At 70.9% G+C, this 229,950-nt stretch carries 188 protein-coding genes, 1 tRNA gene, 7 pseudogenes and 2 riboswitches (2 of these 198 cut by a window edge); of the genes and pseudogenes, 110 read left to right on the top strand and 86 right to left on the bottom strand.

The features are described 5' to 3' along the window. Positions 1–165, top strand: the end of a protein-coding gene (locus PBV52_RS05750) for an expansin EXLX1 family cellulose-binding protein (protein WP_274237184.1). Its footprint begins 789 nt before the window's first position; 165 of the gene's 954 nt are visible here — the last part of the coding sequence; the start codon falls outside the window, past its left edge; the stop codon is at positions 163–165. Between the two features lie 74 nt (positions 166–239). On the opposite strand, the gene PBV52_RS05745 is transcribed toward PBV52_RS05750, so the two are convergent. From PBV52_RS05745 to PBV52_RS05735, 3 genes are all read right to left on the bottom strand, one after another. Continuing rightward, on the bottom strand, positions 240–1,379 hold the full coding sequence (locus tag PBV52_RS05745) for a cellulose binding domain-containing protein (protein WP_274237183.1): 1,140 nt from the start codon (positions 1,377–1,379) through the stop codon (positions 240–242). A gap of 236 nt (positions 1,380–1,615) precedes the next feature. After that, positions 1,616–2,638, bottom strand: a complete 1,023-nt coding sequence (locus PBV52_RS05740) for a LacI family DNA-binding transcriptional regulator (RefSeq protein WP_274237182.1) — start codon at positions 2,636–2,638, stop codon at positions 1,616–1,618. Positions 2,639–2,877: 239 nt separating this feature from the next. Next, on the bottom strand, positions 2,878–5,796 hold the full coding sequence (locus PBV52_RS05735; RefSeq protein ID WP_274237181.1) for a glycoside hydrolase family 48 protein: 2,919 nt from the start codon (positions 5,794–5,796) through the stop codon (positions 2,878–2,880). Between the two features lie 753 nt (positions 5,797–6,549). Between PBV52_RS05735 and PBV52_RS05730 the strand changes: the two genes are divergently transcribed. Next, positions 6,550–8,268, top strand: coding sequence for a glycoside hydrolase family 6 protein (locus PBV52_RS05730; protein WP_274237180.1), 1,719 nt, complete (start codon positions 6,550–6,552; stop codon positions 8,266–8,268). A 192-nt stretch (positions 8,269–8,460) separates the two neighbouring features. On the opposite strand, the gene PBV52_RS05725 is transcribed toward PBV52_RS05730, so the two are convergent. The 4 genes and pseudogenes from PBV52_RS05725 to PBV52_RS05705 form a co-directional block, all read right to left on the bottom strand. Beyond that, positions 8,461–9,162 carry a FadR/GntR family transcriptional regulator gene (locus PBV52_RS05725; RefSeq protein ID WP_274237179.1) on the bottom strand — a complete coding sequence of 234 codons (702 nt, stop codon included), beginning with the start codon at positions 9,160–9,162 and terminating at the stop codon, positions 8,461–8,463. Between the two features lie 362 nt (positions 9,163–9,524). Then, the gene (locus tag PBV52_RS05715; protein WP_274237178.1) at positions 9,525–11,477 is read right to left on the bottom strand and encodes an RICIN domain-containing protein; all 1,953 of its coding nucleotides are present in this window, start codon (positions 11,475–11,477) and stop codon (positions 9,525–9,527) included. Between the two features lie 885 nt (positions 11,478–12,362). Then, the gene (locus PBV52_RS05710; protein ID WP_274250016.1) at positions 12,363–12,506 is read right to left on the bottom strand and encodes a hypothetical protein; all 144 of its coding nucleotides are present in this window, start codon (positions 12,504–12,506) and stop codon (positions 12,363–12,365) included. Next, positions 12,503–12,601: pseudogene (locus tag PBV52_RS05705) on the bottom strand (phytanoyl-CoA dioxygenase); the annotation flags it as partial. The gene PBV52_RS05710 and the pseudogene PBV52_RS05705, both read right to left, overlap by 4 nt. Between PBV52_RS05705 and PBV52_RS05700 the strand changes: the two are divergent. From PBV52_RS05700 to PBV52_RS05670, 7 genes are all read left to right on the top strand, one after another. Beyond that, the gene (locus tag PBV52_RS05700) at positions 12,555–12,758 is read left to right on the top strand and encodes a hypothetical protein (RefSeq protein ID WP_274237177.1); all 204 of its coding nucleotides are present in this window, start codon (positions 12,555–12,557) and stop codon (positions 12,756–12,758) included. The pseudogene PBV52_RS05705 and the gene PBV52_RS05700 overlap by 47 nt on opposite strands. Before the next feature lie 51 nt (positions 12,759–12,809). After that, on the top strand, positions 12,810–13,190 hold the full coding sequence (locus PBV52_RS05695; RefSeq protein ID WP_274237176.1) for a fumarylacetoacetate hydrolase family protein: 381 nt from the start codon (positions 12,810–12,812) through the stop codon (positions 13,188–13,190). 153 nt (positions 13,191–13,343) lie between these two features. Then, positions 13,344–14,633, top strand: a complete 1,290-nt coding sequence (locus tag PBV52_RS05690; protein WP_274237175.1) for a bifunctional glycosyltransferase family 2/GtrA family protein — start codon at positions 13,344–13,346, stop codon at positions 14,631–14,633. Positions 14,634–14,650: 17 nt separating this feature from the next. Further along, entirely contained in the window at positions 14,651–16,876 is a 2,226-nt protein-coding gene (locus PBV52_RS05685) for a glycosyltransferase family 39 protein (RefSeq protein ID WP_274237174.1), read from the top strand. A gap of 38 nt (positions 16,877–16,914) precedes the next feature. Further along, positions 16,915–17,658, top strand: coding sequence for a response regulator transcription factor (locus tag PBV52_RS05680; RefSeq protein WP_274237173.1), 744 nt, complete (start codon positions 16,915–16,917; stop codon positions 17,656–17,658). Then, entirely contained in the window at positions 17,655–19,193 is a 1,539-nt protein-coding gene (locus PBV52_RS05675; RefSeq protein ID WP_274237172.1) for a cell wall metabolism sensor histidine kinase WalK, read from the top strand. Before PBV52_RS05680 ends, PBV52_RS05675 begins: the two co-directional genes overlap by 4 nt. A 93-nt stretch (positions 19,194–19,286) precedes the next feature. Next, on the top strand, positions 19,287–19,988 hold the full coding sequence (locus PBV52_RS05670; RefSeq protein WP_274237171.1) for an MFS transporter: 702 nt from the start codon (positions 19,287–19,289) through the stop codon (positions 19,986–19,988). Between the two features lie 29 nt (positions 19,989–20,017). On the opposite strand, the pseudogene PBV52_RS05665 reads toward PBV52_RS05670, so the two are convergent. Beyond that, a pseudogene (locus PBV52_RS05665) lies at positions 20,018–21,305 on the bottom strand (transposase). A gap of 752 nt (positions 21,306–22,057) precedes the next feature. On the opposite strand from PBV52_RS05665, the pseudogene PBV52_RS05660 reads away from it, so the two are divergent. Both PBV52_RS05660 and PBV52_RS05655 read left to right on the top strand, forming a co-directional pair. Further along, positions 22,058–22,667, top strand: a pseudogene (locus PBV52_RS05660) (DUF6192 family protein); the annotation flags it as partial. After that, positions 22,655–22,753 (top strand): annotated as a pseudogene (locus tag PBV52_RS05655) (IS5/IS1182 family transposase); the annotation flags it as partial. The pseudogenes PBV52_RS05660 and PBV52_RS05655, both read left to right, overlap by 13 nt. Before the next feature lie 441 nt (positions 22,754–23,194). On the opposite strand, the gene PBV52_RS05650 reads toward PBV52_RS05655, so the two are convergent. Then, positions 23,195–23,980: a hypothetical protein gene (locus PBV52_RS05650; RefSeq protein WP_274237170.1), complete on the bottom strand. Its 786-nt coding sequence runs from the start codon at positions 23,978–23,980 to the stop codon at positions 23,195–23,197. After that, positions 23,973–24,917 (bottom strand): ATP-binding cassette domain-containing protein, encoded by a 945-nt coding sequence (locus PBV52_RS05645; protein ID WP_274237169.1) that lies wholly within the window; start codon positions 24,915–24,917, stop codon positions 23,973–23,975. Before PBV52_RS05645 ends, PBV52_RS05650 begins: the two co-directional genes overlap by 8 nt. 461 nt (positions 24,918–25,378) lie before the next feature. Between PBV52_RS05645 and PBV52_RS05640 the strand changes: the two genes are divergently transcribed. Next, positions 25,379–26,632, top strand: coding sequence for a sensor domain-containing protein (locus tag PBV52_RS05640; protein ID WP_274237168.1), 1,254 nt, complete (start codon positions 25,379–25,381; stop codon positions 26,630–26,632). After that, the gene (locus PBV52_RS05635; RefSeq protein ID WP_274237167.1) at positions 26,623–27,270 is read left to right on the top strand and encodes a response regulator transcription factor; all 648 of its coding nucleotides are present in this window, start codon (positions 26,623–26,625) and stop codon (positions 27,268–27,270) included. Before PBV52_RS05640 ends, PBV52_RS05635 begins: the two co-directional genes overlap by 10 nt. 415 nt (positions 27,271–27,685) lie before the next feature. Here the strand turns inward: PBV52_RS05635 and PBV52_RS05630 are convergent, their stop codons facing one another. Next, complete coding sequence (locus PBV52_RS05630; RefSeq protein ID WP_274237166.1) at positions 27,686–28,303, bottom strand: TetR/AcrR family transcriptional regulator; 618 nt, start codon at positions 28,301–28,303, stop codon at positions 27,686–27,688. A 104-nt stretch (positions 28,304–28,407) separates the two neighbouring features. Between PBV52_RS05630 and PBV52_RS05625 the strand changes: the two genes are divergently transcribed. After that, positions 28,408–29,748, top strand: a complete 1,341-nt coding sequence (locus tag PBV52_RS05625) for a carboxylesterase/lipase family protein (RefSeq protein WP_274237165.1) — start codon at positions 28,408–28,410, stop codon at positions 29,746–29,748. Between the two features lie 67 nt (positions 29,749–29,815). On the opposite strand, the gene PBV52_RS05620 is transcribed toward PBV52_RS05625, so the two are convergent. Together PBV52_RS05620 and PBV52_RS05615 are read right to left on the bottom strand one after the other, a co-directional pair. After that, positions 29,816–30,145, bottom strand: a complete 330-nt coding sequence (locus PBV52_RS05620) for a hypothetical protein (protein ID WP_274237164.1) — start codon at positions 30,143–30,145, stop codon at positions 29,816–29,818. Positions 30,146–30,176: 31 nt separating this feature from the next. Beyond that, the gene (locus tag PBV52_RS05615; protein WP_266468175.1) at positions 30,177–30,689 is read right to left on the bottom strand and encodes a MarR family winged helix-turn-helix transcriptional regulator; all 513 of its coding nucleotides are present in this window, start codon (positions 30,687–30,689) and stop codon (positions 30,177–30,179) included. A 72-nt stretch (positions 30,690–30,761) separates the two neighbouring features. Between PBV52_RS05615 and PBV52_RS05610 the strand changes: the two genes are divergently transcribed. Further along, positions 30,762–31,562 carry an SDR family oxidoreductase gene (locus PBV52_RS05610; protein WP_274237163.1) on the top strand — a complete coding sequence of 267 codons (801 nt, stop codon included), beginning with the start codon at positions 30,762–30,764 and terminating at the stop codon, positions 31,560–31,562. Positions 31,563–32,191: 629 nt separating this feature from the next. Here the strand turns inward: PBV52_RS05610 and PBV52_RS05605 are convergent. After that, a complete protein-coding gene (locus PBV52_RS05605; RefSeq protein WP_274237162.1) occupies positions 32,192–32,539 on the bottom strand; it encodes a MarR family winged helix-turn-helix transcriptional regulator in 348 nt (115 codons plus the stop codon). 328 nt (positions 32,540–32,867) lie between these two features. Between PBV52_RS05605 and PBV52_RS05600 the strand changes: the two genes are divergently transcribed. From PBV52_RS05600 to PBV52_RS05590, 3 genes are all read left to right on the top strand, one after another. Further along, on the top strand, positions 32,868–33,968 hold the full coding sequence (locus PBV52_RS05600) for an amidohydrolase family protein (RefSeq protein ID WP_274237161.1): 1,101 nt from the start codon (positions 32,868–32,870) through the stop codon (positions 33,966–33,968). A 120-nt stretch (positions 33,969–34,088) separates the two neighbouring features. Further along, a complete protein-coding gene (locus tag PBV52_RS05595; protein WP_274237160.1) occupies positions 34,089–35,627 on the top strand; it encodes a carboxylesterase/lipase family protein in 1,539 nt (512 codons plus the stop codon). A 137-nt stretch (positions 35,628–35,764) separates the two neighbouring features. Next, positions 35,765–35,887, top strand: coding sequence for a hypothetical protein (locus tag PBV52_RS05590; RefSeq protein ID WP_274237159.1), 123 nt, complete (start codon positions 35,765–35,767; stop codon positions 35,885–35,887). A gap of 457 nt (positions 35,888–36,344) precedes the next feature. On the opposite strand, the gene PBV52_RS05585 is transcribed toward PBV52_RS05590, so the two are convergent. The 3 genes from PBV52_RS05585 to PBV52_RS05575 all read right to left on the bottom strand — a co-directional run bounded on the left by PBV52_RS05585 (position 36,345) and on the right by PBV52_RS05575 (position 39,708). After that, entirely contained in the window at positions 36,345–36,782 is a 438-nt protein-coding gene (locus PBV52_RS05585; RefSeq protein WP_274237158.1) for a hypothetical protein, read from the bottom strand. 179 nt (positions 36,783–36,961) lie between these two features. Next, positions 36,962–38,971 carry an FtsX-like permease family protein gene (locus PBV52_RS05580; protein ID WP_274237157.1) on the bottom strand — a complete coding sequence of 670 codons (2,010 nt, stop codon included), beginning with the start codon at positions 38,969–38,971 and terminating at the stop codon, positions 36,962–36,964. Then, complete coding sequence (locus PBV52_RS05575) at positions 38,968–39,708, bottom strand: ABC transporter ATP-binding protein (protein WP_274237156.1); 741 nt, start codon at positions 39,706–39,708, stop codon at positions 38,968–38,970. The genes PBV52_RS05580 and PBV52_RS05575 overlap by 4 nt, the downstream gene beginning before the upstream one ends. Before the next feature lie 162 nt (positions 39,709–39,870). Between PBV52_RS05575 and PBV52_RS05570 the strand changes: the two genes are divergently transcribed. Together PBV52_RS05570 and PBV52_RS05565 are read left to right on the top strand one after the other, a co-directional pair. Beyond that, positions 39,871–41,067, top strand: a complete 1,197-nt coding sequence (locus PBV52_RS05570; RefSeq protein ID WP_274237155.1) for a sensor histidine kinase — start codon at positions 39,871–39,873, stop codon at positions 41,065–41,067. Next, on the top strand, positions 41,064–41,723 hold the full coding sequence (locus tag PBV52_RS05565) for a response regulator transcription factor (RefSeq protein WP_274237154.1): 660 nt from the start codon (positions 41,064–41,066) through the stop codon (positions 41,721–41,723). The genes PBV52_RS05570 and PBV52_RS05565 overlap by 4 nt, the downstream gene beginning before the upstream one ends. A gap of 616 nt (positions 41,724–42,339) precedes the next feature. Here the strand turns inward: PBV52_RS05565 and PBV52_RS05560 are convergent. From PBV52_RS05560 to PBV52_RS05525, 8 genes are read right to left on the bottom strand one after another with little or no spacing between them, the layout of a single operon-like run. Further along, positions 42,340–42,789 carry a hypothetical protein gene (locus PBV52_RS05560; protein ID WP_274237153.1) on the bottom strand — a complete coding sequence of 150 codons (450 nt, stop codon included), beginning with the start codon at positions 42,787–42,789 and terminating at the stop codon, positions 42,340–42,342. 11 nt (positions 42,790–42,800) lie between these two features. Further along, on the bottom strand, positions 42,801–44,399 hold the full coding sequence (locus tag PBV52_RS05555) for a long-chain fatty acid--CoA ligase (RefSeq protein ID WP_274237152.1): 1,599 nt from the start codon (positions 44,397–44,399) through the stop codon (positions 42,801–42,803). Positions 44,400–44,447: 48 nt separating this feature from the next. After that, complete coding sequence (gene hcaB, locus PBV52_RS05550) at positions 44,448–45,284, bottom strand: 3-(cis-5,6-dihydroxycyclohexa-1,3-dien-1-yl)propanoate dehydrogenase (protein ID WP_274237151.1); 837 nt, start codon at positions 45,282–45,284, stop codon at positions 44,448–44,450. Beyond that, positions 45,281–46,138, bottom strand: coding sequence for an alpha/beta fold hydrolase (locus PBV52_RS05545; protein ID WP_274237150.1), 858 nt, complete (start codon positions 46,136–46,138; stop codon positions 45,281–45,283). The genes hcaB and PBV52_RS05545 overlap by 4 nt, the downstream gene beginning before the upstream one ends. A 12-nt stretch (positions 46,139–46,150) precedes the next feature. After that, positions 46,151–46,726, bottom strand: coding sequence for a 3-phenylpropionate/cinnamic acid dioxygenase subunit beta (locus PBV52_RS05540; RefSeq protein ID WP_274237149.1), 576 nt, complete (start codon positions 46,724–46,726; stop codon positions 46,151–46,153). A 59-nt stretch (positions 46,727–46,785) separates the two neighbouring features. Beyond that, positions 46,786–47,982 carry an NAD(P)/FAD-dependent oxidoreductase gene (locus tag PBV52_RS05535; RefSeq protein ID WP_274237148.1) on the bottom strand — a complete coding sequence of 399 codons (1,197 nt, stop codon included), beginning with the start codon at positions 47,980–47,982 and terminating at the stop codon, positions 46,786–46,788. Further along, complete coding sequence (locus PBV52_RS05530; RefSeq protein ID WP_086746248.1) at positions 47,979–48,320, bottom strand: non-heme iron oxygenase ferredoxin subunit; 342 nt, start codon at positions 48,318–48,320, stop codon at positions 47,979–47,981. Before PBV52_RS05530 ends, PBV52_RS05535 begins: the two co-directional genes overlap by 4 nt. Further along, positions 48,317–49,669, bottom strand: a complete 1,353-nt coding sequence (locus PBV52_RS05525; RefSeq protein WP_274237147.1) for an SRPBCC family protein — start codon at positions 49,667–49,669, stop codon at positions 48,317–48,319. Before PBV52_RS05525 ends, PBV52_RS05530 begins: the two co-directional genes overlap by 4 nt. Before the next feature lie 101 nt (positions 49,670–49,770). Here PBV52_RS05525 and PBV52_RS05520 point away from each other — a divergent pair, with 101 nt between their 5' ends. From PBV52_RS05520 to dmpG, 5 genes are read left to right on the top strand one after another with little or no spacing between them, the layout of a single operon-like run. Further along, complete coding sequence (locus PBV52_RS05520) at positions 49,771–50,769, top strand: zinc-binding dehydrogenase (RefSeq protein ID WP_274237146.1); 999 nt, start codon at positions 49,771–49,773, stop codon at positions 50,767–50,769. After that, on the top strand, positions 50,766–51,713 hold the full coding sequence (locus tag PBV52_RS05515) for a 3-carboxyethylcatechol 2,3-dioxygenase (protein WP_274237145.1): 948 nt from the start codon (positions 50,766–50,768) through the stop codon (positions 51,711–51,713). Before PBV52_RS05520 ends, PBV52_RS05515 begins: the two co-directional genes overlap by 4 nt. Next, entirely contained in the window at positions 51,710–52,513 is an 804-nt protein-coding gene (locus PBV52_RS05510) for a 2-keto-4-pentenoate hydratase (RefSeq protein ID WP_274237144.1), read from the top strand. The genes PBV52_RS05515 and PBV52_RS05510 overlap by 4 nt, the downstream gene beginning before the upstream one ends. A 5-nt stretch (positions 52,514–52,518) precedes the next feature. After that, positions 52,519–53,463, top strand: coding sequence for an acetaldehyde dehydrogenase (acetylating) (locus PBV52_RS05505; RefSeq protein WP_062931768.1), 945 nt, complete (start codon positions 52,519–52,521; stop codon positions 53,461–53,463). Then, complete coding sequence (gene dmpG / locus PBV52_RS05500; RefSeq protein ID WP_274237143.1) at positions 53,460–54,482, top strand: 4-hydroxy-2-oxovalerate aldolase; 1,023 nt, start codon at positions 53,460–53,462, stop codon at positions 54,480–54,482. Before PBV52_RS05505 ends, dmpG begins: the two co-directional genes overlap by 4 nt. 63 nt (positions 54,483–54,545) lie before the next feature. Here the strand turns inward: dmpG and PBV52_RS05495 are convergent, their stop codons facing one another. Beyond that, entirely contained in the window at positions 54,546–55,331 is a 786-nt protein-coding gene (locus tag PBV52_RS05495; RefSeq protein WP_274237142.1) for an IclR family transcriptional regulator, read from the bottom strand. A 71-nt stretch (positions 55,332–55,402) separates the two neighbouring features. On the opposite strand from PBV52_RS05495, the gene PBV52_RS05490 reads away from it, so the two are divergent. Beyond that, positions 55,403–56,065: a helix-turn-helix domain-containing protein gene (locus tag PBV52_RS05490; RefSeq protein ID WP_274237141.1), complete on the top strand. Its 663-nt coding sequence runs from the start codon at positions 55,403–55,405 to the stop codon at positions 56,063–56,065. A gap of 113 nt (positions 56,066–56,178) precedes the next feature. On the opposite strand, the gene PBV52_RS05485 is transcribed toward PBV52_RS05490, so the two are convergent. Beyond that, entirely contained in the window at positions 56,179–57,561 is a 1,383-nt protein-coding gene (locus tag PBV52_RS05485; RefSeq protein WP_274237140.1) for an amidohydrolase family protein, read from the bottom strand. A gap of 17 nt (positions 57,562–57,578) precedes the next feature. Further along, positions 57,579–58,511, bottom strand: coding sequence for an alpha/beta hydrolase (locus PBV52_RS05480; protein ID WP_274237139.1), 933 nt, complete (start codon positions 58,509–58,511; stop codon positions 57,579–57,581). A gap of 711 nt (positions 58,512–59,222) precedes the next feature. On the opposite strand from PBV52_RS05480, the gene PBV52_RS05475 reads away from it, so the two are divergent. Further along, positions 59,223–59,657, top strand: a complete 435-nt coding sequence (locus PBV52_RS05475; RefSeq protein WP_274249279.1) for a nuclear transport factor 2 family protein — start codon at positions 59,223–59,225, stop codon at positions 59,655–59,657. Between the two features lie 305 nt (positions 59,658–59,962). Continuing rightward, positions 59,963–61,183: a CdaR family transcriptional regulator gene (locus tag PBV52_RS05470; protein WP_274237138.1), complete on the top strand. Its 1,221-nt coding sequence runs from the start codon at positions 59,963–59,965 to the stop codon at positions 61,181–61,183. A 582-nt stretch (positions 61,184–61,765) separates the two neighbouring features. Here PBV52_RS05470 and PBV52_RS05465 read toward each other — a convergent pair. The 3 genes from PBV52_RS05465 to PBV52_RS05455 all read right to left on the bottom strand — a co-directional run bounded on the left by PBV52_RS05465 (position 61,766) and on the right by PBV52_RS05455 (position 64,851). Next, positions 61,766–62,674 (bottom strand): pirin family protein, encoded by a 909-nt coding sequence (locus PBV52_RS05465; protein ID WP_274237137.1) that lies wholly within the window; start codon positions 62,672–62,674, stop codon positions 61,766–61,768. A gap of 639 nt (positions 62,675–63,313) precedes the next feature. Beyond that, positions 63,314–63,694, bottom strand: coding sequence for a DoxX family protein (locus PBV52_RS05460; RefSeq protein WP_274237136.1), 381 nt, complete (start codon positions 63,692–63,694; stop codon positions 63,314–63,316). A gap of 212 nt (positions 63,695–63,906) precedes the next feature. After that, on the bottom strand, positions 63,907–64,851 hold the full coding sequence (locus PBV52_RS05455; RefSeq protein ID WP_274237135.1) for an NmrA/HSCARG family protein: 945 nt from the start codon (positions 64,849–64,851) through the stop codon (positions 63,907–63,909). Between the two features lie 157 nt (positions 64,852–65,008). On the opposite strand from PBV52_RS05455, the gene PBV52_RS05450 reads away from it, so the two are divergent. Beyond that, positions 65,009–65,473 (top strand): MarR family winged helix-turn-helix transcriptional regulator, encoded by a 465-nt coding sequence (locus PBV52_RS05450; protein WP_274237133.1) that lies wholly within the window; start codon positions 65,009–65,011, stop codon positions 65,471–65,473. A 405-nt stretch (positions 65,474–65,878) separates the two neighbouring features. On the opposite strand, the gene PBV52_RS05445 is transcribed toward PBV52_RS05450, so the two are convergent. Then, a complete protein-coding gene (locus PBV52_RS05445) occupies positions 65,879–66,874 on the bottom strand; it encodes a helix-turn-helix domain-containing protein (protein ID WP_274237132.1) in 996 nt (331 codons plus the stop codon). Here PBV52_RS05445 and PBV52_RS51665 point away from each other — a divergent pair. The 8 genes and pseudogenes from PBV52_RS51665 (at position 66,755) to PBV52_RS05400 (ending at position 76,584) form a co-directional block, all read left to right on the top strand. Beyond that, a pseudogene (locus PBV52_RS51665) lies at positions 66,755–68,217 on the top strand (trans-acting enoyl reductase family protein). The gene PBV52_RS05445 and the pseudogene PBV52_RS51665 overlap by 120 nt on opposite strands. Then, positions 68,214–69,440: a thiolase family protein gene (locus PBV52_RS05430; protein WP_274237130.1), complete on the top strand. Its 1,227-nt coding sequence runs from the start codon at positions 68,214–68,216 to the stop codon at positions 69,438–69,440. The pseudogene PBV52_RS51665 and the gene PBV52_RS05430 overlap by 4 nt, the downstream one beginning before the upstream one ends. A 37-nt stretch (positions 69,441–69,477) precedes the next feature. Further along, positions 69,478–70,326, top strand: coding sequence for an enoyl-CoA hydratase/isomerase family protein (locus PBV52_RS05425; protein ID WP_274237129.1), 849 nt, complete (start codon positions 69,478–69,480; stop codon positions 70,324–70,326). A 17-nt stretch (positions 70,327–70,343) separates the two neighbouring features. Further along, positions 70,344–71,651, top strand: a complete 1,308-nt coding sequence (locus PBV52_RS05420) for an acyl-CoA dehydrogenase family protein (protein ID WP_274237128.1) — start codon at positions 70,344–70,346, stop codon at positions 71,649–71,651. Between the two features lie 28 nt (positions 71,652–71,679). Further along, positions 71,680–73,251, top strand: a complete 1,572-nt coding sequence (locus PBV52_RS05415) for a class I adenylate-forming enzyme family protein (RefSeq protein ID WP_274237127.1) — start codon at positions 71,680–71,682, stop codon at positions 73,249–73,251. 359 nt (positions 73,252–73,610) lie between these two features. Continuing rightward, positions 73,611–74,642, top strand: a complete 1,032-nt coding sequence (locus tag PBV52_RS05410) for an NADP-dependent oxidoreductase (protein ID WP_062930657.1) — start codon at positions 73,611–73,613, stop codon at positions 74,640–74,642. A gap of 313 nt (positions 74,643–74,955) precedes the next feature. Beyond that, positions 74,956–75,969, top strand: a complete 1,014-nt coding sequence (locus PBV52_RS05405; protein ID WP_274237126.1) for a zinc-binding dehydrogenase — start codon at positions 74,956–74,958, stop codon at positions 75,967–75,969. Between the two features lie 330 nt (positions 75,970–76,299). Continuing rightward, complete coding sequence (locus PBV52_RS05400) at positions 76,300–76,584, top strand: AMP-binding protein (RefSeq protein ID WP_274237125.1); 285 nt, start codon at positions 76,300–76,302, stop codon at positions 76,582–76,584. Positions 76,585–76,908: 324 nt separating this feature from the next. Here PBV52_RS05400 and adh read toward each other — a convergent pair whose 3' ends face one another. The 3 genes from adh to PBV52_RS05385 form a co-directional block, all read right to left on the bottom strand. Continuing rightward, positions 76,909–78,432, bottom strand: a complete 1,524-nt coding sequence (adh, locus tag PBV52_RS05395; protein WP_274237124.1) for an aldehyde dehydrogenase — start codon at positions 78,430–78,432, stop codon at positions 76,909–76,911. A 104-nt stretch (positions 78,433–78,536) separates the two neighbouring features. Beyond that, positions 78,537–79,895, bottom strand: a complete 1,359-nt coding sequence (locus PBV52_RS05390; protein WP_274237123.1) for a GAF domain-containing protein — start codon at positions 79,893–79,895, stop codon at positions 78,537–78,539. A gap of 86 nt (positions 79,896–79,981) precedes the next feature. Then, positions 79,982–80,581 (bottom strand): N-acetylmuramoyl-L-alanine amidase, encoded by a 600-nt coding sequence (locus PBV52_RS05385; protein WP_274237122.1) that lies wholly within the window; start codon positions 80,579–80,581, stop codon positions 79,982–79,984. A 197-nt stretch (positions 80,582–80,778) separates the two neighbouring features. Between PBV52_RS05385 and PBV52_RS05380 the strand changes: the two genes are divergently transcribed. The 6 genes from PBV52_RS05380 to PBV52_RS05355 all read left to right on the top strand — a co-directional run bounded on the left by PBV52_RS05380 (position 80,779) and on the right by PBV52_RS05355 (position 85,707). After that, positions 80,779–81,237, top strand: coding sequence for a hypothetical protein (locus PBV52_RS05380; protein WP_274237121.1), 459 nt, complete (start codon positions 80,779–80,781; stop codon positions 81,235–81,237). A 174-nt stretch (positions 81,238–81,411) separates the two neighbouring features. Next, positions 81,412–82,650 (top strand): M48 family metalloprotease, encoded by a 1,239-nt coding sequence (locus PBV52_RS05375; protein ID WP_274237120.1) that lies wholly within the window; start codon positions 81,412–81,414, stop codon positions 82,648–82,650. Positions 82,651–83,181: 531 nt separating this feature from the next. Continuing rightward, complete coding sequence (locus PBV52_RS05370; RefSeq protein WP_274237119.1) at positions 83,182–83,607, top strand: DUF6192 family protein; 426 nt, start codon at positions 83,182–83,184, stop codon at positions 83,605–83,607. Then, complete coding sequence (locus PBV52_RS05365) at positions 83,607–84,086, top strand: DUF6192 family protein (RefSeq protein ID WP_274237118.1); 480 nt, start codon at positions 83,607–83,609, stop codon at positions 84,084–84,086. The genes PBV52_RS05370 and PBV52_RS05365 overlap by 1 nt, the downstream gene beginning before the upstream one ends. Before the next feature lie 3 nt (positions 84,087–84,089). Beyond that, positions 84,090–84,500: a RacP protein gene (locus PBV52_RS05360; protein WP_274237117.1), complete on the top strand. Its 411-nt coding sequence runs from the start codon at positions 84,090–84,092 to the stop codon at positions 84,498–84,500. 73 nt (positions 84,501–84,573) lie between these two features. Next, positions 84,574–85,707 carry an IS5 family transposase gene (locus PBV52_RS05355; protein ID WP_274237116.1) on the top strand — a complete coding sequence of 378 codons (1,134 nt, stop codon included), beginning with the start codon at positions 84,574–84,576 and terminating at the stop codon, positions 85,705–85,707. Between the two features lie 132 nt (positions 85,708–85,839). On the opposite strand, the gene PBV52_RS05350 is transcribed toward PBV52_RS05355, so the two are convergent. From PBV52_RS05350 to xylB, 4 genes are all read right to left on the bottom strand, one after another. After that, the gene (locus PBV52_RS05350) at positions 85,840–86,850 is read right to left on the bottom strand and encodes an acetamidase/formamidase family protein (RefSeq protein ID WP_274237115.1); all 1,011 of its coding nucleotides are present in this window, start codon (positions 86,848–86,850) and stop codon (positions 85,840–85,842) included. Further along, positions 86,847–88,343, bottom strand: a complete 1,497-nt coding sequence (locus PBV52_RS05345; RefSeq protein ID WP_274237114.1) for an APC family permease — start codon at positions 88,341–88,343, stop codon at positions 86,847–86,849. The genes PBV52_RS05350 and PBV52_RS05345 overlap by 4 nt, the downstream gene beginning before the upstream one ends. A 217-nt stretch (positions 88,344–88,560) precedes the next feature. Beyond that, positions 88,561–89,769 carry an ROK family transcriptional regulator gene (locus PBV52_RS05340; protein WP_274237113.1) on the bottom strand — a complete coding sequence of 403 codons (1,209 nt, stop codon included), beginning with the start codon at positions 89,767–89,769 and terminating at the stop codon, positions 88,561–88,563. Positions 89,770–89,783: 14 nt separating this feature from the next. Beyond that, complete coding sequence (gene xylB / locus PBV52_RS05335) at positions 89,784–91,229, bottom strand: xylulokinase (RefSeq protein WP_274237112.1); 1,446 nt, start codon at positions 91,227–91,229, stop codon at positions 89,784–89,786. A gap of 204 nt (positions 91,230–91,433) precedes the next feature. Here xylB and xylA point away from each other — a divergent pair, with 204 nt between their 5' ends. Further along, complete coding sequence (gene xylA, locus PBV52_RS05330; protein WP_274237111.1) at positions 91,434–92,600, top strand: xylose isomerase; 1,167 nt, start codon at positions 91,434–91,436, stop codon at positions 92,598–92,600. Between the two features lie 464 nt (positions 92,601–93,064). Further along, positions 93,065–93,325 (top strand): hypothetical protein, encoded by a 261-nt coding sequence (locus tag PBV52_RS05325; RefSeq protein WP_274237110.1) that lies wholly within the window; start codon positions 93,065–93,067, stop codon positions 93,323–93,325. Positions 93,326–93,540: 215 nt separating this feature from the next. Here PBV52_RS05325 and PBV52_RS05320 read toward each other — a convergent pair whose 3' ends face one another. Both PBV52_RS05320 and PBV52_RS05315 read right to left on the bottom strand, forming a co-directional pair. Continuing rightward, positions 93,541–94,830: an SWF or SNF family helicase gene (locus PBV52_RS05320; protein WP_274237109.1), complete on the bottom strand. Its 1,290-nt coding sequence runs from the start codon at positions 94,828–94,830 to the stop codon at positions 93,541–93,543. After that, a complete protein-coding gene (locus tag PBV52_RS05315) occupies positions 94,827–97,682 on the bottom strand; it encodes a DEAD/DEAH box helicase (protein ID WP_274237108.1) in 2,856 nt (951 codons plus the stop codon). Before PBV52_RS05315 ends, PBV52_RS05320 begins: the two co-directional genes overlap by 4 nt. Before the next feature lie 290 nt (positions 97,683–97,972). On the opposite strand from PBV52_RS05315, the gene PBV52_RS05310 reads away from it, so the two are divergent. Next, positions 97,973–98,155, top strand: coding sequence for a hypothetical protein (locus PBV52_RS05310; protein ID WP_062704261.1), 183 nt, complete (start codon positions 97,973–97,975; stop codon positions 98,153–98,155). A gap of 2 nt (positions 98,156–98,157) precedes the next feature. Here the strand turns inward: PBV52_RS05310 and PBV52_RS05305 are convergent, their stop codons facing one another. The 4 genes from PBV52_RS05305 to PBV52_RS05290 form a co-directional block, all read right to left on the bottom strand. Next, positions 98,158–99,549 (bottom strand): tannase/feruloyl esterase family alpha/beta hydrolase, encoded by a 1,392-nt coding sequence (locus PBV52_RS05305; protein ID WP_274237107.1) that lies wholly within the window; start codon positions 99,547–99,549, stop codon positions 98,158–98,160. A 382-nt stretch (positions 99,550–99,931) separates the two neighbouring features. After that, the gene (locus tag PBV52_RS05300; protein WP_274237105.1) at positions 99,932–100,837 is read right to left on the bottom strand and encodes a hypothetical protein; all 906 of its coding nucleotides are present in this window, start codon (positions 100,835–100,837) and stop codon (positions 99,932–99,934) included. 135 nt (positions 100,838–100,972) lie between these two features. Continuing rightward, a complete protein-coding gene (locus PBV52_RS05295) occupies positions 100,973–101,269 on the bottom strand; it encodes a hypothetical protein (RefSeq protein ID WP_274237104.1) in 297 nt (98 codons plus the stop codon). Between the two features lie 234 nt (positions 101,270–101,503). After that, positions 101,504–102,028: a PadR family transcriptional regulator gene (locus PBV52_RS05290; RefSeq protein WP_274237103.1), complete on the bottom strand. Its 525-nt coding sequence runs from the start codon at positions 102,026–102,028 to the stop codon at positions 101,504–101,506. 131 nt (positions 102,029–102,159) lie between these two features. On the opposite strand from PBV52_RS05290, the gene PBV52_RS05285 reads away from it, so the two are divergent. Next, on the top strand, positions 102,160–102,915 hold the full coding sequence (locus PBV52_RS05285) for an alpha/beta fold hydrolase (RefSeq protein ID WP_274237102.1): 756 nt from the start codon (positions 102,160–102,162) through the stop codon (positions 102,913–102,915). Positions 102,916–102,919: 4 nt separating this feature from the next. On the opposite strand, the gene PBV52_RS05280 is transcribed toward PBV52_RS05285, so the two are convergent. Next, the gene (locus PBV52_RS05280; protein ID WP_274237101.1) at positions 102,920–103,519 is read right to left on the bottom strand and encodes a class I SAM-dependent methyltransferase; all 600 of its coding nucleotides are present in this window, start codon (positions 103,517–103,519) and stop codon (positions 102,920–102,922) included. Between the two features lie 152 nt (positions 103,520–103,671). Here PBV52_RS05280 and PBV52_RS05275 point away from each other — a divergent pair, with 152 nt between their 5' ends. The 5 genes from PBV52_RS05275 to PBV52_RS05255 all read left to right on the top strand — a co-directional run bounded on the left by PBV52_RS05275 (position 103,672) and on the right by PBV52_RS05255 (position 108,632). After that, positions 103,672–104,445, top strand: a complete 774-nt coding sequence (locus tag PBV52_RS05275; protein ID WP_274237100.1) for an MHYT domain-containing protein — start codon at positions 103,672–103,674, stop codon at positions 104,443–104,445. Positions 104,446–104,511: 66 nt separating this feature from the next. Next, on the top strand, positions 104,512–107,037 hold the full coding sequence (locus tag PBV52_RS05270) for a nitrate- and nitrite sensing domain-containing protein (protein WP_274237099.1): 2,526 nt from the start codon (positions 104,512–104,514) through the stop codon (positions 107,035–107,037). Then, positions 107,034–107,471 carry a roadblock/LC7 domain-containing protein gene (locus PBV52_RS05265; protein ID WP_274237098.1) on the top strand — a complete coding sequence of 146 codons (438 nt, stop codon included), beginning with the start codon at positions 107,034–107,036 and terminating at the stop codon, positions 107,469–107,471. Before PBV52_RS05270 ends, PBV52_RS05265 begins: the two co-directional genes overlap by 4 nt. Positions 107,472–107,493: 22 nt before the next feature. Further along, positions 107,494–107,907 (top strand): DUF742 domain-containing protein, encoded by a 414-nt coding sequence (locus PBV52_RS05260; protein WP_274237097.1) that lies wholly within the window; start codon positions 107,494–107,496, stop codon positions 107,905–107,907. Between the two features lie 119 nt (positions 107,908–108,026). Then, entirely contained in the window at positions 108,027–108,632 is a 606-nt protein-coding gene (locus PBV52_RS05255; protein ID WP_274237096.1) for an ATP/GTP-binding protein, read from the top strand. 88 nt (positions 108,633–108,720) lie between these two features. On the opposite strand, the gene PBV52_RS05250 is transcribed toward PBV52_RS05255, so the two are convergent. Beyond that, positions 108,721–109,149 carry a PPOX class F420-dependent oxidoreductase gene (locus PBV52_RS05250; RefSeq protein WP_274237095.1) on the bottom strand — a complete coding sequence of 143 codons (429 nt, stop codon included), beginning with the start codon at positions 109,147–109,149 and terminating at the stop codon, positions 108,721–108,723. A 97-nt stretch (positions 109,150–109,246) separates the two neighbouring features. On the opposite strand from PBV52_RS05250, the gene PBV52_RS05245 reads away from it, so the two are divergent. Continuing rightward, positions 109,247–109,660 carry a roadblock/LC7 domain-containing protein gene (locus PBV52_RS05245; protein WP_274237094.1) on the top strand — a complete coding sequence of 138 codons (414 nt, stop codon included), beginning with the start codon at positions 109,247–109,249 and terminating at the stop codon, positions 109,658–109,660. 127 nt (positions 109,661–109,787) lie between these two features. Beyond that, complete coding sequence (locus PBV52_RS05240; RefSeq protein ID WP_274237093.1) at positions 109,788–110,699, top strand: DUF6397 family protein; 912 nt, start codon at positions 109,788–109,790, stop codon at positions 110,697–110,699. Here the strand turns inward: PBV52_RS05240 and PBV52_RS05235 are convergent. Together PBV52_RS05235 and PBV52_RS05230 are read right to left on the bottom strand one after the other, a co-directional pair. Then, a complete protein-coding gene (locus tag PBV52_RS05235; protein ID WP_274237092.1) occupies positions 110,686–111,555 on the bottom strand; it encodes an acyl-CoA thioesterase II in 870 nt (289 codons plus the stop codon). The two genes, PBV52_RS05240 and PBV52_RS05235, sit on opposite strands and share 14 nt — an antisense overlap. Before the next feature lie 19 nt (positions 111,556–111,574). Then, positions 111,575–114,088, bottom strand: a complete 2,514-nt coding sequence (locus PBV52_RS05230; protein WP_274237091.1) for an RNA helicase — start codon at positions 114,086–114,088, stop codon at positions 111,575–111,577. Between the two features lie 145 nt (positions 114,089–114,233). On the opposite strand from PBV52_RS05230, the gene PBV52_RS05225 reads away from it, so the two are divergent. Then, on the top strand, positions 114,234–115,028 hold the full coding sequence (locus tag PBV52_RS05225) for a metal-dependent hydrolase (protein ID WP_274237090.1): 795 nt from the start codon (positions 114,234–114,236) through the stop codon (positions 115,026–115,028). A gap of 203 nt (positions 115,029–115,231) precedes the next feature. Here the strand turns inward: PBV52_RS05225 and PBV52_RS05220 are convergent, their stop codons facing one another. From PBV52_RS05220 to PBV52_RS05205, 4 genes are all read right to left on the bottom strand, one after another. Beyond that, positions 115,232–115,492: a type B 50S ribosomal protein L31 gene (locus PBV52_RS05220; RefSeq protein WP_274237089.1), complete on the bottom strand. Its 261-nt coding sequence runs from the start codon at positions 115,490–115,492 to the stop codon at positions 115,232–115,234. Between the two features lie 105 nt (positions 115,493–115,597). Continuing rightward, positions 115,598–116,068, bottom strand: coding sequence for a DUF5709 domain-containing protein (locus PBV52_RS05215; RefSeq protein WP_274237088.1), 471 nt, complete (start codon positions 116,066–116,068; stop codon positions 115,598–115,600). A gap of 677 nt (positions 116,069–116,745) precedes the next feature. After that, complete coding sequence (locus tag PBV52_RS05210; RefSeq protein ID WP_274237087.1) at positions 116,746–118,533, bottom strand: ABC transporter ATP-binding protein; 1,788 nt, start codon at positions 118,531–118,533, stop codon at positions 116,746–116,748. Beyond that, complete coding sequence (locus tag PBV52_RS05205; RefSeq protein ID WP_274237086.1) at positions 118,530–120,383, bottom strand: ABC transporter ATP-binding protein; 1,854 nt, start codon at positions 120,381–120,383, stop codon at positions 118,530–118,532. The genes PBV52_RS05210 and PBV52_RS05205 overlap by 4 nt, the downstream gene beginning before the upstream one ends. A 363-nt stretch (positions 120,384–120,746) precedes the next feature. Here PBV52_RS05205 and PBV52_RS05200 point away from each other — a divergent pair, with 363 nt between their 5' ends. From PBV52_RS05200 to PBV52_RS05190, 3 genes are all read left to right on the top strand, one after another. Further along, complete coding sequence (locus PBV52_RS05200) at positions 120,747–121,493, top strand: hypothetical protein (RefSeq protein ID WP_274249277.1); 747 nt, start codon at positions 120,747–120,749, stop codon at positions 121,491–121,493. 61 nt (positions 121,494–121,554) lie between these two features. Continuing rightward, entirely contained in the window at positions 121,555–123,231 is a 1,677-nt protein-coding gene (locus PBV52_RS05195; RefSeq protein ID WP_274237085.1) for a peptide-N4-asparagine amidase, read from the top strand. Between the two features lie 170 nt (positions 123,232–123,401). Continuing rightward, on the top strand, positions 123,402–124,853 hold the full coding sequence (locus PBV52_RS05190) for a cation:dicarboxylate symporter family transporter (protein ID WP_274237084.1): 1,452 nt from the start codon (positions 123,402–123,404) through the stop codon (positions 124,851–124,853). 345 nt (positions 124,854–125,198) lie between these two features. Here PBV52_RS05190 and PBV52_RS05185 read toward each other — a convergent pair whose 3' ends face one another. Continuing rightward, positions 125,199–126,044, bottom strand: coding sequence for a hypothetical protein (locus tag PBV52_RS05185; RefSeq protein ID WP_274237083.1), 846 nt, complete (start codon positions 126,042–126,044; stop codon positions 125,199–125,201). 250 nt (positions 126,045–126,294) lie between these two features. Then, entirely contained in the window at positions 126,295–126,744 is a 450-nt protein-coding gene (locus tag PBV52_RS05180) for a MarR family winged helix-turn-helix transcriptional regulator (RefSeq protein ID WP_274237082.1), read from the bottom strand. 94 nt (positions 126,745–126,838) lie between these two features. Between PBV52_RS05180 and PBV52_RS05175 the strand changes: the two genes are divergently transcribed. Further along, positions 126,839–128,641: an ABC transporter ATP-binding protein gene (locus PBV52_RS05175; RefSeq protein WP_274237081.1), complete on the top strand. Its 1,803-nt coding sequence runs from the start codon at positions 126,839–126,841 to the stop codon at positions 128,639–128,641. A gap of 43 nt (positions 128,642–128,684) precedes the next feature. After that, a complete protein-coding gene (gene mltG, locus PBV52_RS05170) occupies positions 128,685–129,545 on the top strand; it encodes an endolytic transglycosylase MltG (protein ID WP_274237080.1) in 861 nt (286 codons plus the stop codon). Between the two features lie 271 nt (positions 129,546–129,816). Here mltG and PBV52_RS05165 read toward each other — a convergent pair whose 3' ends face one another. The 6 genes from PBV52_RS05165 to PBV52_RS51660 all read right to left on the bottom strand — a co-directional run bounded on the left by PBV52_RS05165 (position 129,817) and on the right by PBV52_RS51660 (position 135,193). Next, positions 129,817–130,929: an NAD(P)-binding domain-containing protein gene (locus PBV52_RS05165; protein ID WP_274237079.1), complete on the bottom strand. Its 1,113-nt coding sequence runs from the start codon at positions 130,927–130,929 to the stop codon at positions 129,817–129,819. A 64-nt stretch (positions 130,930–130,993) separates the two neighbouring features. Continuing rightward, positions 130,994–132,157 (bottom strand): LLM class flavin-dependent oxidoreductase, encoded by a 1,164-nt coding sequence (locus PBV52_RS05160; protein ID WP_274237078.1) that lies wholly within the window; start codon positions 132,155–132,157, stop codon positions 130,994–130,996. A gap of 1 nt (position 132,158) precedes the next feature. Then, on the bottom strand, positions 132,159–133,184 hold the full coding sequence (locus PBV52_RS05155) for an ABC transporter substrate-binding protein (RefSeq protein WP_274237077.1): 1,026 nt from the start codon (positions 133,182–133,184) through the stop codon (positions 132,159–132,161). A gap of 156 nt (positions 133,185–133,340) precedes the next feature. After that, positions 133,341–134,141: an ABC transporter ATP-binding protein gene (locus PBV52_RS05150; protein WP_274237076.1), complete on the bottom strand. Its 801-nt coding sequence runs from the start codon at positions 134,139–134,141 to the stop codon at positions 133,341–133,343. Beyond that, complete coding sequence (locus PBV52_RS05145) at positions 134,114–134,995, bottom strand: ABC transporter permease (RefSeq protein ID WP_274237075.1); 882 nt, start codon at positions 134,993–134,995, stop codon at positions 134,114–134,116. The genes PBV52_RS05150 and PBV52_RS05145 overlap by 28 nt, the downstream gene beginning before the upstream one ends. A 114-nt stretch (positions 134,996–135,109) precedes the next feature. After that, entirely contained in the window at positions 135,110–135,193 is an 84-nt protein-coding gene (locus PBV52_RS51660; protein WP_313884353.1) for a putative leader peptide, read from the bottom strand. Between the two features lie 133 nt (positions 135,194–135,326). Here PBV52_RS51660 and PBV52_RS05140 point away from each other — a divergent pair, with 133 nt between their 5' ends. From PBV52_RS05140 to PBV52_RS05130, 3 genes are all read left to right on the top strand, one after another. Beyond that, positions 135,327–135,749: a secondary thiamine-phosphate synthase enzyme YjbQ gene (locus PBV52_RS05140; RefSeq protein WP_274237074.1), complete on the top strand. Its 423-nt coding sequence runs from the start codon at positions 135,327–135,329 to the stop codon at positions 135,747–135,749. A 48-nt stretch (positions 135,750–135,797) separates the two neighbouring features. Then, positions 135,798–135,869 (top strand) — tRNA-Ile (locus PBV52_RS05135). A gap of 236 nt (positions 135,870–136,105) precedes the next feature. After that, a complete protein-coding gene (locus tag PBV52_RS05130; RefSeq protein ID WP_274237073.1) occupies positions 136,106–136,297 on the top strand; it encodes a hypothetical protein in 192 nt (63 codons plus the stop codon). Here PBV52_RS05130 and PBV52_RS05125 read toward each other — a convergent pair. Together PBV52_RS05125 and PBV52_RS05120 are read right to left on the bottom strand one after the other, a co-directional pair. Continuing rightward, positions 136,287–136,688 carry a hypothetical protein gene (locus tag PBV52_RS05125; RefSeq protein WP_274237072.1) on the bottom strand — a complete coding sequence of 134 codons (402 nt, stop codon included), beginning with the start codon at positions 136,686–136,688 and terminating at the stop codon, positions 136,287–136,289. The genes PBV52_RS05130 and PBV52_RS05125 overlap by 11 nt on opposite strands. A gap of 200 nt (positions 136,689–136,888) precedes the next feature. Then, entirely contained in the window at positions 136,889–139,429 is a 2,541-nt protein-coding gene (locus tag PBV52_RS05120; protein ID WP_274237071.1) for a SpoIIE family protein phosphatase, read from the bottom strand. Between the two features lie 464 nt (positions 139,430–139,893). Here PBV52_RS05120 and PBV52_RS05115 point away from each other — a divergent pair, with 464 nt between their 5' ends. The 4 genes from PBV52_RS05115 (at position 139,894) to PBV52_RS05100 (ending at position 144,429) form a co-directional block, all read left to right on the top strand. Then, positions 139,894–140,658, top strand: a complete 765-nt coding sequence (locus tag PBV52_RS05115; RefSeq protein ID WP_274237070.1) for a class I SAM-dependent methyltransferase — start codon at positions 139,894–139,896, stop codon at positions 140,656–140,658. An 803-nt stretch (positions 140,659–141,461) separates the two neighbouring features. Beyond that, positions 141,462–142,589: a type III polyketide synthase gene (locus PBV52_RS05110; protein ID WP_274237069.1), complete on the top strand. Its 1,128-nt coding sequence runs from the start codon at positions 141,462–141,464 to the stop codon at positions 142,587–142,589. Next, positions 142,586–143,158, top strand: a complete 573-nt coding sequence (locus PBV52_RS05105; protein WP_274237068.1) for a cupin domain-containing protein — start codon at positions 142,586–142,588, stop codon at positions 143,156–143,158. Before PBV52_RS05110 ends, PBV52_RS05105 begins: the two co-directional genes overlap by 4 nt. A gap of 98 nt (positions 143,159–143,256) precedes the next feature. Further along, a complete protein-coding gene (locus PBV52_RS05100; protein ID WP_274237067.1) occupies positions 143,257–144,429 on the top strand; it encodes a cytochrome P450 in 1,173 nt (390 codons plus the stop codon). A gap of 725 nt (positions 144,430–145,154) precedes the next feature. Here the strand turns inward: PBV52_RS05100 and PBV52_RS05090 are convergent. Further along, a complete protein-coding gene (locus PBV52_RS05090; RefSeq protein WP_274237066.1) occupies positions 145,155–146,168 on the bottom strand; it encodes a LysR family transcriptional regulator in 1,014 nt (337 codons plus the stop codon). A 90-nt stretch (positions 146,169–146,258) separates the two neighbouring features. On the opposite strand from PBV52_RS05090, the gene PBV52_RS05085 reads away from it, so the two are divergent. Genes PBV52_RS05085 through PBV52_RS05075 form a run of 3 tightly spaced genes read left to right on the top strand, consistent with a single transcriptional unit; the run spans position 146,259 to position 148,911 of the window. Beyond that, positions 146,259–147,179: a zinc-binding dehydrogenase gene (locus PBV52_RS05085; protein WP_274237065.1), complete on the top strand. Its 921-nt coding sequence runs from the start codon at positions 146,259–146,261 to the stop codon at positions 147,177–147,179. Beyond that, positions 147,176–148,168 carry a S9 family peptidase gene (locus PBV52_RS05080; protein WP_274237064.1) on the top strand — a complete coding sequence of 331 codons (993 nt, stop codon included), beginning with the start codon at positions 147,176–147,178 and terminating at the stop codon, positions 148,166–148,168. The genes PBV52_RS05085 and PBV52_RS05080 overlap by 4 nt, the downstream gene beginning before the upstream one ends. Beyond that, positions 148,165–148,911: an SDR family oxidoreductase gene (locus tag PBV52_RS05075; protein ID WP_274237063.1), complete on the top strand. Its 747-nt coding sequence runs from the start codon at positions 148,165–148,167 to the stop codon at positions 148,909–148,911. The genes PBV52_RS05080 and PBV52_RS05075 overlap by 4 nt, the downstream gene beginning before the upstream one ends. Before the next feature lie 298 nt (positions 148,912–149,209). Here the strand turns inward: PBV52_RS05075 and PBV52_RS05070 are convergent, their stop codons facing one another. Further along, on the bottom strand, positions 149,210–149,764 hold the full coding sequence (locus tag PBV52_RS05070) for a hypothetical protein (protein WP_274237062.1): 555 nt from the start codon (positions 149,762–149,764) through the stop codon (positions 149,210–149,212). Positions 149,765–150,430: 666 nt separating this feature from the next. Here PBV52_RS05070 and PBV52_RS05065 point away from each other — a divergent pair. Further along, a complete protein-coding gene (locus PBV52_RS05065; RefSeq protein ID WP_274237061.1) occupies positions 150,431–151,078 on the top strand; it encodes a PP2C family protein-serine/threonine phosphatase in 648 nt (215 codons plus the stop codon). A 33-nt stretch (positions 151,079–151,111) separates the two neighbouring features. Here the strand turns inward: PBV52_RS05065 and PBV52_RS05060 are convergent, their stop codons facing one another. Then, complete coding sequence (locus PBV52_RS05060; protein WP_274237060.1) at positions 151,112–151,306, bottom strand: hypothetical protein; 195 nt, start codon at positions 151,304–151,306, stop codon at positions 151,112–151,114. A gap of 170 nt (positions 151,307–151,476) precedes the next feature. Between PBV52_RS05060 and PBV52_RS05055 the strand changes: the two genes are divergently transcribed. Further along, a complete protein-coding gene (locus PBV52_RS05055; RefSeq protein ID WP_274237059.1) occupies positions 151,477–151,854 on the top strand; it encodes a hypothetical protein in 378 nt (125 codons plus the stop codon). Here the strand turns inward: PBV52_RS05055 and PBV52_RS05050 are convergent. Continuing rightward, on the bottom strand, positions 151,841–152,311 hold the full coding sequence (locus tag PBV52_RS05050; RefSeq protein ID WP_373921832.1) for a hypothetical protein: 471 nt from the start codon (positions 152,309–152,311) through the stop codon (positions 151,841–151,843). The genes PBV52_RS05055 and PBV52_RS05050 overlap by 14 nt on opposite strands. A 382-nt stretch (positions 152,312–152,693) precedes the next feature. Here PBV52_RS05050 and PBV52_RS05045 point away from each other — a divergent pair, with 382 nt between their 5' ends. From PBV52_RS05045 to PBV52_RS04975, 15 genes are all read left to right on the top strand, one after another. Then, positions 152,694–153,293 (top strand): DUF998 domain-containing protein, encoded by a 600-nt coding sequence (locus PBV52_RS05045; RefSeq protein WP_274237057.1) that lies wholly within the window; start codon positions 152,694–152,696, stop codon positions 153,291–153,293. A gap of 55 nt (positions 153,294–153,348) precedes the next feature. Continuing rightward, the gene (locus PBV52_RS05040; RefSeq protein WP_274237056.1) at positions 153,349–154,104 is read left to right on the top strand and encodes a DUF1775 domain-containing protein; all 756 of its coding nucleotides are present in this window, start codon (positions 153,349–153,351) and stop codon (positions 154,102–154,104) included. A 126-nt stretch (positions 154,105–154,230) separates the two neighbouring features. Next, a complete protein-coding gene (locus PBV52_RS05035) occupies positions 154,231–154,440 on the top strand; it encodes a hypothetical protein (RefSeq protein ID WP_274237055.1) in 210 nt (69 codons plus the stop codon). Continuing rightward, complete coding sequence (locus PBV52_RS05030) at positions 154,440–156,944, top strand: cation-translocating P-type ATPase (RefSeq protein ID WP_274237054.1); 2,505 nt, start codon at positions 154,440–154,442, stop codon at positions 156,942–156,944. The genes PBV52_RS05035 and PBV52_RS05030 overlap by 1 nt, the downstream gene beginning before the upstream one ends. Then, the gene (locus PBV52_RS05025) at positions 156,941–157,483 is read left to right on the top strand and encodes a copper chaperone PCu(A)C (protein ID WP_274237053.1); all 543 of its coding nucleotides are present in this window, start codon (positions 156,941–156,943) and stop codon (positions 157,481–157,483) included. The genes PBV52_RS05030 and PBV52_RS05025 overlap by 4 nt, the downstream gene beginning before the upstream one ends. Before the next feature lie 210 nt (positions 157,484–157,693). Then, positions 157,694–158,404 (top strand): hypothetical protein, encoded by a 711-nt coding sequence (locus tag PBV52_RS05020; protein WP_274237052.1) that lies wholly within the window; start codon positions 157,694–157,696, stop codon positions 158,402–158,404. A 250-nt stretch (positions 158,405–158,654) separates the two neighbouring features. Next, the gene (locus tag PBV52_RS05015; RefSeq protein WP_373921831.1) at positions 158,655–159,389 is read left to right on the top strand and encodes a sigma-70 family RNA polymerase sigma factor; all 735 of its coding nucleotides are present in this window, start codon (positions 158,655–158,657) and stop codon (positions 159,387–159,389) included. A gap of 114 nt (positions 159,390–159,503) precedes the next feature. Further along, the gene (locus PBV52_RS05010) at positions 159,504–160,577 is read left to right on the top strand and encodes an ABC transporter substrate-binding protein (protein WP_274237049.1); all 1,074 of its coding nucleotides are present in this window, start codon (positions 159,504–159,506) and stop codon (positions 160,575–160,577) included. 2 nt (positions 160,578–160,579) lie between these two features. Continuing rightward, on the top strand, positions 160,580–161,674 hold the full coding sequence (locus PBV52_RS05005; protein ID WP_274237048.1) for an iron ABC transporter permease: 1,095 nt from the start codon (positions 160,580–160,582) through the stop codon (positions 161,672–161,674). Positions 161,675–161,716: 42 nt separating this feature from the next. Then, entirely contained in the window at positions 161,717–162,649 is a 933-nt protein-coding gene (locus PBV52_RS05000) for an ABC transporter ATP-binding protein (RefSeq protein WP_274237047.1), read from the top strand. A 31-nt stretch (positions 162,650–162,680) separates the two neighbouring features. Next, the gene (locus PBV52_RS04995) at positions 162,681–162,905 is read left to right on the top strand and encodes a hypothetical protein (protein WP_274237046.1); all 225 of its coding nucleotides are present in this window, start codon (positions 162,681–162,683) and stop codon (positions 162,903–162,905) included. Positions 162,906–163,036: 131 nt separating this feature from the next. Continuing rightward, positions 163,037–164,425, top strand: coding sequence for an MFS transporter (locus tag PBV52_RS04990; RefSeq protein ID WP_274237045.1), 1,389 nt, complete (start codon positions 163,037–163,039; stop codon positions 164,423–164,425). Positions 164,426–164,438: 13 nt separating this feature from the next. Next, positions 164,439–166,265 (top strand): asparagine synthase (glutamine-hydrolyzing), encoded by a 1,827-nt coding sequence (asnB, locus tag PBV52_RS04985; RefSeq protein ID WP_274237044.1) that lies wholly within the window; start codon positions 164,439–164,441, stop codon positions 166,263–166,265. Positions 166,266–166,277: 12 nt separating this feature from the next. After that, on the top strand, positions 166,278–167,549 hold the full coding sequence (locus tag PBV52_RS04980) for a cytochrome P450 (protein WP_274237042.1): 1,272 nt from the start codon (positions 166,278–166,280) through the stop codon (positions 167,547–167,549). A gap of 156 nt (positions 167,550–167,705) precedes the next feature. Next, positions 167,706–168,686 (top strand): isocyanide synthase family protein, encoded by a 981-nt coding sequence (locus tag PBV52_RS04975; protein ID WP_274237041.1) that lies wholly within the window; start codon positions 167,706–167,708, stop codon positions 168,684–168,686. Here PBV52_RS04975 and PBV52_RS04970 read toward each other — a convergent pair. The 3 genes from PBV52_RS04970 to PBV52_RS04960 are packed head-to-tail and all read right to left on the bottom strand — an operon-like array spanning position 168,656 to position 171,475. Further along, complete coding sequence (locus tag PBV52_RS04970; protein WP_274237040.1) at positions 168,656–169,660, bottom strand: ABC transporter substrate-binding protein; 1,005 nt, start codon at positions 169,658–169,660, stop codon at positions 168,656–168,658. The two genes, PBV52_RS04975 and PBV52_RS04970, sit on opposite strands and share 31 nt — an antisense overlap. Beyond that, a complete protein-coding gene (locus PBV52_RS04965) occupies positions 169,645–170,427 on the bottom strand; it encodes an ABC transporter ATP-binding protein (protein WP_274237039.1) in 783 nt (260 codons plus the stop codon). The genes PBV52_RS04970 and PBV52_RS04965 overlap by 16 nt, the downstream gene beginning before the upstream one ends. A 1-nt stretch (position 170,428) precedes the next feature. Beyond that, positions 170,429–171,475: an iron ABC transporter permease gene (locus PBV52_RS04960; protein ID WP_306801488.1), complete on the bottom strand. Its 1,047-nt coding sequence runs from the start codon at positions 171,473–171,475 to the stop codon at positions 170,429–170,431. Between the two features lie 183 nt (positions 171,476–171,658). Continuing rightward, positions 171,659–171,741: riboswitch (cobalamin riboswitch) on the bottom strand. A 126-nt stretch (positions 171,742–171,867) separates the two neighbouring features. Between PBV52_RS04960 and PBV52_RS04955 the strand changes: the two genes are divergently transcribed. The 3 genes from PBV52_RS04955 (at position 171,868) to PBV52_RS04945 (ending at position 175,866) form a co-directional block, all read left to right on the top strand. Continuing rightward, complete coding sequence (locus PBV52_RS04955; protein ID WP_274237037.1) at positions 171,868–172,593, top strand: ankyrin repeat domain-containing protein; 726 nt, start codon at positions 171,868–171,870, stop codon at positions 172,591–172,593. Positions 172,594–172,727: 134 nt separating this feature from the next. Next, positions 172,728–174,176: a cytochrome P450 gene (locus PBV52_RS04950; protein ID WP_274237036.1), complete on the top strand. Its 1,449-nt coding sequence runs from the start codon at positions 172,728–172,730 to the stop codon at positions 174,174–174,176. 211 nt (positions 174,177–174,387) lie between these two features. After that, positions 174,388–175,866: an MFS transporter gene (locus tag PBV52_RS04945; protein ID WP_274249275.1), complete on the top strand. Its 1,479-nt coding sequence runs from the start codon at positions 174,388–174,390 to the stop codon at positions 175,864–175,866. A 40-nt stretch (positions 175,867–175,906) separates the two neighbouring features. Here the strand turns inward: PBV52_RS04945 and PBV52_RS04940 are convergent, their stop codons facing one another. Next, complete coding sequence (locus PBV52_RS04940) at positions 175,907–177,901, bottom strand: GDSL-type esterase/lipase family protein (RefSeq protein WP_274237035.1); 1,995 nt, start codon at positions 177,899–177,901, stop codon at positions 175,907–175,909. Positions 177,902–178,119: 218 nt separating this feature from the next. Between PBV52_RS04940 and tgmA the strand changes: the two genes are divergently transcribed. After that, complete coding sequence (gene tgmA, locus PBV52_RS04935; protein ID WP_274237034.1) at positions 178,120–178,311, top strand: putative ATP-grasp-modified RiPP; 192 nt, start codon at positions 178,120–178,122, stop codon at positions 178,309–178,311. A 14-nt stretch (positions 178,312–178,325) separates the two neighbouring features. After that, positions 178,326–179,282 (top strand): MvdC/MvdD family ATP grasp protein, encoded by a 957-nt coding sequence (locus PBV52_RS04930; RefSeq protein ID WP_274237033.1) that lies wholly within the window; start codon positions 178,326–178,328, stop codon positions 179,280–179,282. Position 179,283: 1 nt separating this feature from the next. Here PBV52_RS04930 and PBV52_RS04925 read toward each other — a convergent pair whose 3' ends face one another. Further along, positions 179,284–181,359 carry a 2-oxo acid dehydrogenase subunit E2 gene (locus PBV52_RS04925; RefSeq protein ID WP_274237032.1) on the bottom strand — a complete coding sequence of 692 codons (2,076 nt, stop codon included), beginning with the start codon at positions 181,357–181,359 and terminating at the stop codon, positions 179,284–179,286. 1 nt (position 181,360) lies between these two features. Continuing rightward, positions 181,361–182,458, bottom strand: coding sequence for a thiamine pyrophosphate-dependent dehydrogenase E1 component subunit alpha (locus PBV52_RS04920; protein ID WP_373921830.1), 1,098 nt, complete (start codon positions 182,456–182,458; stop codon positions 181,361–181,363). Between the two features lie 267 nt (positions 182,459–182,725). On the opposite strand from PBV52_RS04920, the gene PBV52_RS04915 reads away from it, so the two are divergent. The 8 genes and pseudogenes from PBV52_RS04915 (at position 182,726) to PBV52_RS04890 (ending at position 204,820) form a co-directional block, all read left to right on the top strand. Then, positions 182,726–184,036 carry a cysteate synthase gene (locus PBV52_RS04915; protein ID WP_274237030.1) on the top strand — a complete coding sequence of 437 codons (1,311 nt, stop codon included), beginning with the start codon at positions 182,726–182,728 and terminating at the stop codon, positions 184,034–184,036. Then, a complete protein-coding gene (locus tag PBV52_RS04910) occupies positions 184,033–191,721 on the top strand; it encodes a non-ribosomal peptide synthetase (RefSeq protein WP_274237029.1) in 7,689 nt (2,562 codons plus the stop codon). The genes PBV52_RS04915 and PBV52_RS04910 overlap by 4 nt, the downstream gene beginning before the upstream one ends. 6 nt (positions 191,722–191,727) lie before the next feature. Further along, a pseudogene (locus PBV52_RS04905) lies at positions 191,728–197,616 on the top strand (amino acid adenylation domain-containing protein); the annotation flags it as partial. Positions 197,617–197,664: 48 nt separating this feature from the next. Further along, positions 197,665–197,877: pseudogene (locus PBV52_RS51655) on the top strand (phosphopantetheine-binding protein); the annotation flags it as partial. An 84-nt stretch (positions 197,878–197,961) separates the two neighbouring features. Beyond that, on the top strand, positions 197,962–199,398 hold the full coding sequence (locus PBV52_RS51650; protein ID WP_373922005.1) for a condensation domain-containing protein: 1,437 nt from the start codon (positions 197,962–197,964) through the stop codon (positions 199,396–199,398). Between the two features lie 20 nt (positions 199,399–199,418). Continuing rightward, entirely contained in the window at positions 199,419–203,348 is a 3,930-nt protein-coding gene (locus PBV52_RS04900; protein ID WP_274237027.1) for an amino acid adenylation domain-containing protein, read from the top strand. After that, a complete protein-coding gene (locus PBV52_RS04895; protein WP_274237026.1) occupies positions 203,345–203,557 on the top strand; it encodes an MbtH family protein in 213 nt (70 codons plus the stop codon). Before PBV52_RS04900 ends, PBV52_RS04895 begins: the two co-directional genes overlap by 4 nt. Positions 203,558–203,593: 36 nt before the next feature. After that, the gene (locus tag PBV52_RS04890) at positions 203,594–204,820 is read left to right on the top strand and encodes a cytochrome P450 (RefSeq protein ID WP_274237025.1); all 1,227 of its coding nucleotides are present in this window, start codon (positions 203,594–203,596) and stop codon (positions 204,818–204,820) included. Between the two features lie 37 nt (positions 204,821–204,857). Here the strand turns inward: PBV52_RS04890 and PBV52_RS04885 are convergent, their stop codons facing one another. Genes PBV52_RS04885 through PBV52_RS04870 form a run of 4 tightly spaced genes read right to left on the bottom strand, consistent with a single transcriptional unit; the run spans position 204,858 to position 209,187 of the window. Then, positions 204,858–205,724: a sugar phosphate isomerase/epimerase family protein gene (locus PBV52_RS04885; RefSeq protein WP_274237024.1), complete on the bottom strand. Its 867-nt coding sequence runs from the start codon at positions 205,722–205,724 to the stop codon at positions 204,858–204,860. Further along, positions 205,721–206,737, bottom strand: a complete 1,017-nt coding sequence (locus tag PBV52_RS04880; protein WP_274237023.1) for a Gfo/Idh/MocA family protein — start codon at positions 206,735–206,737, stop codon at positions 205,721–205,723. The genes PBV52_RS04885 and PBV52_RS04880 overlap by 4 nt, the downstream gene beginning before the upstream one ends. A gap of 54 nt (positions 206,738–206,791) precedes the next feature. Next, positions 206,792–208,216 carry a sugar porter family MFS transporter gene (locus PBV52_RS04875; RefSeq protein WP_274237022.1) on the bottom strand — a complete coding sequence of 475 codons (1,425 nt, stop codon included), beginning with the start codon at positions 208,214–208,216 and terminating at the stop codon, positions 206,792–206,794. An 11-nt stretch (positions 208,217–208,227) separates the two neighbouring features. Then, positions 208,228–209,187 carry a TIM barrel protein gene (locus tag PBV52_RS04870; protein ID WP_274237021.1) on the bottom strand — a complete coding sequence of 320 codons (960 nt, stop codon included), beginning with the start codon at positions 209,185–209,187 and terminating at the stop codon, positions 208,228–208,230. Between the two features lie 210 nt (positions 209,188–209,397). Here PBV52_RS04870 and PBV52_RS04865 point away from each other — a divergent pair, with 210 nt between their 5' ends. Then, positions 209,398–210,399 carry a LacI family DNA-binding transcriptional regulator gene (locus PBV52_RS04865; protein WP_274237020.1) on the top strand — a complete coding sequence of 334 codons (1,002 nt, stop codon included), beginning with the start codon at positions 209,398–209,400 and terminating at the stop codon, positions 210,397–210,399. Between the two features lie 99 nt (positions 210,400–210,498). On the opposite strand, the gene PBV52_RS04860 is transcribed toward PBV52_RS04865, so the two are convergent. The 4 genes from PBV52_RS04860 to PBV52_RS04845 form a co-directional block, all read right to left on the bottom strand. After that, positions 210,499–211,503 carry a sugar ABC transporter substrate-binding protein gene (locus PBV52_RS04860; protein WP_274237019.1) on the bottom strand — a complete coding sequence of 335 codons (1,005 nt, stop codon included), beginning with the start codon at positions 211,501–211,503 and terminating at the stop codon, positions 210,499–210,501. A gap of 262 nt (positions 211,504–211,765) precedes the next feature. Beyond that, positions 211,766–213,142, bottom strand: coding sequence for a C40 family peptidase (locus PBV52_RS04855; protein WP_274237018.1), 1,377 nt, complete (start codon positions 213,140–213,142; stop codon positions 211,766–211,768). A 56-nt stretch (positions 213,143–213,198) separates the two neighbouring features. After that, positions 213,199–213,375, bottom strand: a riboswitch (cyclic di-AMP (ydaO/yuaA leader). Positions 213,376–213,516: 141 nt separating this feature from the next. Then, positions 213,517–214,569: an NAD-dependent epimerase/dehydratase family protein gene (locus PBV52_RS04850; RefSeq protein ID WP_274237017.1), complete on the bottom strand. Its 1,053-nt coding sequence runs from the start codon at positions 214,567–214,569 to the stop codon at positions 213,517–213,519. Between the two features lie 60 nt (positions 214,570–214,629). Next, positions 214,630–215,223: a TetR/AcrR family transcriptional regulator gene (locus tag PBV52_RS04845; RefSeq protein WP_274237016.1), complete on the bottom strand. Its 594-nt coding sequence runs from the start codon at positions 215,221–215,223 to the stop codon at positions 214,630–214,632. Positions 215,224–215,350: 127 nt separating this feature from the next. Here PBV52_RS04845 and PBV52_RS04840 point away from each other — a divergent pair, with 127 nt between their 5' ends. Together PBV52_RS04840 and PBV52_RS04835 are read left to right on the top strand one after the other, a co-directional pair. Continuing rightward, entirely contained in the window at positions 215,351–216,070 is a 720-nt protein-coding gene (locus tag PBV52_RS04840) for an NADPH-dependent F420 reductase (RefSeq protein ID WP_274237015.1), read from the top strand. Positions 216,071–216,077: 7 nt separating this feature from the next. Further along, a complete protein-coding gene (locus PBV52_RS04835) occupies positions 216,078–216,833 on the top strand; it encodes a dienelactone hydrolase family protein (protein WP_274237014.1) in 756 nt (251 codons plus the stop codon). 11 nt (positions 216,834–216,844) lie between these two features. Here PBV52_RS04835 and PBV52_RS04830 read toward each other — a convergent pair whose 3' ends face one another. Genes PBV52_RS04830 through PBV52_RS04810 form a run of 5 tightly spaced genes read right to left on the bottom strand, consistent with a single transcriptional unit; the run spans position 216,845 to position 222,223 of the window. Next, the gene (locus tag PBV52_RS04830) at positions 216,845–218,104 is read right to left on the bottom strand and encodes a glucarate dehydratase family protein (protein WP_274237013.1); all 1,260 of its coding nucleotides are present in this window, start codon (positions 218,102–218,104) and stop codon (positions 216,845–216,847) included. After that, a complete protein-coding gene (locus PBV52_RS04825; RefSeq protein ID WP_274237012.1) occupies positions 218,101–219,009 on the bottom strand; it encodes a 5-dehydro-4-deoxyglucarate dehydratase in 909 nt (302 codons plus the stop codon). The genes PBV52_RS04830 and PBV52_RS04825 overlap by 4 nt, the downstream gene beginning before the upstream one ends. 27 nt (positions 219,010–219,036) lie before the next feature. Beyond that, positions 219,037–219,981 carry a carbohydrate ABC transporter permease gene (locus PBV52_RS04820; RefSeq protein ID WP_274237011.1) on the bottom strand — a complete coding sequence of 315 codons (945 nt, stop codon included), beginning with the start codon at positions 219,979–219,981 and terminating at the stop codon, positions 219,037–219,039. Next, positions 219,978–220,898, bottom strand: coding sequence for a carbohydrate ABC transporter permease (locus PBV52_RS04815; protein WP_274237010.1), 921 nt, complete (start codon positions 220,896–220,898; stop codon positions 219,978–219,980). The genes PBV52_RS04820 and PBV52_RS04815 overlap by 4 nt, the downstream gene beginning before the upstream one ends. Continuing rightward, entirely contained in the window at positions 220,895–222,223 is a 1,329-nt protein-coding gene (locus PBV52_RS04810; RefSeq protein ID WP_274237009.1) for a sugar ABC transporter substrate-binding protein, read from the bottom strand. The genes PBV52_RS04815 and PBV52_RS04810 overlap by 4 nt, the downstream gene beginning before the upstream one ends. Before the next feature lie 635 nt (positions 222,224–222,858). Between PBV52_RS04810 and PBV52_RS04805 the strand changes: the two genes are divergently transcribed. The 7 genes in view from PBV52_RS04805 to PBV52_RS04775 are tightly spaced (at most 33 nt apart) and all read left to right on the top strand, a layout consistent with a single transcriptional unit that may run on beyond the window. Next, positions 222,859–224,724, top strand: a complete 1,866-nt coding sequence (locus PBV52_RS04805) for a phage tail sheath subtilisin-like domain-containing protein (protein WP_274237008.1) — start codon at positions 222,859–222,861, stop codon at positions 224,722–224,724. A gap of 33 nt (positions 224,725–224,757) precedes the next feature. Further along, entirely contained in the window at positions 224,758–225,282 is a 525-nt protein-coding gene (locus tag PBV52_RS04800) for a phage tail protein (RefSeq protein ID WP_004003113.1), read from the top strand. A gap of 32 nt (positions 225,283–225,314) precedes the next feature. After that, complete coding sequence (locus tag PBV52_RS04795) at positions 225,315–226,052, top strand: hypothetical protein (RefSeq protein WP_274237007.1); 738 nt, start codon at positions 225,315–225,317, stop codon at positions 226,050–226,052. Then, complete coding sequence (locus PBV52_RS04790) at positions 226,045–226,794, top strand: hypothetical protein (protein WP_274237006.1); 750 nt, start codon at positions 226,045–226,047, stop codon at positions 226,792–226,794. Before PBV52_RS04795 ends, PBV52_RS04790 begins: the two co-directional genes overlap by 8 nt. A gap of 33 nt (positions 226,795–226,827) precedes the next feature. Then, entirely contained in the window at positions 226,828–227,847 is a 1,020-nt protein-coding gene (locus tag PBV52_RS04785; RefSeq protein WP_274237005.1) for a DUF4255 domain-containing protein, read from the top strand. Between the two features lie 33 nt (positions 227,848–227,880). Continuing rightward, complete coding sequence (locus PBV52_RS04780; protein WP_274237004.1) at positions 227,881–229,893, top strand: ATP-binding protein; 2,013 nt, start codon at positions 227,881–227,883, stop codon at positions 229,891–229,893. Further along, positions 229,884–229,950 carry the beginning of a hypothetical protein gene (locus tag PBV52_RS04775; protein WP_274237003.1) on the top strand. 254 nt of this gene lie beyond the right edge of the window, so only the first 67 of its 321 coding nucleotides appear in the window; it begins with the start codon at positions 229,884–229,886; the stop codon falls past the right edge of the window. The genes PBV52_RS04780 and PBV52_RS04775 overlap by 10 nt, the downstream gene beginning before the upstream one ends.

Below are 229,950 nucleotides of genomic sequence, written 5' to 3'. Positions count from 1 at the left end.
CAACTGACCCGCACCGACTACAACTACTTCCTCTCCCCCGACGGAAGCGGGTGCGGCGGCGCGATCAGGCTCACCGACATCTACGGAGAACAACTGACCGTCAACGGGATCGATTTGCGGCCGGATGCGGTGCAGTCGACGGGCGTCCAGTTCGCCCGGCACTGACCCCGCTGTGCCACCTTCGAGGGCCCGCCGGTCGGCGTGGAGGAATCAGTCGGGCCCCGGAAGGTGAGCGTGTGTCACACGGTGGTGCAGGCGGTGCCGTTCAGGCTGAAGCCCGAGGGCTTGGTGAAGGTGCCGCTGGAGGTGCCCTGGAACCCGAAGGTCGCCTGGCCGCCGGCCGCCAGCTCTGCGTTGTGGGCCACGTTGCTCGCGGTGACGGCTCCCGACGACCCGGACAGGTTGGCGTTCCAGGCATTGGTGATCTGCTGCCCGGAGGGGAGGGTGAACGCGAGCTTCCAGCCGCTGACGCGGGCGGAGCCGGTGTTGGTGATGGTGACGTCGGCGGTGAAGCCGCCCTGCCAGGAGTTCGCCCCGTACGCCACCTTGCAGGCCGTGGAGCCGCCGGGGTCACCCGGACCGCCCGGGTCACTGGAGGAGCCCGTGTTGACGGTGGAGGAGAACGAGTTCACGCCGAGGCCCGCACCGTTCTGCCAGGGCTCGAACCCCGCCTGAACACTCGTCATGTACCAGTTGTTCTGCGCGAGTCCACGGGAGACGGCCTGCCGGGCGAAGTCCATGACGTCGAAGCTCCAGCTGCTGATCGCCGACGGAGCGACGAACGACAGCACGTCGTTCATGCCGTTGCTGCCGGACCACACCTGCCAGTCGCGCCCGCCCACGCTGGCGTTGCCGACCGGGGAACCGATGGGCTGGATGGATCCGACCTTGTTGAGCCAGATCATGATCTCGGTCCGGTTCACGCCGTCGGTGCGGGGCGTGGGGTCGAGCCAGATGTCGTACGAGGCGTTGTACGCCGCGTCGTTCACATAGTTGTAGGAGATGCTTGTGGGCGCGCTGGAGATGGTGCTGAGCTGGGCGGGAAGCTTGGTGCCGGGCGAGCAGTTGGTGTAGTGGCAGCCGTTGTAGACGGACGGGTAGGACTTCGGAGCGCCGTTCGTGGGGACGGATCCGTCAGCCTGGGTGATCCTGAACCCCGAGTCGGTGACGGCGATGCACTGGGTGGCGCTGGTGCCCCAGCGGTTGTTCTGAACCACGTAGCGGCCCTGGATGGTCGTTGAACCGAAGGGTTCGCAGATCGTGGTGTCGGCCTGCGCCACTGACGCTGCGGTCAGAAGCGCGGCGAGCGAGACGAGCGAGGTGAGCAGCGCGCCGAGCAGGCCACGCGCGCTGTGGGCATGGTGCGGTGAAGGACGCATGCGGATCCTCTTCAGAGGGATGGGGGGTGGGGTAGGGGAAGCGCTCCCGCAACCTTGCGAATGGGAGCGCTCCCATTCGTGGGTTCGGCAGGGACTGTAGGGATGGTTCAGGTCCATGACAAGACTGTCGACGAGAACCTGTCGAAACGATTTCGGAGACGCAGTTCAGACACGGGCACCGAGACGCGGCGCGCCGACTCCGGGAGCGCTCCCCTGGACGAGTTCGCCGACGAAGGTCAGGTCGACTCGCGTACCACCAGCTCCGTACGGAGGATGACGTGACGCCAGGCCACGGCGCCCTCCTCCATCTCCTCCAGGAGGAGTCGGATCATGGCCCGCCCGATCTCCTCGATCGGCTGCCGCACCGTGGTCAGCGGTGGTTCGGTCCGCTGAGCCAGCGAAAAGTCGTCGAAGCCGATCACGGCGACATCCTCGGGCACACGGCGTCCGGCCGCGCGCAGGGCCTCCAGGGCCCCCGCGGCCGTGGTGTCGGACGCGGCGAGGACGCCGTCGATATCCGGATGTCGTTCGATGAGCTCGGCCATGGCCCGGCGTCCGCTCTCCGCCGTGAAGTCGCTTTCGGCGACACGGGTCGGCTCGCCGTCCAGGCCCGCCGACGCCAGGGCCTCTTCATAGCCGCGCAGCCGGCACTGGGCGGCGTACAGGTCGAGCGGGCCGGTGATGGTCGCGATCACTCTGCGGCCCTGTCGCAGCAGGTGGGACACTGCGCTGCGGGCTCCGCCGATGTTGTCCGCGTCGACGTAGCTGACGTACTCCTCGCCCGAGCGGCGCCCCAGCAGCACGGTCGGCAACCGGGCTTCGGCGAGCATGTCCGGCAGCGGATCACCGGCGTGCACGGACATCAGCAGGACTCCGTCGACCCGGCCTCCGCGCGCGTACTCGAGGAAGCGCTGCCGCTCGGCGTCCGAGCGGACCAGGGTCAGCAGCAGCTGGAGCCCGGTGTCTGTCAGCGCGTCTCCGAGCGAGCGGACGATCTCGGAGAAAAAGGGCTCGGCGAACTGCCGCCAGTCCGGCTCCGTCATGACCAGGGCGACGGCGTCGGCGCGCCGCCCGGCCAGGGAACGGGCTGCGAGATTGGGCACGTAACCCAGTTCCTCGATGGCCTGCTGCACGGCCCGGCGCGTCGACTCCTTCACGCCCGCCGCGTTGTTGATGACGCGGGAGACCGTGCCCCGTCCCACCCGCGCGTGGGCAGCCACCTCCTCCAGCGTCGGTGTCCCCGGGCGCCGTCTGCCCATGCCACCTCCCCCAAGAGATCACCGATCTTACCGGCCGGAGGTGATCGAGCACATGACTTCGCCAGTGGCATGGTTACAGGCGGTCGCGCTGCACCCAAAGGTTGGGAGCGCTCCCGTTTTGCTTGGTCGTGTGGGATGCGCGCGCGAGGGCCGGGCGGCCCCTGGTGCGGGTGGGGCCGCCCGGCTGGGTGACCCCGTCGCCTGGTGACGGGGTCGCGTACGCGGAGCGCCGGCGGAGGCTACTCGAGGAGTTCCGCGTACGAGCCCATGGCCAGGGCTATGTCCGCCTGGGCCCAGAACCGGTGGTAGGTGAAGACGGGCGCGGCGCCGCCCTTGAGGTAGGCCTCGATCTTCGACCAGGCCGGGTCGTTCTTGTAGAAGGCCCGGATCGAGGAGAACGTCGAGGACGAGTCGATGGTCTCGCCGTTCGGCATCTTGCCCGTCCAGCCGCTCGGCACGTAGACGCTGTCGTTGAACCGGCCGTAGTCGCTGCGGGTCTCGGGAACAGCGATACCGAGGCTGTCCTGGTAGTTGCCCCACATACCGTCCAGCAGCGCCTTCGCCGTCGACTTCGCCTCGGCGTCACCGGACTTGGCGCCGTAGTACGTGAGCGTCTTGGCGTACGCGGCCGCCACGCCGACATCGTTGGTGTAGTCGGCGACGGTGACGTGAAGTCCGCTGTTGGCACCCGGACTTGACGGGTTCCAGGTGTCGGGCTGGCCCGACCACTGGAGGGTGGAGGGGATCTGGTAGCTGCCGTCCGGGTTGATCGTGGTCTTGGACAGCGCCCACTTGACCCACTTGTCGAGGACCGCCTTGGCCTGCGCGTTCCCCGTCTGCTGGTAGTACTCGGCGACCCGCTCCATGGACCACGCCTGGAAGCCGAACCACTGGTTGGACGGCGGGTCGTGGTAGACGGGCTGCTGGTCGTAGTACATGCCGTAGAACGTCGACTTCCCGGCCGGCGGAGTCGCGTAGCGGCCCGCCCAGCTGTTGGTCGAGCCGCCGGCGATGGCGCCCTCGTCCGACTGGAGCCATTGGTAGAACTCCATCTGCCGCTGGAGCGACTTGCTCCAGTCGGCCGCGCCGGTCGACGACTTGGGCTTCAGGTCGGCGTGGTTGCTGAGCGCGTAGGCGGCCAGCGGGTTCTGGTAGCCGCTGTGGGCGTAGCTGGATCCGATCCGCCAGGCCCAGCCTCCACTGGTGTCGGTGGAGCCGCCCCAGGCGTAGTACCAGGACAACAGGTAATGCGAGGCGTCCTTGCCGGTGCCGCCCGGGCAGGACGAGGCTCCCACGCAGTTGCCGATCTTCTTGAAGTACTTGTCGTACATGGCGTACCGCAGGTAGTCGCCCATCTTGGCCGCCTTGGCGACCGTGCCCGACACGGCCGAGCCCTTGCCCTGCTGCTTCGCCCACAGGTCCGCCCAGTACGCGGCCTGCACCGCACGGGCGTCGGCGTCCGGGGCGGTGGTGTACTTCCACTGCTTGGCGTAGGAGGCGTCACCGGTGAACAGGTCCAGGTAGCCGTTCTTGCCGCCGTACTTGAAGGCGTCGCAGGTCGGCTGCGGCACCGTCTCCCACACCGATTCCTGCGGGCCGCGCTGGAAGGTGTTCAGGTACGACGGCCCGGTCTCCGTCGGGCCGGCCTCGCACTTGCCGCCCGGGGTGTTGCCGAAACCGTAGGTGTTGTCGACGTCCTGGATCCAGTGCATGCCGTAGACGTCGTCCGTGTTGTAGGCCGACTTCAGCTCACTGGCGAGCGGGTCCGAGCCGACGGGTACGGACGTGTCGAGCGCGGTCGGATACTGATTCGGCGTGTCCTCCTCGGGCGCGTAGGTCGCGGGCTTGGAGGGGCTGTAGAAGGAGTTGGTGGGCTGGTCGGCGTGGGTGGGGATCATGTACTTCTCCATGATCTCCCAGGCGCCGTTGAACTTGGCCCAGTCGCCGGTGATCTTCCCGTACATGGCCTGGAGCCAGAGCAGATAGCTGTACGCCTCCGACGTGGTCTCGTGGCCGTGGTCCGGAGCCTCGACGATCAGCGTCTCGACCGAGTGGTAGGGGATGCCCTCGGGGGAGAAGTAGCCGTTGGCCGGGTTGGTGATCTTGCCGTACAGCTCCAGGAACCGGGCGTCGTAGGCCTTGGACGCCGCGATCTGGGTGACCGTCACCGTCGCCTTGCCGTGCCCGGCGGCCGTCGACTCGAAGGTCGCCGCCCCCGTGCCGGAGGAGTCTGCCGTGATGGTCACCTTCTGCGCGGTGCTCCAGTTCGAGGGGGTGAAGGTGAGCGAGGCGCCGCCGGTCACCGACAGCCCCGAATTGCCGCTCGCCCGGGCCGTGGTGACGGTGACGTTCGCCGACGGCTGGGTCGACAGCTTCACCTCGAACGTGCCCGTCTTGCCCTGCTGCACCGCCAGCTGGTTCGTCGAGGCCACCACGGCGGGACCCGAGGCGACCGTGATACCGACCGGCGTGGACTCCCCGGACGCGCCGAGGCTGTCGTACGCCTTCGCGAGCAGCGAATGACTGCCCACGGTCAAGCTTGAGGCCGAGAGCGAGTAGGGCGCCGTCGTGTCCGTGTCCAGCAGCGTGGTGTCGTCGTAGAACTCGACCTTGCTGATGGTGGCGTTGTCCGCGGCCGCGGCGGTGGCCGCGAGCGGGACCGCGTTTCCCTGGGTGTAGACGGCGCCCGCCGCCGGGCTGGTCAGCACGGTGATGGGGGGTTGGTGGGCGCCGGTGCAACTGGTGCCGTTGATCGCGAAGTTGGTGGAGGCGGCGTTGGTGCCGCTGTAGGTGAACTGCGCGCCGGTGGATACCGCGGCTCCCGCGGCGATCTTGCCGTTGTATCCGGCGTCCTTCACGGTGACCGCCTGGCCGGACTGCGACCAGGTGCCGTTCCAGCCGTTGCTGAGCTTCTGGTTGCCCGCGTAGCCGTACGTCAGCGTCCAGCCGTCGATCGCGGTGGTGCCGCGGTTGGTGAGGGTGAGGTCGGCGGTGAAGCCGGAACCCCAGTCGTTGGTCTTGTAGTCGACGCTGCACTGCACGGACGCCGCGTTCGCGGTGGTCGTGCCGGTGGCGAGCATCGACAGGGGTAGGGCGAACGCGGCGGCGACGGCGGTCCAAAGCCGCCGTACGGCTCTGCGTTTGCGTCCGGGATCCATGTGCTGTTCCTCCTTGCGTCACGCGACTCACGGAGAGATGCCAAGGCCTGAATCCAGTGGGAGCGCTCCCATCGTGGGGATGGAGGCAAGTGCCGTCAAGGCGTCGAGGAGTTCAAAGTTCGAACTGAGCTGATGGGGGCGAAAGTTTCGCAAGGACCCTATGAAACCCCGTCAGTTGGCGCTAACTTCCTCCTCACCAGTGGGAGCGGTTCCATCACTCGACGCGTCCGTAGCGGCGCGCCAAGCTGTAAGGACTCGCTCATGCGACACCCCCCGCATTCAGTACTTTTAGTCAGCGACGGTCCGGTCGCGCTCGTCCCGAGCGCGGTCCTGCCGGTGCCATCGGGCCGAGGAGCCACGGCCGCGTGTCGCTGCGAACCCCGCGGTAGCGCCCATCAATACCGTCGAGGTCTTGGCGGCCCACATCGAGACGTCCGGCAGGACGTCCCCGCTCGAACCGTATGGGTCCCGCGGTCAGTACACGGGCCGAGCGGCCGGCTACTCGGACGCGGCGCCGTACGCGGCGCCGCTGAGACGAACGGGCCGCACTCCTTCGTCGACCGGGGCGTGAAGTGCTTCGACGACCGCGCGCCGTCCCGTCCGGACCGGACCTCGAACACGCGGGACTGCTCCTGCTGTCCCTCCCTGAACTCAGCCTGCGGCGGCGCAGCCACCGCGTAGAGCGTCGGGCAGCGCGCCCCTTCGCGCGCCCTCCATCCGCAAGTCCACATCGAGAGAAGGAAACCCGCACTCATGAGTTACACCAGGACATCGCTGCTCGCTGCCCTGGCGCTGGTCGCCGGGACGACGGGGACGGCGCTCCTCGTCGGTCAGGCGGGCGCTGCCACCGCGGCCGTCCCCTGCACCGTCGACTACAAGGTGCAGAGCCAGTGGGACACCGGCTTCACCGCCGCGGTGACCATCACCAACAACGCGGCAGCCAAGTCGGGTTGGTCGGTGAAGTGGTCGTACGCCGGAAACCAGAAGGTCACGAACGGCTGGAACGCGAAGGTGAGCCAGAGCGGTGCCGACGTCACAGCCGCCAACGAGAGCTACAACGGCACTCTCGCGAGCGGCGGTTCGGTCAGCTTCGGCTTCAACGGCTCCTACAGCGGCACCAACGCGATACCCGCCACGTTCACGCTTGACGGCGTCGTCTGCAACGTCGGCGGCGGCGGCCCCACTGACCCGGGACCGACCGACCCCGGCACCCCTTCCGGCAAGGTCAACAACCCCTACACCGGCGCCAAGGCCTACGTGAACCCCGAGTGGTCCGCCAAGGCCGCCGCCGAGCCGGGCGGCAGTAGCATCGCGGGCCAGCCCACCGCCGTCTGGCTCGACAGGATCGCCGCCATCAACGGCGTCGGCGGCGGAATGGGACTGCGCGCCCACCTCGACGAGGCCTTGAAGCAGAAGGGCTCCGGCGATCTCGTCGTCCAGCTCGTCATCTACGACCTGCCCGGCCGCGACTGCGCCGCCCTCGCTTCCAACGGTGAGCTGGGGCCCAACGACATCGACAAGTACAAGTCCCAGTACATCGACCCCATCGTGTCGATCCTGTCCGAGTCCAAGTACGCGGGCCTGCGGATCGCCACCGTCATCGAGCCCGACTCGCTGCCCAACCTGGTGACCAATGCGGGCGGCACCCCCACCACCACCGACGCCTGCGTGACCATGAAGAGCAACGGCAACTACGAGAAGGGCGTCAGCTACGCCCTGGACAAGCTGGGCGCCATCCCCAACGTCTACAACTACATCGACGCCGCCCACCACGGCTGGCTCGGCTGGGACAGCAACCTCGGCCCCGCGGTGCAGCAGTTCCACAAGGTCGCGACGACGAACGGCGCGAGCGTGAACGATGTGGCCGGCTTCATCGTCAACACCGCGAACTACAGCCCCACCAAGGAGCCCTACCTCAAGGTCACCGACACGGTGAACGGTCAGACCGTACGTCAGTCGAAGTGGGTGGACTGGAACCAGTACGTGGACGAGCAGTCCTTCGCCCAGGCGCTGCGCGACAAGCTCGTCGCGGCCGGATTCGACTCCGGACTCGGCATGCTGATCGACACCTCGCGCAACGGCTGGGGCGGCTCCGCCCGGCCCACCGGTCCCGGAGCGCAGACCACCGTGGACGGCTACGTCGACGCCAGCCGCATCGACCGGCGCATCCACGCCGGCAACTGGTGCAACCAGAGCGGCGCAGGCATCGGCGAACGGCCGACCGCTGCTCCGGCCTCCGGCATCGACGCCTACGTGTGGGTCAAGCCGCCGGGGGAGTCGGACGGGAACAGCGCCGCCATCCCCAACGACGAGGGCAAGGGCTTCGACCGGATGTGCGACCCGACGTACGGGGGCAACCCCCGCAACGGCAACAACCCCACGGGCGCACTGCCGAACTCGCCGCTGGCCGGACACTGGTTCTCCGCCCAGTTCCGGCAGTTGATCCAGAACGCGTACCCGCCGCTGTCATGACCTGCTGACGGGGTGCGTGACCGCCGGAGTCAGTCCCGCTCGGCAGGCCCGAGGGACGGATTCCGGCGGTTCCCGCGCTCCACGGTCGAGCGCGCCCGAACGTCGGAACGGACTGCTGATTCGGGCGTCCTCAGGGACGGCGCAGGGCTCAGGAAATCAGGGATCAGGAAGTAATGGGCAATGTGGGCCCGGTCACCGAGTGACCTCCGTGGACTGCAGGTGCTGGCGCAGCCACTGTTCGGTGCTGCTCACATGCAGCAAGGCGGCGGCATGGCTGAGCTGGGCGTCGCGGGTGGCGAGCGCCGAGAAGATCGCTTCGTGCTCGGCCAGGGTCCGGCCCGCGGCGTGGGTGTCGACCAGGCCGCGCCAGATACGGGCGCGCAGCGTGCGGCCGGAAATGCCCTCCAGCAGGGTGAGCAGCGTCTCGTTCCCCGTGGCGGAGACGACGGCACGGTGGAAGGCGGCATCGTGGGCATTGAGGCGCTCGACGTCCTCGCGTGCCTCGCGCATGGCGTCCAGATGCCGTTTCACCTCGGCCAGCTGCGCGTCGGTGATCCGGGTGGCGGCGAGCGCGGTGGCGACCGGTTCGAGGAGCCGCCGTACCTCCATGAGGTCCTGGAGGGCGGCCGAGTCGCCCTGCAGCAGCTCCACTGCTCCGCCCAGTCCCTCCAGGAGCAGGCTCGGCTGCAGACTGGTCACGTACGTGCCGTCGCCCCGTCGCACCTCCAGGATGCGCGCGACGGCCAGTGCCTTGACCGCTTCACGGGCCAGGTTGCGGGACAGACCCAGCTGGGCTGCCAGGTCCTGCTCGGGCGGCAGCTTCGAGCCGGGGGGCAGCGCACCGGTGCGGATCAGCTCGCGGATCTGCTCAATCGCCTTGTCCGTCAGGGACACCGCGAGCTCCTTCCGTGACCGTTCCGCGTCGGTGTGTCCGACCTGATGAGTCCTTGGGCGCCAGGGTCGTCCCAGAGACCTTCGGAGATGTGCCGACGGTGGAGTTCCACGTTCCGTGCCGCCTGTTCCGGACTCCGTACACCCAGGGTGACGTTGATGATAGCCGGATGGGCGAGCGGGAAGGCGATCGCCGCCGGAAGGTCGTACCGCGCCGTTCGCAGACCTCGGCGATCGACAGAGCGAAGCCCTCGGTGTCGACCCCACGCGGCTACAGGTTGGCCGGGCTGCTCCCAACGCCTCATGGAATCCGGCACGCGTGCGGGCGCGGGGTGCCGGGGCGCCCCGCGTCCGCGGAAGGCAGGTCAGGAGGGGACGATCTGCCATTGCTGGTGCGTCTGTGACGCGTACGGCTGCTGCTCGATGTTGGCTCCGTTGGCGGTGCTGCCCTCGTCGACGGCGAGGCAGAGTCCGCTGTAGCGGTCGATGAGGACGTAGTACCCGTCACCGGTGGGCGTGACGGCCCAGTGCTGCTGGGGAGCGCTGGCGTCTCCCCATATGCCGACGGTGCCGCCTTCCGCGCGGGACAGACCCTGGACCTCCAGGAGCTTGCCGCTGCCCACACCCTTGATCTTGTAGTAGCCGTCACCGGTCTTGACGAAGGTCCACTTCTGGTTCGTCTGGTCGAGCGAGGGCCACTGCAGGACCTTGGTGCCGTCGGTGGTGCGCCTGCCCTCCACGTCGACGGACTTGCCGCTGTGCCGGGCGACCAGGCGGTAAACCGTGCCGTCGCCGGGCAGCGTGGTGGAGACCAGGGCCGGCCTGACCGACCGGCCGCCGATCCGGAGGCCGCTGACGTTGGCGTAGCCGCCGGTGGCCGCGTTGGCCTGGATCCGTACGAAGCCCACGTTCCGGTTGGGCCACTCGACCACCTTGGTCTTGCGGTTGCCGGCCCAGGTGCCGGTGGCGACCTGGGTGAAGTTGACCCCGTCGGTGCTGGTGAGGATGGTGTACGAGGTGATGTCGCCGTCGGTGGAGTTGTTGCGGCCCCACTGCTTGGGCAGGTACTCCAGGGTGGAGACGTTGCTCCACACGCCGCCGAGGTCGATGGTGATGGACTGCGGCAGCGGCGCCGGCAGCCCCCAGGTCGACCAGCAGGTCTCGTAGCGGTTGTCGCTGAGTCCGTCGATGGCGTGGAACGGGCCCTCGCCGGTGTGGTAGCCGGTGGCGTAAGCGTTGACCGGTGTGACCGGGTGCTCGGCGCGCAGTATCTGGGTGGGCAGCGGCGGCCTGGAGGTGTTGGGGCTCCAGGCCGCGCCGACCTCGGCGAGCCGGTTGACGACGTTGGTGTCCAGCAGGCCGTTGCGGTTGGGCGGGCAGTTGAGGATGAACGAGGTGTACTTCGGTTCCAGGTCGGCCAGGTGCGAGAGGATCGAGGCCTTGCTCATGAGGCTCTCGGTCGGGGTGGAGGGGTGCCAGAACCAGCCGTTGCTGATGGTCTGCCCCTGCGTGGCGGCGTAGGTGTTGCCCGCCGGCGCCGTGATGCCCATCGGCTCCTCGAAGAAGATCGCGTCGCCGAGGAAGGGCTCCGACAGCGCGCCGAGGTCGATCATGACGCAGTCCGGCTGCAGCTCCTTCACCAGCGAACGGATCGCCTGGTAGGAGACGGCCTGCTGCCCCATCTGCCATGCGTAGCCGTCGGTCATCAGAATGTCGATGGTGCCGTAGTTGGTGAGCAGCTCGCGGAGCTGACCGAGGACGAAGGTCATGTGGGCGGGGTGGATGGCATCGGTGATCTGGAGCCCGGACACCTTGTGCCGGCTTTCCCATGCCTCGACGCCGAAGGTGCGGTCCCAGACCGAGTAGTACAGCCCGACCTTCAGCCCCTTCGCGCGGAAGGCGTCGCAGTACGCCTGGACGACGTCGTGTTTGTACGAGCTGTTCGCGACGTTCTGGGTGCCGTGGGCGCTCGGCCACAGGGCGAAGCCGTCGTGGTGCCTGGTGGTCAGGATGCCGTAGCTCATTTTCGCGGCGGCCGCCGCGTCGGCCCACTGCGCGCAGTTGACACTCGGGGGAGCGAAGAGGGTGGGGCTCTGGTTGGGTTCCGCCCACTCCTCGTTGGTGAACGTGCCCAGGCTGAAGTGGTTGAACATGCCGAACCGCATGTCGACCATCTTGCTCAGGTTGGTCTGTGTGTCCGCGGCGGACGCTTGCGACAGAAGGCCGGAGAAGCCGGGGACGAGTGGCAGGGCGGTCGCGGCGGTCGCCGCACCCGCAGCGCCGAGAAACGTACGGCGAGACATTCTTGGTGAGGACATGGCCCACTCCTGTGGATCGATGGCATTGGTTGCTGTGACGACGACGTCCTGGGGCTGTTGACGCCGGCCTGGGTGTCGGGGTGTGCGCAGGGCGGCAGGTGTCCCTGCAAGGGGCAGGGGCCGGGGCCGGGGCCGTCTGAAGGGTCATGAAAACGGTGCCTCCAGCGGGACCTGTCGGCAGGGCGTGTGCCATGTGGAAGGTGCCCACCCACGGTTGGCGATCGGGCCTCCCTGGGAGGCGTGATCGGCATGGGACGAGAGCCGCCTCGCGGGACGTGGTGTCGCCCGAGGCTGGGAGAGGGCCCTGGGCGCAGGGCGGAGCCCGCCGTCGGCGACCGCCATGCCGACGAGCGCCCCTTCGCAGGTGATCAGCTCTGACAAGAATTCTCCTGGCGGTTCGCAGGACGGCACTCGGCGTCCCGAGAGAGGCGCCGCCGCTCGCTTACACACAGCGTGTGTTCGGCGAGTAACATCGGATGTATTAACGGGCATCAGTCAGCAGTGTGTCTAGGGGGTCGACAGAAATCGCCAGATCAACCCAGCAGTTGCGGGCGGCGAATACGCTCAACCCTCAGGATGGGTTCCCGATACATAGGATGTGTTCGGCCAGGTAGATCGAGTGCGGATGCGACTCCAGGTCGTCGGCGCGAGCGACGTCAGGACCGCTGCCGGGCGCCGCCAGTCCGTGAACGCGGTAGCCGCCGGTACCGGGCGGCAGTGGCCCGGGCAGGGGGATGACGTGTCTTGGCCGCAAACTCACCTGCGTACCGGCCCGTCTTCCCTGCACTTCGGCCCGGCCTTCCACCCGGCACCCGACGCCTACCCAAGCGCCGGATGTCCGCTTGAGGAAGGAGGCGTCGTACTCATGGCCCGGATACGGCGGGATCAGCTTCCGTCGTACAGCGACCAGCCGGCGACGTGCGAGTCCAAGGCGGAGTTGGCCAGGTGCAGCACCAGCACCTGCCGCCGCAGTACCGGGGTGACGACCGTCTGTGGGGACTGGGCGCGGGACATGGGTTCGCTCGTCATACCGCGGCCTCCTGCGGGTGGTTGGAGACCCTGGTCACCCAGTAGTCGATGTCGAAGGAGTCGTCGCCGGTCAGTGTCCGCCACAGCAGGACGCGGCGGATACCGCGTGAAGGCTGGCAGGAACGGGCCGGTGCCGAGACCGGTGAGCGCCACCGGCTGGAGGACGTCTCCTACGCGCCACTGATCGTCCGGCCGGGCGAGATCGTTCGCCTTGATCCCGACTATGCCGCCCGTGCACGGGAGTTGGGGTGACCCCTTCCCGCGACTTCGGAATTCTCGGTGTCGTACGGCGGCCATGTCGCAGTGGGTGCCGACGACGACATCTGCCTGCCGGGCGAGGTGCAGGACGTGGACCGGGGCGTGGAGCTCGGTCTGGTGATAGGGCGCCGGGTCCGTGAAGTGACGGCTGAAACGGCCTTGGGCCACGTCGCGGGATATACCGTGACCAACAACATCACCGCGTGGAGCCGCCCGGACGGGATCCCCGCGCCCGGGCCGTCCGCCGCCGTCACCACCTCGACGGGACCGGCCCTGGTCGCCACCGACGACGTGCCGATGGGCGGTCGCGGCCTGACGGTGACCTGCCTCGTCGACGGGCAGGTGACGCAGAAGGCGAACACCTCGGAACTGCTCTTCGACGTCGCCACCGTCATCGCGCACGTCAGCACCGTCGTCACCCTGTGAATGGTGGGAGCGCTTTCGGCCATTGATCTGACTCTCCGTCAGTTCTCGGTGTCCTCCCCCCACCCCCACAGGCGGGGCGGCAACAGTGAGGCCGCGGCCCTGGACCAGGACCTGTGAGCCGCAGTCTGCCGTCCCCTCATGCCTGAGGAAGCCATGACTCCCACCCCCCACCTCATCGAACTCGCCGCCCGCATGGAGCGGCCGGCCCCGTTCCAGCCGGTCGACCGTTCGCTTCTCCCGGACGCCGGTACCGCGACGGTGGACATCGTCGTGCCGGTCTACAACGAGGAACGCGCCCTGCCCGGGTGCCTGCGCACCCTCCACGCGCGTCTGTCCGAGGGTTTCCCCTTCCCCTGGCGGATCACGGTCGCCGACAACGCCAGCACCGACGAGACTTTCGCCACCGCCCGCCGCCTCGCCGACGAGCTGCCCGGGGTAGGCGTCGTCCACCTGGACCGTAAGGGGCGTGGGCTGGCCCTGCGCACCGTCTGGGGCGCCAGCGACGCGGACATCGTGGCGTACATGGACGTGGACCTGTCCACCGGCCTCGACGGGCTGCTCCCGCTGGTCGCGCCCCTGGCCAGCGGGCACTCGGACCTCGCGATCGGCTCCCGGCTGGCTCCCGGGGCGCGTACGGTGCGCGGGCCGCGGCGCGAGTTCATCTCCCGCTGTTACAACGGCATCATCCGGCTCACCCACGGCGTCCGCTTCACCGACGCCCAGTGCGGGTTCAAGGCGGCCCGCACCGAGGTGCTCCGGCCGCTGCTGCAGGTGACCCGCGACGACGCGTGGTTCTTCGACACCGAACTGCTCCTGCTCGCCGAGCACAACGGACTGCGCGTCCACGAGGTGCCGGTCGACTGGGTCGAGGACGTCGACACCCGGGTGGACGTGGTCAGCACCGCCACGGACGACCTGCGAGGCCTGTGGCGCATGGCGCGCCTCAAGGCCTCCGGCGATGCCCGCGTCGACATACGACCGCGCCCCGCACCGGCCGCCGAGCACCCCGACGCCGTCCTCGCACCCCCCACGGGACGTGGCGTGCTGTCGTGGGAGGTCGGCTGCTTCATCGCGATCGGCGTCCTCTCCACGCTCGGGCAGGCACTGCTGTACTGGCTGTTGCGCGGCTGGTGGAGCCCGGCCGTCGCCAACCTCGTCTCGCTGCTCGTCCTCACCGTGCTCAACACCGAGGCGAACCGGCGCCTCACCTTCCGGCACTCGACCACCCCGCCCGCCCGTGCCCACCTCGGTGCCGGGGGCCTGTTCGTCCTCGGCTACCTGGTCACCTCCGGAGCGGTGCTGTGGTTCAAGTGGCTCGATCCCGGAGCCTCACCGGCCGCGGAGACCGCGGTCCTTGCCACCGCGTCCGTCGCGGTCACCTGCGTGCGCTTCGCCGTGCTGCGGCTGGCCGTCTTCGCCGGCCCCCGTGGCCGTACCCGCTGATGAGAGCGAATCCCGACATGAGCAACTCCGTGCACCTCAAGACCGTATCGGCGACCCCGACACCCGACAGGACGAGTCCCTCCGTCCGCTCGCTGCCCGCCTGGGCCGCCCCCGCGGCACTCGGCGCCGTCCTCGCGCTCGCGGCCGTCCTGTACGGATGGGCACTGGGTTCCCTGGGCTGGGGCAACAGCTACTACTCGGCGGCTGTGAAATCGATGGGGACGAGCTGGACCAACTTCCTCTTCGGCTCCTTCGACCCGGCGGGCGTGGTCACGGTCGACAAGCCGCCGGCCGCCCTGTGGCCACAGGTGATCAGCAGCGAGATCTTCGGGATGCACGGCTGGGCGCTGCTCCTGCCGCAGGTGATCGAGGGCGTAGCGGCGGTCCTCGTCCTGCACCGCACCGTGCGCCGTTGGGCGGGGGAGGGGGCGGGCCTGGTCGCGGCCTTGGTGCTGACGCTCACCCCCATCACGGTGGCCATCAACCGGGACAACAACCCCGACACGCTGTTGGTGCTGCTGCTGGTGTCGGCGGCGTACGCGCTCACCCGCGCGCTGCAGGCGCAGGGCAGGGCCGCGGCCTGGTGGCTGTGCGCGAGCGGCTTCCTGATCGGGTGCGGATTCCTCACCAAAATGCTCGCCGCCTGGATGGTCATCCCCGCGTTCGCCCTCGCCTGGCTCGTGGGAGGAAGCGGCCCCTGGATACCGCGAGTACGGCGTCTGCTGGGCGCGGGAGCCATCCTGGCGGCGTCCTCCTTGTGGTGGGTCGCCCTCGTTGCCCTGTGGCCCGGCGACCGCCCGTACATCGGCGGCAGCAAGGACGGCTCGGCCTGGGACCTCGTGATCGGCTACAACGGGCTGGGGCGTGTCTTCGGCTCCAGTGACGGAACGCCCCAGGGCATGGGGGGCGGAGGCGGCGGGTTCGCCGGCGGGTTCGGCGGTGAGTCCGGCCCGACCCGGATGTTCGACACACAGGTGGGCGGCCAGATCAGCTGGCTGCTGCCCCTGTGCGCCGTGGCCATGGCCGTCGCCGTCGCCGTGGCGGTCCTGCACCGACGAGGAAAGCTGCCCGCCTCCGCCCTGCTGCCGGCCTCCGGCTGGCTGCTGTGGGGAACCTGGCTGGTGGTCTGCGCCGCCGTGTACTCGACGCAGAAGGGCATCTTCCACCCCTACTACACCACCCAACTCGCGCCCGCCATCGGCGCTCTGTGCGGCGGGCTGACGGTCGGGCTGGTGCGCGTGCACCGTGCGGGCCCGCGCTGGGCGCCCCTGGTCGGTGTGGCCGGGGTCGCGGTGAGCGCGATCTGGGCGGTGGTGCTGATCCGCCGTGAACCCGACTGGAACGGCTGGCTGGTGTGGCCGGTGCTGCTCGTGGGCTGTGCCGCCGTCGTCCTGCTGGTGCTCTCCCGACGGCAGGGCCGGTTGCTGACGGTCGCCGTCGGCGCGGCCGTGGCGTCGGTCCTGGTGGCCCCGGGAGCCTGGGCGGTGAGCGTGCCCGGTTCCACCAACATGGGCGGCTCCAACCCGACGGCCGGTCCGCAGACGCTCGGCTTCGGCGGAGGCGGCGGCATGCCCCGGCCGAGTGGGAACGGCGGAGGCCTTCCGTCGGGCATGCCGTCCGGGATGCCGTCGAACATGCCTGGCTTCCCCGGCGGTGACGGTTCTTCGGGCCAGTCCGGTGAGCCCTCGTCCGGCGGGACGCATTCCGGAATGCCTTCAGGAATGCCTTCAGGAATGCCTTCGGGCATGCCCACGGGGGGAGCGAACGGCATGCCCGGTGGCGGCTCGGGAAGTGCCCCGGGCGGGCGCGGCGGTCTCGGCAGCGGGGAACTCACCGCCGACCAGCGCAAGATCCTCACGTACGCGGTCGAGCACGCACCCGACGCACGTATCAAGCTCGCCGTCGAGGGCGGCGCCCTCTCCGCCAGCGCCTTCATCCTGGGCACCGACGAGACCGTCATCGGCATGGGCGGCTTCACGAACAGCGACAACGCGCCGTCGGTGGCCCAGTTGAAGGAGTGGACCAAGAACGGCGAACTACGCTACATCCTGGGCTCCGACACCAACGGCGGCGGCCGGCCGATGATGTCCGGCGGATACGCCGAGCAGCGCTCCGACTGGATCGCCGACAACTGCACGAAGGTTGCGGCGTCGGCGTACGGCGGCACGTCCTCCCAGGCGGACGACGGCGGTGCGATGGGATTCGGGGGAGGCGACGTGCTCTACGACTGCGCCGCCAAGTAAGCGACGGCCGCCAGACGCAGAACGGACCAACAGACGTCATGACCGAGCAGCCCGCAGCAGCGGGGCCGCGACATCGGCTCCTCGTGGTCGAGGACGAGCCCAGCATCCGCACCCTGCTGGAGGCGACGCTTCGTCTGACCGGATACGAGGTGAGCAGCACCGACACCGGGCAGTCGGCCCTCCTGGAGGTCGAACGCCTGGATCCGCACCTGGTGCTGCTCGACGTGATGCTGCCCGACCTGGACGGCTTCGAGGTAACCCGCAGGCTGCGGGCGGCGGGCAACGACTGTCCGATCCTGTTCCTGACCGCCCGCACCGGCACCGACGACCGCATCAGCGGCCTGAGCGTCGGCGGAGACGACTATGTCTCCAAACCATTCAGCATCGAGGAGGTGCTGCTGCGCATCGAGGCCATCCTGCGCCGGACGGCGCCGGCCATCGCCGCGCAGACCTCGCTGAGCGTCCTGAGCTACGCAGACCTGGAACTCGACGAGGGCGCTCACGAGGTACATCGCGCGGGGCAGTACGTCGCACTGTCACCGACCGAGTTCAAGCTCCTGGCCTACCTCCTGGCGAACGCGGGCCAGGTGGTGACCAAGGCCCAGATCCTCGACCACGTCTGGAGCTACGACTTCGCCGGTGACGCGCGGATCATCGAGACATACGTCCGCTACCTGCGCAAGAAGATCGACTGCTTCGATCCACCGCTCATCCAGACCGTGCGCGGTGTCGGCTACAGCCTGCGACTTCCCCGCGACCACGCAGGGACGTCGGAGCAGTGACCCACCTCCTGCCCTGGCCGCCCAGATCACTGAGGCGACGCCTCGTCCTTGGCATCACCGTCCTCGCCACCGCGGCGGTCCTGGCCTCCCAGACCATCGGTTACGTAGTGCTTCGATCCTGGCTGCTGAACCGTGTCGACGAGCAGCTCGTCGAGTTCCACCCACCGGCACCGGCCTTCTACGACGCCCTCGACGGCACACTCCCGGCGCCGGGGGAGCGCCCGGACCTGCTGCCCTCGGATTTCCACGTCTACTTCTACGACGCCTCCGGGCGCCGCCTGAACGACTCCCTCGGCTCCGAAGCAGCGCCAGGACCTCAGTTGGCCGATGACGTGCAGGACCTCGGTCTGCGGGACGGACATCCGGAAACCGTGCCTGCCACGAGCGGTGACGGCCGCTGGCGAGTGGTGCTCAACCCCGGACCGGGGGGTATGAGCGCGGTGGTCGCCCTGCCGCTCGACACCGTCGACGGAGCCGCCTCGAAGATCCTGTGGCTGAACGCGGTCCTGCTCGCCGTCACCATTGTCGCCCTGCTCACCCTGGGCCGGTGGGTGGTCCGGCTGGGCCTGTTGCCCTTGACCAGAATGGAAAGTACCGCCCAGGACATCACCGCGGGCCGGCTCCACCTGCGGTTGCCCGACACCGATCCGCACACCGAGATCGGACGGCTCGGCCGGGTCCTGAACTCCATGCTCGACCGCCTCCAGAAGGCGCTGCTGGCCCGCGAGGCCTCCGAGGCCCGGTTGCGTCGGTTCGTCGCCGACGCAGGGCACGAACTGCGCACCCCGCTCACCGCCATCCAGGGCTACGCCCAGCTCGCACTGCGCCCGGAGCGACGCCCGGCGCAGGAACTACAGGAGGCCAACCGGTTCATCGCGCAGAACGCGGAACGCATGAGCCTGCTCGTCGACGACCTCCAGCTGCTCGCCACCCTGGACAAGGAACCGTCCTACCGGAGGGAACGGGTCGACCTGCTGTCCCTGGCGGCGGACGCCGTCAGCGCGACCGCCGTCCACAGCGCGTCCCACCCCATCGACCTCGGCCCGCTGCACACCCCGGCCGATCCCACCGGAGCCGAGGAACTCGACGTCGCGGAGACCGTCGGCGACCCGCACCGGTTGCGGCAGATCCTCGAGAACCTGCTCTCCAACGCCCGTATCCACACCCCGCAGGGCACCCGCGTCCACGTCCGTGTCGGCACGACCGAGGCGGGTCCCGGAACCGGAGGCACGGACCGCCCCGGACGCTTCGCTGCTTCACCGCCCTTGGCGGAGCGCCTGCCGATCAGCGTGATCGAGGTGGCGGACGAAGGGCCGGGCCTCCAACCCGTCGACGCCGAGCTCGTCTTCGAGCGCTTTTACCGCGCCGACCCCGCTCGCTCCCGCCTCCACGGCGGCAGCGGCCTCGGCCTCGCCATCGCCGCGACCATCGCCGAGGGCCACGGCGGCCGCCTCGAACTCGACACGGCACCCGGCCGCGGCTGCACCTTCCGCCTGGTCCTGCCCGCAGCCGACTCCGGCCAGGAACCCCGCTGATCGCGCGCGTACGGGGGGTGCGGCCTTCAGGAACCGAGATCGACGCGGCTCCCCGACACGCAGGGAGGGGATCGGGAGGATGACCCGCAGTCCATGCGGCCGGGGTATGTGCAGATGGTCTACAGCGTCGCCGCCGCACAGTCCGGCTGGCTACTGCTGCCGATGGTGGTCGGCCTGATGAGTGCGAGCCTGCCGGTCGGCCAGCGGATGAGCCGGACCGACCGCTACAGGATCTACCCGATCGCCGGTTCGCTCGTCGTCGCCGTCACGGCCCTGATGCTCTCCACTCTCAAGGTGGATACCCCCCTCGCTCTGCTCTGCGGGTACCTCTTCCTGATGGGCGTGGGCATCGGCCTCATGTCCCAGACCCTCGTCCTGGCCGTGCAGAACGCCTTCCCGGCCGCTGACGTGGGCACCGCGACCTCCGCCAACAACTTCTTCCGCGAGATCGGCGCGACGGTCGGCACCGCCGCCGTCGGCGCGGTCTTCACCAGCCGACTGACCGACCAAATCGGCACCCGGCTGTCCTTGAGTGACCTCAAGACAGTCGGCGACACGGACTCCCTGACCCCCGCACTCGTCCATGCCCTGCCGGCTCGTGTCCAGGACGCCGTGGTCGCGGCCTACCAGCACGCCCTGACACCGGTCTTCGCCTACGTGGTCCCGCTGTTCCTCGTCGGTGCTGTGCTGGCCGTCGTACTTCCCGAGAAGCGGCTCGCCGGTGGCGACTCCCGCAGACCGGACGGGGAGACACCGGGGCGAGCGCCCGGAGGACCGGAGACGAAGGCGAGGTGAGCGGGCAGACGCCACTCGGGTGTGTCAATTCAACGGCCCTGTCTCACATTCGGCGGTGCCAGAGCGTGCCGCTGTCCGAGCAGGATGCGGTGGCGAAGAAGGGTGAAGCCTGCTCGTCCGTGCATCTGGCGCGCGATCCGCTCGGTCTTGGTGTTGACGCCTTCGGTGGGGCCGTTGCCGTACGGAAGCGTGAGCGCGGCGATCACGGCGTCGCGGTCTCGGCCCAGGCCCCGGGTGAAGGCGTGCAGATGGGGCAGATCGACTGCGCGGACCTGGACGCTCCAGCGCGAGAGCCTGTCGGTATTTCCTGCGCAAGACGTCAGGAGTTCGGCGAAGTCCCTGACAGTGGCGGCCAGTTGGGGCATATCAGGGCAAGTTGATCTCCTTGTGCAGGAGGTTGAGGCAGCCCGTGAGGCCGAGGGCTTTGATGTCTTCGAAGAGGTGCCTGACGGGGACGTCGGGGTCCTCGGCCCGGCGTTTGCGCAGGTGCTCGTGGTAGGGGTCGACGAGGCTGGCGCGGTACTTGGGGACGCGGAGCATCCGCTCGGGCCGGTCGGCTCGCGCTTACCGTTTGACGGTGTTCAGGGCAAGCTGCAGGCGGCGGGCGCATTCGAGCGGCCCACGCCCTGGTCGAGGAGGTCATGGACCTAGTGCCAGCGTTCGAGGGTGGTCTGGGCGCGAGGCCCGTCGTACGGGGGCGCGTCCAGCACGGTGACCCAGCAGCTGCTGTGCGCCTTCACCTCGCTGAGGGCGGCAGTACGTCGATCCGTTCATGAGTCTCGGCGTCGATCACCACTGAGGCATAGCGGTGCCGCCGACGCAGGGCGAAGTCGTCGATGCCGATCACGCGGGGCATCCGCCCGGTCGGCAACGGGATGCGCAGCAGGGCGCGCAGGGCCGGGTGACGCGACAAGCCCACCGCGAGTATCGCCAGCAAACACGCGCGCCCGGCCCGCTAACTCCTCAACCACAGCCTTGACTTGCCTGGTCAGACGGTTCATGCGGCGTCGGTATCGCTCCAGCACCACGAGGCACCTGTTCGCGGAAAGTGTGGCAGCAGCCGAGCGTGGGGCACACCAGACGCCGCACCCGCACGCGGACCACCACCCGGCGGTCATCGACCGGCACGTCGGCCACCGTCCGCAGCTGATAGCCATGCACCCGCCCCGACGGCGCCTCGCACACCGGACAGACCGCGGCCTCCTACGGAGCCCGTGCCCGCACCACGAGGCGCTCACCCTCGTCGGCCACCTCCTCTATGACCAGCGGGGACAGCGGCTGGACGACAGGCGCCTGACGGGTCAAAGGCCAGGTCAGGCGCCATCTTTCGTGCCTCTAGAAGAAGTCCAGCTTCTTCGGCGAGTAGCTCACCAGCAGATTCTTCGTCTGCTGGTGGTACAGGGCTCAGATGCTGTTTGACCAGCGAAAACAGCTTCGATCGCCACAAGCTGCGGACGGCTGGTCCGGGTATGGTCCGGATCTTGGTTAGAAGTGTTCGTGGTGATGAGCGCTGCTCGCATGTTGCGCTTGTACGACGATGACGGCCTCGGCACTGCTTCGAGACGCGACGACGGGCCGCAGAAGACTGTCCTGACCGGGCTGCACCAAGGCTGGATCAAGCGCTGGCGGAGGCCAGCGGCGCTTCTTCGGACCGGCCCTACAACCGTGGCGCTGTCCGCGCAGGGCCGCGACGACACTGCATTGAGAATTCGTCCCGCGGGGGCTCGGTGGGCCGAGGCGGCGCGGCGGTGCGTTGATCAGTCCCTACCAGTGCCCCTCCCGATCCTGTGCCCCCCGGGGTCATGGCCGCGGAACCACGGATCGAGGGGGCGGCTCCGGCGCACTATGGCTGTGAGTGCGCTTCCGCTCCTTTTCGCCATTCGTCGGCAGAGCTCCGCTTGGCGTGACCGGGACTGTTTCCGCAGGTGAGAGAAGCGCGGTCTCGCGCCGCGTTAGGGTTGGCGCAAAAGGGCCATGGTAAACCGCTTGGGAGCTGAGAAGGGCGTTGGCCCAGCTGAGCTGCCTCAGGCTCGCTGCCCCGTGATTGACCTGACGGTGTGGGCCCTCCCGCGTCGCACTGGCCGAAGGAACACCGCCAGGCGGGCATCTCGTTCACGATTCACCGCACTCTGGGGCGGATCGAGGACGAGGAGGAGAGGTTCGCCGCGCTCAGGGTCGACAACCCGGAGACCCCGCAGGAGAAGATCACCGAGATCCATCACCTGGCCCGTGACGAAGAGGTCGCCGCGACGGTGACGACGGATTTCCTCAAGCGTCCGCAGGTCGCGGACAAACTGTCCCCGGAGAACAAGGCCCGGGTGGTGGAGGAGTTCACCCGCGACGAGGCGGTCGCCACGACCGCAGCGACCAAACTGCTGCGTCGGTCAGGACATTGCGTTCAAGGCAATGGGTGACGACACGGCTCGGTCCCAGGTCAACCAAGTCCAGGTGGAACGCAGCCGGCAGTCCCGTGAGGACTTCGAACGCACCAGTCCCGTCGCCCCGGCCGTCCGGCACATCGACCGGACCGTGGAGTTCCTGGACCTGGTCACTGCCTGCCACTCCTTCGTCGCCGCGGCCGGCCGTGCCGTCCCCGGCCTGCGCGACCGTACTCTGGGCGACGACGAACGCGCCATCGTCCACGAGAACGTCGCCCGCGTCCGCGCGACCCTCGACTGGAGGTGCTGGCCGCATGGGCGCCGGGCCTGCACGAAGCCCTCGTCGGTCTGGGAGAGGGCGACTTCATCATCGTCGACGGGACGCTTCGTCGTGGCTCAGGAGTGGAAGGCAGGGGCACACTGAATCGGTCCCAGCCACGGGAAACGATCACACAGCAGATGGGAAGCGATTTCAAACCGTTCCCCGTACCGCAGGCCCAACCTATTCGTGAACACCCCACACTGTACGAACCTCGTCCTGTGGGGCGGAGTTCTGTGTTTGTGCTGGTGGGGACGCGGAAGACGGGCTGGACCTGGCGGGGTCCGCAGATGCGGACTCCCTCCACGAGGTTCTGCGTGAGCGATTTCTTGGTGGCAGGGTCGCCTTCGCCCATCGTTCGGTAACCCTGGCGCGCATGCTGTCGGGTCGTGCCGGGGCACCGGAACCCGGCGCGACGGCGGACATCATCTCGGTCTGGCCTCGCGCCGCTGGTACCACCACAGACGTCAGGCCCGGAGCGGTGCTCCAGGCCCTTCGTCGTGGTGGGACTACGCGTCGCGCTTCTGGAACAGGATCCAGGCGGCACCGATGATCAGGGCCGCGAAGACCGCGAACACGCCACCCGAGGCCCAGCGGTCGAAGAAGTCGAAGTCCGGAGCTGCGGGACCGAAGTTCGCCGGGCTGGTCAACATCAGTTCCTCGCCGGCGGTGAACGGCAGGAACTTCACGGCCGACGCCAGCAATTCCAGGGCCGGGACCATGGTGAGCCCGACGATCAGGGTCTCGATGATCAGCGGCATCAGGAAGATGACCACCAGCGCCGCGGGCACGCCGCGGAACAGCAACCCCAGGCCGAGCCCGACCAGTGCGTAGATCAGGTTGTAGGCCAGGTACCCCAGCAGCGCCGAGCGTACGGGGTCGTCGAACAGGCCCGGGACCTCGCCCCAGAACACGAGTACCAGGGTTGCGTTGATCGCTATCGACACCAGCGTGGCCACGGCGGTCAGCGCCGTGACGGTCAGGATCTTCGCCAGGATCAGGCGCGAGCGCTGCGGAAGCGCGGTCAGGGTCGGCTGGATCGTGCCGTGCCGGTACTCGTGGCCGGTCGCGAAGATACCGACCACGGCCATGAACACCGCCAGGAACGGGATCACGAAACTCGCCCCGCCGTTGACACTGAGGTTCACGGCGTCGGCATGGAGCGGCTCGTCGCTGGCGCCGAGGCCAAGGACCAGCGGGATCACGGCGGAGGCCACCAGGCCGGAGCCGACCATCCAGTAGGTCGAGCGGAGCGTGCGCAGCCGCGTCCATTCGAATCTGAGCGCATCAAGCATTCTGGGCACCTTCTGGGGTCTGAGCGGTCTGGATGGGCTTTTCGGCGACGAACTGCTCTGCGGCGCCGGTGGCGGACATGAAGGCCTCTTCGAGCGACGCCGAGCGGCTGGAGAGCTCCGTGAGCTCGATGCCCTCGGTGAAGGCAAGGTGCCCGACCATGCCGATCTCCATTTCCGAGACGGCCAGTTCGCCGTCCTCGCCCTTGGTGACGCTCGCGCCCTTGGCTTCGAGGGCGGGGACGAAGGCGTCGGCAAAGGGGCTGCGCACGATCACCGTGGACGCGGTGAACTCGCGGACGAACTGGCCGACGTCGCCGTTGAAGATCATGTGACCGCGGCCGATGACGACCAGCTCGTCGGCCATCAGCTGCATCTCCGAGAGCAGGTGGCTGGAGACGAAGATGGTGCGGCCCTCGGCGGCCAGGCTCTTGAGCAGATCGCGCATCCAGTGGATGCCGTGCGGGTCGAGGCCGTTGGTCGGCTCGTCCAGCATCAGCGTGTGCGGGTCGCCCAGCAGCGCCTGCGCCAGGCCGAGGCGCTGTGACATGCCCAGCGAGTAGCCCTTGGGTTTCTTGCGCTTGGCCGAGCCGAGCCCGACCAGGTCCAGCACCCGGTCGATCCTGGCGTTGGCGATGCCGTTGGCGGAGGCGAGCATCTTCAGGTGGTTGCGGGCCGAGCGGGTGGGGTGGAACTGCTTGGCCTCCAGAAGAGTGCCGACGTGGTTCATCGGCCGACGGATCGAGGCGAACCGCTCACCGTCGAACAGGGTCTCGCCCCCGCCGTGGTCGAGGCCGAGCATCAGCCGCATGGTGGTGGACTTCCCCGAGCCATTGGGACCGAGGAAGCCCGTGACCACCCCTGGCCGGACCTCGAAGGACAGATCGTCCACCGCGACCGTCTTCTCGTATCTCTTATGCAGGCCTTTCGCGGAGATCATGGTGTTCCTATCTGAAGAATTTGAACGAGTGAAGGCGTTCGTCGTCATGTGTCCGGCTCGGCCGGTGGTCGGCCCGGGACCTTCGGGAAGGCACTTGCCAGAGCCCCGATCCAGCCCCTGGTGCGCCACGCCGCCCGGCGCGCTCGTGACCGGCAGCAACAACCTAGGAGCCGCGCCAGGGGAGCAGACATCCCGCGCGCACACCAGTGCGGGATGGTGCAGGCACCACCGCCGGCCGAGGGCTGTCCGGCTCGCACCGGTAGGCGGGCTTCAACGGCATGATGAAGATCGCGGGATCGCCTTCACCTCAGGCGATCCCCACCGATGCCGGAGCCGCGGTGACGGGCAGGCCTCGGCCACGTCACCGGTACCGCGCCGTCGCCAGAAGTAGCGCCAGCCCCACCCCGAACCGGCATGCTTGTCGGATCATCCGCCGACAACCCACCGCCTAATATGCGGGCATGCCCCCGAAAGCGCGCCGAGTCGGCGCCTTCACCCTCTACTCGCTGTCCACCTTCCCCTTGGCCTTGATCAGCGTGACCCTGATCATCCCCGTCCTGGGACTCGGCGTGGTCACGTCGGTCATCGGCATCGGACTGCCGGTCCTGGCGCTCGCCCTGCGGATCGCACGCGGATTCGCCGAGGTCGAGCGCCGCGCCCTGCCGGAAGTCCTGGCCCATTCCGTGGCTCGGCCGATGTACAACAAGCCTGCCGCGGGATCCGGTGTCTTCCGGCGAAGCATCACCCCGCTTTTCGGCGGCCAGTACTGGCTGGACCTCCTGTACGGGATCGTGATCCTTCCCGTATCCGTGATCATGTTCGCGATCACCATGGCGTGGTGGTGGATGACGCTGTCCACGCTCACCTGGCCGCTGTACGGATGGATCATCCACGAGGCGGTGGGCCTCGAGAACCTGCAGAAGCTCCCCAAGCTGGTCGGGGTGGAGAACTACCTGTTCGCGTCAGTGTTCTACGTGACGATCGGCGCGCTGTTCGCCCTCACCCTGCCGTTCGTCGTGCGCGGCGCCGCTCTGGCAAGGGCGAACCTGGGGCGCGTCCTGCTGACGGCGGTCGGAGAGTTGCACGAGCGTATCGCCGACCTGTCCGAGGGGCGGGCCGCCGCCGCCTCGGCCGAGGCGGGCGCGATGCGGCGCCTGGAGCGCGATATCCACGACGGGCCCCAGCAGCGGCTCGTGCACCTGGCCATGGAGCTGTCGCGGGCGCAGCGCCAGCTCGCCAAGGACCCGAACGCGGCACAGGCCACCATCACCGGCGCCATCTCCGAGACTCGGGAGACCCTGGAGGAGCTACGCACGCTGTCGCGCGGGATCGCGCCCCCGGTACTCACCGACCGCGGGTTGGCCCAGGCCCTGGCGGCCCTGGCGGCCCGCAGCCCGGTGCCGGTGGAGCTGGACGCCCCGGTCCCGGACCGCTTCTCCGCCGCGGTGGAGAACACCGTGTACTTTGTGGCCGCCGAAGCCTTGACCAACGTCGCCAAGCACAGCCGCGCCTTCTCCGCGCGCCTCACCCTGTCCCGGACCGCGAACCGGCTGATCCTGACCCTGTCCGACAATGGCATCGGCGGCGCCCACCTGGCCAAGGGACACGGCCTCACGGGGCTGGCCGACCGCGCCAGGTCGGTCGAGGGCGATTTCGTGGTGCACTCCCCCGAGGGAGGCCCGACGGTGGTGGTGATGGAGGTCCCGTGCGGGTAGTGGTCGCCGACGACGCCGTGCTGATCCGTTCCGGACTGGTCCGGCTGCTGGAGGAGTTCGATTTCGAGGTGGTCGCCGAGGTGGGCGACGGCGACAGCCTCGTCTCTGCCATGGTCGAGCACCTCCCGGACGTCTCGGTGGTGGATGTGCGGATGCCCCCCTCGTTCACCGACGAGGGCCTGAAGGCCGCGGTTGCGGCACGCAAGCGGGTTCCCGGTGCGCCGGTGCTGATCCTGTCGCAGTATGTGGAGGTCTCCTATGCCGAGGATCTGCTGGCCGACGCCAGGGGAGCCGTGGGCTACCTGCTGAAGGACCGGGTGGTGGACGTCGACGAGTTCATTGACGGGCTGCGGCGGGTCGCCGCCGGGGGGACGGTGTTCGATCCGCAGGTGGTGGCCCAGCTGATGGTTCGGCGCCGTGGCAACGACCCCCTGGCGACGCTGACCGCGCGGGAGCGGGAGGTGCTCGGGCTCATGGCCGAGGGGCACTCCAACCAGGCCATCGCGCGCAAACTCGTGGTGAGCGGCGGCGCGGTGGAAAATCACGTCCGCAGCATCTTTGCCAAGTTGGGCCTGTACGTCGAGGACACCGACCACCACCGCCGGGTGCGCGCGGTGCTGGCGTACCTGCGTTCCTGAGCGCCCATAGCGGGGATGCCGCCTTTTTCGTGCTCGGAAACGTGAGCGAAGGCCTCGCTGGTGGCGGTGATGGTGCGCGTGACCGCGCTCGCCGGGTCGTTTCGTCGTTTGGGCCGTCTCCCGCTCACGTTATCCCGTGTTGCACCATGTGTTGGCTGAGGGCTTCGTACGGTCAGTAGCGCAGGCGAGCGGTGTCTTCGTCGATACGGACGATGCGCTCCTTGAACAGTGCCATCGGCTGGCTGTCGTCGTCGGGGACCAGCGTCGGCCCGACCATGATGGGTGCCGCCGTCCGGGTGCGCGCCGCGTCGTCAGGGATCTGATCGCCGGCGGGCGGCGGCGCGAGGGCGACGCGACACCCTCATCGTCTTCGACATCGGATACGACGCCCCGTGCATGGCTCTGCTTCTTTCCCTCAGCGGTTTGACCTGGTGTGGCTGTCGGGTGGTGCTGAGCGGGCGCCGGCCAGTACCAGGTCCACGAGTCGACTCACGTAGGCGTGCCCTGCGGGCTGGTCGCGTTGCACGATGCGCAGGTGGAGGGGGCCGGTCAGGGCTTCGAGGAGGAACTCGGGGTTGCTGTCCGGTGGGAGGTCGCCGCGGTCTATGCCGCGTTGGACGAGGATGCGGGCGCGGTCCAGGCGGGCGGTCCAGAACTGGTTGCGGAGTTGGACGGACTGGGGCTCGTCGTCCGCTGCGGCGAGGGCGAGACGGGCGAGCGACTGGCCCGAGGGCGTGGTGAGGAACCCGGCGAGCGCGGTGAAGAAGGTGGTCAGGTCCTCGTGCGTGGAGCCGGTGTCAGGCAGGGGCAGTTCGGTGTCCAGGCGGTCCGAGAGGGCTTCGAGGATCAGGTTGGTCCGGGTGCCCCACCGCCGGTAGACCGAGGTCTCGTGCACACCGGCACGGGCGGCGATCTCCGCGATACGGGTGCCCGCCAGGCCCTCGGTGGCCAGGAGTTCGGTGGTGGCCTTGAGCACGGCTCGGTGTACGGCCGCGCCACGGCGGTGCGCGGGGGCCGGGCGCGGTGGTGTCATACCTCCAATTATCGCAAGCGCACTTGCGATAAACCACCACGGCGAGCTTCACTGGGTTTTATCGCAAGTCGACTTGCGATGGACGCGACCTGCGGAGGCTGCTGATGCTCACCACGGCGAAGACCGCCAGCGGCGTGCTGCGTGGCCGGGTCGAAGACGGTACGACCGTCTTCCGAGGAGTGCGCTACGCCACCTGCGAGCGGTTCGGCCTGCCCCGCTCGGTGCCCGCCTGGAGCGGAGAGAGGGACGCCACGGTCGACGGCCCGATCGCCCCGCAGCGGCCGTCCCGGCTGGAGCCCGTGATGGGCGTCCCCGAGCCGCACGAACAGGGCGAGGACTGCTTGAACCTGACCATCACCACCCCCGGCGTCGACGACCGGTCCCGGCCGGTGCTGGTGTGGTTCCACGGTGGTGCCTGGGTTTCGGGCGCCGGTTCCTGGAAGTTCTACGGTGGCCACCGGCTCGCCCGCGAGGGAGACGTGGTCGTCGTCTCCGTCAGTTACCGGCTTGGCGTGCTTGGCTATCTGCGCGCACCGGGGATCTCCGAAGGCAATCTGGGTCTGGCCGACCAGCTCGCCGCGCTGCGGTGGGTGCGCGAGAACATCGCCGCGTTCGGCGGTGACCCGGACGCGGTGACCGTGGCCGGTCAGTCCGCCGGCGCCCACACCGTGCAGTGTCTGCTGGGCATGCCCGACGCCGAGGGACTGTTCCGCCGGGCCGTCGTTCAAAGTTCCCCCGCCGCTCTCGGCCTCGGGAGCGCCCGCAGCGCCCGGAAGGCTGCCGAAGGGTTTCTCACCCGGCTCGGCGCAGACCCGCGTACCGTCCCCGTCGCCGATGTCCTGGACGCCCAGACCGCGCTCGCGCGCGAGGCGGCAGGCAGACTCGGGCTCCGTGCGGTCCCCTTGTTCAGGCCGGTCGCCGGAGTCGGCCCGCTCCCGGACGCAGCACGCTGGGCCGCGTGCCTGGCAGGCCGAGCTCCCGGTCTGGACGTCATCATCGGCACCACCGGGCGGGAGATGAGCGCCTTCTACGCCCTGAACCCGGCGCTGCGCCGCCTGCGCCGGGTCCCGGCACTGGGTGCGGCGACTGCGGACGCTGCGGAACGGGCCGCGGGTGCGGCCCTCTTCGGCCGTCCCGCCCGCCGCCTGGCAGCCCTGCTGAGCAAGGCGGGTGCCCGCGTGTGGACCTACCGCTTCGACTACGCCGCCCCCGCCTCCCTCTTCGGCGCCACCCACTGCATCGAACTGCCCTTCCTGTTCGGCACCGACGCCGACTGGACCACCGCCCCGATGCTCGCCGGCGCCGACCCGCACGACATCGACACCCTGGGCCGAGCCCTGCGCACCGCCTGGCTCAGCTTCATCCGCACCGGCACCCCGACCACCGACACCCCCTGGCCGCCGTTCACGGCAGCAGCCCCCGCCGTACACCACTGGCGCCCCTGAGGGCACCAGACAGTGCGGCCGGAACGCAGGACCGCTCAACCAGGGGGCTATCTGTCAAAGGAAGTGGTCACCGAAGCCGAACAGCTCGCCGCGCGCCGCCGGCGATGCTGCCTCTGTGGCCTGCTTCCATCCGATCGCCAAAACCACCCAGGCAGGTCCCGCTCGAGCGAAGCCGAGAGTGGGCGAGCCCCTCCCACGCCATGCGCTGGTTGTCGTCCGGCGAGGAAGCCATGACGCCGCCTCGCCAGGAGCCGTCTTCCGTCGACACCTCGAGTTCGGCATACAGGCCAGCCGTGCGGATCGCACCCGCCAGCTCCAGGCTGAGCATGTGGTGCTCCCACGACTCGTTCGACAGGTTCAGGCTGGTTCGGTGACGACGCGGGGGTTCCTCGTCCAAGGTGATAGTGACGTGCCGGCTGCTCGCGCGGTCACCCCGGTGTGCCGTCTTTGCGCAGGGTGACCGGTCTGCTGAGGGGGCCCGCGGGTTGCACCTCTTGTATCGCGTCGGTCACCTGACCGAGGAGCGCCTGCAGTTGGGTGGAGTCCTTGGCGCCGAGCTTCTCGGTGATCTGCTGTTCGATCTCCGCGATCACGGAGTCGGCCTTGCGCAGGGCGTCGCGGCCGGCGTCGGTGAGGTGGAGTTCCTGCACGTGACGGTGGCGCGGGTGCGGCCGGCGTTCCAGTTGGCCCCGGCCCTCCAGCCGGGTTACCAGGGAGGCCACCGCCTGCGGGGTGACGTTCAGGCGGCGGGCCAGTTCCGCTCCGGCCAGGCCGGGATCGACGTGGACGGCGATGAGCAGGGAATAGTGCGCCGCCGCCATGCCCAGCGAGCGCAGCCGTTGCTCCTTCAGGGCTGTCACGGCCAACTCCGCCCGCCGCAGTGCCCAGGTCACCCGGTCCAGTGCGTCGGCGCCGACCGGCCCCTCGTCATGCAGCGTCATGCGGCGAGAATACGATACTGGTCAACTATCAAGTGTTTGACATGATGCAGACGCTTGAATCAAGCTGTCCTCATGTCTCGTACTCTTGCTCTCATCACCGGCGCTTCCTCCGGAATCGGCGCCGCCTACGCCCGCCTCCTCGCCGCCGACTACGACTTCGTCCTGGTGGCCCGAAGGGTCGACCGCCTTTCCGAGCTCGCGGACGAACTCCGCGCGGCCGGCGCCGCCGTGGAGGTCCTGCCCGCGGACCTCGGGAACCACGACGGCATCACCGCCGTGACCAAGCGCCTGGCAGCCGGCGATGTCCGGCTGCTGATCAGCAACGCGGGAGACGGCGGCTACGCTCCCCTCACCGACGTCGCCCCGGAGGAGATCGACCGCCTGCTCACCCTCAACGGCGTGGCGTCCATCCAGCTCGCGCGCGCGGCCCTGCCCGGCATGCTGACCGCGGGGGAGGGGACCATCGTCACGGTCGCCTCCCTGCTGGCCTTCAGCGCCGGGCAGAGCAACCCGCACATGCCGCCCCGCACCATCTACAACGCCGCCAAGGCGGCCACCGTCGCCTTCACCCGCACCCTCACCCACGAACTCGCCGACACCCCCATCCGCACCCAGGTGGTCTGCCCGGGCGTCGTGGCGACGGAGTTCGCCGGCGGATACGGAAACATCCCCTCCGCCATGACCGCGCAGGGCGTGGCCGGAGCCAGCCTCGCCGGCCTGCGCCTGGGCGAGACGATCTGCGTACCGGGCCTGGAGGACCAGACCGCGGCACTGGACGCCCTCCTTGCCGCCGAGACCGCCCTGCTCATGGGTGGCAACGTCCCCACCCCCGCCACCCGCTACAGCCACCCGCACCCCGAGCCCACACGCTGAGGGCCGAGCCCGCAGGAGGTGCCGCGCGCAGCATCGCTGTGACCTGCGTGATCCCTCCCGCTCGCCGGCAAGGCCCATGACGCAAGCGTCTGCGGCCACCGGGGTGGCACGCTCAGCCTGCGCCTGTTGCGAAGTTCTCAGGGCTCGCGAGGCGGGGCGTGGTCCTCATGCTGGACGTCGTGAGACCGCAGCACTGGGGTCCCCGCGCGAGCGCAGCTGAGGCTGGTGAGCGCCTCCTGCGCGGCGATGGCGAGCAGGTCGACCACAAGCTCGTTTGGTGAGCCGGCGGACGCGGACGAGGGTGCAGGCGGCGGCATCAGGTCGGTCAGGAGGCGGTGCGTTCGAGCGTCCAGCGGTGGCGGCCCCGGGCGGCTTGGCATGCCCTTGCGGGTGAGGCCGCGCCTGCGCGGCCAACGATGACTCGGGTGGTCGTAATACCCCTTGTCGGCGTAGAGGTTGGTCGGCCGGCGGCGGCGCGGACGGTGGCCGGGGGTGGCAGGGATTCCGTAGACGTTCCAGCGTCTGACGTCCTGCGGGTTCCCGCCGGACCGGTCATGCGGTCCGCGTGGGGTGGCCTTGCGTCTGCTGCCCGGGGAGGGGCTGGCCACTGCGCCCGGGAGCCGACAGCGTCAAGGGGCGGACGGGTCGGGGAGTTCGACCACCACCGATTCCGGGGATCCCCATGGTTCCTCAAGTGCGGCCCGAAGTGCGATGGCAGTATCCGCGCCGATGCGCCCGGCGAGCGTGGCTTCGATCCCGGCCAGGATCTGCATCGTCTCCTCGCGGCGCCGGGCACCGGCCGCCGTGAGGAGTACGAGCTTCGACCGGGCAGACCGAGGATCGCTCTCCACGGTCACCACGCCCGCGGCGACAAGTTCGTGGACCCACTGGTGCGCTGTCGGGGCGCTGACGCCCAGGCGCCGGGCCAGCTCGGCGATGCTGGCGCCCTCTGTCGGGAGCTGACTCAGCAGCGTCATGTGTGCCGCACTGATGGCCGACCCCTCTTCCTGGGCCTCGAACGCAGTGGTTAGGGCGGCTCGGAACCAGTTGTGTGCGCGCCACAGCAGCCGGATGAGCGGCTCGGATTCAGACGGGGAGGAGGCCATGTGGTTCTGCTTTCACGCTGGGGCGGTCGGTTCGGCGCGGACTGCCGATCGTAAGCCGGTCAGATCTGGTGCCCGACATCACCGGAGCTTCCGAGATCCCGATTTATTAGGTAGCCTACGAGTAGGTTACCTAATGATGGGCGGATCAAACCCCGCCTACCGACCCATGCCCCTGCTTCCCGTAAACCGATGGAAAGGCATGACGATGGCGACAGGATCGTCTGAATCCCCCCTCACCGGGGGCGCCGGTACCACCGCCGGCACGGCAGCCCTCACGGCGCCGCCCGCCGCCGCCCAGGCCGCCACCTCCACGTCGCCCGGGACCGCCGCCGGCGGCCCGGGGCGCGGTATGAAGGTGATCGCGGTCGAAGAGGCGTTCTCCGTTCCGGAGTTGATCCCGTGGCCGGGCGAGGCCCGTATGCCTCCCGGCTGGGGGCAGGAGTGGGGGCGCCGGCTCGCCGACTTCACGGAGTTGCGGCTGGCTGACATGGACGAGCACGGGGTGGACGTGCAGGTCCTGTCGCTCACCTCACCCGGCGTCGAGGCCATCGAGGACCCCGCCGAGGCCGTGGCCACGGCCCGCCGGGTCAACGACCACCTGGCCGACGTGGTCGCCGCCCACCCGACACGGTTCGCCGGCTTCGCCACCCTGCCTTTTCAGGACCCGAAGGCCGCCGTGGCCGAGCTGCGCCGGGCAGTGGAGCAGCTCGGCCTCAAGGGGGTCCTGCACAACGACCACGTTCAGGGCCACTACCTCGACGAGCCGCAGTTCCGGCCGGTGTGGGCCGAACTCGAACGGCTCGGGGTGACGCTCTACCTCCATCCCGCGCTCTTCCCCGCCGATCAGTGGCGGGTCTTCCAGGGGCACCCCGTGCTGAGCGGACCGTCCTGGGGATGGACAGCGCAGGTCGGCGCCCACGCACTGCGCCTGATCTACGGCGGAGTGTTCGACGAGTTCCCCTTGGCCTCGGTGACGCTGGGGCACATGGGAGAACTGCTGCCTTTCCAGCTGGCCCGGCTCGACAGCCGCTACCACCAGGCCGACCCCAAGAGCAGGCCGCGACACCTGCCCTCCGCCTACCTGCGGCACAACCTCTACGCGACCACCAGCGGCGTCTTCTCCCACGCGGCCCTCCTCGGAGCCGTCCAGGCCATCGGTGCCGACCGGCTGCTGTTCGCCGTCGACTACCCCTACGAATCAACCGCCGAGGCAGTCGAGTTCCTCCACTCGGCGCCGTTCTCACGCGCCGACCTCAACCGCATCGCACACGGCAACGCCGCACACCTGCTGAACCTCTGACCAAGACACCAGCAGCAGATGAGGAGTGGGGCTGGGCGCGACTTCCGTCGGGCAGGGCCTAGCCGACCACGCCGACAGCAGGAACGAATCCTCCGCACCTTTGGAAGACAGGCTCAGGCCATGGCAGAAGCACTTCTGACCGACACCACCACGGGAACCGTTCGCGGATGCACACTCCCAGACGGGGGTCGTCTCTTCGCCGGTATCCCCTTCGCCGCACTCCCGGTGGGTGAGCGGCGGTTCCGCCCGCCCCAGCCGCCCCAGCCGTGGCAGGGGGTCCGCCGGGCCGACCGCTTCGCACCGGCGCCCGCGCAGGGCGCGTCTTCCCTGGTGCCGGGGGCGAGCCAGAAGTCCTCCTTCCCCACCTTCCCCACGGCGGAGATCCGGGAGACGTCCGAGGACTGCCTGTATCTCAACGTCTGGACCCCCACGACGACGGCCGAAGGCGCCCTCCGCCCCGTCATCATCTGGATCTACGGCGGCGGATACGACGCCGGCTCCGCCGCACCCCCCTACAGCGACGGGGCCGCTCTCGCCCGGCAGACCGGCACGGTCGTCGTCACCGCCAACTACCGCCTGGGAGCCCTCGGTTTCCTGCACCTGGCCGACCTCGGCAGCCAGTGGGCCGGGTCCACCAACCTTGCCCTGCAAGACCAGATGGCCGCCCTGCGCTGGGTACGGGACAACATCGCCTCCTTCGGCGGTGACCCCGGCAACATCACCGTTGCGGGGCAGTCCGCCGGCGCCTTCTCCATCGGAGCCCTGCTGGCCGCCCCCGCGGCCACCGGCCTCTTCCACAAGGCGATCCTCCAGAGCGGCAGCACGTCCCGAATCTTCGACCGGGCCACCGCCACCACCATCGCCGAGGACCTGATCACCGCGCTCGGTCTGGACAGCCCCGAGGACCTGCTCACCGTTCCCTGCCAGCGGATCCTGGACGCGCAGAGCACGGTCGTCACCGGCGACATCGGGCAGCGCAACCTGCCCGGCGGCCGGTCCTGGGGTGCCGTACTCGACGGCAGCGTGCTGCCCGTCGCCCCGCAGCAGGCCGTCGCCGCGGGTGCCGCCGCCGACATCCCCCTGCTCGTCGGCGCCACCCGCGACGAAGTCCGCGTCTTCCAGATGATCGGCGGCGACTCCTTCCGCCCGGAGGACGAAGCAGGCCTGCACACCGAGATGCGGCGCGCCGGAGTCACGGAACCGGAGAAGCTCCTCGACGCCTACCGCCGCCGCGTCGCCGACTCCGACGACCTGTCAGCCCTGCGCGGTGCCTTCCTCACCGACGCCCTCTACCGGATCCCGGCCACGCGTCTGGCCCAGGCCCAGGCAGGGGCGGGAGGCCGCGCCTACCACTACCTCCTCCTCGACGAACCGTGCGGACCGGCCATGGGCGCCTTCCACGGCGCCGACCTGCTCCACGTCTTCGACAAACTGTCCGACGTCGGCGCCGACACCCCCGAACACCTCGCCGCCCGCGACACCCTCGTCGGCGCCTGGGCCGCCTTCGCCGCCACCGGCGACCCGGGCTGGCCGCCGTACGACCCGCAAGCCGCGGGCAACTCCCGGGCCATCGGCGGCTCCCCGGCCGACGCCGGCCGCATGCTCACCGAACCCCCGGCCGACGACGTCACCGTCCTCTGGCCCACCCCGCCAACCTGACGCACTGGGGATCCAATGCGATCGGCCGCCTTCACGGAAACGCCGGGGGACCCTGACGCTGGGTGTCACATATGGCGCGGGGTGCTGTCTGCCGTCCCGACGATCGCGCGAGTGGACGTTTCCGACAGCAGAGCACCATGTCCTACGCCTTCGATGCCGAGCTGGCCCCCTGGGTCCCGATGATCAACGATCTGTCGTTCTCCGACATCGCCACCGCTCGCGCGGCCGAGAAGGAGATGACGGCGAACCTGCCCGTCTAGGAGCCGACCCGGCCGGTACGACGTCCGCGACACTCTCGCCCCGGGCATGAGGGCGTACCTCAGGTCCCGGTCGGGCATGACGTGTCGGCGTCGGCTGGCGGGACTGGAACCCGGGCGGCGGGTGGCAGCGGCTGCACGAGGTCCTGCCGGCGTCGGTGCCGGTGCGCTCGCCACGAGGGCGGACGCACTCGCCACCGAGGCCACGGACGCACCCACCGTCAGGCAGGCCGGCCGTCCTCACCGAGCTGCTCCTTGCCGAAGGTACGTGGTTTCGGCCGAGCAGCTGCCGGAGAAGGAACGGGACGAGAACATCGACCCCTTCGCCAATACGGTGAACCGACGGAACGGGTCTCTGCAGGTGACGGAAGTCACCGCAGGGGCCCGTTTCTCCTTTCCATGATCGTTGTGAGGCGTCACACAGCCTGGTCAGGCCACGCAACAGGCCCCCACGCGTGAGCTATCTCGCGGGTGGGGCCTGTCTTCGTTGTGCTGCGGCGCCGTTGGCGTGGGCCAGCTGGAAGGCGAGCAGGATCGTTTGCGCCGCGATGCCGCGGATGCGGCGGGAGCCGGCGGATTCGATGCCCTCGGCGAGGGGGTCCTTGGCGAAGCCGTTGTAGCCCTCGACGCTGTTGCGGAGCCGGAAGTAGACCCTCTGCCACTCCGGGCTGCCGTAGTCCAGGGCTTGCCACTGCTTGGCGCCGGCTTCGGGGCTGACGGTGATCGTGCGCTGGCGGCAGACCTTGACCGGCCCGGCCGGGCTGGGTTCCGGGTCGATGAGGGGCAGGTGGATGCCGCGCCCGAGAGTGTGCGGTTTCATGAGGCACTGTGCCTTGCCCGCCTCGGCGGGACACATCATCCGCTGGTAGCCGTCGGCATCGGCGTTCTCTTTCGGCATGATGCGGTAGCCGCGACGAGCGGCGATCAGTCGGACCCATGTGTTCCTCGGTGCCCAGCTCGCCTCGGGCTTCCTCCAGACCCCACCCCACGATGACGCCCTTGCCTCCGGCTCGGGGTTGGCACCGGCCCGCCGACTCGGGTTGGCGTGGGGTCGGGTCCGGCCCGGCCCCCGCGGTGTTACTCGCCCCGCGCCCCCGCCTGCCGGGTGACCGCGCGCAGCAGGGGACGGCTCAGCCCGCCGGCCGCCAGAATTCCGGCGACACCGGCGGCGCAGCACGCCGCGAGAACGATCACGCCGCGTGCGTCGAACGACGAGTCGCCGCCCGCCAGCATCGCCGATCCCCCGCACAGCAGCCCTGCCGCGACGGCCCCGCCCGCCAGCACCGTGACCGGGATCAGCGTCTCCCGGCTGCGGGCGGCGTCCAGGACCCGCAGCGGGGTCCCCGCCAGGTGCAGCAGGCCGTAGGTGCGGCGGCGGTCCAGGACGGCGGCGGCCGCAGTGATCCCGGCCGAGGTGATGGCGACCGTGAACGTCACCACGAGCACCACCCGGGTGATGGTGGTGAAGTCCCGGGTGAACCGTGCCTCGGACCAGTTCACCTCGGGCCCGGTGATCGGGTACTGGTCGGGGATCAGGCCCGTGAGCGCGGTACGGGCGCGGTCCAGGTCGGCCGGGCCGCCGGAGACGGTGGCGGTGACCTGGCGGCTGTCGGAGGGGCCCTGGGCCACGAAGCCGTCGTCCACGCCGACCACGGCGGTCACCCCGGCGGCGCGCAGACGCTGTTCGGCCAGCGTCCGCACCTGTGGCGCCTTGTTGTGAGGGACAGCGATGGCGAGCTGGTCGGGCCGTCCTCCCCACGCGGAATTGGCGTCCAGGGTGAGCAGGGCGAAGAACCCGGCGACGAAACCGGCCAGGGTGAGCCCGGAGACGATCCGCCAGGCGGCCTTCGGATCGTCCAGCAGCCGGCGCCCGGCCAGCAGCGTCGCGGGCCGCTTGGCCAGGGCGGTGACGATCCTGCCGAGCAGCCGGACCACCCAAGGCCCGATCACGGCCAGCGCCAGGAAGAGCGCGGCGAACGCGAACAGCGCCACGGAGTCGTCGCTGCCGTACTTCTTCGTGATCCAGCCGTACACGGCGACGACGACCACGAAGACGACCACCCGCGCGGCGCTCGCTCCCCGGCTGCGCGACCGGCGTGCCACGCCCAGCGGGCCGACCACCACCTGACGGAGCCCGGCGAGCGCGCTGACCACGACCAGTGCGACCACCCCGGCCGTCACCGCCAGCAGTGGCGGCGCGCCGATCCACAGGTCGGCCGGATACCAGGCGCCGCCCGCGAGCGGCAGACTCGCCGCCACCGGCAGCAGCACCGCGTACCCCACGACGCCCAGCAGTGCCCCGGCCGCCGAGGTCAACAGCGCCTCGGCGGCCGTCAGGCCGGCGATGCGGCCCGGTGTGGCGCCGATCAACCGCAGTGCGGCGAGCCGCTGGTCGCGGCGGGAGACCGACAGCCGCGCGGCGGAGGCCCCCAGCACCAGCAGCGGAACGACGACGAGGACGGTGGCGACCCGGGCCAGGGACTCGTATATCCCGCCCATGCCGTCCGTGAGCGGCGCGCCGGTGAAGGACGCGACGCGCGTGGGGGAGGCGATGTCGCCGACCCGGCGGGGATCGGGCTCGCGCGGGGTGGTGACCGCCGGGTCGGTCGAGCGGTGTCCGACCACCGCGACGAGTTCGCCGGGGTGCGTCAGCGCCGCGCGGCCCAGCGTTCCGGTGGGTGTGCCTGGGACGGGGTGGCGGTCGGCGGGCAGCCGGTCGAGCAGCGCCCCGAGCGCCGGCGAGACCCACAGTTCGCCGGGGGCGGGGAAGCGGTCGAGGCCGGGCGGGGCGGGAGCGGTGCGCCCGGGCAGCCGGGCGACATCCACGACGGTGACGGGCACGCCCCGGGTGAACGTCGTGCCGACCGCCTCGACGGCCACCGGACGGGAGGACTCCACCGGGTTGCGCCAGTCGGTGCGGTCCGAGCGGTGCTGGAAGCCCAGGTTCATCGCGACGCACAGCAGCAGCAGTGTGGTGGACACGGCTGCCGCCGCGACGGCGAGCCCGGTGGCGAGCAGACCGGTGCGGCCACCGGCCCGGGTGAGCCGCCAGGTCAGCGCCCAGGTGGTGCGGTCCAGTGCCCTCATCGCCGGTACCCGGCCTTCGCGTCGGCGCCGGTCTGCGTGTCGGCGCCGGTCTTCGTCTCGGTGTGCGCCTCGGCCAGCAGTCCGTCGCGGACCCGCACCGTGCGGTCGCACCAGCGCGCGACGTTCTCGTCGTGGGTGACCACGACCAGGGCGGCGCCCTGACCGCGGCTGACCTCCACCAGTAGGCGGATCACCTCCAGGCCGGTGGCCTGGTCCAGCGCGCCGGTCGGCTCGTCCGCGAAGATCACTTTCGGGCGGCCGACCAGGGCCCGAGCGATGGCCACCCGCTGGGCCTGACCTCCGGACAGCTGTCCGGGACGCCGGCTCTCCAGGCCCTGCAGGCCGAGCGGCCCGAACCACTGCCGGGCCTGCTCGACGGCAGCGCGGCGCACCGTGCCGCCGAACATCAGCGGCAGCGCCACGTTCTCGTCGGCGGGCAGTTCCGGCAGCAGCTGACCGGACTGGAAGACGAAGCCGAACGCGGTGCGGCGCAGCTCGCTGCGGGCCGGTTCACGGAGCTGGTCGATCCTCTTGCCGTCCAGCAGGACTTCACCGGAGTCGGGCCGTTCGATCCCGGCCAGGCAGTGCAGCAGGGTGGACTTGCCGGAGCCGGACGGGCCCATGACGGCCAGTGACTCGCCGGCCAGCACTTCGATGCCGACGCCGGCCAGGGCGCGGGTCATGCCGTAGGACTTGAACAGGCCGGTGCCGGTCAGGAGGGCGGAGGGGGTGTTCATCGGGCGGTCTCCCCAGGGGAAGCGGTGTTCAGCGGGTACATGCCGTCCACCATCGGGGCGCGTGGCGACCGGCTGTCTCGGCCGAACGGCCGGTTGTGTCGGCCGGACATCGGCCATTCGGCCGAGTCCGCCGGGAATCGCCGCTTCCGTATCCTGCCGGGCGTGAACTCCAAAACTCCGCTGCTCCGCCGGGCGCTGACCGCCGCCGGCTGGATCATCCTCGGCCTGCTGGGGCTGCTCGACGTGTTCGCCAACGGGACGCCCGACCACCGCTGGACGAGCTTGCTGCCGATGGTGTCCGGCCCGCTCGCCTGCATGGCGCTGCTGTGGCCCGCTCGTCGGCCGAGCGTGCTGGTACGAGCCGTGCTCGCCGCGGGCGGCTCGCTGGTCTTCACGGCCGTGATCGTCACGTGGGCGGGCCCGGACATTGCCGGTACGTTCGGGGCGCTGGAGAGCGTCGCTCTGCTGGTGCTGTTGTCCCGCGCGGTGTGGGCGGTGCCGGGCCCGAGGACCGCGGTGGCCGTTTCGGCCGCACTGGGCGTGGCGGTCATCGTGATCCCGTTGCGCTTGCTGCCAGCGGACATCCAGAACGACAGCCAAAACGCCCTCGACGGGTCCCTGCTGATGGCGCTCGGCGCCGGCCTGGCTCTCGCCTGGGGCCTGCGGGCACGGCTGATGGAGGAGCGGCGGGCACGCGACATCGCCGCCGTACGCCAGCGCCAGCGCCTGGAACTCGCCCACGACCTGCATGACTTCGTCGCCCACCACGTCACCGGCATCATCGTCCAGGCCAATGCCGCGCTGGCCCTTCAGCACACCGCACCGGAACAGGTCCAACCGCTGCTGGAGAACATCACCCGCTCCGGATCGGAGGCACTGGACTCGATGCGCCGTCTGGTGCGGGTCATGCGTGAGGACGACCACGCGGGCGTGCGCCCCGGCGAGGTGTGGGCGGAACTCGCCCGCCTGGTCTCCGCGTTCTCCGGAGACGGAGAGGACGCCCGGTTGCACGTGGCCGCGGCGGCCCGCGAGGTGCGGCTCGCCCCCGAGGTGGAGACGTCCGTGCACCGCGTGGTGCAGGAGGCGTTGACCAACGTACGCCGGCACGCGCCCGGCGCCGTGGTCGCCGTACGGGTCGATGTGGACGGGCACCGGCTGCGGGTCGAGGCCTACAACACGGCACCGGCCGCGCCCCACTCCGGCCCGGTCGGCGGGCGCGGCGGCTTCGGCCTGGTCGGCCTGCGGGAACGCGTCGAGGCGGTGGAGGGCACGCTGACAGCCGCCCCCACCGACGACGGCGGCTGGCGGGTGACCGCCGCCTTCCCGGTGCTGACCGCTGTGGCAGGATCACCGGCGTGAACGATGCGGCGATCCGGGTGCTGATCGCGGACGACCAGGAGCTCGTCCGCATGGGCTTCCGGCTGATCCTCGGCGCCCAGCCCGGCATCGAGGTGGTCGGTGAGGCCGCCGACGGCGCCGCCTGCGTGGAACTGGCCCGCCGGCTGCGGCCGGACGTGTGCCTGGTCGACATCCGGATGCCCAAACTGGACGGCCTGGACGTCACCCGGGCCCTGGCGGGCCCCGGAGTCCACACCCCGCTGCGGGTCGTCGTGATCACCACCTTCGACCAGGACGACTACGTGCACACCGCGCTGCGCAACGGAGCCTGCGGCTTCCTGCTCAAGGACGCCTCGCCCAGCCTGCTCGTCGAGGCGGTGCGGGCAGCCGCCCGCGGCGACGCACTGGTCTCCCCTGCCGTCACCGTCCGGCTGCTGAAGGAACTGCGCTCCACGCTGCCCGAGCCGGATGCCGCCTGCCCCCTGACCGAACGGGAACTGGACGTGGCCCGGCTCGTCGCGGTGGGCCGGACCAACCAGGAGATCTGCGACCAGCTGGTGGTGTCGCTGTCCACGGTCAAGACGCACCTGGCCAAGATCCAGGAGAAGATCGACGCCCGCAACCGGGTCGAGATCGCCGCCTGGGCGTGGGAGTCCGGCATGGTCCGGGAGCGATAGGGACGGCCTCCATCGGCCCGGAGGGCGAACCCGGAATGACAGTCCTTCTGGGCTGTGCAGTCTCAAAGCGCTCGCCCTGCCACGGCGGAAAGGTCAAGGCCGCACCGAGCCGCACGAGGGGCGCCGAAAACTCCGTCGGACCGAGGCGGCTGGGGTTGGCCGGCTTCTCCCAGGGGCGCCACAGCTGCTACTTGGCGGACGAGCCCGCGCTGAACGCCGTGCACCGACTGGCCGCCGTGCTCCGCAGCTGCGCCTGAGCGCCCTCGTGCGCACAGTAGCCATCCATCGCGGCCGGCAGGCCTGACCCTCGGCGTCGTCTGCCCCCGAGACCGATCAAGTGGGGCGTGGGCAGCGTGCAGCGAGGTGATGCGTCGCCATCGGTATCAGGGCCAGGGCCTCACCTGCACCGCGGGAAATGATCTCGATGAGCGCGGGATCACGCCCTGAGAAGACCTTCCGTATCCCTGGCCAGGTCATTCCGTCGGTTCCCCACAGATGCCGTCGGGTTCACCGCGATGAAGCTGTGCAAGAAGCTCGGTGAGCCGCAGCTGGTCGAAACCGTCGCCCCGGGCGGGGGAGTGGGTGCGATGACAGGGTACGGCCGAGTCCCGGCTCGTCAGGTTCCCGGTACGTGATCCAGGTCCATGTCCGTGACGGTGACCCAGTCGGGTTCGGCCACCAGCAGGCTCAGCTGCTCGTCCTGGAGATCGACATCGACGGCGTACCGGAAACCGGTCGCCTCCGCGGCCTCGACAGCAGCCCGGTCGCCCTCCGTCACTGCATAGACCACCCGGCGGCAGCCGGGATCTGCTTCCCGGACGGCGCGTACCAGCGGCCGGAGGATTTCCGGCAGGTTCTCGGCCCGCAGGCCGGTGTCGATCAGAAGTTCCACATCCCGGGCACCGACCGGATAGGCGTCGCGGAGCCGGCCGGCAGCGCAGCGTTCCACTGCGACGACGGCCTCGCCGCTCGGACCGCGCAGGCGCAGACTGCCCGTGAAGCGCGTCCACGACTCCACGGTGGTCTGCCAGGGACCGGCGACGTCGAGCGCGGGCAGGGCGGGCACGGTGAGCATCGTCAGTTCCCCTCGTCGGCCAGCCGCCGGACGCCGGCCTTGTCTAGCTTTCCCGAGGCGTTCCTGGGGACAGCCGGCACGATCTTCAGGCGTCGGGGCAGCTTGTAGCGGGCGAGCTGTCCGGCCGCGTACTCGTGTACGGCCTCCAGGGTGATCGCCGCCGTGTCGTCCACGCTCATGACGGCCTGTACGGTCTCGCCCCACTGCGCGTCGGGAATCCCTAGGACGGCGACATCGACCACACCCGGCATGGAGGCCAGCACCCGCTCGACCTCCGCCGGGTAGACGTTCTCACCCCCGCTGATGATCATGTCCTTGAGCCGGTCGACGATATACAGGTAACCGTCCTCGTCGAGGTAACCGATGTCGCCCGAGTGGAACCAGCCCTCCTCGTCGAAGGCCGCGCGGTTCGCCTCCGGGGTGTTCCAGTAGCCGGCGGTGACGTTGGGGCCGCGGACGACGATCTCGCCCGGCTCCCCAGGCCGGAGGGGCGTGTTGCTGGCCGCGTCGACAACCCGGACTTCGGTGAACGGCATGGGGATGCCCGCGGAACCGATCTTGTCAAGGGTGCGCTCGACCGGCAGATGGGTGGCGAACGGTGCAGTCTCGGTCAGCCCCCACGCCTGCTGGAGCAACACGCCCTGCCGGGCGTAGAACTCGATGAGCGAGGGCGGCACCGGCGCGCCCGCGACCACGATCGACCGCAGATGGCTCAGGTCCTCGTCGAACAGGCCGGGTTGTCTCGCCAGGGCGGCGAACATCTGGGCGACGCCGAACATGGAGTTGACCCGGTGGGCGACCAGATCTTCGAGACACGTCTGCGGGTCGAACCCGCGTCTGATCACCACCGTGCCCCCACGCACCAGCGTGCGGAGCACGAAGCTGTTCAGGGCACCGATGTGGAACAGCGGAGCGGCGGCATAGGTGACGTCGCCACGACGTGTGTCGAGACGGAGCTCGACATTCACGGAGTTCCACCAGAGGTTTCCATGGGTGAGGACGACACCCTTGGGCGTGCCGGTGGTGCCGGAGGTGAACATCAGGACGGCCGGGGCATCGGCACCCTTGACGGCGATGGAAGCCGTGGGCGTTGCGGCTGCGATGGGGGGTGCCCATGGCTCCCAGCCCGATGCGCCCGCGGTCGGCACCTCGCAGTCGTCGTCCACCAGGAGGAAGCGCGTGAGGGCGGTCCTGTCGCGTACTTTGTCGACGCTTTCCCGGTGTCCCTCCTCGCAGACGAGGGCGGTGGCACCGCTGCCGACGAGCACCGCCTCCAACTCGGCCTCGGCCAGACGGAAGTTGACCGGGACGAAGACGGCCCCCAGCCGGTGCGCGGCGAGCAGCGTGACGAGAAAGGAACTGCTGTTGAGGCCGAGGTGGGCGACCCGGTCTCCGTCGCCGGTGCCACCGTCTGCGAGGACGGTGGCCAGGCGGGCGGCCTTGTCGTCGAGCTGGGCGTAGGTGAGGTCGCCGCCCGGGTAGCGGATGGCGATGGAGCCGCCCTGGAAGTGGGCGTTGCGCTTAACGGCGGCGGCCGGGTTGAGGTCCACGTTCAGGCCCGAGTTGCGTGGGTGCGGTGTCGTGGCTGTTGGCGGGATCACGAGCGGCTCCTCATTGAGCGTCGGAAGTCGAGCGCGGGAGAACAGGTGTCAGAGGTGGTCGCCGCCGGCGGCACTGGCGAATCCGCGTACGCCTATGCCACCGTCGACGTTGATCGCGTGTCCGGTGATCGGACCGCTCTGGGCACGGGAGGCGAGCAGCACATAGGGCCCGGTGAAGTCACGTGGATCGGTGCTGGAGTCGTGCAGCGGTATGGGCGGCGGCGGGGTGTCCGGGCCCTGCTTGGCGAAGGACGCCGAGATCGACCGGTCGGCCAGCCCCAGTCCCTGTGGCCCTCGCAAGTCGGTGTTCATGCCGCCGCAGGCCACGCCGTTGACGCGGATCTTGGGCGCCAGCTCGTAGGCGAGTTCGCGCATCAGGCCCAGGCAGGCGTGCTTGCTCGCCGTGTAGAGGGGGCCGCCGCCGTTGACGTAGAAGGAGGCGTTGGACAGGGTCATGACGATGCTTCCGCGCGTCTTGACCAGCTCGCGCCATGCGGCCTCCGCCGCGAGGACGTAGCCCTTGACGTTGACGGCGAAGATCTCGTCGAACGCCGTGTCCAGTTCCTGGCCGCTGAGCCGGGTGAGCTGTCGCTGGTAGTCCCATACCCCCGCGTTCGCCACGAGGGTGTCGAGCTTTCCGAAGCGGTCGACGGCCTCGGCGACGGCGACGTGCAGACTCCCGGAGTCGCGCACATCGGCCACGACGGTGTGGATGCGCGAGGGGTCGGCGGCATCGCGTACTACTTCGTCGAGTCGTTTCTTGTCGCGGCCCAGGATCGTGACCGCCGCGCCCTCGGCGAGGAAGCGCTCGGCGACGGCACGGCCGATGCCCGACCCGCCCCCGGTGATCAGGGCCGCGTCACCCTCCAGCCAGCCGCCCGTCATGACCGCTCCCCGAGGAAGCCGGTGACCAGCGTGTCGAACTCGGGCTGCCGCTCCAGCTGGACCCAGTGGCCGCATCGCCCGAACACGTGCAGCTGCACGTCACGGATCTGCTTGAGCATGAGCTGGGCGCCTTCGAGGGTGATGGTCCGGTCGTCGCGGCCCCACAGCAGCAGCGTGGGTGCCTTGATCTTGTGCAGGTCCCGCCACAGGGGGTCCATGCCACCCCGCTTGCCGAAGGCCGCGTTGTAGTGGTGGTAGAAGGTGATGTGGCTTTCGTCGAGCGAGGCCTCGTAACGGGCGCGGACGACGTCCTCACCGAACTGCCTGTGGTCGAAGACCATGGTGCGGATGAACGCCGCCATCTTCTTCTCGCTCGGTCCGCCGCCGTTGTAGTAGCGGAACATCTCCTTCTGCCCCTCCGTGGGAGTGGGGCCGAAGGGGAGCCAGCCACCGCCAGGGGCCATCAGCACGAGCCGGGTGACACGCTCCGGGCGCTGCTGGGCCATGGCGAGGGCTGCGGCGCCGCCGAGGCTGTTGCCCAGCAGGTGGAAGGTGTCGATGCCGAGCGAGTCGAGGGTCTGGTACAGCGCGTCCGTGGTGATCTCGGTGATGGACCGCGTCTCCAGGTCCGCCTCACCGGGACGGTAACTGGTGCCGAAGCCGGGCTGGTCGGGCAGGACGACGCGGAAGTGCCGGGCCAGGGCGGGGAGGTTCTGACGGTAGTTGCTGACGCCGGAGGCGCCGGGGCCGCCGCCGTGCAGCATCACCAGCACGGGTCCCTCGCCGGTTTCGGTGACGGCGATCTCACCGAGGGACGTGGCTACTCGGTGGTGTTTGAGTTCGAGGTCGGTCACAGCGGTGTCCCATCAGAAAAAGGTCGAGAGGTTCTTCGCCTGGAGGATGTTCTGGTCCAGGAGGATGGTCCGGCGGGCCACCCGAAGCCCGCCGTCCCCGACGCGCCGCAGGACGTCCGTGCGGCCGCCGGCGAAGACGTTCTCCTCCCGCTCCAGTCGGTTGCGGTAGACGAGGAAGGCCGAGCGCACCCACAGGTCGTCCTCGGTGAATCCGTCGTGCTCGGCGGGGTCGATGTGGCTGACCATCACGTTGGTGATCAGATGCCGGGTCCGGGAGGGCGGGTCCTCGGCCCAGGCCATCCCGGAGTCGAACCGGCGGATGCGCCAGGCGAGGCTCTCCTTGCTCTCGTCGTAGAAGGCCGCCTCGCCCCGCGCGGCCACGGACAGCGCCTGCTGCCGGCGCAGCCGGTTGCTGCGGGTGGGCATCCAGTAGTCGAGGTCGTCGGCGAGCAGGTCGAGCCAGTCGGCGTAGCGGCCGTCGTCGAGGAGGGCGGCCTCCTCGTAGTAGAACTGCTCGACCTCGAAGTGGGTGTCACGGTCGGCGCGTGCCCCCGCACGTGACCGGATCTGCTCGGTGCCTGTGCTCACGGTGTCATTCGATCCTTTCTCGGACCCGGGTGATATGGCCTGTGCCGTCTGGCGGCACATCAGCCGCGCAGCAGGCCGCGCAGGTTCACGGCCGGGTCGGCCAGCCGGCCGGCGGCGACGCGGACACGGCGGTCGATCAGCCGGCGAGCAGCTCTGACGGCGGCCGGGTCGTCGACCGAGGCGGCCGCGACGACCAGCCCGTCTCTCAGACCGAAGACGGCGAAGGACGAATCGTCGTAGGAGCCCCTGAGGACGGTCTGCGCGGCTGCCTCCATGTGCCCGACGGCCTCGATGTGGAGTCCGTGCCGGTCCGTCCAGAACCAGGGCGCGGCAGGCGCCGGTTCCGGGGCGCCGAGGAGGGTCGCCGCTGCCCTGGCACCGTCGTGCTGGGCTGCTTCCCAGTGCTCGGTGCGGGGCACTCCGCGCATTCGGGCAGGGTCGCCGACGGCGAGCACCGCCGGGTTCGAGGTGACGTGACGCTCGTCGACGATGATGCCGCGGTCCACCTCCAGCCCGGCCGCCCGCGCCAGCTCGGTGCACGGCACCATGCCGACGCCGAGCACCACCGCGTCGTAGAGCCGCGTGACTCCGCCGAGCCCGACCTCGATGCCCTCGGGCCGGTCGACGAAGGACTCCACGGCGGCCTGTACGGCTGTGACCCGGTGGCGGGTGTGCAGTGCGTGCAGCCAGGCGGCCAGCTCCGGGCCGAGCGCGGCGGCCAGCGGCACGGCGACCGGGTCGACGAGGACGACCTCGCAACCGAGACGTACGGCGGTGGAGGCGACCTCGGCACCGATCAGCCCGGCGCCGACGACCAGCACTCTGGCACCGGGAGCGAGGGCCGGGCGCAACCGGTCGGCGTCGTCCGCCGTGCGCAGGACATGCACCCGCTCGCCACCGATCCCCGGAAACGGGAGGCGGGCGGCGGCACCGCCCGTCGCGAGCACGACACGGTCGGCGCGCAGCAGGTGCCCGTCGCCGAGCTCGACGGCGCCGTCCCCTGGCCTCAGCGCGGTCACCGTCGTCCGGTTGATCAGCCGTACCCGCTGGTCGTCGTACCACCGGGAAGGCTGGAGGGCGATCTCCTTGACGTCCTTCGTGCCGGTCAGGAAGTCCTTCGACAGCGGGGGACGGTCGTAGGGGAAGTCCCCCGAATCGACGAGGGTGACATCACCGTCGAAGCCGCCCGCTCGCAGCGAGGTGGCAGTGCTCACGCCGGCGATGCCGCCGCCCACGATGACGACACGCTCGGTCACGGCGACTCTCCCGGGAAGAGGTAGACCTCGCCATCACGGACCTCGACGCGGTGCGGGCAGGCGTTCCTCGTCGCGGGCAGGCCCTGGACCTCGCCGTTCTTCAGACAGAACTTGCTGGAGTGCAGCGGGCATTCGACGAATCCGCCCTCCACCCAGCCATCGGCCAGCGAGGCGTCCTCGTGCGTACAGGTGTCGTCGAGCGCGTAGACACTGTCGTCGGTGTCGCGCAGCAGGGCGATGTCGTCGGCGGTGCCGGTGACCGCCTTGTCGATGGCGATGCCCTCACCCTGGGGGATGTCGGCCAGGGCCGCTACTCGAATACCGCTGCCGTTGCTCATGCGTGGTGCTCCTCGTGCCAGGCGGGCGTGTTCATCAGTTCGCGCCAGCGTGCGTAGAAGGCCCGGCCGGCGGCGTCGCTGTAGAGCTCGCTGGTCCTGCCGGGGTGGCGGCCGTCCTCGCGTTCGCTGCCCATGCCCATCTGGTAGTTGAGAGCGACGCCGCCTGTGATGAAGCCGTGCGAGATGGCCTGCACCTCGCTCCAGTTCTCACCGTCGTCCTGCTCGAAGATCCCGCTGGGTCCGAACGTCCGCAGGTTGTACAGGCGTTGGGCCTCACGGACCTCTTCGGGCATGGACTTGTCGACGATGGTCCAGGCCCACACCTCCATGCGGTCGGGGCCCTTGGGGTGCCAGACCCGGATGGATCCGTTGACCGGCAGGTAGGAGAAGTTGGGGAAGACGGTGGCGTGTCCGGTGGTCAGCGGTCCCTCGACGCGGGCCTCGCCGAGCCGCTCCCGCAGCGCGTCGTAGTCCATCCACTCGTGCACGGTCTGGGCGTCGAAGCGGTTCTTGGGATGGACCGGGAAGCCGGCGCCGTGCCCGTTCGGGTCAACGTACTGGCGGCCGGTGCGGTGCACGACCTCGTCCTTGGGCTTCTTGCCGGACGGCGAGAGGACCATGAGCGCCGAGGCGTGACTCATGTTGACGTGGTACCAGTCGGTGGCGAACTGCTCGGCGGCCAGCTTCCAGTTGCCTTCCAGGACCCACTTGTGGACTCCGCCGACGACGACCGTGCCCTGGTCGTCGTGGTCGAGCATCGCGTCCATGTACCAGGCCATGTCGCCGAGCGACTCCCGCAGCGGGACGGGGTCCGGATCCCAGGTGCCGAAGACCAGCCCGTGGTACGTCTGCACGTGCGGCACCTCGACGAGACCCCACTGCCCCGTCTCGAAGGACTCCGGGTAGCCGTCCTTGTTGGGCACGCTGACCAGCGAACCGTCCAGGTTGTACGACCAGCCGTGGTAGGTGCAGGTGAAGTTGCGGGTGGTTCCGAAGTCGGCGCGGCAGACGCGGGCACCCCGGTGCCGGCAGGAATTGAGGTAGGCGCGGATACGCCGGTCACGGTCCAGCGTCACGATGACCGGGTCCTCGCCCATGTACGTCGTGAAGAAGTCGCCGGGCTTGTGGAACTGGTCGGTGTGCGCGAGGAACAGCCAGCTCGGCGCGAAGACGCGACGCAGCTCCTGGCGGTACAGCTCCTCGTCGGTGAAGATGACGCGATCCAGCAGCCCGCCCTCACCGTCGACGAGCCCGGATACGTCGATGTTCCGCGCCAGGTCCGCCGGACGCCGCAGCGCTCCGCGCGGGGCCGCCGTGGCCGCGCCCTGAGGTTCGATCGTCGAGGTCATGAGCCCAGGCAACAGCAGCGCCGCGGCCGGGTGCCATCCGTCGTTCCGTACGGCGGCACGCGCGCTGTCGGCAGGCGGCGGGCGCGGGGGAGCGTGAACGCATGCTTGCTGCCATCGCCATCTCCCAGAGCGCGACCGATCCGCTGTCGGGGCTCGTCCTCGGGGAAATCCTCAAGCCTGAGCCCCGCCCCGGCTGGTCGACCGTCCGTGTGGTCTCCTCGTCGCTCAACATGCACGACCTGTGGACCCTGCGCGGCGTCGGTCACCCGCCCGAGCGGCTGCCCATCGTCCTCGGCTGCGACGCGGCCGGCTATGACGAGAACGGCAACGAGGTGCTCGTCCACCCGGTGATCGCCGACCCGGACGCCGGTCTCGGTGACGAGACGCTGGATCCCGGGCGTGCTCTGCTGTCGGAGCAGCACCACGGGGCGTTCGCCGAATACCTCGCCGTCCCCACCCGCAACCTGATCCCCAAGCCGTCTTGGCTCACCTTCGACGAGGCGGCCTGTCTGCCGGTCGCCTGGGGCACCGCGTACCGCATGCTCTTCACCCGGGCGGGAATCCGCGCGGGCCACCGGGTCCTCGTCCAGGGGGCCGGGGGCGGCGTCGCCTCGGCCGCGATCAAGCTGGCCGTGGCCGCCGGCGCCGTCGTGTACGCCACCAGCCGCAGCGAGGACAAGCGGCGGCAGGCCGAATCCTGGGGCGCGCGCAAGGCCGTACCCACCGGCGAACGGCTGCCCGAGCGCGTGGACGTCGTGATCGAGACGGTCGGTGAGGCCACTTGGTCGCACTCCACGAAGTCGCTGCGTCCCGGCGGCACGATCGTCGTCGCCGGAGCCACCAGCGGGAAGAACCCGCCCGCCGACCTCGGCCGGATCTTCTATCTCCAGCAGCGCCTCCTCGGCTCGACCGGCTGCACCCGCAGCGAACTGGTCTCGCTGCTGAAGCTCATGGACGCCACCGGCCTGCGCCCGGTCGTCGACCGCACGCTGCCGCTGGACGAGATCCACAAGGGCTTCCAGCTCATGATCGACGGGCGGCTGACCGGCAAGCTCGTCATCCATCCCCCCGCCCCGCACGAGCAAGGAGCCTCGCGATGACCGCCGCCGCCGTCGGCCTGTCCCACTCTCCCCTCATCGGCAAGAACGACCCGGCCCCGGACGTCCTGGCGGCCGTCGAGGACGCCGTCGAGGCGGCCCGCTCCTTCGTCCGCGCCTTCGACCCCGACCTGGTCGTCCTGTATGCCCCGGACCACTACAACGGCTTCTTCTACAAGGAGATGCCTCCGTTCTGCCTGGCCACCGAGGCGAACGCCGTCGGCGACTTCGGCTCCGCCGCCGGCGCCCTCTCCGTCGACACCGACGCCGCCCGCTCCCTGGCCCGCGGGGTTCTCGACCGCGGAGTCGACCTGACCGTCTCGGCCCGGATGACCGTCGACCACGGCTTCGTCCAGCCGCTGGAAGTGCTCTTCGGCGGCATCGACAAGGTGCCGGTCGTACCGGTGTTCGTGAACGGTGTGGCCACCCCGCTCGGCCCGGTCAGCCGTATCCGGGCACTCGGGACCGCGATCGGCGAAGCGGCCGCCGTACTGGACCGCCGTGTGCTGTTCCTCGGCTCCGGCGGGCTCTCCCACGACCCGCCCGTCCCCGTGCTCGACGGCGCCCCGCCCCGGGTCGCCGACGCCCTCATCGAGGGGCACCCGCCCACACCCGAGCAACGGGCCCGGGGCGAGGAGCGGGTGATCCAGGCGGGCCGCGAGTACGCCGCCGGCTCGACCCGCATGGTGCCCATCAACCCCGCCTGGGACAACCTCGTCCTGGACACCCTGGAAAGCGGCCGGCTCACCGACGTGGACGCCTGGACCGTGGAGTGGATGGGCGCCGAGGGCGGTGGCTCGGCCCACGAGGTCCGCACCTGGATCGCGGCCTTCGCGTCCCTTGCGGCGACCGGCTCGTACCGCACGACTTCCCGCTTCTACGCACCGATCCCCGAATGGATCGCGGGCTTCGCCGTGACCACCGCAGAACAGGAACCGAACCGATGACCGAACGCGAACGAGCCATCACCCTCGCGACGGACAGGCTGACGACCGCAGCGGTCGAGCGGGAACCCTGCGCCCCGGTCCGCGATCTGCTGGGCGCCGTCGACGTCGACACCGCCTACGAGGTCCAACGCCGTCTCACCGCCCGCCGACTGGCCGACGGGGCCGTCCGCACCGGCCGGAAGATCGGCCTGACCTCGCCGGCCGTGCAGAAGCAACTCGGCGTCGACCAGCCGGACTTCGGCGTCCTGTTCTCCGACATGGACGTCTCCGCCCTCGCCGAAGTGCCCACCACACGGCTGCTCCAGCCGAAAGTCGAGGCGGAGATCGCCTTCCTCCTCGCCACCGACCTGGACGGGGACGATCTCGACCTGGCCGCCGTCCGCGCCGCGGTCGCCTACGCGATGCCCGCCCTGGAGATCGTGGACAGCCGCGTCGCCGACTGGGACATCACCATCACGGACACGGTCGCCGACAACGCCTCCAGCGGCCTGTACGTCCTAGGCGAGTCCCGTCTCCCGCTCAAGGCGTTCGAGCCCCGTGAGGCGACCATGCGGATGTACGTGGACGATGTCCTCGTCTCCGAGGGCACCGGCACCGCGTGTCTCGGCGATCCCCTGAACGCCCTGCTGTGGCTGGCCCGTACGGCGCGCGCCTACGGCGACCCGTTGCGGGCCGGCCAGGTCGTCCTCTCCGGCGCGCTCGGCCCCATGGTCAGCGTCGCCCCAGGCGTCACCGTCCGCGCGGAGATCTCCACCCTGGGCACCGTCACCGCCGCGTTCACCGACAAGGAGCCGTCATGACCGCCCTGAAGAAGACGAAAGTGGCCGTGATCGGTTCCGGCAACATCGGCACCGACCTGATGATCAAGGTGCTCCGTCTCTCGGAGACACTGGAGATGGCAGCGATGGTCGGCATCGACCCGGCCTCCGACGGACTCGCCCGGGCCCGCCGTCTGAAGGTGCCCACCACCCATGAAGGCGTCGACGGCCTGATCCGGATGGACGGCTTCGACGAGATCGACATCGTCTTCGACGCCACCTCGGCCAAGGCCCACATCGCCAACGCGGACCGGCTCGCCCCCTTCGGCAAGCGGCTCGTCGACCTCACTCCAGCGGCTGTCGGCCCCTTCGTCGTCCCGGCGGTCAACCTCGACGACAACCTGGACGCCGCCGACGTCAACATGGTCACCTGCGGCGGGCAAGCCACCATTCCGATCGTCCACGCCGTCGCACGTACGACCCCCGTCCCGTACGCGGAGATCGTCGCCTCCATCGCGTCGAAGTCGGCCGGGCCCGGTACCCGCGCCAACATCGACGAGTTCACCGAGACCACCTCCGCGGCGATCGAGACCGTCGGCGGTGCCACGCGTGGCAAGGCGATCATCGTCCTCAACCCCGCCGAGCCCCCGCTGATCATGCGGGACACGGTGTTCTGCCTCATCGGCGACGCCGATCACGACGCCATCCGCGCCTCCGTGACCGCCATGGTGGACGAGGTCGCCCAGTACGTCCCCGGCTACCGGCTCAAGCAGGACCTCCAGTTCACGCCCGTACCGGCCGACGAACCGGTCCACACCCTCCTGCCCGCCGAAGCGCCGCGGGTGACGACCAAGGTCTCGGTCTTCCTGGAGGTCGAGGGCGCCGCCCACTACCTCCCCGCCTACGCGGGCAACCTCGACATCATGACCTCGGCAGCCCTGCGCACCGCCGAGCGCATCGCCCGGCACGCACGACAGGGGGCATCCGCATGACCACCAGCCTCTACATCCAGGACGTCACCCTGCGGGACGGCATGCACGCCGTACGGCACCGCATCGCCCCCGCCGACGTCCAGCGCATCGTCGCCGCCCTGGACGCAGCCGGCGTGGACGCCATCGAGGTCGCCCACGGCGACGGCCTGGCCGGCGGCTCCCTCAACTACGGCGCCGGCAGCCACACGGACTGGGAATGGATCGAAGCAGCCGCCTCGGTCCTCGAACGGGCCACGCTCACCACGCTCCTGCTCCCCGGCATCGGCACCATCGCCGAACTGAAGCAGGCCTACGCGCTCGGTGTCCGCTCGGTCCGCATCGCCACCCACTGCACCGAGGCCGACGTCTCCGCCCAGCACATCGCCACGGCCCGCGACCTCGGCATGGACGTCTCCGGCTTCCTCATGCTCAGCCACATGGCCCCGGCCCCGGAACTGGCCGAGCAGGCACGGCTGATGGAGTCCTACGGCGCCCACTGCGTGTACGTCACCGACTCCGGAGGCCGCCTCACCATGGACGGGGTCCGTGAACGCGTCCGCGCCTACCGCGACGCGCTGCGGCCGGAGACCCAGATTGGCATCCACGCCCACCAGAACCTCTCCCTGGCAGTGGCCAACTCGGTCGTCGCCGTCGAGGAGGGGGTCACCAGGGTGGACGCGTCCCTCGCCGGGCACGGCGCGGGGGCGGGCAACTGCCCGATCGAACCGTTCGTTGCCGTCGCCGCCCTCAACGAGTGGAAGCACGGCTGCGACCTGTTCGCCCTGCAGGACGCGGCGGACGATCTCGTACGACCGCTGCAGGACCGTCCGGTCCAGGTCGACCGCGAGACGCTCACCCTGGGCTTCGCCGGCGTCTACTCCAGCTTCCTCCGGCACGCCGAGGCGGCCTCCCGGCAGTACGGCATCGACGTACGCAGCATCCTGCTGGAAGTGGGCAGGCGCGGGCTGGTCGGCGGGCAGGAGGACATGATCGTCGACATCGCGCTGGATCTGCTGCGGGCCGCTCCGGCGGTGTTCTGACCGGTAACTGGTCGCGACGGAGGGGTGCCACCGCGTGCGGTGGCACCCCTCCTGCGGTACGGGTCATGCGGTACGGGCCAGCCCCTTCGCCGCTGCCTGCGAGGCGGCGGCGGCGACCCGTCGGGCGTGGACGCTCAGCCGTCGCGTGTCGATCTGGCCGAGCCGACCGGCGACCGAAAGGGCCGCGACCGCCCGCCCGGCGCGGTTCAGCACCGGCACCGCCACGCAGGCCAGTCCGGGCTGGTACTCCTCGTTGTCGAAGGCGACGCCGCTACGGCGAATGTCGTCCAGCTCGGCGGACAACTCGTCGGGATCGGTGATCGTGCTCGCGCTGTAGGAACGCAGAGGCTGCGACAACACCCGCTCCGCTGCCTCGTAGTCGTAGGCGAGCAGGACCTTGCCGACCGCCGTCGCGTAGGCCGGCAGCCGGCCACCGATGCGGGACGGCACGGGCGCGGGCCGGTGACCGTAGAGCTTGGCGAGATACACCACGTGCGGGCCGTCCAGGACCGCCAGGTGCACCGTCTCCCGGCTCGCCTCGTACAGGTCGGCAAGGTAGGGCAGCAGCATGTCGCGGATGCTCTCGGAGCCGGGCGCGTAGACGGCCTTTCCCAGATGGTGCAGGCGCTCACCGAGCCGGTAGTCGGTCCCGACGCGCTCCACCACACCGTTGCGCTCCAGCATGCCGAGGACGCGGTACGCGGTCGACTTGCTCATCTGAGCACGCCGAGCGAGTGCGCTGACGCCGGATTCCCCGCTGGACCTGTCCCCGAGGGCGACGAGGAGGCTGATGGCCTTGTCGACGGCGGCTCGGTCGTCACGCGCGGAACCGGTGACGGTTGCGGTCATGGTTGTTCACCTCGGCTTCGAGGAGTGGTGTCACTTTTAATGCACCAACTGTCATGCTTTACGTGACAAGGATGCGAGCCCGTCTCCTGTTCGTCAATAATGACGACATGCACATTAAAAGTGACACCCTCGCCCGGGAGAACGAGCTCGTAGCCCGCAACGTGCGCCGCTTCCGGCTGGAGCGGGCGATGTCCCTCGGCGAGCTGGCCCGCCGGTCGGGGCTGTCGAAACAGACGCTCTCCAAGATCGAACAGGGCGTGGGCAATCCCACCGTGGAGACCCTGTCGCTGCTGGGGGCCGCGCTGGACGTGCCCGCGCGCCGCCTGCTGACGGAGTGGGGCACTCCGGTCTACGTCCAGCGGCAGAGCGAGGGCGAGTGGTCCCAAGCGGAGAACTGGACCGAGCGCCTCCTGGACGAGACCTACGGCTCCGGCTACGTACGCACACTCGTCCTGCGTCTGGAACGGGGCGACCGGGCCCCCGAGCCGATCCCCGCGCACAGCGCAGGCACCCTGCATCACCTCTACGTGATCACCGGAAAGCTCCGCACAGGTCCGCTCAACGAGGCGGTGGACCTGGCCGCCGGCGACTTCGTCCGCTTCCCCGGTGACGTACCCCATCGCCATATCTGCCTCAGTGAACGCGTCGTGGCCCACGTGGTCACCACCCTCCCTCAGGTCCGCCAGTTCGGTCCGACCGTCATGAAGGGCGGGGTGGTCCCGCCATCGGCATGAGGCCGAGGCCCCGCCCTCACGGTCACTCGCCACCGAGGCGCACCTCGAGACCGAGCGCGAGCAAGCCCGGCGCGTGCCCGCTGTACCCCGGTGTACCCACGCCCAGCGGTCGGTCAAGCAGAGTTCACTGCGCCGAGAACACGCTCCCGGCACCGCTCTGCCTCCGCGATCGTCCGGGCGACATCGGTGCCGATGATTTCCTCGCCCCATTTCCGGAGCGTGCCGTTGACGAAGACGACGTCGACGTCGCTGTTCGTGCAGAAGTTGACGACGGTGCCGACGGCGTCGCCACGAGGGCGCAGGTGCAACCGCCCGGTGTTGACGGCGATGAGGTCGGCAGGTAGGCCCGCCTTGAGCATTCCGAGCCGACCGGGCATGCCGGCGCTCGGCGCGCCCCCGGACGTGGCGGCCCGGAGCGTGTCGAGTGTGCCGAACGGGCTGATCACCTGCTCGCCCGAGGAGGAGTTCAGTCGGGCGAACGCGGCACTGCGCTGGAGTGTCAGCAGCGTCCGCATCTCGGTGAAGAAGTCCAGTCCGTAGCAGACCTCGTTGTCCGAGCTGATACCGAAGACAGCGCCGCTCGCCTGCGCCTGGAGCACGGCCGGGAACGCGGGGCCGATGCCGAAGTGAGGGTCGGATCGCGGAGTGACGTTCACGCCCGCGCCCACGTCTCGCAACTCCGACCACTGGCGCGCGCTCACGCCGATGCAGTGGTTGAACGTGTCGTCGGCTCCGATCAGGCCCTCACCGAAGAAGTCGCCTATGGCCGGAGGCAACCCGAGTTGGGGGACGGGAACTCCGAGGACCAGCTCGGCTGAGACGCCCACACCGGTCGCTCGCGCGAACTCGAAGACTCCACGCGAGGGCATCGGGCTGAACAAGCGGAGGGTCAGCAGTTCGTCGTCGTCCGGGTATGCCGATCGCAGTTCCGAGAAGGTGCGCAGGAACTTCTCCGGATCCGTGTCGACGGCCGGTGCCCCGGCGGCGAAGACCGCCCGAATGCCCGTCGACCGGAGACCGTCCATGGCGGCGAGCGCGTGCTCCACGGACTTCGTGTTGTGACTGTTGTCGACGATCGTTGTCACGCCGGCGTTGATGGCCTGGACGGCGGTGAGTTGCTGCCCGACGCACATCTCGTCCGGAGTCATCAGCGGGGCGCACGCCATGTGCGCGAAAGCCATGTAGTCGGGGAAGCTCGCATCCGGCACGGCACCCCGAAAGACCCCCTCCCAAGCGTGAACGTGGCAGTCGATGAATCCGGGGACGACGATGTGCTCGGGGAGATCCACGACGACGGTGTTCTTATCGGCGAGGTGGCCGAGATCCGCTCCGACGGCCTCGATCCGGCTTCCCCGGATGAACACGTCCGACCGTTCCGACCGCGGCCGGTCCGGATCCATCGTCACGACTTCGGCATTGCGCAGGATCGCCGAACGCTGCGGGTCATCAGCGCGCGCGGCGAGCACCTCACCGACACGGGTGCTCGAGGGTTCCATGTCTGGCTCCTGCTCGCTCAGCGTACGGCGGTCGCCTCGACGGGCACGTGCCGCTCGAGGAACTCGATCTGATCGGCCACGACACGCTCGAACCAATCGCCCACATAGATGTCGAAGTGGCTGGCGTCGTAACGTTTGACTTCTCCTCGCGCCGCACGGGAGGCGAGTTGCTCTGTCTGGCGCGCCGGCGTCACCTTGTCCCGCTCGCACACACAGACGAGCAGAGGAGCCTTAACCGCGGACGCCCCACGGCCGGGCCGATAGACCGGCACCTGGAACATGAAACGGGCGGGAATCTCGGGGATCTCGAACGGCTCGCCCGACGCGTCGAAGATCGCCCGCAATCCACTCACCGAGTCCGGCGAGGTCATCACCGCCAAGTCACCGGGAAGCCCCACGATGGGAACGCGCACCGGCGGCTCATTCCGGTTCGCCGCCTTCCGGTCCTTGAGCGCCTCACGCATGAGCCGAATGATCGTCTTCTTCGGCATCGCCCTCGCGGCGGCCAGCCCGTCGGAGAATGGGCACTGGGCTATCGCTGCGGCGATGCCGGGATCGCCTGCGGCCGTCGTGATCACATGCCCACCGGCAAACGACGTCCCCCACAGGATCACCCGCCGCGGATCGATACCCTCAAGAGTCCGGGCATACGCCACAGCACTGCGCCAGTCCTCCAACTGCTCTTCGACATCGGCCAGTTGCCGCGGCTCACCGGTACTCGAGCCGAAGTGACGGTAGTCGAATGCAAGGGCCGCGTACCCCCGCTCGGCGAACCGCTGCGCGAACGAGTCGAGCCGCTGACTCTTGAGTCCGGCCAGGCCGTGACCCAAGAGGACGATCGGCAGTGGCGAGTCGTTCGCCGCGCCGGCGGGCAGGAAGAGCCACCCACCACACTCACCTTCGCCCGACCTGAACCGCACATCCCGCCGGGACACCCCCGCGTCAGCCACCACGAACTCCTATCGCCGTTGATCGGGCAAGCCTGCGCCCAACGGTCGCCAGCCACCCAGGAGGGTCACGGCACATCCTCATCGCGGAGGCGTCGGTACTCAATGTTGCAACGCACACTGACCAGAGGGCGAGCAGTGCACTGTGCACTTGTGATCTGGACTCCTGGCCGCTGGCCGGCTCAGATTTCGCAGGGCGGCGAAGTAGCCACGCTCCGCAGCCCGTCCGCCGGTTTTGAATGGCGTCCGGTGGCAAGCGCATGGCACCGGACGGACGGTCGGCGTCGGTACGGGCATCGCAAGGCGTCGGCCACGCTCGTCTTCGCGGCCACAGCAGGGTGCACTTGGCGGCAGTCGCCGCTGGTTTCCGCCCGGTCGGGGGCGACCGCCCGTGCAGGAGACGGCCCGCCAAGCTCTACGCGGACGGGGGTACGGCAATGGCTACCTGCGCCGATGGCTGCGCGAGCTCGGTATTCAGCACCTCATCTCCCGCAAGGGAATCGAGTTCTCCACACAGCTGGGCCGCGCACGCGCGCAACGTCGTCAATGCGCTCAAGAATTGAGCAGCGGGAATTGGTGGGTCCACAGGTGACCCGGCGGTGTCAAGATCGCTCTTGGTGAGAATGGAAACAGTACCGCCAAGCCTGAACAGGACGTATGGTCATGGCAAAGAGCGATGGCACCTTGTGACACGGGAGGCAATCGGTGAACGAAATGGATTTGCAGCGCCTGATTGACGAGTCGGAAGTCCGAAAACTTGTTCAGGAGCATTACCGAGCGCTCGACGAAGCGAATTACGACGCATTGCATTCGCTGTACACCGACGATGCTGTGTTTGAGATCGGCGGGCAGATTCGGCGCGGTCGGCAAGCGATTGTCGACACCCCTGGAACTAATATCGGGCCGGCCTATGAGGTGACGTATCACCACATTGGGCAGATTTACGTCGACCTAGATGGAGACGAGGCAAGGGGCGTGGCCTACGTCGTCGCGTATCACCTCCCGAATGCGGCGGAGCTGATGAAGCACGAGGATGGTGGTGGCAAGTTTCACGTCACCGCCCGACGAACGGAGGACGGCTGGCGATTGACGCAGGCCCGTCTCGAGGTTGTCTTCGCTCAAGGGGACCCCATGAGAGTCCACGTCTAAAGCAGGTCATCGCTTTTAGCGGGGTAGCCGGTCGTGGCGGGAATCGTTGAGTGAGCCACTGAGTCGACGGCACGGGTATGTGCGGGGTTCCTTCCCCTAGCGGCAGGCGTAAAGCCGCCACACGCGGACCGCATGACCGGCAACCTCCCCAAGCGCATGACGGGCGAGACCATGCCGACCTGGCAAGGGAATTATCAGGCCCGGGCTGTCTACCGGAACCGGGCGTGGGTCGCGAGCTCAATGGTGGTCTGCGCACAGGGTCGGCAGCGAACAGGGCGGTTCGAATACGTCAGTACAGTGGACCCGTGACTGCCACCACGCTCGGAGGTGACTCCGAGGAGCTCATTCGCGGCGTCTCGAGAGCGATACTCGCCGATCCGGGCACTCTCATGCCGGTGTACGCGGCGGTCGTAGACGCCGCGGGCGGCCGGTTCGCTGCCGATCCGTCCATTGTCGAGGCGCTCGGCGAGGCGACCCGGGAGAACGCGCTCCACTGGACGCGGTCGATGTACGAGCACCCCCGGCTGCGGGTCGCACCCACCTTGAGCAGTCAGGTCGTCGGCATCGCGAGGGAAGGGTTCCGCTGGGGTACGGAGAAGACCCTCCGCACGGCATATCGCGCCGGTGAGCAGGCGATGTGGTCCCTTTGGATGCGGCTGGCCTTCTCACTGCACGACGATCCCGAGGTCCTGCTGCCGGCTCTCGACCACGTCTCCCGTTCGCTCGCCCGCTGGGTCGAGGACACCTCCGCCGCGCTGCTGGAACTCCTCGAGGAGGAACGCACGGCCCTGTCGGGTGACGCACAGGTTCGACGACTCGAACTGGTCAATCTCGTACTCGGCGGCTCCTCCGCGCCGACGGACCACCTGGAGCAGGCCCTCGGATACCCGCTGTCGGCGTCCCACCTGAGCGTCATCGTCTCCGCACCGCCGCGACTCGCGGACCGCGCACGTCTCGTGCAGGCCGCGAGCATCGTCGGCCGACTCACCCAGTCGGCGCATCAGCTTCTCGTCCACGCCAGCACGTCGTCGCTCTGGCTGTGGGCGACGCCCCGGGCACTCATCACCCCGGACGACCTCGAAACCGCCACGGCACAGCACCCCGACGTGAGGCTCGTCGTCGGGCCGCGGGACGAGGGGGTGGACGGCTTCAGACGCAGCCACCACAGGGCACTGGAAGCACAGCGTCTGGTCCGCGACCACGGCGAGCAGCGGATCGTCTTCTACGACGATGTCTCCGCAGTACTCCTTCTGGCCGCGGAAAGCGCCCGGCTTCGGGAATTCGTCCACACGACGCTCGGCCCCCTGGCCTCGGGCCCCGCCGAACTGCGACAGACGCTGAGGGTGTTCATCCGGGAGCGCTACAACGCGTCACAGACGGCTCGTCTGCTGTACACGCATCGAAACACCGTTCTGCAGCGTGTCCGCCGCGCCGAAAAGCTCCTCCCGACGACACTCGAGCGGCACGGCACCAACGTGGGTCTGGCGCTGGACGCGATGCACTGGCTGAACGTGCGGCTCGACTGAATCAGACCGCCCCCTCGGTCTCCGCCCGCCGCCGTACCGTGGGGAAGTACCCGATCGACCGTTCGCTGGACGGCAGAGGTGTCTCGGCGCGCACAGCAGCATTGTCGAGAAGCGTGCTGCGGCAGCGATGCCGGAGCACCGCTCGGTCGCAGGTGAGCACACCGGTCGGCCGCCTGACGACGGCCACCCGCCGAACCGAGGAGATCGGCTCCACCCCGCTGCAGCTGACGAGCACCAGCGCAGCTGCATGCCGCGCGACATCGTCTCCGTGGGCGACACACTGCTCTTCGGCCGCAACGTCTTCCTCGCGCTCAAGCCGGAGACGATGGGTGGGTGACGTCTTCGCGCTGTACGACCGCGACCTGAACCGGCCGCCTGAGGACGCCGTGCCGAGCCTGCTCGACGACCCCGCCTTCCGCCGGGAGCTCGCGGCCCGCCTCCGGCTGCAACCGCCAGACCCGCCGACCAGCGGGGGTGACGTACACAGCAGGCAAGGCCGCAAGCCGGCGACCGCCGGCCGGCCGTGCAGCGGGGGCGCACGCGAGTGGCGGAGCTGCGCCCCCCGCTGTCGCACATGGCCGGTCATCGGTCGTAGGCGAGGCGGGCCTGGCGGGGCACCGGGCCGAAGGCGCCGGCGTGGAAGTCGGCGAAGGCCTTGGTGATTTCCAGCTTGGTGTTCATGACGAACGGGCCGCCCATGGCGACGGGTTCGTGGATGGGCGTGCCGCTGTAGACCATGACGCGGGCGGGCTGTTCGGGGTCGCTGGCCGCCAGGTGCAGCGAGGTGGCCGCCGGAGCACCGCCGTCGTCCCCGCTCCTCCTCGTGACGGGGTCGGACCAGCCGGTCTGCCCGGCGTGCAGTTCCCGGCCGCCGATCAGCAGGCGCCCGTTCATGACGTGGGCGAACAGCCGGTGTTCGGCGGGGACTTGCAGGTCGTAGATGGCATCGGGGTCAAGCGTGGCGACGACGCCCTGCACCGGGTGATGGGTGTCGGTCGCGCCGGTGACGCCGCCGACGGTGCCGGCGTGGACGTCGATCGTCACACCCGGCGCATGTACGCGTGGCATGGCGGCCTTGGTCAGGTCCTGGTAGCGCGACGGCGTCAGCTTCTTCTCGGCGGGCAGATTGAGCCACATCTGCAGCACGTGTGCGTGCTCGTCGCGGTAGGCGAGCTCACGGTGGATGATGCCGCGCCCGGCGGTCATCCACTGCACCTCACCGGCCTGCAGCGCCCCGGTGTGGCCGAGGTTGTCGCCGTGTTCCAGGACGCCGTCCACGACGGTGGTGACGGTCTCCAGGCCGCGGTGGGGGTGCCACTCGAAGCCGGGGGTGGAGAACCAGTCCTCGACCAGGGCGAGGAAGGGGTCGGTCAGGGCCGGGTCGGTCGGCACGAAGACGAGTGCCTTGTTGTCGACCTGCGCGTCGGGGCCCAGCTGCTGCTTGGTGGTGATGCGGGTCAGTGTGCGCTCACCCGTCAACTGTTCGGTCATGGTTGCTCCCTGGTGCCCGGCTCGAAAGGAGACGGAGCGATGAAGGGGGGATGGGCCGGGTTCAGGCGACTTGCGGGGCGGCCTCGCCGCGCGCCCAAGGATCTCGGGGCACGGCCGGTGCACGACGTCGGTGCGGCCTGGGCCATAACCTGTCTTCGGGGCCGCCGGCGCGGCCCCGAAGACGGCCGGCAGCCGACCTCCACCTCGCTGATGCCTTCACCGACGGCCTCGACGATCCCGGCGAAGTCCCGGCCCAGTGTGATCGGCCTTGTTCGGAGCCATGCCCTTGAGGGGGCCGTAGGCGATGTCCGCGTTCAGCCAGTTCGCTGACGTTCCTGGACGCGGACCGACTACGAGGTTCTCGGTACTCGGCGGGCTCCACGACGCCCCGCCCGCCCGCGCGCCACCGCGGCCTCGGTGCCCCCTCCGGCCGGGTGCGGAGCCGCACAAGCCGTCATCGTGTTCAGCACGGTGTGCGGCACCCTCGGTCGACCCGCGATCCAGTGCGTTCCCAGGCTCATCGGTGCCAGCGGGGATCCTGGTCCTGACGGGGCGAGCGTGGGCAGCCGGCGCAGGCCGAGGACGTCCTCGACGGTGATGGCGGGCAGTGCGCGCACTCCTTTGCGGACGCTGTGGCGATCAGGCGAAGGAGTACGGGCCGAAGCGGCCCCATGCCACCGCACCGGCCAGCACGATCAGCACGAGGTTCGGCACGATCGCGCTGGACTCCTTGCGTCTGGCGTGGGTTATCGCCGCCCCGGCCATCACCAGCACGAGGCCGACGGCGGCCAGCGGCACCAGGACGGGGATGATGTCCAGCGCGGCGGGCAGGATCAACCCGACCGCGGCCAGCACCTCCAGGGCGCCGATCAGCTTGAGCATGCCCGGAGAGAAGTCCTCGGCCCACGCCATGTTCGGCGAGGCGACGAACTTCTCCTTCGGCTGGGCCAGCTTCGCGCCGCCGGCGCCCAGGAAGATCGCGGCGAGCAGGCCGGCCAGAATCCACAAAACGATGTTCATGAGTTACCAATCAGGGGGTATCAGACAGGGCCACGACGTTCTCGTGATGCGTCCCGATGTGCTCCGGTGGTGCGACCTCGGCTCCAACAGCCGTGATCAGCTACGAGGTCGGGTGAGCCGCAGCCGTCGCGACGGGACGAAAGCGGCATTCAGCGGGAACGCCGGGGCCCCTGGGGACCAGGTGCGTGGAATAGGATCCGCCGGGTCGCCCGTCAGGCGCCGGCGAAGGCGGGCCGGTGTGCCGTCAGCCACTGCTGGAACGTCTGCAGTTGCGGGTTCAGGTCGCGGACGACGTCGAGGTCGCGGACCGCGTTGAACTGGGGCACTTCCGCGTAGAACTGGAACATGTTGCCCGTCTCGGCCGCGGCGGGGAACGGCTGCGCCCGCATCGCGTCGAAGGGCACCGGCACGTACGCCACGTCTTCACCCAGGGCCTCGCTGAGCTGCTCGGCCATCTGCTTGCCGGTCAGGTGCTCGCCCGCGATGGACACGGTGCGGCCCACGAGGTCACCGCCGCGGCGGAAGATGCCGTAGGCGGTCCTGCCGATGTCTTCGGCGGCGATGCCGGCGAGCGGGCTGTCGGCCATCGGCATGGCCAGCACGAGCCGGCCGTCGTCTCCTCGTCGCGGCGCCATCGGACCGAGCAGGTTCTCCCAGTAGAAAGTGGTCTGCAGGAAGGTGGTCGGTACCCCGGCATCGGTGAAGAACCGGTTGGCCTCGGCCTTGGCATCGAAGTGCGGCACCTTGTAGCTGCCCATCAGCGTCGGCATGCGCTCGTCGTCGAGCGGGATGTAGTCGCGGGTGTCCTCCAGCGTCGACCAGATCACATGGGTCACGCCCGCGGCCTTGGCGGCCCGGGCCATGGTTGCCGCCTCCTGCTTCTCCCGCTCGGGCGACATGTGCTCCCAGAAGTTGGTCACCAGGAACGCCCCATGCGCCCCGTCGAACGCCTCCGTCAGGCTCCGCTCGTCGCCGGTGTCGGCCTTCACCACCTCGGCACCAAGCGCCGTGAGCTCGCGTGCGGTGTCCGAGTCGGGGTGACGGGTCAGCGCACGCACCGCGAACCCACCGTCGGCGTCGGCCAGGATCGCCCTGGCCAACCCGCCACCTTGGGCGCCGGTCGCGCCGACCACCGCGATCACCTTCTTCTCCGCCACGGCCTTCTCCCTCTTGTTGGGGCAGGGGCGACACACCCCCATTGCATGTCGCATCATCTAACTCGGCGCCCGATGGTGCATGGCGCGTCAGATGATGTGTCATGCACGTTAGGGGGAGGTATATGACGTGTCAAGCTTCCAGGTAAAGTCGTTGTGCATGAACGACACACCTGCATGGCTGAGCCCCGCCGAGCAGCACGCCTGGCGGGCCTTCATCCGCCTGCACCAGAAACTCTCGGCCAGGCTGGAACGTGACCTGAAGGCGCACAAACTGTCCGGTGCCGACTTCCAGATCCTCGTCGCCCTCACCGACACCTCCGACGGCCGGCAACGATTCCAGGACCTCGCCCACACCATCGAGTGGGAACAGAGCCGTCTGTCCCACCAGATCGCCAGGATGGCCAAACGCGGCCTGGTGGCCCGGGAAGAATGCGCCGAGGACGGACGCGGTGCCTTCGTCGCCATCACACCGGCCGGCCGCAAAACCATCGAGGCCGCCGCACCCCACCATGTGGCCACGGTCCGCCGCCTGGTCATCGACGTCCTCAGCCCGGACGAACTCGCCACCTTCGCAAGCCTCTCCAACCTCATCCTCGAGCAACTGGACAACGAGCCACCGTGACCCTCGCACGGGTGACACGGCCGGTGACCTCGGCGGACGGGGGTCCGGCGGTGCGGCGGGTGCTGCTGTACGTCCACCGCGCCGCGCACCGCCCGCCTGCCGCTCGTACGGCGCCCACGACCATGCGCCACCGACCTGTGCTGCCGCCGGGTCGACACGGCACCGGACGAGAGCGGCACGGTCACCATGGCCGTTCCGGGGGCAGGCGGATTCGTCCGCTCGGCGAAGGCGCTCTGCCGGATGAGTGCGTGCTCCTGTTCGCCGTCGAACCACCGCGTCCGGCGGGTGTGTCGTGTCCCCGGACGGGCATGCCCACCGACCGCCCCCAAGCGTCTGCGCTCCGGTCGTGCCAAGAGCCCGGCCGCCGCCGAGCGCTGCCCGGCCGGGCACGCCGGGGGTTCGGGGTCAGCTGGCCGAAGCGCGGCGCGCCAGCGCCACGACACGGCTCGGCGTGATGCCGTACGTCTGCTTGAAGACCCGGCTGAAATGCGCCACGTCGTTGAAACCCCACCGGAAGGCGACGTCCGTGACGGTCCGCTCCCCGGATCCGTGCGCGAGTTCCCGGTAACAGACTTTCAGGCGCCGCTCGCGGATCCAGCGCCCCACCGTCGTGCCCGTGCCGGCGAACGCGAGGTGCAGCGTGCGCACGGAGACGTCGAGTGCTTCCGCGACGGACGAGGCGGACAGCTCCGGGTCGTCGAGACGATCCTCCACGTAGCGGCGGACCCGGTTCAGCAGGACCGCGCGGGCGCTCGCCGAAGGGGACGCCTCCACGGTGGGTACGAGCGCGGAGTCCAGGGTGTCGAAGAAGTTCTGGCAGGCGATGGCGAGTCCCGCGTCCGAGAGGTGGTCCAGCTCGCGGACGATCGCGCGCAGCTGATCGGCGGCGATCGCCGCCAGACCGGCTCCCGCACCGACCGGCACGGGGCCGCTGGCGCGGGCGGCCGCGGCCGCGAGCCCCTGCGGGACCATGTCGCGCGGAAGCAGGAGGGAGAGCTCGTGGTGGGGCTCGACCGCGTCGAAGGCACGCGCGAGGTCGCTGTCCCACACCAGCAGGTCATGGGGGCCGACGGCCACCTCGCCGTCCCCGTACCGGCACACCAGCCGGCCGCTGAGGTTGATCAGCACCCCGATGCGCGCAGGCCGTCCTTCGGCGTCGTCGGTCCTCCGGCCCGCGTAGCGTCCGCCCCGGAACTCGGCGACGGTGAGTTCGTCCAGGCTGCGGTAGCGGACAGCGGCCCGGAACCGGTCGGGCTCGGGGAATGTCAGCGTCCACGGGAGGTGCAGCTCGGGCATCTTGCGCGTCCACGCGATGGGCGCACGGTTCTGCGACAGTCCATCGGTGGACCACGTGCCGGTACCGACCATCCCGAACACCTCCGCGAGCAGTGCCACCACCATTGTGCAGTGCATTCCTGCCACGCGGGGAGGGCAACAGGCTGTGCCGCCCTGCGGACCGCGAGGCCGTGCCGGGGGCATGAGGAGTGGGGCCGGCTGCACGAACGTACAAGCCGGGTTGCGCTCTGGGACAAGCGGTGCCGTCGCCCGTTGCGCAGAGTTCTCATCACCGTCACCCGCGCCGAGCCCTCCTGTGAGGAGTCTCGGCCACCACGGAAGGACCCAGCGGTGAGCGAATTGCGTCCGGTCGTCCTCTACGGAGCCAGCGGATCCACCGGTCGACTGGTGGCCGAATACCTGCGTGAATACAGCATCCCCTTCGTGGCCGCCGGCCGGAACAAGGCCCGGATCCAGGAGGTCATGGACAAGGTCCCGGGGATCGAGACCGCGGACTACGAGATCGCCGAGGTGGACGGCTCTGTCGAGTCCCTGACCCGGCTGTTCGAGGGCCGGAGCGTCGTGTGCAACGTCGTGGGCCCGTTCCTGCGCTACGCGGCCCCGGTCGTGGAGGCGGCGATCCGGGCCGGCTGCCACTACCTCGACACAGCCGGTGAACAGACCCACATCCTCCGCCTGCTCGACGAGTGGGGCCCGCGGTTCGCCGAGGCCGGCCGAGTCGCCTCGTCCGCGATGTCGATCCAGTACGCGCTGCACGACATCGCCGCCCGCATCTGCCTGGAGACACCCGGCGTCGACTCCCTGGAGCTGGGCTCGTACGCCAATGCCATCCCCACGGTCGGCTCCACCCAGTCGATCTTCGACGTGATGCGGGCGGAGGCCCACTACCTGGAGGACGGCCGGCTGAAGAAATACGAGCGGGTGACTCGCCAGGACCTCGTCGTGCCCGGTTCGGGCTATGTCGTCACCGGACTGAACTGGGGCGCACCGCGATGCCGGTGTTCTTCCGGGACGACCGCCGGGTGCGCAACTGCCGCATGTTCGTCGCGATGCGGAACGAGGACATCTACAAGCGGGTCATCGACCTGGAGCGCCTGTTCAAGGTGTCCCTGCAATGGCTTCCGGAGGAGACCCTGTACCCGGTGCTGGACAAGATGGCGTCCGGCATGACGCCGGGCAGCCCGCCCCGTGAGAACCGCCAGATCCACCGCTCCATCGACTGGTGCACGGCACGGGGCAACACGGCCACCGCGCGGGTGGTCATCCACAGCAGCACCGGCTACCAGATGACCGGCCTGATGCAGGCGTACGCGGCCTCCCGGCTGCTCGGCTCCACTCACCACGGCACCGGTTTCCGCTCGCCCGCCGAGTTGCTCGGTCACCGTGAGCTCATGGGCGCCCTGGAGTCGTACGGCTTCGCGCGCATCACCGAGGAGAGCGTGGCGTGAGCGCGCCACCGGTGTGGATCGCCGGCGTGGGCATGACCCCCTTCGGTGTCCGGCGGGACGCCTCCGTCAAGGACCTGACCAGGGACGCCGTCACCGAGGCGCTCAAGGACGCGGGCGGGCGGCTCGGTGACGTGGACGCGGCGTACTTCGGCAACACCTGCCAGTCGGTCCTGGAGGGCCAGCTGGTCGTCCCGGGCCAGATGGCGCTGCGCAGCATGGGCTTCGAGCGGATCCCCGTGATCAACGTCGAGAACGCGTGCGCCACGGGAGCGACGGCCCTGCACCAGGCCGTCCTGCACGTCCGCTCCGGGGCCGCCGACGTGGTGCTGGCGGTCGGCGTGGAGAAGACCAACGTCGACGACAAGCGCAAGATGCTCGGCCTGTTCGACGGTGGCGTGGACGTCCACGACCCCGACGGCGTACGGGCGGTGCTCCGCGAGCTCGGCGGCGACGTCCCCGCCGACGCCGGCGTGCCGCGCAGCATGTTCATGGACATCTACGGGGCGCTCGCCCGGTCGCACATGAAGACGTTCGGCACGACGAAGCGGCACCTGGCGCTGATCGCGGAGAAGAACCACGCACACGCGGTCTCCAACCCGCTCGCCCACTTCCGCAAGGCCATGTCGGCCGACGAGATCCTCGCGGCCCGCACGGTCACCGAACCCCTGACCGTCCCGATGTGCGCGCCCCTCACCGACGGCGCCGCCGCGGCGATCGTCTGCAACGAGGCGGGCCGGGCACGCCTCGGGGGAAGCCGGCGCGTCCGCGTACTGGCCTCGGTCCTCGGCACCGGAACCGTGCGCTCCCTGGCCGACTGGGAGCACTCGGTCAGCGCACTCGCGGCGCAGGACGCGTACGAGCAGGCAGGGATCGGGCCGCAGGACGTGTCCGTCGCCGAGGTGCACGACGCGTCGGCGTTCGGCGAGCTCCTCCAGACGGAGCTGCTGGGATTCTGCGAGATCGGGACCGGAGGCGCGTTCGCCGCATCCGGCGCCACCACCCTGGGCGGGCTCCTCCCCGTCAACCCGTCGGGCGGGCTGGAGTCCAAGGGGCATCCCATGGGCGCCTCCGGCCTGGCGCAGATCCACGAACTGGTGCAGCAGCTCCGCGGTGAGAGCGGAGCCCGCCAGGTCCCTGGCGCACGCATCGCGCTGGCGGAGAACGGGGGCGGCATGTACGGCGGCGAGGAAGCCGTGGCCGCGATCACCGTCCTCGGTGCGTAGCCGACAACTTTTGAGACCTCCCTGAACGGAGCCCGTCATGACCTACAAGACCCTCTCTCTGCGGCGCGAAGGCCGCATCCTCCACGTCGACTTCGACAACGCACCGCTCAACCTGATGACGATCGAGATGGTCGGCGAACTGTTCGACCTGGCCGGACAGCTCGTGTTCGACCGCGAGACCTCGGTCGTGGTCTTCGGCAGCGCCAACCCCGAGTTCTTCCTCGCGCACTTCGACCTGAACGACCTGTTCCGGGCGATGAGCGACCCGAACGTGCCCCAGAGCAAGTACGACGACATCAACGTCGTCCAGGCACTCACCACCATGTGGGAAGCGCTGCCGCAGGTGACCATCAGCCTGGTCGACGGCATCTGCCGCGGCGCCGGACTGGAGTTCCTCCTCGGCACCCACATGCGCTTCGTCACCCCGGAGAGCCGCCTGTGCTTCCCCGAGGCATCCGGCGGATTCCTCCCGGCCGGCGGAGGCACCACCCGCCTGGCCCTGCAGATCGGGCCGGCCCGTGCCCGCGAAGTCGTTCTGTCCTCCCGCGACTTCGACGGCGAGGAGGCGGCCGCCTACGGCATCGTCAACCGCGCTCTGCCCGCGGACGACATCTGCGGCTACGTCGACGACCTCGCGCAGCGGCTCGCCGCCCGCTCCGCCGGCTCCGTCGCGGCTGTGAACGAGGTGTTCACCAAGGTCTACAACAGCGCGGTCGACGCCCAGTTCTCCGGCTTCGGTGTGGAGAACAACGCGATGCGGACGCTGCTCGCGATTCCCGCCGTCCAGGAGTACCTGCAGAAGTTCGCCGCTCTTCAGGACGTCGAGCACGAACTGGACCTGCCCGCCACCATCGCGGCGCAGGGCGACCTCACCACGGCCAAGTGACGGAGAGGGAGCCGACCATGCCACAGCAGACCGAAGAGAACGTCTCCGCCGCGGTGCGCCCCGGCCTGCCGCACGTGGAGCTGACCGGCTTCGAGCCGCCGCTCGGCGACGACGAGCGCGCGGTCCAGCAGGCGATGCACCAGTTCGCCCGCGAGGTGATGCGTCCGGCCGGCATCGCGATCGACCGACTGAGCGCGGAGGAGGTCGTCACCCCGGACTCCCCGTACTGGCAGTTCCTGAAGACGGCGGCTGCCTCCGGCATCGAGTTCGACGCGACGGTCGACGGGGTGCCTCCTCAGGCCCTGGCCCGCCTGCAGGCCATCGTCGTCGAGGAACTCGGCTGGGGCGACGCCGGCCTGGCCGTCTCCCTGGGGGCCGGAGCGTTCCCCAAACTGATGGCGGCGCGGTCGGGCAACCAGGAGCTGGTCGACCTGTGCGAGGGCAGGCTCGGTTGCTGGATCGGCACGCAGCCCGACCGCGGCTCCGACGGCCTGAGCCTGTACCCGGCGGAGCGGCACGCCGCCGCCCGCCAGGGCAACAAGGGCAACCTGAGCGCCAGGGTGTCCGGCGGCGAGATCGTGATCAGCGGGCAGAGCTCGGCCTGGGTGTCCAACGGACCGGTCGCCCAGGTCGGCCTCCTGACGATCGCCGCCGACTACGGCGAGGGGTTCTTCGACGCGGAGGGCCACCCGCGCGGCGTGGAGGTCATCGTGCCGCTGGACCTGCCGGGGGTCAGCCGAGGCAGGCCGCTGGAGAAGCTGGGCAAGCGAGCCCTGCCCCAAGGCGAGGTCTACTTCGACGACGTGAAGGTGCCCGCCCGCTTCGCCCTGTCGCTCGGCGACGACTACTGGCCCGGTCACGCGTCGACCTGGTCCTCGGCCGGCGTCGCCATGGGCCAGATCATGACGGGCCTGGGCCGGGCGGCCTTCGAGTACGCGCTGGAGTACTGCCACGAGCGGCGGCAGGGCGGCGCGCTGCTCGCCGACCACCAGCTGGTGCAGTACCGGCTGGGCGCCATGGCCCGCAAGCTGGAGACCATGCGCGCCGTCTCCCGGCGGGCCACCGACTACACCTTCCTGTCGCCGAAGAAGCACCCCTACTACACGGCCGGATCCAAGGTGACCTGCACCGACCTCGCCTTCGAGGTGGCCGACGAGGCGCTGCAGCTGTTCGGCGGTTACGGACTCACGCGCGAGTACCCGATGGAGAAGCTCTTCCGCGACGCCCGGGCAGCCCGCATAGAGGACGGCGAGAACCACCTGCTGACCATGAAGTTCGGCTACCTCACCGCGCTGCTGCACCGCGCCGGCTGGGCCAGGCCATGAGCCGCGGACGATCGAAAGGAAACACCCCATGGCAGTGACCGACTTCTTCGATCGCGGCTGGCGAGCCAACCCGGACGGCGTGGCGTTCATCGCAGGCGAGAGGTCCTTCACGTACCAGGAGATCGGGGAGCTCTCGTGTCGCGTGGCCAATGCCCTGCTGGAGCGGACGACCGGCCGTGAGGCGAAGGGCGCGGTACTCGCCGGGAACGACCCGGTCGCGTGGGCCTGTGTCCTCGGGCTGTGGCGGGCCGGGCTGGCGTGGGTTCCCGTCAACCCCGCCAGCCCGCCCGAGGAGATACAGCGGCTGCTCAAGGGATTCGACTGCGAGGTGCTGTTCTGCCACGAGCCGTTCCTGCCGGTCGTCGAGAAGCTGCGCCCCGACCTGGACGAGCTGCACACCGTCGTCTCGCTGGGTTCCGACGCGGTCACCGCGTCCGGCTCCGGCGCCGTCACCTTCGAGGAATTCCTCCGCGAAGCCCCTGCCGGCCGCCCTGACTTCATCCCCTCCCCGGAGTCGGTCGCCGGCATCATGCCGACCGGCGGCACGACCGGCGCCCCCAAGGGAGTGATGAACACCCACCGGGGCCTGAGCGTCAGCGCCGTGCAGCAGATGCTCGCCGCCTCCTACCGGGAGGACGACCCCGTCGTGAACCTCGTCGCCGCACCGATGACGCACACGGCGGGCACCCTCACGCTGCCCTGCACGGCGCGCGGCGGCACGGTCGTCGTGATGAGCCGGCCGGATCCGGTGCAGCTGCTCGACCTGATGGAGAAGCACCGCGTCACCGAGCTCTTCCTCCCCCCGACCGTGATCTACCGGCTGCTGGAGATCCCCGGCATCGAGCAGCGGGACTTCTCCTCACTGAAGTACCTCATGTACGGCTCCGCGCCCATGTCGACGGAGAAACTGCGCCGAGCCATCGAGGTCTTCGGCCCTGTCCTGTTCCAGGGCTACGGTCAGACGGAGGCACCGGCCGCGATCGCCTTCCTGCGGCCCGAGGAGCACTTCACCGACGGCAGGATCGCCGACGACTCCCGGCTGTCGGCGGCGGGCCGCCCCGCTCCGCTGGTGCGCGTGGAGATCCTCGACGACGACGGCAGGATCCTTCCCGCCGGCGAGACGGGTGAGATCTGCGTGCGCGGCGACCTGGTCATGAAGGGCTACTACAAAGCCCCCGACAAGACCGCGGAGGCCCTCGTCGACGGGTGGCTGCACACCGGAGACGTCGGTTTCCTCGACGCCGAGGGCTACCTCCACATCACCGACCGCAAGAAGGACATGATCATCTCGGGTGGCTTCAACGTCTACCCGAGCGAGGTCGAGCAGGTCGTCTGGAGCCATCCGGCCGTGCAGGACTGCGCCGTCATCGGCGTTCCGCACGAGGAATGGGGTGAGGCCGTCACCGCCGTGGTCGAGCTCAACCCCGGTGCGCGGCTGACCGAGGAGGAGCTGATCGCGTACTGTCGGCCGCAGCTCGGCGGCATCAAGACCCCCAAGCAGGTCGTCTTCCTGGACGTCCTGCCGCGCAGCGCCAATGGAAAGGTCCTGAAGAAGGACGTCCGTGAGCCGTTCTGGCGCGGCCACGAGCGGCAGATCTAGCGAACAGTCAGAGGGTCCCCGAGGAGTACGGCGGGTCGGCTGCCTGCGTGACGGCGGCTGCCGAGGAACTCGCCTGCGTCGGCCCAGGCGTCGTGGCCTGTCCAACTCTCCACACCGACATGGGACCCGTTTCCGTGCCATTGCCCCAACCGAGTCTTCGGACGTCCCCGACCAGGGCCGCGCCGAGCTTCCTTCTCGCCAAGGCCGGTACGGCGTACTCGACGCACGCGTCCGTCTGCATGGCGGTCACGGCTACCTGACCGGACAAGCCCCGGGTCCGACGAGATCGCGCAAAGCGATCGGTAACGACCTGGGCCGGAGCCACCCCCTGTGCCCGCGACTCTCTCAAGGAGAACCTCATGCCCCCTTCCACCGTCAACCGCCAATGGCTGCTGGAACGCCGCCCGGTCGGTGCTGTCGCCGCCGAGGACTTCCGGTTCAACGAAGCCGACATCCCCGTGCCCACCGACGGCGAAGTGCTTGTTCGCTCCCTGTACTTCGGCTACGACGCCAGCCAGCGAATCTGGCTGACCGACGACGGCGGATACATGGAGCCGATCCGGATCGGTGAGCCGATGCGGACCATGGGAATCGGCCAGGTCGTCGCCTCACGAGACCCCGGTTACCAGGTGGGAGACCTGGTCGAGGGCTTCCTGAGCTGGCAGGACTATGTGCTCGCCCGCGGCGACGGCCCCATGCCTCTGCGCGTGCTGCCGCCTGCGGACCACCCACTGTCCTGGCACCTCGGCGTGTTCGGCGTCGGCGGACTGACCGCCTACTTCGGCATCACCGACGGCCTTCAGGTGAAGCCGGGCGACACCGTGGTCGTGTCGGCCGCGACCGGGGCCACCGGGTCGCTGGCCGTTCAGATCGCCAAGGCGCTCGGAGCCAAGAGGGTGATCGGTACAGCCGGTGGAGAGGAGAAGTGCCGCTGGGTGGTCGAGAAGACCGGTTGCGACGTGGCCATCGACTACAAGACCGACAACCTCGACGCACGACTGCGCGAGCTGTGCCCGGACGGCGTCGACGCCTACTTCGACAATGTCGGCGGCGACATGCTGGACACGATGCTGCTGCACATGAACCCGCTCGGACGAGTGCTGATCTGCGGTGCCATGTCATCGGGCTACTGCGATGTCAAGATGCAGGGCCCCAGCAACTACATGCGCATCTGCACCTACCAACTCACCGTGCGGGGCATCCTGCTGTTCTTCTACCGTGACCGACTCGCGGAGGGAGCGGCCCAGCTCGGAGAGTGGGTGAGGGAAGGCCGCTTGCACGTCGAGGAGCACGTTGTCGAAGGCTTCGAGCACGCCCCGGCCCTGCTGCCGACGATGTTCACCGGCAAGCAGCCCGGCAAGCTGATCCTCAAGGTGGCGGACCCGGACTGAGTGGCATGACAGGACCGAGCGACCGGTGACGCCGGTCACCGGCGCGGCGGGCGGCATCGGGCCGAAGCCGCTTGCCGCCTGAGCAGTACCCATCGGCCGGCGTTGCCGGGCATCGACGGTGCGGCAGCCGTGATCGCGGTGCTCGATCGTTTTCGGCGCCATCGACGGCGCCTCGTTCCAGCTCGCGTGCGGGACCGCGCGGTCATCGGCGCCCCGCACGACGGCTGAGCCACTTGCGCACAATCCGGCTCCCTCCCGTCACCCGTCGTCCGATCGGACCGGCGAGGAAACCCTTCAGAGGAAAGACACATCCATGACCCTCATGCGAGCTGCGCGCCTGCACCTGCCCACCCACACGCTGACGATCGAGGAGGTACCCCGGCCGACACCCGGCCCCGGCCACGTGCTCATCGAGGTTGCGGCGGCCGGTGTGTGCATGTCCGACGTCCACCTCATCGACGGCACCCTCGGCCGTCCTCCGCACCTCCAGGGCGACACCGTCACCGTCGGCCACGAGGTCTCCGGCACGATCGCCGAACTCGGTGACGACGTCACCCAGTTCACCCTCGGCCAGCGGGTGGTCCTGCAGGCGGGTGACATCAGGGGCGGTCAGATGCATACCCGCGGAGTGGACTTCGACGGCGGATGGGCCGAATACGCCCTGGCGAGCGTCGAGTCCGTGTTCCCCCTGCCCGACTCCCTTCCGTTCGAGCAGGCGGCGATCATCCCCGGCGCCGTGTCGACCCCGTGGGACGCCATCGTACGCACCGCCGCCGTCCGGCCGGGCGAGGCGGCCGGTGTCTGGGGCGTGGGCGGTCTGGGAGCCCACGCCGTGCAGCTGCTGCGGGCCGTCGGCGCTTTCCCGATCATCGCGGTCGACCCGGTTGCCGCCGCGCGAGGGCGGGCGCTGGACCTCGGTGCGGACCTCGCCCTCGACTCCGGCGACCCGACGTTCAGGGAGCAGGTACTGTCCGTCACCAAGGGACGGGCTCTGAACGCGGCGTTCGACTTCGCCGGCGTCACCCCAGTGCACGAGCAAGCCTTGAGCGTCCTGGCGCCAGAAGGCCGCCTGATCCTGGCCGGACTGTCCGGCCGGCCGCTCGTCGTGAACGACAGCACCATGTTCAGCTACCTGAAGCACGAGATCCGCGGGCACTTCGGCACCAAGCTCGACGCCGTACCGCAGCTCGTGGAACTCGTGGACGGCGGACGGCTCGACTTCTCCCTGTCCATCACCGACGTACTGCCCCTGGAGAAGGCGAGCGTCGCTGTAGAGCGCCTGCACACGAAGGAGGGCAACCCGCTACGCCTGATCCTCAAGCCCTGAGTCGCACCAGGCCCTCACTGTTCCGGCCCCAGCCTCATATTGGCCTGCCCAGCATCCGTTTACACAGGCAGTTCACCGGCGGAGTGGCATGGGGCGTCCTCCAATTCTCAGCAGACCACCGACCGGGCCCTGACCTCGCACCGGCGCCATGCGCCTTCTCGTGTTCCGCGAACGAAACCACGGCCCTCCGGTCGTGGTTTCTCGTGTTCCGGCACCAGTGCCCCCGGTCACCGCCACTCCTAGGGTTCCGGTACTTCCCGTTGCTGCGACGTGAACTCCCCGCTTCCCGCAGCGGAACAACGCCCTGCCGTGCCGGCAGAAGGAGAGACCGTGAACCAACCCCTCTCGCTCGCGCACCTCGTGCGCGACCGTGCCGGCACCGACACCGACGTCCTGACCTTTGAGCACGAGGGGTGCACCCAGGTACGCACGTACGGAGACCTCTGGGCCTACGCCCTGCGGCTCGCCGACGTCTTCTCGGCGCTGGGCGTCCCCCGCTCGGACGGCTTCGGCCTCCTGCTCCACAACGCACCCGAGTTCGTCGAGTCCATGATCGCCGCGAACGTGCTCGGAGCGGTGCATAGCCGGCCACGTATGGCCCTGCTCTGTGACTGATCACGGACGCCTTCTGCGACCCTGACAGGGTGCGGAATTTCGGTTCCAATGTGGATTACCCGGTTGTACATACTGACCAGGGGATCGCCGATCATGCATGGGTGGCAGAGGCTGGCTTGGTTGCTTCATGCCGAGGTGCGCCTAGAGCCGCAGACGCGGCGTAGAGCGCGGAACATGGTAGAGATCCGACCGGTCCGTGGCTGGTCGGGACTGCGCGGACTTGCAATGGTTCGCTACTGAGCGTCATGGAGTGACTGTGTACAGTGACTGCGGATCTCGGTTGTCTGGAGGGAAAAGCTGCCTCCAGACAACCGATTTGTAGCTCTAGAAGAACCCAAGTTTCTGCGGACTGTATGAAACAAGAACGTTCTTCGTCTGCTGATAGTGCTCCAGCATCATCTTGTGCGTCTCACGCCCGATGCCCGAGCCCTTGTAGCCGCCGAACGCCGCGTGCGCCGGGTAGGCGTGGTAGCAGTTCGTCCACACGCGGCCCGCCTGGATGGCGCGGCCCGCGCGGTACGCGGTGTTGATGTCCCGCGTCCAAACGCCCGCGCCAAGGCCGTACAGCGTGTCGTTGGCGATCTTGATGGCGTCGTCGAAGTCGTCGAAGGACGTCACCGAGACGACCGGCCCGAAGATCTCCTCCTGGAAGATCCGCATGCGGTTGTCGCCCTCGAAGATGGTCGGCTGGACGTAGTAGCCGCCCTTCAACTCACCCTCGTGCTCGATGCGTTCGCCGCCCGTGAGGACCTTGGCGCCTTCCTGTCGGCCGATATCCAGGTAGGAGAGGATCTTCTCCAACTGGTCGTTGGAGGCCTGCGCGCCGATCATCGTGTCCGTGTCGAGCGGGTGGCCGGTCTTGATCTGCTCGGTGCGGGCGACCGCCGCCTCCATGAACTCGGCGTACTGGCCGCGCTGCACCAGCGCCCGGGACGGGCACGTGCACACCTCGCCCTGGTTGAGCGCGAACATCGTGAAGCCCTCGAGCGCCTTGTCCCGGAAGTCGTCGTCGGCCCCCCAGACGTCGTTGAAGAAGATGTTCGGGGACTTGCCGCCGAGTTCGAGCGTGACCGGGGTGATGTTCTCCGAGGCGTACTGCATGATCAACCGGCCGGTCGTCGTCTCGCCGGTGAACGCCACTTTGGCCACCCGGGAGCTGGACGCCAGCGGTTTGCCCGCCTCCACGCCGAAGCCGTTGACGATGTTGACCACGCCGGGCGGGAGCAGATCGGCGACCAGGCCGAGCCAGTAGTGGATGGACGCCGGGGTCTGCTCGGCCGGCTTGAGCACCACCGCGTTGCCCGCGGCCAGCGCCGGCGCGAGCTTCCACGTCGCCATGAGGATCGGGAAGTTCCACGGGATGATCTGCGCGACCACGCCGAGCGGCTCGTGGAAGTGGTACGCCACCGTGTCGTCGTCGACCTCGCCGAGCGAGCCCTCCTGGGCGCGGATCGCGCCGGCGAAGTAGCGGAAGTGGTCGATGGCCAGGGGGATGTCGGCGGCCAGCGTCTCGCGCACCGGCTTGCCGTTCTCCCAGCTCTCGGCGACCGCCAGCTGTTCCAGGTTCGCCGCCATACGGTCGGCGATCTTGAGCAGGATGTCGGCGCGCTCGGTCACCGAGGTCCTGCCCCACGCGGGGGCGGCGGCGTGCGCCGCGTCCAGCGCCCGTTCCACGTCCTCCGCCGTGCCCCGCGCGATCTCGGTGAACGGCTGCCCGTTCACCGGCGACGGGTTCTCGAAGTACTGCCCCCGGATCGGCGGCACGTACTCACCGCCGATGAAGTGGTCGTAGCGCGCCTGGTAGGAGACGATCGCACCCTCGGTGCCAGGTGCCGCGTAACGGGTCATGCTGGTCTGCCTCCCTGCAGAAGCGCTGCCCGCCGTTGGGCAGCTCTCGGCGCGAGGCTAGGGACGGCCAGGTTGCAAGTACGTTGCGCGGGGCGGGCGTTCGGTCAGCGCTTCGGTCGGCGCTCCCCGGCGGGCCGTGCAAGGCGTGCGGGGCGTGCGGACAGTGCGGGGTGTGCGGACAGGGCGGACAGTTCGGACTCCAGCGCGGCCAGTCGCGACCGCACCGCCGCCGTCGGGCGCACCGTGGCGAGAGCCCGCCATACGTCGAGGTCGTCCTCGCCCCATGGCGCGTGCGCCCAGTCGGCCAGCAGGTCGGGGTCGCGGCGGGCGATCAACGCCGTACGGAGTCCGTCGGCCAGGCGGCGCCTGAGCCGCACCACCGCCGGTGCCTGGGAACCGGGCAGCAGCGGACCGGCGTACGCCATGGCCGCGCCCGTGACCGCACCGGTTTCCAGACGACGCTCGACGACCGCCACGTCCGACTCGACCGGCACCGTGAGCCGGTAGGGCCGCGAGCCGAGCAGCCCGGGGCCGAGTATCCGGCGCAGGCGGGCCAGTTCGGCGCGCAGTGTCACCGGCGTCACCGACTCGTCCTCGTACAGCGCGCACTGCAGCTCGTCCCCGGTCAGCCCCTCCGGGTGGCGGGCCAGCAGCACTAGGATCTCGCTGTGCCGTCGGCTGAGCCTGACCCGGCGGCCGTCGCTGAGGAACTGCGCCTCGTCGCGGCCCAGCGCGGACAGCTCCGGTGTGTCGGCCGCGGGCACCGGCGGGGCGAGCAGCGCCAGATGGGACTCCGCCGCACGCGCGACCGCCTGCACGAACCCCAGGCTGTGCGGATGCGCGAGCCCGTCGCCGCCGGTGATGTCCACCGCCCCGAGCACCCGTCCGGTGCGTGGATCGTGCACCGGCGCCGCCGCACAGGTCCAGGGCTGGACCTGGCGGATGAAGTGCTCGGCCGCGAAGACCTGCACCGGCCGGTCCACGGCGACCGCCGTGCCCGGTGCGTTCGTCCCGACCGCGGTCTCCGCCCATCGCGCGCCCGGCACGAAGTTCATCCGCCCCGCCCTGCGCCGGGTCGTCGGATGGCCCTCGACCCACAGCAGCCTGCCGTGCACGTCGCACACCGCGAGCAGATGCTCGCCGTCGGCGGCGAACGTGCCCAGCAGCTCCCGGAACAGCGGCATCACCCGCGCCAGCGGATGCTCCGCGCGGTAGGCGCCGAGATCCCCGTCGGCCAGCTCCACGCTCGCGGTCCCGTCCGGACCGACACCGGCCCGCGCGGAACGCCGCCACGAGTCGGCCACCACGGCACGCACCGGCTGCGGCACGGTCCCCACCTCGGTGAACGTCTCATGCGCACGACGCAGTACCTGTACACGCTCGGCGGGGTCGGCCCCAGGTTCCAGGGCCACCCACGGATCGGTCAACTCGGCCTCCCGGGAAGGCGGTGCGGCTGGGGACATCGTCACTCCGGGTACGCGGACGGACAACCTCTTCGACTGGGGTCACTTGAACTGGGCACACCGGTTCGGTTCTGGTGCGGCCGGTCTCAGGCTGAGTTGACCAGTCGTATATAGCGCGCCCAGTCCCAGTGCGGACCGGGATCGGTGTGGTCCGTGCCCGGAACCTCGTAGTGCCCGATGATGTGCTCCCGGTCCTTCGGAATGCCGTACTTTTCGCAGATCGCCGCCGTCAGCAGCGCCGACTTCTCGTACAGGACGCCGGTGAAGTAGCCGGATTGGTCCACCCAGCCCTCGTGCTCGATGCCGATGCTGCGCGCGTTGTGGTCCCAGTCCCCGGCGTGCCAGGCGATGTCGGCCTCGCGCACGCACTGGGACGTGTGTCCGTCTCCTGATCGGACGACGTAGTGGGCGGACACCTTCTTCCTGGGGTTCTCGAAGACGAACAGGGTTTTGGGGTAGGTGGTCTGTGTCACGTGGATGATCACCCGGTCGACCTGGTGGGTCGTGGGGCGGTTCGCCACCGTGTAGTTGGCGGTGCTCGCCGGCCGCCACACAGCGGGCGGGTAGTCGGGTGCCGGGACGTGGGCACCGGCCCGCCGTTCGGGGAGCAGGACATACGGGACGGCGGCGAGGACGGTGCCTTGGAGGAGGCGCCGTCGGCTGGATCGTGGTCTTGCGCGTTCCAAAGGGGGCATTGCCTTTCAGCGTTGAGAGCCTGTTCCTGATGCTTGCATGACATGCGATCGATTCTTCGATCTAGGACTTCAAGGGCGGAACTCGTTCGCGGTCTGGCTTCCTGAGTGTGATGTAACTGCCGCCCTGGCGGCGTTTCTTACCCCGGTACTGGCTCGTTAGCCCTGGTGACCGAGGGGGAGGAAACCACGTGGGTGGACAGAGTTTGCGGCAGGTGGTAAGGGAGATCATCGCCAAGCAGGCTCCAGGCGAGCTGACGCTACTGGACGGGATGGCTTCGCTGGATGACGGGGAAATCACGCGTGTTTTCCGTCGCTCCCGTGAGCGGCGTGATCCGCTCGGCTTCGGGGTCACCGAAGTAGCCGCGCTCGTCACTCCGGTGGTTTGGCTGGTGGTCAATGAGTTGGCTCAGCGTGGGGCGGCTGCGGCCGTGGACGGGGCCAGCCGCCGGGGTCTCGCTTGGCTGCGCCGGCTTCGGGGCCAGCCTTCGCCGCCGATGGAGGTACCACCCCTTTCGCCTACGCAGCTCACAGAGGTACGAGCCAAAGTCCACGCGCGGGCGCTGGCGGCGGGCATGGAGTCAGGGCAGGCCGAGGGGCTGGCCGACGCCGTGGTGTCGGGACTGGCTGTCTCGCCGGAGGAATCCTGAATGGGCTCTACCCCTGAGGACCAGCGTGTCCTGGGGCAGGGCACCACTCGCCGGTGCGCGTTGTTCTTGATCCTGGTCGCGACGCTCGCGTTGGGACTTCCCCTGTGTACAGCGCAGGGTCTGAACTCTGGCCGGTCCCCCAAAGCCCCTCCGATCGGGCCTCCGACCGACTCCATGATCGGGCATCCTCTGGACACCGGCAGCCTGGAAAGACCGGCACGGGCCCGTCAGTACGATGCCACTGTCCTGGATGCCGCCGTTCCCTTCGCCCTGTGCGGGTGTGGGCTGATGCTGGTAATTGCGGTGGCACTGTACCTGTGCGGGCCCTTATGGCGGCTGCGCGGCGGTCGTCTTGATGAGATCAGGCCTGACGCTGACGGGGACGCTGAGGCGTTGTTGCTTCCCGAGGCTCTGCTGCGACTGGCGCGGCGGTCCGGGGTTGTGCCGCCGCCGGTGTTCTTACGCAACCCGCGCCGCCTCACGGCAGGAGCCGTCACCGTCGGCAGTGCCGGTCGGTACGTCATCGTCCTTGACAACGGTCTGTGCGCCCTACATCCCGACAGACGCAAGACTCGCCACATCTTCGATGCGGTGGTGCTGCACGAGCTGGCGCACATCCGCAACCGTGACGTCGAACTGGGGGTTGCCGTCAGGGCCTTGTGGCAGGCTTTCTGCATCGTCATCGTCTTGCCCTGTGGCGCGGTGCTGGCCTGGCTGTCCGTGGGAGAGTTCACCGGCAGTATGCACACGCACTGGCCGGGCGAGGGGCCGTCGCCGCTGTGGACAGCGGCCATGCTGGCCACCTTGGTCGCCATGACGTATGCGACCTACACCGATTTCCTGCGCAGTCGCGAGTTGTGCGCCGACCTGGACGCAGTCGACTGGGGCGCCGATCCGAGAGCCTGGTGCGATCTGGCCATGAACGCGATGGGTTCCGGCTGGGACAAGACAGCCTGGGACGCCGGGCCGAAGGGATGGAGCGATCTGCTTGCCTGGGTACGCAAAGCGCGCCCGCTGCGGGCGGCTACGCGCCCCTGGCATACACATCCCGGCTGGTGGCGGCGCTACCGGGCCCTGAGACGCCTCGACCATACAGGCGGGCCGAACGGCAGCTGCACCCAGGCCGTGCTCTTGATGGGGACCATCATGGTCCTGCTGTACATGTTCTTCAGCGTGCTCGTTCCCGCCTCCCGGCTGGCACCTCTTCCTTCCCTGTTGTTCTACTCGGGGCTGGTGCTGTGCGTCTCGCTCGGACACGGCCTGACACGCCATCCCAATGTTCAGCTCCGCCCCCAGCCTCGTCCCTTCGGCGCTGGTGCGCATGGCGGGGCACGCCGAACTGTCGTGCACGTAACGTGCGTACTCCTGCTGTTTCTGATCGACCCGCTCGGCCTTCTGTTGCGTGGCGCCTGACACGTGATGGATGAACGAACGGGCCGTACGGTGGCCGTATGGGCAGGGACGAGGCGCCCCGGCTGCGGCTGGTCGTGGTCGCGGACGACGACTCCGGGCCGCGGGTGTGCCGTGGGTGCGGAGGTCCGCTGATGCCAGCGGCGAAGGCGACGGCGGTGTTCTGCTCATCTGCGTGCCGGTCGCCGAACTGGCGGCGGATGCGGCGGGCGCGGGCGAGGACCGAGGCGGTGAAAGCCGGCGTGACGGCCAGATGCCCGGAGTGCGGGACGTCTTGGACGGTCGGAGTCGAACGTCCCGTCTCGGCAACGTACTGCTCTCCCGGCTGCCGCAAACGGGCCTGGCACAGGCGGCGCACGCAGCAGCGCAAGTTGTGAGACCGAGTATCCGGCGGCTATGGACCTGCTCCACAACCGGGGCCGTGCGCCCTTTCCGACGGCCGGAGGCCGTCGGATGGCGCGAAGTATCGGGCCGTCAGGGCCAGTTGGTGGCATGGAAGGGTGCCGCACCGGGGCCCGTGGGGGTGGTGTCCGGATGCCCGCGATGATCGGCAGTGTGACCCGGGAACGCTACGACGAGCTGGTCAAGCTGGGACGGGATTGGGTCGCCACGATGAGCGGCGCCCAGTGGCGGATTGGCGATGCGGCCATGGAGATCGAGCCGATGCGCTCGTATGGGGGTGCGAATCCGTCCGGGAAGGACGACCTGTTCACGGTCAGCGAGGCCATCCGGCTATTCGCCGAGGACATCGGCCTGTCGTACTCCACGGTCCGGGGCTACCGGTGGGTGGCCTCCCGCTGGCCGAAGGAGCGTCGGCGGGCGGACGTCTCGCACACGATCCACAAGATCCTGGCCGGTATCCAGGATCCCGAGGAGCGGTTCGAGGCGGTGAACACCCCCCCCCGCCCACCCCGCGCGGCGGCCCGCCCCGCTGGACGCACGACAGCGCGAAACGCGTAGTGGGCTGGAAGGTCGACACCCCGGAGAGCGTGCAGGAGAAGGTGGAGGCCATCCACGACCTGGCCGCCGACGACACGGTTGCCTCGGTGGTGACCACCGACTTCCTGCGCCGTCCTGCGGTCGCTTCGAAGGCCATGGCCGATGACACCGCCCGGCACGCGGTTAACGAGGCTCAGTTCGACCGGTTCCGCCAGCAGGCCCAGTTCGTGCACGAGGAAGCTGCCCCGCAGCTGCAGCGCATGGAGCACAGCGCCCAGTTCATGGACCTGGTCGCGGCCTGCGCGCAGTTCGTCACGACGGCCGGGCGGATCGTGCCGAACCTGCGCGGCGAGCACTACGACGACGCCGAACGCGGCACCATCGGCCGGGGACTTGCGAGGGTGCGCGCCGCGGCCGACTGGATCGAGGGCGCCGTCACCCGTGGCGAGGTCGACCTGGACGAGCAGCTTGAGAAGCTGCTGAAGGGCTCGGGTGAGTAGGCGATGGGGCGGGGCGTCCCCGCTCACGTCCACGCCGAAGCGATCCTCAGCGCCCTGCAGGAGGCCCGCCCCGCCGGACTGACCATCACCCAGCTCATGGCCGCCACCGAACGCACCCGCGCGCAGATCCACACCGGGCTCGCGCACCTGCGGCAGGTCGCGGCCGCGCGTGGTCTTCCGCCTGTGACCTGGGACAGGAAGTGGGGGTATCGGCTGCTGGACGACGCGCCGGAGGTCTGGATCGGCTACGAGCGGGCGTTCTTCGACACCGTGCACCACCATGTCGAGAACTTCATCGCCGGGATTCTGCTCCCGCACCAGAAGAAGACCCCTGACGACCCCTATATCCGCACCGTCATGGCCCAGATGGGCGCGATCGAGTCCACCCTCCAGCTGCTGTCCAACCTGGAGTGAACCGGAAAGGCAGGCAACGGGCCGCGACCGCCCCGCAGTTGGCTTCCTCCCCAGGTCGCGGCCCCACGCCGTCATGATGCTGCCCTGCTACCACTACCCCTCCGACGCCAGCGACCTCGAATGGGCCCTGCTCGAACGCCTTCTCCCGACGCCCGCATGCCAGACCCCGAAGGGCGGCGCGCCCGAGAAGTGGCCCCGGCGACGGGTGGTCGACTCGATCCGCTACATCGTCGACAACGGGGCGAAATGGCGCGCGCTGCCCGCCGACTTCGGCATCCCCTGGCGCACCGTGTTCGGGTACTTCGCCCGCTGGGCGAAGGCCGGCGTGCTCAAGTGGATCTTTGACCAGCTCCGCCGACGGCTGCGGCTGCGCCGTCGGCGCTGTCCCTTGCCGGTGCGGGTGATCGTGGACTCTCAGTCCGTCAAAGGTGCGGAGACGGTGTCGAACGCGACACGCGGGTGCGATGCAAACAAGCACATAAACGGGCGGAAGCGACATCTCCTGGTTGACCAGGACGGCCTGCTCGTCGATCTGCTCGTCACCCCCGCCGACGTCCAGGACCGCGACGCGGCCCGCATCCTGCTGACCCGCCTTCACGCCGAACACCCCGAAATCGTCCTGGTCTGGGCGGACGACAGCTATGGCGGAGAGGAGTTCAGCACCTGGGCCCAGGACACCCTCGGCATCACAATCAAGGTCGTTCCCCGCCCCAAGGACGCCGACGGCTTCGTCGTGCTACCGAAGCGGTGGGTGATCGAGCGGTCGAATTCGTGGACGATGCGGGCCCGACGCAACGCACGGGATTACGAGCGCCTGATGGCCCATGCCGAGGCGCACATCCAGTGGGCGTTCATCACCCTCATGACTCGCCGCCTGACCCGGCCGCGCCGCCAGCCCGAGACGGCCCGGTCGCCCTCGCGGCAGCCGCCTGAGAACCTCGCATCCCGCACTGACCAGGGCAGAGCGCGGGTGCATCCTGAGGATGGAGCCTGCCGCAAGGAGGCCGACATGGGACCCCGAGAAGAAGAACTCGCTCTACGGCACCAGGCCGCCATCCTCGACGCGTATGCCGACGAACTGGAGCGGGGCTACCCCTGCCCGTGGTGCGGCGAGCCCACAGTGCACTTCCGGGACGAACCCGCCGGGCGGAACTGGTGCCCGTTCTGTGACTGGGACCCGCCCGAACCCACGAACCCGGACTGGTGAGCCTTCCGACGCCGTTCGGATGCCCGTCCATCGACGCCAACCCGAACGGCAAACAGAATCATCATCGCGCTTCATAGCGCTGTGACCTGCGGAAAGAGGTTGTGACACAGCTTCTGAGTTCGGCCGGGGCGCTCAGCGCAGAGTCGCTGCCGTCTCCCGCAGCCGTGCATGAAGTCCGCGGTGCGTCTCGCGTGCGGGCAGCCACTGCTTTCGGATCTTGGCCACGCACGTGTAGTTGGTGTCGCACACATTGGCCAGCGGCGACTCGACGGCCTGGGTCGCGAACTGGTACGCGTCCAGCTCACCGAACCCGTAGTCGCGCACCAGCCACTGCACCAGGTCGAGCTGGGATATCCGGAACGCGTCCTCCAGCGGCCGGGCCGAGCCCGTCGAGATGATGTGCGTGTCCGACTCGATGCGCGGCCAGGGTGTGGCGAGCCCCTTGAGCAACTCGACGATCACCACGGTGTTCATCGCGCACTCGACCGCCACCCCACAGGTCTCGCCCTCGCCCTGCCGGGCGTGCCCGTCGCCGAGGCTGAGCAGCGCGCCCTCGACGTTCACCCCGAGATAGCAGGTGACGCCCGCCCGCATCTCGGGCGTGTCCATGTTCCCGCCGTGCGCGTCGGGCACCAGGGCCGAGCGCACCTCCAGATTGGCGGGGGCCACCCCGACCGTGCCGTGCATCGGATCCATGGGCAGCTCGGCCTCGATGTCACTGTCGTGTGCCCGGAACAGCGCCGTACGTCGTGTCCGGTCGAGCTGCCAGATCCAGACGGTCTCCGGGAGCGGCGGTTGCAGCGTGGCCGTGGTGTGCGTGGAGGTCAGTGCGCCGAACAACGGGACCGTGGTCGACGCGGCCCAGTCCCGGGCCGGTTCGATCGCCACGAAATGCACGGCGATCGTGTCACCCGGCTCGGCGCCCTCGATGTGGAAGGGGCCTGTCTGCGGGTTGAGGTAGGGGAACTCGCACACCTGAGACACCAGGTCCTTCTCCGACCGCACCCGCCCGGCGAAGCAGTCCTCCGTGTACAGGTCGAGAACCGTGCCGGGTGCGATGCGCGCCACGGGCGGTGCGCCGCCGAACGTCCAAGCGTATTCGCCCGGTTCCGGGCGCACGGTCAGGATCCGGGGGTCGCTCATCGCTGCACAGCTCCATTCTGCGGAAGGCCGGTGGGGGAGGGGTCGTCGAGGTGCACACGAGCGGTCTCGGCTATGCGCCCCGGGTGGCGCCGTATGAGCACGACCAACACCACGACCCCGGCCGCCATCCACACACCGACCACGGATCCCGCGTACGACACTGGCGCGGTCAGCTCGGAGACGAAGTCGAAGACGGGCAGTCCCGCCGCGGTCAGCAGCGCGGGCACGAACGCGGCGATGCCGAGGACGGGCAGGAGCAGATGCCGTACGGGCTTGAGCGCCTCGCGCCTGCGGCGCAGGAAGTAGCCGGCACAGGCGAGGTTCACCACGATGTACACGCCGATCACGACCGTCACGATCACCGTGGCCAGCAGCAGGAACGCCGTCACCGGGTCGTAGGCCAACCCCAGCCCCAGCACGGCGCCGATCGCGACGACGGTCTGCACGGCGATACCGGCGACGGGGGAGCGGTACTTGGGGTGCAGCACGGCAAGGAAGCGGGGCAGGACGCGGATGCGGGCCAGGGCGAAGGCGGTCCGGGTGGAGACGTTGGCGCACGCGTTGGCGTTGGCGATGGCCGAGTTGACCACGGCCAGGAACACCAGCACCCAGAACAGCCCGAACGACGCCCGGGCCACGCCCTCCCAGGACGCGTCGCCGGAGGCCCCGAACTCCCCGAAGCGGTCCGGCCCGTAGTACACGGTCATGGCGTAGGTGGTGAGTACGTAGAACAGGCCGATTCCGAGGGCCGCGCCGAGCACCGCGCGGTGCATCGTCCGGCGCGGGTTCCGTGTCTCCTCGGCCAGCGGTGCCGCGGCCTCGAACCCGGCGAAGGCGAGCACCGTGTAGACCGACCCGGCGAACACTCCGCTGAGGCCCGCGTGGCCCTCCGCGGTGTGCGACGTCCCGAACACGGACAGCGTGTTGTCCCCGCCCGCCTTGCCGATCAGCCAGCCGGCGAACACCACGAGGACGAGAACCTCGAAGACCCCGAGGACCGTGCCGAACCGGGCAGAGGCACGCACCCCCAGGTACCCGGAGACGGCGATGATCGCGGCCCCCGCGAGCGCCCACGGCCACCACAGGTCCGCCGGATACGAGGACCATTCCTGGTGCAGCGTGCCCGCCGTCGTGAAGCCCAGCTGCAGAAGCAGCAGCGGCGGGACGAGTGCCTCGACGAACACATAGCCCCAGCCGACGAGGAAACCCACGGCGGGATGCAGCCCCTGCGCCACATACGTGGACACCGAGCCCGCGGCCGGCAGCTCCCGCGCCAGCTCGGCGACGCACGACGCGGTGAACAGACACGCCACCAGAGCGATCAGCACCGACAGCGGCAGGCTTCCGCCCGCGAAGGCCGCCCCCGCCGGAATGGACGCCGCGACCGCCGCGGCCGGCGCCATGGCCGTGATGCTCTGGAACAGGACCTCGCGCAACCCGATCGCGTCGCGCCGCAGCCCTGTCGTCGCTTGCCCCGCCGTATCCCCCGACATGTGAATCCCCCTCATTCACCCGGATGCACCCCCGTCGCCATGACACGACAGCTGCGCCTCGCGTGAATCACGGTACGGCGCGGGCGGGGTGGGCAGAAGAGCGCGCCGGGTTTCCGTGGACAGCCGCGGGATTGTGGATAACTCGCTCACTCACACGAGTGAACTCGGCCTGGGTTCACGCTTGTTCGGCATGCATCGAGGCCTGTCCCGTCCGGAATCAGGCCTGTTCCGCCACCGCCACCGGATCGTCCAGCACCGCTCGCACCACCGAGTGCGCGGCCCCCAGCAACGGCCCCTCGGGACCCAGCCGCGACACGGACACCGGACAGGCGGGCCCCGCGGTGCGCCGGTCCAGCTCGGCCTCCAGCGACGGCAGCAGCCAGGGCGCGAGCCCGGCCAGCGCGCCGCCCAGCACCACGCTCTCGGGGTCCAGCAGATTGACCGCGCCGGTCAGTGCGACACCGAGCGCCGTTCCCGCGTCGCGCAGGGCCCGCCGTACGTCCTCGTCGCCCTCGGCGGCACGCCCGGCGAGCAGCCCGACGCGGTCCTCGTCCGACTCCAGACCGGCCGCGCGCAGCACCGCCTCCTCACCGGCGTACTGCTCCAGACACCCTCGCCCCCCGCACGGGCACTCGGGGCCGTCCGGCTGGACCGGTACATGCCCCAACTCGCCGGCGAAACCACGCGTTCCGTGCAGCAGCCTGCCGTCCACCACGACCGCCGCACCGATGCCGATCTCCGCCGACACGTGCAGGAAGTCACGCGCAGTGCCGTCGCCGAGCCAGAGTTCGGCGAGTGCGCCGAAGTTGGCCTCGTTGCCCACGGTGAGCGGGAAGTCCACCGGCAACAGAGCACCGAGGTCGGTGTCGCGCCAGTCGAGGTTCGGCGCGCGTACGACCGTACGGGCGTCCCGCGCGACCAGACCGGGCACCGCGACCGCCAGACCGGCGGGCCACAGCCCTGCGCGTTCGGCCTCGGCGAGAACCTGGTGCAACAGCTCGGTCAGTTCCCCGATCACCGGTGCGGGGGCCCGGCCGCGGTTCGCGCCGTGCCGCACCGCCCTGGACCGCACCTCGCCGCGCAGATCGACCGCGCAGACGGCGAGGTGGTCGACGCCGACCTCCGCCCCGATCCCGGCCGGCCCGTGCCCGCTGACGGCCAGTGCCGACCCGGGACGGCCCACCCGGCCGGGCCGCTCGGGACCGAGTTCCTCCAGCAGTCCCGAGCGGATCAGCTCGTCGACGAGCGTGGACACCGCCGCTCGGGTCAGGCCTATGTGGGAGGCGACGGCGGCCCGCGAGAGCGGCCCCTCGGCACTCACGGTGTGCATCACCCGCGCGAGGTTGCGGCGGCGCATGCCCTGCTGGGTGTTGGGCAGCGCGCGGCCGGGGCCGGCCGGGTGGGCCTCGTGCAGCGGTGCGGTCATGCCTCCGTCCGTCCTCAGTGAGCTTCGGGGCTCCGCTGAAGCAGCGGGGCCGCGTCGGAGAGTACCCCGCTGATCCTGGTCAGCGTCTCCTCGTCCCGTTCCACGGCGTCGAGCACCGGTCCGCGCGTGGTGTTCCAGCGCCGGGCGACCGCGGCCGGATCCTCGCCGGTCAGCAGGCCGGCCGCCTGGGCCGCCGCACCGAGCGCGACCAGTTCCTTGGCCTCGGGGACCTGCACCGGGCGCCCCGACAGCCGCCGTGCGGTCTGCTGCCAGGCCGTGCCACGGGCGCCGCCGCCGATCAGCAGCAGCGGGGCCGAGCGGTCCGCGTCCTCGTCCAGGACCAGGTCCAGGGCGCCGAGCAGCGCGTGGACCGCGCCGTCGTAGGCGGCCTGCAGGAGCTGGCCGGCGGTCGTGTCGTGGCGCAGGCCGTGCAGGAGACCGGAGGCGTTCGGCAGGTTCGGGGTGCGTTCGCCGTCCAGGTAGGGCAGGAGCGTGAGGGCGGTGGTCGGTTCCACGGCCTCGCGGTCGAGGCCCAGCAGGGTCGCGAGGCGATCCACGGCGAGTGTGCAGTTCAGGGTGCAGGCCAGCGGCAGCCAGTCGCCGTGCGCGTCGGCGAAGCCCGCCACGGTGCCGGTCGGATCGGCGGGACGCCGCTTCGACACGGCGTACACCGTGCCCGACGTGCCGAGGCTCAGCACGGGCATGCCGGGACGCAGCCCGAGGCCCAGTGCGGCGGCGGCGTTGTCGCCGGTGCCGGGGGCGACCAGGGTGCCCTTGGAGAACGGCAGGTCGTGGCTGTCGCGCACGGTGCCCGCGACCTCGCCTGGCCGGACCACACGGGGCAGCAGCGCCGGATCGAGCCCCACGCGCGCGAGGATCTCCTCGTCGTACGATTCCGTGCCCGACGCCCACCAGCCCGTGCCGGAGGCGTCACCGCGGTCCGTGGTGCCCTGCCCCGTGAGGCGTTCGGTGAGGTAGTCGTGGGGGAGGCGTACGGCCTTGGTGGCCCGGACGGCCTCCGGCTCGTTCTCGGCCAGCCAGGCCCACTTCGTGACCGTGAAGGAGGCGGCCGGGACGGAGCCGGTGCGCTCGGCCCAGAACTTCGCGCCGCCCAGTTCCTCGGTCAGGCGGCGGGCCTGCGGCGCCGAGCGCACGTCGTTCCACAGCAGAGCCGGGCGTACCGGCTCGCCCCGGTCGTCCAGCGTGACCAGGCCGTGCTGCTGCCCGCCGATCGACACCGCGGCGGCCTCGTGCGCGGCGTCGCCGCACTGGCGCAGCGCCTCGCACAGGGCGTCCCACCACTGCCGTGGGTCGCTCTCGCGGCCGGCCCCGGAGGACACCGTGTGCGGTGCCTGGCCGCTCGCGACGACCTGCCCGGTCGACGCGTCGACGACCAGTGCCTTGGTGGACTGGGTGGACGTGTCCACACCGACGACGAGCGGACCCTCGGCTGCTGACATCGGGCTCTCCCTCTTTCCGCGGCTCTGCGGGATCTGACCTGCTGTTTCGAGGGTGCCCCGGACGACCACGAGCCGGACCTCACCCCTTCAGGGACATCTTGTCCCTTCCCAGGGACGCGTCGGCATACTAATTTGTAAACCGCCATGACGAAATAGTCGTAGCGAGTCGTAGCAAGCAGTCGTCCGCAAGCAAGGAGCCGCGGCATGAGCTACCAGCCCACCCCCGAGGACAGGTTCACCTTCGGCCTGTGGACCGTCGGCTGGCAGGGACGGGACCCCTTCGGCGACGCCACCCGCCGTGCCCTCGACCCGGTCGAGACGGTGCAGCGCCTGGCCGAACTCGGCGCCCACGGCGTCACCTTCCACGACGACGACCTGATCCCCTTCGGGTCCTCGGACACCGAGCGCGAGGCGCACATCAAGCGCTTCCGTGAGGCCCTCGACGCGACCGGCATGAAGGTGCCGATGGCCACCACCAACCTCTTCACGCACCCCGTCTTCAAGGACGGCGCGTTCACCGCCAACGACCGTGACGTGCGCCGCTACGCCCTGCGCAAGACGATCCGCAACATCGACCTCGCGGTCGAACTGGGTGCCAGGACGTACGTCGCCTGGGGTGGCCGCGAGGGCGCCGAGTCCGGCGCCGCCAAGGACGTGCGCGTCGCTCTCGACCGCATGAAGGAGGCCTTCGACCTCCTCGGCGAGTACGTCACCTCGCAGGGCTACGACCTGAAGTTCGCGATCGAGCCCAAGCCGAACGAGCCGCGCGGCGACATCCTGCTGCCGACCGTCGGCCACGCGCTGGCGTTCATCGAGCGCCTGGAGCGCCCCGAGCTGTACGGCGTCAACCCGGAGGTCGGCCATGAGCAGATGGCCGGGCTCAACTTCCCGCACGGCATCGCGCAGGCGCTGTGGGCGGGCAAGCTCTTCCACATCGACCTCAACGGCCAGTCCGGCATCAAGTACGACCAGGACCTCCGCTTCGGCGCCGGCGACCTGCGCTCCGCGTTCTGGCTGGTCGACCTCCTGGAGAGCGCCGGCTACACCGGGCCCCGCCACTTCGACTTCAAGCCGCCGCGGACCGAGGACCTCGACGGCGTGTGGGCGTCGGCCGCGGGATGCATGCGCAACTACCTCATCCTGAAGGAGCGTTCGGCTGCCTTCCGCGCCGACCCCGAGGTCCAGGAGGCCCTGCACGCCTCGCGTCTGGACGAGCTGGCGCAGCCGACGGCGGCGGACGGCCTGAAGTCGCTGCTCGCGGACCGCACGGCCTTCGAGGAGTTCGACGTCGAGGCGGCCGCCGCGCGCGGGATGGCCTTCGAGCGCCTCGACCAGCTGGCGATGGACCACCTGCTGGGCGCCCGCGGCTGAGGCCACGCGCGCGTGGCCGACGCCGCCTTGCCGCGTGTGACCGTCCGTCGAGGGATCCGGTCACACGCGGTACGGGTTGTTGACCGGTCTCCGCGCGGAATGTTCCGGAATCATGCGGTCCAAGGCGTGGGTCCGTATCAACTCCCGTGTGGGGGTCGCGTCCTGACCGATGCGAGGCGACCCTTGACGGTATGGCCATGCCGCCCGTACCGCCTCAGCCGCCCGGACCTCCGGGTGACACGCCGCCCCCGGGCGGCTTCGGACCGCCTCCTGAAGGCTTCGGCCCCGGACCGGGGACAGGAGGCGGCCATGAGTCCACAAGGGGATACGGGGCCCCTGGAGGCTATGGTCCTCCTCCGGGCGACAGCGGCCCGCCCTCGTACGGTGGCTGGCCGCCGCCGGAACCGTCCCGGGGAGGCGGTGGACCGGGGCGTCGGCGGAATCCGCTCTTCATCCTGCTCGCCGTGATCGTGGCCGTCGGAGCGGTCGTGGTGGTCGTCCTGATGGCCTCGGGCAGCGACGACTCGCCCGGCGAGAACCCGCCCGCCGAGAGCAGCACGAGCGGCTCGCCCAGGCCGTCCTTCAGCATCCCGACCGAGCTCCCCAGCAAGCTGCCGAGCGAGCTGCCGACATCGCTGCCGTCCGGGTTCCCCACCGAACTGCCCAGCGGCTTTCCGAGCGATCTCGAATCGCTGCTCCCGTCGCTGGCGGACGAGCTGCCGTAGTCACGGCCCCGGCCGGGTGCGGATGCGCGCGGTACGCGCGCGTGGCGCTCCGCGGCGGCCAGATTTGGAGCCTGCGCGGAACGCCGCACGACCCTGAGGTGAATGCGGAACGACGGGCACTCGTCGAAACCGACGTCGCTCACGCCGAGAAGGTGGACGGCAGCCGACGGCCCCGACCAGGGCCAGTCACCCAGGTCGGGGCCGCCGGGCATGCCCTACGGCTGCTCCTCCTCGGCCGCAAGCTGCGCGGAAGCCAACGCTGTTGCCGGGTCCTGCGCAGGGCCTCCTGCCGGCACCCAGCGGCCGCGTTCCTCGCGGTACGGCCACCAGCGTCCGTCCCGTCCCAGGCGCAGTTGGCTCGGCGCGCCGATGACCGTCCACCGGTTGCCCTGCGCCCGCAGCGACGGCTGTTCGTCCTCGTCCCAGGCCGAGTCCAGGGCGGCACGCGCGCGTGCGAGTGTCTCGCCCGCGACGGTCCACTCCTCGTCGAGCACGGACAGCGCGGCGACGCCCCCGAGGCGCCAGGCGCGTACGGCCATCGCCAGCCCCTCGTGGCCGCGCCCCGAGCCGTCGGCCAGCCGCTGCGCCACGCTCGCGGACGCGGAGCCGGAGGCTGCCAGGCGGACGGCATCCTGGTCGAGCGTCAACTCCGCTTCCGCAGCGTGCTGTTCAGGAGCGGCTCGCAGAGCTTCCGCCAGCATGCGGTGTGCTTCCGCGGCGGTCCGGGCGGCCAGGAACTCCAGCGCGGCCGGGTCGACGCCGGGCGTGGGAGGTGTCTCGGTGTCCAGCGAAGGCGGCACTCCTGGCTCGGCCGGCAGCTCGGGCAGGGCGGGCAGCGGCGGCAGGATGTCGCCCGTCGCATAAGCCTCGGCGGCATCCACGCCCTCCGGATCGGATGACACGGACGGTTCCGACGGCTCGTCGGCGGGTGCGGCGCTGCGGGCCTGGAGGTCGTCCAGGAGGTCGCGTTCGCCCCGTCCGCGCATCAGCAGCAGCACGAAGGGGTCCTGGTCCAGGAGCCGTGCCACCTGGTAGCAGAGGGCCGCTGTGTGCCCGCAGTGGTCCCAGGCGCCGCAGTCGCACTCCGGCTCCAGGTCTCCCATGCCCGGCAGCAGTTCGATACCTGTGGCGGCGGCGTCCTCCACCAGGTGCGGTGGCATGTCGCGATCGAGCAGCGCGGCGACATGGCCGGCCCGCTCGACGGTCATGTCCAGGAAGCGGTCCCACTGTTCGCCGGTCAGCTCCTCCAGCAGTACGTCGGCCCGGTGCGGCGTACGGTCGCGGCCGTGCACGACGGCGGTGATGCGTCCCGGGCGTACCGACACCGCACCGACCGCTCCCGCGCGCGCGAGCCTGCGGCCGGCCTTGAGCTGCTTCGAGTCCAGCGCCGTCTCCTCCAGCCCCTTCAGCCAGGCCTGGCCCCACCATGTCTGTGCGAACCCCCGCCCGTGCGCGGGCGGCAGTGCGGCGAACGTGCGCTCCATGTCACCGTCGTGTCGAGTCATCGGGCGCCCCCTCGCAGTTCCACCAGATCGGCCAGTTCCGCATCCGTCAGCTCCGTCAGTGCCGCCTCGCCGGCGCCGAGCACCGCGTCGGCCAGTTCCCGCTTGCGGCTCAGCATGTCGGCGATACGGTCCTCGATGGTTCCCTCGGCGATGAGCCGGTGCACCTGCACGGGCCGGGTCTGGCCGATGCGGTACGCGCGGTCCGTGGCCTGCGCCTCGACGGCGGGGTTCCACCAGCGGTCGTAGTGCACGACGTGTTCGGCGCGGGTGAGGTTCAGGCCGGTGCCCGCCGCCTTCAACGACAGCAGGAAGACCGGTACTTCACCGTCCTGGAAGCGCCGCACCAGAGCCTCCCGCTCGGCCACAGGCGTTCCGCCGTGCAGGAACTGCGAGCGCATGCCACGGGCCGCCAGATGCCGTTCGATGAGGCGTCCCATGCGCACGTACTGTGTGAAGACCAGGACGCTCGACCCCTCGGAGAGGATGGTGTCGAGCAGTTCGTCCAGCAGTTCCAGCTTTCCCGAGCGTCCGGCGATCCTCGGCCGCTCCTCCTCCTTGAGGAACTGCGCCGGGTGGTTGCAGATCTGCTTCAGACCCGTCAGGAGCTTCACGATCAGACCGCGCCGGGCCATGCTGTCGGCACCGGCGATCTCCGCGAGGGTCTCGCGGACCACGGCTTCGTACAGACCCGCCTGTTCCGCGGTGAGGGACACGGCACGATCGGTCTCCGTCTTCGGCGGCAGCTCCGGCGCGATCCCCGGATCCGATTTGTGCCGGCGCAGCAGGAAGGGCCTCACGAGCCGGGCGAGGCGTTCTGCGGCGGCCGGATCGTGACCCCCCTCGACGGCCTGCGCGTAGCGGGCGCGGAAGGTGCTGAGGCGGCCCAGCAGGCCGGGCGTCGTCCAGTCGAGGATCGCCCACAGCTCCGACAGGTTGTTCTCCACGGGGGTGCCGGTGAGCGCCACGCGTGCGCGTGCGCCGATGGAGCGCAGCTCCCGCGCGGTCGCCGAGTACGGGTTCTTCACGTGCTGGGCCTCGTCCGCCACGACCATGCCCCACGGCACCTCGGCGAGCCGGCGCGCGTCCAGCCGCATCGTGCCGTACGTGGTGAGCACGAACTCCCCGTCCGCCACGGCCTCCAGATCACGCCGAGACCCGTGGAAGCGGCGCACGCGCGTGCCGGGTGCGAACTTCTCGATCTCGCGCTGCCAGTTGCCCATCAGGGACGTCGGACACACCACCAGCGTCGGACCGGCCGACGATGCGTCGCCCTGCCGGTGCAGATGCAGTGCGATGAGCGTGATCGTCTTGCCGAGGCCCATGTCGTCGGCCAGACAGCAGCCCAGGCCCAGGGACGTCATCCGGACCAGCCAACTCAGGCCACGCCGCTGGTAGTCCCGCAGCGTCGCCGCGAGGGCGGCGGGCTGACCCACCGGCTCCTGTCCCTCGGGGTCCGCAAGGCGCTCGCGCAGCGCCGCCAGCCACCCTGTGGGCCGCACCTCGACCTGGTGGCCGTCCACCTCGGTGGAGCCCGTCAGAGCGGCGCCGAGCGCGTCGATGGGCGTCACCTTGCGGTCCTGCTGCGCGCGGGCGCGGCGCACCTCCTGAGGATCGACGAGGACCCACTGGTCGCGCAGCCGCACCACGGGGCGGTTCGCCTCTGCCAGCCGGTCCAGCTCCTCGCGTGTGAGCCGCTGGTCGCCCAGTGCGAACCGCCAGTTGAAGGCGAGCAACGCGTCGGCCGACAGGAGCGACGGCGTCTCCGAGGAGACCCTGCCGGGCGCGGACTCGTCGTCCGGTGGACCGATCACCGCGCGGGTGGTCAGTGTGCGGGCCAGCGCTTTGGGCCAGTGCACGTCGACACCGGCACCGGCGAGGGCTCGCGTGCCCTCTCCCAGGAGGTCGGTCACCTCCTCGTCGGCGAGTTCCACGGCGTCCGGCACGGCGGCCGAGAGCAACGGCGTGAGCGGATTCCAGGCCCGCGCGGCCCGGCGAAGCGCCAGCAGGGCGTCCATCCGCGCGCGCGGACCGAAGGCGCCGGATCCCGCCCACACGTCGCCCGCATCCGCGACCAGCGTCGGATCACTCACGCTGTGCACCTGCAGCACCGCCCGGAACGACAGCCCTGCGTCACCCTGCGTCGCCGCGGCGAGGCCGGGGACCTCCAGCCGCAGCGAGAGCCGTACGCCCGCGTCGTGGCCGGAGGCGACATCGGCCGCCCACGCACGCTGTTCGGGCAGGTGCTGTGGCTCCTGAGCCGCATAGGCGGGTGCGCCCGTCACCAGCGCTGCCGCGGGGGAGCGGGGAAGCGCGTCGGCGACCGCGTCCAGGAAGGCCCGCAGCAGCCGCTCCGGGTCCGGCAGCCTCAGTGGCTCGAAGCCCTCCAGCGGCACTGCGTGTGCTTCGGGCGGCATCGCGGCGGCAAGAGCGCGGATGCGTTCGACGTCCTCCGGGCGCAGGGGACCGGCGCGCCAGGCGTCATGGTCCTGTGCCGAGATGCCGGGCAGCAGCAGGCCGCGTGCCACGAGTTGCAGGGCCAGCACGGCGGCCGTACCCCAGAACGCGGCCGCTCGGGGAGCCTGCGCGGAGGCACGATCACGCGTGAGCACAGGCAGGGCGGTGCGCACCGGCAGCACAACGGCCGGCACGTTCACCAGCTCGACTCCGTCCTCGCCGGGCAGGGCGACGGCCAGCTCCTCGACGGATCCGGACGCAACGAGCGGAACAGCGAGGCCGTCGGTTCGCCAGAAGGCGATCCGGCCGGTGCGGGCCGGATCGCCGGGTACGAAAACGGCTCGGCAGCAGGCCAGTTCGGAGATCTCGGTCGGTGTTGCCTCGGGAAGCCTCGGCACGCTCTGCAGCGCTCCTCAAATTTGACTACTCGGGTCGAGTGGCCGAGGGTACAGCATCTCGACGGCCATCCGGCAAGCTCGCCTCGTGACCTGGGTCACGCATCGGTCGACGTGGGTATCTCCTCTGTGCGGAGCCCGGCGCGTCGACCGCACATCGGATGTCACCGGAACTCCGTGACCAGTAGGGGCCGCACCTCAGGGTCGTCTCAGGGTCGCGGTTCGGAACCGCTGGAAGCGCGGACCCGTTTTCAGGTCAGAGAGCGGCAGTGGCCGCGAAGGAGGCGACGCACATGTCGAAGAACGCGAAGATCGCCGCAGGAGGTGTGGCGGCCGGTCTCATCCTGCTGATCTGGCTGCCCTGGTGGGCCGCGCTCCTGATAGTCCTGGGAGTCCCGGCCGCCGCCTACCTCACGCTCGACCCGTCACAGCGGCGCAGGCTGCGCCGCGCCACGCGCAAGGAACTCGGTCGCTGACCTCACCCGGCCGCCGGAGCGACCGGGGTGGACAGCGCGCAGGAGTTGAGCACATCACCGCTCGCGGGCCTGCCGACGGTACGGTCCGCGGGCGGTGGAGTGCCACGCTCCACCCATGAGACCAGCGCGTCGAACGCCGACCGGTAGCAGGGCAGGATCGGCCGGAGCCGGTCGGGATAGGTGTCGTACAGCCCGTCGACGTGCGTGCCGCCCGCGATCGTGAAGTAGCGGTGCAGTGGGTGCCGCCCGCTCGCGTCGACCATGCGCGCGTACACGTCCGAGTCGGTGGCCTTCGGCAGCAGCGCGTCCAGATCGCCGTGCAGCGTGATCAGCGGTCTGCCGATGCGCCCGGTCAGCTCCACGCGGGCGACGGCGCGGCGGACGGAGGCCGGACGCGACGCGTAGTCGTACGAGGCGTCGGATGCGCACGGCGCCAGGGTCTGTTCCGGGGTGGTCCCGGCGGACGGGCCGGGACAGCCGGGGTCGTACGCCGGGTCGAACTCGGCGCGGTAGATCTTCTGCGTGACTCCCCAGTAGGCCTGCTCGTGGTAGGCCCACAGAAACTCGGAGCCGCGCGCGAAACCGACCGTGTACAGGTCCTCGTCCTGTGCGGAGCCGAGCATCCGTGCCACTGCCACCGGCAAGGAGGTGAGCAGGTTCGGGCCGTCCGCGGTCCACAGGGCGCCCTCCCAGTCCACGCCGCCGTCGTACAGCTCGGGATGGTTCTCCAGCTGCCAGCGGGTGAGATAGCCGCCGTTGGAGATGCCGGTCATGTACGTACGGCGAGGAGCGTGCCCGTAGCGCTGGGCCACCGCCTTGCGGGCGGCCCGGGTGAGCTGGGTGGTCCGCGCGTTCCACTCGGCGACCGCGTCACCGGGCCGCTTGCCGTCGCGGTAGAAGTCGGCGCCGTTGTTGCCCTTGTCGGTCGCCGCGTAGGCGTAACCCCTTGCGAGCACCTGGTCGGAGATCGCCGTGTCCGTCGCGTACTGCCGGCGGGTGCCGGGGGCTCCGGTGACGACCAGTCCGCCGTTCCAGCGGTCCGGCAGCCGGATCACGAACTGTGCGTCGTGATGCAGGCCGTGTGTGGCGTTGAAGCGAGAGGAGTCAGGGAAGTAGCCGTCGATCTGGATCCCGCGAACCCCGGCCGGTGTCCGGGTGCCCCGTGCCGTCAGCCCGGCCTGGTCGGCCATGTCGGTGTAGGGCGTGCCGGCGAGTCCCGTCGTGGTCAGATCCGGGAGGCAGGCGCTCTGCTGGAAGGCCGCGCCCGGTACTCGCAGGCGCTCCTGACGGGAGCAGTGTTCGTCAATTGCCCTGGCGGCCGCGGGAGTCGGCCAGGTGAGGGCGGCGGTCAGCAGCGTTGCGGCAACGAACGGAAGACCTTGGGACGGGCGCATGAGGCCTCCTGGAAGGCGGGAGACGAGGGCAGCAGAGAGAGCGGAGCCGCGAAGGCTGGCTCATGGTGCGTCCCTTGTTCCGCGCCTTCCATGGGCTGGGGCCACATGGAACGCCGCCGCCAGATGGGGCCCGGAGACACGCCATTGCGCAGGGACCCAAGACAGGTGGGGAGGAGGCCCAGCGCCTCTTCGCGAGGCTGATGGCTTCGCACACGAGGCGCGGCGAACGCCACCCGGCGGTCCCTGGACGCTCCAGACACCGCAGCTGTGCCGGACACCGCAGCTGTGCCGGACACCGCGGCAGGGCCGGACACCGCAGCCGGGCCGGACGCCAGCGGGCCTCCCAGGCCTCGGACCGCTGCCGTGTCGCCCGGCGTGCGGCTCAGCTGGGGCGTACGGCCATCCTGTCGAGCGCTTCCAGCAACCCGGGCAGCTCAGGGCCGCGGCCCACCGGCAGCACCTCGCCGGGCTCGTCGTCGAGGAGTACGAACGCGATGTCGTCGGTCCTGGCGACGAGCGACCAGCCGGGGCCGTCCGCGCGCAGGGTCCGCGCGTCGCCCGGCGCGAACGACGACCGGACGCGGCCGAGGGGCGGTGGGGAGTCCACGTACGCGCGTGCCTCGGCGAGGACCCGCAGGATGCCGCTGTGGCCGCCCCGGCTTGCGCCCTGCTTACTCCTCTCGGCCTCGGCCTGGCTCTCGCCCTGCTCGCCCTTCTCGGCCGCGCCCTGTTCTTCGCCCTCGGCCGCCGGTTCGGCGGCGTCCGACGCACCGCCCGGCGTCGCGAACTCGGCGTCGTCGATCTGCTCCCGCCACATCGCCCACTGCAACGCGATCTCGTCGGCGCCCAGGCGCCGCTGGGGCGGCCCCCACACGCTCGTGTCCGGCGGCGCGAGCGGCGGACCGTCCGCGATCTCGGGGTCGGGATCGTGCGGCGCGGGCACGTTGGGGGCGGCGACGGCGACCGCGAGGGGCCACCCGGGCAGCGCGGCCACGACCGTGCGTTCGTCGGGTGACAGGTCGTACTCCATGCCGCAGTCCCAGGAGGCGATGGCGACGGCGACCAGGGAGACGTCGTCGATGACGACCGTCCATCGGGCGCCGTCGCCGTCCTGGCCGAGTACCAGGCCGTATCCGTCGGCGAGCGGCGCGAGGCCGAGCGCCGCGCAGGCCTCCGGATAGTCGTCGCCCAGCACGCTCGGGAACTTCGCCGGCGTCAGCAGCACCGCCGTGAGCACATAGAGCGCATCGTCCGCAGCGGCGACGGCCTCCTCGTCCGTCCCGGCCATCCCAGCCTCCCCTTCGGTTCGTCCATCGGCGCGCACCCTAGTGCGAGCGGAAGCCGCTTGTCACGACTCCCAGGCACACCCGGAGCTGCAGTTTTCCGACCGGAGGGGTCGAATCGGCCGCGATTGCCCGCTGTGTCAGGCCGCCGGGAGCCCGAGCAGCGACCTGGCGACGGTCTGCGGCGACTCGTCGCGCTCCCGGGCGAGCGCGATGACGGCCCGGCACGCCAGCTCGCTCACGCCGAACGACAGCGCCTCCGGAGACACCCAGCCGGTGGCCTCGTCGATCTGCTCCTGGTCGTCCTCCGCGCAGGCCGAGACGTACACGGCGGCGGCCTCGAACAGATTGTGCGTCTGCCTGTCCCTGCCGCTGTCCGCCTCCGTACGCATGGACCGGAGAAATCTCGCATACGACTTGCGCACGCTGCCCCACATGATGACCGCCTTCCCCCTGTGTGGCTCATCTGATTGATCGTCCATCTTCTCCTAATCAACGTAAAGTTGGAGTCTCGGCGGCAGAAGGGGGACGGGGCGGTGAAGCGCCTCGAACAGATCCGGCGTATGGACCCGTCCCGCGAGCATTGGCCCCTCGCGAGGCGGGCGGTACGCGCGCGTGCTCGTGTGGTGCGTCCGGGAGATCAAGGGCTGGCCGAACGGCGCATCGACCGGTCAGTCGCGGAGTGAGTCGATCGTCTCGCGCAGCCAGGTGAGTTCGGCCCGGGACGTGGCCCGGGCGATGGTCAGGATGCCGCGCCGGAAGGGATCGTCCAGCTCCTCGGCGCGCAGGGGCCGGTCACCGTCGTAGAAGAAGCTGGCGGGCTCTTCGAGGAAGGTGAGCCGACGTCGTAGTACGGCGGACTGGGCGGCCGCGTCGTCCAGGTGCCGCAGGAAGGCGAGCACGGTGAACCACCGGTTCTCGTCGCTGATGTCACGCGGGTCGGGCTCGGCGAGCCGGTGGCGCAGGTCCCGTCGGCCCGCTTCGGTCAGCGTCAGCACGTGACGCGGAGCGGCCACTGCTCCCGGCTCCGTGGCGCGGGCCAGCAGGCCTGCCTTTTCCAGCCGCTTGATCGCGGGGTACAGCGTGCTCTCGGCGACCGGCTTCACGTGCCCCGTCAGCGCTGCGATGCGTTTGCGCAGCTCATAGCCGTGGAGCGGGGTGTCGTAGAGGAATCCGAGGATGGCGAGTTCCAGCATGCCTACATTCTCGCTCAGATCCGGTGTATATCCGGGGTGGTGTACATCTGAAATGGTGTACATCGAGTTAGTTATACATCGGTAACGAGGTATATCGTGGAGTGGTGACCAAGGCTTCAAGGGAGGACGCGATGAGGCAGGCCGAGTTCGACGGCAAGGGCAGCTGCATCCGTTGGACGGAGACGCCGGGGGAGGAGCCCGCGCGCGTGTACGTGCATGGACTGGGGTCGGTGTCCTCCGTGTACCACGCGCATGTCGCGGCTCGACCCGAGCTGTCGGGCCGGCGCAGCCTGTTCGTCGACCTGCCCGGGCACGGCATCAGCGACCGGCCCGAGAACTTCGGCTACCGGCTGGAGGAGCACGCCGACGCCCTCGCGGCGGCGCTGGACGCGGCGGAACTGAGCGGTGCGGAGCTGGTCGCGCACAGCATGGGCGGTTCTGTCGCCATCGTGCTCTCCCACCGTCGGCCCGACCTCGTCTCCCGGCTGGTCCTGACGGAGGCCAACCTCGACGCCTCGCCTCCACCCGGTCCCGGGAGCGCATGGATCACGGCCTACGAGGAGGAGGAGTTCGTCGGCGGCGCGCACGCGCGCGTGCTGGAGGCGGTCGGGCCTCTGTGGGCGGCGACCATGCGGTTGGCCGATCCGCGCGCCCTGCACCGCAGCGCCGTGGGGCTGAGGCGAGGCTCCGAGCCGATCATGCGCGACATCCTCGAAGGGCTGAGCGTCGACCGGGTGTTCCTTCAGGGCGAGCTCAGCGGTGAACTCCCGGGCAGGCAAGCCCTGGAGGCCGCGGGCGTGCGTGTGGTGACCGTACCCGGCGCCGGCCACAACGTCATGTTCGACAACCCTGATGCCTTCGTGGCGGCCGTCGCCGGGCGGGGCTGAGACATCAGGCTTCGCGCACGGCCAGCGCCAGGAAGCGGTCGTCCTCGTCCGCGTACGAAGTCATGCGCCATCCGGAACCGGCCAGCAGCGGCCGGAGGTTGGGTTCGGCTCGCAGGTCGTCGGGGGTGATCTGGCGGCCCTGGCGTGCCGCGAGTGCCGCCCTGCCGATCGGGTGGAACAGTGCGAGCATGCCGCCACGGCGCACCACACGGGCCAACTCCCGCAGGTCCGCCGCCGGATGGGGCAGGTGCGCGATGAGGCCGGCCCCGAACACGGCGTCGAGCGACTCCGACCGCAACGGCAGCGCGGCCACGTCGGCGAGCAGCAACTGCCCGTCGGTGTCGCGTCCGGCCCGTACGGCGGCCTCCAGCATGGCCGGGGTCAGATCGGCCCCCAGGACCACTCCCGAGGGCCCCACGGCGGCACGCAGGGGCGGCAGGGCGCGCCCGGTGCCGCAGCCCGCGTCGAGCACGCGGCCCCCCTCGCGCAGCCCGAGCTCGGCGACCGCGGCCGCGTAGGCGGGCCCGTCGTCGGGGAACCGGCTGTCCCAGTCGGCGGCGCGGGCCGTGAAGAACTCCTGCACATGTGTGTGGTCGTCGCTCATGTTCCGCATGATCCCTCACTGGCACGGATGACGCCGCTGTGCACACGTTCGAGCGTGACGCGATCGTTCCGGTGCATCTGTGCGTCATATTCCAACAGCTTTCGAAATGCGCCCCCTTCGTGCGCCCGTGCCCCCGCTAGCGTCCCGGGGTCATGGGACACCTGGACCACGCCGCCCTGGGCTGGCTTACCCCTGTGCTGTCGTACGTGATGGCGTGCATAGGCGCCGCGCTCGGCCTGCGCTGCACCGTGCGCGCGCTCGGCGCCACCGGCCGCTCGCGCCGCAACTGGCTCGTCACCGCGGCCTCGGCGATCGGCACCGGCATCTGGACCATGCACTTCGTGGCCATGCTGGGCTTCAGCGTCAGCGGCACCGACATCCGCTACGACGTGCCGCTCACCATCGTGAGCCTCCTCGTCGCCATGACCGTCGTCTGCGCCGGCGTCTTCGCCGTCGGATACAGCCGCGACCGGACCCGGGCGCTCTTCCTCGGCGGGCTCACCACCGGACTCGGCGTCGCGAGCATGCACTACCTGGGCATGGCCGCCGTACGACTCCACGGCGACGTCACCTACGACCCCGTCCTCGTCGGACTCTCCGTCATGATCGCAGTCCTCGCGGCGACGGCGGCCCTGTGGGCGGCGCTCAACATCAAGTCGCCCGTCGCCGTCACCATCGCCTCCCTGATCATGGGCGCGGCGGTCAGCAGCATGCACTACACCGGGATGTTCGCCGTCGGCGTGGACGTCACGCCCTCCGGCGACGTCCTGCCCGGGGCCACGGCGATGCAGTTCATCTTCCCCCTCGCCGTCGGCCTCGGGTCCTATCTCTTCCTGACCTCGGCCTTCGTCGCGCTGTCGCCCACCACGAGGGAGCGCGAGGCATCCGCGTCGGCCCAGCGGTCGGTCGAGAGCGTCGCCGGCTAGCGGCGGGTCCGGACCGGTGACGGCCCGCAAAGGCACGCCCCCGAACCACTTCCGAGCGAGGAGGCCATGCGTACACCCCGTAGGACCATCGCAGCCGGCGCCGAGACGCCGTCCCCGCCCCCCGTGCGCGGCCGCCGCGCCCATGCCGGACCGCCGGCCGACGAAGGCCCGGAAGAACTCACGGGCGTGGCGCCGGACGACCCACCCACGCGCGTGGAGCGCTGGCGCCTACGGCCGCGCACCGTCCGCGCCAAGATCGTCTGCCTGCTGATGGTGCCGGTCGTCTCGCTGCTGGCCCTGTGGGCCTACGCCACCGTCAGCACCGCTCAGGACGTCTCCAGGTTGCGCCAGTTGCAGCGTGTCGACTCCGAGATCAGGACCCCCGTCACGGCCGCCGTCGCCGCCCTCCAGGCCGAACGCGAGGCCGCGGTGCGCTACGCGACCGACCCTTCCACCGGACAGAGCGCAGACTTCAAGAGGCTCGCGGAAGGCACCGACAGGGCGGTGGCGCAGCTGCGGCTCGGCGACCACAGCACCGTCGCCGACAGCGAGGAGCTCCCCGCCGGGGTGGCCCGGCGGCTCGAGGCCTTCGTCACCGGCGCCGAGCAGCTGAGCACCGTACGCAGTGCCGTGCTCGACCGCCGCGCCGGCTGGGACGAGGCGTACGGGCGGTACACGAAGACCATCGCGAGCGCGTTCTCGGTGGGCGGCGCGCTCACCGGCATCCAGGACGCCGAGCTCGGCTCCGACGCGCGCGTGCTGCTCGAATTCGCCCGCGCGGGCGAGGCGCTGGCCCAGGAGGACGTCGTGCTGGACAGCGCCCGCCTCGCCGGGCGCCTCGACGGAGAGCGGCTGAGGCTGTTCACCGGAGCCGTCGACACCCGCCGTACGCTCACCGAATCCGCCGTCGCGGACCTGCGCGGCCCGGAACACGCGGCCTGGCAGAGCCTCGCCGACGGCAGCGCCTACGCGAGCGTGGCCGCCGTCGAGGACAAGGTCCTGGCCACCGCACCGGGCGTACGGGCGATCGACGCGGCGGGGGAAGCCACCTGGAGCAAGGCACACGCACGCGTGCAGGGCGGAATGCGGACGATCGAGCAGGACGCCGGCCGCGGAGTCGCGGACAGCGCCGACCCCTTCACCCGTGGCCTGCTCACCCCGGCCGGCGCCGCCGTCCTCCTCGGCCTCGCAGCCGTCGCCGCCTCTCTCGTGATCTCGGTACGCATCGGCCGCGGCCTCGTCGTCGAGCTGGTCAGTCTGCGCAACGGCGCCCTGGACATCGCCCGGCGCAAACTCCCCGAGGCCATGCTCAAACTGCGCGCCGGTGACGAGATCGACATCCAGGCCGAGGCACCGCCCGGACCGCCCGCCGAGGACGAGACCGGCCAGGTCGCCGAGGCCCTGGGCACCGTCCACCGCGCCGCGCTCCGGGCCGCCGTGGAGCGCGCCGAGCTCGCCAGCGGCATCTCCGGTGTCTTCGTCAACCTCGCCCGCCGCAGCCAGGTTCTCGTGCACCGCCAACTGAGCCTGCTGGACAGCATGGAACGGCGTTCCGACGACCCGAACGAGCTGAGCGACCTCTTCCGGCTCGACCACCTCACCACCCGCATGCGACGTCACGCCGAGAGCCTGATCATCCTCTCGGGAGCGGCACCCGGGCGGGCCTGGCGGATGCCGGTCTCCCTGACCAACGTGGTCCGCGCGGCCGTCTCCGAAGTCGAGGACTACGCGCGCGTGGAGGTACGACAGCTCCCCGAGGCATTGGTCATCGGCGCGGCCGTCGCCGACCTCACCCATCTCCTGGCGGAGATCGTCGAGAACGCAGCCCAGTTCTCACCGCCCCACACGCGCGTACGCGTCACCGGCGAGCCCGTCGGCAACGGCTACGCCGTCGAGGTCGAGGACCGCGGCCTGGGCATGGGCAAGGAGACCCTCGCCGAGGCCAACCGGCGCATCGAACAGTCCGAGGCGCTCGACCTGTTCGACAGCGACCGGCTCGGCCTCTTCGTCGTCAGCAGGCTCGCGTCACGGCACGGCATCAAGGTCCACCTGCGCACCTCGCCCTACGGCGGCACCACCGCGGTCGTCCTGTTGCCCACCGCCCTGCTGCACGAAGCCACGGCGGAACGTTCCCCCGGCAGGAAAGCGGACAGCGAGCGGCCTGCCGAGCGCGAGTACGCGCGCGTGCCCGCCGCCGACCGGCACCAGGAGTCCGTCCACGCGGTCGCCGACCGGCCCGCACTGGTGGCTCCCGCACCGGCCGCGGCGGAGGCCACCACGACCGACCCCACACCCCCCGGAGTCACCACCTTGCGACTGCACCGCCCTGCGGACGACTCCGAAGCCTCCGACGACCTCCCACGCCGCGTAAGGCAGGCGAGTCTCGCCCCCCAACTGCGCGAGGGGCGTCCCGAGGAGCCGGCGCAGCCGCCCGCCGCCCGAGACGACGACCAGCGCACCCCCGAACTCGTACGGGACCGCATGGCGGCCTACCGCGACGGCTGGGTGCGCGGCGGCGGCAGGCAGCCCGGCTGCGGTGCCACTCCCGATTCCACAGCGCGCAGCGACAGCAGCGAAGGAGACCCCGCATGATCCAGGATCCGGGCATGAGAGCCGCTCAGCGGTCCGGTGAACTCGACTGGTTGCTGGACGACCTGGTGCTGCGAGTGAGCGAGGTACGGCACGCCGTGGTGCTGTCCAACGACGGACTCGCCGTAGGTGCGTCGACCGGCCTCCGTCGCGAGGACGCCGAGCACCTCGCCGCGGTCGCCTCCGGCTTCCACAGTCTGGCCAAGGGCGCGGGCAGGCACTTCGGCGCCGGCGGAGTGCGCCAGACCATGGTGGAGATGGACGACGCCTTCCTGTTCGTGGCGGCCGCGGGCGACGGCTCCTGTCTCGCCGTCCTCACCGCCGTGAGCGCCGACATCGGACTGGTGGCGTACGAGATGGCACGGCTGGTCAAACGTGTCGGCGAGCACCTCCACACGCCAACACGCGTGGCAGCGCGGCCGCCCGCCGCAGGATGAGCCGGAAGGGCGGTCCGTGCGCATGACCGAGGACACGACGGGCGCCCCGCGCGAGCAGGGCAGCCAGTGGTACGACAGCGAGGCCGGGCCCCTCGTCCGCCCGTACGCCATGACGGGCGGACGCACCGACCCCGGCCCCACCGGAGCGCGTTTCGACCTGATCGCCCTCGTCACACTGGACGCCGCCGCGCCCGGAGCCGACGACGACACCGCGCTCGGGCCGGAACACCGGGCCCTCATCGAACTGTGCCGACCGGAGACGCAGTCGGTGGCGGAACTCGCCGCGGGCGCCGATCTGCCCGTGGGGGTCGTCAGGGTGCTCCTCGGCGACCTACTGGAAACGGGCTGCGTCACCGTCAGCCGTCCGGTACCACCCGCACAGCTTCCGGACGAACGGATCCTTCGCGAGGTGATCGAAGGATTGCGGGCCCTGTAGATGACATGCCAGAACCAGCCAAAAGCAGTCCAATCCCACGAAGGGCAGCCGCAGTTGTCATGATGCTGACTTCGCACCGTGACGTCGACCGATGCCGGCACTCCCGAGAGAAGTGATCGATGGTCTCCGAGCACTCCGACGCCTCCGACGGCGAGACGGCCGCCCTGGCGCTGAAGATCCTTGTCGCCGGCGGATTCGGCGTGGGCAAGACCACCATGGTGGGCGCGGTCAGCGAGATCCGGCCGCTGCGCACCGAGGAACTGCTCAGCGAAGCCGGGCAGTTGGTGGACGACACCGACGGCGTGGACCAGAAGGTCACCACGACCGTCGCCATGGACTTCGGACGCATCACCATCCGGTCCGGCCTGTCCCTCTACCTCTTCGGCACCCCGGGGCAGGACCGCTTCTGGTTCCTGTGGGACGAACTGTCACAGGGCGCCCTGGGTGCGGTGGTCCTCGCGGACACCCGGCGCCTGGAGGACTGCTTCCCCGCGGTGGACTACTTCGAGCACCGGCACATCCCGTTCGTCGTGGCCGTCAACTGCTTCGCGGGCGCTCGGACGTACGGCGCCCACGACGTCTCACGCGCCCTCGATCTGGACCGGGGCACACCCGTCGTGCTCTGCGACGCCCGGGACCGCGACTCGGGAAAGGAAGTGCTGATCCGCCTCGTCGAGTACGCCGGGCGGATGCACACCGCCCGGCTGCTCGACTCCGTGGGCTGACTGGTTCCCTGCGAGCCGACCGGCTCCATGGGGCGACCGGTTCTCAGCCGCGGTCGGCCCATGGCGCCGACCGGCCTCGGGACCGCTGTCAGTCCGCGACACCCTTCTCCGCCAGTACTCTCTCGATCGTGACGCGGACGAGGAGTTCACCCGGAACGCCGTTGCGGGCCCCGAACTCCTCCGCGCGTTCCTCGCCCATGTACCGCGCCCCGATACGACCGGCCCAGTGCCTCAGCTCCTCGAGATCCTCCGAAATCCGGGCGATGCCCTGAAGCACCACGAAGTCGTACGGCGGCCGGTCGACGTCCACGCACAGCGCCACCCGTCCGTCACGGACCAGGTTGCGGCCCTTCACACTCGACTTGCCGGTGTTGAACACCACCTCGTCCCCGTCCAGCACGAACCAGATCGGCGTCACATGCGGACTCCCGTCGGCTCGCACGGTCGACAACTTTCCGGTGCGTGTGCCCTGCGAGACGAACGCCCGCCATTCCTCATCGGTCATCTTCTGCGCCATGCCCCCCATCCTCCTTGCCCGCGGGCCGGATCGTCGGGAAGGGTGGCGAAGAGATCCTCCGGTGCAGGGGGAGACATCTACACGGGGAGACCGGAACATGGCGCAGAATCAGGGACTTGGCTGGTTGCTGGACGACCTGACGGAGCGCGTCGATCATGTGCGGCACGCGCTGGTGCTGTCCAACGACGGTCTGGTGACAGGCGCGAGCACCGGACTGCGGCGCGAGGACGCCGAGCACCTCGCCGCCGTCTCGTCCGGACTGCACAGCCTCGCCAAGGGCTCGGGACGGCACTTCGGCGCGGGCAGAGTGCGCCAGACGATGGTCGAGTTCGACGACGCGGTGCTGTTCGTCACGGCGGCGGGCACCGGCAGCTGTCTGTGCGTGCTCAGCGGCGCGGAGGCGGACATCGGCCAGATCGCCTACGAGATGACCCTGCTCGTCAACCGGGTCGGCGAACACCTCGACGTGGACGCCCGACAGCCCGAACGGTCACCGATCACAGACGTCTGACCTGCTGATTCGCCGTCCCCCATGGAGTTATCCACAGGCTCGCCACGAGATCCGCCCGACCGGCTACGGTTTTTGTCACGGCGAGCGCACACAGCGTGAGCCACTGACTCCACGGGGGAGACCGACCATGTCAGGCGACACCGCCACGAAACCGCACCACCTGTCGTATACGCCGAGTCGCGCGGCCCGCGAACTGGCGCTGAAGCGAGGAGAGTTGGACCTCGCCGTTCACCTCGGAATCATCCGGACCGTGCCGGACGAGGGAGGCGGGGGCCGGCGTGTCCCGCGGTCGGAGATCGACCGGCTGCGTTCGGGGGCCGGGTTCGCCGAGTCGTTGCAGGACCGCGTGAAGGTGGTGGGTACGACAGAGGGCGCGGGCGTCATGGACGTGTCCATCGGCAGGTTCACGCGCCTGGCCCGCCTGGGGCTGGTCGTCCCGGCGAAGTGGTACCTCAATCGCTACCGAGCCGTGGTGTGGCTGTATCTCGCCGAGGAGCTGAAGCAGTTCGCCGCCGACGAGAAGAACGCCCCGCTGCTGAACGACCGACGTATGCCCGAAGGGCTGCGCGGCATGCTGGACGCGGGCGTGGATCTGCGGGCGCGCAACTGGCGGGGACGCCATCGGGGATTCCTGCTGCGACTGGCCGACGACCCGTGGGAGAGCGCCGGCGCGCTGGCCGCCTTCCTCGACCCCGTCCAGATCGCGGAAATCGTCCCCGACCCCTATGAGCGCTCCCATCTGAACCACTTCCGGCCAGGACCGCCGGCATCCGGCGCACCGGGTTCGCCCGCCGCGCACCTGGCCGAGAGGATCATGACAGCGGACGACCCGGACGAGATCGGCCTGCTGCGGGCCGACCTGACGGCAGTACTGGAAGCGGCACGCGAGAGGCGGCCGGCCCCGCGCCCGACGGCGACGCGGATCCCGGCGCCGGCGCATCCGGTGCACCTCGTCTCGCCCCGGCCCCAGGAGCCGGAACCGCCACGCGGCCTGCTGAGCTGGCTGCGTCGCAGAAGCCCCCGGGCTACAGCGCCCTGAACAGACCTTCCTGGACGACGGACACCAGCAGGCGCCCTTCCAGGTCGTAGATCCGCCCACGGGCGAGTCCCCGCCCACCGGTCGCGATCGGTGACTCCTGGTCGTACAGGAACCACTCGTCCGCGCGGAAAGGCCGGTGGAACCACATCGCGTGGTCCAGCGACGCGATGTCGAAACTCCGCGGGCCCCACAGGGGTTCGACCGGGATGCGGACGGCGTCCAGGAGGGTCATGTCACTGGCGTAGGTCAGTGCGCAGGTGTGCACGACCGGGTCGTCGCCGAGCGGCCCGACCGCGCGCATCCACACGGCACTGCGCGGCTCGGCGTCCTTGACCTCCTCGGCGGTCCAGCGCAGCCGGTCCACATAGCGGATGTCGAAGGGCTGACGGCGCGCCATCCGCTCCAACTGCTCGGGCAGTGCGCCCAGATGCTCCCGGATCTCGTCGGTGACCGTCGGCAGCGACTCCGGGGCCGGCACCTTGCGGGCCGGCGGCAGCTGGTGCTCGAAGCTCCCTTGCTCAGGCTGATGAAAGGAGGCGGTGAGATTGAAGATCGTGCGGCCCTGCTGCACGGCGGTGACCCGGCGGGTCGTGAACGACCTGCCGTCCCGCACCCGTTCGACCTGGTACACGATCGGCACGCCCGGTCTGCCGGGGCGCAGGAAGTACGCGTGCAGCGAGTGCACCGGACGGTCGCCGTCCGTGGTGCGCGCGGCGGCGACCAGTGCCTGGCCGGCCACCTGGCCGCCGAAGACCCGCTGCAGGGACTCCTGCGGGCTGCGGCCACGGAAGATGTTGACCTCGATCTGCTCCAGGTCGAGCAGGTCGACGAGCCTCTCGGCCGGGTTCGTCGTCATGGGTGGGATTCTCCTGTGCTCACAGCTGGCCTACGTCGGTGACGCGGACCACCGCGCGGCCCTCCGCGTCGGAGGCGGTGAGGTCGATCTCCGCGCTGATGCCCCAGTCATGGTCGCTGTTCGGGTCGTCGAAGATCTGGCGGACGCGCCACAGGCGGTTCGCCGGCTCCTCCTCGATCACCAGGAGCTTGGGCCCACGGGCGTTGGGGCCGGTGCCGAGGTCCTCGTACTCGTCCCAGTACTTGTCCATCGCCTCACCCCAGGCCTCGGCGTCCCAACCGGCCTCCGCGTCCATCTCGCCCAGCTCCTCGACCTGGTCGAGGGCGGCGAGCTCGACGCGGCGGAACATGGCGTTGCGGACGAGGACGCGGAAGGCACGCGCGTTCGTGGTGACCGGCTTGACCTCGTCGGCCTTCTCCTGCGCCTCCTCGGCGGTCATCTCCTCCGGGTTGGCGAGCTGCTCCCACTCGTCCAGCAGGCTGGAGTCGACCTGGCGCACCATCTCGCCGAGCCACTCGATCAGATCCTGCAGATCCTCGGACTTGAGGTCGTCCGGGATGTTGTGGTCGAGGGTCTTGTAGGCGCTGGCGAGGTAGCGCAGCACGATGCCCTCGGTGCGGGCCAGCTCGTAGAAGGACACCAACTCCGTGAAGGACATCGCCCGTTCGTACATGTCCCGGATGACGGACTTCGGCGACAGCGGATGGTCGCCGACCCAGGGGTGGCTCTTGCGGTACGTGTTGTACGCGTGGAAGAGCAGCTCCTCCAAGGGCTTGGGGTAGGTGACGTCCTGGAGGCGCTCCATGCGCTCCTCGTACTCGATGCCGTCCGCCTTCATCGCGGCGACGGCCTCGCCCTTCGCCTTGTTCAGCTGGGCGACGAGGATCTGCCGCGGGTCGTCCAGGGTGGACTCGACGACGGACACCATGTCCAGGGCGTAGGACGGCGACTCCGGGTCCAGCAGTTCGAACGCGGCCAGGGCGAAGGTGGACAGCGGCTGGTTGAGCGCGAAGTCCTGCTGGAGGTCGACGGTGAGACGGACGATGCGGCCGGAGGCGTCCGGCTCGTCGAGCTTCTCGACGATGCCGCCGTCCAGCAGCGAACGGTAGATCGCGATCGCGCGCCGGATGTGCCGCAGCTGCTGCTTGCGCGGCTCGTGGTTGTCCTCCAGCATGTGCCGCATCGCCTCGAAGGCGTTGCCAGGCCGGGCGATCACCGACAGCAGCATCGTGTGCGTGACCCGGAAGCGGGAGGTCAGCGGCTCCGGTTCGGAGGAGATGAGCTTGTCGAAGGTGCTCTCCGTCCAGCCGACGAAGCCCTCGGGCGCCTTCTTGCGGACGACCTTGCGGCGCTTCTTCGGGTCGTCGCCGGCCTTGGCGAGCGCCTTCTCGTTCTCGATGACGTGCTCGGGCCCCTGGGCGACGACGAAGCCCGCCGTGTCGAATCCCGCGCGCCCGGCCCGGCCGGCGATCTGGTGGAACTCCCGGTTGCGCAGGGTGCGGACGCGGTTGCCGTCGTACTTGGTCAGGGCCGTGAACAGCACCGTGCGGATCGGGACGTTGACACCCACCCCCAGCGTGTCCGTGCCGCAGATGACCTTCAGCAGACCGGCCTGCGCGAGCTTCTCCACCAGGCGGCGGTACTTCGGCAGCATGCCGGCGTGATGCACACCGATGCCGTGCCGCACGTAACGGGAGAGGTTGCGGCCGAACTTGGTGGTGAAGCGGAAGTTGCCGATCAGCTCGGCGATCTGGTCCTTCTCCTCGCGCGAGCACATGTTGATGCTCATCAGCGCCTGCGCCCGCTCCACGGCCTGTGCCTGCGTGAAGTGCACGATGTAGACCGGCGCCTGCTTGGTCTGCAGCAACTCGGTCAGAGTCTCGGTCATCGGGGTGAGCTTGTACTCGTAGGACAGCGGCACGGGACGGGTCGCCGAGCGGACCACCGCCGTCGGGCGGCCGGTGCGCCGGGTGAGGTCCTTCTCGAACATCGAGACATCGCCGAGCGTCGCCGACATCAGGATGAACTGCGCCTGCGGCAGTTCCAGGATCGGGATCTGCCAGGCCCAGCCGCGGTCCCCCTCCGCGTAGAAGTGGAACTCGTCCATGACGACCTGGCCGACGTCCGCCCGCTTGCCGTCGCGCAGCGCGATCGACGCGAGCACCTCGGCGGTGCAGCAGATCACGGGAGCGTCGGCGTTCACGGACGCGTCGCCGGTCAGCATGCCGACGTTCTCCGTGCCGAAGATCTTGCACAGCTCGAAGAACTTCTCCGAGACCAGCGCCTTGATCGGAGCGGTGTAGAAGGTGACCTCGTCCCGGGCCAGCGCGGCGAAGTGGGCGCCTGCGGCGATCATGCTCTTGCCGGAGCCGGTGGGCGTCGACACGATCACGTTCGCGCCGGAGACCACCTCGATCAGCGCCTCCTCCTGATGGGGGTAGAGCGTGAGACCACGCTCCTCGGCCCACGACTCGAAGGCTTCGTAGAGGGCGTCGGGGTCGGCGGTCGGCGGCAGCTGATCGATGAGGGTCACCCACCCATCTTGCCTGCCCTCCCGCTCCACAGGGGAATCGGATGCAGGGGCGAAGATCGCGAACGCTACGCTGTGTCGCCGACGACAAGTCAGCGAACCCGGTCAACTGGACAGCGGCACACGAGGAATGGGGCGGGCAACGGCCATGATGGGACCAGCACACTCACTGTCGGGAGCCGCTGCCTGGCTCGGCGTCGGAGCTGCCGCCGCCGCTGCGGGGCACGGGATGCCCTGGCCCGTCCTGTTGTCCGGCGCGCTGATCTGCGCCGGTGCGGCCCTCGCCCCGGACCTCGACCACAAGGCGGCCACCATCTCGCGGGCGTTCGGTCCGCTGTCGCGCTGGCTGTGCGAGATCGTCGACAAGTTGTCGTACGCCGTCTACAAGGGGACGAGGAAGCAGGGCGACCCGCGTCGCTCCGGTGGGCATCGCACGCTCACGCACACGTGGCTGTGGGCGGTCCTGATCGGCGGGGGCGCCTCGGTGCTGGCGATCACCGGTGGACGCTGGGCGGTGCTGGCGATCCTGTTCGCGCACATGGTGCTGGCCATCGAGGGCCTGCTGTGGCGCGCGACCCGTGGCTCCAGCGCCGATGTCCTGGTGTGGCTGCTGGCCGCGACCAGCTCGTGGATCATCGCCGGGGTCCTGGACAAGCCGGGCAACGGCTCGGACTGGCTGTTCACGGCGCCGGGCCAGGAGTATCTGTGGCTGGGGCTGCCGATCGTGCTGGGCGCGCTGGTGCACGACATCGGGGACGCGCTGACGGTCTCCGGCTGCCCGATCCTGTGGCCGATCCCGGTGGGACGCAAGCGCTGGTACCCGGTGGGCCCGCCCAAGGCGATGCGGTTCCGTGCGGGCAGCTGGGTCGAGCTCAAGGTGCTGATGCCGGCGTTCATGGTGCTCGGCGGGGTGGGCTGCGCGGCGGCGCTCAACGTCATCTGAGCGGGACGGGGCGGGCACGTCGCCATCTGAGCGGGAGGGAGCGGGCGCGTCGCCGCACCGGTGATCCGCCCGCGGGGCCGAGGCGCCGGGCGGCGTGGATCTCCGGTCTGGCCTTCGGGTCAGCCGCCCCGGTCTCCCGGTCAGCCGCCCTGGTCTCCGGATCCGTCGCTCCGGTCCCCGGATCAGCTGTCCCGGTGCCCGGATCAGCCACCCTGCCCCGCTCCACCGCCGTAGCGCCGCTCGAAGGCGGCGACGCGGCCCTCGGAGTCCAGCGTTCGGGCCTTGCCGGTGTGGAAGGGATGGCTCTCCGAGGAGATCTCCACGTCGACGACCGGGTAGGTCTCGCCGTCGTCCCAGTCGATGGTCTGGTCGCTGGTCGCGGTGGACCGGGTCAGGAAGGCGTAACCGGCGGAGCGGTCGCGGAAGACGACCGGGTGGTAGTCGGGGTGCTTGTCCTGCTGCATGCGAACTCCTCGTATGGCGGCATCGGCAAGGGCCGAAGGAGCGGGGCCGAAGGCGCGGGTGCTGAGCCACAGGGGCTGCGGGATCGGCCGTACAGGGACTGTCGGTCAGCCGGACAGGGAGTCCTCGTCGACGATGTGCATGGCAGCCTCCTCGGCGGACGCCGCCGCACCGTCGATGCCCACGTCCGTCGCGACGAGCGCGCTCTCCTCGTCCTCGTGGGCGCCCTCGTCGGGGGCCACGAGGCGGCCGGAGCGCATGGCGCCGACCTCGTTGTCGAGGAGTTCTCCGTCCGTGCCCTCGGCGTCGCCGAGGCCGTCGCCGTCGGGGGCGACGACATCGGGAAGCTCCTCGGCGAGCCGCTGGTCGAGGGTCTCGCCCTGCTGCCGCTCGGCGGCCGTCACATCGGAGCGCTCCACCGCCCACGGCCGCTCCGGAGGGGACCAACCCCGGTCCAGGGGGTCGTCGACGCCGTCGTTCTCCAGGGTGTCCTCCACGTCGAGCAGCCCCGTGTCCTCACGTTGACCGGATGCGTCGGGCTGGTAGACGTCGTCCCCCCATCCGTCGGCGCTGTTCACGGGTACCTCCAGGTGGTGGGGACGGGCCCGAACTCACCGCGGTCGGCGGTGGTCCGCCGCGGCGCGGGGCACAGGCCGCACCCGGCGCGAACCGGGTGGTTCCCGGGTGCTCCCCGAACCGGTGCCGCTATCCAGCCTTCCACCCCTTTTCGCCCCGGCGCAACGGCACGGAGCAAGGGCGGGCCCTCCGGATCGGCCGGGCCCCGGAACCGCGCCGTCGCGCCGGGCCACCTCCACACCGCCAGTCCCACGTCCAGCCACCGACCGATGACAGCCGCCCCGGCGCCCCCGGTCACCGCGAGCCGCTCTTCCGAGCCGCGGCGACCCGCACTCCGTGCCATGGGTGGTCGGCGCTCCCGGCGTGGGCCGACCGGGTTTCCGGCCTGGTCAGCCGGGGCGCTCGCCCTGACCGGCGCTCCTTCCCGGCCCCGGTCTGTCAGGACATCGGGCCGGGGCCGCCTGCGCTTTCGGCCTGGTCAGCCACGCTTCCGGACCGAGCCGACCGTTAGGGCCGATTCCGGCCGGCCTCGGCTCCCGGCAGCCCTGGCAGACCTCGCCTTGGCGCCAGTCGGCCAAGGCTCCCGCCCCAGCCCTGCTCAGCTCAGCTCAGCCAAGCCCCACCCCACTCACCCATGCCAAGACCTCCACTCACCACTCACCCATGCCAAGACCTCCACTCACCCATGCCAAGACCGCCAAAGCGCCGCATATGCCCCGTCGGCGTTCACCAGCTCGTCATGGCTGCCCAGCTCGCTGATGCGGCCGTTCTCGACGACCGCGATGACGTCGGCGTCGTGGGCCGTGTGGAGGCGGTGGGCGATGGCGACGACTGTGCGGCCGTCGAGGACGCGGGCCAGGGAGCGCTCCAGGTGGCGGGCCGCGCGGGGGTCGAGGAGCGAGGTCGCCTCGTCCAGGACCAGTGTGTGCGGGTCGGCCAGCACCAGACGGGCCAGTGCGATCTGCTGAGCCTGGGCCGGTGTGAGCGCGAACCCGCCCGAGCCGACCTCGGTGTCCAGGCCGTAGTCGAGCGCACGGGCCCACGCGTCCGCGTCCACCGCGCCCAGCGCCGCCCACAGCTCGGCGTCGGTCGCGTCGGTGCGGGCCAGCAGCAGGTTGTCGCGCAGGGCACCCACGAAGACGTGGTGCTCCTGGTTGACGAGGGCCACGTGGGAGCGGACCCGCTCGGCGGTCATCCGGGACAGTTCCGCACCCCCGAGGGTGATGCGGCCGTCCCGGGGCGCGTAGATACCCGCGAGCAGCCGGCCCAGCGTGGACTTGCCCGCCCCAGAGGGCCCGACGAGCGCCAGCCTGGTCCCGGGCGGGACCTCCAGGGAGACCTTGCGGAGTACGTCCACGCCCTCCAGGTAGCCGAAGTGCACCCGGTCGGCGTGCACGTCGCGGCCGTCGGGCGCCAGCAGGGCGTCCCCGGCCTCCGGCTCGATGTCCCGGACCCCGACCAGCCGGGCCAGCGACACCTGGGCCACCTGCAGTTCGTCGTACCAGCGCAGGATGAGGCCGACGGGGTCCACCAGCATCTGCGCGATCAGCGCACCCGTGGTCAGCTGGCCGACCCCGATCCAGCCCTGGAGGACGAACACGCCGCCGACCATCAGGACCGAGGCGAGGAGCATCACGTGGGTGACGTTGATGAACGGGAAGAGCACCGACCGCAGCCAGAGCGTGTAGCGCTCCCACGCCGTCCACTCCTTGATCCGTTGCTCCGACAGCTCCACGCGGCGCTCGCCGAGGCGGTGGGCCTCGACGGTGCGCCCGGCGTCCACGGTCTCGGCGAGCGCGGCGGCCACGGCGGCGTACCCGGCGGCCTCCGAGCGGTAGGCGGACGGCGCCCGCTTGAAGTACCAGCGGCAGCCGGTCACCAGCAGCGGCACGGTGAGCAGCACGGTGGCCGCGAGCGGGGGTGCGGTGATGACGAGCCCGCCCAGCAGCAGGAACACCCACACCACGCCGATCGCGAGCTGGGGCACCGCCTCGCGCATCGCGTTGGCCAGCCGGTCGATGTCGGTCGTGATCCGGGACAGCAGGTCGCCCGTCCCGGCCCGCTCCAGGACACCGGGCGGCAGCCCGACCGACCGGACGAGGAAGTCCTCGCGCAGATCGGCCAGCATCCGCTCCCCGAGCATCGCGCCGCGCAGCCGCACCTGCCGGACGAACACGGCCTGGACGACGAGTGCGGTCGCGAACAGCCCGACGGTGAGCTCCAGATGGAGCTCCCGCGCGCCGACGCCGTCCGACACCCGCTCCACCAGTCCGCCCAGCAGCCAGGGCCCCGCCATCGAGGCCACGACCGCGACCGTGTTGACGGTGATGAGCAGCAGGAAGGCACGGCGGTGCCGACGGAACAGCTCGACCACATAGGCGCGTACGGTCGCGGGGGCGCCGACCGGCAGGGTGTTCGCCGTGGTCGGGGCCGCCGGGTCGTACGCCGGTGGTGCCACGCCGATCATGCCGACTCCTCGATCTCTTCCAGTTCCTTCAGTACGTGGTTGAGGGCGGCCGACGCCGACCGTGGGCTTTCGCCCACCGCATCGTTTTCGTTCAACGAGGCGTTCAGGGTGGCCTCTTCGTCGGTCTCCCGGGTCACCACCGCCCGGTACCGCGGTTCGCCGTGCACCAGCTCGCGGTGCACGCCGACCGCCGCGACCTCGCCCTCATGGACGAGCACGACCCGGTCGGCGCGGTCCAGAAGCAGCGGTGAGGAGGTGAACACCACCGTCGTGCGCCCCGTCCGCAGGCTGCGCACGCCCTCCGCGATCCGTGCCTCGGTGTGCGAGTCGACGGCCGAGGTCGGCTCGTCCAGGACGAGCACCTCGGGGTCCGTGATCAGTGACCGGGCGAGCGCGAGGCGCTGGCGCTGGCCGCCGGACAGGGACCGGCCGCGTTCGGTGATGCGGGCGTCCATCGGGTCCTCGGCGCCGAGCGACCCCTGGACCAGCGCGGCCAGGACGTCCTCGCACTGCGCGGCGTCCAGCGCCTCCTCGGGACCGACGTCGCCCGACCGCGGCACGTCCAGCAGTTCGCGCAGCGTGCCGGAGAGCAGCACCGGGTCCTTGTCCTGCACGAGGACGGCCGTACGCGCGCAGTCGAGTGGCAGCTCGTCGAGCGGGACGCCGCCCAGCAGCACCGGCGTGCCCTCCTCGGAGCCGTGTCCGCCCAGTCGTTCGGCCAGTCGCCCCGCCGCGTCCGGGTCGCCGCACACCACGGCGGTGAGCCGGCCGGTGGGGGCGAGCAGTCCGGTGGCCGGGTCGTACAGGTCCCCGGAGGGCACCTCGGACCCGTCGCGCGACCCTTCGGTGTCGGTGACCCGCTCCAGCGACAGCACGCGCGCGGCCCGCCGGGCCGAGGGACGTGAGAAGGAGTAGGCCATCGCGATCTCTTCGAAGTGCCGCAGCGGATAGGTGAGGATCATGATCGAGCTGTAGACGGCGACCAGTTCGCCGACGGTGACCCGGCCCTCGCGGGCCAGGTGGACGCCGTACCAGATGACCACGATCAGCAGCAGCCCCGGCAGCAGCACCTGGATCGCGGAGATCAGGGACCACATCCGGGCGCTGCGCACGGCCGCGTGGCGCACGTCCTGCGACGCGCGGCGGTAGCGGTCGAGGAAGAGTTCCTCGCCGCCGATGCCGCGCAGGACGCGCAGACCGGCGACGGTGTCCGAGGCCAACTCGGTGGCCCGCCCGGCCTTCTCGCGCTGGAAGTCGGCCCGTCGGGTCGCCCGGGGCAGCAGCGGCAGCACGGCGACCGCCAGTACGGGTAGGCCCACGGCGACGATCACACCGAGCGCCGGCTGGTAGACGACCAGGCCGACGCAGACCACCACGATGGTGACCGCCGCCGCCGTGAACCGTGACCAGGCCTCGACGAACCAGCCGATCTTCTCGACGTCGCCCGTGGAGACGGCCACGACCTCACCGGCCGCGACGCGCCGGGTCAGCGCCGAGCCCAGCTGCGCGGCCTTGCGGGCCAGTACCTGCTGGACTCGGGCGGCGGCAGTGATCCAGTTGGTGATGGCGGTGCGGTGCAGGAAGGTGTCGCCGATGGCGTTTCCGGCGCTGCACAGTGCCAGGAGCCCGCCCGCGAGGGCGAGTCGCGCCCCCGAGCGGTCGACGACGGCCTGGATGGCTACGCCGACGCAGAACGGCAGCGCGGAGACGGACAGGAAGTGCAGCAGCCCCCAGGCCAGGGACTTGAGCTGTCCGCCCAGCTGGTTCCTGAAGAGCCACCACAGGAATCGGGGGCCCGAGCGTGCGTCCGGCACACCTGGGTCGGGATACGGAAGGTCTTGAATCTGCATGACGTCCCAGTGGCTCGTGTCAGTGGGGGGAGGGGATAGGGAGGGGGATGGGGAATCGATCGGAAGCCGACGCGCGGAACGGACCGCGCACCGCGCACGGCGGCAGCAAACCGTGACAGGTTCGCGTCGCAGCGTGGCCGGACGCAAACGGTTTTCCGCGCCGCCGCACAGATTCGGCTGCCTGTCCGGCTGCTCGTCCGGCCGCCTGTCCGGCCGGCCATCCGACTGCCCATCTGGCCGATCGCCCGGTTGCCCCCGCGACTGGCCGTCCGGTGGTCGCTCCGGCTGCCGTCCCGAACTCGGTGCGACCATGGAGTGATGCGGAACGGCGGAGTGCGGAACGGCGAAGTGGTGAACGGCGGAGTGCGCAACGGCGGAGTACGGCGTGCCATGGTCGCGACGGTGGCCCTCGGGTCCCTCGTGGCGACCTTGACGACCCTGACCGCGTGCGGCGGCGCGCAGCACGGCGGAGGTGGGGACGTCGGCAAGGCCGCGCCCAGGCGGCCGGCCACGACCTCGGATCCGACGCGCATCCCGGACGTCGCCGACCGGTGGCAGCGCCGCATCCCCGCCAACTCCCGCCAGGTCGTGGCGGTCTACGGCAACGGCAAGGACTCCCCGGACTCCACGGTCGTGCTCTACACCAAGCAGGGCTCCACCTGGGAGCGCACCCGCAGCTGGCCCGCGCACAACGGCAAGAAGGGCTGGACCACCGACCACCACGAGGGCGACAACCGCAGCCCCGTCGGCGTGTTCACGCTCAGCGACGCGGGTGGCGTACGGGAGGACCCGGGGGCCAAGCTGCCGTACACACGCTCCGCGGCCTTCGCGGCGCCGCGCTGGTGGGCGAAGTCGTACTGGCACGACTTCGACTACGTCATCGCCATCGACTACAACCGTGTCAAGGGCACTCCGCCCAACGACTCCACCCGCCCCGGGGGTGAGCACAAAGGCGGCGGCATCTGGTTGCACATGGACCACGGCAGCGGTACGTCGGCCTGCGTCAGTCTGTCCGGATCGGCGATGGAGTACCTGCTGCGCACGCTCGATCCGGACCGGCATCCTGTCGTGGTGATGGGGGACAGGGCGGACCTGAAGAGCTCCCACTGATGGGGGAGGCCTGAAGAGGCGTCATTGCGAGGGATGCCCAACTCCCCGTAGAACACCGGCCATGAAGAGACGGATCGTCATGTCCATGTTCGCTGGAGCGACCCTCCTGGCGAGCACCCTCCTCGGAGCGAGCCCCGCCCCCGCGGCGGAACCCGCCGACGTCCCGGCCGACGTCCCCGCCAACGTCCCGGCCGAAGCCCCCGCCGAGTTCGGCACCGACTGGCACGACCCCATCACCGCCGCCCCGCCCGTCGCCAAGCCCTCCGGCAAGTCCTGCCAAGTCACCGTCGCCGAGGCGCAGTTCCGCGACTTCACCCCGTACAAGGGCACGTACACCCCGCCCCGAGGCTGCGGCGACCGCTGGAGCAAGGTGGTGCTGCGGATGGACGGCAAGGTCAAGGGGCGCCAGTTCGACCGGCTCGGCTATCTGCACGTCGGCGGGGTCGAGATCTTCCGCACGTCGACTCCGGAGCCGTCACCGGACGGCATCGAGTGGTCCGTCGAGAAGGACGTCACCCGCTACAGCGACACCTTCCGCGGCAGCCAGGACGTCGAGATGCTCATCGGGAACGTCGTCGACGACACGTACACCGGCATCATCGACGTCAAGGTCACGCTGACGTTCTACGCCGGCCGCCCCGCCTCGACTACCAGTCACCCCGCCTCGACTCCCGGCCGCCCCGGCACGCCCCCCGACCGTGTCCTCACCCTCCAGGACAGCACGATCACCACCCCGCGCAACAGCGAACGCATCGTCGCCGAGGTGTACGCCACCGGCTCCGGTGGCGGCTGCGAGGAGTTCTGGTATCTGTCGGCCCCCGACCCGGCGCCCTACTCCTGCAAGGCCGGCGGCGGTCCCTACCGCGAGGTGCAGATCAAGGTCGACGGCCAACTCGCCGGAATCGCCGCGCCGTTCCCGCACGTGTGGACGGGTGGCTGGTCCAACCCCTTCCTCTGGTACGTCACTCCGGGGCCGCGCGCCTTCGACGTCAAGCCGATCGAATACGACCTGACCCCGTTCGCCGGCCTCCTCAACGACGGCCACCCGCACCGCGTCGAGGTCTCCGTCGTCGGTGTCCCCGAGGGGCAGAGCGGCTGGAGCGCGCCCGTGAACGTCCTCGTGTGGCAGGACGCGAAGAGCGCCCAAGTCACCGGGAAGCTCACCGCGCACCAGGTCGGCAACCTAGCCAACTCCTCGACGTACACCCCCGGTTCGGAGCACCGGGTGGACACAGAGGGTAGTCACCGGCTGACCGTCGCCGGATACGTCGACACCTCGCACGGCCGGGTGACGACCACCGTCGGCCGGGCGCTCACGAACACCTCCGTGCACCGCTGGACCGACGGAGAGAACCTGGACGCCCTCGACGCCGTCTGGAAGGACGACCAGTCGGTCACCGTCGACGGACGCGGACCGGCCCGCACGACCCGTACGCAGCGGACATACACGATGGACGGCTCCATCACGATCGGCGCGGGCGACCGGCTGCGCACCGTGCTGACCCTCGGTGACCGTGCCGCGGTCGGGACGGCCCAGGCCGGACGACGGATCGCGTGGTCGTGGCTCGACGACACCGTCGAGGGCGACGCCTCATGGACGTTGAACGTGCCGCGCGACCAGCGGCACGCGGTCGGCACGACGAGTGAGCGCTACCGGCTGTACGGCTCGGACGGGTGCTACGACCGTTCCCTCACCAGTGTCCAGGGGGTGCTCACCGAGGATCGCCGGGGCTGCTGAGGCCAGTCGTGTGCGATGCGTCACTCAGGGAGCGATTTACACGGATGCAACACGGGGGTCTTGTGCGGGACCAACATCACCCGCAAAGTGATCGCCACGGAATCCGCTTTCCGTATGACAGAAGTCTCCGTCCCCGACTTCTGTGTGCCGCCCGTCCTCAAGGAGTTCCCGTGCCGCCGTCCGAATCGCCGCTGCCGCGACGCGTCGCACGCACACTGCGTACCTCACTCTTCGCGCAGGTTGCCTGCGCGCTGGTGCTCGGAATCGTCGTCGGGAAGCTGTGGCCCGGCTTCGCCGCGGATCTGCAGCCGCTCGGCGACGGTTTCATCCGGCTCATCAAGACGATCATCTCGCCGCTCGTGTTCTGCGTGGTCGTCGTCGGCATCGCCAAGGCCGGTGACCTGAAGGCGTTCGGCCGGATCGGGCTCAAGGCCCTGATCTGGTTCGAGGTCGCGAGCACGCTCGCGCTGCTCATCGGACTCCTCGCCGCCAACGTGGTCCAGCCCGGGTCCGGGATGAACGTGGACCCGTCCACGCTCGACACCTCGGCGGTCGACGCGAAGACGGGCGGCGGACACCTGCCCTCGACGACCGAGTTCGCGCTCAACGCGATTCCCACCTCTTTCATCGGCGCCTTCGCCGAGAACTCCCTGCTCCAGGTGCTCATCCTGGCCTGCCTGGTGGGTGCCGCGCTGCTGCACCTCGGGCACACCAAGGTGCCGAAGGTGCTGCCGGCCATCGAGCAGGCCCAGGAGATCATCTTCGCGATCGTCGGCTTCGTGATGCGGCTGGCCCCGATCGCGGTGTTCGGCGCGATGGCCGTCCTGATCGGCAACTACGGGCTCGGCGTGATCGAGACCTACGGCAAGCTGATCATCCTGTGCTACGCGGCCGCGGCGCTCTTCATCGCGCTCCTCGCCGTCGCCCTGAAGGTGGTCACCGGGCTCAGCCTCTGGAAGTTCCTGCGCTACATCCGTGAGGAGATGCTGCTCGCGCTCGGCACCGCGTCCACCGAGTCGGTCCTGCCGCGCGTGATGCAGAAGCTGCGCAAGGCCGGCGCCCGCGACGACGCCGTGGGCCTGGTGCTGCCGACGGGTTACTCCTTCAACCTCGACGGCGCCTCGCTCTACCTGTCCATCGGCACGCTGTTCATCGCCCAGGCCGTGGGCGTCGACCTCAGCTTCAGCCAGCAGATCACCGTGGTCCTGGTGCTGATGCTGACCAGCAAGGGCATGGCGGGCATCCCCGGCTCGGCGTTCCTCGCCCTGTCCGCGACCGCCTCCTCGCTGGGCGCCATCCCGGCCGGAGCCGTCGCCCTGCTCCTCGGCGTGGACCGCATCATGGACTCGATGCGCGTCGTCACCAACCTGCTCGGCAACTGCGTCGCCGTCTTCGCGGTCTCCCGCTGGGAGGGCGCCCTGGACAAGGAGCGCGCGAAGAAGGTCCTGGACGGCGAGATCGTGGTCGAGCTGGACGACGACGAGTCGGAGAAGCCGGAGAACACGGAGCAGTCGGAGAAGACGGAGAAGGCGGGGCTCAAGAAGCCCGAGACGACGGAGCCCGAGGAGTCCGTCGCCGTACCGGCCCAGACCACCAAGGACACGGCCTCCGAGGCCAGTTGACGGTCACTGCCGACAGGATCGCGGCCACCGCCCAGCAGTACAGGGCGGTGGCCGCGGTCCGTCACCGCGAGGCCCGGCTCATGAGCAGGTGTCCTGGTACGGAAGCGACGGAACGAACGACGCCCACTCCACCTCGCTGAGGCCTCCGCCGGTGAGAGCGCAGGCCAGTTCCGTCGGCTCGCTCCGCGCGTCGGCGATGGCGCCCGACGGCGGCGCGGCCCGATGCCGCCCGGCGGAGTGTGCGTGATGACGAGCCGGTGGCGGGCGAGAACGGCCAGGACCTCGTCGAAGGCCGAGTCCTCGGTCAGCTCGCGCAGGTCCTCGACCGAGCGGGCCTGGCGGACATCATCGGTCTGACCCGTCTCGTAGTGCCGGACGAGGGCACTGAGGATGCGCTCGGCAACCGACCACCGACCGGGGCCGAGTTCCCGGAAGGCCCGTTCGTACGATCCGTTCCAGGCCACCGGCCCAGTCCTGGCCGGTCCGTGCGGTGCAGGTCAGCCAGCCGTCCGGCAACTTGGGGCATACGCCTGCCTGCACCAGGGACGACTTCCCGGAACCGGAGGGCCCCTGCAGCAGGACGCCCCGGCGCCGCCTCAGCTCCGCGAGCACCTTGTCCCGCGCCCTGTCCCGGCCGTGGAACCAGTGACAGTGCTCCTTGCCGAACGGCTTGAGGTCCAGATAGGGACAGGTGTCCTGGGCGGCGAGAGCCGGGCAGACGGCGCGGAGCGTCTCACCCGGCGTCACATACGCGATGTTCACGCCGCGTTGGTGACGGTCCGGGGCGTTGATCGCGGTGACCATGCCGATCACGAGCCCGGATTCCTCGTCCACGATCGGTCCGCCACTGAACCCCTGGGCCAGCGAGTTCGCGGCGTCCAACTGCAGGAGAACGCAGCCGTCGGCATGTGCCTGGGCAGGAAAGCCGAACGACCGCACCCGCTGCCCGTCGAAGCCCTGCGCGGATCCGACGGCGAGCACGGGAAGGCCGGTGGGTGCCTCGCGCAGGACGGCGTCCCTCAGGCCGTGACCCGCCCCCTGAAGGACGTGCGCGCAGGTGAGCAGCAGGCCGTCGCCGGCCAGGAATCCCGCACCCGCCACGGCGCCGTCCGGGGCGAGGAACTGTGCGACAGCGGCCGCGGGGCCGGGCGACAGCCGCGCCTCTTGCGCGCCGCCCCGTTGCGTCGGCACGGTCGCCCGGCCTCAGCTCTCGCCCTCGCCGGGACTCGCCGCGCTGCTCCAGGTCATCGCCATGTCCGGTCCGGCCCGCCGCAGCCGGCCTGCCTTGACGGGCCCCGGCGAGTCGGCCGCTACATCGTCCGGGTCCACCCGCACCCGCACATGCCCGTTCGCTCAACGCAGCCGACCGGACACGGCCCGGGAGGGGAAGTCGCGTCTCGGCAGTACCGGCAGTACCGGCAGTGCTGGCGGTGCCGACCGCTCAGCAGCGCCGCTCGGCGCCCCCGTCGATCAACGTGTCCAGCAACTCGCCCAACACCTCGCGCTGTTCGCCCGTCAGCGGCGCCAGGATCTCCTGAGCCGCCGACCGTCGCGCACCGTGCAGTTCCCGCAGGGCCTTGCGTCCGTCGTCGGTGAGCTCGATGCGGATCACCCGCCGGTTCGTCGGATCCGGCACCCGCCGTACCTTCCCGCTCGTCTCCAGCCCGTCGACCAGCGTCGTCACGGCACGCGGGACCACCTCCAGGCGCTCGGCGAGGTCGGCCATGCGAGGAGGCGAGTCGTAGTGCGCGAGCGTGCGCAGCAGGCGGGACTGGGCCGGGGTGACGCCCAGGCCGCACTCCTGCAGGTGCCGTTTCTGGATCCGGTGCACCCGGCGGGTGAAGCGCAGCAACTGCTCGGCGAGCGGGCCGTCGGGATCGGGCGTGGTCATGCGGGAACAATATCAGGACTACGTTCATTGTGAGCATAGGTAACAATGAGCTAAGCTCCGTCAGTCCGTATCGCCACACCTCCCGTAGGAGCCCATGCACCCCGACAAAGAACCCACCTGGACGCCATCCGCCGCGGAGCAGGAACAACCCCGGCAGGTGCGCCGCATCCTGCGACTCTTCCGTCCGTACCGCGGACGCCTCGCCGTCGTCGGCCTCCTCGTCGGCGCCTCGTCGCTGGTCGGCGTCGCCACACCCTTCCTGCTGAAGGCGATCCTCGACGTCGCGATCCCCGAGGGCCGCACCGGCCTGCTCACCCTGCTCGCGCTCGGCATGATCCTCAGCGCCGTCCTCACCAGCATCTTCGGCGTGCTGCAGACGCTGATCTCCACGACGGTCGGCCAGCGCGTCATGCACGACCTGCGCACCGCCGTCTACGGCCGCCTCCAGCGCATGTCGCTCGCCTTCTTCACCCGCACCCGCACCGGCGAGGTCCAGTCCCGCATCGCCAACGACATCGGCGGCATGCAGGCCACCGTCACCTCCACCGCGACCTCCCTGGTCTCCAACCTGACCAGCGTGGTCGCCACGATCATCGCGATGATCGCCCTCGACTGGCGGCTGACCGTCGTCTCGCTGCTCCTGCTGCCGTTGTTCGTGTGGATCAGTCGCCGCGTCGGCAGGGAACGCAAGAAGATCACCACCGAGCGCCAGAAGCAGATGGCCGCGATGGCCGCCACGGTCACCGAGTCGCTCTCGGTCAGCGGCATCCTGCTCGGCCGTACGATGGGCCGCTCCGACTCGCTCGCCACGGCCTTCGCCGACGAGTCCGAGCGGCTGGTCGACCTCGAAGTGCGGTCGAACATGGCCGGCCGCTGGCGCATGGCCGTCATCGGCATCGTCATGGCCGCCATGCCCGCCGTCATCTACTGGGCTGCCGGAACGGCCCTCCAACTCGGCGGCCCGCAGGTCTCGATCGGCACGATCGTCGCCTTCGTCTCGCTCCAGCAGGGCCTGTTCCGCCCGGCCGTCAGCCTGCTGTCCACCGGCGTGCAGATCCAGGCCTCGCTCGCGCTCTTCCAGCGCATCTTCGAGTACCTCGACCTGCCCATCGACATCACCGAGCGGGAGGACGCCGTCCACCTCGACCGCATCAAGGGCGAGGTCCGCTTCGAGAACGTCGAGTTCCGGTACGACGGCAAGAGCGGACCGATCCTCGACGGCATCGACCTCACCGTCCCGGCGGGCGGCAGCCTCGCGGTCGTCGGCCCGACCGGCGCCGGAAAGTCCACGCTCGGACACCTCGTGCCCCGGCTCTACGACGTGACGGGCGGCCGCGTCACTCTCGACGGTGTCGACGTGCGCGACCTCGACTTCGACACCCTCGCCCGGGCGGTCGGCGTCGTCTCGCAGGAGACGTACCTCTTCCACGCCTCCGTCGCCGACAACCTGCGCTTCGCCAAGCCCGACGCCACCGACGAGGAGCTGCGCGCGGCGGCCGAGGCGGCCCAGATCCACGATCACATCGCCGGTCTGCCCGACGGTTACGACACGGTCGTCGGCGAGCGCGGCCACCGCTTCTCCGGCGGTGAGAAACAGCGCCTGGCCATCGCCCGTACGATCCTGCGCGACCCGCCGGTCCTGATCCTCGACGAGGCGACCAGCGCCCTGGACACCCGCACCGAACACGCCGTCCAGGAAGCCATCGACGCGCTGTCCGCCAACCGCACCACCCTCACCATCGCGCACCGCCTGTCCACCATTCGGGGCGCCGACCAGATCGTGGTCCTCGATTCCGGGCGCGTGGCCGAACGGGGCACACACGAGGAACTGTTGGAGCGGGAGGGGCGCTATGCCGGGCTGGTTCGCCGGGACGCCCAACTGGAGCCGACGAGGTGACGTTATGTCGGGTTTGTAAGTGTTTGCGGGATACCGTGCCCGCATGCACTTGAACACTCCGCCACGGAACACGATTCGACTGACGCACCGGGGCCGTATCGCTCTCATCGCCGCCGGCGCCGTCGTGGCCGGTGCCGCCGTGGCGGTGCCGCTGCTGATCCTCGGCGAGGAGGAGCCGGCGCGGCCCACCTCGCTGGTGATCCCTGAGGGCTGGCGCGCGAGCCAGGTGTACGCCGCCGTCGACAAGGCCCTCGCCCTGCCGCCCGGGTCCACCAGGAAGTCCCTCGGCAAGCTCGACCTCAAACTCCCGAACGACGCCGACGGCAACCCCGAGGGCTACCTCTTCCCGGCGACGTATCCACTGGAACACAACGGTACGAAGGCGACGCCGGACTCCCTGCTGTCGGCCATGGTCGACACCGCCAACAAGAAGTTCAGCGGCGCCCCGATCGCCGCCGGCGCTCAGCGCAACGCCATGAACGTCTATCAGGCGGTCACCATCGCGAGCATCGTCCAGGCCGAGGCCGGCAGCAAGGCCGACATGGGCAAGGTGGCCAGAGTCATCTTCAACCGGCTCGAACGCGGGATGCCGCTGCAGATGGACTCCACCATCAACTACGCGCTGGGCCGCTCCACGCTCAAGACCACCGAGGCCGACACGCGGATCGAGAGCCCCTACAACTCGTACCAGCGCATGGGCCTGCCGCCCACGCCGATCGACAACCCCGGCGAGGACGCGATGCGCGCCGCGATCAGTCCGTCCCCGGGCGACTGGCTGTACTTCGTCACGGTCAAGCCGGGCGACACCCGCTTCACGGCCGACTACGCGGAACACCAGCGCAATGTCGCCGAGTTCAACGCCCAGCAGAAGGCGAGCCCGGCAAGCCCGAAGCCGACGAAGTGACGTCCGGGGCATCGGACGGCGACCGGGTCGTCGGCCGGTACCGGAGGGATGCGCGCCACGGCGACCGGTGCCGCGCCTGGCACTCGGCGCGACACTGTGCCGGACCAGCCGGACGCTCGGTGTTCGGTGCCGCCGGACGGGCCGCCGCCGAGCCGGCCGCCGCCGAGCCGGCCGCCGCCGAGCCGGCCGCATCCGAGTGGGCCGCCGCCGAGCCGGCCGCATCCGAGTGGGCCGCATCCGAGCCGGCCACCGCCGAACCGACCGCCGGACGTCACGCCGCCGCCGGCTCCTCGGTCAGCAACCTCCTGATGTCCCGTACGGCCGCGCGGCCGGCCCGGTTGGCGCCGATCGTGCTGGCGGAGGGCCCGTAGCCGACCAGGTGGATGCGAGGGTCGGCGACCGCGCGGGTCCCCTCCACCCGGATCCCGCCGCCCGGCTCGCGAAGACGCAGCGGGGCCAGATGGTCGATGGCGGCGCGGAAACCGGTCGCCCACAGGATCACGTCGGCGTCCACGCGCCGCCCGTCCTGCCACTCCACCCCGTCCGGTGTGATCCGGTCGAACATGGGCTGCCGGTCCAGGACCCCGTCCGCGAGCCCCTGCCGGACGGCGTCGTTGAGGGGGAGTCCCGTGACGGAGACGACGCTCTTCGGCGGCAGGCCCTGCCGGACCCGTTCCTCGACGAGTGCGACGGCCGCCCGGCCCACATCCTCGCTGAACGGGCCCTCGCGGAACACGGGCGGGCGCCGCGTGACCCACGTCGTGGCGGCGGCGTACCGGGCGACTTCCAGCAGATGCTGGGTGCCGGAGGCGCCCCCGCCCACCACGACGACCCGCTGCCCGGCGAACTCCTTGGGCCCGGGGTACTGCGCGGTGTGCAACTGCCGCCCCCGGAACGTCTCCTGACCGGGGTAGCGCGGCCAGAACGGCCGGTCCCAGGTGCCGGTCGCGTTGATCAGCGTTCGCGTCGACCAGGTGCCGGCCGAGCTCTCGACGAGCAGCCGCCCGTCCGGGCCCTCGCGTACGGCACGCACGTCGACCGGCCGCCGCACACGCAGGTCGAAGTTCCGCTCGTAGCTGTCGAAGTACTCGGCGATGACCTCGGACGACGCCCGCTCGGGGTCGGCGCCGGTCAGCTCCATGCCGGGCAGCGCGTGCATCCCGTGCACCTTGCCGTACGTCAGCGAGGGCCACCGGAACTGCCAGGCGCCGCCCGGACCGGGGGAGTGGTCGAGCACCACGAAGTCGCGGTCCGGCTGGAAACCGGTGCGTCGCAGGTGGTAGGCGCTGGACAGTCCTGCCTGACCAGCGCCTATGACGACCACGTCGACTACGCCGACCGCGCCGACTGCTTCGGCCGCCGCGACCGCCTCAGTGTTGTTCACGCTTCCACTAACCCCCTCGGGGGCGAGGATCTTCCCGGGCTCCCCGGATCTCCGGCCCCGGAGATCAGCGCCCGCCCGCGACGAGCAGCGGAACACCGGCCTCGGCCTTGGCCTCGGCCTCCGCGGCCGTGCCGCCGAGCAGGCCGCGGGCCGCCAGCTCGGGAATCACCCCCTCCCCGAACCAGTACGCCTCCTCCAGGTGCGGATACCCGGACAGCACGAAGTGCTCGACCCCCAGCGCGTGGTACTCCTCGATCCTCTCGGCGACCTCGGCATGGCTCCCGACCAGCGCGGTTCCCGCACCACCCCGGACCAGGCCGACGCCCGCCCAGAGGTTCGGGTAGATCTCCAGATCGCCGCGGGAGCCGCCGTGCAGGGCGAGCATGCGCTGCTGCCCCACCGACTCGCTGCGCCCGAGCGCCGCCTGCGCCGCCGCGACCGTGCCCGCGTCGAGGTCGTCGAGCAGCCGGTGGGCGGTCGACCAGGCGTCGGCGGACGAGTCGCGGGAGATGGTGTGCAGCCGGATCCCGAACCGGACCGTACGGCCCTCCCGCTCGGCGAGCGAGCGGATCCAGTCGATCTTCTCCTTGACCTGCGCGGGCGGTTCACCCCAGGTCAGATACACGTCCGCATGCCGCGCCGCGACCGGCCCGGCCGCCGGGGAGGAACCGCCGAAGAACAGCTGCGGCACCGGGTCCGGCGGCAGTGCGGTCAGCCCGCCGTCGACCTGGTAGTGGGCACCGTGGAAGTCGTACGGCTCACCGCGCCAGACCCCACGTACGACGGACAGGAACTCGTCCGTACGGGCATACCGCTGATCGTGGTCGAGGCGGTCGCCGAAGCGGCGCTGCTCGGCCGAGTCGCCGCCGGTGACCACGTTGAGCAGCAGCCGCCCCCGCGTGATGCGCTGGTACGTCGCCGCCATCTGCGCGGCGAGCGTCGGCGAGATCAGGCCCGGCCGGAACGCGACCAGGAACTTCAGGCGTTCGGTGTGCTGGGCGAGGGCCACGGTGGTCAGCCAGGCGTCCTCGCACCAGGTGCCGGTCGGAGTGAGGACCGCCTCGAAGCCCAACCGCTCGGCGGCCTTGGCGATTTGGGCCAAGTAGTCGATGTCGGGGGCGCGTACGCCGATCGGCTTCCCGGCCTGGTTGGCCCCATAGGCGTGCCGGTCCACCAGGGTGCGGCCGTCGCCGCCGGTCGGCAGGAACCAGTGGAGATGGACGGTCATGTCACGAACCCCCCGAGGCGCGGGACTCGGTGGTCGACGGCGGCAGGCCACCGTTGTACCGCGTGTCCACGAAGTCACCGAAGTCCACCTTCTTCGGGATGAGCTTCAACTCGGTGAAGGCGTCGGCGATCTCCTGTTCCGAGGCGATGAGCGGCTTGTCGACCGCGACCGAGATCCGGGTGGCGTTGGTCCGCTTCACCGAGGCCAGCGCGACGTCGTAGGGCAGCCCGGTGTCCTTCGCCCAGACCTTGGCCCACTCCTCCTGATGGCCGTTGACCCATGCCGTGGCGCGCCGCAGCCGCGCCAGGTAGTCCTTGATGGCACCGGCCTTCTTCTTGTCCTGCAGTGCGGAGGGCGCCGCCACCTGGAAGGTGAGGCCGTTGGTGATCCCGTCGCCGGTCGTCAGGATCCTGCCCTGCTTGGCCACGAGCACCTGCGAGGTGTACGGATCCCACACGGCCCACGCGTCGACCTTGCCGGCGGTGAACGCGGCCAGCGCGTCGGCCGGCTGCAGGTACTTGACGTCGACGTCGCTCAGCGTCAGCCCGGCCGCCTTGAGGGACGCGACGAGCTGGTAGTTGGCGGAGGAGCCCTGCGCCACGGCGATCGACTTGCCCTTGAGCTGCTCGGGCTTCGTCAGCTTCGAGTCGTTCGGTACGAGGATCGCGTCGCCCTTCGAGGCACCGTGGAACGCGGCCACCACCGTGATCTTCGAGCCCGCTCCCGCCGCGAAGACCGGCGGGGTGTTGCCGACGCCGCCGATGTCGACGGCCTCGGCGTTGACCGCCTCCAGCAGTGGCGGACCGGAGGTGAAGGTGGACCACTTGATCTTGTAGTCGAGGTTCTTCAGCTCTCCGGCGGCGCGCAGGATCGCCTCCGAACCGCCCTTCTGGTCACCGACGTTGAGGGTGAGGGAGCCCGAGCCGTCGGTGTCGCCGCCGGTCGAGGCCGACGAGCTGCCTCCGCAGGCGGACAGGAGCAGGGCCAGGGGGAGAAGCAGCGCGGCGGGGACGAGGCGACGTCGCATGACGGATCCGTTCTGTGGAACTGAGGGGTGGAGGAAGGGGGGGGTGGAGGAAGAGGGGGCGTGGAGAAAGAGGGCTGGGGGCTGGGGCCTGAAGAGCTGGAGGCCTGAAGAGCTGGAGTGCTGGAGGCCTGGAGTGCTGGAGGCCGCCTGGAGTGCTCAGGCTGCTTCGGCGGCGGTGTCGACGCCGAGGCGCTCCAGCAGGCCGGCGCGCAGTTCCGCGAACCGGGGGTCGGTGATGTCGCGGCGCCGGTCGAGATCGATGCGCTGCTCGTGCGCGATGACCCCGTCGTCCATCACGAGGACGCGGTCGGCCAGGAGTACGGCCTCCTCGACGTCGTGCGTGACGAGCAGGACCGCGCAGCCGCGCCGTTGCCACAACTCGCCCACCAGACGCTGGGCCTTGATCCGGGTGAGCGCGTCGAGCGCGCCGAACGGCTCGTCGAGCAGCAGCAGATCGGGTTCACGGACCAACGCCCTTGCGAGGGAGGCGCGTTGGGCCTCGCCCCCGGAGAGCGTCTTGGGCCAGGCGTCCGTACGGTGCTCCAGGCCGACCTCCTTGAGCGCCTGCTCGGCGACCGCGCGGCCGGGCTTGCCCGGCAGGCCCAGCAGCACGTTGCGCCACACCTTCTTCCACGGCATCAGCCGCGGCGCCTGGAAGGCGACGGCCTTGCGGCGCGGCACCAGGACGGTGCCCTCGATGTCGCGGTCGAGGCCGGCGAGGATACGCAGCAGGGTGGACTTGCCGCAGCCGCTGCGGCCGAGGAGAGCGACGAACTCGCCCGGCCGGACGTTGAGTTGAAGCCGGTCGATGACCGCGCGCCCGTCGAAGGAGCGGGTCAGCCCCTCGACGTGCACGGCCTGTGCGGGCTGCGCGACCTGTACGGGCTGCACGGCCTGGGTGGTCTGCACGGGCTGGGTGGCCTTGGGGCTCACCGGCCGGTGAACGTCGGTCGCCATTGCAGCAGCAGCCTTTCGAGGGAGCGGACGATGAAGTCGGCGAGCAGGCCGAGGAAGGCGTAGACGATCAGGCAGACCACGATCACGTCGGTCCGCAGGAAGTCCCGCGCCTGCACCATGAGGAACCCGATGCCGGAGTCGGCGTTGACCTGCTCGGCGAAGACGAGGGCGAGCCAGGCGATGCCGAGCGAGTAGCGCAGGCCGGTCAGGGCGCCCGGCAGCGCACCGGGCAGCACGACATGCCGCACCAGCCCCCACCTGGACAGCCCGAGGGACTCCCCGGCCTCGATCAACTGGGCGTCCACGCCGCGGATACCGGCGTAGACGTTGAGATAGAGCGGGAAGGTCACGCCGAGCGTGATGATGGCGACCTTGGGCGCCTCGCCGATCCCGAACCAGATGATGAACAGCGGGATGAGCCCGACGAAGGGCACGGTCCGCAACATCTGTACCGGCGCGTCCACGAGGTCCTCACCGATCCGGAACAGGCCCGAGAGCAGGGCGAGTCCGGTCCCGACGACGGTGCCCAGCGCCAGCCCGGCGGCGACGCGCTGGAGGGACGTCCCCATGGCCGAGGGCAGTGAGCCGTCGGAGATCAGGTCACCCGCGACCTGGGCGATGCGGCCGGGCGAGGCGAGGACGTCTGCTGTCAACAGCCCGGTACTGCTGAGCAGTTGCCACAGGATGAGGAGCAGGACGGGGCCGGTGGTGCGACGCAGCCAGCGGGGGACGCGGGTGCGGCGGGAGGAGGCGGGGAGGAGGGGGACTACATCGACGGCGGTCGGGTTCTCAAAGTTGGATTTGAGGGGAATATCGGTCTCGATAGAGCTGGGTGGGGCATGGCTGATGCTCACGAGTGCGCTCCATGGGGCGATGAGCGTCGATGGGGGCGCGCTTCAGCGCCGCCGGGTCAGTTCAGGACCGGGCGGATACGCGGAGGAAGCGTGGGTGAGGAGAGAAGACGGGCGTCAGCGGCCGCGGCGACACGCGGCGGAGGCCACCCGCAGCAGGTCGATGTGACCGCGCGTGGTGAGCAGGGCTGAACGCAACATGCCGCTGAAAGTAGCCAGATGGCGCGGCACCGGTCAACGGTGTCTCGTCAGGTGGACCTCGCGTATCACGGCTCGGCCGTCTCGGCCCGTCTCCTGGCGCGCCGACTCCGGTGCATGGGCGAGGATGGACGACATGTCAGACGCCTTCACCACCCGAGTCCTGAACGTCGCCTCCGGCTCCTCGGAGCGGGTCGTGGACATCACCCGCGACTGCGAGGCCTTCCTGCAGGAGGCGGCGGCCGGCCGCGACGGCCTCCTGAACGTCTTCGTGCCGCACGCGACGGCCGGCATCGCGATCATCGAGACGGGCGCCGGCAGCGACGACGACCTCCTGGCCGCCCTGCACTCCCTCCTCCCCGCCGACGACCGCTGGCAACACCGCCACGGCAGCCCCGGCCACGGCCGCGACCACGTCCTCCCGGCGATCGTCCCGCCGCACGCGACGCTGCCGGTGCTGGCTGGGCGGCTGGAACTCGGGACGTGGCAGTCGGTGTGCCTCGTGGACACGAACAAGGACAATCCTCGTCGGCAGGTGCGGTTGTCGTTCCTTGCGTGACGAGGATGCCGACTGAAGGTCTGAAGTCCGGCCGTACCCAACGAGTCCGGCTCGCCCTTAATGTGTAGCGGCGGACTCATAATCCGTCAGCCGTGGGTTCGAGTCCCACCCGCCCCACCAGTGGTCATCTATGCAGGAACGTTCTGACCTGCGGAAACGCGGTTGGACGGGTGCTTTGCGTGAGGTGGTTGCCTGGAATCGGTGTGGCGAACGGGCGTCTTCGTGTGTTTCCCCCGGACCCTGGACCTTTGTGACCTGGCTTTTGGGGTGGGGTCAGTGGCGGACGGTCCCACGGCTGGTGAGTGATTCACCGGGCAGCCGTCGTTCAGGTAGGGGCTGGAGTCGACCGGCGCCCGGTGGTCGGCACGCTTTCACCAAGCGGCAGATCGCGCCCACTCTCCCGCAACGCGATCGCCGGGAAGGACGATCCGGCGATTCTGAAGGAGTTGTACGACGAGCTGGAGTCGGTGGAGTGGCGCCAGTACACCGGCCTGGACGACAAGGCACTGGATCTGCTGAAGAAGGTGGACGTTCGCCTCACTGGATGAGGCGAACCTCGACTTCGCCAGCGTGCAGTTCATGTTCCTGCCCGACGAGCTGGAGCGGGCGGAGGCCGCCTTCGATGCGGCCCGGTCGACGGCTACGGCGGACCAGCGGTGGGTGGCCGGGCTGGAGCAGTACGAGCCGGTACTCGATGCCCTGGAGACCTCCCGGGCCGCGTACAAAATCGGCAACAGTGCGACGGCGCTCGGTGTCATTCTCGCTGTGTTCGAGCGGCACATGGGCGAGCTGGCCGAGGGCTGGTTCGATGCGGCCACCGGGGAGCCGACCCGGGCGGGGACTGCGCCACTGGAGTCGGTGTTCGGCGTGCGCGAGATTCCGGTGGAAACCGCGGCCGCCATGCGAGCAGTGATTGACCGCAACCGTCGACGAGTTCAACCGAGCCTTCTCCGGCCGCTCGGCCAGCGGATATGTGGCCCCTTTCACATCACTGCGGCCGCCACGAGGGACAGTGGCAGGACCTGGGACCCGTCGGGTTGGCAGGGGGCGTACGGGGAAGATCCGGGGCAGGGGACGGCGGCGTCGGAGAGCCTGCTGCCTCACGGCGACGGGCCGGAGTCGGCGCGTGCGGACGCCGGCTATGTCGCCGTCTGCGGTGGCGGGGCGTACTCGGTGAGCAGGAGGGCGATGTCGTCCGCCCTGTCGGCGGAACGGCGGGCGTCCCGCAGCAGCGCGTCGGCCAGATCCTCCAGGCGGCCCCCGCCCATGCGGGCCAGTGACGCCCGGAGCCGGTCGACGTCGGAATCGATGTCCGAGTCCCGCCTCTCGATCAGTCCGTCCGTGTACAGGGCCAGGACCGACCCGGGTACGAGGCGCACCTCCGACTCCGGAAAGTGTGCCGCTGTGTCGATGCCGAGCAGAGGGCCGCCGGGCACATCCAGGACTTCGGCCTGCCCGTCGGGCAGGCGCAGCAAGGGCGGGGGGTGGCCGGCACGGACGATGCGCACGACCCCCGAGCGAGGATGGAGGCGGGCGTAGCAGCAGCTTGCGAGGAGCGCCGGGTCGAGGTCCATGTGGAGTCGGTTGGTGTTGGCGACGACGTCGCTCGGCCGGTGGCCGGCGGTGGCGAAGGCTCGTACCGCGCTGCGCAGCTGGCCCATGGCGGCCGCGGCGGCGACGTTGTGCCCCTCGACGTCCCCGACAATCAGCGCGACCTCGTCGCCGGTGGGGATGACGTCGTACCAGTCGCCGCCGATGTCCATCCCTCTGGTGCCCGGAAGATAGCGCCCGGTGACATCGAGGCCCGGCAGCGTGGGCAGCCCGTGCGGCAGCAGCGCGTTCTGCAGGCCGCGGGCGAGGGCGAATTCGGCGTCGTAGAGCCTGGCGCGTTCCAGGGCCTGGGCGATGAGGCCGCCCAGCGCGGTGAGGACTCCGCGCTCCTCGTCGGGAAATCGGTGGACGTCGTCGAAGCCGAGCAGGCAGACGCCGACCGGGCGGTTCGAGGCGATCAAGGGCAGGAACGCCCAGGAGTTGGATGGACTGACGATGATCCCGGGGTAGGTCTCGAGAAGCTCCTCACGGGACTCGACGAACAGCGGGGCCCCGGAGGTCAGCGCGTCCGTCACGGGCAGCCGGGCATGCAGCGGGGTGCCTTCGAACCGGGCGAGAAAGCGCTTCGAGTAGCCGCGCTGATCGAGCAGGCGCAGGCGCCGCTCCTCCACCACGGCGATCGCCAGCTTCTGACCGCCGAAAGCGGGCAGCAGCTGCTCGGCGACGGCCTCGAACACCTCGTGCGCGGTGACCGCCTCGGTGAGCGCGCTGCCCAGCGTGAGCACCCGGTAGAGGGAACCCACGCGCGGGGCCGCGGGCGGAGGTGACCAGGAGGCGGGCGGCCCCCCTGCCGTGAGGGTGGTTGCACCGGGTCCGGTGTCGGCCGGTACGGGCTGTCGTGCCGGTGCCGCCCACCCCGTCATGCCCTGAGCGCCCGGGTGGAGGGAGAAGACCAGCCAGTTGTCCGGTGGGCGGCGGACCAGGAAGGAGACCGGTTGCTGGGAGACCAGGGCGGCCCGGTAGCGGTCCTCGTACACGGGATCGGCCAGCCAGGGCAGGACGTCCCAGGGGCGTCGGCCGAGCAGTTCGTCCTGGCGGACCCGCAGCAGATTCTCCAGGCTGTGGTTGGCGTAGGCGAGGCGTCCGTCGGGCGAGAGCGCGAAGAAGCCGTCCGCGAGCCGCTCGATCGCCGCCACGGCGGCCATGCGGCTCCCGGAGTCGAGTACGGCGCCGACCAGATGGGCCGAGGCCTCCAGGTCGTCAGGGCTCTCGGGCACCCGGCCCCACAGCTCGACGGTGTGGTGGCCTCCGCGGCCGTCCCGGATGCGCAGGCAGTGTGCCAGTACGTGGCGTTCCTGGACCGCGGCACGGGCGGCGGACCGGAAGCCGGGCAGATCCGCGGGCTCGATCATGGCCGCCAGGGTGGCCGCCCGTCCGTCGAACTCGCGGGGCGGCATTCCGAAGATCGCGCACAGCTCGTCGTCGGCAGTGAGGGCTCCGGTCTCGAGATTCCAGTCGAACAGACCCACCCGGATCACCGGAGCGGATGGCAGCGGGACCACTACCGGAGCCGTTCGCTCGTCGTACTCACCGAGCGCGCCGCGGGCCCGCAGTCCGGCGAGGGTGGTGCCCAGCCGGTCGGCGGCGGAGCGCAGCTTCCGGCGCTGCGCCCTCGACAACCCTGTCCCGTCCGGCCTGGCCGTCCACACCACGGCCATGGTGCCGAAGGTCCGCTCGCCCGCCCGTACGGGGACCGACGCAGAGCCGAACGGGTAGGGCAGGGCGACCGAGAGCTGCGGGAAGCGCCGCATCGTCTCCTCCGCGCCGGCCAGATGGACCATGCGCCCGGAGCGGTACGCCTCCGCCACCGGCAGACCGCTGTTCACCGGGATCCGACGCCACCCGCTGAGCAGGGAGGGTGGCGACCCGCACGACGCGGCTACTACGAGCGAGCGGTGGTCGCCGGAGAGCAGAAACACGCTTCCGGTATGCGCTCCGGCCAGCTCCACGGCACCGACGATGGCACTGACCAGCGCGTCGTCGCGCTCGGGCGCCTCGCCGACACTTGCGGCGCCGAACGGGTAGAAGTTCGATGCCACACCGTTGGCCGACACGTTGCCCTCGATCATCGATGGATAATTTATTCCATTTTAGGACGGTCCATGGCTCCCCGTGGGCACGTGTCGGGCCGGGAAGGCCGTCCAGCATCCACGGACCGAGCGGCAAGTTCCTACGTTTCCGCTTGGCCGGCCGGAGCAGGAGCCCACCCGACCGGGATCGACCTGTCGCAGAAGCAGCTCGCCACGGCTCGCACGATGCGGGCGGATACTGAGGGCCCCGGCACCCGCCCGAAAGACCGCGAAATGTATCCGGTGGAGATTCCGCGCTCGGGTACCTTGACTGTTGCCTTGACGGAGTTTGGCGGACACGAACAGGGATAATCCGCAACGGAAGGTGCGTTTCTCCTTCCTTGCGGGTTCTTGATCGCGACCTTGAGCGACCTCATCGTCGTTCCGGCCGAGTGTTCTCGACGGCGACTGTTGACGTGGTAAATCCGTTGCCAGGACGGCAGCTTCTTCGATCCACTGCCTCCATGACTCATGACGGCCCTGCGCACCATCTGGAGCAGAACCGACGCTATTGGGATGACGAGGCGGCGGCGTGGCACGGGCCGCTCGCCCGCGATCACTGGTCGCAGCTGGAACCGCGCTGGGGATTGTGGGCAACTCCCGAGTCGCAGGTCTCCGTGCTCCCCGACGGCATCGCCGGGATGCCCACCATTGAGCTGGGCTGCGGCACTGCCTACGTTTCTGCCTGGCTGGCCAGAGCAGGGGCTCACCCTGTCGGGATCGACCTCTCGGAGAAGCAGCTCACCACCGCTCGCGCGATGCAGGCAGAGTTCGGCATCGAGTTCCCCCTTGTTCTGGGCGCGGCTGAGAAGGTGCCCTACGACGACAGCACGTTCAGCCTGGCGATCAGTGAGTACGGTGCCTCGTTGTGGTGCGACCCCTACGAGTGGATCCCGGAGGCTGCCCGGCTTCTCGTTGCTGGAGGCCAGCTGGTTTTCATGCGCTACTCGCCGCTGTTCGCACTGTGCGTACCGCCCGAGGGGCCGGCATCCACCACCTTGGCCCGCAGGCAATTTGGCCTGACCCGGCTGGACTGGGGAAATCACGTGCAGTTCATCCTGCCGCATGGAGAGATGCTCCGTCTGCTGCGGTCCTGCGGCTTCGTCGTCGAAGACCTGATTGAGATTCAAGCACCCGAGTCTGCGCTCCAGGACTACGCAGAAGTCTCCGCCGACTGGGCTCGGCAATGGCCCAGCGAAGAGATCTGGAAGGCTCGGCTGACAGGCTGAAGCTCCGCAGGAGCCGTTTGACAGACCATCCGACATGCCATCCCGATGCGTCTCGGTTGCTGTCGGTAAAGGCCAGCAACGTCAGCCTGCGGCGCCGTGTGATCGGGCCGCCGCCCTGGTGCGCTCAAGGTCCGCCCGGTACGACATCTTTGTTGGGGCAGTACGGCGGAGCGCAGCGTGCACGTCACCCTCGGACTTCGGTGGCGCCATGGCAGCCGCATCCCGTGAAGAACTTGTTTCTCGCCCCTGAATGACAAGTGGTGTCGGATTCCGTCAGACAAAACCACAGCTACTTCCTATCCAGTGCACGCGCGTCAAGAACGAACTCGGCACGGTCGGCAGTCAGTTCCGGTCGGGCAGGTTGCCGCAGGGGCCCTCTCGGCGTCTGCCGCAACGGCTGCGAAACCCGCGGGGAGGTCCCGATTGGGGCGCGCCGGCCGGGCGGCGATCGACAGCGCCATGCGCATGCGTGCGGCCTCCAGGTCACCTCCGCTTCTCGACCCGCGGGGCACGTCAGCCAGGGCGCGGGATTCCGCGTCGAACAGGCTCGTCACTCGTCCGGGCGATGATCACGCATCGCCCTCCGGCGGGCTGCCCAGGGCTGTTGAGTGGTCGGGTCACGATGAGAGGGATCACCAGGGAGCGGGGGCACCACCAGCGTCGTTATCGCGCTCGTGCAGCCGGACGCCCTCGCTTCCGGCCGACTTCCGATCACTCATCGCTGCAAGCAGGCCGTAGGCGTACGGCCCCATGCACCCGGGGGCGGACCGCCGCCGGGGATCCCGGTTCGAAGAGAGCAGTTCATGACCACCCTGTGCAGACCCGCCGTCTCCGTCCCTGAGCACGTGATCACGATGGAGGAGACACTGGCGCTGGCCCGCGACCGCCACGCCGGCCATCCTCAACTCCCGCTCGCCTTACGCCTGATGGAGAACACCGGGGTGCGTACCCGGCACCTGGTACAGACGATCGAGGAGACGCTGAGACATCCCGGCTTCGAGGAGCGGAACAGGCTGTACACGGCCGAGGCCAAGGCCCGCGTTCCGGCGGTCGTACGGCGAGCGCTGCAGGACGCGCAGTTGCGCCCCGCCGACATCGACCTGATCGTCTACGTGTCGTGCACCGGCTTCATGATGCCGTCTCTGACCGCATGGCTGATCAACGCGATGGAGTTCGCCCCGAGCACGCGCCAGCTGCCGATCGCCCAGCTGGGCTGCGCGGCCGGCGGCGCGGCGATCAACCGGGCGCATGACTTCTGCACCGCCTACCCCGACGCCAACGCGCTGATCGTGGCCTGCGAGTTCTGCTCGCTGTGCTACCAGCCGACCGACCTCGGCGTCGGTTCGCTGCTGTCCAACGGCCTGTTCGGGGACGGCGTCGCCGCCGCCGTCGTGCGCGGCAGCGGCGGTACCGGTATCCGGCTGGAGCGCAACGCCTCCCACCTCATCCCGCACACCGAGGACTGGATCGCCTACGACGTGCGCGCCACCGGCTTCCACTTCCTGCTCGACAAGCGCGTACCCGGCACGATGGAACCCCTCGCTCCCGCCCTGCGCCAACTCGCCGACACCCATGGTTGGGACGCCGGAGACCTCGACTTCTACATCGTCCACGCCGGCGGCCCCCGCATCCTCGACGATCTCAGCCGCTTCCTCGGCGTGCCGGCGGAGGCGTTCCGCTTCAGCCGCGCCACCCTCACCGAATACGGCAACGTCGCCAGCGTCGTCGTCCTCGACGCGCTGCGCCGCCTGTTCGATGCCGGCGGCCCGCCCGAAGGGGCCCGCGGACTGCTCGCCGGTTTCGGCCCCGGCATCACCGCGGAAATGTCCCTCGGCACCTGGACCCGGGCAGGCAGCCACCACCACACCGCCACGACGCGCCGGGCCGGGGCGGTCGTTCCGGCGGCACGAGCACTGCAGGAGGCCCGATGACCCTGCCCGCTCCGCGCTCAGGCCTGGTCGTTCCGCCCGGCGAGGGCCGTACGGTGCGTACCGCCGCGCAGCAGGTCACGTTCAAGGTGACCGGCACCCACTCGCGTTACGCGTCGAGTTTCGAAGTCGTCGTACCGCCCGGCTTCGACGTCGGCGCGCATGTCCACGCCCGCAGCGAGGAACTCTTCTACGTCCTTGAAGGCGAACTCGACGTGCTCGCCTTCGAACCACGTGCCCGGACCTCCGACGACTGGCGGCAATGGGAGTCGGTCGCGGGCCGGCGGGCGGTACGGGCCACCTCCGGCACCGTCATCGTCGTACCGCCAGGGTGCCCGCACGCCTTCGCCAACCCCACCGACAGACCGGCGAAGATGTTCTTTCAGGCCGCACCGCCCCCCGATCACGAACGCTACTTCGACGAGCTGCTGGACATCCTCTCCGCGGGCGGACCGCCCGATCACACGGCGATCGCCGCACTGCGCGCCCGCTACGACATCGAGCAACTCACCCCCCTCAGGCACCGCATGCCTGCACAGACAGGGGCCAGGGACGACAGGGACCCGGTATGACGACCGGACAGCACACGGAACGACACCCCCCTCTCCCGGACCGGCAACCGGCAGCGGCTGCCGAGAGGCCCGGCGATGATCGGGCTCGGCTGTACGAGGTGGAGGATCTGCCCGGCCTGGACTTCGACCCGTTCCTGCGGGAGTCGGTCCGAACGGCGCCGGTACGCCGCATTCGCCTGCCCTACGGGGAGGGCGAGTGCTGGCTGGTGACCCGCCACGAGGACGTCCGGTTCGTCACCTCTGACCCCCGCTTCACCCGGGACATCGTGGGTCGCCCGACGCCGAGGATGACCAAGCACCTGATCCCGTTGGACCGGGCGGTGAGCTTCGTCGACCCGCCCGACCATGCCCGGGTTCGCTCGGTGGTCACCCCGGCCTTCGGGCGCAACGCAGTGGAGGCGCTGCGCCCGCGCGCCCGGCAGATCCTGGACGGGCTGGTGGACGGCCTGCTGGAGGCGGGGCCGCCCGCGGACCTCGTACGCCATGTCACCTCGCCGTTTCCGATGGCTGTGCTCGGTGAGCTGGTCGGCATCCCCGAGGAGGACCGGCCCCTCGTCCAGCAGTGGGCGCAGACGCTGCTGACGCGGGCCCGCGACGACGCGGCGGCCGAGCGGGCCGGGCAGGTGAAGGAGACGGCCCGCGGCTACTTCCTGCGGCTGGCGGCACGGCGCTGCCGCGAGCCGCGCCGCGACCTGATGACCCACCTGGCCGCCGCTGTCGGCGAGGGCCGCATCGACGAGGAGGAGATGCTCGCCCTGGCTACGCTCATCGCGCTCAACGGCTGGCATGCCGTGCGCAACAACACCGCGAACATGATGTACGCCCTGCTCACCCATGACGGTCTCGTCCAGCGACTGCGGGCGCAACCGCAGATCACGCCGCGGGCGGTCGAGGAACTGCTCCGGTGGATTCCGCACAAGCACGGCGTGGGCCAGCCGCGCATCGCCACCCAGGACGTGGAGGTGGGGGGTGTGCTCATCCGGGAGGGAGAGGTCGTCCAGGTCTCCTACACCGCGGCCAACTGGGACGACCGCTGCTATCCGCACCCTGAGCGGATCGACTTCGACCGTCAGGGACCCGCACATCTGGCCTTCGGACACGGCCCCCACCACTGCGTCGCACCGCTGCTGGCCCGGATGGAGGCGGAGCTGCTGCTGACCACCCTCGTCACGCGTCTGCCGGAGCTCACACTGGCGGTCCCTGCCGGGCAGGTGCCCTGGCAGACGGATGTCCTCATCCGCGGTCCGGTCGAGTTGCCGGTGACCTGGTGACCGGCTGAGAGCCACGCGCGGCCCGGACCCCTCGCCTCACGGCCCGGGCCGCCCGCGGATATCCACTCAGGCCACCTCGGGACGAAGACGCGGCCGTGCGCGTCCTGGCCGGGAGACCGCGGCCGACGGGCGGCCGCTCACCAACGTCGGCCTCCAGGGTCGCGGTGACCCGCCAGGCCGCGAGGTCCAACACACGGGAGAAGGCAGGCTTCTGTGCATACGCGGCCGGGCGTACGGGGCAGTGCGAAGGGGGAGACGGTCCTCCGGAGAAGGCCGACTTGCCTGCCTGCGGGCCCGCTGACGATCCGCGTGTTGCGGCGGCACCGGAGAAGTCCCGGTACAGCGTGTCGCGCCGCTTCTCGAAGGGCGTGTCGGCGACGCGAGCGGGGCGATGAGGCGGTCGGCGCGCCCCTCGTAGCCGGGCTTGATCAGGCTTCGGTCCTGCTCCGTGGCGAGTCCGGGGAGCAAGGCGCGCGGGGATGGAGGGTTGTGCAGGGGTGGCAGCCACACCTGGTGTGCGGCCGGGCCCTGCCCGGTCCGCCGGCGGACGATGACGTCGAGCACGGCGTCGGCCCACGCATCGACCCCGCTCGCCTGCGGGTCCGGCACCAGGGTCCGCGGGGCGGGCTGTAGGTAGTGCACCGGCACGGGTGCGGCGGTGAAGAGCACCGGACGGTGGTCCACGGGCAGCGGGCCGTCCCCTGCCGCGGCCAGGGAGCCGATGTCTATGGCAGTTCTCGCAGGGGTGAGCCCAGGTCGAACCCGCTGTCGGCGGCGCGGTCGGATGGTACCGCTCGACGTCGGGTGTCGCGAAGTGCGTTCGGGGGCGGTTCGGGCAGCCAGTCGCGCGCCGGGTCGTACTCCAGCCATCGAAGCCGGCCCGCTTGTGCAGCGCAGGCGGCGGTGAGGCTGTGGAGTCCCGGCTGCCGGTTGCTTGTGCGCCACAGCAGCGACCAGGCGTACAGCGGCGTGGGGTCGACCAGGGGGATGGAGCGCAGCCGGGGGAGGTCCGGCAGGGGCACGTCGGCGGGCAGCAGCGAGAAGCGGCGCGGATCTCCGGCCACCTCGGCGAGGAAATGGGCGAGGCCCAGGTTGACGCTCGCGGCTCGGTCGCGGATGCCGAACCGGTCGGCGAACTGGTGGAGAAAGTCGAGCCGGTCCAGTGCGCCGGGTGCCCACAGCACGCTGCCGCGCAGTTGGTCCGGTCGCAGGGCCGGCTCGGCCGCGAGGGGATGGTCCGCGCTCAGTACGGCGTCCACCGGCTCGAGGCGGACGAGGCGGTGGGTCAGCCCGGTGTGCAACGGAGGGTGAACCCGACCGAAGGCGGCGTCGATGTCGCCGTTGAGCAAGGACGCCGTCACCGACGGCAGGTCACGCCCGTGCCCCATCGTCAACTCCCCGGCGTCTTGGGCGACCTGGGCCAGCGTCCGCATCGGTGCGTACAGGTGCCCCCAGACGTCCACGCGCAGTGGGCGTCGCTCTCCGACCGCCGCCGCGACCGCGGCGTCGGCGGCGGCCAGGGTGTGCCTGGCCGGCAGGAGGAAACGCTGTCCGCTCTCGGTGAGGCGTACCGCGGTGCCGTCGCGGTGGAAGAGCTCGGTGGCGAGCAGGGATTCCAGTCGCGCGATCCTCTTGGACAACGCCTGCTGGGAGATGGCGAGCGCCTTTGCCGCCCGCCCGAAGTGCAGTTCCTCGGCGGTGTGCACGAAGGCACGTACCTGCGCCAGGTCGAGATCCATGGCCCCTCACCCTAGGCGACAACCGAAAGTTGTCGATCTCGTTCGGTCGTTGTTGGACCGCGGGGCATTCGCAGGGGTTGCATCCTCGGCATGCGAAGACTGATTCCCACGGGGGACGGGGCGTGTCCGGTCGCTTTTGCCGAGGTCCCCCAACCCGTCCCGGAGCCCGATGAGGTACTGATCAAGGTGGAGGCGTTCGCGCCGAACCGGGGCGAGACGTTCCTCCTCGAACAGCCTCGGCCAGGTCTGCTGCCCGGCAAGGACATCGCAGGCCTCGTGGTACAGGCCGCGGCCGATCGCTCAGGCCCCGGTGTCGGCACCCGCGTGGTCGGCCATCCGGCGCAGGGCGGCTGGGCCGAGTACGCGGCCGTGCCCACGCACTCCCTCGCGGTGCTCCCGGACAGCATCGACAGCGTACGCGCGGCGGCCTTGCCCCTGGCCGGTATCACCGCTCTGCGGCTGCTGCGGACAGCCGGGTCCCTGGCCGGCCGGCGGGTGCTGCTGACCGGTGCCTCGGGAGGGGTCGGCCACTACTTCAGCGAGCTGGCCGTAGGGGCCGGAGCCGAGGTGACCGCGGTGACGGCCACGCCGGCGCGCGGTGCGCGCCTCGCCGAGCGGGGGGCGCAGTTGGTCCACGAGGTCGCGGCGGCGCAAGCACCGTTCGACGTCGTGCTGGAGTCCACGGGCGGCCCGGACCTGTCGGTGGCACTGTCGAAGGTGCGCGCGGGCGGCACGCTCGTCTGGTTCGGTCAGGCCGGCCGCATCCCGGTGACCCTCGACTTCTTCGACCTTCTGTCCGGCCCCGAACGCGTCACCATCCAGCACTTCCACTACGCCGGCGCACCTTACGGCCCCGACCTCGCGGCACTGGTGCGCCTCGTGGAACAAGGGCGGCTGCACCCGGAGATCGGCCGGATCGACGACTGGACGCGGACCGCCGACACACTGGTCGACCTGCGAGAGCGCCGGATACGCGGCAAGGCCGTCCTGACGACGGGAGACGAACGATGAACGCCGCCGGCTTCGCCGCCGCCCAGTGGACACGCGCCACGGGCGCGGGAGTCGACCCCCACGAATACCGTCGTGTCACCGACGGCCTCACCTCGGTCGCCGACTGGGGGCCGTCCTTCCTGCGTACCGGACACGCCCACGTGGAGCGCGCGGAGAAGGCGCGATCCTCCCTCTCGGCGGGCGAGCATCTGCTGATGGCGGCCCGGTGGTTCCATCTCGCCACGCTCGCGCCGGGTGCGGAGGCCCAGCGCGCCGCTGCCGAGGCCGATCACGCACTGAGCCGAGCCCTGGCCCTGGTGGAGCCCGATGCGCGGCGGGTGAGCGGCGAGGGGTTCACCGGCTGGCTGCGTGGCCCCTCCGACGCCCCCGGCACAGTGATCCTTGCCCCCGGACTGGACTCGGCCAAGGAGGAGTTCCTCGATGTGGCGTCCGCGCTGCTGGCCAGGGGCCTGGCGGTGTTCGCGATGGACGGCCCCGGGCAGGGCGTGCTCGCGGCCACGACGACTCTCCGGCCGGACTACGAGCAGGTCGTGGGCCGGGTCATAGACGCGCTCGGCGTCGCACGCATCGGAGTCGTCGGCCTCAGCCTGGGGGGCTATTTCGCGGCCCGCACCGCGGCGCTGGAGCCGCGCGTGGCCGTGGTCGCGACGGTCAGCGGTCCCTTCCGCCTCGACTGGGAGCAACTGCCCCCGCCGGTACGGGACATCATGGCCCGGCGCACGCAAGGAGCGGAAGCCGCCCGCGACTTCGCCCGCCAGGTCGACCTCGCCGCCCTGGCACCGCGCATCGCGGCTCCGCTGCTGGTCGTCGACGGAGGCCAGGACGTCATACCCGGCGTGACCAACGGCGAGTCGTTGGCCCGTACCGCACCCCACGGCACGTACCTCTCCGTCCCCCACGGCGATCACCTCCTCGGCAACGCGCGGCCCGACTGGCTGCCCCACCTCGCCGACCACGTCGCGCACACCCTGACGGGAGCACGGGCATGAACCGCTTCACCGGGAAGACCGTCCTCATCACCGGCGGAACCAGCGGTATGGGCCTGGCGACCGCACACCGCCTCATCACCGAAGGCGCCCACGTCGTCGTCACCGGCCGCACCAGCGAACGGGTGGACGCCGCCGTCCGACAACTCGGACCCCACGCCTCGGGGGTCGTGGCCGACGCTGCCGACCTCGGCGCGGCGGACGCGCTGATGGAGACGGTCCGCGTCCGTCACGGCCGCCTGGACAGTCTCTTCGCGAACGCGGGCACCGGCACCTTCCTGCCGTTCGAGGACATCACCGGACCGGACTTCGACCTCGGCGTCGAAGCCAACTTCAAGGGAGTGTTCTTCACCGTCCAAAAGGCACTGCCGCTCCTCGTGGACGGCGGCTCCGTCGTCATCAACGCGTCCTGGACCCTCCACCGGGGCAACAGCGTCCTCACCCTGTACTCGGCGACCAAGGCCGCCGTGCACAACCTGGCCCGGACCCTCGCCGCCGCACTCGCCCCGCGCGGCATCCGCGTCAACTCCATCAGCCCCGGCTACATCGACACCCCGATGTACCCCTGCGCGGCTCTGAGCGCGTCGGAGGCGAAGGCGGTGACCGACCGGATCGTCGCAGGCCGCTTCGGACGCCCCGAGGAGGTCGCTGCGGCTGTGGCGTTCCTCGCCTCCTCCGACGCGTCCTACGTCAACGGCCAGGACCTCGTCATCGACGGCGGCCTGGTCGGCGCCGTACCCGCCTGACGATCAGGGCAGTCGCAGGGTGACGTTGTTGAACAGTAGGGGCCGGCAGGGGAGTTCGGTGCGGTCGGCGTGGGTTACGTAGGCGGCGATGGCGGCGATGGCGGCGTCGAGCGCGGTGACTGGACAGTGCCGATCACGGTGGGACCGTGGCTCGCGCCGAGTCCGTCGACGAGGTGCTCGGGGAGGCTGGGGGGGGGAGGCGGGACGTCAGTCGCGAGGGTTCCGAGCTGAATTGGCTTCGCCCTGACGGAGTTTGGTGGGCATCTGGATCCGGCCGGGCCGGTCACAACCGTACGTATCACCCTGATGCGCCCTGGCGGACCAGCTGCGGCCCGTTGTCCTGCCCTTCGTCCGGTGCCGGCAGGGCGAGCGGGGTGGGGGCGGGGCGGCCGGGGTGGCCCTGGAGGCGGGACAGTTCGCTCGCGCAGCGCTGCAGGGCCACTTCCAGGACCTCGGGCATGGTCAGCCTGCCGGTACCGTCCGGCGGGACGAGCCAGCGCAGCGTGCCCCAGCGGCAGTGCGGGGCGGGGGCGGCGATCCACGTGCCCGCGCCGAGGAGGCGCACCCCGGTGCCGATCCAGACGGTCTGCGGCTCCGGGGGCAGCAGGAAGCCGACGTGGCGGCGTCGGGTGTCCAGCAGGCACGGGCCCGAGTCGAGCAGCGGCAGCTCCTCCAGGAGGTCGGCGACGCGCAACCCGAGTTCCTCCGGCACGATCAGCACGTCCCAGAACCGTCCGGCTGCCAGGAGCGTGACCCCGGTGCTGCCGTTCTGCCACTCCTGCTTGCAGGCGCCGGGGTCCTCCGACGCCGCGGCCAGCCATTCCATTGACTTCGTCCACTCCGTGAGTGCCAACAAAAGCCTCCTCAGTGGTGCGCCGACGCCCGAGACGGCCGTGACCGGGCGATGCCCTAGTGCACCGGGTGGCCGGTGTCGCGGCCATACGCCCGGAGCTCAATTCCCCGTATGGGGCGAGCGCCCGCGCGCCAAACAGGCAGGTGGCAGGGCGCGCGCCCCTACGACAGCGGAACGCGCCGGAGCTGACCGGGGCGCCAGGCCTGTCCGACTCCGCCGTATCACCATCCGCACGCTGTCTGTGCTCGCGTTTTGTTTGGTGCGTTGGCTGCGGTCGTTCCCTAGGCCGGCGACGGTGGAGCCCGTCGCGCCGGGCGGCGTACCCGAAAAGGACCTCGGCGCCCCGTCCCGGCTGATCGCGCTGCGTGAGGCGGCGGCCCGGATCGGCACCAGGCTGGACGAGGGCACCACCTGCGCCGAGCTGGCCCGGGAGGCCGCCGGGCAGGTGGGCGGTACGGCGGCGGTGCTGCGCGGCAAGGGTGAGGCCAGGACGGAGTACGAGGACGTCCACGGGGACCCTGCGGCGCTGCCCGACACTCGGTGGGCCCTGGCCGCGGCGCGGGGAACGGCCGGTCCGGGTCAGGACAGGGGGCCGTATCCGGTCCCCGGCGGCACACGACCGGCCCCGGCCGCCCGCACCCGAACCTCGACGTCGCTATCCGCTACATGCCCGTCGGGCAGAGCGCTCTGGGCGGCGGCGACTGGTGCGAGACCGTCCGTCTGCATTTCGGCCGGACGCTGCTCGTCGTCGGCGATGTCATGGGGCACGGCCTGGAGGCCGCCGTGGACATGACCGCCTACCGCTCCGCCCTGCGCTACACAGCCTCCGTCGACCTTCCGCCGCACCCCGTGCTGCGCCAGCTCGACGACATCGCCGCCGCGGACCCGGACCGCCGCCCGGCCACCTGCCTGATCCCGCGCCTCGCCCCCGACCGGGGGCAGGTGACCCTGGCCAGCGCCGGCCATCTGCCCCCGGCCGTGATCGATGGGGACGGGCACACCTCACTGCTGCCGGTGCCGGTCGGCCCGCCCCTGGGCACCGGCCTCGGCGGCTACGAGCCGGCCACCTATCGGCTGGAGCCGACCCAGACGCTGCTGCTGTTCAGCGACGGGCTCGTAGAGCACCGCGGCGAGGACATCGACCAGTCCCTGGAGCGGCTGGCCGGCGTCGGCTGCACGTCCGCCGCAGGCGTCGAGGACGTCATCGACACGGTGCTCGCCCGCCTCGACGCCCGGCACGCCGAGGACGACGTCGCCGTACTCGCCGCCCAGTTGCACCAGCGCACCCCGCACACCCTTGACGCGCGGCCCTGAGCCGCACGATCCCTCACCAGTCGCCGCTGTCCCTCACCAGTCGTCGTACTGGGCTCCTGAGACATACGGGTCGTGCCGTCGTCCCGGCGACGGCGACGGGGACGAGGACGGCTGGGCCGTCGGCGGCGGGCTCGCCTCACGTAACGCGGCGCACCACGGGCAGTCGGGGGTCTCTTCGGCGTCGTTGCGGATGCCGAAGAGGGAGAGAACGTGGTGTCGTCGGTCCATGGACGCGGCTCCTGTCTCGATCGAGGGCGGACCGTGTGTGTCGAGCGCACCATGGCTCCATCCGGGGGATGGGGTCTCACTCGACTGGGTGGCAGCAGGGGCGGCGGGCGTACCACCGGCGCACGCCTCGCCGTTGCCCTGGCATGGACAGCTCTGAGACGGCGCGGCGTGTGCTCGGAAGCGATGACGCGCCCCTGTCGTACGTCGTACCGGCCACCGGTGTCGCGGGCCGGCCGTCGATCTATGCGGCGCTGGTCGCCGAGTGGCGCGCCAACGGCCGCGCGGTTCCGGGGCGCCGCGACACACGGTGGGATTCCGTTGCCGCCGCCGATGGTCAAGGGCAGGCCGTCACCTCCTGGGCGGTCGGCCGGTGGACCGGTCTGGCCCGGGCCGTAGACGCCGAACCGACGGGTGAGCGGCGCGTCGAGGCGGCCGAGCGCGTACCGGCCGTTGTCATCCCCCGGGGGCTCCCCGGACCGCCAGCCGTGTGGGAGTGGGACGGCAGCAGCGGACGCGTCAGTGTCACCGCCCCGCTTACGGCCGACTGACGCGCGCCAGCACGTCCAGCGTGCCGCCGGCCTCGCGCAGCGCCAACTCCACGACGGCCGGGTCGTACAGGGCGCCGGTGCCGTCGGGTGGCAGCAGCCACTCCAGACGCCATCCGGAGGACCGGTAGGGCGGCGGTACGGCAACCCATGACCCCCTGCCGACATGCCGTACGCCGGGCCCGACCCACTCGGTGGCCGGATCGGGTGGCAGGAAGAAACCGACCCGGCGTGCCCCGCAGTTCACGAGGACGGGGCCGGACGCCCGTAACTGCGCCCGTTTCAGGAGACCCAGGGCGCTCAGGCCGAGGTGCTCGGGGACGGTGAGCACGTCCCAGAGCCGTCCGGCCTCCAACAGGACCGCATCCGCGCCGTCGTCCCACTGCTGTTTGCACGCCCGAGGATCCGTGGCGGCCTCGGCCAGCCACTCGACCGCATGCTTCCCCATGGTGCGCTGCATCTCCTACCCCCAGCACTCTCTGCCCGGCCGGCCCGTTCAGGGCCCTTCGGGGCCCTTCATGCTGGTGGATATTTCTATGGGCCGGAAGGGGTGGCGCGGCCTGGCGTTTACGGTCGATTCGTTCGACGGTCGCCCGACTGTTCGCCGCATGCCGGTAACTACGAACCCCGATGCCCCTTCTCCGGCGCATCTCTTGTTCCTGCGGTGGCCGCGGTGGCCCTCGTCGTGTTCGTCGGCGCCGAACTGCACGCCGAGTGGCCGATGTTCCACCCGACCCGCTCGCACCCGGCGCGACCTGCACCGGTGTCCTTGTGCGCACGGTGGTCCGACGGTGCGGCGTGTGCGCGGCGGGTGGCGGAAGGGGACGTTTTACCGTTGCTTGATGCAATCTGTCCCAAGATGGGCCTTGCTTTCGTCGGGATGTGCGCCAGTCGTGCTGATCGGAGGATGGACGGTCGCGGCGCTGCTCGAAGGGCCCGCCTACGACCCTGCCACGCAGACGATCAGCGTCCTCGCTGCCCACGGCGCCGCGGGGTTCTGGGTGATGACCGGGGCGCTGGCCGCCCTGGGTGTGTGTCACCTGCTCACCGCCTGGGGGCTGCGCCCGGCCGCACTCCCCGGGCGCGTGGCGTTGGGTGCCGGTGGAGTTGTGGCGTGCCTGATGGCTCTGCTCCCACCGCCGAGCAGCGGGGGATCCCTGCGCCACGGTTCGGTTGCCGCGGTCGCGTTCGCCCTGCTGGCGGTGTGGCCGGTGCTGGCCGCCGAACGGCGTGGCGTCGCGCCGTGGGGACTGCGGCCCGTTCCCTCCCTCACGGCGACCGCACTGATGGTCGTCAGCGCGGCCTGGTTCATGATCGAAATGCATCAGGGCGGTTCCGACGGTGTCGCCGAACGCCTTGTGACAGCCCTTCAGTCCTTGTGGCCCTTCGTGGTCGTCGCCTCCTGTCTCCGCCACCCTCAGCCCGAGGGCCCCTCGCGTTGAGGTGTCCCCTGCGCTTGAATGCAGCGACCACATCACCGGTACGAGGGAGTCACACGTGCCCCGCCCCACCCTGACCCGCAGCCTGCGTCGCACCGGCGCCCTCACCGCGGCCGCGTTCGCGATCGCCGTAGCCGCCGCGGGACCGGCCGCGGCGCACACCGAGGTCGAGGCGGAGGGCGCCCGGGCGCTGGACCAGAACGTCGCGCTGACCTTCACCGCGGAGTCGGAGTCCGGAACGGCCGGGATCAGCAAGCTGGAGGTGATCCTGCCCGAGGGCATCACGCCGGAGGACATCACCTACAAGGAAGGCCCCAAGGGCTGGAAACTCGCCCCCACCAGTCGCGGTTACACCGTGTCCGGGCCGAAGCTCGCGGTCGGGGAGAACGCCGAGTACGTCGTCGCCGTACGGCAGTTGCCCGACGCCAAGACGCTGGTCTTCAAGACCCTGCAGACCTACAGCGACGGCCGCGTCGACCGCTGGATCGAACTGGAGGAGGAGAGCGCCGGCGACGACCACGGCCACGGGCATCCCGCGCCCCAGTTGGAACTGAAGGCCGCCGCACCCGGCGCGAAGGTCGTGAGCCCCACGCCCGCCGAGGAGCCGACGCCGACATCGCCGACGACCGGCACCCCCTCGGGCGAGCCGACGACCGGCGCATCGTCGACTCCGTCGGCCCAGGCCGCGGCGGACGACACGGAAGGCGACGACGGCACGCCGGTCGCCGTGCCGCTCGGCATCGGCGCCGCCGTCGTGGTCGCGCTCGGCGCCGGGGCGTGGTGGTTCAGGAGCCGACGCGGCGGGGCTTCCTGAGGCCAGCCGACGCTGCGGGGCTTTCTGAGGCCAGCCGTCGCGGCGGGGCTTTCTGAGATGGCGGCCGGGAACTCCCGGCCCTCCGTGCCCGACTCCTGTAGCGGTACGTGCGTCAGGAGGCCATCGATGAAACACCCCCCACTTGTGCCGCCCGCCCTCTGCGGGTTTCTGCTGCTGCTCGCCTTGATCTTCACGGTGTCGTACGTCGTCGGCGAGGCCACCGGACCCGTCGCGCCCGGCATGCACCGCTCGGGAACGAGCGGCGGCGGCGACGGCGGCGGCGCGGACGTAGGGGATATGGGGGACATGGACATGCGGCACGGGAGCGGCGGCTGATGGCCATCGAACCGGCGCCCCCGGTGACCACCACGGACCTGACCGTCGGCGGGATGACCTGCGCGGCCTGTGTACGGCGGGTGGAGAAGAAGCTCGCGAACCTGGAGGGCGTGACCGCGACGGTGAATCTGGCCACCGGGCGCGCCCGGGTGAGCCACCCGCCGGACGTACGCCCCGAGGAACTGGTGGCGACCGTCGAACAGGCCGGATACACGGCCGCGTTGCCCGAGCCGCCGAAGAAGCGGGCGCGTCGGGACGAAGGGGAGCGCGAGGACGAGCACGGGCGCGGGGACCGACCGGAGTCCGACGACGCCCGTCAGGAGCGTGTCCGGCTGCTGGTCACCGCGCTGCTCGCGGTGCCGGTGCTCCTGCTGTCGATGGTGCCCGCCTGGCAGTTCCGCAACTGGCAGTGGCTGTGCTTCGTGCTGGCCGCGCCGGTCGCCGTGTGGAGTGCCTGGCCGTTCCATGTGCGGGCACTGCGCGGGCTGCGCCACTCGACGGCGACGATGGACACGCTGGTCTCACTGGGCGTCGTGGCGTCCTTCTGCTGGTCCGCGTACGCCCTGTTCCTCGGCGGCGCGGGGGCACCCGGGATGCGGATGCCGTTCATTCTGCTGACCTCCGCCGCGGACGCCCGCGGCGGAGCCGCTGATGGACGCAGCGCGCACCTGTACCTCGAAGCGGCCGTCGGTGTCCCGCTGTTCGTGCTGGCAGGACGGTTCCTGGAGGCGCGGGCGCGGCACGGCACCGGGGCGGCACTGCGCTCACTCGCCCGGCTCGCCGCCAAGGAAGTGTCGGTCCGCGAGGACGACGGCACCGAACGCCGCGTCTCCATCGAGGAGTTGGCGGTCGGGCAGGTCTTCGTCGTACGGCCCGGGGAGCGGGTCGCCACCGACGGGGAGGTGGTGGAGGGCAACTCCGCCGTAGACCTGTCGCTCGTCACCGGGGAGAGCGAGCCCGTCGAGGTCGGGCCCGGGTCGGCGGTGGTGGGTGGTGCCGTCAACGCGGGCGGGCTGCTGCACGTGCGGGCCATGGCGGTGGGCGCGGACACGCAACTCGCGCGCATCGCACGGCTCGTGACGGACGCCCAGGCGGGGAAGGCGCGGGCGCAACGGCTGGCCGACGCCGTGGCCGGAGTGTTCGTGCCCGTGGTGCTGGCGCTGGCCGTCACCGTGCTCGGGTTCTGGCTCGGGGCGGGGGCCGATCCGCAGGCGGCGATCACCGCGTGCGTGGCCGTCCTGGTCGTGGCGTGCCCCTGCGCGCTGGGCCTGGCGACCCCGACCGCGCTGATGGCCGCCACCGGGCGCGGTGCGCAGCTGGGCGTCCTGGTCCGGGGCCCACAGGCCCTGGAGGGGCTCCAGCACATCGATACCGTCGTCCTCGACAAGACCGGCACCCTCACCTCCGGGCACATGAGCGTCACCCGCGTCACGGCCGTGCCCGGCGGGCTCGGCGAAGAGGCCGTACTGCGGCTGGCCGGGGCGGTGGAGCAGGGCTCGGAACACCCGCTGGGCCGCGCGATCGCCGCGTACGCCTGTCGGGCCCTGCCCGAGCAGGCGACATTGCCCGAGGTTCGCGACTTTCACGCGGAGGCGGGCCGGGGCGTGCGCGGCCGGGTCGAGGGCCGACTCGTCGAAGTCCTCGCGTCCGACGGCGAGTTGCCCGCGGCGCTGGCGGACGCCCTCCCGGCGGCGGAGGCCGCCGCGCACACGCCGGTCCTCGTCCGCGTCGACGGGGCGACGGAGGCACTGATCGAGATCGGGGACGTCGTACGACCCGGCAGCTTCCGAGCCGTGGACCGGCTGCGGCGCCTCGGCGTACACCCGGTGCTCGCGACCGGAGACCACGAGGCACCCGCCCGCGCGGTCGCCTCCGCGCTCGGCATCGACGAGGTGCACGCGCGCTGCACACCCGAGGACAAGGCCGACCTCGTACGGGAGTTGAGGGCACACGGCCGCCGGGTCGCGGTCGTCGGCGACGGCGTCAACGACGCGGCCGCGCTGGCCGGCGCCGATCTCGGCATCGCCATGGGCACGGGCACGGACGTCGCCATCGGGGCCGCCGACGTGACCCTGGTGCGTGGCGACATCGAGGCGCTCGGGGACGCGGTACGGCTTGCCCGGCGTACCCTGGGCACGATCCGCGTCAACCTGCTGTGGGCCTTCGGCTACAACGTCGTGACCGTGCCGCTCGCCATGGTCGGCCTGCTCAACCCGATGGTCGCCGCGGTGGCCATGTCGGCGAGCTCGCTGCTCGTGGTGGGCAACAGCCTGCGGCTGCGGGCCTGGCAGCCGACGTCGACTGGGGGACGTGCGCGTGGCACACATGGGAGTCAGGGCCATGTGGGCGCCGCACATGGGGATCAGAGCCATGTGGGCATCGCACATGGGGATCAGAGCCATGTGGGCATCGCACACGGGGATCAGAGCCATGTCCGCGCCGCACATGAGGGCCAGGGCCGTGTGGGCGCCGCACAGGAAGGCCCGGGAGGTCGTACCCGATGACCATATCCACAGCCGAGCGAACGGCAGCCCCCCGAGCCTGGCGCCCGACCCGCCGCCGGATCGCCGACGGCCTGCTCGCCGCGCTCGCCCCGATCGCCGCGTGCGGTGTCGCCCTGGGCGGCCTGACCACCTGGGTGGGCTCGGGCAACGCGGGCAGCCCGGCCCGGATCGCGGTCACCGACGGGCGGGTTTTCCTGCCGTACGGCGACGTCCGGGACACCGCCGCGTTCTTCCGGATCACCAATTCCGGGGGCGCGGACGACCGTCTGCTGAAGGTGACGTCGTCGGCCGTCCGAGACGACGCGACGCTCAGCCGCCACCGTATGACCAACGGCCGGATGGCGTACGCGCAGACGGTCGACTCGGCCCGCGTCCCGGCCGGTCGCGGCCTCGCCATGTCCCCGTACGGCCTGGATGTGACGCTGCGCGCTGAGCCGGGGTGGCGGACGGGCACGTATGTGCCGTTCACTCTCCACTTCGAGCGCGGCGGTCGGATCGAGGTTCAGGCGATGGTGGTCCGCCCCGGCCAGGACGGGTGACGGAAGCCCAGGAAGCCCCACCCGCCCCGGCCAGGACGGGTGACGGAAGCCCAGGAAGCCCCACACCATCCAGTTGTCGGTCGGCATGCGCGCCCAGTTCCCTCTTACTGATGTGTCCTGTATCACTCTTCTGGGCTTGAGTCCGGGGCGGGGGTGTTGTGCGTACCCACCCGTGACGAGTGGGCCCAGGATGCGAGGATGAGGGCCGTCATGACTGCTGGGTGGGGTGTGCGCACGATACGGGCCGCGGTGTTCGCGTCCGTCTGTGTGCTGCTCGCTGCCCTCGGCCACGTACTGATGTCGGGCGCGACCGTCCCCTGGTGGACGCTGGCGGCCGGTGCGGTCCTCACGGGCGGCGCGGGCTGGTGCCTGGCAGGCCGGGAGCGCGGACTCCCACTGGTCGTGTCCGTGGTGGTCGTCGCCCAGGGTGGGCTGCACGCGGCCTTCGAGTTCGCACAGTCCTCCAGCGCCACCGCGCACGGCATGGGCTCCATGTCCATGGGCATGGGCTCCATGGATCCCATGTCCATGGATTCCAGGGCCTCTATGTCCATGGGGCACATCGGTATGCGCCACATGGACCCGGGCCACATGGACACGGCCCACATGGGCATGGGCCACATGGGCATGGGCCACGACATGGCCGGCACGTCCTCGTTCGGCATGTTCGCCGCCCACACCCTCGCCGCGCTGCTGTGCGGCCTGTGGCTGGGGCACGGTGAACGTGCCGCGTTCCGCATTCTGCGGGCCGTCGCCGGATGGCTGGCTGCCCCGCTGCGGCTGTCGCTCGCCCTGCCCGTACCGCCGCACCGCCCGCGCCTCAGGCCGCGCCGCGGCCGCTCCGATCGGGCGCCGCGGCTGCTTCCGCTCGTTCACACGATCACTTCTCGGGGGCCTCCGGCGGGGATCGCTGTCGTCTGAGACAGCCGGTTCCCCGAGGCCGTACGGGCACGGACGTCGACTCCTCGACGGCCGTACAGGTGTCGTGTCGTAGACACCGACCGTGCCTCGGGCCCTGGCCGTACCTGCCGTACGGCCGTATCCCTTGCATCCCCGGACACCTCCGGTACGGCGTGCCCGCACGCCTCACGTACACGTGACCTGGCGCACGGCGGCGACGCCGTGAGTGCCCGCCGCCGTGCCGGAGTCCGGACTACCGAGAAGGACTCAGGTGATCACTCCTGCCCTGCCTTCCTCGCGCGCGACCCGCGTGAGTCGCACGAAGGCGGACAACACCTCCAAGACGGCCTCCTGTGACGAGTCCACGACCGCGTGGGCGCTGGCCGCCCGCGGCGGTGACCCGGACGCCACCGACCGTTTCGTCCGCTCCCTGCACCGCGACGTCGTGCGGTACGTGGCGCACCTCTCCGCCGATCCGCAGGCCGCCGACGATCTGGCGCAGGACACGTTCCTGCGGGCGCTCGGCAGCCTGCACCGGTTCGAGGGCCGCTCCTCGGCGCGCGCGTGGCTGCTGTCCATCGCGCGCCGCGCGGTGATCGACAGTCATCGGTACGCCGCCGCCCGCCCTCGGCTGAGTGACTCGGACGACTGGACGCTGATGGCGGAACGCGCCCAGCCGATCGGTCTGCCCGGCTTCGACGACGGCATCGCGCTGCTCGACCTGCTGGACGCGCTGCCCGACGAGCGCCGCGAGGCGTTCGTCCTGACCCAGCTGGTGGGCCTGCCCTACGCGGAGGCGGCCGAGATGAGCGACTGCCCCGTCGGGACGGTCCGCTCGCGCGTCGCCCGCGCCCGGGCGACTCTCGTCGAGCTGCTGACCGAGGCGGAGGCCGAGGCGGAGGCCGAGGCCGAGGTCGCGACCGATGCCGTGGACGTAGCCGTAACCGTGGCCGTGGCTGAAACGGCGGCCGTGGCCGTGGCTGAACCGGCGGCTGTGGCCGCCTGACCGGGAGCGCCGGTGTCGGTTCCCCCTGCCGGGAACTGACACCGGCATCGCCCCGACTACTGGAACGGGCGGCGGAGATCCGCCCGTGCATCCAGTGGATCGTGGGGAGTTTCGATGCGTTCTCGTGTGTGGCGGGGTACGACGGCAGCCGTACTCGGTGGCCTGCTGGCGGCGGGCTGCGGCAGCGGGGACAGCGGGGACAGCGGCGAGGCGAGCACCGCCGCAGGAAAGGGCGACTCGGAGGGCCACCCGGTCACCGTCACCGACTGCATGGGCGCCAGGACCACCTTCACCGAGGCCCCGAAGCACATCGTCACCAGCAACGCCTCCAGCCTGGAACTCCTGCTGCGCCTCGGCGCCGGGGACAAGGTGACCGGCACCGGCTTCCCGCCGGGCAAGGGCACCTTGCCGGGTGAGCTCGACGCACAGGCACAGCAGGTCGAGGTGCTCAGCGAGACCGTGATCCCCAAGGAGAAGCTCCTCGGCTCCGGCGCCGACCTGTACATCGACACCTTCGCCTCGATGAACATGGGCGGCGGAATGGGGGACGCGCCGACCGAGGAGGAGTTCAAGGCGGCCGGCATCAAGCACACCTTCCTGAAGTCCACGGCGTGCGCCGCCACGAGCAAGAGCCCGGTCACCGACCTGTCCGCCGTCGAGGAGGACGTCACCTCCCTCGGCGCCGTCACGGGCACGCGCGCGAAGGCGAAGGAACTCGTCGACGGCATGAAGGCGAAGGTGGACGCGGTCCGCAAGGCCGTCGGCAGCACGCCCGAGAGTGAGCGGCCCACGTACTTCTTCTTCGACTACGACGCCGGCACCAAGCAGCCCATGGCCGTCTGCAACCGCCAGGTCGCCAACGCGGTCATCACCCTCGCCGGGGCCCGCAACGTCTTCGCCGACTGCGACGGTGACTACAAGCAGGTCGGCTGGGAGGACGTGATCGCCAAGAACCCGGACTGGATCCAGCTCGGCGTGCGTAACCGGGGCAGCGAGGCCGGGAACGAGAAGGCGTTCGACGAGGCGCAGGAGTGGCTGGAGTCCAACCCCGCCACCAAGGGCCTGAAAGCCGTCAAGGAGGGCCACCTCCTGCGCATCGGCTCCGAGCAGACCACCATCGCCGGCGTCACCAACGCCGACACGGTCGAGGAGATCGCGAAGACGCTGTACCCGGGCAAGGTCGGCTGATCATGATCGGCACTCTGGTGCGCCGAAAGGGCACGGCGGAGCGGCGTGATCCGCAGGAGCCCGCGCGGACCCGCTCCGTGCCCGCCGGGCCGCTGGCTCTGGCCCTCGCCCTGGCCCTGCTCGCCGCCCTCACCGCGGCGGTGTCCTGGGGCTCGACGTCCATCCCGGCCGGCGAGGTGTGGAACGTGGTCTGGCGCCGCCTGTCCGGCGAGGCGCCGCGCCCCGGCACCAACGACCTGATCGTCTGGCAACTCCGCCTCCCCCGCGCCCTGTTGGCGGCCCTCGTCGGCGCGGGGCTCGGCCTCGTCGGTACGGCGATGCAGGCCCTGGTGCGTAACCCGCTGGCCGACCCGTACTTCCTGGGCATCTCCAACGGCGCCTCCCTCGGGGCGGTCGCCGCGATCGTGCTGGGCCTCGGCACGGGCGGCGCACTCGGGCTCGGACTGTCCGGGGCTGCCTTCGCGGGCGCCCTCGCCACCTTCGCGCTGGTGTGGGCGGTGGCCCGGCGCCGCGGGGGTTTCGCGCCGCTGCGGCTGGTGCTGGCCGGGGTGGCGATCGGGCAGTTCCTGTCCGGCTTCACCAGCTATCTCGTGCTCCAGGCCGGCGACGAACAGCAGACCCACAGCGTGCTGTTCTGGCTCATGGGCAGCCTGAGCGGCGCGAGTTGGCCGCTGCTCGCCGCTCCCGCCGTCGCCGTGCCCGTCACCCTGCTGTGGCTCCAGGCGCGGGCCCGGGCGCTCAACGCGCTGATCATGGGCGACGAGACGGCCGCCGGGCTCGGCGTCGACGCCACCCGCCTGCGCCGGGAGCTGTTCACGCTCACCAGCCTGCTGACCGGCGTCCTCGTGGCCGTCTCCGGTGCGATCGCCTTCGTCGCGCTCATGGTGCCGCACGCCTGCCGCCTGATCGTCGGCGGCGACCACCGCCGCCTCCTGCCCGTCTCGGCACTCTTCGGGGCGCTGCTCCTGGTCGTGGTCGACATCGTGTGCCGTACGGCCATGGAGACGCAGGAGCTGCCGGTCGGCGTCGTCACCTCGCTGATCGGCGCTCCGGCGCTGCTGTATCTGCTGGACCGGCGGTTGGGGAGCGGGAGTTGAGGAGCTGGAGGAGCAGGCGTTGAGGAATCGGGGGAGCGGACGTTGAAGATCGAAATCGAGGACCTGCACGTCGCCTACACCGGCCGTACGGTCGTCGCCGGCGCCCATCTCATCGCGGCCGAAGGCGAGATCACCGGCCTCGTCGGCCCGAACGGCAGCGGCAAGTCCACGCTCCTGCGCACCGTCTACCGGCACCTGAAGCCGGCCTCCGGCCGGGTCCTGCTGTCCGGCACCGACCTGCGCCGGCTCAGCCCCACCGAGGCGGCCCGGCATGTCGCGGCTCTCCCGCAGGAGCGTGGCGGCGACTTCGAGCTGACCGTCCGCGAGGTCGTCGCCATGGGCCGTACGCCCTACAAGCGGGCCTTCGCCGGGGAGGACGCCACCGACCGGGACGTCGTCGCCCGTGCCCTCGCGGACGTCGGCATGGCGCGGCACACCGGGCGCCGCTTCGCCGAACTGTCCGGCGGTGAGCGTCAACGCGTCCTGCTGGCCCGCGCCTTCGCCCAGCAGCCGGACGTCCTGGTCCTGGACGAGCCCACCAACCACCTCGACATCCGCCACCAGGTCGAACTGCTCGCCCTCCTCCGGGCGCAGCGCCGCACGACCCTGGTGTCGCTGCACGACCTCAACGCCGCCGCCTCCGTCTGCGACCGGCTGCACGTCCTGCACGACGGCCACGTGGTCGCCTCCGGCCCGCCCCGGAATGTGCTGCAACCCGCCCTGCTGGCCGACGTGTTCGGCGTACGGGCGACGGTGGTGGACCATCCGCTGACCGGCGACCCGCTGATCGCCTTCGATCACAGAACACCGGCGGACGGCCCGGACGCGCAAGACGGCCCGGACGCGCAAGACGGCCCGGACGCGCAGGGCGGACAGGACATGCAGGACGGAACCGGTGGAGCCGACCGGTGCGGGTATCCCAATGTCGGCCCCGAGCGGTGTCTTGGGGGCTGGTCCCGGGTGTCACAACGGTGAGCGCCCACGATCGCGAAAGGCTGTGTGAACTATGAGCGAGATCGAAGGCATTGAGGGCCTGGCCCCGGTGGCGACCTTCTGCGGCAACTGCGACTGCGGCTGTCCGCAACTGTTCGTCGACCCCACCGCTCCGGCCGAGCGTCGGGTGATCCTCACGGACGACTTCGGGCAGCGCGTGCAGATGAGCGCCGACCAGTTCTCGTCGCTGGTCGCGGACGCCAAGTCCGGCAAGCTGGACGGCATCAGCACGGCCTGACGCCGTACCGGGGCGCCGACCCCAAGTCGATCAAATTTTCGACCACGCCCGGGAACTCAGCCCCCGGCGTCCCCGACCTCTGGAACGAGGCTGCTGTCCGGCAGCCGACCGCGAGGGGGAGGGGCGCGAGAGTGAGGGACCGCTGGGTTCTCGTGGCGGTGGCGGGCGCGCTGTCGTTCGTGGCGATGCTCGACATGAACATCGTGAACGTGGCGCTGGCCGACATCGCCGAGGGCCTGCACGTCTCGACCGCCACGGCGCAGTGGGCGGTGCTGGGGTACCAACTCCCGGTCGTGGCCCTGCTGTTGCCGGTCGGCCGGTGGCTGGACGGCGCGGGGACGCGGTCCGCGCTGCTGGCGGCGACCGCCGGCTTCGCGCTCTGCAGCGCTCTGGCCGCACTCTCTCCCTGGGCGGCCTGGCTGATCGCGGCCCGCGTCGGGCAGGGCGTGTGCGCGGCGGTGCTGTTCGTGCTGATGCCGGTGCTGGCGATCCGTGCCGTACGGCCCGAGGCGCGCGGCAGGGCGATGAGCGTGCCCGCGACGCTCGGCCCGCTGGGCGCGGTGACCGGCCCGGCGGTGGGCGGGCTGCTGCTGGACCAGCTGGGCTGGCGCTGGGTCTTCCTGGTCAAGATTCCGTTCTGTCTGCTGGTGTTGGCCGTCGCCTGGAAGGCGATGCCCAGGGACGGTGGGTTGCGCGGGCCCGACCGGCGGTCACTGGCTGACGCGCTGTCGGTGGCCGGGGGCTTGGCCGTGCTCCTGCTCGCCCTGACCCTGGGATCCGGGGAACCGCCGTGGTTCCTGCTCGCGGCCGCCGCCGTACCTCCGTTGTGGTGGTGGCTGCGCGGGCCGGGTGGCCGTCCCGTGACCGCTGTCCTGCGGGCGGCCGGGCTGTTCCGGGCCCACGGCGCGGTGCTGGCGCTGGCGGCCGGTTTCGCGGCCATGTACTACGTCGTCGCCCTCCACCTCCAGCAGGACGAGGGCGTCAGCGCCACCGCGACCGGGCTGACCGTGCTCGCCTTCCCGCTCGGCATGGGGCTGGCCGGGCCGCTCGGCGGACGGCTCGCCGACCTCCCCCACTCTCGGCTGCGCTCAAGCGGGGGGACTCCTATCGGCTGCCGGCGGGTCGCGGTCACCGGTGCCGTGCTCACCGCGGCCGGACTGCTCCTGCTGATCCCGCTCGGCGACGGCTGGACGCCGCTCGACGTGGCCTGGCGGCTGGCGCTGGCCGGTGTCGGCATGGGCCTCAACGGCGGTCCGACGCAGGCCCTGATCCTGGGCGCGGCCCCAGCGGAGAGGACCGCCACCGTCGGCTCGACGGTGCAGGTGGCCCGCAGCCTCGGCTTCACCCTCGGCCCCGCCCTGGCCACCGCAGCCTGGGCCCTGGCCGGGCCCGGCACCGGCGCGCGGGCCGGGCTGACCCTGGCCGCGGCTGCCGCTTGTCTCGCCGTACCACTGCTCGCCCTGCCCGGCCGACGGGCCGCCGCGGCGCCCGAGCGGACCACCGACACCGTCCCGACCTGATCCAGGAGTTCCCATGTGCGGAATCACCGGCTGGGCGTCCTTCCACCACGACGCCCGCACCCAGGCCCCGGTCATCGAGGCCATGACCGCCACCCTCGCCCCCCGCGGCCCCGACGCGGGCGGCGTCTGGCTCGGCGAGCGCGCCGCGATCGGACACCGGCGCCTGGCCGTCATCGATGTCGCGGGCGGCGTCCAGCCGATGACCGACCGCCCCGACACGCCGACAGTGGTCCTCAGTTACAGCGGCGAGGTCTACAACCACCACGAGCTGCGCGCCGAACTCGTGGGCCGCGGACATGTGTTCCGCACACGCAGCGACACCGAGGTCGTGTTGCGCGCCTACATTGAGTGGGGCGAGGCAGCGGCCGACCACCTGGACGGGATGTTCGCGTTCGCCGTCTGGGACGAGCGTGCCCAGCGGCTGCTCCTCGTCCGCGACCGGCTCGGCGTCAAACCGCTGTTCTGGGCGGCCGTCGAGGGAGGCCTGGCCTTCGCCTCCGAGCCCAAGGCGCTCTTCGCGCACCCTGAGATACGGCCCCGGGTGGACGCGGACGGGCTCCGGGAGGCGTACAGCCTGCTGTTCAACACCGGGCCGACGGTGTGGTCCGGCGTACGGGAGGTCGAGCCGGGCGGCCTGCTCGTCCTGGACCGGGACGGTGTTCGCGAGCGCCGCTACTGGCAGCTGGAGGCCGGTGCACACGAGGACGACCGGGACGCGACCGTGGACCGGATCGGCACCCTGGTCAGTAAGGCCGCCCGCAGCCGGCTGGAGGCCGATGTCCCGCTGTGCAGCCTGCTGTCCGGCGGTATCGACTCCACCGTCCTGACCGCCCTGCTCGCCGACGAACTCCGCCTGCGCGAAGGCCCGGACGCCCGGCTCCGCTCCTACGCCGTCGACTACAGCGACCAGGCCGAGCAGTTCACCGGCGACGTCCTGCGCACCGGCCACGACACCCCGTACGCCACCGAGGCGGGCGCCTTCATCGGCACCGACCACAGCACGGTCGTACTGGACCCGCGTGCGCTGCTGGACCCCGAGCACCGCAAAGCCGTCGTCGTGGCCCGGGACTCGCCGATCGGGGTCGGCGACATGGACACCTCGCTGTATCTGCTGTTCGGCGAGATACGGCGGCACTCCACCGTCGCCCTGTCCGGCGAGGCCGCCGACGAGGTCTTCGGCGGTTACCCCTGGTTCCACAACCCCAAGGCGCTCGCCGCCGACACCTTCCCCTGGCTGCTGGTCACCGGCGACGAGGCCGCCATGCCGCTCAACCCCGAACTCGGCCTGCGCATCGGCGAGTTCCGCGACGACACCTACCGCACTGCCCTGGCCGCCGTGCCCCACCTCGACGGCGAGACCCCCGCCGAGCATCGGCAACGCGAGATGCAGCACCTGTCCCTGACCCGCTGGCTGCGCCAACTCCTGCACCGCAAGGACCGGTTGAGCATGGCGCAGGGCCTGGAGGTGCGCGTCCCTTACTGCGACCACCGACTCGTGCAGTACGCCTTCGACGCGCCCTGGGCGCTGAAGAGCTTCGACGGCCGGGAGAAGAGCCTCCTGCGCGCCGCCGGAACGGGGCTGGCTCCCCACTCGGTCCTGCACCGGCCCAAGAACCACTACCCGGCCACCCACCACCCCGACTACAACCGGGGCCTGCAGGGCCTGGCCCGCGACGCCCTGTCCCTCGAACAGGTCCGCTCGCTGGCCGACGAGACCCGCATCAAGCCCTGCCTCGACACCCCGCCCGAGCACCTGGAGTGGGGCCACCGACTCCGCCTCGAACGCGTCGTCGACCTCGCCCTGTGGCTCGACCACCACCGGCCCGAACTCGCCCTCTGAGGAGCCCCACCCATGACCGTCCAGGACCAGGAACCCCTCCCGGGCGTGGACCCGCAGCAGCCGCTCCCCGACCCGGTCCCGCTGATGGGCTGCCCCTACAAGAGCAACCCCTACCCCCTCTACGAGCGGATGCGCGAGGCCGGACCGGTCCACCGTGTCCTCTTCCCCAGCGGCGTTCAGGCCTGGCTCGTCACCGGTTACGAGGCCGCCCACGCCGCCCTGAACGACGAGCGCCTCGGCAAGAACCACGACCGGGGCAACGACCGCTGGCGGGCCCGCGCCTCGATCATGCCCGAGCCGCAGCACTCCCAGCTCCAGGCCCATCTCCTCCACCAGGACCCGCCGGTCCACACCCGCATGCGGCGCTTCGTGACGGATGCCTTCACGCCGCGCCGAGTCGAGCAACTGAGGCCGCGGCTGCAGGAGTTGGCCGACGCGCTCGTCGACGCCCTACCGGAGACCGGGCCCGCCGACCTGGTCGCCGGCTTCGCCGCCCACTTCCCCTTCCAGGCCCTCGCCGAAGTCATCGGCCTGCCGGGGGAGTTGGCCGCGCGCTTCGACCGCGACTGGGGCAAGGTCGTCCAGCCGGTCGGGCCGACGGATCCGGGGCGGCCGTTGTACGAGGCCCGTCTGCACGGTCTGCAGAGCTATATCGCAGAGGTCGTCGCGCACAAGCGGGACCGCGGCGACGACGACCTGCTGAGCCGCCTCGTCGTGGCCCGTGACCGGGGCGAACTGACCCAGGAGGAGCTGGACTCGATGATTTTCCAGCTGCTGGTCGCGGGCCAGGAACCGGTCACGAACCAGCTCACCACGGCCCTGATCGCCCTGTTCCGCCACCCCGGCCGGCTCGTCCGACTGCGCGACGACCCGGGCCTCATGCCCCGCGCGGTCGAGGAACTCCTGCGCCACGACAGCGCCTTCGAGCTGACCACCTGGCGCTTTTTCGACCAGGACAGCGACCTGCACGGCACCGAGGTCCCGGCGGGCGACTCGGTGATCGTCTCCCTGTGCGCCGCCAACCGGGACCCGCGCCGCTTCCCCGACCCCGACACCCTCGACCTCGACCGCAGCCCCAACCCCCACCTCGCCTTCGGCCACGGCATCCACTTCTGCCCCGGCGCGGCCCTCGCCCGCGCCGAACTCCAGATCGCCCTCGGCACCCTGCTCGCACGGCTCCCCGGACTGCACCTCGCCATCAGGGACGAGGACATCGAGTGGATCCCGGCCGTCCTGGGCCGCGGCACCAACCACCTGCCCGTCGGATACGACCGACGGCTGTGAGGCCGTACTCCAGCGGATCCCGTACGTCAGCTGATCCCGACCTCCGGCTGATCACCCCACCCCACCGACAGCGCCTGCCCCGTCAAGGCGTCAAGGCGTCAAGGCGCCAAGGCGCCATGCCGCCATGCCCGTACGCCCGCCCCCTGGAGGAACGACATGCTGCTGACGACCGCACCGGACACCCTCCCCAAGACCCTCGGCGCGGAGATCCTGAACCTGCTCCTGCCGCACCACCGCACGACCGACCCGGCCCGTGCCTCGGCCGAGGAGTTCCCCCATCAACTGCGCCGGATCACCGACTTCGTCCGCGAGGGCGCCCCCATCGTCTTCACCCTGCCCGGCTTCCCCTGCAAGTCACCCAACCCGGCCAAGACCCTGGGCCACCTCCCCGACATGGGCGAACGCCTCTCCCTCACGTTCCTCGACACACTCTGCGCGCGGATCGAGCGGCTCCACCCGCCGGGCGCCCGCGTCGTCATCTGCTCCGACGGTCATGTCTTCGGCGACCTGATCCGCGTCCCCGACCACGACATCGACGCCTACTCCGACGAACTGCGCGCGCTCATCGGGCAGTCGGACCTGCGCCGCCTCTCCGTCTTCGACCTGCGCGACGTCCTCGGCGACCTCCCCCACGACACCAAACGCGCCCACGTCCACGACCGCTACGCCCCCACGCTTCAGGCCCTGCGCACCGAGGTCCGCACCGACGCCCCCACCCTCGCCCTGTACCGGGGCATCACCCGCTTCCTTGTCGAGGACACCGCCGGCTTCACCGGTACCCGCTCCGCCCTCCAACGCGAGTGCCGCAGGCGGGCGTACGGCGTCATCCAGCGCAGCCGCGCCTGGGGCGACCTGATCGCCGACCACCATCCGCGCGCCGTACGCCTGTCGATCCACCCCCAGCCGGCCGGCGCCCCCAAGTTCGGCATCCGCCTCCTCGACGCCCCCGACGCCCCCGACGCCTGGACCACCCCCTGGCACTCCGCCGCCCTGCGCGAGCCGGACGGCACCTGGACGCTCATGCCCCGGGCCAGGGCGGAGCGGCTCGGCCGCCTGGTCCACCGCGACGGCAGACCGAGCCACTTCGAGCGGTCCCGCGCCGACGGTCAGCGCTCCTCGGCGACCTTGCGCAGATAGGTGCCGAGCCGGGCGATGGCCGACGGGTTGCGGGGGCTCTCGACCAGGTCGACGTAGTCGAGGACGAAGATCCGCTGGTGCTTGACGGCGGAGACGTTGCGCAGAGGCGCGTAGGAGAGGAGGAACTTCCTCTTCTGCTCGGCGCTCACGTCCCCGTAGTCGCAGATCACGATGACGTCCGGGTCGCGCTGTACGACGCTCTCCCAGCCCACGGTGGTCCAGGAGTCCTGGACGTCGTGCATGACGTTGGTCCCGCCGGCCTCGCTGATGATCTGCTCGGGGGCGGCGTAGCGGCCGGAGGTGAAGGGCTGGTCCTGCCCGCTGTCGTACAGGAACACCTTCGGCCGGTCGGCGCCCGCGGGGGCCTTCGCGTGCACCTCGGCGACCTGCTTCTTGAAGTCGGCGATCAGAGCGGCGGCCCGCTTCTCGACGCCGAACAGCTTCCCGAGGTTGGTGAGGTCGGTGTAGAGGGCGTCCAGGGGCGGCATGATGCCGCGCGAGGTCTCGGTGCGGCCGCTGTGGCAGGACTCGGTGAGGACGTACGAGGGGATGCCGAGCTTCTTCAGGGCGTCGGGGGTGAAGCCGCTGTCCTCGCGGAAGCCGTAGTTCCAGCCGGCGAAGACGAGGTCGGCGCGGGCGTCGAGGGCGTTCTCCTTGGTGAGCTGGTCCTTCGACAGCCACTTCACCTTGTCGTAGCCGTCCTTCCACGGCACGCCGCTCAGCTCACCCTTGTCGTCGGGCATGGCGAACCCGGCCATGCGGTCCTCCAGACCGAGCGCGAACATCAGCTCGGTGATGCCGACGTCGTTGGTGACCACGCGGTCGGGCACCTTGTCGAAGGTGACCTTGCGGCCGCAGTTGGTGAGGGTGACCGCGGAGGACTTGGAGTCCGCCGACTTCTCCACGGTGGCTCCGCAGCCCGTCGCGGTGACGGTCGCGGCGAGGCAGAGGGCCGTGGCTATGAGCTTGCGCATGTGGATCCTTGAGGCAGGAGGTCGAACAGGAGCTGGACCACGCCGGTCTCCGGGTGCCGTACCGGATGGGCACGGACCCCGAACACCTCGGCGAGCAGGACGGGTTGAAGGACCTCGTGCGGGGCGCCGCAGGCGACGACCCGGCCGCCCTCGATGACGTACAGGACGTCGCAGTGCGCGGCGGCCAGGTTGAGGTCGTGCAGGGCGGCCAGCACGGTCAGGCCGCTGGCCCGCACCAGGGACAGCACGTCCAACTGGTGGGCGATGTCGAGGTGGTTGGTGGGCTCGTCGAGGACGAGCACCTTCGGTTGCTGGGCGAGTGCGCGGGCGATGAGCACGCGCTGCTTCTCGCCGCCGGACAGGGCCAGGAACCCGCGGTCGGCGAGGTGGGCGACGCCGGTGCGGTCCATGGCCGCCGCGCAGATCTCCCGGTCGGAGGCGGCCGTACGGCCTTGGTGCGGGAGGCGCCCCATGGCCACGAGCTCGGCGACGGTGAAGTCGAACTCGGCCGACGACTCCTGCGGCAGCGCGGCCAGCACCCGGGCGGCGGCCCGCGGCGCCATGGTGTGCACGTCGTCCCCGTCGAGCCGCACCGCGCCCCCGGTCGGACGCAGCGCCCGGTACACGCACCGCAGCAGCGTGGACTTGCCGCTGCCGTTCGGGCCGACGAGGCCGACGAACGCCCCACTGCCCACGGCGAGTTCGATGTCGTCGACCAGTCGCGCCCCGGCGGCCTCGACCGTGATCCCCTCGATGTCGAGCCGCATGTCACCGACCTCCGAACGCATAGCCGCCGCGCCGCATCAGCAGCAGAAACGCGGGCACTCCGACGACGGCCGTGATCACTCCGACGGGCAGTTCGGCGGGGGCGAGGAGGAGTCGTGAGAGCAGGTCCGCCCAGACCAGCAGCACGGCCCCGGCGAGGGGCGCCACGGCCAGCACCCGCCGGTGATCGGCGCCGACCAGCATCCGTACGACATGCGGCACCATCAGCCCGACGAACCCGATGGCCCCGCTGACCGCGACCACGGTTCCCGTCACGGCGGCGGTGACGAGGAACAACTCCCTGCGCAGCCGAGCCGGTTGGACGCCGAGCGCGGCGGACGTCTCGTCCCCCATGGCGAGGGCGTTGAGCGCCTCGGCCCGCCACCGCAGCCACGTCCACCCGGCCGCCACGGTCACCGCGGCGAGCGGCACCTGGGCCCAGGTCGCGCCGCCCAGGCTCCCGAGCAGCCACATCATCGCCGACCGTGCCGCCTCACCCCGGGCCGCGCCGAACACCATGACGGTGGTGACGGCCTCGAAGCCGTACGCCAGTGCCGTCCCGGTCAGGATCAGCCGCAGCGGGGTGAGGCCGTGCGGCGACCGGGCCACGGCGTACACCAGCGCCGTCGCCGCGAGGGCCGACCCGAAGGCCGACAGGGACAGCGCCCAGACCCCGAGCCCGGCGAACGCCCCCAGCAGGATCACGGCGTTGGCGCCCACCGCGGCGCCCGAGGAGATGCCGAGCACGAACGGATCGGCGAGCGCGTTGCGCACCATCGCCTGCACCGCCACCCCGACCGACGCGAGCCCGGCCCCGACGACGGCACCGAGCACGACACGCGGCAGCCGGATCTCCCAGACGATGGTGTACGCGGCGACGTCCCGGGCGTCGATGGTCCCGCCGGTCAACCCCGCCCCGAGCAGCCGGAAGACATCTCCCCACCCGATCCCGGCGGCGCCGAGCCCCACGCCGCACACGAGTGAGACGAGCAGGAGCAGCCCCAGCCCGAGGACCAGCGGCACCACGGATACGCGTGACGCACCGGGCAGTCGGGACGCTCCGGATTTCAGGTTCGGTCTCACTGTCCGGGTCGGACTTCGGTGCACGGGCGGGCGGTCCTTCGCCTGGGGCCGCCTGTGGACATCGATCAGGAGACGGCCCGTGCGACCGTGCCGGCCGCGCGGTCCCCTCTCGCAGTCCACGGCGAGCAGTCAATGGGTCGCACCCACCACGGGCGATCGGGCTTGCGCGACGGACCACATGGTCCCCGCGCACACCGTTGCGGGTCAGCGCCGGACTCTCACCGGACTTCCCCCGCGGGAGGCCCGGGGAGCGTAACAGAAGGGGGTTCGGGAGCGGCCGGACAGGGGCGCCGTGGCCTGCGGGAGGGGGCGTTGTCAGTGGGCCGTGCTATCCAGGTGGGGACCTGGGAGGTGGCCCGATGTTCATCGATACGACCGCTCCGCCGGCCCGCGCCGCCGTCGAGGCGATCCGGACCGGCGACGTGGGCGCGTTGCAGGACCTGCTCACCGCTCATCCGGGGCTGGCCACGGCACGGCTGGGCACCATGAAGACCGCGCGGACTCTGTTGCATGTCGCTACTGACTGGCCCGGTCACCTGCCCAACGGTCCCGCGACGGTGACCGCGCTGGTCGCCGCGGGCGCGGACGTGAACGCCCGGTTCACCGGCGCGCACCGCGAGACCCCGCTGCACTGGGCGGCCAGCACCGACGACGTGCCCGTCCTGGACGCCCTGCTCGACCTGGGCGCGGACATCGAGGCCGACGGCGCGGTCATCGGCAACGGCACGCCGCTGGCGGACGCGGTGGCCTTCGGGCAGTGGAAGAGCGCGCGACGACTGCTGGAGCGTGGCGCCCGCACCACCCTGTGGCAGGCCGCCGCCCTCGGCGAGGCCGACCGTGTCGCCGCCTGCTGCACATCCGAGTCCGACCCGCCCACCGAGGAGGACATCACCGCCGCGCTGTGGTGCGCCTGCCACGGCGGGCAACGCCGGACGGCCGGTTACCTGCTGCGACGGGGCGGTGACGTGAACTGGGTCGGCTACGACCGGCTGACCCCACTCGACGCCGCCCACCGCTCCGGCCATCCCACGCTGGTCGCATGGCTGCGCGATCAGGGAGCGAAGTCCGCCGAGGAGTTGGCCTGACGCCGGGTGGGGAGGCGACGCCCCCCTGCCACCCGTCGTTCACCCGCAAGTGCCCCCTGGGGTAGGGTCACCGGCGTTGTTGGCTACTGACTGGTAGTGCGCCGGTGCGGGGAGTGTCGGAGGGCGGCAGGCAGATGGAATCCCACTGGGGTGAGAGCGGAGCCGCGGACGTCGACGGCTCCCGGTTGGAGGAGATGGCTCCCGAACCGCTGCTGACCCGCGACTACGAGACGCGCCCTTCGCTCGTGTACGAGCGGCTGAGGCAGCAGCACGGCCCCGTCGCCCCGGTCGACCTGCTGGGTGTGCCCGCCTGGCTGGTCCTCGGCTACCGGGAGGCGCTGCAGGTCCTCCAGGACGACGACGGCTGGCCGAAGGGGCTGGAGAACTGGCGGGCCCGCTCGGAGGGCGAAGTCCCCGCCGACTGGCCGCTCGGGCCGTCCCTGGAGGTCAACCACGTGCTGATCCAGGGCGGTCCCGGATACGGGACGCTGCGGACGGCGTGGGACGCGGCGCTCAAACCCTTCCAGGATCCCGGCCACCCCCAGGCCAAGAGACTGAAGGCGGCCGTCACCGCCTACGCCGACGAGCTGATCACCTTGGTGGGGCAGGGCGGCGGCACGGGCGTGGCGGACCTGTCCGCGCAGTTCTCCCGGCCGCTGCCTCTGATGGTGGCCAGTCATCTGCTCGGCTTCCCTGGTTCCCAGGGCGACGACGCGCTGATGGACATGTGGCGAGTCCTGGACGCGGGCCCGGACGCGGAGCCCGCCCTGGAGCGACTGCTGGCGACGCTCGCGGAACTGGCGGCCGTGAAGCTGAAGGAGCCGGGGGACGACTTCCCCTCCTACCTTCTGGCCGCGCACCCAGACCTGTCCCTCGACGAACTGGCCCGTGAGCTGTTCATGCTGCTCGGCATGACCTCCGACCACGTCGGGATCCTCATGTCCAACACCGTGGTCGAGGTCATCTCCGGTGACGGCGGCGTGCGCGCCAGCCTGTCCGCCGGGATGATCAGGGAGACCATGAACCGGGTGGTCATGCGCAAGCCGCCGCTGGTGAACTTCGTACCGCGCTTCGCCGCCAAGGACACCGAGCTCGGCAACTACACGATCCGGGCCGGCGACCCGGTGTGGGTCTCCTCCGCCGCCGCGCACGCCGACCCGCTCTTCGCCGACCACGTGGCGCCGAGCAGCACCATCAGCACCCGGGCGCACCTGTCCTGGGGTGCGGGCCGCCGCCAGTGCCCGGCCCGCGAGCTCGCGTCGACGGTGGCGGCGGTAGGCGTGGGCCGGCTCTTCGAGCGGTTCTCCCATCTGGACCTCGCCCTCCCGGCCGACCAACTTCCGTGGCGCTCCTCCCCGTTCATGCGCGGCCTGCGCTCACTGCCCGTACGGTACGAACTCGCCTCGGTGCCCGAGCGGCCCTCGGCGTCCGCGCGAACATCGCCACCGGAGCGGGCGTCGGCTCCGCCCGCGGCGCTGGAGCCGACGCCGGAGACGGCCGAGCCGGTGCTGCCGGACCAGTCCGCCCGGCAGCGCTCCTCGCTGTGGCGCTATCTCACGGGCCTGATCCGCGCCGGTCGCTGACCTGGGGCCCACCAGGGCCCCACCAAGGGCGTCACGGCCCGGCTCCGTGATCGACTGGAGGCCCGTCCCGCGGCGGCGTACGGTCGAATGGTGGCGGGAACCAGCCACCGAATCCCCGCCACGGCGCGATGCCATGAGCAACCCCGAGCCGACACCCGAAGCACGGACCACCCCGCAGGAGACGGAGCGGGGCGATGGCCGTGGCAGCGGTATGGCGCTGCTGGTCATCGCCTCCTGCCAGCTGATGGTGGTGCTCGACATCACCATCGTGAACATCGCCCTGCCGGACATCCAGCGCTCGCTCGACTTCTCCACGACCAGCCTGTCCTGGGTGATCAACGCCTACACGCTCACCTTCGGCGGGCTGCTGCTGCTCGGCGGCAGGATGGGCGACATCCTCGGCAGACGGCGCGTCTTCATCTTCGGCGTACTGCTCTTCGTACTCGCCTCGTTGCTCGGCGGCATGTCCCAGAACGAGTGGCAACTCCTCGCCGCTCGTGCCCTCCAGGGCGTCGGCGGCGCCATCGCGTCCCCGACCTCCCTCGCCCTGATCAGTACGACCTTCCGTGAAGGGCCCGACCGCAACAGGGCGTTCGGCGTCTTCGCCGCGGTCTCCGCGGGCGGCGGCGCGATCGGGCTGCTGGCGGGCGGAATCCTGGTCGAATGGCTGAACTGGCGCTGGGTGCTGTTCGTCAACGTGCCGATCGGGCTGCTCATCGCGCTCGCCACGCCGCGCTGGATCCGGGAGTCCGAGCGCCACCCCGGTCACTTCGACCTGGCGGGCGCACTGGCCTCCACCATCGGCATGGTGCTGCTGGTGTATGGGTTCATCCGGGCCGCGCAGGACGGCTGGCGGGACCCGCTCACCCTGGCCGCGTTCGGGGCGGCCGTCGTCGTCCTGCTGGCGTTCATCCTGATCGAGCGGCGCTCCCGGCAGCCGATCACACCGCTGCACATGTTCGCCGACCGCAACCGGGCGGGCACCTACGGCATGATGCTGAGCCTCGCCGCCGCGATCTTCGGCATGTTCTTCTTCCTCACCCTCTTCGTCCAGAACGTGCTGGACTTCAGCCCGCTCCAGGCCGGGCTGGCCTTCCTGCCGGTGAGCGCCGTCATCGCGGTGGGCGCGGGGCTCGCCTCCCAACTCCTGCCGAAGTACGGGCCCAAGCCCTTCATGGTGACCGGCGCGATCCTGGCCGCCGCCGGCCTCGCCTGGCTGACCCTGACCGACGTCCACTCCACCTACGCGGGCAGCATCCTCGGCCCGATCCTCGTCTTCAGCCTCGGTATGGGCATGGAGTTCGTGTCCCTGACCCTGATGGCGCTGTCCAACGTGGCCACCCGGGAGACGGGCGCGGCCTCCGGACTGCTCAACGCCACCCAGCAGGTGGGTGGTTCCCTCGGGCTGTCCATCCTGGTCACGGTGTTCGGTACGGCCAGCGGCAACGAGATGGACGAACAGATGGCCGCCTTCCGGGCCGACGCGACCCCAGCGGAGCGGCTGAGCTTCGAACGCACCGGCCAGCTCCCGCCACCCTGGGGCGACGAGGTCCTCACCGCCGGAGTCTCCGCCGCCTTCATCATGGCCGCGATCTTCACCGCGATCGCCGCGGTGATCGCCCTCCTCGTCATCCAGGTCCGCCCCTCCGACCTGGAACGACTCCAGGGCGGAGGAATGCCGATGCCCTGAGATGACGTCTGTCGTTGCCTCGCAGGGATGACCGGCGCGGTCAGCCGCCGATTCTCGCCGCGATGATCGGTGCCAGGCGGTCGGCGATGACGCGGTGGCCCTGGTCGTTCGGGTGGACGGAGTCCGTCAGATCGCCCGAGCCCAGCCAGCCCGTCGTGTCGACGAAGGAGACGCGGCTGTCGCCGCCGTCGACGGCCGCCTTGACGGCCGCTTCGGTCTGCGGGACGTAGCGGCCGCGGAAGGTCTCCAGCGCGAAGATCCAGGCCCGGGGATAAGCGGCGCGGACCTTGCGCAGCAGGCTGGTGTAAGCCGACTGGAACTGGGTGGAGCTGACGCCGTGGCCCACGTCGTTGGTGCCGAGATTGATGACGACGGCGTCCGCCTGGTAGCGGGTGAAGTCCCAGTCGGGCGTGGGTGAGTTGGGATCGAGCCTGGTGAACTGCTGCTCCAGGCCCACGCATCCGTCTGCCGTGGCCACCAGACAGGCACCGCCCTGGGCGACCTGGGTGTGCTCGGTGCCGAGCCGCTCGCCGATCAGCCAGCCGTACGCGGTACGGGCGTTCTGCGAGGTGGTGGTGCCCACCGTGATCGAGTCGCCGACGAACTCGATCACCTTGGCCGGGGCCGACGGCGCGAAGGTGGTCGCGCCGCTGTCGAGGACCAGCCCCTGGAAGACGGCGTCGCCGCGGTACGAGCCGGCGACCACCTGGTAGTTGACCTGAAGGGTGTGGTTGCCGGAGGCCAGCGCCGTCGGGGTCAGGTCCACCGTGCCCTTGACGTCGTCGTAGAACTCCACCGGCCCGTTGTCGATGCGCGCCCAGAAGTCGATGGTGTTGCGCTGCTTGAGCTTGACCGTCCGGCCGGTGAAGCCGACCCGGTAGTACGCGCCGGCCCAGTACGGCGTGTAGAGGGTGCTGGAGCTCCGGGTGTCCCAGCGGCCGACGAACCTGATGTGGGGGTCGCCGGGTCCGCCGGGAGCGGCCGCCTGGGCGGACACACCGGCGACGCTGCCCAGCCGGGCGGCGATGACGGGCGCCAGTCGGGCGGCGAACTTGGTGTGCCCCGCCTCGTTGGGATGGCCGTTGCCGTCCTCGTAGTCGGTGCCGTCGGTGAGCCAGCCCGTGGTGTCGACGTAGTGCACCTTGGCGTCGCCGGAGCTGTTGCGGGCGCTGACGGCGGCCCTGGTCTCCGTCACATAGCGCTTCTTGAGCGTCTGCACGGCGAAGAGGTGCGCCTCGGGGTGCTTGGCGCGCAGGTCGCCCAGGAACTTGGTGTACGCCGTCTGGAAGGCGGGTCCGGACACGCCGTGGCCGATGTCGTTGGTGCCCAGGTTGATGACGACCGCGCTCACCCCGTAGCGGGAGAAGTCCCAGCTCTGCTCGCCGGTGCTGCCGGTCCTGAAGTACTGGCTGCTCAGGCCCGTACAACCGGACTGGGCGACCAGGCAGTAGCCCGCGCGGGCGATCCGGGTGTGCCGCATCCCCAGCCGCTCGCCGGTCTTCCAGGCGTACGAGTCGAGCGCCAGCCGGTCGGTGAGGGCGCCGGCGGTGATGGAGTCCCCGACGAACTCGACCAGCCCGGACGGTATGGCCGGACCGACCGTGCGGGCTCCGGGGTCCAGCACCAGACCCTGGAAGACGGTGTCGCCGGAGCGGTAGGAGATCCGCAGGGTGTGGGTGCCGGAGGACAGGGGTTGGGGAGTGAGGTTCACGGTCCCGCGCACGCCCGCGTGGAAGACGTCGGGTCCGCCGTCGACGCTCGCGTAGAAGTTGACCGCGTCCCTCGCCCTGACCTTCACCGTGGTGCCGGTGAACGCCGTCTGGAGGTACGCGCCGGACCACTGGGGCACGGCGGCGGTGCCCGAACTCGTGTCCCAGCGGCCCACGTAGACGATGTTGGGGTCGGACACCGAGCCGTCGCCGGCCGCGGCCCGCGCCGCAGAGCCGCCCGCCCAGGACAGCGACAGCAGACAGGCGACGAGCGCGGCGGTGAGGAGGACCGAAAGGGCGCGTCCGGGGTGCGGGGGTGTCTGCACGGGGATCCCTTTCACGTGGAGGTTGGGAGCGCTCCCATGAAGAACTGCGTTTCGAGAGAAGCGATGAAACGGTTCAGCGTCAAGGACTCCTGTGAGGAGTCAGGGAATCCGGTGAAGGGTGTGACGGTCTTCACGCCGATGTGGCGGAAAGTGATGAATTCCTTACACAAGCAGTGCGTAAGTGACGGTAATTCACTGCACTGCATTGGAGGCTCACCATGCGACCGTTCACCCTCAACTACGCCTTCCCCAGAGGGCTTCCGAACGCGGTGACGCCCTATCACTTCGACCCGGCCCGCCAGCTGAACGTGCTGCCCGACGGCCGCCCCGCCATCAGTGACCCGGACCTGCTGCTCGCGGTCGGCACGACGACGTCCACCGCCGGATCCGCGACCCACTTCGACGACTGACGACCCGTACGCGAATGACCGTACTGATCCTGACGTCCGAAGAGGACGTGACCGCCGACATGGTGGTGGCCAGGCTGCACGGGACAGGGACTCCCGTGATGCGGCTGGACCCCGCCGACCTGCCGGGCAAGGCCGTGCTGTCCGCCGACTACGCCCATGGTGACTTCGACGGGCACCTGTCGGTCAACGGACATGTGCTCAGCATGGGAGGCCTGCGCTCCATATGGGTGCGCAGGCCCGGCGAACCGGCCGCGCACGCCGCGCATCCCTCACCGTGGCTGACCGCCGAGACCCGGCAGGCGCTGTACGGGATGCTCCACTCCGCCGCCGCACGGTGGATGAACCATCCGCGCAACGCCGACCAAGCCCGGCTGAAACCCTGGCAGTTGAGGGTCGCCCACCTCAGCGGCTTCGCCGTACCGCCGACGGTCTTCACCACGTCACCCCGGCTGGCACGGGAGTTCGCCGAGGAGTACCGGGACGTGGTGGTGAAGTCCGCCTCGGGGCCGCCGCCCGGTGACCCCGGGCTGGCCCTGCCCACCACCCTCGTCGGCCCCGGCGCGGACTTCTCCGCGGTCGCGGCCGGGCCCGCGCTGCTGCAGCGGTACGTACCCAAGCGGGCCGACATCCGGCTGACCAGTGTCGGCACCCGGCTGTTCGCCGCGCGGAAGACCGCCGAACCCGGCCAGGTCGACGGACGCTACGGCGACACCGGGCACGTCTGGGAGCCGGTCCCGGTCCCCGAACGCATCGGCAAGTCGGTGCACGACTACGTCACCCTCGGCGGACTGGCGTACGCCGCCTTCGACTTCGCCGAGGACGAGCACGGCATCTGGTGGTTCCTGGAGTGCAACCAGGGCGGCCAGTTCGGCTTCGTCGAACTGGAGACCGGGCAGCCGATCTCGGAGGAGGTCGCCCTGTGGCTGGCACAGCGCAGGGCGGACCGCCGCTCTCCCGAGAGCCGCCGGTGAGTCAGCCGCCGTCAGTCGCCGGGCCGGTGACTAGACGGTCGGTGACAAGGTGGTCGGTGACATGGCGCAGGAATCCGGCCGCGGTGCCCCCGTCGCACACCCGGTGGTCGAAAGTGAGCGACACGGTGACGACCTTGCGCACCTCCACGCGGCCGTCCACCGCCCAGGGGCGGTCCGTGATGCGGCCGACGCCGAGCATCGCGGACTGGGGGTGGTTGAGGATCGGTGTGGCGCCGTCGACGCCGAGGGGGCCGTAGTTGTTCAGGGTGAAGGTGCCGCCGGTCCGGTGTTCCAGGGGGAGGGCGTCCTCGCGGGCGAGGCCGGTCAGGCGGCGCAGTTCGGCCGCGAGGTCGTCCAGGGTGAGCCGGTGCGCGTCCCGGACCACGGGGACGACCAGGCCGTGGGCGGTCTGCGCGGCGAAGCCGAGGTGCACGTCGGGAAGGCGGACGATCTCCCCGCGGCCGGTGTCGACACGGGCGTTGAGGACGGGGAAGGCGGCGAGCCCGGCCAGACACGCCTGCGCGAGCAGCGGCAGCAGGCCTGTGCCACGGGTGGCGCGGGCGGCGAGGAGGTTCGTGACGTCGGCGTCCGCCCAGATGGTGACGGCGGGCGTGTCGCGGTGACTGCGGAGGTATTTGTCGGCGGTGGCGTCGAGCTGCGTGCGGGTGTCCGTGCCCGACGGGCGGATCGGCGTGTCCGCGGTGCCCGTGGCCGTGGCGGAGCCCGTGGCGGTGGCGGTGGATGCCGGTGCGGACCACCGCGCCCCGTTCGTCCCGTAACCGGTGAGTACGGCCCCTGAACCCGGTTCCTCCGAGGCGGGTTGAGTCACCGTCAGCAACGGCGCCCCCACCCGCACGGTCTCGCCCGCCCGGCAGTGCAGGGCCGTCACCGTCCCCGCGTACGGACTCGGCAGCGTCACCACCGACTTGGCCGTCTCCACCTCGGCCACGACCTGGTCCTGCCGGACCGCGTCGCCCACCGCGACCATCCACTCCAGCACCTCGGCGTCCGCCAACCCCTCGCCCAGATCGGGCAGATGGAAGGTGTGGCCGGTCGAGTCGGCGGCAGCGGGCGCGACTTGACGGGGCCGTTGCACGATGCCGCCCGGCAGCAGTCGGCGCAGGGCCTCCAACACCCGCCCGGCGACCGGCAGATGCGCGTCCTCCAGCAGCGGGGGCGGATACGGGATGTCGAAGCCGGTGACCCGCAGCACCGGTGCGACCAGCGCGTCGAAGCACCGCTCCTGCACCCGGGCCGCGATCTCGGCGCCGACCCCGGCGAAGCCCTGTGCCTCGTGCACGATCACGCAGCGGGCGGTGCGGCGTACCGACGCGGTGAGCGTACGGTCGTCCAGCGGGACGAGGGTGCGCAGGTCCAGCACCTCCACGTCGAGGCCCTCGGCCTCGGCCGCCCGGGCCGCCTCCAGGGCGACGGCGACGCAGGGGCCGTACGCCACCAACGTCGCGTCGCTCCCGGGCCGGCGTATCGCGGCGGTGCCGAACGGCTCGGTGCGGGACGGGAGTCGGAGCGTCTCCTTGGTCCAGTAGTGGCGCTTGGGCTCCAGGAAGATCACCGGGTCCGGGTCGTCGATCGCCTCGCGCAGCAGGGAGTAGGCGTCGGCGGCCGTCGCCGGCGTCACCACCTTCAGACCGGCCGTGTGCGCGTAGTACGCCTCACTGGAGTCGCTGTGGTGCTCCACGCCGCCGATGCCGCCGCCGTACGGGATCCGGACGACCAGCGGCAGGGGGAGCGCACCTCGGGTTCGGTTGCGCATCTTGGCCATGTGGGAGGCGATCTGCTCGAACGCCGGGTAGGCGAACGCGTCGAACTGCATCTCCACCACCGGTCGGAACCCGGCCATCGCCATGCCGACCGCGAGGCCCGCGATGCCGGCCTCGCTGACGGGGGTGTCGAAGCAGCGCCGGTCGCCGAACTCCTCGGTGAGCCCGTCGGTGACCCGGAAGACGCCGCCGAGGCGGCCGACGTCCTCGCCGAAGACCACGACGCGCTCGTCCGCGCCGAGCGCGTCCCGCAGGGCGGCGTTGAGCGCCTGCGCCATCGCCACAGTCGTCGTCATGTCAGCGTCCCTCCAACTCGACGCGCAGCGCGGCGCGTTGATCGGTCAGGTGCGGAGGCGGCGAGGCGAAGACGTGGTCGAACAGGGTCAGGGGGTTCAGCTCGGGGTCCTCGGTGAACCGTGCGCGCAGGTCGGCGGCGTACGCCTCCGCCTCGGCGGTCGCGGACTCGGCGGCCTCGGGGGCCAGCACGCCGCGCTCGCGCAGGGCGGACTCCAGGCGGGTGATCGGGTCGCGCCGGCGCCAGTGCTCGGCCTCCTCGGCCGGGCGGTACCGGGAGGGGTCGTCGGCGCTGGTGTGCGGGCCCAGGCGGTAGGTGTGCGCCTCGACCAGCCACGGTCCGCCGCCCGCCCGCGCGTCCTCGATCGCCGTACTCAGCACGGCGAGGACGGCCGCGGCGTCGTTGCCGTCCACCTGTTCCGCGCGGACGCCGTAGCCGACGCCCTTGTAGGCCAGGCCCGGTGCCGCGCACTGGGCGGACAGCGGGACGGAGATGGCGTACCGGTTGTTCTGCACGAGGAAGACCACCGGCGCGCGCAGCACGCCCGCCAGATTGAGCGCCTCGTGGAAGTCGCCCTCGCTGGTGGCGCCGTCGCCGACCAGCGCCAGGGCGACCGTGTCGACGCCCTTGAGGCGCTCGGCGTGGGCCAGTCCGGTGGCGTGCGCGGCGTGGGTGGCGAGCGGGGTGCACTGCGGTGCGGTGCGGTGGCGCAGCGGGTCGTAGCCGCAGTGGGCGTCGCCGCGCAGCAGCGTCAGCGCCTCGACCGGGTCGATGCCCCGGCTGACCAGCGCCACGCAGTCCCGGTAGGTGGGGAACAGCCAGTCCGTGGCGCGCAGCGCGAGCGCGGCACCGACCTGACAGGCCTCCTGGCCGAGGCTCGACGGGTGCACCGCGAGCCTGCCCTGCCGGGCGAGCGCGGTCGCCTGCTCGTCGAAGCGGCGCCCGAGGACCATCTTTCGATACGCCGTCAGCAGCGACTCGGGCGACGGCGCCCGGTACGTGCCGTTCGCTGCCCCGTCATGCGGCGACAGAAGGGAAACCGGAACCTGGGACGGGAGCCAGGGGGAGAGCTCTACCCCTTTCCCCGCAGTCGTATGCATCGGCGTATGACCCATGTTTCCGCCACCCTTTCCTCACGACTTGCGGCGCCTCGGATGATCTCCACGGCATGTGCTTTCCCGACGGTCCGGCAGATAAGGGCAGATGAAGCGGAACTGAACAGTCCGACGTTCCGAGTAAGAAATGAGTAAGCGCTTCCCATCCGTCAACCCGGCGTTGTGAAAAGGTAATTCGCCCGTCGCCCGCCCTTCCTGAAGAGCACGGTCAAATTGATCAGCGAAATGCGGAACTGCAGAAGGCGAGCGAAGATGTCCGGAGTGCGTCCGGGAACACGTCACTACACACTCGTCTGTTCCTCGTGCGGAACCCGTTACGCGGACGACGGTCTCCTCCTCGACTGCCCCCGTGGCCACGAACCGGCATTTCTGCGCACCGAGTACGACGGAACCGGAACCCGCGCTGGTGAAAGCAGTGAAGGCACCGGGCTGTTCCGGTACGCCCCTCTGCTGCCGGTGGCGCGTACCTTCCCCGACGTGCCCGGCCCGGTCGTCCTCCCCGCCGAACGGCTCGGCCGCCGGATCGGCCTCGACCGGCTGTGGGTCGCCTTCAACGGCCACTGGCCCGAACGCGGGGCGCAGCTGCCCACCTGCACGTTCAAGGACCTGGAGGCGTACACCGTGCTCGGCAGGCTGCCTGCCGACCCGCCGGTCCTGGTGATCCCGTCGGCGGGCAACACCGCCGCCGCCTTCGCCTGGGCCGCCGGCCGGCACCGGGTGCCCTGTCTGCTCGTCGTGCCCGCCCCCGCCCTGGAGCGGATGCGGTTCCCCGCCCCGCTCGACCCCTGTGTCCGGCTCGTCGTCCTCGACGGCACCGCCACCTACAGCGACGCGATCGCCTGCGCCGACCTTCTCGCCCAACTGCCGGGCCACCACGCGGAGGGCGGCGCGCGCAACGTCGGACGCCGGGACGGCCTCGGCACCGTCATACCGGCCGCCGCCGAGGAGCTGGGGCGGCTGCCGGAGACGTACGTACAGGCCGTCGGCAGCGGTACCGGGGCCATCGGCGCGCACGAGACGGCACGTCGCCTCCGCACGGGCGACGAGGCGCTGCCCCGCCTGCTGATGTGCCAGAACACGCCCTTCACGCCGCTGTACGACGCCTGGCGGGAGACCGGACCCGCCCCGGCCCACCGCGAACACGAGCCGCTCGCCCGCGAACTGACCAACCGTCGCCCGCCGTTCACCGTCCGCGGCGGAGTCCGGGACGTGCTCGGCGAGAGCGGCGGCGCCGTGCGATGTACCGACAACGAGTCCGCGCTCGCCGCCATGGCGCTCTTCGAAGAGGTCGAGGGCATCGACATCGAGCCGGGCGCCGGAGTCGCCCTCGCCGCGCTGGCCGACGCGGTGCGGGCCGGGCAGGTCCGCCGCGACGAACTCGTGCTCCTCAACATCACCGGCGGCGGCCGCGCCCGCCAGGCCCACGACCTCACGCTGATCCCCGCCGAACCCTGGCTGCGCGTCCCCTGGCCGGGCCGCGACACGGGTCCCCTGTACGTCGCCGAGCAGGTGCAACGACTGCTGACCGGCGCCGGCTCCGTCGTCGTGGCGGAGGGCCGATGACCGACGCACTGGACCTGGACCTGTCCGCCGCCCAGCGCTCGATGTGGTTCGGACAGCGGCTCGATCCGGCCGGCCCCGCCTACAACGTGGGCGAGTACACCGAGATCCACGGGCCCGTCGCCCCACAGCACTTCCGGGCCGCGATACGCCAGGTCGTGGACGCCACCGAGACGCTGCGGGTGCGGTTCGCCGCCGCCGACGACACCGTGCGCCAGACCGTCGAGGCCGACCCCGACTGGGACCTGCCCGTCCTCGACCTCACGGACGAGCCCGACGCCCGCTCCGCCGCCGAGGCGTGGATGGCCGCCGACTTCGCCACACCGTTCGACCTCGACCGGGCCCCGCTCTTCCGGTACGCGCTGCTGAAGCTCGCGGACGCCCACTGGATCTGGTACCAGCGCTACCACCACATCGCCGTCGACGGCTACAGTTGCTCCCTCATCGCGAGCCGGGTCGCCGACGCCTACACCGCCCGCATCGCCGGCACCCCCCACACCTCACAGTCCGCGCCGCTCGCCCCACTGGCCGCCGCCGACGAGGCATACCGGTCCGGCGAACGGCACACGGCCGACCAGGCGTACTGGCCCCGCGCCCTCGCCGACCGCCCCGACCCCGTCGGCTTGTCCACGCGCCCGCCCCAGGTCGCCGCCCGCTTCCTGCGCCGCACCGGTCATCTCCCCGAAGCGGCAGGTGACTTGGTCCACGCGGCCGCCGAGCGAGCCGGGACCCGCTGGTCGCGTGTCGTCCTCGCCGCGACCGCCGCCTATCTGCACCGGCTCACCGGAGCCCGGGACATCGTGCTGGGCCTCGCCGTCACCGCCCGCGAGAGCGAGACGGAACTCGCCACGCCGGGCATGGCGTCGAACGTGCTCCCGCTGCGCCTGTCCGTACGGCCCGACACGGCCGCGTTCCACCTCGTACGCCAGACCGCGACCGCCACCCGCGAACTGCTGGCCCACCAGCGCCTGCGCGGTGAGGACCTGCGCCGGGAGCTGGACTGGCCGCAGGACGGGCGGCGGTTCTTCGGGCCCGTCGTCAACATCATGGCGTTCGGGCCGGAGTTGCGCTTCGCCGGGCACCCGACCACCCGCCACAACCTCTCCACCGGTCCGGTCGAGGACCTCGCCGTCAACGTGTACGACCGCGCGGACGGCCACGGCATCCGCTTCGACCTCGACGCGAGCCCCGCGCACTACTCGGAGGCCGAACTAGCCGCGCATCACCGGCGGTTCGCGCACTTCCTGGAGCAGTTCGCGGCGGCCGTGCTCGGCCCCGGCACCCCGGTCGGCCGGGTCGGGACGGCCCTTGCCGGGGAACGCTCGCGGCTCGTCGGCAGCGACGCGCGCCCGGGCGGCACGACCGTGCCCGCACTGTTCGCGGCCCAGGTCACCGCCGACCCGACCGGTACAGCGCTCGTCCAGGGCGAACGAGCCGTCGGCTACCGGGAGTTGGACGCCCGCGCCAACCGGCTCGCCCATCGGCTGATCGGCCTCGGCGTCCGTTCCGAGGACTGCGTGGCGGTCCTGATGCGCCGCTCCGACCACCTTGTCGTCGCGCTGCTGGCCGTCCTCAAGGCGGGCGGCGCGTACGTCGGCCTCGACCCACGTGCCCCGCGGGCCCGCACCCGGCGGATCCTGGCCGAGACGCGGGCGGCGGTCCTGCTGACCGACGCCGAGCCCACCGACGTCCAGCCCACCGACGTCCAGCCCACCGATGAGGCCTACGGCGGCCCGCTCGTCGTCACCGCCACCGACCTGACACTCGCCACCGAACCGGACACCGACCCCGGCATACAGGTGCACCCCGCCCAACTGGCCTACGTCAGCTACACATCCGGCTCCACCGGCACCCCGAAGGGCGTCGCCGTCCCCCACCGCGACATCACCGCCCTGGCCACCGACTCGGCGTTCGACGGTGGCGCGCACGCGCGCGTGCTGGTCCACTCGCCGACCGCCTTCGACGCCTCCACGTACGAGATGTGGGTGCCGCTGCTGAACGGCGGCACCGCCGTGGTCGCCGACCCGGACGAGGACGTGGACGCCGCAGCCGTGGCACGCCTGACGGAACGACACGGGCTCACCGCGCTGTGGCTTACCGCCGGGCTCTTCCGGCTGGCTGCCGAGGAGGACCCCGGCTGCTTCACGGGCCTGCGCCAGGTGTGGACCGGCGGCGAGGCCGTCCCCGTCGCCGCCGTGCGCCGGGTCCTGGCCGCCTGCCCGGGCCTGACCGTCACCGACGGCTACGGCCCGACCGAGACGACCACCTTCGCCACGTACCGCCCCTGCCTGCCCGGCGCCCACGTGCCGGACCCGCTGCCCATCGGCCGCCCCCTGGACGGCATGCGCGCCCACGTGCTCGACGGCGCCCTCCAGCCGGTTCCGTCGGGCACGGTGGGGGAGCTGTACGTCGCCGGCCCCGGTGTGGCCCGCGGCTACCTGAACCGCCCGGCCGCGACCGCCGAGCGTTTCGTCGCCGATCCCTTCGGCCCGCCCGGCGCCCGCATGTACCGCACCGGTGACCGCGTCCGCGTGACGCCGGACGGCGAACTCGAGTTCCACGGCCGGGCCGACGGCCAGATCAAGCTGCGCGGCTTCCGTATCGAGCCCGGCGAGATCGAGGCGGCGCTCGCCGGCCGGGCCGGGGTCGCCCAGGCGGTCGCCGTCGTCCGCGAGGACCGGCCCGGCGACCGTCGCCTGGTGGCCTACGCCGTCCCCGCCGAGGGCACGTCACCGACACCGGACGACCTGCGCGACCACCTCGCGGCCCATCTGCCCGACTACATGGTGCCGTCGGCCGTCGTGGTCCTGGACCGGCTGCCGCTCACGGCCAACGGCAAGCTCGACCGGGCCGCGCTGCCGTCGCCGCCGAGCGGGACGGCACCCGCGCCCGCCATCGCCCGGACTCCGTACGAAGAGGTCCTGTGCGGCCTGTTCGCCGATGCCCTGGGCCTGAACGAGGTGGGTCCCGGTGACGGCTTCTTCGCCCTCGGCGGCCATTCGCTGCTCGCGCTGCGGCTCCTCGGCCGTATCCGCGGGACGCTCGGCACCGAGCTGACCCTGCGCGACGTGTTCCGGGCACCCACGCCGGCCGCGCTCGCCCAGCTGCTCGGCACGGGGACGGCCGTACGACCCCGCCCCGCTCGCAGGCCGACGGCGCGGACAGTACAGACCGCACGGACGGCACAGACCGCACAGGCGGCGCAGGGCGAGCCCCCGGTGTCGTCGGCCCAGCGCCGGCTGTGGTTCCTGCACCGGCTGGAAGGGCCCGGCGCCGCCTACAACATCCCGCTCGCCGTACGGCTGACCGGCGGGACGCTCGACACGGAGGCGCTGCGCGCCGCACTGGCCGACCTCGTCGCCCGGCACGAGATCCTGCGCACCGTGTACCCGGACGCGGACGGGATTCCCTGCCAGCGGGTGCTGGACGCCGTACGGCCCGACCTGCGGATCGACACCGTCGGCGACGAGGCCGAACTCGCGCGGAGGCTGGGCGAGCTGGCGTCCGTCGGCTTCAGGATCGACGAGGAAATCCCGCTCCGTGCCCATCTGATCGGCCTCGGGCCCGAGGACGGTGTGCTTCTTCTCGTCCTGCACCACATCGCCGCCGACGGCTGGTCGTTGCACCCGCTCGTCCGGGACCTGGCGACCGCGTACCGGGCCCGGCTGGCCGGGAGTGCGCCGGACTGGGCGCCGCTGCCCCTCCAGTACGCCGACTACGGCGCCTGGCAGCAGGGCGTCCTCGGTCACGACCAGGACCGTCAACTCGCCCACTGGCGTGAGGTGCTCGACGGACTCCCCGCGGAACTCCCGCTGCCCGCCGACCGCCCGCGCCCGGCCCGGGCCACCCACCGCGGCGGTGACATCCAGGTCCGGCTCGACGCCGATCTGCACCGCAGGCTGCGTTCGCTGGCCACCGCGACCGGCACGACCGTGTTCATGGCCGTGCAGGCAGGGCTCGCCGCCCTGCTCACCCGCCTCGGCGCGGGCACCGACATCCCGATCGGCACCCCGGTCGCGGGACGGGCCGACGAGGTGCTCGACGACCTGGTCGGCTGCTTCCTCAACAACCTGGTGCTGCGCACCGACACCTCCGGCGACCCGACCTTCCGGGACGTGCTGGACCGGGTCAGGGAGACCGATCTGGCGGCCTACGCCCACCAGGACCTGCCGTTCGAGCACCTGGTCGAGGCCCTCAACCCGCCGCGCTCGCCGGCCCGGCACCCGCTCTTCCAGGTGATGCTCGCCTTCCGGCCCACCGCCGACCCGAGCCTCGACCTCCCCGGACTCCAGGCCCGGACGCTGCCCGTGGAGACCGGTGCGACGAAGATCGACCTGACCTTCAACCTGGGTGAGCAGCGCGCCGCGGACGGCTCGCCGGACGGCATCGAGGGCGTGCTCCAGTACAGCGCCGACCTCTTCGACCGCCGTACGGCCGAGGAGTTGGCCGCCCGGCTGATACGGCTGCTGCGGGCTGCCGTGGACGATCCCGACCGGGCGATCGGGGCGCTCGACATCCTCGCGGACGGCGAACGGCACCGCCTGGTCGTGGAGTTCAACGACACGGCACGGGAGGTTCCGGACACCACCTTCCCCCGGATGTTCGAGGCGCGGGCGGCGCGGACGCCGGACTCCGTGGCAGTCGAAGACGTCTCGATCAGCCTGACGTATCATCAACTTGACGTGGCCGCAGACCGGTTGGCGCGTGTGCTGACGTCGTACGGTGCCGGGCCGGGCCGTGTCGTCGCCTTCTCGCTGCCCCGTTCGGTCGACCTCGCGGTCGCCGTGCTGGCCGTGCTCAAGGCGGGCGCCGCCTATCTGCCGCTGGACCCCGAGCATCCGGCCGAGCGCACCGCCCACCTGCTCTCCGACGCAGCCCCGGTGTGCCTGATCACCCGCGACCGGCAGCCCGTGGCCTGTCCCGTCGTGTCCCCGGACGCCGCACCGGAGGACCCCGACGCGCTGCTCGCCGAGGCCCGGCCCGCCGATCCCGCCTACCTGATCTACACCTCCGGCACCACGGGCCGTCCCAAGGGCGTCGTCGTCGAGCACCGCAACCTCACCACCTACGTGGCCCGTTGCGTGGAGGCGTACCCGAGCCTGCGGGGCACCTCGCTGCTGCACGCCACCATGTCCTTCGACGCCACGGTGACCACCCTGTACGGGGCGCTCGCCGCCGGCGGGCGCGTGCACATCGCCGCGTTCCACGAGGCGGGCGCCGCCCCGCTGCGCAGCGGCTACACCTTCCTCAAGGCCACCCCCAGCCACCTCCCGCTGCTGCCCGCGCTCCCGCACGACCTGTCACCCGACGAGGAGTTCATGCTCGGCGGCGAGGCACTCGTGGGCGAGGCCCTGCGCCAGTGGCGCCGCGAGCACCCGCAGGTACGGCTGATCAACCACTACGGCCCGACCGAACTCACCGTCGGCTGCACCGACCACCGCATCGAACCCGGCGACGACCTCCCGACAGGGCCCGTGCCCATCGGCCGGCCCATGTGGAACACCCGCGCCTATGTGCTGGACACACGCCTGAACCCCGTACCGGTCGGCGTCGAGGGTGAGTTGTATGTGGCCGGCGACCATGTGGCCCGCGGCTACTGGAACCGTCCGGGCCTGACCGCCGAACGGTTCGTCGCCGACCCCCTCGGGCCGGCCGGTGAGCGCATGTACCGCACCGGTGACCTCGCCGTGCGCCGTGCCGACGGCACCCTGGAGCTGCGCGGGCGGGCCGACGGCCAGCTCAAGATCCGGGGACTGCGGATCGAGCCCGGTGAGATCGAGGGTGTGCTGACCGCCCATCCGGCCGTCGTGCAGGCCGCGGTGGTCGTGCGGGAGGACGGGGGCGGTGTCCGGCGTCTCGTCGGGTACGTCGTCGGCGCCGGTGAGACCGACCTTGCGGCCGTGAGCGCCCACTGCGCCCGCCAGTTGCCCGCCCACATGGTGCCCGAGGCCCTCGTGCCGCTGGACGCCCTGCCGATGACGGGCAACGGCAAGCTGGACCGTGCGGCCCTGCCCGAGCCGGCCCGTGTGTCGGCGGGTGCGGGCCGGGCGCCCCGCACCTCCGAGGAGCGGGTCCTCCAGGAGCTCTTCGCCGAGGTCCTCGGCGTGGCTGACGTGAGCGTCGACGACGGCTTCTTCGACCTCGGCGGCGACAGCATCACCTCGATCCATCTGGTGAGCCGGGCGATCGCCGCGGGCGTGCGGCTGACCCCACGCGATGTGTTCGAGCAGCGGACCGTGGCCGCGCTCGCCGCGCTGGCGGCGGCCCGCCCGGCTCCCGACACGCCGTTCCGGGGCCAGGAACCGGCGGTCGGCGAGCTACCCCTCACCCCAGCCCTGCACCGGCTGCGTGAACGCGGTGGCCCCATCGGTTCGTTCAGCCAGTCCGTCCTGCTCGTCACGCCGGCCGACGCCGACGAGAAGCGTCTGACGCGCGCGCTCCAGGCCCTCGTGGACCGTCACGACGTCCTGCGGATGCGGCTGAGTGTCGACGACTGGACGGCCGAGATCCTGCCGCCGGGAAGCGTCGACGCGGGCGGACTGCTGGAGCGGGTGGCTGTCTCCGACGTGGCTGCCGTGACCGAGCAACGGAGGCGGCGACCTCAACTCAACCCGGAAGAAGGCAGGTTGCTGAGTGCCGCGTGGTTCGATGCCGGGCCGGATCTTCCCGGACGTCTCCTGCTGACGGTCCATCACCTCGCCGTGGACGGCGTCTCCTGGAACCTCCTGCGCACCGACCTGGCCGCTGCCTGGCGCGAGACGGAGCTGTCCGCTGCGGGCACCTCCTTCCGGCACTGGGCCCTGTTGCTGGAGCGGGAGGCGCTGGAGCGGGCCTCCGAACTCGACGTATGGCAGCGGATGCTGGAGCAGCCCGCCCCCCTCCTCGGCGCCCGGCGTACCGACCCGGAACGGGACGTGACCGGCGCGATGCGCCACCTCACCCGCGAACTCCCGGCCGAGGTCACCGACGAACTGCTCACCGCCCTCCCGGCCGCCTTCCACGCCGGTCCCGAGGACGTGCTGCTCGCCGCCCTGGCCACCGCCTTTGCGCGCCGCTTCAGCCATCGGGCCCTCCTGATCGACATCGAGCGGCACGGCCGCGAGGAGGTCGCCGAGGGAGTCGACCTGTCGCGCACGGTCGGCTGGTTCACCAGCGTCGCGCCCGCCCGGCTCGACCTCACCGGCATCGACCTCGGCGACCGTGCGCACGTGCTGAAGAGCGTCAAGGAACAGCTGAGGTCCGTACCCGACCACGGCATCGGCCACGGCCTGCTCCGGTATCTCAACCCCGGGACCGGACCCACCCTCGCCGCCCTCCCGGTCCCGGAGGTTGGCTTCAACTACCTGGGCCGTACGGCCCGTTCGGCGGACGGTGACTTCTCGCCCGCGCCGGAGCCGCTGCGGAACCTGGGCGCGGCCCATGACGCCGCCATGCCCGTCGCGCACGGTCTGGAGATCACCGCGGTGAGCACCGCCGACGGCCGGCTCGACACCACCTGGTCCTGGGCCCCAGGCATCTGGTCCGAGGGCGACGTCCATGCCCTCGCCGACCTGTGGCGCGAGGAGCTGACCGCCCAGGCCGCCGGCACCCCGGGAGGCGGACACACGCCGTCCGACCTGCCCCTGGTGTCCCTGTCCCAAGCAGAGATCGACGAACTCGAAGCCGAGTTCGGAAGCGAGTGGAGGTAACCGACGGTGACTCGGTCCGGAATTGCCGACATCCTGCCCCTGTCGCCGTTGCAGGAAGGCCTGCTCTTCCACGCCCTGTACGACGACGAGCACGCCCCCGACGTCTACGCCGCCCAGCAGATCCTGGAGCTGACGGGCCCGGTCGACCCGGCCGCGGTACGCGCCGCCGGGCAGGCTCTGCTCGACCGGCACCCCAACCTGCGCGCCTGCTTCCGGCGCCGGCAGACCGGGGCGCCCGTGCAGATCGTGCCCACGGACGTCGAACTGCCGTGGGCTGAGGCGGACTTGTCGGCGCTCGGCGTGGAGGAGCGGGACAAGGAGTGGGAGCGGTTGCTCGACGAGGAGCGCACCCGCCGCTTCGACCTCGCGAAGCCGCCGCTGATCAGGTACCTGCTGGTGCGCCGGGCTGCGGACCGGTACTGCCTCGTCATCACCAACCATCACATCCTGCTCGACGGGTGGTCGAAGCAGTTGCTGGTGCGTGAGTTCAGCGCCCTGTATGTGGGCGAGCACCCGACGTCCCTGCCTCCGGCGCCCGCCTACCGCGACTACCTTGCCTGGCTGGCCCGGCAGGACCGGGACGCGGCGGAGACGGCCTGGCGTGACGCGCTGGACGGTGTGGCCGAGCCGACCCTCCTCGCTCCTGCCCCGAACGCCCTGAACACCCCGAAAGCCTCGAACAGCCAGAACGCCACGAACCCCACGAACCCCACGACCGTCCTCCCGGCCGAACTCGTCGTCGAACTCACCGAAGAGCTGACCCGGGCCGCCGAGACCACGGCCCGCTCCCTCGGCATCACCCTCAACACCCTCGTCCAGGGCGCCTGGGGCGTACTGCTGGGCCGCCTCACCGGCCGCACCGACGTCGTCTTCGGCCAGACAGTGTCCGTCCGCCCGCCCGAGCTGCGGAACATCGCCTCGATGGTCGGCTTCTGCATCAACACCGTCGCCACCCGGGTGAGCTGGGACGACAACGCAGCCGTCGCCGACCTCCTCACCGGCCTCCAGCACCGGCAGACAGGCCTGCTCGCCCACCAGCACCTGGGCCTCGCCGACATCCGGCGGGCAACCGGCACCGGCGGCGACCTCTTCGACACCCTGCTCGCCTTCGAGAACCACCCCGGCTCCGCGGGCCCCGGCGCCTCCCGGGTCACCGAGCTCCCCGGCCGCGACGCCACGCACTACCCGCTGACCCTCGCCGTCCTGCCCGCCCGCCGCCTGGCACTGAGGCTGTCGTACCGACCCGACCTGTACGACGGGACCGGCGCCCGCGCCCTCCTCGACCGGTTCGCCCGCGTCCTCGAAGCCCTGGCCACGGACCCGTCGCGACGCCTCGGCGAGGTGGAGATCCTGCTGCCGGGGGAGCGGGAGCGCCTGCTTGGCGAGGCTCCGGCCAAGGGCGTGGGGGAGGCCACCCTGCCCGAGCTGTTCGCGCGCCAGGCCGCCCGCACCCCCGACGCGACCGCCGTGGTGCACGACGGCACCCGCCTCACCTATGCCGAACTCGACGCCCGCGCGGAGCGGCTGGCCCGAGTGCTCGCGGCACACGGCGCGGGCCCGGAACGACTGGTCGCCCTCGCGCTGCCCCGCTCCGCCGAGCTGGTGGTGGCCGTACTGGCGGTACTCAGGACCGGCGCCGCCTACCTGCCGATGGACCCCGAGTATCCCGCGGACCGGCTCGCCTTCATGCTGGCGGACTCCCACCCGGTCCTGCTCCTGACGACCGGAGAGAAGGCCGCGGACCTGCCCGCCTCGGAGGCCCCGGTGCTGACGCTCGACGGGCCGCTCCCCGAAGCACCCGAGGTTTCACCGAAGGTGACGGGCGATCACCTTGCCTACGTCATCTACACCTCCGGCTCCACGGGCCGGCCCAAGGGCGTCGCCGTACCGCACCGGAACGTGATCCGGCTCTTCGAGTCGACCCGGCACTGGTTCGACTTCGGTCCCGACGACGTGTGGACCCTGTTCCACTCCTACGCCTTCGACTTCTCGGTCTGGGAGCTGTGGGGAGCGCTGCTGCACGGCGGCACGCTCGTGATCGTGCCGTTCGAGGTGAGCCGCGAACCGGCGGCGTTCCTGCGGCTGCTCGCCCGCGAACGGGTCACGGTACTGAACCAGACCCCGTCGGCGTTCGGGGAACTGCTGCGCGTCGGCGTCCCCGACGACCTGCCGCTGCGGTACATCGTCTTCGGCGGCGAGGCGCTCGACCCCGCGCTGGTGGCCGACTGGTACACGCGCCACCCGCAGGACACGCCCGCACTGGTCAACATGTACGGAATCACGGAGACCACCGTCCACGTCACCGGACTCCCGCTGAGCCAGGGCCGGTTGAGCGGCATCGGCCGGACCATCCCCGACCTGCGCGCCTACGTACTGGACGCCGGCCTGCGACTCGTTCCTCCGGGCGTGACCGGTGAGCTCTACGTGGCCGGCGCGGGTCTCGCGCGCGGTTATCTGGGGCGGCCAGGGCTGACGGCCGGGCGGTTCGTGGCGGACCCGTGCGGGGAGCCGGGCCAACGTATGTACCGGACGGGCGACTTGGCGCGCTGGTCGGCCGACGGTGAGCTGGAGTACGCGGGCCGGGCCGACGACCAGGTCAAGATCCGCGGCTTCCGTATCGAGCTGGGCGAGGTCGAGGCGGCGCTGGCCGACCACCACGAGGTGGCGCAGGCGGCCGCGCTCGTGCGGGACGGACGGCTGGTCGCGTACGCCGTGTCCGACACCGCGCCCGACCCGGCGGCACTGCGCCGGCACGCGGCCCGGACGATGCCGGACCACATGGTGCCCTCGGCCGTCGTTGTCCTGGACCGGCTGCCGCTGACCGCCAACGGCAAGCTGGACCGTGCCGCCCTGCCCGCTCCCGCCGCGGCGCCGGGCGCCGGGCGCGCCCCGCGCACCCCGCACGAGGAGATCCTCTGCGGCCTGTTCGCCGACGTCCTCGGCCTCGACGCCCGCCAAGTCGGCCCCGACGACGGCTTCTTCGCGTTGGGCGGCGACTCCCTGCTCGCCATGCGGCTCGCCGACCGGATCAGGGCGGTGCTCGGCACGGCACTGCCCGTACGGGCGGTCTTCGAGACACCGACGCCCGCCGGACTCGCGGCCCGCGCGAGCGAGATCGAGGACGAGCGGCGCCCCGAGCTCGCCCCCCGGGACCGTCGTACGGAGCCGCTCCCGCTGTCGTACGCCCAGCAGCGCCTGTGGTTCATGAGCCGCCTCGACGGCGGCCACACCACCTACACCGTGCCGTGGGCGCTGCGGTTGACCGGCCCGCTCGATCACGAGGCGCTGCGGGCCGCCCTCGGCGACGTCGTGGCCCGCCACGAACCGCTGCGCACGCTCTACCCGGATGTCCAGGGCACCCCGCACCAGCGGATCCTGCCCCCGGACGAGGCGCGGCCGTCCCTGCCGGTCGCACCGGCCACGGAGGCCGAACTGCCCGCCCTGCTCACCGAGGCGGCCGGACACCGCTTCGACCTCGCGACGGACCTCCCGCTGCACGCGACCCTGTACCGCCTCGCGCCCGACACCCACGTCCTGCTGCTCCTCGCCCATCACATCGCGGTGGACGGCTGGTCCATGGCACCGCTGATGCGCGACCTGGAGACGGCGTACGAAGCACGGTCGGCGGGGCACGCGCCGCAATGGCGGCAACTGCCCGTCAACTACGCCGACTTCGCGTGCTGGCAGCGCCAACTGCTCGGACCGGAGGACGCGACGGACAGCCTGATGTCACGTCAGACCGGCTACTGGAAGGAGGCGTTGAGCGGCGCCCCCGAGGAACTGACTCTCCCCGCCGACCGCCCCAGGCCCGCCGAACCCAGTGGCCGAGGAGACCGTGTCGCCCTCGCCCTCGACGGCGATCTGCACGCCGGGCTGGCCGACCTCGCCGCCTCCTCGCGCGTCACGCTGTTCATGGTGCTCCAGGCAGGGCTGGCCGCGCTGCTGACCCGGCTCGGTTCCGGCACCGACATCCCCATCGGCACGCCCGTCGCGGGGCGGACCGACGGCAGGCTCGACGACCTCGTCGGCTTCTTCGTCAACACCCTCACCCTGCGCACCGACACCTCGGGCAACCCCACCTTCCGCGAACTACTCGACCGCACCAGGGACTTCGACCTGGCCGCATACGCCCACCAGGACGTGCCGTTCGACCTCCTCGTGGACGCCATCAGCCCCGAGCGGTCCCTCGCCCGCCACCCCCTCTTCCAGGTCATGCTGGCCTTCACCGGCCACACCACCGAGCCTGCCCTCTCCCTGCCCGGCCTGCGCGTCACCCGCGAGCCCGTCGAGACCGGCGCCGCCCGCTTCGACCTGTCCCTGTACCTCACCGAGCACCGCCGTGCGGACGGCTCGACCGCGGGCATAGACGTCGTCGCCGAGTACAGCACCGACCTGTTCGACCCCGACACGGCTCAGCACCTCGTCCGCCGGCTCGTGCGCCTGCTGGCCGCCGTCGCCGACGACCCAGACCGGCGCATCGGTGACCTCGACCTTCTCGACGACGCCGAACTCCGTCGGATCGCCGAGTGCAACACCACGTCGGACGAGGTGCGACCGACGTCCCTCGCCGAGCTCTTCCGGGAGCAGGTACGGCGAACTCCGCACGCCCAGGCGCTCAACGACCTGTCGTACGCCGAACTCGACGCCCGAGCCGAACGGTTGGCGCGTGTCCTGGCCGGACGCGGGGTCGGCTCCGGCGACGTCGTCGCCGTACTGATGCCGCGCTCCGTGGACCGGATCGTCGCGATCCTCGCGGTGGCGCTGACCGGGGCGGCCTTCCTGCCGGTGGACCCGGGTCTGCCGCGTGAGCGGATCGACTTCATGCTCGGCGACGCCCGACCGGCCCATGTCCTGCGGGACCTGGCGCCGGCCGGCGTACCCGGCGACCTCCCGACGGCCCACGACCCGCAGCAAGCCGCCTACGTCATCTACACCTCCGGCTCGACCGGCGTGCCGAAGGGCGTCGTCGTCGAGAACCGAGGACTGGCGGCACTGGCACAGACCCAGATCGAGCGCTTCGGCCTCGATGGGCGCTCCAGGGTGCTCCAGTTCTCCGCGCCCGGGTTCGACGCGTCGGTGATGGAACTGCTCATGGCGTTCGCCGCGGGCGGGACGCTGGTGGTCCCGACCGAGACCGGACCCCTCGTCGGCGAACCGCTACGGCGGACGCTGACGGACGAGTCCATCACCCACGCCCTCATCCCGCCCGCAGCGCTCGCGACGCTCCCCACCGGGGACCTCCCCGAGCTGCGCACCCTGGTCGTCGGTGCCGAAGCGTGCCCGGGGGAGCTGGTCGCCCGCTGGGCGCCGGGCCGCCGCATGGCCAACGCCTACGGTCCGACCGAGTCGACGGTGTGCGCGACGATCAGCGTGCCGCTCTCCGGTGACCAGGCGCCACCCATCGGACGCCCGGTCACCGGGACGCGAGCCCATGTGCTGGACGCCTGGCTGCGACCGGTCCCGCCCGGTGTGGTGGGCGAGTTGTACCTCGCCGGTGCCGGTGTGGCGCGCTGCTATCTGGGGCGGCCCGGACTGACGGCCGAGCGGTTCGTGGCGGACCCGTTCGGGGAGCCGGGCCAACGCATGTACCGGACGGGCGACTTGGCGCGCTGGTCGGCCGACGGTGAGCTGGAGTACGCGGGCCGGGCCGACGACCAGGTCAAGATCCGCGGCTTCCGCGTCGAGCCCGGAGAGATCGAGGCGGCGCTCGCGTCCCACCCCGAGGCGGCGCAGGCGGTCGTCGTCGTGCGCGACGAGCGGCTGGTGGCGTACGTCGTACCCGGCGCCCCCGGCTCCACCCCCGACCCGGCAGAGCTGCGCGGGCACGCCGAGCGGTCGCTGCCCGACTACATGGTGCCGTCGGCCGTCGTCGTCCTCGACGTCCTGCCGCTGACCCCCAACGGCAAGCTCGACCGCAAGGCCCTGCCCGCCCCCACGGCAACCGTGACGCCCACGGAGCGGGAGCCCGCGACGCCCGCCGAGCAGATCCTCGCCGACCTCTTCCGCGATCTGCTCAAGCTGTCGGACGTCCCGCTCGACCAGGGCTTCTTCGCCCTCGGCGGGGACAGCATCTCCTCGATCCGGCTGGTGAGCCGGGCGGCCGAGGCCGGCGTCGTGATCACTCCCCGGGACGTGTTCGAGCACCAGACCGTCAGCGGCCTCGCCGCGGTGGCCCGCGGCCCGGTGGGTGCGGGCCGCACCGAGGACGACGGAGTCGGCGCGCTGCCGCTCACCCCCGTGATGCGGTGGCTGCTGGAGCGCGGCGGGCCGATCGACCGGCTCAGCCAGTCCGTCCTCCTGACCGTCCCGGCGAGCGCCCGACTGCCGCGCCTGACCGAGGCGTTGCAGGCCCTGATCGACCACCACGACATGCTCCGGGCCCGGCTTACCCCGTCCGGCGAACTCGACGTCAGTCCGGTCGGCCGGGTGCGCGCCACAGCCCTGCTCGACCGGAAGGACGCCGGTGAGGATCTCCCTGCGGTGGTGAGCGAGGAGTTCGAGCGGGCCGTCGGGCTGCTCGACCCGGCCGCCGGGGCGATGGTCCGGGCGGTGTGGTTCGACGCCGGGCCGGAGCGCCCCGGACGGCTGCTCCTCGTCGTCCACCATCTGGCCGTGGACGGGGTGTCCTGGCGGATCCTCGTGCCCGACCTGGAGGCCGCCTGGTCGGCGCTCACCGAAGGGCGCGCTGCGAAGCTCCCGCCGGTCGGCACGTCGTTCCGCCGCTGGTCCGGGCTCCTCGGCGAGGAGGCGCGCAGGCCCGCCCGGGTCGCCGAGGCCGCGCTGTGGCGCCGTATGCTCGCCGCCCCGCGCACCGCGCTGGGCGCCCGCCCGCTCGACCCCGCCCGGGACACCGCCGCGACCACATGCTCGCTGCGCCGCACCCTGCCGCCCGAGGCCACCGGCCCGCTCCTGACCACCGTCCCGTCCGCCTTCGGCACCGGTACACAGGACGTCCTGCTCACCGGCCTCGCCCTGGCCGTCGCGGACCGGCAGGGCACCTCGCACGTCCTCGTCGACGTCGAGGGACACGGCCGCGAGGAACTGGCGCCCGGCCTGGACCTGTCCCGCACGGTCGGCTGGTTCACCTCCCTCTACCCGGTCCACCTCGACCTGAGCGGACTCGACCTCACCGACGCGCTGACCGCCGGCCCCGCCGCCGAGGTCGCTGCCCGGCGCGTGGGCGAGCGCCTGCGCGAACTGCCCGACCGCGGCGCCGGCTTCGGCCTCCTGCGCCACCTCAACCCCGAGACGGCGCCCGGCCTGGCCGAGCACCCCGCCCCCGAGATCGGCTTCAACTACCTGGGCCGGTTCACCGCACCCGACAGCACGGGCGAGTGGACCTTCGCGCCCGAGTCCTCCGCCCTCGGCAGCGGTGTCGACCCCGCTCTCGGCGCCGCGCACGTGCTCGACCTCAACGCCGTCGTCCAGGACTCCGACGACGGGCCCCGGCTGGTGGCCGACTGGTCGTGGGCGGACGGGGTGGTGACCGAGACGGAGGTACGGGACCTGGCCGACGCCTGGTTCGTGGCGCTGAACGCCCTCACCGAGCGGGCATCGGGGGCCGCGGCCCTCCCGGAGACCGCGCCTGCCGAGGACGAACTCTCCGCGGAGGCCCTCTCCGCGGATGTCCTCTCCCAGGACGAACTCGACGAACTCGCCGCGGGCCTCGACGGCTGACCCGACCCGAAAGAGAGCACATGACCACGCAGCCCGCCGCACGGATCGACGTACTGCCCCTGACCCCGCTCCAGGAAGGCCTGCTCTTCCACGCCCTGTACGAGCACGAGCGGGCCGCCCGGGACGTCTACCTGGTCCAGCTGGTCTTCGAACTCGACGGCGCCGTGGACCCCGACCGGCTGCGCGCCGCCGCCCAGGCCCTGCTGGACCGGCACCCCACGCTCAGGGCGGCGTTCCGGCGCCGGCGCGGCGGGCAGCCCGTGCAGGTCGTGCCGCGCAGGGCCACACTGCCGTGGACCGAGGCCGAACTGACCGGCCCCGGCATCGACACCGAGCAGGAGTGGGCCCACCTGCTGGACGAGGACCTGGCCCGCGGCTTCGACCCGGCCACGCCCCCGCTGCTCCGCTGCACCCTGGCCCGCACCGGCGAGCGACGGTACCGGCTGCTCATCACCCACCACCACATCCTGCTCGACGGCTGGTCGGTCTCCGTCCTGCTGCGCGAACTCCTCGCCCTGTACGAGGCCGACGGCGACCCCGCCGCCCTGCCGCCCGCCCCGCCCTACCGCACCTTCCTGGACTGGCTGGGCCGCCGGGACCGTACGGCCGCCGAGGCCGCCTGGCGGCAGGCGCTGGCCGGAGTGACGCAGCCGACCCGGCTCGCCCCGCACGCCCCGGACGGCCGCGGTTCCGGCAGCCTGGCGCAGGCCCGCACGGAGCTCGCGCCGGAGACCGGCACCGCCCTCTCCGCGCTGGCCGCCCGCCTCGGCGTCACCGTGAACACCCTGGTCCAGAGCGCCTGGGCGATCCTGCTGAGCCGTACGACAGGCCACGACGACATCGTCTTCGGCGCCACCGTTTCCGGCCGCCCCGCCGAACTGCCGGGCGTCGAGTCGATGGTCGGCCTGTTCATCAACACCATCCCCACTCGTATCCGACTGCGCCCCGACGAGCCGCTGAGCGGCCTGCTGCCGCGGGTCCAGGAGGCCTACGTCCGCCTGCTCGACCACCAGCACCTGGGCCTCGCCGACATCCAGCGGGCAGCCGGGGTGCCCGAACTCTTCGACACGCTGGTCGTGTTCGAGAACTACCCGATGGACCGGCGCGAGACGGACGACGGCGACCGCATGCGGGTCGTGGGCACGGGCGGGCTCGACGCGACCCACTATCCGGTGACCCTGGTGGCAGTACCGGGGCCCCGGCCGCGCTTCCGCCTCGCCTACCGACCCGACCTCTTCGACGCCGACTGGGCCGAGGCCACCCTCGACCGTCTCGTACGGCTCCTCGAGACCATGGCGGCCGACCCGGAACTCCCGCTGGGCCGCGTCGCACTCGCCCGGCACCAGGAGGACCCGCGCCCGGAACCGGCCCCGGCGACCCGCACCCTCACCGACCTGTGGGCGGCTCAGGTCGCGGCCACCCCGGACGCGGAAGCCGTGCTGGATGGCGGCGTCCGGCTGACGTACCGCGAACTCGACGACCGGGCACAGCAGTTGGCCCGGCGGCTCCTGGCCCTGGGCGCCGGGCCCGAGCGGGTCGTCGGCATCGCGCTGCCCCGTACGGCGGAGCTGGTCGTCGCCGTCCTCGGCGTGCTGAAGTCCGGCGCCGCCTATCTGCCGCTCGACCCGGCCTACCCGCGCGAGCGCCTCGCGTACATCGTCGAGGACGCCCGGCCGGTCGTCGTGCTCGCCACGGACGAGACGGCCAAGGTGCTGCCCGGGGAAACGCCTGTCCTCACGGCTGATGTGATGAGACGTCAGGAAGTCATTCCAGCCCCGCCGTTGTACCCCGACAGCATCGCGTGCGTCATCTACACCTCCGGCTCCACCGGCCGCCCCAAAGGCGTCGCGGAGACCCACGGCAGCATCGTCGAGTTCGTCGAGTGGACGCACACCGCGCTCGGCCCCGAGCGGCTGGCCAAGGTGGTCTTCTCCACCTCGCTCAACTTCGACGTGTCGGTGTTCGAGATCTTCTCCCCGCTGCTGTGCGGGGGCCGTATCGAGATCGTCGAGAACCTGCTGGCACTCACGACGTCTGGCGGCCGGGACGCGACCCTGGTCAGCGGGGTGCCCTCGGTGATGGCAACCGTCGTCGCCGACCGACCCGAGATCTCCCCTCGGGTCATCGCGCTGGGCGGGGAGCCCATTCCCGAACAGCTCCTCACCGACCTTCAAGCCGCCTTCCCCGAGGCCCGGGTCGTCAACTTCTACGGGCCCACCGAAGCCACCATCTACGCGACCGCCTGGCAGTCCGACGTCGACCCCCACCCCAAGGAGGGCTCGCCGCCCCTGGGCGGCCCCCTCGCCCGCAACCGCATCCGCCTCCTCGACCAGGCCCTGCAGCCTGTGCCCGACGGGGTGACGGGCGAGGTGTACATCGCCGGCGGCGGACCGGCCCGCGGCTACCTCGGCCGACCCGGGCTGACCGGGCAGCGCTTCGTCGCCGACCCGTACGGCGGGCCGGGGGAGCGCATGTACCGGACCGGCGATCTCGCGGTGCGCGACCGCGACGGACGGCTGCGCTTCCTGGGCCGGGCCGACCACCAGGTGAAGATCCGCGGCTTCCGCATCGAACTCGGCGAGATCGAGGCCCTGTTGGCCACCCATCCGTCCGTGGCCAAGGCAGCGGCCACCATACGTGAGGACGCACGGGGCGAGCAGCGGCTGATCGCCTATGCCGTACCGGCCGCGCAAGGAGCCGCCCAAGACGACGTACTGCGCGCGCACCTGGCCCGCACCCTGCCCGCCCACATGGTCCCCTCGGCGATCGTCGCCCTCGACGCGCTGCCGCTCACCGCCAGCGGCAAACTGGACCGCACGGCCCTGCCCGCACCCGGCGCCCCGACCCCGACCCCGACCCGCAGTGCTCCGCGCACCGAGCGGGAGGAGAAGCTGCGCGCGCTCGTCGCCGACGTCCTCGGACTCGACCCTGCCCGCATCGGCGTCCACGACAGCTTCTTCGACCTCGGAGGACACTCCCTCCTGGTCCCCAGGCTGACCACCCGGATCCGGACCGAACTCGCCGCCGAACTCCCCGTGCTCGCGGTCTTCGAGACACCGACCGTGGCCGCCCTCGCCCGCCGGACGACCGGTGGCACGGACCCGGACATGGGCACGAACACCGGTACGGCAGCCCTCGCCACCGTCCTCCCGCTGCGCACCCGCGGCGACCGCGAGCCGCTCTTCTGCCTCCCGCCGGCCTCCGGTCTGGCCTGGGGCTTCGCCGGGCTGACCCGGCATCTGGACGCCGACCGCCCGCTGTACGGACTGCAGTCCCGCGGACTGGAGCCGGGGGAGAAGCGGCAGGGCAGCCTCGCCGAGACGGTCGCCGAACACACGGAGCGCATCCGCGAGATCCAGCCCGAGGGCCCGTACCACCTCCTCGGCTACTCCATGGGCGGCCTGGTCGCCCATTCCGTCGCCACGACGCTCCAGGCGGCCGGGGAACGGGTGGCGTTGCTGGTGATGCTGGACTCCTTCCCGGGTGCATGGACGGGTCAGGGCCCGCGCCCCACCGACCGGCCGGCGGTGCTGCGCAGCCTGCTCGCCATCCTGGGGCGGGAACTGCCGCCGGGGGATGCGGAACTGACGGACAGCCGGTTCGCCGAGCTGGTGCGCCGCGTCCCCGACCTCCCCGGCAGCCTCGACGACGTCGAACTCGCGGCCCTGGTCGAGGTGACGGCGAACAACCGGCGCCTGCTGGAGGAGTTCGCCCCCCTGCCGTACGACGGCGACCTGCTGTTCTTCAGCGCCGCCCAGGATCCCGACGCGCACCCGGAACGCCATACGTCCTGGCAGCCGTATGTGCGAGGCCGCGTCGACAACCACGACATCCCCTGCACCCACGGCGAGATGACCCGACCCGGACCACTGGACCGGATCGGACCCGTGCTCGCCCGGCGACTGAGCACAGCCGCACCCCACCCCACCCACAGGAGGAACTCCGCATGACCACCAACCCCTTCGACGACGACGCCCTGGAGCACCTGGTCCTGGTGAACGACGAGGGCCAGCACTCGCTGTGGCCCGCCTTCGCCGAGGTGCCGGCCGGCTGGACCGTCGTCCACGGTGCCGCCGGCCGCCAGTCGTGCCTGGACTACGTTGAGGAGCACTGGACCGACATGCGTCCGAAGAGCCTCATCCGGGCCATGGGCGAATAGGGACCAGGGAACAGCGGAACACGGGAGGAAAACGGGATGACCACATGGCGGACGATCGCGCCGGAAGAGCTCGACACGCTGAACCTGGCCGATCCGCGGCTGCACGCCGAGAGCGACCTGGCCGCCGTGTGGCGCCACCTGAGGGAGCACCGGCCGGTCCACTGGAACCCGGCCACCGACACGGCCCCCGGCTTCTGGGTGGTGACCCGGCACGCCGACGTCACCTCCGTGTACCGGGACAGCACACGCTTCACCTCCGAGGGCGGCAACGTCCTGGAGACGCTGCTCGCCGGCGGCGACTCCGCGGCCGGCCGGATGCTCGCCATCACCGACGGGGCCAAGCACGCCGGGCTGCGCCGCGTCCTGATGTCCGCGTTCTCGCCGCGGGCCCTGGAGCCGATCGTTGAGAGCGTGCGGCGCACCGTGACCCGGCTGCTGCGGGACGCGCTGGAGAAGGGGACCTGCGACTTCGCCGCCGACGTGGCGGCCGGCATACCCCTCGGCGCCATCTGCGACCTGCTCGGCGTACCCGACCGCGACCGGGCCTACGTGCTGAGCCTGACGTCCTCCGCGCTGGGCTCGCACGAGGCGGACAGTACGGCCGCCGATGCCTGGATCGCCAAGAACGAGATCCTGCTCTACTTCGCCAACCTCGCCCGCGACCGGCGCGACAGCGGCCACGCGGACGTCATCGCGCTGCTCGCGGGCAGCGAGGTGAACGGGCTGCCGCTGGACGACGACGAGATCATGCTCAACTGCTACAGCCTGATCCTCGGCGGCGACGAGACGGCCCGCCTGTCCATGGTGGGTGCTGCCCTCGCCCTGCTGGAACACCCCGACCAGTGGCAGGCCCTGAAGCGGGGCGATGCCGGCATCGACACCGCCGTCGAGGAGATCCTGCGCTGGACGACCCCCGCCCTGCACTCGGGACGCACCGCGACGACCGACACCGAGGTCGGCGGCCGGCCGATCAGGGCAGGGGAGATCGTCACCGTCTGGAACGCCTCCGCCAACCACGACGAGCGGATCTTCGAGGCCCCCGGCGAACTGCGCCTGGACCGCACCCCCAACAAGCACGTCACCTTTGCCTACGGCCCCCACTTCTGCCTCGGCGCCTACCTGGCCCGGGCGGAGATCGGCGCCGTACTGGCAGGACTGCGCGACCTGGTGGCGGAGATGGAGCAGACGGGCCCGGCGAAGCCCGTCTACTCCAACTTCCTCAGCGGCCTGAGTGCACTGCCACTCGCCCTGAAGGCCGCCTGAACGTCCGTACGCGGCAGGCTACTGCTACTGCTGCTTGCTACGCGGCCAGCTCCTTGCGGATGCGGTCCAGCATGAACGCCGAGGACTCCTCGGCCCGTTCCTCCCAGGCGAAGACGCAGGCCGTGGCCACGCCGTCGAAGTTCAGCTCGCGCAGGGTGCCGAAGAAGGCGTCCCAGTCGACCTCGCCCTGCCCGATGTCCAGGTGCTGGTGGATACGGGCCGGGGTGCCGGGCGGGTTGAGGATGTAGCGCAGGCCGGAGGAGCCCTTGTGGTTGAAGGAGTCCGCGATGTGCACGTGCTGGAGCTTGTCGCCGGCGTAGCGCATCATCGCCGCGATGTCCGCCTTCGGGTCCGCACCCGACAGGTGGAAGGAGTGCGGCGCGCAGTAGAGGTAGTTCACCCACGGCTTGTTGATCGCACGGACCAGGTCGACCGCGGGGGTGTTCTCCTCGCAGAAGTCGTCCGGGTGCGCCTCCAGGTTCAGAGCGATGCCTTCGCGCTCGAACACCGGGAGCAGTTCCTCCAGCGAGCGCCAGAAGGCCGCCTCGCTCTCGGCGGCGCGCTCGGGGCGGCCGTTGAACTCCGAGTTCATCAGCGGGCATTCGAGATCGGCGGTGATCTCGATCATCCGCTTCCAGTACCGGACGGCGGCCTGCCGCTCGGTCTCGTCCGGCGAGGACCACTTGTACAGCGGCAGCACGGAGGACAGCTGGACGCCGTGCGTGCGCAGGGAGTTCCTCAGCTCCGCGATGCGCTCGTCGTCGGCGCGCGGGTGCAGGAAGAACGGCATGAAGTCGTCGCGGGGCGACAACTCGATGTAGTTGTAGCCGAGTTCGGCGACCGTGCGCACCATCGCGTCGATGGGCAGCGCGCGGAACATGTACGGGTCGAGGGCGATCTTCACGCGGCACCTCCGTAGAGTGCGGGGCGGGGCTTGAGGTCGGTGGCGACGACGCGGCCGGACTCCAGGGCCTCGACGGTCGCGCTGGTGATGACGGTGGCGGCGTAGCCGTCCCACGCCGAGGGGCCGGTGGGTTCGTCGCCGGCCGCGACGCCCGCGATCCACTCGCGGAACTCGGTGTCGAAGGCGTCCGCGAAGCGGCCCACCCAGTCGGTGAGGACCTCGGTGCTGTGCTGCCCCGCGGTGCGTACGCCGACCGCGGCGGGGTCGGGCAGCCGGACGAGGCCGTCCTCACCCACCGCCTCGCACTGGATGTCGTAGCCGTACTGGCAGTTGACGAAGACCTCCAGGTCGATGCGGACGCCCTTGGCGGTCTCGAAGAGCATGATCTGCGGGTCCTTGAGGTGCGCGAACCGCTTGCTCGTGGCGCGCGGGGTGACCACCTGCGTGGAGACGATCTCGTCGTCCAGCAGCCAACGCAGGACGTCGATCTCGTGCACCGCCGTGTCCAGGGCGGCCATGGAGGAGGTGTAGGACTCGGGGACGGTGGGGTTGCGGTGGGCGCAGTGCACGATCAGCGGCTCGCCGATGCGTCCGGAGTCGATGGCCTGCTTCATCTTCCGGTAGCCGGTGTCGTAGCGGCGCATGAAGCCGACCTGGACCAGACGGCGGCCGTGGGCGACCTCGGCCTCGACGATCCCCAGGCAGTCCTCGGCGGTGGTGGCGAGGGGCTTCTCGCAGAACACCGGCTTTCCGGCGGCGACCGCGTTCAGCACGTGCTCGGCGTGGGTGGGGCCCCAGGAGGTGACGAGCACCGCGTCGACGTCGTCCGCCGCGACCACGGCCGCACCGTCGGGCAGTACTCGCGCGCCGACCGGTGCCGCCGCCTCCTCGGCCCGTACGGCGTCGATGTCCGTGACCGCGGTGACACGGGCGCCGGTGACGGTGTGGGTGAGGCGCCGGATGTGCTCCTTGCCGATCCAGCCGGCGCCGATGACGCCTACGCGCACAGTCATGCGTGGTGGTCCTTTCTGCGATGCCCGGCCGTGGCAGGCCCGGGACGGGGGGAATCAGGAGTAGCGCGCCCGGAGTTCGGCCTCGAGGGTTTCGAGCGAGCGGCCCTTCGTCTCGGGGACGTAGCGCTTCACGAAGGCGAGCGAGAAGACACCCGCCACCACGAACAGGAAGAAGGTGTTGGAGATCCCGATACCGGAGACCAGCGACGGGAAGACCAGTCCGATCACGAAGTTGGTCAGCCACAGCACCACGGCCGCGACACCCATCCCGAAGCCACGCATCCGCATCGGGAAGATCTCCGACAGCATCAGCCAGGTAACCGGCGAGATCGCGCCCTGCTGGAAGGCGAGGAAGGTGACGGTCATGGCGAGCACGGCGTAGGCCCGGCCGTCACCGGGCGGGAGCACCAGGGAGAAGACGCCGATCAGCAGCAGGGCGACGGTGGTGCCCAGCTGACCGGCCATCAGCATCGGGCGGCGGTTGGCCCGGCCGAGCAGCCAGATGCCGACGAAGGTGGCCAGCACCGAGATGACGCCGTTGGCGATGTTCGCCGTGAGCGCGCTGTCCGCGGCGAAGCCGGCGTCGGTGAGGATCTGGGTGCCGTAGTACATGATCGTGTTGACGCCGGTGATCTGCTGCACGATGGCGATGCCGAAACCGACGAACATCAGCTTGCGCACCCACGGCGTGGCCTTCATGTCCTGCCAGCCGCCGAGCTTCTCCTGCTCCTCCTTGACGGCGAGCGCGGACACCTCGGCGAGCTCGGCCTCGGCGCGCTGCTGCGACCTGACCTGCTTGAGCACGTCCAGGGCCTCGCTGAAGCGGGTCTTGGAGGCGAGCCAGCGCGGGCTCTCCGGCATCACGAGCATGCCGAACCAGAGCACGACGGCCGGGACGGTGGCGATCACCAGCATCCAGCGCCACACCCCACCGGACTCGCCGCCCACCTGGGCGATGATCGCGTTGGAGGTGAACGCCAGCAACTGGCCGCTGACGATCATGAGTTCGTTACGGGTGACCAGCGCGCCGCGCCGCTCGGCGGGCGAGACCTCGGCGAGGTAGACCGGCACGGTCACCGAGGCGCCGCCGACCGCGAGGCCGAGCACGAACCGGGCGACGACCATGACGGCGGTCGTGGGTGCCAGCGTGCAGCCCAGCGCGCCGATGAAGAAAAGCACCGCGAGGGTGAGGATCGTACGGCGCCGTCCGCGCGCGTCCGACAGCCGTCCGCCGGTCACCGCACCGAGCGCGGCCCCCAGCAGGAGCGAGCTGGTGACCATGCCCTCGGTGACCGGGGTCAGGCCCAGATCGTCGGTCATGTACGGCAGGGCGCCGTTGATGACGCCGGTGTCGTAGCCGAAGAGGAGCCCGCCGAAGGTGGCGATGACGGTGATGAGCCGCAGCCTGCGGGAGACCGCCGGCGGGGCGTCGTCCGTGACGGGGGAGGGGGTCTGTGTCGCGTCGTCCCTGACGTCCATGGGCCGTCTCCTCACCGGTCGAGAGTCGTGAGCGTCGGGCGCCGGGTACCCGCCAGGCCGCAGCCCGCCAGGTGCTGACGGGTGCTCACGGCGATGGGGAGCGGTACGTCCGGTGCGCAGGGGTACAGGTCCTGCTCGACGATCACGAACAACTCGGCGTCCAGCCGGGCGAGTTCGGCCACCACGTCGGCGGGCTTCGGCACGCCGGCCGGGGGCGAGACGCACACGCCGCGCTTGACGGCCTCGCCGAAGGAGAGGTCCTCGGCCGCGACCTGGGCGAGGATCTCCGGGTCCATCTGCTTGATGTGCACGTACCCGACGCGCTCGCCGAAGCGCCGGATCAGGTCGAGGTTGTCACCGCTGCCGTAGGCGACGTGCCCGGTGTCCAGACACAGGTTGGTGTAGCGGGAGTCGGACTCGTTGAGCAGCCGCTCGATCTCCGGCTGGGTCTGGATGTGGCTGTCGGCGTGCGGGTGGACGACCAGGCGTACGTCGTACTCGTCGAGGAGCAGCCTGCCGAGCCGGTCGGCGGCCTTGCCGAAGCCGGCCCACTGCTCGGCGGTCAGCTCCGGCGACTCGGTGAACGCCCCGGTCTTCTCGTCCCGGTACATGGGCGGGATGAGGACCAGGTGATGGGCGCCCGCGGCGGCGGTGAGCTCCGCGACCTGGCGGACATGGGCGAGCATCGCGTCCCATGCCTCGGGCCGGTGCAGTGCACCGAAGGCGGTGCCGCCGGAGACCTGGAGGCCGCGAGCGTCCAGCTCTTCCTTCAGCCGCTGCGGGTCGGTGGGGAGGTAGCCGTACGGCCCGAGCTCCAGCCACCGGTAACCCGCCCGGGCCAGCTCGTCGAGGAAGCGGGTGTACGGGACCTGCTGGTCGTCCTCGGGGAACCAGACGCCCCACGAGTCGGGGGCCGAGCCCAGGCACAGGTTGCCCGCAGTGGTGCGGAGCGAGGTTGGCGCCGTTGCCATGACAAGTCCTTCGGGGAGGGGACGGACGTCAGGGACGTATCCACAGATCGTCTATCGCGCTCTACTAGCGCGCTCTAGTGCGAGTACGATGACCCTGGTCCAAATGTCATGTCAATAGCTTGTTGCCGGGAGATTTCGAGACCCGGCTAAGGTGATCTGCGTCGAAGGGTGGGTTCACAGGTGGATGCATCGGGCAGGCAGCGGCCCACGATGGCGGACGTCGCCGAGAAGGCGGGTGTGTCCCGAGCCCTCGTCTCGATCATCTTCCGCGACCTGCCGGGTGCGAGCCGTGAGACCCGCGAGCGGGTGCTGCGCGTCGCCGACGAGATCGGCTACCGCCCCGACAATGCGGCCCGGCTGCTCGCCCGCGGCCGCAGCCGCGCCCTCGGCGTGATGTTCACCGTCCACCAGTCCTTCCACATGGACCTCGTCGCCGGCATCTACCCCGAGGCCGAGCGGCTCGGCTACGACGTCCTGCTCTCCGCCGCCGCCGAGGGCCGCAGCGAGGAAAAGGCCGTCGAGGCGCTGCTCGGCCACCGCTGCGAGGCGGTGATCCTCCTCGGCCCCGACGCGGATCCCGCCTACCTCGACGCACTCGGCCGCCGTACCGTCACCGTCTCGGTCAGCCGCCGGGTGCCCCAGGCGCGCGTGGACTTCGTGCACAGCGCCGAAGGCAAGGGCGTCCGGCAGGCCATGGACCACCTCGTGGAACTGGGCCACCGCCGGATCGTGCACATCGACGGCGGGCGCGGCCCCGGCTCGGCCGAGCGGCGGCGCGCGTACCGGGCCGCGATGCGCAGGCACGGGCTGGAGGCCGAGCAGCGGGTGATCCCCGGCGCGCACACCGAGGAGTCGGGCATCGAGACAGGCCGGATGCTGCTGGCCGAGCGCGACCGGGGGCTGCCCCTGCCCACGGCGGTCCTCGCGGGCAACGACCGTTGTGCGATGGGCCTGTTGATGACCCTGACGCGGGCGGGCGTCGAGGTCCCGCGCGACATGTCCGTGGTCGGCTACGACGACAGTCATCTCTCCCATCTGATGCCGATCGGCCTCACCACCGTCCGCCAGGACGCGGTCCTCATGGCCGAGAACGCGGTCCGCTTCGCCGTGGACCGGCTGCAGAACCCGGAACTGGAGCCCCGCGAGGCCGTTCTGGACCCCAAACTCGTCGTCCGGGGCAGCAGCGGGCCGGCCCCGCAGGAGCCGGCCTGAGAATGAACAGCGGCGAGGGGCCGGCCTGAGAACGAACAGCGGCGAGGTCGGCCGCGCCCCGTCGCGGCCACGGCCGACCCCGCCTGTCCATGTACGCGCCTAGCGCGTGCCCTTGGCCGCGAACTCCGCGACCGCGTCGACGTTGTCCTTGGTGATGAACGCGGGCCCGGTCAGCACCGGAGCGGTGCCGCCGCCGCTGAAGTTGCCGTTGGTCTTGTACAGCCACAGCGAGTCGACCGCCAAGTAGCCCTGCAGGTAGGGCTGCTGGTCGACGGCGAACTCGACCTTGCCGTCCTGGACGGCCGTGACCAGCTCCTTGTTGAGGTCGAAGGTCGCGACCTCGGCCTTGGCGCCCGCGTCGGACACCGACTGCACGGCGGTCAGCGCGAAGGGGGCGCCGAGGGTGACCACCTGGTCGATGGAGGAGTCCTGCTGGAGCTTGGCGGTGATCGTCGACTTCACGGACGGCATGTCGGTGCCGTTGACGTAGAGGATGTCCGTCTTGCCCTCGAACCCCTTCTTCAGGCCGGCACAGCGGGCCTCCAGGGCGACATGGCCCTGCTCCTGGATGACGCAGAGGGCGTGCTTGGCGCCCGTCTCGTTGAGCCGCTCACCGAAGGCCTTGCCGGCGATGTTCTCGTCCTGTCCGAAGTACTCGAGCAGGCCGAGGTCCTTCCAGTCGTCCAGGCCGGAGTTGAAGCCGACGACCGGGATGCCGGCCGACGTGGCCTTGGCCACCACGGCCTTCATGGCGCTCGGCTTGGCCGCGGTGAGGGCGATGCCGTCGACCTTCTGGTCGATCGCGTTCTGCACCAGGTTGGCCTGGTTGCCCGCGCTGGGGTCGCTGGAGTAGACGAGCTTGATGTTGTCCTTGGCGGCGGCGGCCTCGGCCCCCTTGCGGATCAGGTCCCAGAAGGTGTCACCGGGAGCCGCGTGGGTGATCATGGCCACGGTCATCCGGGGCGTGGTGGCCTTGCCCGCCGAAGCGTCCGCGGAGCCCTCCTCGGACGCCTTTCCGCCGGAGCTGCTGGAGCATCCCGCGGCGAACAGGCCGGCGGCCAGGGCGGCAGCGGTCAGTGTCGCGGCTCGGTGGTGTCTGCGCATGTCCCATGCACCTCGCTGTGCTGGTCGGGGCGGGTTCTCAGGTGGGGGGAGGGTCACGGGTACCGCCCGTTGGATACCGACTGGAGCGCTTCACTAGCGCGCTCTAGTGGCAGGTACTATGCGGCTGCGCGCAGATGATGTCAATGGGTTTGTCAGGACGTATCGACAAAGCCGAGGTGGAGCGGTGTTCTGGCTGGGCGGCCCGGAGGCAAAGAAGACCACCCCGCCTGGCGGAAGGCGGGGTGGTGGTCCTGTCGATGGCTCAGGCGGGCCGTATCGCGCTGTGGATCGCCGGCTCCCCGGCGTAGTGGATCGACTCCTCGCGGATGGCCGCCCCCGGCCCCGGGGCGTGGATCATCATGCCGTTTCCGGAGTAGATGCCGACGTGACCGATGTGGAAGAGGACCAGGTCACCGGGTTCGAGGTGGGCGAGGGCGACTCCCTGGCCCGCGGTCGCCTGCTCCTGTGCGGTGCGGGGGAGTGTGATGCCGGCGGCCTTCCAGGCGGCCTGGGTGAGGCCGGGGCCGTCGTAAGCCCCCGGCCCCGTCGTGCCCCAGACGCAGGGCTTGCCCAGCTGGGCGCGGGCGAAGTCCAGGGCACGCGTGGCTCGCGTGTCCTGCGGTGCCGTCGAGGCGAGGGCGGGGGCGATGTCGAGAGCCTGGCCCGGGACGGTGGTCGCGGAGGTGTCGACGCTCGGGCTCGGCGCGGTGGGCCAGGCCGTCGTGCCGGGCGGGACTGTGGTGAGGTCGGCTGCGGACTGTGCTTGCAGGGCCTGCCACTGCGTCTCGGCCGAGGGCTGGAGCTCGACCGGCGTAGTGCCCCACGTGTCGGCGGCGGGCAGGGGCTCGATCGCCGGGAGCGGCGTGCTCTGCGGTGCGGTGTACGCGGACAGCAACTCCCGGGCGCGGGCGAGCTTGCGCTGGTTCTGCTCCTTGGCGGTTCGCAGCGAGGACCGCTGCTGCGGATCGGCCTTCGGTTCGGCCGCCGGCTCGGCGGTCGGGGCGGGCAGGGCGAGGGCCGACCGGGTGCTCCAGTCGGTCTGCGCGGCCTCCTGCGGTGCCTCCGGGGCGCCAGGCAGGGCGGCCATCGGGCCTGCGGTCAGCTCCGCGACGGGAGCCGTCCCCGTGACCTGAGCGGACGTCAACTCGGCGACCGGTGCGGCGGGCAACTCCAGTACGGGCCGGCCGGACGCCTCCCGCCCGCGGTCCGTGAGACCGTCCCCCGCACCCTGCGCCGGGCGGGCGCGCCGCGCCTCGGCGGGTCGCTCCGGCATCCTGTCGGCCGGCAGCGCCGCCGGAACGGTGGGACCCAGCTTCGAGCGGGCCACGTCGAACCACTGCCGGGCGATGTTGTCGAGAGCGGGGTCGCTGCGTCTGCCCTCATCGCCCCGGGCCGCGGCGGTGGTTGTGCCTCCGGCGCCCGTCGGCCGGTCGGCACGCTTGCGCGGTCCCGTCGCCGCGGCGCGGGTGGCGTTGAAGGTTCCCGTGTCGGACTCGGCCCGGTCGTAGAGGGAGCTGACCCGTCGGCTGACCTCCTCGCGGCTCGGTGCCTCGTCCCCGGGGGAGGGGGCGGCGTTGGCCGTCTGGGCGAGCAGTGCCACCGAGGTGAGGGCCGCCGACGCGAGTGCGGAATTGCGCATGCCGGGCAGGCTCAAAGCCCCCGGACGCGCGGTGCGTTCCGGCGCCATGGGCGACGTACTCCTTCCGTAATCCGCCTACCGAGTTAGCTGACGGGTTCGGGCGGACGGTTCCGGAAGGTGTGCCCTACGGCCCTTGCCCCGAAAGGCAGTTGGGCCGATTCACCCCGATTTTCGGTTGGGTCCCCGGCTCCAGTGAACCCCTGGGGGCGCACCGGACTCAGCGGAGGCCGCACGTCCCGGCGGGGTTCGCCGGAGGTCGTCGTGCGGCCTGAGGCGTAACCTAGCCAACTTGTGAGCCTCGCGTGAAGGTTGACATGTGAAATGTCCGATACGTTTTTGTGACCTTCGACGCTTCGGGGGCGGGGCCTCCGGTTTCACTTCGCGCTGCGCTGACTCCGCCACGCCTCGTAGTGGTCCAGGACCGTCTGCTCGATCGGGCGGTAGGTGATGCCCAGTTCGTTCACGCTCCGGCTGTTGTCCACCCGGAAGCGGATGCCGAGGTGTTTGCGGATGTAGTCCTGCGTCAGCCCGAAGGCCGGGCCGAGGACGCGTACCGGCCAGTGCGGGAGCGCGGTGCGCGGGAGGCGGAGGTCACGGGGGTACCGGGCCCGGATGATGCGGGACATCTCGTGGAAGGACGTCATGGTCCGATCGGCGACGATGTAACGGCCCTTCGCGTCCGGGTTCTCCGCTGCCGCGATGTGCGCGTCGGCGACCTCGCGCACGTCCGCCGTGGTGAAGCTGAAGTCCGGTGCGCCGTAGAAGAAGTAGCCCTTGAACAGCTCCTCCAGCAGGAACAGGCTGCCGGACTCCGAGGCCGGGGTGAGGGAAGGGCCCAGGATCAGGCCGGGGTTGACCGACACCATCCGCCAGCGGCCCTGGGCGGCCTCCGCGTCCCGGGCCGCGCGCTCCGCCAGCGTCTTGGCGTAGTGGTAGGGGTTGTTCTCGACCGTGCTGGTGGTGTTGAAGTACCGCTCCGACAGCACCGCGTCGTCCATGGCGAGTACGTCCGCGTAGTCCCCGAAGATCGTGCCCACGGTGGAGGTGAGGACGAGCCTGTCGACCGTGGGCGTCCGCTCGATGGCCGCCAGCACATGGCGCGTACCGAGCAGGGCCGGGTCGACCATGTCCCGGCGGCCGTCCTTGATCTTCTCCGGCATGCGGAACGGCGACGCCACATGGAACACTACCCGGCAGCCGGTCATCGCCTCGTCGAAGGAGCCCTCCGTCAGCAAGTCCGCCTCGAACAAGGACAGTTGGCCGGGGTGCGCCTCCTGCATCTCCCGCAGGGGCCGTACCTTCGCCGTGTCGGCCGTGCTGCGCACGGTGGCATGGACCCGATACCCGCGCTCCAGAAGCCGCTTGACCAGATGGCTTCCGACGAACCCGCTGCCGCCGGTCACCAACACGCCTGTCGAGCCGTCCATGCCCACGCCCTCACCCCTCCTGTCGTGCGGTCGGGGGTCACCTTATGGGGCGTCGGACGGCTACCGGTGTGCCAGTGCCGCGAAGGCCTCGTCCAGGACGTCCACGAGATCGAGGGCGCCCTCGGAGGCGGTCCAGTGGTCCAGGGCGACGTTCAGGCAGTCCAGGGCGGCGGCGGCCCGCACGGTCTGGGCGAGTGTCGCCGGCTCCGTGGAACCGGCGCGTTCCGCGAGGGCCCGGGCCAGAGCGGGGCGCCAGCCGTGCTGCTTCTCCAGTTGCCGCGCACAGAGGGCGGGGGTCTCCCGCACGAGCCGGGTCGTCGCGAGGGCGCGCGCGGGGTCCTCGCGGTAGCGCTCGATCACGGTGTCCAGCGCGCGCCGCAGCGCCGTCCACTCGTCCTCCTTCGCGGGCCGGGCCCGCAGGGCGTCGGCGGCCTGGTCGCCGTGGGCGTCGAAGGCGCCGAGGACGGCGTCCTCCTTGGTGCCGAAGTAGCGCAGGAACGTGCTGCGGGACACTCCGGCCGCCGCGGCCAGGTCGTCGAGGGTGACCTTCTCGAAGCCCTCGCGCCGGAACAACTCGAAGGCCACCTGGGCCAGTTCGGCCCGTACGGCGGCCCGGGCGATGTCTCTCGTGTTCGTACGTGCTGCTGCGCTCACCTCGTGACCCTATCCGGTCGCCCACCCTCACTTGCAGTTCCGGCACTCGATCGCTAACGTGACACTCAGTTTCACATACGAAACTCCACTTCACCAGCGCTCACGCAGTGACGGAGGCACGTACACCGTGACCAAGATCCTCGGACTCATCGGCAGCGGCATGATCGGCAGCTCGGTGGCCCGCCTCGCCGTCGCCGCCGGACTGGACGTCGTCCTGAGCAACTCGCGCGGCCCCGAGACCCTGGCCGACCTCGTCGCCGAACTCGGCGAGCACGCACGGGCAGCCACGCCCGAGGAGGCCGCGCAGGCCGGCGATCTCGTGGTGGCGACCGTCCCGCTGAAGGCCTACGACCTCCTCCCGGTCGCCGCCCTTGCCGCAAAGACCGTGATCGACACGATGAACTACTACCCGGACCGCGACGGCCGCGTCGCCGCACTGGACTCGGGCGAGCTGACCTCCAGCGCCCTGGTCCAGCGGCATCTGGCCCGCTCACACGTGGTGAAGGCGTTCAACAACATCGACTTCCGGCGGCTGGCAACCTCCGCCCGGCCCTCCGGCGCCCCCGACCGCAGTGCCCTGCCCGTCGCGGGCGACGACCCCGGGGCCAAGGCCGAGGTGGCCCGGCTGCTGGACACCCTCGGCTACGACTGCGTGGACATCGGGACGCTCGCCGACAGCCGGCGCAGCGAGCCCGGCACGCCGGTCTACGTACAGCCGTACATGGCCCCGCGGCCCGAAGGACTTGGCCAACAGGAGGCGCAGCGCTGGTTCTTCGAGACGCCGGGCGTCCCGGTCTCCGCGGAGCGCGTCAAGGAACTCATCGACAACGCGACCATCGAGAACTGAGGCCGACATGCAGGGAACACTCGTCGCCGTCCCCACCCCGGACGGAACCGCCGACGCCTACCTCGCCCGTCCGGACGGCGACGTCCCGCGCCCGGCGGTGCTGATGTACATGGACGCCTTCGGTCTCCGCCCGCACCTGAAGGGGATGGCGGACCGGCTCGCCTCGGCCGGGTACACGGTCCTGGTCCCCAATGTCTTCTACCGCCACGGCCCGGCGCCCGTCGTGGAGTTGCCCGAGTTCATCAACCCGGCCGAGCGACCGGAGATCATCCAGAGCCTGCGCCCGGCCGCGCAGACGCTCACCCCCGAGGCGGCCATGCGGGACGCCGGGGTCTACCTCGACTGGCTCGCCGACTCCCCGCTCACGGCCGACGGCCCGGTGGGCGTCACCGGCTACTGCATGGGCGCCGCCCTGGCCCTGCGCACCGCCGGGACCCATCCGGACCGAGTGGCGGCCGCGGCCGGCTTCCACGGGGCGTACCTCGCGACGGACGCCCCGGACAGCCCTCACCTGCTCGCCGACCGCGTCACCGCCGAGCTCTACTTCGGCCACGCCGACCGGGACTCGACCAACCCGGCCGAGCAGATCGACCGCCTCGACAAGGCCCTCACCGCGGCCGGCGTCCGCCATCGCGGCGAGGTCTACCCCGGCGCCCACCACGGCTTCACCCAGGCGGACACCGCGATGTACGACGCCGAGGCGACGGAACGGCACTGGGCGGCCCTGCTGGATCTGCTGGGCCGCACCCTGCCGTCGCCGTAAGCCTCCGGCCGTCACCAGCGCGGCAGCCCTGGTTCGTAGTCCGGGTGGATCCGCCGCATGTACCCGGAGTCGTCGCGGGAGCGCACCCCCGAGTCGACGTACAGCCGGTGCAGCCGGTGCAGGGCATCGTGGTCGAGCTCCACGCCGAGGCCCGGGCCGGTGGGGACCTCGACCGCCCCGTCGCGCAGCTGAAGCGCACCGGGGAGGATCACGTCGTCGGCCGAGTTCCACGGGTAGTGCGTGTCGCAGGAGTGGTCGAGGTGGGGGATGGCCGCGCCCACGTGGGTCATGGCGGCGAGGCTGATGCCCAGGTGCGAGTTGGAGTGCATGGACAGGGTGATGCCGAACGCCTCGCAGACCGCGGCCAGTTCACGGGTGCGGCGCAGTCCGCCCCAGTAGTGGTGATCGGTGAGGAGCACCTGGATCGCGTTCTGCTCGATGCCCGGCTTCAGGTGTTCCCAGGCGATCACACACATGTTGGTGGCGAGGGGGAGCGGCGAGTCCTTCGCCACCTCCGCCATGCCGGGGATGGTCGCGGTCGGGTCCTCCAGGTACTCCAGTACGCCTTCCAGCTCGCGGGCGACGTACCGCGAAGTCTCCACCGTCCAGGCCGTGTTGGGGTCCAGGCGCAGCGGCTGCCCAGGGAAGGCCTCCGCGAGTGCCCTGATCGCGGCGATCTCCTCGTCGGGTGGGAAGACACCGCCCTTGAGCTTGAACGAGCGGAAGCCGTAGCGCTGTTGCATCAGCCGGGCCTGCTCGACGATCCCGGCGGGGTCGAGCGCCTCGCCCCAGTCGTCGCCGACCGCCGGGCGGCCGTCGAGGGCGGGGTGTTCGGCCCACTTGTAGAAGAGGTAGGCGGCGAACGGCACCGAGTCGCGGACCTTCCCGCCGAGCAGATCGCTCACCGGGCGGCCCAGCAGTTTGCCCTGTGCGTCGAGGCAGGCCACCTCCACCGCCGAGGTGGTCCAGCCGCGCTCGTGGGAGCTGGGCACGGTGGGCAGCAGGGCGGCGTCGATCGCGGCCGCGACGGCGGTCGTGTCGAAGACGTCCATGCCGACGACCACCTTCGCGGCCGCCTGAAGTCGCTCCAGGCGGGCGGTGCCGCCCGGCGACTCGCCGAGGCCCACCGTGCCGTCCTCCAGGACGAGTTGGAGGATGAGGCGCAGGGCAAGCGGCTCGTGGACGCCGCTCGAGTTGAGCAGCGGCGGGTCGCGGAAGGCGATCGGGGTGACGATCAGCTCGCGGATCCGGGTGCCGGTGGTGGTGCTCATGCGCGGATCGCCTCCAGGCCGTGGTCGATGAGTTGCGCGAGCCGGGCGACATGCTCCGGCGTGGGGTCGAGCAGCGGCGCACGTACGCCGCCGACGTCCAGGCCGCGCAGGGTCACCCCGGCCTTGACGAGCGCCACGGCGTACCCGGGGACCTCGTCGCGGAGTTCGACCAGGGGACCGTAGAACTCGTCGAGGAGCGTGCTGGTCGTCGCCTCGTCGCCTTCGGTCAGCGCGCGGTGGAAGGTCAGCGCGATCTCCGGGGCGAAGGCGAACACGGCCGACGAGTAGAGGTCCACGCCGATGCCGTGATAGGCGGGCGCGGTCATCTCGGCGGTGGGCAGGCCGTTGAAGAACTGGAAGTCCTCGGCACCGCGCACGGCGCGTACGGCCCGGACGATGCGGTGCATCCGCTCGATGTCGCCGATGCCGTCCTTGAGACCGACGACCTTGGGCAGGGCGGCGATCTCGGCGGCCGTGGCCTCGGTGAGGCGGGCGGTGCCGCGCTGGTAGAAGATCACCGGCAGCTCGGACGCGGCGGTGACCTCCTCGACGTACCGCACCAGGCCCCGCTGCGGCGCCGTCACCAGGTACGGCGGCAGCAGCAGGATGCCGTCGGCGCCGGCGCGTTCGACGCGGGCGGCCTGGTCGCAGGCGACCGGGGGCGGGCCGCCCGCCGCCGCGAGGACGGGGACGCGTCCGGCGGTCGTCTCGACGGCGACACGCGTGGCCCGCTCGATCTCGTCGGGCGTCAGCGCGTGGAACTCGCCGGTGCCGCAGGCGACGAACACGCCGCCCGCACCGGCCGCGACGCCGCTGTCGATGTGCTGGGCGAGCCGTTCCTCGTCCAGTGACCCGTCCGCGGCGAACGGCGTCACCGGGAAGAACAGCACTCCTTGGAACTTCATGTCTCCCTCAAACGTGGGGGGTCGGTTTCAGCCCTTGGTGGCCCCGGCGGCGATGCCGGAGACCAGCGAGCGCTGGAGGAGCAGATAGACGATCAGGCTGGGGATCAGGGCGATGACCGCACCGGCCAGCACCACCCCGGAGCCGACCTCGGGGTCGGTGCGCAGGATGGACAGGGCGACGGTGACCGTGTAGTCGGTGGGGTCCTTGGCGGCGATCAGCGGCAGCAGGTACTGGTCCCAGATCATGATGAAGCCGAGCACGCCGGCCACGCCGAGCGCGGGCTTGCACAGCGGCAGGACGACCTGCCACAGCATCCTCAGCTCACCGACGCCGTCGAGGCGGGCGGCCTCCTCGATCTCGTCGGGTATGTCCCGCATGAACTCGGTCAGCATCATGACCGAGAACCCCCAGGCGCCCAGCGGCAGGATGACGCCCCAGACCGTGCCCTTGAGGTCCAGGTGGACCACGGGGACGTCACCGAGGACCAGCGACAGGGGGATGGCGATGACCTCCTCGGGGAGCATCAGCGTCATCATGAACAGCATCATGATCAGCGCCTGGCCGCGGAAGCGGTGCCGGGCCAGCGCGTACGCGGCCAGGGTGCACACCACGAGCTGGAGCAGGAGCCCGCCGCCCGCGATGACCAGCGAGTTGCCGAGGTAGTCCCAGATGCCGCGCTCGCCCGCCACCTCGAAGTTCAGCAGCGTGCTGTCGTGCGGCAGGAACGACAGCGAGGAGCCGCTGGGGTTGGGGGTGAAGGCACCCGAGAAGATCGTCAGGAACGGCGCCGCGAATACGGCGAGGGCGATCAGACAGAGCAGGATGCGCAGGGCCCAAGCGAGAGAGGGCTTGTCGTTCCAGCCGAGCGCGGTGTCGAAGCGGGCCGGGGTGGTCCGCTGTGCCTTGGTGCCCCGGCCGGCCGGGGTGTCGGGGGCCGTCGGCCGGACGGGGTCGATGACGGGGGCGCTCATCGCGTTTCTCCCCTCTTGCGGAGGTAGTTGACCGTGACGGTGAGGAGCAGCGTCACGCAGAGCAGCACGACCGAGGCCGCCGAGGCGCCGCCGATGTCGTTGCGGCTGAAGCCCAGGGTGTAGGCGCGGGTCATCCAGACGTCGGTGGACCCGGCCGGGCCGCCGCCGGTGAGGACGTAGACCTCGGTGAACACGCGCAAGCCGCGGATCGTGGCGAGGGTGAGCACGATCATGAGCGCCGGGCGGATCGCGGGGAGCGTGACGTGGCGCAGCCGCTGCCACAGCGAGACGCCGTCCATCGCCGCCGCCTCGTACAGCGAACGGTCCACGCCCGCGAGGCCGGCGAGGAGGATCACCATGTTGTACGGGGCCCAGATCCAGATGCCCATGGCCATCGTCGAGTACAGCGCGATGCCGGGGTTGTCGAGGAACTGCACCGGCCCGAGCCCGAGCAGGTGCAGGCCGCTGTTGAGGAGGCCGTCGGAGGTCGGGTAGTACATCAGCCGCCACAGCTCACCGACGACCGCGGTCGCGGTGACCGCGGGCAGGAAGACGGCGGTCCGGATGATCTTCAGCGAGCGGGCCTGGCCCTCCAGGAGCAGGGCGAGGACGAAGCCGAGCAGGATGGCGCCGAGCGACTGGCCGATGCCGAGGACCAGGGTGTGCCCGATGGCGTCCTGGAAGCGGTGGTCGGTCAGGACCCGGGTGTAGTTGTCGAGGCCGATCCACTGGTCGCCGAGGAAGGGCCGCACGTCGAAGAAGCTGAGCCAGATGCCCTTGGCCATCGGCCAGAACTTGAAGACGAGGGCGAGCAGCAGACCCGGCGCCAGGAAGAGCCAGGGGACGACGGCCTTCTTGCCGAGGACGCCGAAGACCCTGCCTCCGCGCGCCGCGGGGGTGTTCACGGTAGCGGTCATTTCAACAGGTCCTGGTCCTTGAGGTCGCCGGCGAGGGTCTCGTTGAGCTCCCCCAGCTGGGAGCGGACGTCACCGCCGCAGTAGGTGAAGATCGAGTTGAGCGCGTCGGCGGTGTCCTGCTTGATCGGCGCGAAGTCCGGCGCGTTCGGGAACTGCTGGGAGGCGTCCTCGTACGCCTTCTGTACGACGCTCCAGCGGGCGTCGTCACGGACCTTCGCCGCGTCCAGGGTGGCGTTCACGGGGATGCGGACTACGGGCTGGTTCTTGCCGGTCATGGCGAGCTTCTGGCCCTCGGGGGAGATCAGGAAGGCGGCGAGCGCCTGCTCCTGCTTCGCTTTCCCCGTCCTGGCGCCGAAGTAGACGTTCTCGCCGTCGGCCAGCACATCGGCGCCCGCCGGGCCCGCGGGCGCCGGGACGACCTCGTACTTGTCCTTGCCGGGCGTGGTGTCGAAGGTGACGATGTTGTACGGGCCGGTCATGTACATCCCGGCGTTGCCGTCCTGGAAGTTGGTCGCCGTCGAGGTGACGGCGGTCAGGGCGCCCGGCTGGGTGACACCGTTATCACCGCAGAAGAGGCTGTTCTTCATCCAGGTCACGGTGTGCACCGCGGCCGCCGAGTCCATGGCGGGCCGGTAGGTGCCCTTGCCGTCCGGCTCGATGATCTGCGCGCCGCCCTGCCACAGGAAGCTCGCGCCCCACCAGGCGGCGTAGCCGTTCTGGGCGCTACCTGGCACGACCATGCCGTAGGTGTCGGCCTTGCCGTCGCCGTCCGGGTCCTCGGTGGCGAAGGCCTTGGCGACGGAGAGCATCTCCTGCCAGGTCGTCGGTGCCTTCAGACCGAGTTTGCGCAGCCAGTCCTTGCGGATCATCAGGGTCTGGGCCTGACGGGAGTACGGGATGCCGTAGTGCCTGCCGTCGATGCCCACCGTGGAGGACCAGGTCTTGTCGGTGATCTGGTCGTGGCCCGCGATCGAGGCGGGGTCGATCGGCTTGAGGAGGCCCTGGCCCTGGTAGCTGCCCATCAGCGCGGTGTCGTTGATCATGACGTCCGGGAGGTCCTTGGTGGACGCCCGGCTCTGCAGCTGCTGGTCGAAGTTGACGACCGGCTGGTAGTCGATCTTGATGCCGGTCTTCTTGGTGAAGGCGGCGAAGACCCGCTCGTAGGTGGCGGCGGAGTCCGGATTGCTCCGGGTCCACACCTCCAGTGTGTTCGGGTCGTCGCTGCCCGCACCGCCGGAACCGGAGCCGCACGCGGCCGTTGCGAACGCGAGCGCCGCGGCGACGAGCAGGGCGGCCGGGCGGCGACTTCGTCGGCGATCCCGCATGGGCACCCTCCGTGGTTCGCTGGAGTTCACGTACGTGAACTCTCTTCATGCATCTAAATGATCGGCCAAGTTACGAATCGTTTCAGTCGCATGTCAAGACATGGCGGCGAGATTTCACCGGCCCTATAGGGGTAGGGCCCGATGGGGCGAGTTCGCGTCACCCCCGGAAAACCAGCCACGGCACGTTGTGTGCAACTCGCGGAGGTCGCACGCGCGTGCGACCAGTCGAACGGGGCGGGTAAGGGGTTTCCGGTGAGGGGTGGGGCCCCGTCCGGCGCTCTGTCGCGGCACCTCTGTGTGGGAACTGTGAATCAGCTGGCCGGGGCGCGCCGGTGAGTTGTGCGGATGCCGGGAAGCGGTCTTCACCAAACCGCCTCCCCGGCTGGCCTGAAGCCGCCTTGCTCGGTCAACTTCGAACACACCAAGGTGGGTTGAGCACTTGAGCATCAGGAGTCACAAGCGCGCTGCTTGAGCCGTGCGGTCGATCGCCCACGGTGATGACGGGGGAAACTGGTGCGGTGCACGTGACGACGTCGCCCTTGTGGGTGGCGTTTTCGTGCCCCGGTCGGGAATGCCTCCCTCTGCCATCTCTTGGTGCCTTTGTCCGGTACCCGAGACAGGGAGTAGGAGGGGGAATGCCGATGAGCGCTCTCAGCGCCGCCAAGCCGACGTATCCCGGCGTCTACGTCGAAGAACTTCCCAGCAGCACCCGCACGATCTCGACCTTGACCACGTCCGTGACGGCCTTTGTGGGCCACACCCGACGGGGTCCGCTCAACGAGCCGGTACGCGTCACCAGCTTCACGGAGTTCGAGCGCCGCTTCGGCGGTCTGAGCGCGCAGAGCGCCGTCGGCTACGCGGTCCACCAGTTCTTCGGCAACGGCGGCACCGTGGCGGTGATCGTCCGTGTCGCCAAGGCCGGCAGCGGCAAGGCCGCCTGCGTCACCCTCAAGTCCACCGAGGGCCACAGCGAGGGCCCGGTCCTCGAAGTGCACGCCAAGGAGCCCGGCGTCTGGGGCAACGGCCTGCGGGTCGCCGTCGACCACGACACCCCGTGCCCCGACGAGACGTTCAACCTGCGCGTCTACGACGCCAAGGGCGACGCCCGCGAGAGCTTCACGGGCCTGTCCATGGACCCGGCGAACGGCCGCTACGCGCAGACCGTGATCAACGCCGGCTCCAAGCTGATCCGCGTCGAGGTCGTCGGCGAGGGCCGCCCCGACCCGTCCGGCACCGTCTCCAAGCCCTTCGGCGACGAACTGCCGAACCTGGAAGTCGACCTGACCGTCAAGATCGGCGAGGTCGAGCGCGAGTTCAAGCTCTACGACCCCGACTGCGACGGCGAAGCCCCGTGCAGCGTCGCCGAGTTGGCGCTGCTGCTGGAGCGCAAGCTGCGCGCCCTGCCCGACGCGCCCGGCAAGCACGCCTTCGCGGGCGCCGAGGTCACCGCCTTCGGCCGCCGTATCCAGGTCGTCGCCGGCTCCACCGACCCCGAGGACGTCGTCCGCTTCCTCGGCGAGTGCGCCAACGACCTGGGCCTGGAGGCCTCCGTCAACCCGCCCGTCTTCCCGCTGGAGGGCGGCGAGGACGGTGCGGCGCCCGGCCCGCGCGACCTCATCGGCAGCGAGGGCGACAAGACCGGCATTCAGGCGCTGCGCGGCGTCGCCGACGTCAACCTGCTGGCGCTGCCCGAGCTCGCGGCGTACGAGAAGACCGAGGACGCGCTCACCGTCATCTCGGCCGCCCAGCGGCTGTGCGCCGAGCGGCGGATCTTCCTGCTGGTCGACGCGCCGAGCACCTGGGTCAGCGTCGACACCGCACGCGCCGGGCTCGCCGCCTTCGACGCGGTGCGCGGCAACCACGCGGGCCTGTACTTCCCGCACCTGCAGCTCACCGACCCGCTCACGGGCCGGCTGCGCTCCTTCCCGCCGTCGGGCGCGGTCGCCGGCGTCATCGCCCGCACCGACTCCGAGCGCGGCGTGTGGAAGGCGCCGGCCGGAACCGAGGCACGGCTCGCGGGCGTGCACTCGCTCACGGTCAACCTCACCGACCGCGAGACCGGTCTGCTCAACCCGCTCGGCGTCAACTGCCTGCGGACCTTCCCGGTGACCGGCCCCGTGGTCTGGGGCGCGCGCACGCTGGAGGGCTCGGACGCGCTCGACAGCGAGTGGAAGTACGTGCCGGTGCGCCGGCTTGCCCTGCACGTCGAGGAGAGCCTCCAGCGCGGTCTGCAGTGGGTCGTCTTCGAGCCCAACGACGAGAACCTGTGGCAGCAGATCCGGCTCGCCGCCTCCTCGTACCTGCACACGCTCTTCCGCCAGGGCGCCTTCAAGGGCGGCACCCCGCGCGAGGCGTACTTCGTCAAGTGCGACAGCGACACGACGACCGCCGAGGACATCGAGAACGGCATCGTCAACGTCCTCGTCGGCATCGCACCGGTCCGGCCGGCGGAGTTCGTGATCGTCAAAATCCAGCAGACGTCCGGGCAGTTCGCGCTCTAGGCGCGTGGAATCGTGGAGAACTGAAGGAATCCGATGGCTGAGTTCACGGTCAACGCGCATCGCTTCGACCCGTACAAGAACTTCAAGTTCCTCGTCCTGTGGGACGGTCGTACGGTCGCCGGCATCAGCAAGATCAGTCCCCTGAAGCGGACGACGGAAGTCGTCAAACACCGGCACGGAGGCGACCCGTCGTCTCCCCGCAAGTCGCCGGGCCGCTCCGAGTTCGAGGGCATCACCCTGGAGCGCGGGGTCACCCACGACCCCGAGTTCGACCGCTGGGCCAACAAGGTCTGGCAGGTCGGCGCGGGCCTCGGCTCCGAGGTGTCCCTCGCCGACTTCCGCAAGGACATCGTCATCCAGGTCCTCAACGAGGCCGGCCAGGTCGCCGTCTCGCACAAGCTGTACCGGACCTGGCCGAGCGAGTACCAGGTCCTCGGCGAACTGGACGCCAACGCCAACGCGGTGGCCATCCAGTCGCTGAAGCTCGAGTGCGAGGGCTGGGAGCGGGACTACGAGGTGCCCGAGCCGGAGGAGCCGTCGTTCCTCAACCCAGCCTGACCTAGGGCCAGTTGAGGAAGCGGGGGGAGAACATGGCGATCACCGGGGCGGCCGAACTGCTGGCCACCTGGGAGGCGGGCCTCGCCGAGGCACCGAACGGGCGCGCCCTGCTGCTGCACCGCACGGCCCGCCCGGACGCCGACGCCGCGCGCCTGCCGGTGCTGCCGGTGGGGGAGCGCGAGGCCGACCTGTTCGCGCTGCGCCGGGCCCTGTTCGGGGAGCGGATGCAGGTGCGGCTGGCGTGCTCGGCGTGCGGGGAGGACATGGAGTTCGACCTGGACGCCGGGGAGTTCGCCCGGTCGTTGGGCGAGCCCGGCACACCGGGTGACTCTGTGGTGCGCGTCGAACAGGACGGCTGGGACGTGCGGTTCCGGCTGCCCGGTGTCGCCGACCTGACGGCGGCGGCCCGGGCGGCCGACCCGCGCACGGCCCTGCTCGCCCGGTGCCTGGTCTCGGCGGTGCGCGACGGGACGGCCGTGGGCGCCGGTGACCTGCCGGTCCCGGTCCAGCGCCGGATCGCCGAGGCCGTCGAGGCCGCCGACCCGGGTGCCGACGTGACGCTCAACATCGCCTGCGCCGAGTGCGGTGAGGCCACCCGGGCCGAGCTCGACATCGCCTCCTACCTGTGGACCGAACTGGACGCGTGGGCACGCGACCTGCTGCTCGACGTCCATCTGCTCGCCACCTCCTACGGCTGGAGCGAGCCGGAGATCCTGGCGCTCAGCCCGCTGCGGCGCCGCTACTACCTGGAGCTGTGTGCGGATGTCTGACGCCGAAGGGGCGCCGGTTCCCGACTTCCTCGACCGGCTGATCGCCCGGCACGCTCCGGCCGCTGTCGCCGGTCCGCGTGCGGGTGTGGTGCGGGTACGGCCCCGGCTGCCGGGCCCGTTCGAGCGGGTGGAGGCGGTCCGCGGTACCGCGCCGGAGCCGGACGACGGTTCCGACCTGCTGTGGCCCTCCGCCACAGCGTCCGCCGTACGTCCGGGGGAGGCACCGCGTCCGGCGGCGGCCACGCCCCGGACGCACACGGAACGGGAGCGGACCGTCGTACACACCGAACGCGCCCCCACGGACCCGGCACCGCGGCCCGTCCCGAGGGCACTGCCCGAGGCGCCGCTGCTGCGTCCCGTCGCGCCCGTCGCCGCGGAGCAGCGGCCGACGCCCGACGCCGCGCACCGGGCGGCGGGCCGTGGGCGCACGGAGCGGGGCGCACCCCGGAGCACGGCGTCCGTGCCCGTCCCCCCGGGCACGGACGCCGTTTCCCCCGCTGCCGTGTCCGCGGCGCTGCGGCCCAGCGCCGCGGACACCGCGGCGGCACGCGACGCCGTACGACAGGCCGCCGCCCGGCGGCCGGGGAAGACGCCCGAGCAGGTGGTGCAGGTGCAGATCGGGCGGCTGGAGGTGACGGCGGGCCCGTCGCCGTCCGGCGGCAGCCGGCAGCAGCCGCCCGCGACGGGGCGTACGGGGGCGACCGTGAGCCTGGCGGATTACCTGGCGCGAGGGCGGGAGTGACATGACAGACCGAGGAACCGAGGAACCGACGCCATGAGCAACGCACTCGCCATCGCCCATGTCACCCAGGCCCTCTCCGTGCTGATCGCATCCAATCTGCTGCCGGAGTTCGACGAGGCCGTCAAGATGGAGCTGGGCAAACCGCCGACGGAACCGCCGTCCGAGCCCACCATCTCCGTCTTCTGCTACCAGGTCACGCCCAACGTCTCACAGCGGGGCAACGACCTGCCGACCCGCGCCACCGACGGGACCCTGCGCAAGCGGCCCGCCGCGGCACTGGACCTGCACTACCTGATCAGCGCGTACGGCGAGGAGTCGGAGCTGGTCGGGCAACGGCTGATCGGCTCCGTGGTGCGCACCCTGCACGAGATCCCGATCCTGCCGAAGGACGTCATCGAACAGGCCGGTGAGAAGCCGTACCTGGCGGGCAGCGACCTCGCCGAGGCGGCGCAGCGCGTGCGGTTGACGCCGACGGTGATGGACATCGACGAGACGTCGAAGCTGTGGGGGATGCTCCACCAGACGCCGTACGCCCTCTCGGTGGTCTACCAGGCGGCCCTCGTCTTCATCGAGGGCCGCGAGACGCCGGTGCCGGCGAAGCCGGTGGAGCGGTACACGGCGCGGGTGCTGCCCTTCGGGGCGCCCGGCGCGCCGGTGCCGCCCGGCAGCGGGGCGCAGGCGTCGCCGGAGGGTGGGAGCGGTGCGCCGGCTCCCGAGCCCGTTCCCGCGCAGAGCGGGACTTCGGGAGAGGGACCGGCCGGGAAGGCACCTGAGACGGCGCCCGCCAAGTCGGTCGCGAAGGCACCCGCCAAGTCGGTTGCGAAGGCTTCGGCCAAGGCGCCCGCGAGATCCGTGGCCAAGGCGCCTGCGAAGGATGCGGCCAAGGCACCCGCCCGTGTCCGGAAGGAAGCGCAGCCCGGCAAGGCGGCGCAGGCGGCCAAGCCCGCACGTGGCGCGGCCAAGAGCGCGGGTGCCGCGCCTTCTTCGGACTCCTCGCCAAAGTCGTCACCGGGCTCCTCCTCGGCGGGTGGCCCCGAGGGCGCGGAGAGCTGAGGCGGTATGGGGACGACGGGGGCAGGTGAGGACATGGGGACGCATCGGACGGGTGCCGCGAACGCACCGGGCGGCAGCCCGACGCTGACCGCGGAGATCCGGCGGGTCCTGGCCCGTGTCGACGCCCACGCCGCGCGCGCGGCCGAACCGGGCATGGCCGAGACGGGCACGGCAGCGGAGCCCGATGACGGTTCCACCGGTCGTGACGCCGCCGTCGACCACGTACCGGACCCGACGGCCCCCGCGACCGCCCCCCTCGACGCGCTCGTCACCTGCTTCGGCCTCACGGCCTTCGAACGGGACCTCGTACTCCTCACCGCCGCCTACGAGCTGGACCCCACGACCGCCGCCCGCTGCGCCGCCGCGAGCGGTGACCCGGAGCGGGCGTACCCCACCTTCTCGCTGGCCCTGGCCGCGCTCGGCGAACCGCACTGGAGCGCTCTGACCCCCGTGGCACCGCTGCGGCGCTGGCGCATAGTGGAGCTGGACGACGAGTCGCGCCTGACGCTGTCCCGGCTGCGGCTCGACGAACGCATTCTGCACTTCCTGCTCGGCTCGCCCTACCTGGACGCCCGGCTGCACGGCCAGCTGCGCCGCACCCCGGTGCCGGACGAGCTACCGCCGTCGTACGACCTGGCCGCGAGCCGGGTAGCCGCCGGCTGGACCACCGTCGCACGCCCGGACGCGCCGCTGCTCGTCGAGGTGGTCGGCGGCGATCTGCCGAGCCGGGCCGAGATCGCCGCCGCGGCGGCCGCGCGGTCCGGGCTCGGGCTGTACGCGATGAGCGCCGAGGACATCCCCACGGACGCGGCGGAGCGCGACCGGCTCGCCCGGCTGTGGCAGCGCGAGGCGATCCTGCTGCCCGCCGCGCTGCTCGTCGAGGTCGGCGAGCTCGACCGCGACCAGCACGCGGCCACCGACGCGTTCCTGACCGGGGCCGCCGTTCCCATTGTCGTGTCGAGCGGCGATCCGCGGCAGTCGGACCGGCCGCACGGCGATCGGGTGGCCGTGCCGCGCCTGGACGACGAGGAGCAACTCGGGCTGTGGGTGGGCGCTTTCCGGGACTTCGCCGACATCGGGGAGGGCGAACTGCGGTCGCTGGTCGCACAGTTCCAGCTGCCACCGCACGTCGTACGCTCCGCCGCTGCCGCCGTACGCCGTGATCTGCCCGGTGAGGACGAGCTGGACGCCGCCGGGCTCGCCTGGCGGGCGGGGCTGAACCAGGCCCGGATCGGGATGGATGAACTGGGCCGCCGTATCGAGCCCGAGGCGGGCTGGGCCGATCTCGTCCTGCACGACCGGCAGACGAGCGTGCTGCGGGAGATCGTCGCGCATGTGCGGCAGCGGCCCACCGTCCACCAGGAGTGGGGTTTCGCTGCGACGCTGCGTCGCGGCCTTGGCGTCACCGCCCTGTTCGCGGGCGGCTCCGGCACGGGCAAGACCCTGGCCGCCGAGGTCATGGCCAAGGAACTGGGCCTGGATCTGTTCATCATCGACTTGTCGCAGGTGGTCAGCAAGTACATCGGCGAGACGGAGAAGAATCTCCGCAAGGTCTTCGACGCCGCCGAACGCGGCGGCGCGCTCCTGCTCTTCGACGAGGCCGACGCGCTCTTCGGCAAGCGCAGCGAAGTGAAGGACAGCCACGACCGGTACGCCAACCTCGAGGTCAGCTACCTGCTGATGCGGATGGAGGCCTACCGGGGACTCGCCATCCTCACCACCAACATGAAGAAGGCCCTGGACACGGCTTTTATGCGCCGCATCCGCTTCGTCGTCGACTTCCCGTTCCCGGCGGAGCACGAGCGGGCGGAGATCTGGCGCCGGGTGCTGCCGTCGCAGACCCCGACGAAGGGCATCGATCCGGAACTCCTCGCCCAACTCACCGTCGCGGGCGGCTCGATCCGCAACATCGCCCTGTCCGGCGCGTTCCTCGCCGCCGAGGAGGGCGACCGGCTGCAGATGCGCCACATGCTCGCTGCGGCCCGCACCGAATACTCCAAGCTGGAACGCTCCTTGACGCCGACGGAGGTCCGCGGATGGGTGTGAACAGGCCGTATCGGGAGAGCGCGGCCGGTCGTCCCGAGCCGCGCGAGATCCGCGTCG

This window comes from Streptomyces sp. T12, assembly GCF_028736035.1.
Lineage (GTDB): Bacteria > Actinomycetota > Actinomycetes > Streptomycetales > Streptomycetaceae > Streptomyces.
The sequence above is the reverse complement of the archived record's forward strand: the minus strand, read 5'-3'. Positions and strand labels throughout refer to the sequence as shown.

Bases quoted from the DNA above. Each gene is read 5' to 3' on its own strand.
- mltG (WP_274237080.1), top strand. From the start codon at position 128,685: ATGCACTTGAACACTCCGCCACGGAACACGATTCGACTGACGCACCGG.
- PBV52_RS04785 (WP_274237005.1), top strand. From the start codon at position 226,828: ATGAGCAACGCACTCGCCATCGCCCATGTCACCCAGGCCCTCTCCGTG.
- hcaB (WP_274237151.1), bottom strand. From the start codon at position 45,284: ATGACGGGCGGCTGGCTGGAGGGTGACGCGGCCCTGATCACCGGGGGC.
- PBV52_RS05210 (WP_274237087.1), bottom strand. From the start codon at position 118,533: ATGATCGGCGTGGCACCACCGGCGTACGACCCGGCGGCCCCGACCACG.
- PBV52_RS05670 (WP_274237171.1), top strand. From the start codon at position 19,287: ATGCGGCCGGGGTATGTGCAGATGGTCTACAGCGTCGCCGCCGCACAG.
- PBV52_RS05740 (WP_274237182.1), bottom strand. From the start codon at position 2,638: ATGGGCAGACGGCGCCCGGGGACACCGACGCTGGAGGAGGTGGCTGCC.
- PBV52_RS05050 (WP_373921832.1), bottom strand. From the start codon at position 152,311: ATGCAGCGCACCATGGGGAAGCATGCGGTCGAGTGGCTGGCCGAGGCC.
- PBV52_RS05295 (WP_274237104.1), bottom strand. From the start codon at position 101,269: ATGTGGGGCAGCGTGCGCAAGTCGTATGCGAGATTTCTCCGGTCCATG.
- PBV52_RS04820 (WP_274237011.1), bottom strand. From the start codon at position 219,981: ATGAGCGCCCCCGTCATCGACCCCGTCCGGCCGACGGCCCCCGACACC.
- PBV52_RS04925 (WP_274237032.1), bottom strand. From the start codon at position 181,359: ATGACGACGACTGTGGCGATGGCGCAGGCGCTCAACGCCGCCCTGCGG.
- PBV52_RS05525 (WP_274237147.1), bottom strand. From the start codon at position 49,669: ATGACCTCGACGATCGAACCTCAGGGCGCGGCCACGGCGGCCCCGCGC.
- PBV52_RS05350 (WP_274237115.1), bottom strand. From the start codon at position 86,850: ATGAGCGACCCCCGGATCCTGACCGTGCGCCCGGAACCGGGCGAATAC.
- PBV52_RS04860 (WP_274237019.1), bottom strand. From the start codon at position 211,503: ATGCGCAGACACCACCGAGCCGCGACACTGACCGCTGCCGCCCTGGCC.
- PBV52_RS05450 (WP_274237133.1), top strand. From the start codon at position 65,009: ATGAACGACACACCTGCATGGCTGAGCCCCGCCGAGCAGCACGCCTGG.
- PBV52_RS05305 (WP_274237107.1), bottom strand. From the start codon at position 99,549: ATGCGCCCGTCCCAAGGTCTTCCGTTCGTTGCCGCAACGCTGCTGACC.
- PBV52_RS05260 (WP_274237097.1), top strand. From the start codon at position 107,494: ATGACCGAGGACACGACGGGCGCCCCGCGCGAGCAGGGCAGCCAGTGG.
- PBV52_RS04855 (WP_274237018.1), bottom strand. From the start codon at position 213,142: ATGCGCAATTCCGCACTCGCGTCGGCGGCCCTCACCTCGGTGGCACTG.
- xylA (WP_274237111.1), top strand. From the start codon at position 91,434: ATGAGCTACCAGCCCACCCCCGAGGACAGGTTCACCTTCGGCCTGTGG.
- PBV52_RS05115 (WP_274237070.1), top strand. From the start codon at position 139,894: ATGACTCATGACGGCCCTGCGCACCATCTGGAGCAGAACCGACGCTAT.
- PBV52_RS05140 (WP_274237074.1), top strand. From the start codon at position 135,327: ATGTCAGACGCCTTCACCACCCGAGTCCTGAACGTCGCCTCCGGCTCC.
- PBV52_RS05065 (WP_274237061.1), top strand. From the start codon at position 150,431: ATGCCCGTCGGGCAGAGCGCTCTGGGCGGCGGCGACTGGTGCGAGACC.
- PBV52_RS04910 (WP_274237029.1), top strand. From the start codon at position 184,033: ATGACCGACGCACTGGACCTGGACCTGTCCGCCGCCCAGCGCTCGATG.
- PBV52_RS05715 (WP_274237178.1), bottom strand. From the start codon at position 11,477: ATGTCCTCACCAAGAATGTCTCGCCGTACGTTTCTCGGCGCTGCGGGT.
- PBV52_RS04870 (WP_274237021.1), bottom strand. From the start codon at position 209,187: ATGGCAACGGCGCCAACCTCGCTCCGCACCACTGCGGGCAACCTGTGC.
- PBV52_RS05220 (WP_274237089.1), bottom strand. From the start codon at position 115,492: ATGCAGCAGGACAAGCACCCCGACTACCACCCGGTCGTCTTCCGCGAC.
- PBV52_RS04945 (WP_274249275.1), top strand. From the start codon at position 174,388: ATGGCGCTGCTGGTCATCGCCTCCTGCCAGCTGATGGTGGTGCTCGAC.
- PBV52_RS05465 (WP_274237137.1), bottom strand. From the start codon at position 62,674: ATGACCGAACAGTTGACGGGTGAGCGCACACTGACCCGCATCACCACC.
- PBV52_RS05580 (WP_274237157.1), bottom strand. From the start codon at position 38,971: ATGAGGGCACTGGACCGCACCACCTGGGCGCTGACCTGGCGGCTCACC.
- PBV52_RS05080 (WP_274237064.1), top strand. From the start codon at position 147,176: ATGAACGCCGCCGGCTTCGCCGCCGCCCAGTGGACACGCGCCACGGGC.
- PBV52_RS04865 (WP_274237020.1), top strand. From the start codon at position 209,398: ATGGCGGACGTCGCCGAGAAGGCGGGTGTGTCCCGAGCCCTCGTCTCG.
- PBV52_RS04970 (WP_274237040.1), bottom strand. From the start codon at position 169,660: ATGCGCAAGCTCATAGCCACGGCCCTCTGCCTCGCCGCGACCGTCACC.
- PBV52_RS05030 (WP_274237054.1), top strand. From the start codon at position 154,440: ATGGCCATCGAACCGGCGCCCCCGGTGACCACCACGGACCTGACCGTC.
- PBV52_RS05490 (WP_274237141.1), top strand. From the start codon at position 55,403: ATGCGAGCCCGTCTCCTGTTCGTCAATAATGACGACATGCACATTAAA.
- PBV52_RS05405 (WP_274237126.1), top strand. From the start codon at position 74,956: ATGACCCTCATGCGAGCTGCGCGCCTGCACCTGCCCACCCACACGCTG.
- PBV52_RS05685 (WP_274237174.1), top strand. From the start codon at position 14,651: ATGAGCAACTCCGTGCACCTCAAGACCGTATCGGCGACCCCGACACCC.
- PBV52_RS05495 (WP_274237142.1), bottom strand. From the start codon at position 55,331: ATGACCGCAACCGTCACCGGTTCCGCGCGTGACGACCGAGCCGCCGTC.
- PBV52_RS05650 (WP_274237170.1), bottom strand. From the start codon at position 23,980: ATGCTTGATGCGCTCAGATTCGAATGGACGCGGCTGCGCACGCTCCGC.
- PBV52_RS05155 (WP_274237077.1), bottom strand. From the start codon at position 133,184: ATGCGACGTCGCCTCGTCCCCGCCGCGCTGCTTCTCCCCCTGGCCCTG.
- PBV52_RS04895 (WP_274237026.1), top strand. From the start codon at position 203,345: ATGACCACCAACCCCTTCGACGACGACGCCCTGGAGCACCTGGTCCTG.
- PBV52_RS05310 (WP_062704261.1), top strand. From the start codon at position 97,973: ATGTCGAAGAACGCGAAGATCGCCGCAGGAGGTGTGGCGGCCGGTCTC.
- PBV52_RS05575 (WP_274237156.1), bottom strand. From the start codon at position 39,708: ATGAACACCCCCTCCGCCCTCCTGACCGGCACCGGCCTGTTCAAGTCC.
- tgmA (WP_274237034.1), top strand. From the start codon at position 178,120: ATGCGACCGTTCACCCTCAACTACGCCTTCCCCAGAGGGCTTCCGAAC.
- PBV52_RS05605 (WP_274237162.1), bottom strand. From the start codon at position 32,539: ATGACGCTGCTGAGTCAGCTCCCGACAGAGGGCGCCAGCATCGCCGAG.
- PBV52_RS05475 (WP_274249279.1), top strand. From the start codon at position 59,223: ATGGATTTGCAGCGCCTGATTGACGAGTCGGAAGTCCGAAAACTTGTT.
- PBV52_RS05375 (WP_274237120.1), top strand. From the start codon at position 81,412: ATGATCGGGCATCCTCTGGACACCGGCAGCCTGGAAAGACCGGCACGG.
- PBV52_RS04795 (WP_274237007.1), top strand. From the start codon at position 225,315: ATGGCGATCACCGGGGCGGCCGAACTGCTGGCCACCTGGGAGGCGGGC.
- PBV52_RS05735 (WP_274237181.1), bottom strand. From the start codon at position 5,796: ATGGATCCCGGACGCAAACGCAGAGCCGTACGGCGGCTTTGGACCGCC.
- PBV52_RS05590 (WP_274237159.1), top strand. From the start codon at position 35,765: ATGTCCTACGCCTTCGATGCCGAGCTGGCCCCCTGGGTCCCGATGATC.
- PBV52_RS05530 (WP_086746248.1), bottom strand. From the start codon at position 48,320: ATGAGCAACGGCAGCGGTATTCGAGTAGCGGCCCTGGCCGACATCCCC.
- PBV52_RS04790 (WP_274237006.1), top strand. From the start codon at position 226,045: ATGTCTGACGCCGAAGGGGCGCCGGTTCCCGACTTCCTCGACCGGCTG.
- PBV52_RS05195 (WP_274237085.1), top strand. From the start codon at position 121,555: ATGAAGAGACGGATCGTCATGTCCATGTTCGCTGGAGCGACCCTCCTG.
- PBV52_RS04955 (WP_274237037.1), top strand. From the start codon at position 171,868: ATGTTCATCGATACGACCGCTCCGCCGGCCCGCGCCGCCGTCGAGGCG.
- PBV52_RS05645 (WP_274237169.1), bottom strand. From the start codon at position 24,917: ATGATCTCCGCGAAAGGCCTGCATAAGAGATACGAGAAGACGGTCGCG.
- PBV52_RS05390 (WP_274237123.1), bottom strand. From the start codon at position 79,895: ATGTCCCCAGCCGCACCGCCTTCCCGGGAGGCCGAGTTGACCGATCCG.
- PBV52_RS05285 (WP_274237102.1), top strand. From the start codon at position 102,160: ATGAGGCAGGCCGAGTTCGACGGCAAGGGCAGCTGCATCCGTTGGACG.
- PBV52_RS05110 (WP_274237069.1), top strand. From the start codon at position 141,462: ATGACCACCCTGTGCAGACCCGCCGTCTCCGTCCCTGAGCACGTGATC.
- PBV52_RS04930 (WP_274237033.1), top strand. From the start codon at position 178,326: ATGACCGTACTGATCCTGACGTCCGAAGAGGACGTGACCGCCGACATG.
- PBV52_RS04920 (WP_373921830.1), bottom strand. From the start codon at position 182,458: ATGCATACGACTGCGGGGAAAGGGGTAGAGCTCTCCCCCTGGCTCCCG.
- PBV52_RS04815 (WP_274237010.1), bottom strand. From the start codon at position 220,898: ATGACCGCTACCGTGAACACCCCCGCGGCGCGCGGAGGCAGGGTCTTC.
- PBV52_RS05630 (WP_274237166.1), bottom strand. From the start codon at position 28,303: ATGACACCACCGCGCCCGGCCCCCGCGCACCGCCGTGGCGCGGCCGTA.
- PBV52_RS05700 (WP_274237177.1), top strand. From the start codon at position 12,555: ATGTCGAAGGAGTCGTCGCCGGTCAGTGTCCGCCACAGCAGGACGCGG.
- PBV52_RS05680 (WP_274237173.1), top strand. From the start codon at position 16,915: ATGACCGAGCAGCCCGCAGCAGCGGGGCCGCGACATCGGCTCCTCGTG.
- PBV52_RS05090 (WP_274237066.1), bottom strand. From the start codon at position 146,168: ATGGATCTCGACCTGGCGCAGGTACGTGCCTTCGTGCACACCGCCGAG.
- PBV52_RS04835 (WP_274237014.1), top strand. From the start codon at position 216,078: ATGCAGGGAACACTCGTCGCCGTCCCCACCCCGGACGGAACCGCCGAC.
- PBV52_RS05085 (WP_274237065.1), top strand. From the start codon at position 146,259: ATGCGAAGACTGATTCCCACGGGGGACGGGGCGTGTCCGGTCGCTTTT.
- PBV52_RS05255 (WP_274237096.1), top strand. From the start codon at position 108,027: ATGGTCTCCGAGCACTCCGACGCCTCCGACGGCGAGACGGCCGCCCTG.
- PBV52_RS05020 (WP_274237052.1), top strand. From the start codon at position 157,694: ATGACTGCTGGGTGGGGTGTGCGCACGATACGGGCCGCGGTGTTCGCG.
- PBV52_RS05025 (WP_274237053.1), top strand. From the start codon at position 156,941: ATGACCATATCCACAGCCGAGCGAACGGCAGCCCCCCGAGCCTGGCGC.
- PBV52_RS05460 (WP_274237136.1), bottom strand. From the start codon at position 63,694: ATGAACATCGTTTTGTGGATTCTGGCCGGCCTGCTCGCCGCGATCTTC.
- PBV52_RS05515 (WP_274237145.1), top strand. From the start codon at position 50,766: ATGACCGCCGCCGCCGTCGGCCTGTCCCACTCTCCCCTCATCGGCAAG.
- PBV52_RS05610 (WP_274237163.1), top strand. From the start codon at position 30,762: ATGTCTCGTACTCTTGCTCTCATCACCGGCGCTTCCTCCGGAATCGGC.
- PBV52_RS04805 (WP_274237008.1), top strand. From the start codon at position 222,859: ATGCCGATGAGCGCTCTCAGCGCCGCCAAGCCGACGTATCCCGGCGTC.
- PBV52_RS04975 (WP_274237041.1), top strand. From the start codon at position 167,706: ATGCTGCTGACGACCGCACCGGACACCCTCCCCAAGACCCTCGGCGCG.
- PBV52_RS05060 (WP_274237060.1), bottom strand. From the start codon at position 151,306: ATGGACCGACGACACCACGTTCTCTCCCTCTTCGGCATCCGCAACGAC.
- xylB (WP_274237112.1), bottom strand. From the start codon at position 91,229: ATGTCAGCAGCCGAGGGTCCGCTCGTCGTCGGTGTGGACACGTCCACC.
- PBV52_RS05345 (WP_274237114.1), bottom strand. From the start codon at position 88,343: ATGTCGGGGGATACGGCGGGGCAAGCGACGACAGGGCTGCGGCGCGAC.
- PBV52_RS05010 (WP_274237049.1), top strand. From the start codon at position 159,504: ATGCGTTCTCGTGTGTGGCGGGGTACGACGGCAGCCGTACTCGGTGGC.
- PBV52_RS05225 (WP_274237090.1), top strand. From the start codon at position 114,234: ATGATGGGACCAGCACACTCACTGTCGGGAGCCGCTGCCTGGCTCGGC.
- PBV52_RS04965 (WP_274237039.1), bottom strand. From the start codon at position 170,427: ATGCGGCTCGACATCGAGGGGATCACGGTCGAGGCCGCCGGGGCGCGA.
- PBV52_RS05290 (WP_274237103.1), bottom strand. From the start codon at position 102,028: ATGCTGGAACTCGCCATCCTCGGATTCCTCTACGACACCCCGCTCCAC.
- PBV52_RS51650 (WP_373922005.1), top strand. From the start codon at position 197,962: ATGCGGTGGCTGCTGGAGCGCGGCGGGCCGATCGACCGGCTCAGCCAG.
- PBV52_RS04800 (WP_004003113.1), top strand. From the start codon at position 224,758: ATGGCTGAGTTCACGGTCAACGCGCATCGCTTCGACCCGTACAAGAAC.
- PBV52_RS05175 (WP_274237081.1), top strand. From the start codon at position 126,839: ATGCACCCCGACAAAGAACCCACCTGGACGCCATCCGCCGCGGAGCAG.
- PBV52_RS05045 (WP_274237057.1), top strand. From the start codon at position 152,694: ATGCAATCTGTCCCAAGATGGGCCTTGCTTTCGTCGGGATGTGCGCCA.
- PBV52_RS05235 (WP_274237092.1), bottom strand. From the start codon at position 111,555: ATGACGACGAACCCGGCCGAGAGGCTCGTCGACCTGCTCGACCTGGAG.
- PBV52_RS05205 (WP_274237086.1), bottom strand. From the start codon at position 120,383: ATGCAGATTCAAGACCTTCCGTATCCCGACCCAGGTGTGCCGGACGCA.
- PBV52_RS05420 (WP_274237128.1), top strand. From the start codon at position 70,344: ATGCCACAGCAGACCGAAGAGAACGTCTCCGCCGCGGTGCGCCCCGGC.
- PBV52_RS05340 (WP_274237113.1), bottom strand. From the start codon at position 89,769: ATGACCGCACCGCTGCACGAGGCCCACCCGGCCGGCCCCGGCCGCGCG.
- PBV52_RS04850 (WP_274237017.1), bottom strand. From the start codon at position 214,569: ATGGACGGCTCGACAGGCGTGTTGGTGACCGGCGGCAGCGGGTTCGTC.
- PBV52_RS05410 (WP_062930657.1), top strand. From the start codon at position 73,611: ATGCCCCCTTCCACCGTCAACCGCCAATGGCTGCTGGAACGCCGCCCG.
- PBV52_RS04875 (WP_274237022.1), bottom strand. From the start codon at position 208,216: ATGGACGTCAGGGACGACGCGACACAGACCCCCTCCCCCGTCACGGAC.
- PBV52_RS05625 (WP_274237165.1), top strand. From the start codon at position 28,408: ATGCTCACCACGGCGAAGACCGCCAGCGGCGTGCTGCGTGGCCGGGTC.
- PBV52_RS05510 (WP_274237144.1), top strand. From the start codon at position 51,710: ATGACCGAACGCGAACGAGCCATCACCCTCGCGACGGACAGGCTGACG.
- PBV52_RS05690 (WP_274237175.1), top strand. From the start codon at position 13,344: ATGACTCCCACCCCCCACCTCATCGAACTCGCCGCCCGCATGGAGCGG.
- PBV52_RS05180 (WP_274237082.1), bottom strand. From the start codon at position 126,744: ATGACCACGCCCGATCCCGACGGCCCGCTCGCCGAGCAGTTGCTGCGC.
- PBV52_RS05640 (WP_274237168.1), top strand. From the start codon at position 25,379: ATGCCCCCGAAAGCGCGCCGAGTCGGCGCCTTCACCCTCTACTCGCTG.
- PBV52_RS04880 (WP_274237023.1), bottom strand. From the start codon at position 206,737: ATGACTGTGCGCGTAGGCGTCATCGGCGCCGGCTGGATCGGCAAGGAG.
- PBV52_RS05370 (WP_274237119.1), top strand. From the start codon at position 83,182: ATGCCCGCGATGATCGGCAGTGTGACCCGGGAACGCTACGACGAGCTG.
- PBV52_RS04825 (WP_274237012.1), bottom strand. From the start codon at position 219,009: ATGAAGTTCCAAGGAGTGCTGTTCTTCCCGGTGACGCCGTTCGCCGCG.
- PBV52_RS05745 (WP_274237183.1), bottom strand. From the start codon at position 1,379: ATGCGTCCTTCACCGCACCATGCCCACAGCGCGCGTGGCCTGCTCGGC.
- PBV52_RS05710 (WP_274250016.1), bottom strand. From the start codon at position 12,506: ATGACGAGCGAACCCATGTCCCGCGCCCAGTCCCCACAGACGGTCGTC.
- dmpG (WP_274237143.1), top strand. From the start codon at position 53,460: ATGACCACCAGCCTCTACATCCAGGACGTCACCCTGCGGGACGGCATG.
- PBV52_RS05150 (WP_274237076.1), bottom strand. From the start codon at position 134,141: ATGGCGACCGACGTTCACCGGCCGGTGAGCCCCAAGGCCACCCAGCCC.
- PBV52_RS05275 (WP_274237100.1), top strand. From the start codon at position 103,672: ATGGGACACCTGGACCACGCCGCCCTGGGCTGGCTTACCCCTGTGCTG.
- PBV52_RS05360 (WP_274237117.1), top strand. From the start codon at position 84,090: ATGGGGCGGGGCGTCCCCGCTCACGTCCACGCCGAAGCGATCCTCAGC.
- adh (WP_274237124.1), bottom strand. From the start codon at position 78,432: ATGACCCGTTACGCGGCACCTGGCACCGAGGGTGCGATCGTCTCCTAC.
- PBV52_RS05445 (WP_274237132.1), bottom strand. From the start codon at position 66,874: ATGGTGGTGGCACTGCTCGCGGAGGTGTTCGGGATGGTCGGTACCGGC.
- PBV52_RS04995 (WP_274237046.1), top strand. From the start codon at position 162,681: ATGAGCGAGATCGAAGGCATTGAGGGCCTGGCCCCGGTGGCGACCTTC.
- PBV52_RS05485 (WP_274237140.1), bottom strand. From the start codon at position 57,561: ATGGAACCCTCGAGCACCCGTGTCGGTGAGGTGCTCGCCGCGCGCGCT.
- PBV52_RS04810 (WP_274237009.1), bottom strand. From the start codon at position 222,223: ATGCGGGATCGCCGACGAAGTCGCCGCCCGGCCGCCCTGCTCGTCGCC.
- PBV52_RS05245 (WP_274237094.1), top strand. From the start codon at position 109,247: ATGGCGCAGAATCAGGGACTTGGCTGGTTGCTGGACGACCTGACGGAG.
- PBV52_RS05035 (WP_274237055.1), top strand. From the start codon at position 154,231: ATGAAACACCCCCCACTTGTGCCGCCCGCCCTCTGCGGGTTTCTGCTG.
- PBV52_RS05105 (WP_274237068.1), top strand. From the start codon at position 142,586: ATGACCCTGCCCGCTCCGCGCTCAGGCCTGGTCGTTCCGCCCGGCGAG.
- PBV52_RS05320 (WP_274237109.1), bottom strand. From the start codon at position 94,830: ATGACTCGACACGACGGTGACATGGAGCGCACGTTCGCCGCACTGCCG.
- PBV52_RS04890 (WP_274237025.1), top strand. From the start codon at position 203,594: ATGACCACATGGCGGACGATCGCGCCGGAAGAGCTCGACACGCTGAAC.
- PBV52_RS05730 (WP_274237180.1), top strand. From the start codon at position 6,550: ATGAGTTACACCAGGACATCGCTGCTCGCTGCCCTGGCGCTGGTCGCC.
- asnB (WP_274237044.1), top strand. From the start codon at position 164,439: ATGTGCGGAATCACCGGCTGGGCGTCCTTCCACCACGACGCCCGCACC.
- PBV52_RS04900 (WP_274237027.1), top strand. From the start codon at position 199,419: ATGACCACGCAGCCCGCCGCACGGATCGACGTACTGCCCCTGACCCCG.
- PBV52_RS04830 (WP_274237013.1), bottom strand. From the start codon at position 218,104: ATGAGCACCACCACCGGCACCCGGATCCGCGAGCTGATCGTCACCCCG.
- PBV52_RS05600 (WP_274237161.1), top strand. From the start codon at position 32,868: ATGACGATGGCGACAGGATCGTCTGAATCCCCCCTCACCGGGGGCGCC.
- PBV52_RS05160 (WP_274237078.1), bottom strand. From the start codon at position 132,157: ATGACCGTCCATCTCCACTGGTTCCTGCCGACCGGCGGCGACGGCCGC.
- PBV52_RS05615 (WP_266468175.1), bottom strand. From the start codon at position 30,689: ATGACGCTGCATGACGAGGGGCCGGTCGGCGCCGACGCACTGGACCGG.
- PBV52_RS05005 (WP_274237048.1), top strand. From the start codon at position 160,580: ATGATCGGCACTCTGGTGCGCCGAAAGGGCACGGCGGAGCGGCGTGAT.
- PBV52_RS04915 (WP_274237030.1), top strand. From the start codon at position 182,726: ATGTCCGGAGTGCGTCCGGGAACACGTCACTACACACTCGTCTGTTCC.
- PBV52_RS04950 (WP_274237036.1), top strand. From the start codon at position 172,728: ATGGAATCCCACTGGGGTGAGAGCGGAGCCGCGGACGTCGACGGCTCC.
- PBV52_RS05300 (WP_274237105.1), bottom strand. From the start codon at position 100,837: ATGGCCGGGACGGACGAGGAGGCCGTCGCCGCTGCGGACGATGCGCTC.
- PBV52_RS05280 (WP_274237101.1), bottom strand. From the start codon at position 103,519: ATGAGCGACGACCACACACATGTGCAGGAGTTCTTCACGGCCCGCGCC.
- PBV52_RS05075 (WP_274237063.1), top strand. From the start codon at position 148,165: ATGAACCGCTTCACCGGGAAGACCGTCCTCATCACCGGCGGAACCAGC.
- PBV52_RS05120 (WP_274237071.1), bottom strand. From the start codon at position 139,429: ATGATCGAGGGCAACGTGTCGGCCAACGGTGTGGCATCGAACTTCTAC.
- PBV52_RS05585 (WP_274237158.1), bottom strand. From the start codon at position 36,782: ATGCCGAAAGAGAACGCCGATGCCGACGGCTACCAGCGGATGATGTGT.
- PBV52_RS05355 (WP_274237116.1), top strand. From the start codon at position 84,574: ATGATGCTGCCCTGCTACCACTACCCCTCCGACGCCAGCGACCTCGAA.
- PBV52_RS05240 (WP_274237093.1), top strand. From the start codon at position 109,788: ATGTCAGGCGACACCGCCACGAAACCGCACCACCTGTCGTATACGCCG.
- PBV52_RS05595 (WP_274237160.1), top strand. From the start codon at position 34,089: ATGGCAGAAGCACTTCTGACCGACACCACCACGGGAACCGTTCGCGGA.
- PBV52_RS05425 (WP_274237129.1), top strand. From the start codon at position 69,478: ATGACCTACAAGACCCTCTCTCTGCGGCGCGAAGGCCGCATCCTCCAC.
- PBV52_RS05415 (WP_274237127.1), top strand. From the start codon at position 71,680: ATGGCAGTGACCGACTTCTTCGATCGCGGCTGGCGAGCCAACCCGGAC.
- PBV52_RS51660 (WP_313884353.1), bottom strand. From the start codon at position 135,193: ATGTTGCGTTCAGCCCTGCTCACCACGCGCGGTCACATCGACCTGCTG.
- PBV52_RS05250 (WP_274237095.1), bottom strand. From the start codon at position 109,149: ATGGCGCAGAAGATGACCGATGAGGAATGGCGGGCGTTCGTCTCGCAG.
- PBV52_RS05520 (WP_274237146.1), top strand. From the start codon at position 49,771: ATGCTTGCTGCCATCGCCATCTCCCAGAGCGCGACCGATCCGCTGTCG.
- PBV52_RS04980 (WP_274237042.1), top strand. From the start codon at position 166,278: ATGACCGTCCAGGACCAGGAACCCCTCCCGGGCGTGGACCCGCAGCAG.
- PBV52_RS04780 (WP_274237004.1), top strand. From the start codon at position 227,881: ATGGGGACGCATCGGACGGGTGCCGCGAACGCACCGGGCGGCAGCCCG.
- PBV52_RS05265 (WP_274237098.1), top strand. From the start codon at position 107,034: ATGATCCAGGATCCGGGCATGAGAGCCGCTCAGCGGTCCGGTGAACTC.
- PBV52_RS05270 (WP_274237099.1), top strand. From the start codon at position 104,512: ATGCGTACACCCCGTAGGACCATCGCAGCCGGCGCCGAGACGCCGTCC.